The organism is Acidovorax sp. sic0104 (genome assembly GCF_019219095.1).
Lineage (GTDB): Bacteria > Pseudomonadota > Gammaproteobacteria > Burkholderiales > Burkholderiaceae_C > Acidovorax.
Map to the genome: position 1 here is coordinate 341,699 of NZ_JAHUWH010000001.1, position 226,249 is coordinate 567,947.

A 226,249-nucleotide genomic window follows, 5' to 3' on the forward strand; every position below is an offset into this window, starting at 1 on the left:
GGCGCAGCTGGTGCAGGTCCAGGCTGGCGCCGGTCACTTCATGGCCGCAGACGCGGATGTGGCCGGCGTCCACGGTCTCCAGGCGGTCTATGCAGCGCAGCGCGGTGCTCTTGCCCGAGCCGCTCTGGCCGATGATGGCCACGACCGAGCCCTTCTTGACGGTGAAGGAAACGTCTTCGAGCACCCGGTTGCTGCCGAAGCACTTGGAGATGTTCTGGATTTCAACGATGGGCGACATGGAAGCTCCTCTCGAGGCGACGGCTCAGCACCGACAGCGGGTAACACAGGGCGAAATACAGGGCCGCCACGATCACGAAGATGACGAAGGGCTCGAAGGTGGAGTTGTTGATGATCTGGCCCGCGCGCGCCAGCTCCACGAAACCGATGGCCGAGGCCAGCGAGGTGTTCTTGACGATCTGCACCATGAAGCCCACTGTGGGCGGGGTGGCGATCTTCACGGCCTGGGGCAGGATCACGTGCCACACGCGCTGGTGCCAGCGCAGGGCCAGGCACTCGGCGGCCTCGGCCTGGGTGCGCGGCACCGATTCGATGCAGCCGCGCCAGATCTCGCCCAGGTAGGCCGACACGTAGATCGACAGCGCGAGGCCCGCCGCGGTGAGCGGCGCGATGTTCAGCCCCATGGCCGGCAGGCCGAAGTAGGCCAGCGGCAGCAACACCAGCAGCGGCGTGCCCTGGATCAGCTTGATGTACAACCCCACCACCAAGCGCGACCAGCGCGGACCGTAGGACGAGCCCAGCGCGACCAGGAAGCCCAGCAGGCCGCCGCCCGCGAAGGCGATGAGGGACAGCCCCACGGTCCACAACAGGCCGTCGAGCAGGAATTGCAGGTGCGCAGCAGTCAGAAAGCCCATGGCACGCGGTCCTTTACAGAGGGGTGCCCAGGCGGCGGCGGCGCGGGAAGGCGATCAGGCCCACCAGCCAGAACACGGCGCGCATGACGAGCGACATGGCCAGGTAGGCGACGGCGACGATGAGGTAGGTCTCCACCGAGCGGAAGGTGTCCGACTGCACGCGGTTGGCCACGGCGGTCAGCTCTTCGGCCGAGATCTGCGAGCAGATGGACGAGGCCAGCATGAGCAGCACGTACTGGCTGGTGAGGGCGGGGAATACGCGCTCGATGGCCGGCGGCAAGACCACGTGGCGCAGCATCTGCCAGCGGGTGAGGCCCAGGCAGTCGGCCGCCTCGAGCTGGCTCTTGGGGATGGACTCGATGCCGGCGCGCACGATCTCGCTGGTGTAGGCGCCCACGTTGACGACCAGGGCCACGGTGGCGGCGGTGAAGGCCCCCACCTGGAAACCCATGGATGACAGGCCGAAGTACACGATGAACACCTGCACCAGCAGGGGCGTGTTGCGGATGATCTCGATGTAGGCACCTGCCACGCGGGCCAGCCACTTGCTGCGCCCGGTGTTGGCCAACGCGCAGAACACGCCGAGCAGGAAGCCGAAGAAGGTGGACGCCAGGGACAGCGTCAAAGTGGTCCACGCACCTGCCAGCAGGTCTGGCCAGTAGGCCAGCGGCGCGGAGAAATCGAAGGAGTAATTCAAGGTGGGAATCCGGCTGCGGACTGGGGCGTTGTCTTCGCCTGGTCAGTCCAGTCAATCTCTGGTAAGGCCAATTGAACAACACGTTTCAAATTGGCCTTACCGGGTTAACCCCTAGCTGATGGATTTGCGCGGCCGCTGACAATCGAATCACAGAGGGAAATGGCAATTTCAGCCACTCCAAAAAATCCAAGACCCAGCAGAATTCTCAACTTTGGTCTGACCAACCGATCTGACCAATTCCAGCATTACTGCCTTATCCGCATTCGATGAACGACGTTGCCAAATCCGTGGACTCCTCCCGCCGCCTGTACCAGCTGATTGCGGACAAGGTGCGCACCCTGATCCAGCAGGGCAACTACAAGGAGGGCAGCCGCCTGCCGCCCGAGCGCGACCTGGCGCAGCAGTTGGGGGTGTCGCGCCCCTCGCTGCGCGAAGCGCTGATCGCGCTGGAGATCGAGGGCAGCGTGGAGATCCGCATGGGTTCGGGCGTGTACGTGTGCAGCCGCGCGTTGCGCCGCTCGCCGCTGCCGCCCTCCATGGGCGAAAGCCCGGCCGAGCTGATGCAGGCGCGCGCAGCGCTGGAGGGAGCGGTCATCGTGATGGCGTGCGTGAACGCCACGCACCAGGGCCTGGCGCGCGTGCAGGAGAGCATCGACGCCATGCGCGCCGACATCGCGGCCGGCCGCGACGTGATGGCGCACGACCGCCAGTTCCACGTGCGCATTGCCGAGATGGCGGGCAACTCGGTGCTCACCAGCCTGGTGGGCACGCTGTTCGACGAGCGCGGCAGCCCGCTGGCCAGCCACATGCGCAACCGCCTGGAGGGCCAGCCCACCTGGGATGAGGCCGTGGACGAGCACGAGCAGATCCTGCGCTGCCTGCAGGCGCGCGACCCGCTGGCGGCCGAGGCTGCCATGCGCTCGCACATCCGCGCGGCGGCGGACCGGTGGGTGATGCCCTGAGAGACTGAAAAGTTGTTCTGGCGGCACGGCGCGGCTTTACCGCAGCCTGCAGGGGCATGCTGGTGGTGCGTGGTACAAAGGCCAGGTCCTCACCCCATCGGACCTGCCATGCGCCATGCCGGCTCCCCCCTCCCGCCCGACGTGCTGACCGCCCTTGATGACGGCCATCCCATTGAAGCCATCAAGCGCCTGCGCGCAGCCACGGGCCTGGGCCTGAAAGAGGCCAAGGACCTGATCGATGCGCACCAGCGTGGCGAGGAGGCGGCCTTTGCTGCGCGGTCCGCGGCCCCCACTCACGTGCCCGACGCGGTGCGCCAGGCCCTGGCCGAGGGCAACAAGATCGAGGCCGTCCGCCTGCTGCGCGACCACGAGGGCCTGGGCCTCAAGGAGGCCAAGGACCGCGCCGACGCGATCGAGCAGTCGATGGCCGAGCCGGCATCCATGGGCATGGGCGCAGTGGCGCCCGGGCTCTCGCCGGGCCAGCAGCCTGGGGGCGGGGCGGGCAACTGGATCCTGGTGGCCGTGGTGGCGGCCATCACTGTGCTGGCATATTTTTGGATGCGAGGCGGGGCCTGAGTCCCGCACGCGCACTCTCCTTCAATACTTGTTGGAGAAATTGGCGCTGATTCGCTGGCGCAGGTATTCCGCGCCCGTGATGGGCGGGTACTTCTTGGCCGGGCCTTCGATGACGGCGTCTTCATTGGCCTGGCAGAAGAAGGCCAGGCTGTAGCGCGCGCCTTGGTATTCGTGCGGCTGAGGGTTGCGCACGCGGTGGAAGTTGCTGGGCAACTGATCGTCGCTCCAGCGCATGAGCATGTCGCCGATGTTGCAGGTGATCACGCCTTCGGCTGGCACCACGCTGGTCCACTGGCGACCTTCGGCCTCTTTGCCCGGCAGCACCTGCAGGCCGCCCTGCCCGGGGCGCTGGAACAGGAGGGTGAGGCAATCGAAGTCGGTGTGCGCGCCGGCGCGCCACAGTCCCAGTTCGTCCTTGAGGGCCGGGTCCACCGCGAAGTAGTGCAGCATGCGCAGCGTGCTCTGGTAGGTGGGCACATCGGGGTTGTGGGCGCGGGTGAAGAAGTCCGCGTCGAAGCCCAGCTTGTAGGCAAAGCACGAGAGCAGGCGCATGCCAACCTCCCAGCACTGGCGCTCGAAGGCCAGCGTGGCGGCCTCAAAGCCGGGCAGCTCGGCCTCGGTGGGCCACAGGCCCTCCATGCGGGGTCGGGTGACCTGGTAGGACTCTTTCTGGTCCGGCGTGCGCGTGGAGGGGCGGATCTGCGCCTTGTGCTCCCACCCGGAGTTGCGCGACAGCGGCCACTGGGCCTTGGTGTCCTTGTGCTGGTCGAAGAAGGCCTCGGCGCGTGCGAAGGCGGCGCGGATGTCCTCGACGGGGATGCCATGGTTGGTCACTTGAAAGAAACCGATGTCGACCGAGGCGCTCCACAACTGCTCGGCGATCTCTTCCTTGCGGTCGTCGAAGTCGGAGATGTCGATGCAGCGCACTTCGCGCGTGGAGGTCTCGCCGTCCAGAGCGCCTCCCATGCGCGATTCTTTCTCAAGCTCGCCCAGCACGTCGGGTGCGGTGGTGGGCTCGTAGACGGGGGTGGTGGGGTTTGCGGCGGTTGTCTGCATGGTGCGCGTTTCCTCGTTGGTTGGAAAACAAGGCACACGGCCGGCCGCTGGACCATCAAAAAAGAAGCAGCGCGGCGCCATGTGGCTCTTGAAGGGAACAATGGCAACGGCCTGCCGGATGCACGGCCTTCAACAAGCACCTGCACCGCACACAAGCCGCCGCCGGCTTCAAGAGCAATGACCCGCCAGCCGGACCGCGCAATGCGGATCTGCTGGTCTGAACGCTTCTACTCTCGGCGTTGAAGCAAGCAAACAGCGGGCCAACGGCGGCACCGGGCCTTCCGCGCGACACCGCTGGCCGCAACGCGGCCCCCTCACCAAACCTGGGCGAACCGCACCAAGGCAGCGCAGCCCCGCCGAGCCATCGCACCATCGCATGGCGCGAGCTCCAGATGCTTGCATGCATACATCACGCGCCACAGGCTTGCGCCAGAACAAGGCCTGTACGGACAGTTGTAGCTGCGCCGCTCGATGCCGCGTTTCCACGACACCAGGCACGCATCCTGCATCAGCATCCACCGAGTAGAAGCGTTCAGCGCTGTCCCCCTTCGATGGTGGCGCCCGGAAATTGCTCAGTTCGACCCGGTCCTGCGGCGGAAAACGCCTGTGGGTGCGGGACTTTCCACCGAACCTGGGCCAACGCCATGATGCAACGTCGCCGCTTTCTCTCGACCACCCTCGCCTCTTCCATCGCCGCCACGCTGGGCGCCCCTGCCGTGCATGCGCAGGGCTCGATGACTCCGCTCAAGTTCACGCTGGACTTTCGCGTTACCAGCCAGACTTCGCCCTTCTTCCTGGCGCAGGCCAAGGGCTACTACAAGCAGGAAGGCCTGGACGTGACCATTGACGTGGGCGCAGGCTCCGTCGCCTCGATCACGCGTGTGGCCAGCGGGGCCTACGACATCGGACTGGGCGACATCAGCTCGCTGGCCGAGTTCCACGCACAGAATCCCGACACGCCGGTGCAGGCCATCTACCAGTACTACAACCGCGCGCCCTTCGTCATCATCGGCCGCAAGGACCGGGGCATCACCACCGACTTCCAGTCGCTCAAGGGCAAGAAGGTGGCGGCCGCCGCCGTGGAGTCCACGCGCCGCAGCTGGCCCATGGTGGCCCGCGCGCTCAAGACACAGCCCGAGCTGTTCGACTGGGTGACCACAGACTTCAGCGCCCGCGACAACGTGGTGGTGCGCGGCGATGTGGATGCCGCCACCTACTTCCATGACTCGGCAGTGTCGCTGTTCGCGCGCCTGCCAGCCAAGGATCTGTCGGTGCTCGAATACAACAAGGCAGGCCTGAACCTGTATGGCAACGCCATCCTGGCCGGCAAGCTGCTGCAGGAAAAACCCGAGGTGGCCAAGGCGTTCCTGCGCGCCAGCAACCGCGCGCTGCGCGAGACGCTGGCCAACCCCGAGGCCGCGTTCGCCGCTATCAAGGCGCGCGAAGCCATCCTGAACATGGACGTGGAGCGCGAGCGCTGGGCCATCACGCGCCAGTACCTGCAGACAACCGAGTCCCAGACCGTGGGCCTGGGCGGCGTCCAGGGCGCCGTGCTGGCGCACCAGATCGAGGAGGTGAACACCGTGTTCAGCCTGGCTCGCAAACCCGCGCCGGAGCGCGTGTTCAACCCCGCATTCATGCCCGCCCTGGCCGATCGCAAGGTGGTGGCATGAGCGCGGCGCCCACAGACCTGCTGCCGCAGGTGGTGGCACTGGACGAGCGCGACGGCAAGTACCTGCGCCAGGCCATCGAATTGGCCGACAAGGCGCGCGCACGTGGAAACCGGCCCTTCGGCGCCTTGATCGTGGGTGCCGATGGCAGCGTGCTGGCCGAGGCCTGGAACTCCACCGGCGAAAACGGTGACTGCACCGCGCACGCCGAGACCTCGGCGGTGCGCGTGGCAAGCCCGGTGCACAGCCGCGAGGCCTTGGCCGGCGCCACGCTGTACTCGTCGGCCGAACCCTGCGTGATGTGCGCTGGCGCCATCTATTGGGCCAACATCGGGCGCGTTGTCTATGGCATCGACGCGGTGCGTCTGCGCGAGTTCCGCGGCGAGCGGCTGGAGCAGCGCGATGCCGAACTCTCCTGCCGTGACGTCTTCCGAAGCTCGCCCCACCCCATCGAGTGCGTGGGCCCCGCGCTGATCACTGAATCGTCCGCCTCCCACCAGGGCGCGTGGAAAGCCTGATGGCATGCACACATGTCACACATTGTTAGTGGCATGCCAAATGCATGGCGAGGGCAACAGCAACTGCCCCTCGACGGAGACACGCCATGCATGCACTGATGTCCGCCGCGCCCTGCCGCCTTGACGACCCCACCGACATCGATGCCACCGACGGCATTTACCTGCGCAAGGCCATCGCCTGGTCATGCACGGCGCGGGCGCGTGGCAACCGGCCTTTTGGCGCGGTGGTGATCAGTGAAGATGGGGACTTGCTGGCAGAGGCCTACTGCAACGCCAGCGAGACAGGCGACTGCACGGGCCACGCCGAAACCAATGCAGTTCGCCAGCTCAGCCCGCGCTTTGCCCGCGAGATGCTGGCCCGTGCCACCCTGTACTCATCGGCCGAGCCCTGCGTGATGTGCGCAGGCGCGATCTTCTGGTCGGGCATCGGCCGCGTGGTGTTCGGCATCGACGCGCTGCGCCTGCGCGGATTTCGCGGCGAGCGGCCTGAGCAGCGCGATGCCGAGATCTCGTGCCGCGATGTGTTCGCAGCCTCACCCCACCCCATCGAATGCATCGGCCCGGCACTCATCGACGAAGCCAGCGCCCCGCATGTGGGCTTCTGGAAGTTGTGAGCGGCGAGAATCGCCACCCATGCCCTCCAAAGCCGCCACCATGACCGAACCTGAAGCCGAGAGCAGCAATGTCTCCGGCGCACTGCTCAGCCGTTCCAAGTTGGGGCGCGAACGCATTCTGGGCGCGATCCGCGAGGCGGCCATCGCGGAGTTCAGCCGCCACGGTTTCAAGGGCGCATCCACCAAGGCCATTGCCGAGCGCGCGGGCCTGACCAAGCCGCAGCTGCACTACTACATCGCCAGCAAGGAAGAGCTGTACGAGGAGCTGCTGTACTCGGTGCTCAACGGCTGGTCGGGCGCCTTCCAGTTCGACAGCCAGAGCGACGACCCGAAGAAGGTGCTGAGCACCTATGTGCGCAAGAAGCTCGACTACGCGCTGGACAACCCGGGGCTGTCGCGCATATTCACCACCGAGGTGCTGGGCGGCGGGCGCAACCTGGGCCGGTACTGGCCCGTGGCCGTGAAGTCCACCCAGCAGAAGGTGGACCTGATCGACCGCTGGATCGCCGAGGGCCGCATGCGCCCGCTGGACGCGCGCCTCTTGCTCATGCAGATCTGGGGCATGACGCAGCACTACGCCGACTACGGCGTGCAGGTGCACATCATGCTGGGCCTGGCGCCCGAAGAGACCATCGACCGCGAGCCCATCGTGCGCGAGCTCACCAACTTTGTGCTGCTGGGCTGCGGCCTGGCACCGGATTGCGCACCAGAGTGAACAGGTCTGCACGCTGGCGGGCGTAGCAGACGCGCCCGCACAGCGCTTTGACGCAGGGCCCACAGGCAACGGCCCGAAAGCCTTGCTGGCACAGCACTTGCAATAGTTTGACCAATCGATCAAATCAAGTGGTCAAACATGCAAACCCCAGCCATGGCAGCGCCGCTGCCCGCCACGGAACAGACTTTTGAACTGGTGCTTGCGCGCAGCCAGATGCGGCTGCCCGTGGAGCCTGGCGAAAGCATGGCCGATGTACTGCAGCTCGCCGGCATCGCCATCGACACGCTGTGCGAGCAGGGCGTGTGCGGCACCTGCGCCACGCGCTGGCTGGCCGGGGCACCCGACCACCGCGACAGCTGCCTGAGCCCTGAAGAGCAGGCCACCCATGTGGCCGTGTGCTGCGCACGCAGCCACGGGCCCACGCTCACGCTCGACCTTTGAAGAAGGAGCCCGCCATGCGCATCCTCGTGATCTATTGCCACCCGGTGGAGACCAGCTACAACGCGGCCCTGCATGCCGAGGTGGTGCAGCAGCTGCGCGGCGCGGGCCACGAGGTGGACGACTGCGACCTGTATGCCGAGGGTTTCAACCCCGTGCTCAGCCGCGAGGAACGCCTGGGCTACCACGAGGTGCCGAGCAACCGCCTGCCCGTGCAGGGCTATGTGGACCGGCTGCTCTGGGCCGAGGCCCTGGTGTTCTGCTTTCCCACCTGGTGCTTCGGCATGCCGGCCATGCTCAAGGGCTTTTTCGACCGGGTGCTGATGCCCGGCGTGGCCTTCGACATCAGCGATCCGCAGAACGTCAAGCCTTCGCTCACGCACATCCAGCGCATCTCGGCCGTGGTGACCTATGGCCGTCCGCGCTGGACGGCGCTGCTCATGGGCGACCCGCCGCGCAAGTCCGTCACGCGCTACATGCGCCTGCTGACCGGTGGCAAGGCGCGCGTGGACTACCACGCCTACTACCACATGAACGTGGCCACGCCGCCGCGGCTCGAGGCCTTCAAGGCCCGCGTGGGCCAGGCCATGGCGCGCTTCGCCTGAGGGGATGTTGTCCATGCAAGCATCCAACGCCCCCGACCACCTGCTGCGCGCGCGGCTGCCGCGCTGGCTGCTGCCACGCCAGTGGCCCACCCAGGGCAGCCAGCCCGCGCTGGCCGATGTGCACCTAGTGCAGGGCCGCGTCGAGTCCATCGCGCCGCACCACCCCGCCCAGCCCCCGGCCACGGGCGCCACCTGGGACTTGGCTGGTGCCCTGGTGCTGCCCGGTCTGGTGGATGCGCACACCCATCTGGACAAGGCCTTCACCCTGCCGCGCATGGGCACGGTGAAGCCCGGCCTGCTGGGCGCCATCGAGGCCATGATGGTCGACCGCCAGGGCTGGACCGAAGCCGACATCCGCGCCCGCGCCAGCCGCGCCCTGCAATGGGCGTACGAAGCGGGCACGGTGCACCTGCGCACCCACTGCGACTGGTGGGAGCCCGACGCGCCACCGCTCGCCTGGAACGTGCTGCGCGCGCTGGCGCAGGAATGGGCCGGCCGCATCACGCTGGAGCGCGTGGCCCTCATCCCCTTGCACCTGTACACCGAGCGCGCCACCGCCATGCGGCTGGCCGCCACCGTGGCCCACAGCGGCCCCGGGGCGCTGCTGGGCGGCTTCGTGCACTCCACCAACTGGGACCCGCAGGGCCTGCGCCACCTGTTCGAGGCCGCACAGCACCATGGCCTGAACGTGGACCTGCATGTTGACGAGGAACTGCACCCCGGCGCGCTGGGCCTGGCGACCACAGCCGCGCTGCTCCAGGAATTGCGCTTTGAGGGCCATGTGGTCTGCGGCCACACCTGCGCGCTGGCCGCGCAGGACGAGGCCACCGCCCTGGCCACGCTGGACGCCGTGGCGCAAAGCCCCATCACCCTGGTGACCTTGCCCATCACCAACCTGCTGCTGCAGGACGCGTTGACCGGCCGCACACCGCGCCAGCGCGGCATCACCCTCGTCAAGGAGGCGCGTGCGCGCGGCATCCCGGTACTGGTCGCCAGCGACAACGTGCAGGACCCGTTCTGCCCCGTGGGCAGCTTCGACCCGCTGGAGGCCCTGGCCACCGGCGTGCTGGCCGCACAGCTCGATACGCCGTTCAACCGCTGGTCCGAGGCGCTATGCCGCAGCGACTGGCTGCGCCGCGGACCCGATGCCCTGCCCCTGCAGCCCGGCATGCCGGCTGACCTGATTGTCTTCCAACAGGCAGATGGCTGGGGCTTCCCGTCGCGCACGCAACAGCGCGTGGTGCTGCGCAACGGCCACGTGGCCGGCGGCCATGCCAGTGCGGCGTGGCACGTGGCGGGCGTCACGCCTTCTCCTTCCCCCATCCCTGCACGGAGCCTTGCATGACCGCCCCTACCCCCCCGGGCATTGCCCAGCCCTTGGCCCGCTATGCCGCCTGGCGCCGGGCCGGAGACATGGTGTTCCTGTCCGGGATCATCGCCGTGGACCCTGCCGCCAGCCGCATCGTGCGCGGCTATGCCGACATCCCCGACGAAGCGGCCACGCTCATCGGCCGCACGGGCGAGTTCAGCAGCGACATCAAGGAGGGGCCCATCCTGGCGCAGAGCTGGTATGTGCTGGACCGCATCCGCCAGACCATCGAGGCCGCGGGCGGCCAGATGTCCGACGTGTTCAAGCTGGTGCAGTACTTCAAGCACCTGGACCACTTTCCCCAGTACAGCCGCGTGCGCAAGCTGTTCTTCCCGGGCGAGCCGCCGGCCTCCACCGTGGTGGAGGTCACCGGCATGCTGCCCACGGCCGACATCCTGATCGAGGTCGAAGCGACTGCCTACCTCCCCTTGCGCTGACCTCCACCCCCTCCTTCACGAAAGACCCGCCCCATGCTGCACGGCTACACCCCGCCCCATCGCTACCTGCCCTACCTGAGCTGGACCGAGATCGCCGACCTGCCGGACAAAGAGAACACCGTGATCGTGCTGCCCACGGGCGCCACCGAACAGCACGGCCCGCACCTGCCCTGTGCGGTGGACACGGTCATCAGTGCGGGCGTGGTCGGCCATGCCATGGCCCGCCTGCCGGCCGAGGTGCCGGCCTTTGCCATGGCACCCATCACGTACGGCAAGTCGGAGGAGCACCTGCACTTTCCCGGCACGGTCACCTTGAGCGGCGAGACCCTGCTGGCCACGATGAACGAGGTGGGCGAGTCGGTCTACCGCGCGGGCTTTCGCAAGCTGCTGTTCGTCAACGGCCACGGCGGCCAGCCGCAGGTGATGGAGATGTGTGCGCGCGAACTGCGCCTGCGCCATGGCGACTTCATCGTGGTCCCGAGCTTCACCTGGCGCGTGCCGCACGTGGCGGGCAAGTACCTGTCGGAGCAGGAAAAGAAGCTGGCCATGCACGCTGGCCATGCCGAGACGGCACTGATGCTGGCCCTGGCGCCCGACACCGTGCACATGGAGCGCGCGGTGGTGAACTACCCGCCTGCCTTCCCGTCGCCCCTGCTCTCGCCCGATGGCCGCCCGGCCTGCGCCTGGACCGCGCGCGACTTCGGTCCCAGCGGCATCATCGGCGACCCGCTGCCGGCCACGGCCGAGCAGGGCCACGCCATCCTCGATTCGCTGGCCGTGAGCTGGGCCGCCGCCATCACCGAGCTGCACCAACTGCGCTGGGCCCCGCGCGCCGAAGCCACCTGGGGCCGCGCCCACCACACGGGGCATGTGGAGCACGCATCCGCCCTGGCTTGAAACCTGCGAACCCGGCCGCATCCCGCCTCCATTTTCATCCCTTTTCGTCCCTGTTCCCCCTCCACCCCCTACCGGAGCACTGCCATGATGAAGAACACCGCCTCCCGCCTTTCCCGACTTGGTGCAGCCACACTGCTCGCTGCGGGTGCCGCCGGCACCCTGCAGGCCCACGCGCAGGAAAAATTCACCTACATGACCAACTGGTACGCGCAGGCCGAGCACGGCGGCTTCTACCAAGCGGTGGCCACGGGCCTGTACAAGAAGCACGGCCTCGATGTGACCATCAAGATGGGTGGCCCGCAGGTCAACATCGTGCAGATGATGGCGGCCGGACAGGCCGAGTGCGTGATGGGGTCGAGCGACCTGCAGATGATCCAGATGCGCGAGGGCGGCGTGCCCGTGACCACCGTGGCGGCCGTCTTCCAGAAGGACCCGCAGGTGCTGATCGCGCACGACGACGTGAAGAAGTTCGAGGACCTCAAGGGCAGGACCATCCTGATCGGCTCGTCGGCCCAGCGCGGCTACTGGCCCTGGCTCAAGGCCAAGTACGGCTTCAACGATGCGCAGACGCGGCCCTACACCTTCAACATCCAGCCTTTCGTGGCCGACAAGAACACCGCCCAGCAGGGCTACCTGACGTCGGAACCGTTCGCCATCGCCAAGGCTGGCGTGAAGGCCAACACGCTGATGTTCAGCGACCAGGGCTACCCCGCCTACGCCACCACGGTGAGCTGCATGGACAAGACCGTGAAGGAGCGCGGCACCGCCGTCGCCTCGTTCGTGAAGGCCACCATGGAAGGCTGGAAGAGCTACCTGGCCGACCCGGCCCCGGCCAATGCGCTGATCAAGAAGGACAACCCCAACATGACCGACGAACAACTGGCTTACAGCGTGGCCAAGCTCAAGGAGATGGGCATGGTGACGGGCGGCGACGCCGCCACCATGGGCATCGGCGTGATGACCGATGCGCGCGCCAAGGCGAGCTACGACTTCCTGGTGGAAGCCAAGCTCATCGACCCTTCCAAGGTGAAGCTGGCCGACACGTACAGCACCGCCTTCGTCAAGGACCTCAAGGTATTGCCTTGATACCCCCTGAGTCGCTTCGCGCCTTCCCCCAAGGGGGACAACGCCCTCGCAGCGGGGCGGCCCTTGATCGGCGTTCGCCGGCTCGGGCCGCGCCAGTTTCCAGCAGTTGGGGCCAGGCGCAACGAACGCTCTCGCCGTCGCCCACATCCTCGCCCTGACACAGCGGCCAGCCTTCACCGCCGCATCCATCTAAAGGCCACTCCATGCAGTCCGCTGAGCCCACACCCGCCGACCCGGCTACGACCCACCGCGCCACGCCTGCCGTGCAGGTGCTGTCGGCCGAGAAGACCTACCCCAACGGCACGCAGGCCCTGCTGCCGGTGGACCTGACCATCGAAGAGGGCGAGTTCGTCACCTTGCTCGGCCCCTCGGGCTGCGGCAAGAGTACCCTGCTCAAGATGGTGGCCGGCCTGCTGGAGCCCACCGATGGCCGGCTGCAGCTGTGGCACAAGCCGGTGGCGCAGCTCGACGAGAGCGGCAAGAAGATGGCCTTTGTCTTTCAGTCGCCCACGCTCATGCCCTGGGCCAGCGTGCAGACCAATGTGCGCCTGCCGCTGGACCTGGCCGGCGTGCCGCGCCCCGAGGCCGATGGCCGCGTGGCCGAGGCCCTGGCCCTGGTGGGTTTGTCGAAGTTCGCCAACGCGCTGCCGCGCGCCCTGTCGGGCGGGATGCAGATGCGCGTGTCCATCGCGCGCGGCCTGGTGACCCAGCCGGACCTGCTGCTGATGGACGAGCCCTTTGGCGCGCTGGACGAGATCACGCGCCACAAGCTCGACGCCGACCTGCTGGACCTGTGGCGCAAGAAGAAGCTCACGGTGATCTTCGTGACCCACTCGATCCACGAGGCGGTGTTCCTCTCCACCCGCGTGGTGATGATGGCCGCGCGCCCCGGCCGCGTGGTGGAGGAGTTCAGCATCGACGCGCCCTACCCGCGCACAGCGGACTTCATGGTCTCGCCCGAATTCAGCCGATATGCCAAGCAACTGCAGGACAGCCTGCTGCGCGCCAGCGCAGACACCGAGGAGACCGCAGCATGAGCACCACTTACCCCACTGCGCCCGCAGCACCCCTCGCAGCGCCCGCAGAGCGCAGCTCGCCTGCCCGTGCCCCCGCCAAGCCTGCAGCAGCGCGCGTGCCGCTGATGGCCCAACCGCGAGTGCAGCGCGTGGTCTACCCGCTGCTCGTGGGTCTGGTGCTCATCGCACTGTGGCAGGGCCTGGTCACGGCCATGGAGCTGCCGCCCTACCTGGTGCCCTCGCCCCTGCTCATGCTCAAGACGCTGTTCACCGACTGGGCAGCCCTGGGCGGATCGCTCTGGGTCACCGTCAAGATCACCGTGCTGGCTTTTGCCGTGGCCACGGTGGCGGGGGTGCTGATCTCGTTTCTGTTCGTGCAGAGCAAGCGCATCGAGACGGCGCTGTTCCCGTACGCCGTGCTGCTGCAGGTCACGCCCATCGTGGCGGTGGCGCCGCTGATCATCATCTGGGTGAAGGACCCGACGGCGTCCATGGTGATCTGCGCCGCGCTGGTGGCGCTGTTCCCCATCATCAGCAACACCACGCTGGGCCTGCGCAGCGTGGAGCCGGACCTGCAGAGCTACTTCAAGCTCAACCGCGCCACGCGCATGCAGACCCTGCTGCGCCTGCGCATACCGAGCGCGCTGCCCTACTTCTTCGGCGGGCTGCGCATATCGAGCGGGCTGGCGCTGATCGGCGCCGTGGTGGCCGAGTTCGTGGCCGGCACGGGCGGCCAGGGCGCCGGGCTGGCGTACCAGATCCTGCAGGCAGGCTTTCAGCTCAACATACCGCGCATGTTCGCTGCGCTGTTGTTGATCTCGCTCACGGGGGTCGCCTTGTTTGCGCTGATGGCCTGGCTCACCCGCGCCGCCTTAGGCAGCTGGCACGCCAGCGAAAACTCGATGGATTGGTAAGCCCCCCTGAGTCGCTGCGCGCCTTCCCCCCAGGGGGGCGCCGCCCCTGCGGCGGGGCGGCCCTTGCACGGCGGCACTGGCATGGGCCGCGCGCGTTCGACGTCTGTGGATGGCGCGCAACGCGCCGAACAACTGAGCCATCCCTCACCGCCGCTCCGCTCGTTCGCGCGCGGTGCAGGCCCCTTTTTCCCAAACCGGCCGCCGATGGCCCAGGAGATACCGACATGACCAACACCACCGCCCACCAACTGCCTGAACAATTGCCCGGCCTGGACTGGATTGCCGACCCGCTGCGCGTGGGGCGCCTGTCGCAGGACTTTGCCTGGTTCAGCCCCGTCCTCAAGCGCGACCTGACCGGCAAGCGCGGTGATGTGGCCGTGCGCCCGCGCACCGAGGATGAGGTGCGACAGGTGGTGGCGGCCTGCGCCAGCGCACTAATCCCCCTGACCGTGCGCGGCAGCGGCACCGGCAACTACGGGCAGAGTACGCCGCTGCATGGCGGGGTGATCCTGGACCTGTCGGGCTACAACGGTTTTGGCTGGGTTCGCGGTGGCATGGGCCGGGCGCAGGCGGGCATCCGCCTGTCGGACTTCGACGCGCAGGCCAAGCCGATGGGGCAGGAGCTGCGCTGGCTGCCCTCCACCTACCGCAGCGCCACACTGGGCGGTTTGTTCGGCGGCGGCTTCGGCGGGGCCGGCTCCATCAACCACGGCCCGCTGGCCGCGCCCGGCAACGTACTGGCCGTGCGCGCCATGACGGTGGAGCCCGAGCCCCGGGTCATCGAGCTGCGCGGCCCCGAGGCCATGCTGCTGCACCACACCTACGGCACCAACGGCATCGTGCTGGAGCTGGAGGTGGCGCTGACCCCCGCCGTGGCGTGGACGGAGTGCATCGTCACCTTCACCGCATTCGACGCCGCACTCGACTTTGCCGACCGCTTCGGCGCCGCGCCGGGGCTGGAGAAAAAGGAGGTGTGCTTTCTGGCAGCGCCCATCCCTGCGTACTTCACCAGCCTGGCCGAGCACCTGCCCACAGGCTGCCACGCGGTGATGCTGCTGGTGGCCCCGCACTCCGAAGACGGCATGCGCGACATGGCCGCCAAGTACGGCGGTACGGTGAGCTACCGCAAGACCGCCGACGAAGTGGAAAAGAGCCACAAGACCCTGCTCGAATACACCTGGAACCACACCACCCTGCACGCACTGAAGGTGGACAAGACGCTCACCTACATCCAGAGCGGCTTCAACCCCGCCACCCGGCTGGAGCAGGTGAAGGCGCTGGAAACGGCGCTGGGCGGCGAGGTGATGATGCACCTGGAGTTCCTGCGCACCAAGGAGGGCGCCTTCAACTGCAGCGGGCTGCAGCTCATCCGCTACAGCACCGAGGAGCGCCTGAACCAGATCATGCAGATCTACCGCGACCATGGCGTGCAGATCAACAACCCACATGTCTACATCGTGGAAGACGGCAAGCAGAACAACCTGGACCCCGCGGTGGTCAGCACCAAGCAGCGCTTTGACCCGCAGGGCCTGCTCAATCCGGGCAAGCTGCGCAGCTGGGCGCCACCTGCCGCCAAGGCCGCGTAATCTGCACCAGCCCGGAGGCGCAAAGGCATAATCAGCTATTCATTTAGTAGCATATCAACCCATGTCCTGGCACGCGCGCCTGCAGCTGAACTACACGTTGGAAGGCGCCCGCACGGTAGCCCGCCACGAACACAGCGGCCCGCTGCGCATCCTGCAGAGCCTGTACCCCGAAGGCGAAGCCATCTGCCACAACGTGCTGGTGCACCCCCCCGGCGGCCTGGTGGGTGGCGATACGCTGGACATTGCCGCCGCCGTGGGCCCCGGCGCGCACGGCCTCATGACCACCCCGGGCGCCACCCGCTTTTACCGCTCCACCGGCCCGCTGGCGCTGCAGCGCACCCAGTTGTCCGTCGCAGAAGGCGCGCGCCTGGAATGGCTGCCGCTGGAGGCGCTGTGCTACAGCGCCTGCCAAGCCGAGAACCATCTCACGCTACAGCTTGCACCCGGTGCCGAATGTATTGCCTGGGATGTCACGGCCCTGGGCCTGCCGCATGCCGGACAGCCGTTCGAACAAGGCCGTTTCGTCCAGCACATCGAGATACCCGGACTGTGGCTGGAGCGCGGCGTCATCGACTCTGCCGATCGGCGTTTGCTGCAGAGTCCTCTGGGCCTTGCCGGCCAGCGTTGCATTGCCAGCATGTTCCTCGCCACAGGCACCGCACTCACGCGCGCGCGCCGCGATGCGGCCCTTGATGCCGCGCGCGCATTGCTGGGAGAACATGCCATCAAGGCCACCGCTGGCGCCACCAGCCCCAATGACCAGATGGTGGTGCTGCGCGTGCTCGCACCTCAAGTGGAGCCCGCAATGCAGCTGCTCAAGGCCGTCCGCACGGCATGGCGCAAAACCCTGTGGAATCTGGGCGGGGAGGCCCCGCGGATCTGGGCCATGTAGTTCAGATCAGGCCCTCACACCGGCCACGCACGTGGCGCACACAAGCCGCAATGAACGGGATGCGCCACCCGCTCAATCGCTGCCGGCGCAATGCCTCCTACGGCAAAAGCGCGCCTCCCACGCACCCGATTCAGTCATGCAACAGCATGATTCAAATCCCGGGACCTCTCTTTTAGAGTACGGCCGTAGCGTCAGGAATCGTACTGACGCCCCATGTTTTAAAGGAGTGACCATGCGCACAAAATACTATGCCTTGTTCCTGGCTGTCGCAGCGCTGTGCGGCACAGCCCATGCTGGTGCCAAGACTGACTTCGATGTTCTATTGACCATCACGGAGTCATGCACCATCAGCGACAAGACGCCAGACAACGTGAACTTTGGCAGCAAGCCACGCGTCTCGGGCACCGTTTCCTACGCGGCCGAAGGCAAGCTCTATGTCGATTGCAGCGAAGGCACCGACTATTACATCGGTCTCAATGGCGGCAAGAATGCGGGCTCCGATATTGCAGACCCCAAGCCCGGTGTGCGCCAGATGGCGAACGGCGCAGGGACGATTTTCGTGAAGTACGAGTTGTACCAAGACGCTGCCCACACCAAGTTCTGGGGCAACGTCAAGACCAATGGCCGAGCCGCCGCCGGACTTGGCAAGGTGGATCCGATTTCCGTCTATGGGCTTGTGACCAGCGCCAATGTGGCTGCAGGCGCGTACACGGATACGGTCACCGCCACGATCGTCTACTAAGACCGCATCGCATCGCATCGCATCGGCCGTGAGGCCGGTGCGAGCCTCTCTGCTGCATCAGCCCCATGGCTCGCCCTCTTTCCCTCCTGTCTGCCGTCGCCACGGCAGTTGCCTTGCTGGCCTGTACCGCAGGCAGCACGCTCGCAGCCACACTGCAGGTGTCCCCCATCGTCATCCAGTTCTATCAAGGCACCCAGGCGCAGCCGATGTGGCTGACCAACCAGGGCGACGCGCCCTTGCGGGCACAGGTCAGAATTTACAAGTGGACGCAAAACGGAGACGACGAAAATCTGGAGCTCACCAACGAAGTCGTAGCCAGCCCCCCGGTCATGGAGATAGAGGCAGGGCAGAGGCAGTTGCTGCGCATTGTGCGCAGGAGCCTGGCACCTGCAGGCAGAGAAGAAAGCTACAGAGTCATCGTGGATGAGCTGCCCCATGACGATGCGCCTGCCGGTGGCGATGCCAATGCACTCAGCTTCCTGCTGCGCTATTCCATTCCGGCATTCGTATCCCCGGCTGCAGCACCTGCAAAGGTCTTTCAGCACCAGGCGCAAGGGGTGATGCACGCCAACCCGGCACGGATACAGATCACCAACCAAGGGGGTGCGCGCATCCGGGCAAGCCGACTCGTACACGAAGATGCCAACGGGAAGTCCACCACCGTCATGGACGGCCTCATTGGCTATGTCCTGGCCCATGGGCGCAGAACCTGGCAACTGCCCCCGTCAGCAGTATCCCTGCCCCCTGGCACCTTCAGAATCAGAATAGCCAATGACACGGGCGAAAATTTCCTGCGGGTGGAAACGTCGCAGCCGTGAGGTCCACGCAGGCTTGATCTTCGGCGCCCAGTTGCTGCTGTCCGCACCCGCCACTGCCGTGGACGTACCGATTGCCAGCGCGGCCGCCACCAGCGCCAAGCCAATGCGCCCGTCGGCCAAAGACACTGAGATCCTTTTTCTCGAAGTGCGGCTCAACGAAGTCCGCACAGGACAACTGGCCGAGTTTCTGGATGCGCAGGAGGGCCTGGCCATTCATCGTGGATCGCTGGCAGCGGTGGGGCTGCGGACGCCTGAGCCGCCCGCGCCCGCGGACACCTGGATCGCGCTGTCTACGTTCGGTGGCCTGACATGGCATGTGGACCGCACTCGCCAGACCATCGAGATCCATGCCCCGGTGAGCCTCATCGCGAAGCTCGCCGAGCGTGTCCGACAGCACTCCGACGACAGCATGCCCACGCCGCAGCGCAGCGTCACTGCGCTGGTGCTCAACTACGACGTGTTCGCCAATGACCACCGGGGCATGCGCTCGCTGAGCGCCTGGAGCAATCTGCGGATGTCGGGGCTTGGGACGGGAACCCTGAATCACTCCTCGCTTGCCCAGTGGGTGCGCAGCCGGACCGAAGACAGGACGCAGCAAGTCCGTCTGGACACCACGTACAGCCAGGACTGGCCGGGCAGCGCCACGCGGCTATTGCTCGGCGACACCCAGACCAGTACGCCTTCCTGGGCAAGATCGGTACGGATCGGCGGCTTCCGCCTGGGACGCGATTTTTCCCTTCAGCCCTACCAGAGCACGGCCCCCCTGCAGGTCTACCGCGGCGAGGCGGCCATCCCATCCACCGTGGAGCTCTATGTGAACGGCCTGCGCCAGACCATGCAGCGGGTGCAGCCAGGGGAGTTCCTCGTCGAGCATGCACCCTCGGTGCAGGGCGCAGGCAACGCGCAGGTGGTGGTGACCGACATGCACGGCGTGCGCCGGGCCATGTCCTTCGACATCTACGGCGTGCCCAATCTTCTGCAGCAGGGCCTCTGGGATTGGTCTCTGGAGGGTGGTTTTGCCCGGCGGAACTATGGGCTGACATCCTGGGACTACGGGCGCGACTTCATCGCCACGGGCTCGCTGCGCCATGGCCTCACCGACTACTTGACGCCCGACCTCCACATGGAATGGACCCGCAATCTGTCGCTGGTCGGCACCGGCGGGCTCTTGCGGCTGGGTGAGCGGGGGGGCACCGTGTCCGCGGCCATTGCCTCGTCGCATTCGGGCAGCGGCAGCGGGACCTCGCACAGTCTGGGCTACCAGTGGAACACCCATGGCCTGGCCTTCTCGGCATTTGATGTTCGCCGCAGTCCGGGCTATCGCGATGTTGCCGACCTGGAGCGCCCATCGGGCGCCTTGCGAACCACATCCACGGGCATGAGCGCCAGCACGGGCTGGGGGCAATGGAGTGCCAACTATGTACGGCAGTCCAACTCGCAGCGTGCGCCAGCCCGACTGGTATCGCTCAATTGGTCACGCGCCCTGGGAGCCGGAGCGGTACTCGGTGCCAGCCTGATCATGGACCTTGAGGCACGCGGCGAGGGCCGTGCCTTTGGCCTCACCTTGTCCTGGCCCCTGGAAGACCGGCGCCATGTGTCGGCAAGCTACCGCGTGCAGGGGGGGCGGCCAACCGCCACCGTCGATGCCCTGCAGTACCCGCAGGACTCCCAGGGGTGGGGCTGGCGCCTTCAGAGCGGCCGGGGAGACGCAGGCTATGGCGGCAGGGCCGAGATCTCCCGTACGTCGAAGTACGGCTACTGGTCAGGGGGCGTCTCGCGGACCGGCCGCGACCAAGGCACGGCCAGCTACATCAGCGCCAACGGTTCACTGTTCGTCGGTGCGGGCGAGTTCCAGGCGGGCGCACGCAGCGACCATTCGTTCGCGGTGGTCTCCACCAGCGGCATTGCGGGCGTGCCCGTGCGGCTGGAGAACCGGCTCGTCGGGGTGACCAATTCCGAGGGTCAGCTTTTCGTTCCCCAGCTGTCGCCGTACCAGCGCAATCGCATCGAGATAGACACCATGGACCTGCCTGCAGACCTGCGCGCAGATGAAGTCACCCAGGTGGTCGTGCCTCAAAGGGACGGAGGCGTTCACGTGCCGTTCTCCCTGCGCAAGATCGTCCCCATCGAGCTGAAAGCCCACGACGAGGCGGGCGAGCTCATTGCAGCAGGCACGCAGGTCGTGGTCGAACGGCGCCGCGAGGCGGGCCAGAGTGTGTCCGACACCCACACCACCTTCGTCGGGTACGACGGTCGTATCTATATCGAGAACCCACACGAGCTCGTCAATCTGCACATCACAGGCGGCAAGAACCCATGCACCATCACACTGCTCAACTTCATTGTGGATCCGGCCCGCAGCGTACAGACGGTCATCTGCCGACGCCAGCCGCTCGCCTAGCAGTACGCTGGGGTGCACCGCTCGCCTTTGTCGCCTGCGCCTTCCAGGCATCGCCCGCAGCGGCACAGAGCTGCTGGAGCCCAGGAGCGACGGAGATGAACTTCGGAACGGTATCGCCTGATACCTTCGCGGACGCCACTTCCTATATCAGCCTCACCTGCCAGGCTGCGCAGCGTCCAGGCTATATCCGCTATTGCGTCCAGATCGCCGAGGGCGAGCCCATTGCCGGGATCGCACCGCGCTGGCTCACCAACTACAACGGCGCCCGGATGAAATACGACATCTACGCCGACCCTGCACGCTCCAGCCTGGTGGGTCCTCCCCCGGCCGGCGGCGGCTACCCCCGCTATTCAGGCCTGCTCCACATTGCAGCGGCCAACGCCACTGCGGGGGCCAGCATTCCGCTCTATGGCAGGGCGCCGGCGGGACAGGTGCTGCCCGCAACGAACCCCTTCCAGTCGCAAATCACGGGCTCGAAAATCGCCTGGGCCTTCGATCCCGACCGGGATCCGGGCTCGTGCGACGCAAGCGCCGTGCGGGGCCAGGCATCCTTCTACCTCGGGGTCAAGGCCCTCACCAGCAACTCGTGCCGGGTCACTCTGGTGTCGAACCTGGACTTCGGCAGCGCTCCTTCCCGGTTTCCCGCCATCGTGAGCGCATCGAACATCGTCCTGCGCTGCCCCGCGGGCACCGCCTGGATGATGGGATTGAACAACGGTCGCAATGCTGCTGGCGGCCGCCGGCGCATGGCTTCCCCCGACGGCAGCCACATCACCTATGAGCTGTTCCAGGATGCCGCCCGCACGAAACGCTGGGGCGACATCGACAGCGGTGATGCGGCTTTTGGACTTGGCACAGGTGAAGCCACTCCCTCCACCCTCAAGGTCTATGGCCAGGTGCCCGCAGCCAGCGGCCCGAAGGGGCGGTACACCGACACCATCACCATCACCCTGGAGTTCTGACGCCTGCATCGAGGCAGTGATCGCAAGATGTGGACAGATAAAAAAAGAGGGGCCCCGAAGGGCCCCTCAAAGGGGCGATCGCAAACCAGACAATCACTGCGATCCCGCTACCAGCCTGGCCCCGCTATTTGCATGGGCCGACCTTCCTCAATGTCCCAGAGCACGCCACGCAGCGCGCTTGAGGCGGCGCGAAGATGGAGGTGGATCCTCATCAAAGGTGTCCGTCGTGGCGTCAGTACGGCGCGCGATGGTGGTGATGGCTCCCTTTCTCGCACCGCTCGTGATCTGAACCAGGCTGAGGCCCTGGACCAGGACCTCTCCCTGATAGCGGGTGGACGCCTTGCCGGACTTCAGATCGAACCTGTAGACGAACGAGCTGCCGCCAGCCTGGCAGGTGAAGGGCGCAGGAATGTTGCCGGCCACATAGAGCGTATCCAGGGCAATGGATGGGTTGATATCCACGCGCTCACCCGCTACAGGAAAATCCAGCCGCCATCCGATGTCGGAGCTCAGGTCCACGGCCCGCCCCAGGGTGACCGTGCGCGAATCCACGCCGCCCGTGACTTGGTGCTCCACCATGCCAGCCCCGCGCAGGTCGCTGTGGCCGCTGTTGGTCAGCGGGTCCTTGAAAGCGTACAGCGATTGCACCTGGAACTTTTCCAACAGGTCCGACATGCCGAGGTAGCGGCCGGTGCCTACGTAGACCATTGCGTGCGCAGTGCCGTTGGCGCGCAGCTCTGCCAGCACGGGTTTGGTCGTCACGGGCTGGGCCCGGCCGTCCTTGTCGCGCAACTGCGCGAGTCGCAATGCCTGACCATGGGGTTCATGCTTGCCGTCGATATCAAAGCGCCACACGTTGCCCAGCAGGTCGCCTCCATACACCCGCTGCATCGTGTTGTCACGGTCCTTGTCGACCCAGACGTTGATCTTGGCCAGCCCGCTGGGAGTATCGCTGCGTCCCACAGGCGAGCCCCCGGCCAGGGTAGGAATGGGATCTGCCACCGAAGGCACACCACTCAGCGCGTCCAGGACGAACAGGCGGCCATTGCCATCACCCTTGGGTTCATCCGGGTCTGCTGACGTACCGTTGTTGTAGCCTGACGCGAACACAACAACCCACTGCCCGCTGGCACGCTTGGTGATGATGGGGTTGCCGAACGACAGCCCCAGGTGCTGGTGCTCGAACTCCCACAGGACCTTGGGCTTTGCAGTGTCCGTGATATCGAGGGCGTAGTAGCCCTTGCCGCCAGCATTCAGGCCGCCCACGACAATCGTGTGCCATTCCTTGGTGGTCGGGTCCTGCACGTCGCCGATCTGCGGGGTGCCGTCGACCGAGTAAACATGGTTGTCGGGGTAGTTGGTATCCGCCAACTTGTACATGTTCTTCATCACGAACTTGGGCACATAGGCCCACTTCTCGGCGCCCGAGTCTTTGTCGAAGGCATGCAGCATGCCGTCGTTGGCGCCGGCAAGAACCACCGGGGAGCGGGCCTTCTTCTTGTAGTTGATGTAGGAAGTGTCGCTGTAGGGGAAGTTGGGCTTTTCGCTGACGAACAACAAGCCTGAGTTGACGATGTCTCCCAGACGGCTTTCACGCTTGCGGTAGTAGCTCTGGCCTTGTTCGCCCCGAAGGTAGTTCACCAATTGTTCTGCGGAGTTGGCCTTGGCCAGTTGCTCGGGTGTAAGGCCCATGCACTGCGCAGGAGCCATGTCGCCGCCCGCGCCTTTCTTTTTGCAGAAGTCCTCGAAATGCCTGGCAAACCCTTCCTTTGCAAGATTGCCTGCGGTGAAATCGAGACCTGCCTTGCCAAAGAAGATCTTCCGCTTGCTGACGTCCGAGAGCTTGTCCAGTTCCTTCTTGGCCGACCACTTTGGATCCTTGGATTCATCCACCGCGCCAGTCTCGACATCAATGGAATACGCGAGCACGTCTCCAATCCACTTCTGGCTTACGAAGGAGGATACATATGCATCGTTGTCTCCCGCCACGGGCTGGTTGCTCGTGGTGGCTGCGGCTCCGGCTGCTCCGGTCGTGGCCTTGATCATGCTGAGGGCTGTGGACAGCCCCTCCACAAAGGAGACCGGATCGGTCGCGCTGAAGTGCTGACCGTGTCCATTGACCGCTGCATGCCACAGGTCGTCCGTGTGGGACCTTGGCATGATGTTGCTCTGGCTGCCGGGGTCCTGGAGCCTCGTCCACTGACCTGATCCAGCCACAATGGCATTGAATTCAGCAGAGCTTCCGCTGCGGTAGTCCTTGTTGAAAGGGATACGGCCATTCAGCCCCAGACCAATCGTGTAGGTTGTCATGTGCTGATGGGTGGCGGCGTCACCGAACGACTCATGGGCAGTTCCGCTTACTCCGCGAACATTGTTCTTGCAGATATCAGGAAACTTCCCGTCCGAGTCCTTCGCACCCGTGCAGTTCCCAAGGTCACTGCGGCGCAAATCAGTGTTGTAGTAGTAGTGGGTCACGTCGGCCAGCGACACCACCTGGTCAGTGCCAGAATCGCGGAAGGGCCTGTCGACTCCAGAGCCCGAGTCCTGCTGTGTCAGCAGCGGCCCCGCACCCCGCCCGCTGGCCACACCATAGGGGCCGAAACCGGACGATTCGCCGGGTTTCGTCCACCCGCCATCGGTGGCCAGAATGGCAAAGTTGCGTTGGCAGGACTGCTGCATGGGATCCTGCGACTGGCCGACAGCCTTGTTGGCAAAGTACTGTCCCGCCTTGGAAAGCGAGCCACGCAGCGGTGTTTCATACTCCCCGTCAGAGCTGTTCACCGCCGTGAAAAACAGGCGCTTCTGATCGGCATCAAAGTCATTGACGTTCAGGAACTTCCAGGTCTTCCACCAGGGGTCGCGGGTACGGTCGGTGGCCTCTTCATAGGAAGTTACGCTGAATCCCACGCGGTACGTACTGTTGAGACGAGCGAAAGCCTGCTTGACACCTGTCTTCATCATCTCCCGACGGTTGCTGTAATAGACAAGCCAATTCTGAAAATTCTGCTTGACCTCCAAGCTGTCGCTGTCTGTGACATTGACCCGTGTGAACACTCGGGAGCCAGGGAGACTCCCCAGCCGGGATAGGCATTCAGAGTAAAACGCCGTTTCACTTCCTACGGTGTTGACACTGTCATCCGCGTTGTAGACGAAGCTCATCGGAGGATTCGTTCCTGGAGCTCCATATACGTAGTAGAAAGGTTTGTAGTCGGGGTTCTTGAAGTCCGCGATGCTGGCTGCATCGCCCTTGCTTCCGTCCACGTTCAATGGCGGCGTGTACACCACCGCGGGGTTGTAGGCCAGATAGTTGCACTGCAGAGAATAGTGCCCATACATCACGTAGGGATTGGAGGCACTGGTCGCAGGCCAGAAAGCCTTGTGCGTTGGAACGCCCACGGACCCCGGCGTCGTGACGGGCCTGTCGCGCGGCTCCCAGAAAATTGAATGATCGGGCAGGTAGGTGCGCTTCATACTGCCCGAGTCGTCCATCAGGAACAGGATGTTGGGCTTGACCGCCCCTGCAATGAAGGGCGGCGAGTTCAGGATGTCGGTCTGGTCGGCCCAGCCGTAGCACGCGCACAGCATGAGCTGAACGGCGACGGCACTCTTGAGCGAAGCTGCCCGCGGAAGTCTTTTCTTCAGGTGGTTGTTCACACATTACCTCTTCTTGGCGCTTAGAAATGAACCAGTGTTTCTGTGTAGGTCACCGTGTTGCGTGGCCCGGTGGTCCGGACCACCACCCGGAAGTACGGTGATGTGCTTTCCAACGTGAGGCGCCCGCCCGGATTGATCTCGCCGCGCTCGGACACCTCGTAGTCGATGACCTTTGGTGGGCGCAGGCAGTTGGTGGCCGCAGCGGTCGGAGAACCTTCGTTGGCGCACAGGCGCGTGATGATCCACTGCACCTTGTTGTCATTGACGGTCTTGTCGGAAGTGAATGGCGTAAGACACTCCGATGCGCTGGGCTCGCAGGAGTCGCTCCACTTCACACCCGGCAGTGGGTTGGTGCTGGAGGTCTTGTTGCCCGTGAGATCGAGTGCTTCATGGCTGCTCGCGAAATAGCCGTACGCGGGCATGCTGATTTCCAGCGAGTTCGACGTCTGCAGCTCCAGCCATTTCAGTGCGTCTTCAGCCCCTGCGGCGGCAGCAGCGATCCCGTCCTGCTTGAAGCCCAGGTTGCCTTGCACGAGCAACCCGGTGTCCACGGATCGCACGAGACCCAGCGATGCCAGGCTCAGCACCACCAGAGCCAGCAAAGCAAACAGCAGCGAGACCCCCCGTTGCCACGGATGCGCGGCGATTCCCCGCAGTTCACGCGCCATCATGTTGCCGTCCTCCACACCAGATTGCGCATGGGGATGACGGTCTCGAGCACCTTGTAGCGATAGCGCTTCCAATCGGCCACATCTTCCACGCGAAAGCGTACGCAGGGCTTGGCATCGCATGTCGCAAGGTCGGCCGCCACCGTCGGCACCACCGACCCCAGGTCCCAGTAAGGCGCCTCGTGAGTGACATCCTCACGTTCAAACTGTGCACTGCGGGTGACCAGTGCCACACGCACGGCCAGCACCCGCTGCCAGCCTTCGCTGTCCGCCGGGGTTTCCGTGGTCCATTGGTCGACGGACCCGTCTGCGTCAGGCAAAGTCGTGTCCCTGCCGTAGAAAACGCGCATATCCACCACGTTCGGTGCCAGCTCGGATGGCCCTTCATATCGTGGTGCTCCATCGGTATCGATCTTGAGCTCGCGCACCACGAGCGCCTTCTTGCCGGAGATGCTGAACTCCAGATCACGTGGGGTTCCCAGATTCACCAGGAAATCATCCTTGCCGTAACTCCGGGAGGGAAAACCGGGAGGGTTCCAGCCACCGCTATCGTTGGCTCTCTTGATTTCTTCCGGCGCTGCCACAGCGGTGGGGCGGAATATCTGGCAAGGTGCTGTGGCAGCAGACCCTGCCAACATCAGGTCTCCCGGATTCACCGCCGGCACGGGAGGCGAAACTCCCAGCGTCGAGGTCACGGTGAACTGCAGGCTTTTGCCAGCCTCATAGCCCTCCTTCATGCGCACTGGCACGCTGAAGGATGTCTTGCCGCTGTAGAAGACACGCAGCTTGTCAGGTGCTCCCGCCGTGGTGGTGATCAGCACCGGAGCCAATTGCGGGGGCAGCTCGACAGGCTTGCCGTTGTACATCGCCGAGAGAGGGCATCCCATCAGCCCCGCCACCTGGGTGTATCCGTAACCTGCGGACATGATGTGCCGCTGAATCGCGTCCATGGCCAGAGCACCCGTGGCCTGCGCATCCGACCCCGTGGCCGTCGTGCGCCGCATGCCCTCGAACTTGATGACCACAATGGAGACGGCCAGGGTGGTAAGCAGGCCCACCAACGCGCCAATCATCAATTCGATCAGCGTGAAGCCTGCCTGGCGCCGCGCGCAGCGCATCGGCCGCGCCACGGCCTCAGCGTGCGACCGTTGTATGTATTGCATAGCCATGCACTCCCTCGCCCGGAATCGTCCACTCGATGCCAACCTTCACCAACCCGCCACCGAGTGCCTCCACCGTCCCCTTGCCTTGCGGCAGGCTGCGGGAGACCTTCCGCTGCCATTCGGAACACCGCGCATGCCCCCCGCAAGCCACGGTGTTGTAGTTCACCTGGTCCGCATCCTTGTCGGCCCACATCGTGGCCACGATCTCGGCACTCAGCATCGATGCCTGCGCCTTCCACTCCGCCCCACCCTGCGCACGCGTCATCTGCGCCATGAGGCCCAGGTTCCCGATGATTCCAATGCAGAAGATCAGGATGGCCACCAGCGACTCGATCAGCGTGGCCCCCCGCTGTTGCCGACAGCGCGACGTTCTGGACGGCCCCGATACTTTGTGTGTCATGGCGAAACCATCAGGTAGGAGAGGAAACGGAAACGCATGCACGCGGATCGCCGCTTGCCGGGTCCAGGGCACGGTCACACAGGCGAACGCCCCCAGCGGGCGACACTTCGATGCGGAAAAGACGGGCGGAGGGGCCCGAGTGCGAAATGTCGATACGCGCCAACGCACCGGATGCAGCCTCCAACTGGCCGTATCCATTGAACGTTGCGCCCCCTTTGGCGGTCGATGCGCTGCTGTCCAGGCCCTGGATCGTCACCCCCCGAAACTGCTCCCTGGGCGCAAACGTCTGGATGATGCGCGGTGCGGCCTCGGTGGATGCAGGCTGCCCGCACCGCCCGGCCGGGTCGTCCATGCTCACAACCCAGGCTCCCGATGCGGAGGACAGGGAACACCCGTCGCTGATCTGGTCCACCAAGGAGAACGTCACGGCGCGGTTGTGCTTGATGGCCTCGATCCGTGCCTTGTTCAAGCCCTGCAAGAGATGTTCCGCTATACCCCGCGCCCGGGTGTCCTGCATCGCGGCGGCCACACTGGGCACCACTGCCATCAGCATCAGGGCCACTATGGAAATGGTCACCATCAATTCAATCAGGGTGAATCCCTTGGTTTTTTTCAGCATTCCTTACCCCTCAATAACCAGCAATTTTTCCCAGGACTCAAGGCGTTCTTGAATTTCAGAGTGGCCTGTGCATTTTCTTCATTGACCGTATATTCATGCCCCAACGCTTTCCCTTCGGAACCCGTGGCGGTCAGCAAGTAACCGGTTTTGGTGACTGCGCAGGTGAATGAAAAATACTTGGCCCCGGACTTGGTAAGGTCTGACCAAGCCGGTGCACGAGGTCCTTTTGCGCACGGAGCCCCTTCGCCGCTGCCGTAGTTCTTGTTGTCTTGAAAATATTGCTCCAGCTTTATCCTGTAGTCGGCCAAAAAGTGAAATCCTTCCTGTACCTGGGCGCGCCTCACATAATCGTCGTACGCAGGTACGGCTATGGCCGACAGGATTGAGACAATTGCCACAGTGATCAATACCTCGATCAACGTGAAGCCAAGCTGAGCCCCTGCCACTTGTTCGGCGGTTTCACTTTTTTCACGCATTGCCAGCACCTCCATCCTCATGCAGGAGACTCGAATGGCCGAGTCTCTTGAAATTCCACGACCTCGCCCGACTCTACGAGCTCCACCCGGTGCGTATCGCCCTGCGACATCAATTCGCGCAGTTTCTCCAACTGGATCTGCTGAGGGGTTGGCAGCGAATCTTTTGAGCGCTGGATATTTTTTCCATCTGCGACAGAGGACTGGCCAATGAAGATTTCTGCCTCACCCGCCGCAGACGACTCTTTGCCCGTCTTAGGCGCTGCCAAGACATCCTGTGTCGGATTGGCTCCAGGCGGCACTGATTTCCGTGCAACGTCGATGCCAACAGGAAATTGCCAGCTGATATCAGATACCCATTGAGAATAATTGGCGTCAAGCAACCGAAGGCGGCGTGCAAATGTTGCTCGAAACGCTGTTGCATGGTTCCACAGCAGTCCATTGCGCTCCAAAATCACCAAGCGCACATCCCACTTGGAACCAGCAGAAGGACCTACCGGAATGATTTCAATGCTGATCCAGTTGCGCGGGACGCTGTGCCGAACAATTGCATCACGCAGGGCAAGATTGAGATATTCCTTGCGCAGGATCTGCGACACCGACGAAGCATCCTCTCCCTCCACCGAGATCAAAGCCTCATCTGCATTGGATTTCCGGAACAGCGAAAAATGCTTTAACAAAACCACGGCATATCCTCACAACAAAATTGGCCAACAATCACGCAATTCCCGCCAAGCCCGGGCGCGACCATTGAACGCCGGCCCGTACCCCGCTACCGCAGGAGAACCGGACCGCATCACACGATGAGCTCGCCCGCAATACCGAATTTCTGCCCGACCACGCGTTTCTGATCCTCCCGCGACCGCTCTCGGTCCGGGGAACCGCCTCTGCGAGCCGGCTGCGGCCGCGCAACCGAAGCGACCCTGACCACGACTGCATCATTGGCGGCAGCCGAGCGGTGCCTGAGGGGCATCACCACCTCCTGGGATGTGAACTTCCACGTCACCACCGGCAGCCGTTCGCCCAAACCCTCGCCCAGCACACAAAGCTGCTGCAGGAAGGTGGACTGAAAGGCCTCGGCCCTTTCCCACACGTCCATTTCGCTGCCGGAAACCACCAGGCGAACATCCCAGCTGGCCTCTGCAGCGGAGCTCACCTCAACCAGCTCCGCACGGATCCAGTCCTTGCCCGCACCATGGATAACCGCAGCATCCCGCAATGCGGCATTGAGCATTTGCTCCCGCGGGGTCAAAGGAGGCACATCGGCATCAGCGCTATCGGGGAAAAATTGACTTTCAATTTCTCTCCTGGAGCGACCACCAAACCAACGAAACCAATTGATTGCCATCGCAGCCACCTCTTACTTAAAAGCCGTAGTGGACGGAATTTCCACCGATTGGAAAAAATTCTATCCATGAGATCGCCACTAGAACATCATGCATTTGCATGATTTTCCTGACCGCCTCGTTATTCATACCTGTCATGCACCGGCATGATGGTCTCCAGCGAAACTTGCTCCTAGAATTTCCCTCAGTTGCAGATCCCATAAGGCTTAAAGAAGGCTCAACGTGCACCAGGGAAAAACAGAATCCTCGTCCGCGCAACCATTGGTGTATTTCGATATTTCAGAAATACACCTCAGCGTGGGCAGCACGAACATTTACCCCTCGTACCAGACGGGTCCGGGATTGAAGAACCGCCCCCTCATAACGCCAGAAGAATTGAATGCCTTGCGGGAGATTTTCGAGATGATTTCCGATTCGCCTACCGGCGAATGAACCCATCCAATCATTTGTTTTTCTCAGCCCAACCAAAGAGATCCAGAAATGTCTTCCCAGCCCATCCTCTACAGCAGCCTGGATCGCCCGCTCATTGATGTTCCGATGGAAGATCAGTCCGAGAGTGCATGGGATGAATTTCAAGAACTGATGTCGCTTCCCACCGTTGCTGCGCCCATGGTCAATATTGAACCGATGCCTGTAACCCTGCATGCCTTGCTTCAATATTGCCAACTGCATGGCCGGCTATACCCCAATCCTCAGGAATGGGCGGATCTTTACTCCCTGATGGAAGACATATCGAATGGGCACGTGACCATGCCGCCCCCGCCGCCCGTGAGCAATCTTTCATGGTCCACCATTTCACCGCGCACAAAACGTATGTGCTTCCATGCGCATATCGAGTGGTTTCATCAGTGCAATCTGCTCGACTCCGCCTCAGACTTCCTGGTCAATCTTCAGGAGTCGCAGTGGGTACACATGGAGAAATAATCCGGGTATTTCAATCATCCAACGGCCATTTGCGCATCGAATCGCTCCGCATATCTGGCAATTTCCACGGCGTTATGCAACCCGAGTTTTGTCATCATCTTGTAGCGATGGGTGCGCACTGTGGTGATGCTGATCGATAAAGCCTTGGCGATGCGCTTGTTGCAGCAGCCCTGTCGGACCAGCTCCATGATTTCCCGCTCGCGAGGGGTGATGGAAACAGGCTGCGCGGGAGCTTCGACACCCGTTTCGTCCACCAGCTGAAGCCGCAGAGGCTCCAAACGCAAGCGCCCTTCCTGCTCAAAAACCTCTATCCAGCGAAGAATCTCCCCTGGGTGGCCATCACAGCCAAGGACTTCCGTCAGCGGCCAGTCGGGATAAGCGTTGCCAAAAGCTCTGACCGAATCGACGATCACCAGCACCCTGTGCGCGGGAGCCAGTGAGGCAACCATCTTCCAGTCCTGCGGGCGCCCGGATACATCGGCGATGACAAGGTCTGGTTTTCCGTCCCGCACCAGACGCGAGAGTTCTTCCCAGGAGCCATTGCCGCACAGCACCATGTGCTCCGCCGTGTTTCGCAGCAACTGTCCAATGCCGTGACGTGCATAGGAGTTGCTTGTGGAAACCAGGATTTTCAAAGGGTTCATCGTTCGTACCAACTCAGGGCTGTTCCCTGATATGTTGCAATTTGTAGGTAACTCACTGTAAAAAGGACCCCGTTCTTCATGCATCCCAAAACCGTTGCACAACCGTCTCCAGCGGCAGGTGAGCAGCTTTTTCTGTTTGGGACTCCTCGCCTTGTCGCCGCAGGCTCCGATGTGGTGAGGGTTCTCGAATGGAGAGGAGACACCGCCTTGCTCGGGGTGATTGCCAGCCAACGGGGGTGGCTTTCCCGGGAGGCGTTGGCTCGCCAGATTCGCCCGGACGTGCCCGTGCCACGTGCAAAGTCCTATCTGCGGGGTCTCCTGCACAGGCTGCGCGCACAGCTACCGGATCTGGCTTCATTGGAGATCGAGGCCGATCGCATCCGGTGGACCGGCTACTGCGATGTGCGAGCCTTCCACCAGGCGATCGATTCCACGCAATGGCAGTCGGCCATCGAACACCACTGCGACAACCTGGTCCACAACACTGGCCCCTGCGGCATACCTGCTCTGGATGACTGGTACTTCGATGAGCGCCTGCGCGTCCAGCAACGGCTGGGGACCGCCTTGCGCGCAGAAATTCTGCGCTTGCGCTCACCGCTGGTGGACAGTTCTCGCTTGATGCAGCAACTCGTGCGCGACGAGTGGCTGGATGACACCACCATGCGTTTTCTGCTGTCCCAGGCCGAGACGGCTTCTGAACGGCACCTGGCCACGGCCACCTATGCGCGCTATATGCAGGCCTTATCCCTCGAATCCACCCAGCAGGCGAGTCCTGACCTGCACGCCGCGTACGCCCGCATGTTGTCGTTGCCTGGAGTCAGCCAACCCCTTTCATCACCCTGGACAACGGAATCCCCCCAGCCCCCCGCCCCCCCACTGGCAAGCAGTGCGGAGAAGTCCACCTCGCAAGCCACCCCCACGCCGCGTGATCCACCCCAGCCGCTGCGCCTGCTGGGCCGCGAACGGGAAATGCAGGTGGTGGAGTCGCTGCTGGCCACGCCCGGTATCCGGTTGGTCAACATCCATGGCTTTGGAGGCGTCGGCAAGAGTCGACTTGCACGCCAGCTGTACCACGCCATCGCCCCGGCACCGCATGCAGAGATCATCTGGATGTCATTGCAGGACAAGGACGTTGCAGCGGAAGGATTGCTGCCGGTGCTGCGCCAGCACCTGGGGCAACCAGCGTCCGAGACGGACACCGGCGACGACTGGATCCAGCATCGCCTTGCAGATGGCTCCAAGCTGCTGTTCCTGGACGGCCTGGATGTCACGCCCGCCACGCAACACGCCCTGCACAAGCTGCTCGCCGTATCGCGCGATCTGCGCCTTGTGGCCACCTCGCGCACGGTGCTGGGGCTTGCCGAGGAGCACCGCGTCACACTGCGAGGGCTGGAACACGGTGGCGCTGACTCGCCGGCCACACGGCTTTTCATGGAGCAGGCTGCCCGATTCGGGGCCGACACCGCATCCATGGACCAAGCCACGGTGGGCCGCATCACAGCGCATCTCGAAGGCATTCCGCTGGCCATCGAATTGGCGGCAAGCTGGACCATGCTGCTGACGGTGCAGGACATTCAGGCCCAACTGGAGAAGAATGCCTCGCTGCTGGATTCGGGGCTGAGCGCCAACAGCGAGCGCACCATGGTGTCGATTGTTCGGGGTATCTGGGCCACGCTGACACAGCCTGAACGGGCTGCAATGACAGGCCTGGTCGTGCAGTCGGGCTCCCTGGATTTCGGAACTGCGCTGATTCTGGCCGATACACAGCCCAAGGTGCTTCTGAGTCTGGCCAACTACGCGCTCCTGCAGCGCGATGAAGGGGGAACCCTGCGGATCCCCCTTCTACTGCGGCAGCTCATCATTGCGATCGCCGACCCGGAGGCGCTCCGTGCGGCACGAAGCCGGCACGCGCGCTACTACCTGGAGCGCTTGGCCAGCATCCCCGGCGTGAAGCTGGGTCAGATGCCCCGTGACCGGCTCAGTGCGATTCGCGCCATGTTCGATGACGTTGTCATCGCCTGGCGCTGGGCACTGGAGAGCGGTGCCATCGAATTGCTCCCCGCCGCCACAGAGAACATGCTGGGCTTCCTGTTCGCAGAGTCCCGTTTTGAGCTGGCCCGCGATCTGGCGGCCAGCACTGTCGAGCGGCTGCCTGTTCAGCATCCGCTGTACCCGGTGTACTGCTCCTTCCAGGCGTTGGGCGCATTCCGCCTGGGGCGGATGGAAGAGGCAGCCACCGCCACCCAAAAGGGCCTGCAAAGCGATCCCCGGGGGGGTGCACTGGCTCTGTTGAGCCTGGCAGCCTCTCGGCTCGATCGCTTCTACGGGCGTCATGATTCCGCGCTCGCCCATGCCGAGGCTGCCCTGGCTGCCGCTCAAGACGGCGACGGGTTCATACGCCTGCGCGTGCGCGAGGACTACGCCATCTGCCACCTGACCTTTGGCAATGTCGAGAACGCAACACGCGAGCTGCTGCTGAACCTGGCAGCGGCCCGGGATCTGGCGGCCCCTTTTGTGGAAGGGCGTGCGCTCAGCCTGCTGGGGTCAGCCGCCGACGCTCAGAACGCTCACCAGGAAGCGCTGAACTACTACGACAGGGCGCTTGCGGTGTTTCACAAGCTGGAGGATGGCTACCAGATTGCCTACTGCCACCGCATCGCGAGCTATGCCCATGCCAACCTCGGCAACACCGATCAGCAATTGCGCGAGGCACAGCTTGCACTGCAGGGATTTCGCAACGGCGGCCATGTCCACGAACTCAGCGAAAGCCTGTACGCCCTGGCCATGGCTCAGCACCGTGCGGGAGAACTGCAAGCCGCCTTCGCCAACTGCAAGGAGGCACTGGGCACGGCACTGAAGTTCCATCGCGTGCCCTCGGCCCTGCGCTGCATCTGGGCATTGGGCATGATGCTCCTGCCCACCCACCGGGACACAGCCATGGTTGCGATGCGCTTTGCGTTCAACCACCCAGCGCTGCGCCAGATCGACAAGGCCTACATCCTGCGCCACCTGGGGCAGATGAACGTGACGCTCGATGAAGTCGCGCCCGGCAGTGCCCACATGCCGCCGCTGGACCTGTCAGGCGCTATACAGATTCTGCTGACAGCCGATGTCCGCACCGATTGGAGCACCTTGCTGCCCCAAGCCTCCTGATCTGCCTTCAGGCTGCGGGACGGCGACGCGGTGCGGATCCCTTCAAGACTGCACGCGGGGCCGGGATTCCGGAAGGTGCCGGATGGCCATCAGGCTCAACAACGCCGCGAGGGTCACGTAGTAAGCAGGCGCCAGCGGGTCCTGCAGGGCCTCGCCCAGCCACGCGAACACGAATTGAGACGTGGCTCCGAAAAGTGCCAGGCCGCAGCCATAGACGATGGACACACCGGTCGCGCGCGATTCCCGTGGCAGAAGCTCGGGAACCGTGATCAGGCAGGCCGTGCCGTACGCCGCCGTCAGCCCTGCCACCACGGCCGCGGCAAGGAACATCGTGGCGGCGCCCGGCACGGCATTGAGTCCCCAGAAGAGCGGCACCGCCAGCAACGCCAGCAGGGCACACGGCACCCACATGATGCGTTTGCGGCCCCAGCGGTCGCACAGGACTCCTGCAACCAGGGCCCCCACCACAGTGGCAATACCTGCCACCAACACGCTGGCCTGGCCCAACGCCGCTGGCACCAGTTGCTGCCTGATGGCGTAGGTCGCCATGAACTGCACGACCTGCGTACTCACCACCGCCCCCATCATGGCCAACAGGCCCCATGCGAGCAGGCGCCTGTGCCGGCGCAATCCACCGGCCAACGTGGCCAGATATCCAGCCTTGCGGGTCGTCGCATGCCAACCTTCAGGTAGCTGGCGCCGGATGATGATCGCCACCGGGATCAGGGCCAACCCCACCATGAAGGGGATGCGCCAGCCCCAAGCTCCCAGTTGAGCTGGCGTGAGCAGTGCCGTGACCGTGACCCCGACGGCCCCCCCAAGGCCAATAGCCATGCCCTGGCTGGCCAATTGCCAGCTCGCGTACAGCCCGCGCCGACGCACAGGGCTCGCTTCGATCAACAGAGCCGTCGCAGGGCCCACCTCTCCTCCTAGCGCAAACCCCTGCATCAGGCGGCACACCACCAGCAGCACCGGCGCAGCGAGCCCAATTTCGGCATGCCCTGGGCAAATGGCAATGCCCAGGGTTCCGACAGTCATGAGAACAACGGTCAGCATCAACGCCGCACGCCGGCCCCTGATGTCGGCATACGCCCCCACGATCAGCCCCCCCAGAGGCCGCGCCACAAAACCCAGGCCGAACGTGATGACCGCGGCCAGCAGGTTGCCAAACTCTGACTCGATGGGGAAGAAATGCCGCCCGATATGAACAGCAAAGAACGAATAGACAACGAAATCGTAGAACTCGATGGTGTTGCCCGCTACGGCTGCAGCGGCAACTTTCCAAGGTGCAAGAGTACGCGGGGTTTGAGACAGAGGGATGGACTGGGAAAGCATGGCGTCTTGCGTCTGGCCAAGATCGGCCAGGGGAGAAGGAAAAGAGTCAGAAGCGCGAATGGCTGATGGCCAAGCAAGAAGGTGGCCTGCCTTGGTTGCAATGAAGCATCGACACCTCAGCCGAGGGATGCTTGCGGGCGCCGCTGCAAGACCACGACTGTAGAAGCACCCCGCAGGCCCCAACCCCTGCCCGGGCGACATATCGGCGAAAAGTGTTGAATAGTTGGCATTCGCCCGTCCATTGTTACCAGATGTTTTTTACTTCATCGTCGCACAGGCGTCTAATCGGCCACGTGGCGTCACAACAACGTCCCAATGCTCCCAGAAGGTCCCGACACAGTGCGAGATGGTGCGGGCCGCGGGCCCCCCCGTGCGCAAACCGCTTTCAGCCGCCGTCTTCAACGGCGCCTTCGCCAGCACGCCCCCCGGTGGCCCCCAAAGAGACCCCATCGCCTTTCAGACTCCTGGCCGCAGGTGCAAGCGGCTGGCTTTTTCAGTATGGTTGCCAAGACATGTCGGACTATCTATTCCTGTTTGCAAACCCCCGCCTGCGGTACACCGGATTTCCCGGGGATGAGCAACGCCCAGCGTGGAGCCGTCAGACCGCACTCATGGTCTATCTGGCCAGCCAGCCAGGCTGGCACTCGCGCTCATCCATTGCTGAGCTGTTCCGCCCCGAAGCGAATTCCAAGGATGCAGCCGCCTATGTGCGCAGGCTGCTCCACCGCCTGGGCACTGAGTATCCCCAGCTCACGGCACTGACCGAACATGCCGGCATGCTGCGCTGGACAGGCGGCAGTGATGTCGCGGACTTCCATGCGGCATTGCAGGCTGGCGATCTGGAGTCCGCCCTTCAACTCCAGCACGCTCCGTTCCTGGACGCCATGCCCACAACCGGCATGGCCCAGTTCGACCAATGGATCGCAGATCTGCGCAGGCAACTGAGCAGCGACCTGGACCATGCACTCGTGCAGGCCATCTCACGTGGCGACCCGGCCACTGAAGAGCAGCGCGCCCGGTGGATTCGCCACCTGGGGGAGCGGGCCATGCGCAACGAAGGTATCGCGCAGTTTCTCCTGGCGCAGGCTCGAACGCCGCAGGAGTCGGCCACGGCCACACTCGCGTTCGAGAATCTCCAGCACCATCTCGCAACGCAGTACGGGCAGCGGCCTACCGAAGCTTCACTGGAACAGTACAAGGTGGTCAAGGCCCTGACAGGCACAGGACTTCCCCTGCCGAACCACGACAACGATGCCGCGCCGCAACAACAGCCCAAGGCCTCGGTGGAAGAAACCAAGCCGGTATCTGCAGGCCCAGGCCATGACCACACGCCGGTACGGCAAGGACTACAGATCGGGGGGAGAGAGTCCGAACTTGCGCGCCTCGACGCCCTGCTGCGCAACCCTGCCCAGCGCCTGATTTCCATCGTGGGCATGGGCGGCATGGGCAAGACCTGGCTGGCACGGGCACTGCACCAGCAAACCCGGACATCGTCGCAAGGGGCCGTGGAATGGGTGGATCTCATCACTGTCCGATCACGCAGCGAAATGTTGGCGGCGATTGCCAGCGCTGTGGGAATGGCGTCCCGGCAAGGCTCTCTGGAGAGCCAATTGCTGTATTGGCTGAAGGCACGCAATACCGTGCTGTTCCTGGATAATTTCGAACAATTGCTGAACGACAGGGATGTGCTCGATACGCTGCTCGACGGCGCACCGGGCCTGCGTTTCGTGGTGACCTCGCGGCGCCCGCTGTTGCTGCCCAGCGAGCAGCTCTTTCAGTTGCAGGGACTGGAGTGGAGCGGCAATGCTGCCCCGGCATTTCGCCTCTTCAAGCACCACGCGGACCGCGCGGGCAGCCCTGTGGAGGAAAACACCCGCGACATCGAGGCCGTGCTCAACCACCTGGAAGGCATGCCGCTGGCCATCGAAGTGGCCGCTGCCTGGATGCCTCTGCTCTCCCCTGCAGAAATACTGCGCCAGCTCAAGCAGGACCCGGCCATGATCGACGCAGCCGCAGAGCCGCAGGCGGAAGGCCGCGGCATCGGGGCCGTTCTGCGCACCACCTGGGCTCAGATGGGCACTGGAGAAAAACAGGCCATGGTGGCCATGTCCAGCGTACGGGGCACGATGGACTGGGAAGCGGCCCAGGCACTCGTGCACCCGGACCCGACAGCGCTGCTGCGACTTGCATCTGCGCTGGTGCTGCGCCGCGATGGCAGCGGACGCTACGCGCTGCATCCATTGTTTCGGGAGTTCGTGGAGAAAAATGCCGCACCGGCCATGCTCGCCGATGCCCATGAACGCCATGCCCGGCACTTCATGCAGCGAATCTCCAGCCTGCCGCTGCCAGCGCCCGGCGCGCACGACGCGGACTATTTGCGCCAGCATGGGCCGTACATCCCGGACTTCATCCAGGCTTGGCAGCATTGTGTCGAGCACAACAACATCGACTCCCTGGCCCGGGCCTTTCCGGGCCTGGCAGAACTGCTGATGCTGGCCCGTCGTTTCGAAGAAGCCATGGAGCTGTGCAAGTTCACCACCAACGTCCTGGGGGTCAAGGCGCCCATTTCGGCACCCGTCGCAGCACTGCACGCCGCTTCGGCGTTTCGCGCAGGGCGCATGGGGGAAGCAGCAGACGTCGCGATTGCGGGCTTGCAGCGCGCCTGCAATCCATCGACCCGGGCTCGCCTCTACACCTGTCTCTCCAGCGTGCACTGGTTCCACGGCCAGTACGAAGAGGCACTCATGCTGGCCAATCTGGCCAACGAATCCCTCGCGGAACCCGATGTGGTCACGACCGTCCAGGTCCGCGAGCAGTTGGCTTTGTGCCACTACGCCACGGGAGAACTGGACAAGGCAGCACACTACCTGCAGGCCAACCTGTCGATGGCGGCATTGCATGGAGCGGAACAACTGGAAGGGCGAACACTCAGCCTGCTGGGCGTCGTCACCACGGCCGACGACCGCGGCGACGACGCGCTTCCCCTGTTCCGCAGGGCACTGGCCATCTTCGAGGATGTGAACGACACCATCGAGATCGGATACTGCCTTCGTGCAATGAGCTACGCCTACTATCGAACGCAAAGGTTCGACCTTCAGATGGAGTCCGCGCGCAAGGCGCTGGAAATCTTCGAGCGCGCTGGCTACTACCACGAGACAGGAGAAGCCCTGTTCGCCGTCACCACGGCACTTCACGCCAGCGGGGATCTGCACGGGGCCAAGGCCATGTGCGAGAAAGCGCTGGCGCACTGCCGTGCGGTAGGCAATATTCCCGCCGCCATGCGCTGCATCGGCGCGCTGGGCATATTCATCATGCAGCCGCCCGGCAAAGGTCTGGACTATGCGCAGAACGAGGCCGTGAACGGCCTGGTTTCACAGCGGATCAACGGCCTTTCCATCGTGCTGTTTGCGGTGCAACATCCAAGCTTTCGCAAACGCGACCGGCTGATCTACGAACGCCTGCTGCAGGCGCTTCATGTCTGCGACGCCGAACGCGCCGTCGCAGCAAAAATGGCCATGCAACGATCTTTCGAATCTCTGTGTACGGAACTGCAGCAGGCAGGCAGCCATGAGGCCCTGGCAGCGGGTCATGGCACCTTCTCTTCCAGGTGAACGCGCTCCAACGCGATCCCTGGGAGATCACCAACACGTTCTAAGACTTCATGGTGCCCGGCGGCAGCTTTGCCGCCAGCAAGTTGGCGGTGTACCGCAAGCGCTCGATATCGGCATCGGGCTGCACACCCCGGCTGAAGCAGCACAGGGTGCCGTAGATTTCGCCACCCGCCAGGCGCACTGGGGTGCTCAGGTGGGTGCCGATGGGAAAGCCTGGGTCGGGCACCTTGCCAGCCGCGATGAGAGGCTTGGCGTTGTCGACCTTCTCGGGCAGGCGGCCCTCGACGACGTACTGGCACCAGCTTTCTTCCACCGGGTCGGACATGCCGACGTGGACGGGCGAAAACCCGGGTGCGCAGTCCACGGCCTCGATGGTGCGCCGGCCGTTGGCGATCTGGGAGACAAATGCCACGTCCATGCCCAGGCGGGTGCGCAGCAGTTGCAGGATCATGGGCACTACGCTGGGCAGGTCAGGGTCGGCAGAGTCACTGGTGGCGACGAGCAGTTCCGAAATCGTGACGTCGAGGTCGTCAGGGTTGTAGTCGAGAAGGTGCATACCCGTCAGTCTAAACCGCGACTTGCAAGACTGGCGGTAAGCACACGTGTAGATTCGGTATCGAATCGCACAGGCTCCCACCAACCCGCACGGCCTACGCCACAGTCGCCACAGGCACCTTCAGCAGCCCGTCGGCCTTGAACATGGCGCGGATGCCGCGCACAGCCTGGCGGATGCGCGCCTCGTTCTCGATGAGCGCAAACCGCACGTACTCATCCCCCTGGTCGCCGAAGCCGATGCCGGGCGACACGCAGACCTTGGCCTTGTCGAGCAACTGGCGGGCGAACTCCAGCGAGCCCAGGGCGCGGTAGGGCTCCGGGATGCGGGCCCAGATGTACATGCTGGCCTTGGGGCACTCCACGGCCCAGCCGGCCTCCGTCAAACCTTTGTAGAGCACGTCGCGGCGGCGCTGGTACTGGGCTGCGATGTCCTTCACACACTGCTGGTCGCCCTCCAGCGCGGCGATCGCCGCGACCTGCAGCGGCGTGAAGGTGCCATAGTCGTGGTAGCTCTTGATGCGCGCAAGCGCGGCCACGAGGTCGGGATTGCCCACCATGAAGCCCACGCGCCAGCCGGCCATGTTGTAGCTCTTGGACAGGGTAAAGAATTCCACTGCCACGTCCTTGGCTCCGGGCACTTCCATGATGCTGGGGGCGCGGTAGCCGTTGTAGACGATGTCGGCATACGCCAGATCGTGCACCACCAGGATGTCGTGCTTCTTGGCCAGCGCGATCACGCGCTCGAAGAAGCCCAGCTCCACGCACTGCGCAGTGGGGTTGCTGGGGAAGCCGAAGATCATCATCTTGGGCTTGGGGTAGCTGCCGCGGATGGCCTTTTCCAGCTCGGCGAAGAAGTCCACATCGGGAGCCACAGGCACGCTGCGGATGTCGGCCCCGGCGATCACCGCGCCATAGATGTGGATGGGGTAGCTCGGGTCGGGCACGAGCACAGTGTCGCCGCGGTCCAGCGTGGCCAGCATCAGGTGGGCCAGACCCTCCTTGGAGCCGATGGTGACGATGGCCTCGGTGTCGGGGTTGATGTCCACCGCATAGCGTTCTTTGTACCAGTGGCTGATGGCGCGGCGCAGGCGGGGTATGCCCTTGCTGGCACTGTAGCCGTGGGTGTCGGGCCGCTGGGCCACTTCGGTGAGCTTGGCCACGATGTGCGGCGGGGTCGCACCATCGGGGTTGCCCATGCTCATGTCGATGATGTCCTCTCCACGTCGGCGCGCAGCGAGCTTGAGCTCGGCCGTGATGTTGAAGACGTAGGGAGGAAGGCGATCGATGCGCGCAAAGCGGCGCTTGCCCTGAGAAGCAGACATGCTGGTGAACTTTCACGTAAGCGCCCGGAACCGTCCGAGCGACGTGGCTGGCAGAAAGGCCGGCCCGCGTTCAATGTAGCGTAGAACGCAATGTCCGTTGTTCCGGCGGCGGCGGTGTCGCGCCGCCGCGACGGTCACACGGTGGCGGGTTTCGCGCGCCGTTCGCTCGCCATCGACCACGCAAAGATCCCGACGCCACCAAGGCCCAGCACCACGCCCACCCAGCCGGTGGACGTCCAGCCCAGGCCTGCCGCGATGGACACGCCGCCCAGCCAGGCGCCCAGCGCATTGGCGGCGTTGAAGGCCGAATGGTTGAGCGCGGCGGCCAGGGTCTGGGCGTCCCCAGCCACATCCATCAGCCGTATCTGCAAGGCGGGGCCGATGGCGACCACCGTGCCCAGGAAGAACGTGGCCAGCGCCGCGCTCACCGGGTGGTGCGCGGCGGGCACGAAGAGCGCCATCACCACGATGGACCACAGCAGCACCTTGCCGATGGCAGGCATGAGCGCCTTGTCGGCCATGCGCGAGCCGACGATGTTGCCCGCCACCATGCCCAGCCCGAACAGCGAAAGCACGAAAGGCATGAGCGCGGGCGGCATGCCGGCCACCTCCAGCAGCGTGGGCTTGATGTAGCTGAACACCGCGAACATGCCGCCAAAGCCGATGGCCCCGATACCCAGCGTGAACCACACCTGCTTGCGCGCCAGGGCGCCCAACTCCCGCAGCGGGCTGGCGCCGTGCGATGCGGGCATGGCCGGCACCCACAGGCGCACCATCACGACAGCCGCCACGGCGATGAGCCCCACGAAGACGAAGGCCGCGCGCCAGCCAAAGACTTCGCCCAGTGCCGCAGCGATGGGCACGCCCACCAGGGTGGCAGTGGTCAGCCCCAGCATGACCCAGCCCACGGCGCGCGCACGGCGCCCGGGTGGGGCCAGGGCAGCGGCCACCAGCGCCGCGACCCCGAAGTAGGTGCCATGCGGCAGGCCGGTGAACAGCCGCATGGCACTGAGCGACAGATAGCCCGGCGCCAAGGCCGACGCGAAATTGCCCAGCGCATACACCGCCATCAGCGCCATGAGCAGCGCTCGCCGGCCCCAGTGGGCGCAAAGAACCGCCAGCACCGGCGCGCCCACCACCACGCCCAGGGCATAGGCGCTGATGACGTGGCCGGCCTGCGGGATGCTGACACCGATGTCGCGCGCGACCTCGGGCAGCAGGCCCATGATGACGAATTCGCCCGTGCCGATGGAAAAGCCGCCCACCCCCAGGGCCAGCACCGCACGCACCAAAGTGCGGTCCTCGGCGGGCGTGTGGGCGATGGAGGAGGACGCGGGGGATACAGGGGACAAGGGCGCGGTCATGGCGGCAGCAGGCGAACGCCGCGCCAACCCGCAATAGGACGCCGCAGCAAAGACAATCGATTCAGGGGGGTGGTGAAAGAAACGGAGTTACATGGGTAAACCCGATTTTCGTAACCATAGCACTGTATGCGTTGCTTTGCAGGGCTGGGGGTATCTGTAACCAGAGCGCACACGCAAAACAGCAGGGACTGCTACCCTGGCGATGCTCCCCTGCCCTTGCCGCCTACCTTTCCACCCACAGAAGAAGGACTGCGAATGACGACGACGCCCCCCAGCACAGCAGACAGCCTGGCCACCACCGTGAAGGTGTTGGCGTTCGACATTTTTGGCACCGTGGTGGACTGGCACGGCAGCATCGTGCGCGAGATGCAGGCCCTGCACCCTGCCGTGGACGCAGATGCCTTCGCCCTGGCCTGGCGCGCCGGCTACCAGCCGGCCATGGCGCGCGTGATGCGGGGCGAACAGGGCTGGACGCTGATCGACGACCTGCACCGGGGCATCCTGGACGAGATCCTCCCGCGCTTCGGTCTGGCGCATCTCTCCGAGCCCGAGCGGCGCCACCTCAACCGGGTGTGGCACCGGCTTGACGCCTGGCCCGACAGCGTGGAGGGCCTCAGGCGGCTCAAGACGCGCTTTACCATCACCACGCTGTCCAACGGCAACATCGGCCTGCTCACCAACATGGCCAAGCGCGCCGGACTGCCCTGGGACTGCGTGCTGAGCGCAGAGGTGTTCCGAGCCTACAAACCCGACCCGGCCACTTACCTGGGTGTGGCCCGCGTGTTCGATGCCACGCCGTCGCAGGTGGCGCTGGTGGCCACGCACCACGACGACCTGGCTGCGGCACGCGAATGCGGGCTGCGCACGATCTATGTGGAGCGCACGAACGAGTTGGGCGCTGCGCGCCCCAAGGACGGCACGCCGCAACCCGGCAACGACCTGCACGCTGCAGATCTGACGGACCTGGCGCGCATGCTGGGATGCTGAGAACCCGCGAACGCTGCTGCGTTCGCGGCGGGGTCAGTGCACCACCAGCAGTTGCACGAACATCTGCACCTTGGCGTGGCACTCGGCGCTGATGGAGGTGAACTCCAGCCCCGCCACCCATTCATCACCCTCCTGCTTGACCGTGATGACCCGGGCATACACGTCGGCCACGCGGTAGTCCACCAGCGGGAGCTCGAACTCGAGCTTGATCTCGCTGTGGGCTTCCAACGGCTCGATCAGTTCCACCAGGAGCCCGTGGTAGCCGATGTCGCGGATGGCCCCGTGCACGATGTGGGGCACGACGATCTTGTCCTGCATGCGCTGGCACAGACACGGAAGGCGGGCATCGACCCGGTGGCTGCGGCGAAACTCCTGGCGCGGCACCTTGAGCTTGTGCGACGGGATCGCGATCAACTCGCGCAGGCTGACTGGCTGCGCGCGGCCCTTGACGTGTACCTGCATCGGTGCCGAGGCCGACACAAGACCCCAGCACCGCTGATAGGTCGTGTCGCTGATGAGCACCTGGCCACGCAGGCTCAGCGCCTCGATGCGGGAGGCCAGGTTGACGGCCTCGCCGATCACGGTGTATTCGGAATACACGTCGGAGCCGAAGCGTCCGGCCATCACCGTGCCCGTGTTCACGCCAATGCCGAGAAAGACTTCCGGCAGCCGCTCGCGCAGGTGTGCGAGGTTCAGTTCGCGCATGGCGATCTGCATCTCCACGGCGCACATCAGTGCGCGGTCCACATCGTCGTCGCGGGCCACCGGTGCACCGAACAGCACCATGATGGAATCGCCCATGAACTTGTCGATGCTGCCCTGGTACTTGAAGACCACCTCGCTCAGGCGCGACAGGCAGCGGTTGAGCGCCGCGATGACCACCGCGGCCGGCTGCGACCCCGACAGGGCGGTGAACCCTCGCAGATCGGCCAGCAGGATGGTGACTTCGCGGGGCGCCGCGTCCACACCTTCCGTCGCCGCACCCTGGGGCGACTCGGTACCGCGCAGTATCGCAATGGCTTCGGCCTGAACCGCGTCGCTGAGCGGGGCGCCTGTTTCGCGTTCTATCAGCGCCTGCAGGCGTCGCAGCGCATCGTGGTGGAATTCTTTGTGCATGGAAGGCCGTAAAGCTGCAAGTACCGCGAGCGGCCCGCAACACAACCCCTCGTGGCACGGCCCACCCATCCTGACGGCCAGAATAGGCGCGGGCACCGGAGCGGTCAACCCCGGTGAAACCTGCCCGGGCAGATCCGCCACAGCGGGGGCCCAACCTGCAGCCCGGGCATCGCGGCAAGATATTTTTTAGCCTCTACCACTCTCTGGTCAAGCGGTTATAGCTATCAATAGCGTAGCATTTTTGGGCATAACCATTCCAACCTGGCTCAGGCTGCACTGATCCGCAGCACACGCTCAAACTCGCCAGACTGCGCGTCATAGTCCCAGCGCGCGGCATAGCGCGCCCAGCCGCACTCGGCTTCGCCCGAGGCCTCCACCGTCAGCACCACCAGGCTGTTGGGGCAGCCGTGGCGCAGGCGGTACGACACGGCCGTGCCAGCGTGGCTGGCCCACAGGCCGGGCATCGGGTTGAGCAGCGCCGGCTGGTGGGCATGGCCCGACAGCAGCATCTGGGCGCCTGCGGAGCGCCAGCACTGCAGCGCCTCGTCCGCGCGCGACGGACGGTGGGCGCGGTCGGCAGCGTCGCGGGCCACCAGAGGGTGGTGGCTGGCGACGATGCGCCAGGCGTCAGGCGGCGCACGCGCCAGCAGGTCGGCCACATGGCGGATCTGCGCCGATGAAAGGCTGCCGCGCTCGTGCCGCCAGGCACGGGTGGTGTTCACACCCACCACGTAGAACGCGCCAGCTTGGCGCACCGGCTCGTAGTCAAGGCCGAACTGCGTGGAAAACCGCTCGTACGACCGGCCCCAGCGCATCCACCACGCAAACAGCGGCAGATCATGGTTGCCGGCCAGCACCAGTGTGCTGCGCGCGTGCAGCGCCTGCACGAACCGCGACGCCTGCGCGAACTGGCTGGCCGTGGCGCGCTGGGTGAGGTCACCCGACACGACCGCCATCGATACCCCCAGACGCTGCGCCAGCCGCAACGCCGCATCGCACACTGCCGGATCGTGCGCGCCGAAGTGCAGGTCCGACAGGTGCATCAGGACCGCCATGGACGTGCCCCTCGCATGGCGCGCCGGGGAGCGGCAGCGCGGCGCGCCCTCCTGGCGGTATGGTCGATGCTTTTCCTGGTCATGCGGGCTGCAGGCCTTGGCCTTGCGGGTCGGGGGCGGGTGCATCATCACCGCCTTCCGAGCCGCCCGGAACGATGGCCGCCGCGACGGCGGCAAGCCCCGCCACGGCGATGGCAGCGTTCAGGGGCGGCTCCTCGCGCACCAGCGTCGACGGCGCGACCAGCCACAACGGCCGCGCGCTGATGCTGAAATGCAGCGGGGGCACGATCCACTCACGCTCGCCATCGAAAGCGACCTTGACCTGGGGCGGGCGCCAGCTGGCGGGAGACACCGTGAGCTCGGAACAGGCCAGGCTGACCACCGCGCTGTCCTTGCCCAGCTGGCCCGTGGCTGCATTCCACACCGTGCGCGCGACGGCCCAGCGGCCCTGGGGCTGCAACATCACAACACCCAGCGAGCCACCGTCGGCCACTTTCTTCGCCTCGGGAAGGCCCATGCGTTCGAGCTGCAACGGGTTGTTGCCGACAAACAGCGTGGTGACCAGATGCTCTTGCTGGCTGGACTCGGCACCGTGGTGTGTTTTCATCACCACGCGCCAGCGGCGCCCTGCCGACGGGCGGAACATGCTCCACACCGCCGAGGCAACCGCCACCATGCGCGATCGCCCGAAACGGCGCGATGCCTTCTCGCGCTCGGCCAGCAGCTTGGGATACAGGCCCACACTGGCATTCACCAGAAAAAGACGCTGGTTCACAAAGCCCACCTGCACCGGGCGCATGTCGCCCGCATCCAGGGCCCGCAGCAGATCCTGCACCGCTGCCTCGGGGTCCAGCGCCAGGCCGTGCTCGCGGGCGAAGTAGTTGAAGGTGCCCATGGGCAGCACCCCCATGGGAACGCCGACATGCAACGCGGCGGCAGCGACAGCGTTGATGGTGCCGTCCCCGCCGGCCGCCACCACCAGCCCGCCATCCTGGCGGGCCGCCTCGGCAGCGTCGTGGGCCAGTTGCACGATGTCCGCCCGCTCGCGCGGCACATGCCAGACCACATCATGGTCCTGCAGGGCGCTCACGCCTTCCAGCTTGGCGCGCAGCAGCTCGAAGTCCGCGCCCGGGCGCTTGGGCACCACGAGATGGATGGGACCACGGGGCGCCAAGGGGGCGGTGCGTTCGAAAGGGTTCATGGGCAAGGTGTGCAGGGCAAAGAAGTGGGACACCACAGGAGGCCCCGGTTCGCAGGGCCCTTTTCTGGCATGTCGTCATGCTGGCGGCGCCCCATGGCGTGCGCAGCCGGTAGCGATGCCTTTGCGCTGTCAGCGCTGGCCGACAGGCAGGCGTCCTGCCCGCAGCAGCCCCAGCCAGCAGCCGCACCTCCATCCATACACCCACGCACAGCCGGGCTGCTGTGAAGTCCTGTACAAATGCCCGCATTCCGCACTCTGGCGCTGCGTGCGCCGGCAGCATGACCAAAGACAGGAAGGACACTCCGCATGGCAGACCTGGACGCAGCGACCTTGGGCACCCTGCTCGCGCAACACCCGTTGGGATGGTGGGTGGCAGGCATGGCAGCGGGCGCGCTCACGGCCTGGGCATGCCTGGCGGGCCTGCGCGCCGCGCGGCAGGCAGGCCCGCCGCTGCGCGAACGGGTTCCGGTGCAAGCACACTGGTTGATGCTGGTCGCGATGGCGGCCTGCGCGGGCATGCTGGTGCTGGCCGGCGCGGCCATCGCTGAGCTGGCCGAAAGCGGCCACCCCGGCGGCGCCTGGGGCGCACTGGACGATGCACTGGCTGCCGACTTGCGCGCGTACGCGGACGTTGCCGTGCTGCAGTGGTTTGCCATCGCCACGCACCTGGGCGACAGCTGGGCGCTGGCGGCCTTGACCGTGCTGGTCACGGCATTGCTGTGGTGGCGCGGGCACCGCCTGCTTGCCATGGGCTGGCTGGTGGCCATGGCCGGCAACGGCGCGCTGACCCGCATCCTCAAGGCCCTGTTCGAGCGCGTGCGACCCGAGCATGTGCACGGCATCGCGCAGGCCGACGGCTACAGCTTTCCCAGTGGCCACAGCAGCGCGTCCATGACGGCGTATGCCATGCTGGCCTACTTGGCCACGCGCCTGCTGCCGCGCTCCTGGCACCTGCCCGCCGCCCTGCTGGCAGGCGCCGCGGTCTTCACCACAGGCTGGAGCCGCGTGGTGCTGCAGGTGCACTACGCCAGCGACGTGCTGGCGGGATGGCTGCTGGCCGCGACCTGGATGGCCTGCACCGTGGTCGTCATGGAGAGCGTGTCGCGCTGGCGCGGCGCCCGCGCATCGGCGGCCGGGAAGGCCTGACAGCCACCTGAACGATGAACGCACCGGCACGCTGTCTGGCGGTTGGCGCGCGTGCAGGGCCGTAGCGAGATTCAGATCGCCACCAGGTTGCGGATGCCCTTGGCCTCCATCTCGCTGCCCGGCCCGCGGGCGATGACTTCGCCGCGCTCCATCACAAGGTAGTCATCGGCGAGCTCCTGTGCGAAGTCGTAGTACTGCTCGCACAGAAGGATGGCCATCTCGCCCTTGTCAGCCAGCATGCGGATCACGCGGCCGATGTCCTTGATGATGCTCGGCTGGATGCCTTCGGTGGGCTCGTCCAGGATGAGCAGGCGCGGGCCGGGTGCGAGGGCCCGGGCGATGGCGAGCTGCTGCTGTTGGCCGCCCGAGAGGTCGCCACCGCGGCGGTGGAGCATCTGCTTGAGCACCGGGAAGAGGTCGTACAGATGCGGTGGCACTGGGGTGGAGCCGCTCTTGTAAGCCAGGCCCATGCGCAGGTTTTCCTCGACGGTGAGGCGCCCGAAGATCTCGCGCCCCTGGGGCACGAAGCCGATGCCCGCTCGGGCCCGGTCATACGGCGTGGTCTTGTCGATGGGCTGGCCATCGAAGGTGATGGAGCCGCTTTTGATGGGGACCAGGCCCATGAGGCTCTTGAGCAAAGTGGTCTTGCCGACGCCGTTGCGGCCGAGCAGCACGGTGACTTTGCCGGGGGCGGCGGAAAGGCTCACGTCGCGCAGGATGTGGGAGCCGCCGTAGTACTGGTTGATGTTTTGGACGGTGAGCATTTTGTTGTGAGCCTGGTTGGTGTCTAGCGCGCGGTCATAGGGCGGGAGAAGCTATGTTTTTTATAGCGTGTGGGGTGCGGGAGTTTTGGGTGGCTGCGTTGGATTGCAGGGATTGAGCTTGTTGAAATCTCGGTGCCACCAGAACCGTTCGGGTTGAGCTTGCCGAAACCTTGCCCTTCCGTACCCCCATCCGTTCGGGTTGAGCTTGTCGAAACTGGGGCACAAAACCCTGACCGTTCGGGTTGAGCTTGTCGAAACCGGGGCGCTGCTCGCGAGCTCGCTGATGGGGCGGAGTGCCTGTGTTGAGGGCGGGAGCCGGGGTGTGCGCCCGGCGGCGCAGTAACTTTCTTTCGCGTCGCCGAAAGAAAGTCACCAAAGAAAGGGCGACCCCAAGTCTGCGACCCCTTCGCGTTGCGAAGGGGCAAACCTGCGTCGGGGTGGTTGCGGGGTGCGCCGCAGAACTCACTGCGCGCTGCGCGCTCCGTTCAGACAACTGCGGCGAGTCAGTGCACGAAGCATGCGCGCTCCGACGCGCATGCCACCCCGCAACCGCCCCGCCGCAGGCGCAGCCACAGGGGGTGGGCAGCCGAACAGCCAAACAGCCGCACGGGCCATTGCTTCGCTCGGCCTGGCGGTCGCGGCGCGAAGCGCCCGCGCGTTCGGGGCCGAGCGCAGCGATGGCCCGTGTGGATGTTGGGTCCCCCATCCCTTCAGGATGCGCCGAGGAGCGCAGGGCGTGGGGTGAGCGTGTGCCGAAGGACACACGCATCGTGAACTGACTCGCTGCGGTTGTCTGAGCATAGCGCGCAGCGCGCAGCGAGTTCCGCAGCGCACCCCCCGACCGAGCACCGCAGGTTGCCCGCAGCGAAGCGAAGGGACGCAGGCTGTAGGGTCGCCTTTTCTTTGGTGACTTTCTTTTGACGACCCAAAAGAAAGTTACTCGCACGCCGGGCGACTCCCGGCCTCCGCCCATCGACCAGACACGCGGTACAAACCAGCGAGCCTGCGAGCGCACCCCCGTTTCGACAAGCTCGACCCGAATGGATCGGTATAAGCCGAGATCAGGTTTCGACAAGCTCAACCCGATCGAGCCGTGACGGGATGAGCAGGCTTCGACAAGCTCAGCCCGAACGGCCTGGGTCTGTTTCTGGGTTGCAGCCAACGAGCCCGTACACACCATCACCGCCCCAGGTAAACCTCGATCACCCGCTCGTCCGCCTGCACCTGGTCCAGCGTGCCTTGCGCCAGCACGGCCCCGTCACACAGCACCGTCACGATCTCCGAGATCGTGCGGATGAACGACATGTCGTGCTCCACCACCATCAGCGAGTGCTTGCCCTTCAGGGTCAAAAACAGCTCCGCAGTCCGCGCCGTCTCGTCGTCCGTCATACCCGCCACGGGCTCGTCGAGCAACAGCAGCTTCGGGTCCTGCATCAGCAGCATCCCGATCTCCAGCCACTGCTTTTGCCCATGGCTCAGGTTCCCGGCCAACCGCGTCACGCTGCCCGCCAGGTGAATGGTGTGCAACACCTCGGCCAGGCGGTCCGACTGTGCGGAGTCCAGCCGAAAGAACATGCTCGACCTCACACCCTTGTGGGTCTTCAAGGCCAGCTCCAGGTTCTCGAACACCGTGAGCTGCTCGAACACCGTGGGCTTCTGGAACTTGCGGCCAATCCCCAGGCTTGCGATCTCAGGCTCGTTGTGGCGCAAGAGGTCGATGGTCGAGCCGAAGTACACCGTGCCGCTGTCGGGCCGTGTCTTGCCTGTGATGATGTCCATCATCGTCGTCTTGCCCGCGCCGTTGGGCCCGATGATGCAGCGCAGCTCGCCGGGGGCGATATCCAGGCTCAGGTTGTTGATGGCCTTGAAGCCGTCGAAGCTCACGTTCACGTCTTCGAGGTACAGGATCCGGCCGTGGGCAATGTCCACCTCGCCGGGCGTGGCCACGCGCGAGAAGCCAGCTGCGCGGCCGCCCGATTCGGTCTGGCCCTGGGTCACCGGGGCCGCGTGGCGTTCGACGCGCCGGGCGCCCTCTTCCATCAGGTCCGGGGTCATGCGGCGCCTCCACTCTTGCCGTTGTTTTTCTTGTCCATTCCGAAGCGCAGTTTCTTCACCAGTCCCACCACGCCGTTGGGCAGGAACAGCGTCACAGCGATGAACAGCGCGCCCAGAAAGTACAGCCAGAACTCCGGCGCTGTCACCGTGAGCCAGCTCTTGGCGCCGTTGACGATGAAAGCGCCGACGATGGGGCCGATCAGCGTGGCGCGGCCGCCCACCGCGGCCCACACCGCGATTTCGATGGAGTTGGCGGCGCTCATCTCGCCGGGGTTGATGATGCCGACCTGGGGCACGTACAGCGCGCCGGCCACGCCGCACATCATGGCGCTGATGGTCCAGATGGTGAGCTTGTAGGGCAGCGGCGAGTACCCCGAGAACATGACGCGCGTCTCCGCATCGCGCACGGCCTGCAGCACGCGGCCGAATTTGCTGCGCACCAGCCAGCGCGCCAGCAGAAAGAACACCAAGAGCGTGACGCCCGTCATCACGAACAGCAGCATGCGCATGTTCTGCGTGGCAATGGGCTGGCCCAGGATGCGCTTGAAGTCGGTAAAGCCGTTGTTGCCGCCAAAGCCTGTCTCGTTGCGGAAGAACAGCAGCATGGCTGCGTACGTCATGGCCTGGGTGATGATGGAAAAGTACACGCCTTTGATGCGCGAGCGGAAGGCGAAGTAGCCGAATACGAATGCGATGAGTCCCGGCACCGCCACGATGAGAACCAGCGTCGCCACGAAACTGTCGGACAGCGCCCAGTGCCAGGGCAGCTCCTTCCAGTCCAGAAACACCATGAAGTCGGGCAGGTCGCTTTTGTAGTTGCCGTCTCGCCCGATCTGGCGCATGAGGTACATGCCCATCACGTAGCCGCCGAGCGCAAAGAACAGGCCGTGGCCCAGGCTCAGGATGCCGGTGTAGCCCCAGATCAGGTCCATGGCCAGCGCGCAGATGGCGTAGCACATGATCTTGCCGAGCAGGGCCACGGCATAGTCGGACAGGTGCAGCGCGCTGCCGGCCGGCACCCACAGGTTGAGCACCGGTGCCACGGCGCACACCACGATGAGCGCCACGATGAAGGCCGACCAGCCGCTGCGGGTGAGCAGGGGCGCGGGTGCGGGCAAGGTAACGGTGGGCTTTGTCACAGAAAGGCCTTGGGAAGCAGAGTGATGCACACCCCCATCCGTTCGCACTGAGCTTGTCGAAGTGCCGGGCCGGGCTTCGACAAGCTCAGCCTGAACGGTAGGGGTTGGGCGCGACAAGGAAGAGCTCGACTCGGTGGTCATGCGTCGGCACTCCGGCCCTTCACCGCGAAGATGCCCTGCGGCCGCTTCTGGATGAAGATGATGATGAAAACCAGCACAGCGATCTTGGCCAGCACGGCGCCCGTCCAGCCTTCCAGGAACTTGTTGAGCACGCCCAGGCCCAGCGCGGCATACACGGTGCCGGCCAGCTGACCCACGCCGCCGAGCACCACCACCATGAACGAATCGACGATATAGCCCTGGCCCAGGTCCGGCCCCACGTTGCCCACCTGGCTGAGCGCGCAGCCGGCCAGGCCCGCAATGCCCGAGCCCAGCGCAAAGGCATAGGTATCGACACGCGCCGTGTTCACGCCCATGCACGAGGCGATGGGGCGGTTCTGCGTGACGCCGCGCACGAACAAACCCAGGCGGGTCTTGCTGATCAGAAAGGCCACGCCGCCCAGCACCGCCAGCGCAAAGGCCACGATGATCACGCGGTTCCAGGGCAGTTGCAGGTTCTCCATGAGCTGCACTCCTCCGCTCATCCACGAGGGGTTTTCCACGCCCACGTTCTGCGCGCCGAACACGGTGCGCACCAGCTGCTGCAGCATCAGGCTGATGCCCCAGGTGGCCAGCAAGGTCTCGAGCGGCCGGCCGTACAGGAAGCGGATCACGCTGCGCTCGAGCACCGCGCCCATCAGGGCCGACGCCATGAATGCGGCCGGCACGGCGGCGACCAGGTACCAGTCGAAGGCGCCGGGAAAGTACTTTTGAAAGATGCCCTGCATCACATACGTGGCGTACGCGCCGATCATCATCAGCTCGCCGTGGGCCATGTTGATCACGCCCATGAGGCCGTAGGTGATGGCCAGGCCCAGCGCCACCAGCAGCAGGATGGAGCCCAGGCTGATGCCCGAGAACACCGCTGCCAGGCGTTCGCCCCATTGCAGGCGCTCTTCCACCGCCTTGAGGGCGGATTGCAGGGCCGCTTTCACCCTGGGGTCTTCCTCACTGCGCAACTGCTCCAGCAGCACGGTGCGCGTGGCGGGGTTGGCGCTGGCGGACAGGAACTGCGCGGCGTCCAGGCGCTTGGCGGCGTCGCTGCTGCTGATGAGAATGCGCGCGCGGATGCTTTCCAGACGCGCCTTCAGGCCTGCGTCCTGCTCGGCGGCCAGGGCCTTTTCGATCAGCGGCAGGCGGGCCTCATCGGTCTCTTCGCGCAGCGCGTCGACGGCCTTGCGACGCTGGGCAACGTCCGTGGCCATGAGCTGCAGCGAGGCCAGGGCGGTATCGAACTCGCCACGCATGCGGTTATTGTTGACGATGTCTTCAGCATCGTCGGGCACGGGCACCTCGGCGCCCGTCACGGGGTCGATGCCCTTGTCGTCCTTGATGACGATGGCCTTGTCGCCCGCGATCTTCACCGCATCGTCGCCCATGGCGCGGATGAAGGCCACGGTGGCGTCGTCCGGTGTGGCGATGGCGGCCTGCAGCGCGGCGATCCGCTCATCGGTATCGCCCGCCGCCATGGCCCGCGCAGCCTCGGCCGTGAGCGCGTGCGCCTGCACCGCTGTGCACAACAGCAGGCAGGCGATCAGGCGAGAGAAGAAAGAAGGAAGCATGGCAAGGCCGGTATGTCAGAAAAAGCAGCGGGCCGCAGAACACGCGCGGCGCGAGGCCAGGGATGCCGCGGAACCGGCTTCGCCGGGCCGCTGGCATCGTCCCCCCTCCCGAATCGCGCAGCGAGTCGAGAGAGGGGGTGAAGGCGCGCTAGCGCCTCAGGGGGGTGTCACATCTTCGTCTTGCCGTCCGGCTCGTCCTTCTTCTTGTCGTTGCCTTCGATGTAAGGAGACCATGGCTTGGCCTTGACCGGGCCAGGCGTCTTCCACACCACGTTGAACTGGCCGTCGGCCTTGATCTCGCCGATGAACACGCTCTTGTGCAGGTGGTGGTTCTTCTCGTCCATCTTGCTGACGATGCCCGACGGTGCCTTGAAGGTCTGGCCGGCCATGGCGGCGATCACCTTGTCCACGTCAGTGCTCTTGGCCTTCTCGACAGCCTGCTTCCACATGTTGATGCCGATGTAGGTCGCTTCCATCGGGTCGTTGGTGAGCGGCTTGTCCTTGTGGCCGGCAATGTTCTTGGCCTTGGCGTAGTCGCTCCACTTCTTGATGAACTCGGTGTTGGCCGGGCTCTTGATGGACTGGAAGTAGTTCCAGGCGGCCAGGTGGCCCACCAGCGGCTTGGTGTCCACGCCGCGCAGTTCTTCTTCGCCCACGGAGAAGGCGACGACGGGTACGTCCTTGGCCTTCAGGCCCGCGTTGCCCAGTTCCTTGTAGAAGGGCACGTTGGAGTCGCCGTTGATGGTGGATACCACGGCTGTCTTGCCGCCCTGGCTGAACTTCTTGATGTCGGCGACGATGGTCTGGTAGTCACTGTGGCCGAATGGCGTGTACTTCTCGTCGATGTCGGAATCCTTCACGCCCTTGGACTTGAGGTAGGCGCGCAGGATCTTGTTGGTGGTGCGGGGGTACACGTAGTCGGTGCCCAGGAGCACCCAGCGCTTGGCGCTGCCGCCGTCCTTGCTCATCAGGTAGTCGACCGCAGGGATGGCCTGCTGGTTGGGCGCGGCGCCGGTGTAGAACACGTTCTTGGAGAGTTCCTCACCCTCGTACTGCACGGGGTAGAACAGCAGGCCGTTCATTTCCTCGACCACGGGCAGCACGGACTTGCGGCTCACGCTGGTCCAGCAGCCGAAGATCACCGAGACCTTGTCCTGGCCCAGCAGCTGTTTGGTCTTTTCCGCGAACAGCGGCCAGTTGGAGGCGGGGTCCACCACCACGGGTTCGAGCTTCTTGCCCAAGACGCCGCCCTTGGCGTTGATCTCGTCGATGGCCATCAGCACGGTGTCCTTGAGCACCGTTTCCGAGATGGCCATGGTGCCCGAGAGGCTGTGCAGGATGCCGACCTTGATGGTCTCCTGCGCGTGGGCTGGCAGCGCAGACAGGCCAGCGAGCGTAGCGACGGCCGCAAGGGCCTTGAGGGAATAACGACGTTGCATGTGTGCTTCTCCAGTAGTGGGGTTCAAACCGCTTCGCCCGATGGCGCCTGGCTGGGCGCATGGATCGGTCGATGGAGTGAATTCTGGAGACAGCCCCCCGGATCGGAAATACGCCGGGTGGCGTACGCGGCCACGTGCTCTCCGAGCCTTGCACACCGTTCCGGCTGAGCTTGTACAAACCGTGCGCCGCACTTCGACAAACTCGGCGTGAACGGATGGGGTGGGGTCAAGGATTGGGCTGGCCCGGAGGCGTAGCAGGGGCCAAGAGCCAATCTTTCATCCGGAGTGTGCGCGGCACAGCAACGTTCCATGAAGCCGCCAGCGCAACACCCATCTCAAAGTCAGCTACGAAATTCATAGCGATTTCGCCCCACGAGATCGTGCGAACCGGCAGGCAGTTAGAGTATCGACCTCGCGCGCCGCCGGGCGGGTGTCCGCGCAGTGCGCGACCCGCCTGCGCTGCTGCCCTGCCCCCTCTTCTTCCTTGCGCTGTCCACCCATGTCCAACCTCGTCGTCCACGGCGGCACCCCCCTCCAGGGCCGCATCCATCCTTCGGCCAACAAGAACGCCGTGCTGCCGGTGCTGTGCGCCACGCTGCTCACCAACGAGCCCCTGCGGCTGCTGCGCGTGCCCGACATCACCGATGTGCGCAAGATCCTGGACATCTTCCGCACGCTGGGCAGCGATGTCCGCATGGACCACGAAACCGGCACGCTGGACCTGCACCACCATGCCACCGTGTTCGACGCGGCGCAGCACCGGCTGCCCGAGGAGATGCGCTCGTCCATCATGCTGGTGCCGCCGCTGCTGGCGCGCTTCGGCGTGGCGCGGCTGGAGGACAACGTGAAGGGCTGCACGCTGGGCGTGCGCGAGATCGACCCGCACGTGGAAGTGTTCCGCCGCTTCGGCGGCACGGTGGAGCGGGCCGAAGGCTCGCTGCTGGTGCGCAATGCCCACGGGCGCCTGCAGGCCACGCAGCACTGGCTGGACTACGCCTCCGTCACCACCACCGAAAACTTCGTGCTGTGCGCTGCCACGGCCGAGGGCACCTCGGTGCTGACCAATGCGGCCTCGGAGCCGCATGTGCAGGAGTTCTGCCGATTCATGGCCATGATCGGCGTGCGCATCGAGGGCATGGGCACCTCGCGCCTCACTGTGCATGGTGGCACGCAGCTGCGCGGCGGGGAATTCCGCTTCGACGAAGACTTCCATGAGATCACGACCTTCCTGGCGCTGGGTGCCATCACCGGCGGCGACGTGATCGTGCGCAACAGCGCGCCCGAGAACTTTCCGCTGATCGACCGCACCTTTGCCAAGTTCGGCGTGACGGTCACCCACGAGGACGGCTGGTCGCGCGCTCGGTGCGACGGCCCGCTCAAGGTGCAGACGCCATTCACGAGCAATGTGCTGACCAAGGTGGAGGCCGCTCCCTGGCCGTATTTTCCGGTGGACCTGCTGCCCATCTTCATCGCACTGGGTGTGCGGGCCCAGGGCAACGCGCTGTTCTGGAACAAGGTCTACGACGGCGCACTGGGCTGGGCGGGCGAGCTGTCGAAGTTCGGCGCACATGTGTTCCAGTCCGACCCGCACCGGCTGGTGACCTTCGGCGGCAACCCGCTGAGCCCTGCAGTGGTGGAGAGCCCGTACATCATTCGCGTGGCGATTGCGCTCTTCATGGTGGCGGCCAGCACGCCAGGCCGCTCGGAGATCCGCAATGCCACCCCCATCCGCCGCGCGCACCCGCGCTTCGTGGAGAACCTGCGCAGCCTGGGAGTGCAGGTGGAGTGGACCAGCGAGGAATAGCCCAGGAACACGGCGGGGCCACGGCCCTGCAGCGGCGGCGCTCTCTCAGGTCGCCAGCACGTGCCCGGCGCCGTCGTCCCGGTCGGCCAGCACATGCAGGGTGGCGATGCCGTGCTGCACGTCCGCGCAGTACACGGCATTGCGCCCGGCCTCCTTGGCGCGGTACAGCGCCTTGTCGGCCCGGTTCACGAGGTCCTCGAAGTCGAGAATGGAGCCCTTGTGCAGTGTGGCCACGCCAATGCTCACGGTGACGGAGATGTGCACGCCCTCGTCGTTCACCGGCACGCTCAGCGCGGCCACCTCGCGGCGCAGCGACTCGGCCATGCGCAAGGCGCTCGGGCCGTCTGTCTCGGGCAGCACGATGACGAACTCCTCGCCCCCAAAACGCGCCACGATATCCACACCGTGGCGCTGGCGCGATGCGCAGGCCTGTGCCACGGCGCAGATCACGCGGTCGCCGGCCAGGTGGCCCCAGGCGTCGTTGACGGGCTTGAACAGATCGATGTCGACCACCAGCAGCGACAGCGGATGGTCGAAGCGCTCCGTGCGCTTGCATTCATTGGCGCCCAGCTCCATCAGCGTGCGCCGGTTGGCCAGGCCAGTGAGCGAGTCGTTGGAGGCCAGTTGCTCCAGCGTGGCGTTGAGCTGCTGCAACAGCCGGTTCTGCTCGGTGAGCTGGCGGTTGATCTGCGCGATCTCGTTCTCGCGCCGCTTGCGGTCGTCTATGTTGAAGGTGACGCCGATCAGGCGCTTGCCCGGCGTATCGCTGTTGCCGTCCATGATGCGGCCGTAGTTGGCATACCAGACCCAGTCGCCCCCTTTGGAGCGCAGCCGGAACTCGCAGCGGTACTGTGGCGTCAGGCCCGACAGGTGGTCTGCCACCGACTGGCGGACCATGTCCAGGTCGTCGGGGTGGAACAGGCCGTAGATGTCCTGCACGCCCGAGACGATCTCGTCCTCGGTGAACCCCAGCTCCAGAAAGGTCTTGGTGGCCTTGCGGGTGACGTTGCCGGTGACGAGGTCGTTCTCCCACAGGTCGAGCCCGGCGGCTTCCAGCGCCAGCTCCAGCCGCTCCTTGTTCAGATCTGCTTCACCCATGGCGGCTCAGTGGCTTTCGGGGTCAGAGCACGCCGGGTCAGGCGGGGGGCATGCCGCCGGCGTAGCCGATCTTGCGCAGCAGGCCGGCAAAGGATGCAACCACGCCCGGCGTGTTGTACAGCTGCGGCGCGGTCTGAACGGAAATCACGCTGACCGTCTGGCCGGTGCTGCGGCCCGTGGCGGCGTCGAAGTACACGGCCAGGTCGTCATTGGCGTTGGAGAACCCTCGTCCCGTGCTCTCGGAGTAATAGCAGATCGAGTCCGGCGCGATGATGTCGGGGGAGGTGCTCGACGCCGAATACATGATCAGGTTCTCGTTGAGGTTGTACAGGTAGTGCGTGGCAGTGCTCTGGCTCGGGTCCTGCGCATTGTCCAGCCGGATGATGCCGGAGTCCAGTGATGTGGCGCTGGACGTGGACTGCGTGACCGAAGTGACATAGAAGTTGGTGACCACCGCGCTCGCCGCGCGCCCCGTCAGGTTCTGGATGGCCGTGGCGACTTCGCTGGTGGACAGCGGAGTGACGGCCTGCAGCATCTGCAGCCCGAGCGCACGGGCCTGCTCCAGCGTGCCGGCGATGTAGCTGCCCGACAGCGCGAACTGGTTCATGGCGTTCGACGGCCACATGGCAATGCCCGAGTACCCGCCGAATCCGCCCACCACGCCGCCCGCCAGCGACTCGATGCCCGAGGCGGTTGTAGAGCCCAGCACGGCGTACTCGGCCGCCACGAGCGTGGGCGCATCGCTGGCCAGCACGGCCGGGCTCGGCGCCGGGCCCGAGGGCGCAGTGAAGGTGGTCTGCGGCAGCTCTGGCACGGCGCGGCCCGCGCCGTCGCCATTGACCACCCAGACCGAGCCGCCGGACATGGCGGCGCCGATGAGCGGCACCAGCGAATTGATCGGCCCGATCTCGACGGGGATCAGGGCCCCCACCTGCATGCCGGTCAGGCCCTGCTGCACTGCCAGGGTGTTGCTGATGGAGTTCTGGATCGCAGCGAGATCGAGGCTGGAGGCCGCGTCGGGTGATCCCATGATGGCCAGCACACAGGCCGGGGTGGCGCCGTCGTAGTCCTGCACCTTGACGGTGCCGCTGAAGCCCTGGTTGGCCAGCTCCTGCACGATGGAGCAGGCGTCGGTGTAGCTGCCGCCGCCACCACTGGCCAGCACGGCCGCGCCGGTGGCAATGGCCTGGAAGTCGGTCAGGCCATACGAATAGACATTGCCCATCTGTGCACTCCCTCTCTGCGGTCGGTCGTCGATTGTGTTTGTGGCTGTCGCCCGGCTGCGTGCCCGCGTTACCCGCGTTGCGGCCTGTGTAACGGATTGTCGCTGGGCTGGCACGATACGCGAGCGCAGGCGAAAGTCAATCGGCGCCATCCCGCGACGCGTCCCGCAGCGGACTGCATGCCACATCCCTTGCCTGGGCGCTGGCCTCGGGCCCCGCCATGGCCTATGCTCGGGCCTGCACTCCCCGCATTTCCGGCCGCCGCCCCATACACCATGAGCCTTCCCGAAAAATCCCCCGTCTACAGCACCGAGGACCTGCTGATCAGCCTGTGCAACTCCGTCACGCGCGTCCTGGGCGTGGCCACGCACAGCCAGATCCATTACTCCGGCATGGTGCAGCGCATCAGCAAGACCTGCCTCAAGCCCGACATCGGCTGCTTCGTGCTGTTCGACGGTGGCTTCTCGGGGCTGGTGATCATCAACTTCTCGGCCCAGGCTGCGATGGAGCTGTATGCCAACTACCTGCTGAACATGGGGATGTCCAAGGACGACCTGGTCACCTCGTTCACATCGGACGAAGTGAGCAACGTGATGGGCGAGCTCATGAACCAGGTGGTGGGCGACTTCACCGGCAAGGTGCGGCGCGAGCTGCAGACCCACATCACCCAGAATCAGCCCAAGATGCTGGTGCTGAACAAGCAGGTGCAGCTGTCGGTGGACGCCAACCTCGACAAGCCCGAGGCCCGGCGCGTGACCTTCTACACCAGCAACAACAACATCTTCTACCTGGAACTGGCGATCGACCGCACGGAGTTCATCAAGCTTTATGACTTCGAGGCCCAGGAGGCGCCGGACCCCGATGCGCTCATGGCCCAGTCGCAGTCGGCGCCCCCGGTGCCCGCGCCGCCGCCTGCGGGCCAGGACGATACGGACGCGCTGCTCAAGTCGCTGGGGATGTAGCGCCCCCAGGGGCGCTGGACCGGCCCCGGCCCGATTGATATGAAAATGATAGCTGCCAGCGCTCTCCCAGAAAGCGGTAGAGGCACTTTTTATGCTTCTCCCTATAGCGCTGCCGCAGCCCGGCTCCCCGTTGCAGCAGCGACCTCGGCACCAGCATCGGGAGCCGCCGGGCGGCTGGAAGCCCAGGGTTTCCTGCTGGTGCCCGACGTGCTGCAGCCCGCTGAATGCAGCGCACTGGCGATCGACGTGCAAGCGGGCCTGCACCCTGCGGGCGGCAGCAAGGCCTGCACGCCTTCCGCATCTGGCGGCCAGCGCAACCTGCTGGAGCAGCGCTGGTGCCAGGACCTGGCCCGGCGCCTGCAGCAACTGCCGGCCCTGACAGGCCTCATCCCCGCATCGTTGGTGGCCGTCCAGTGCACCTATTTCGAGAAGACGCCTGCGCGCAACTGGCTCGTGCCGCTGCACCAGGACCTGAGCATTCCGGTGGCCGAGCGGGTCGGCGCGCGGGTGCTTCAGGGCTGGTCCGAGAAGGACGGCGCGCTCTTCGTGCAGCCCCCCGCATCGGTGCTGCAAGAACTGCTGGCGGTGCGCCTGCACCTGGACCCCTGCCACGCCGATGACGGCCCCCTGCGCGTGGTGCCTGCCAGCCATCACCAGGGCGTGCTGGCGCCAGCCACAGCACGGGCTGTGCGGGCCTCCGCCGGCGAGCTGGCCTGCCATGCCGATGCAGGCACCGTGCTGCTGATGCGGCCGCTGCTGCTGCATGCCTCGTCCAAGGCCACTGGGGGCAGCCGGCGGCGCGTGCTGCACTTCGTCTTCGGCCCCAGACAACTGCCCTGCGGTTTGCGCTGGAGTGTGGGCGCGGCCGCCGGTACAGCGGGGCTCACGCAGCCCCTCGATCATTGAGGCGGCTTGATTCAAACACTATCGTTTTGATAGCTTTCGGCGCATATCTGGCAAGCGCAGAAGGCCAAAACAATTTGAAATCAACCCTCGAACTGTGGATGCAGCTGCCGAATGCGGTTCATCGCCATGCCCGCCGCCGCCGTGCGCGTCTCCACACCCAGCTTGGCGAAGACGCGCTCCAGGTGTTTCTTCACCGTGGCGGGGCTGGCGCCCAGGATGTCTCCGATGTCGCGGTTGATCTTGCCCTTGACCACCCAGTACAGCACCTCGGCTTCGCGCGCGGTGAGCTTGAAAGACAGGCTCATGGATTCGATGATCTTCGCGTCCGACACCTCCCGCATCACGATGAGCCAGTCGCCGCCGCCCGCGCTGTCGCCGGCCTGCTGGTGCAGGCGGAAGGTGAGCCTGCGGGCGCCCTGCTCCACGGCCAGTCGCGGCGGCTCGGCCAGCGAAGCGGCCAGCAGCTCGGCGGCGTTGTCGGCCAGCACATGCCGGCGCAGCCAGGCCTGCACCGGCTCGGGCGCCCACTGGCCGAAGGCGGTGGGCGCGCCGTCCGGGCCCACTTCGCCGAAGTAGCTTTGCAGCAGCTCGCGCGCCAGCGGGGTCTGCCACACGATGCGACCATCCACCGCGCGCACGGTGATGCTGGCGTAGCCGAAGGCATCGAGCGCGTTGCGTGCCTCGCGGGCCTGGCGTGCGTCCTGCCGGGCCTTGCGCGCCGCGCCCAGGTGCACGCCCATGCGCGCCATCACTTCGCGCGGCTTGATGGGCTTGGTGACATAGTCCACGCCGCCTGCCTCCAGCGCGGCCACCAGGTGCTCGGTCTCGGTCAGGCCCGTCATGAAGATGATGGGGATGTGCGCGGTGGCGGGCGACGCCTTCAGGCGCCGCGCCACCTCGAAGCCGTCCATGCCCGGCATCATGGCGTCGAGCAGCACGATGTCGGGCAGCGCCTGCGCAGCGCGCTGCAGCGCGGCTTCGCCGTGCATGGCGACCAGCACGGTGTAGCCTGATTCGTCGAGCGCATCGTGGAGCACGGCCAGGTTGTCGGGCACGTCGTCCACGATCAGCACGACGTCGCTGTCGCTGCGGTCCAGGGCCGTGGGGCCGATGGATGCGAAAGGGGGGTGTGCTGCGGTACTCACGGGGGCGCCTGCTCCAGGATGCGGCCCATGGCGTCGAACTGGAACTGCCGTGCCAGACCGCGCATGGTGTGCACGAAGGCACCATGGGCAGGCTGGTGGCGTTCGATCTCGTCCAGGGCATTGAGGATGCCGCGGTAGTAGCCCAGCGACACGGCCTGCGACAGGGCTGCCAGTGCACCCGGTTCGGGGTAGCTGAGCGCTGCGGCGCCGAAGGAGGGTGCCGGCGCTGAAGCGGCCGCCACCGGCTGCGCCTCGCCCAGCCACTGCAGCGCCAGGCGGCGCTCGAGCCAGTCGAGCAGCTCGCTGTGGCGCACCGGCTTGACGATGAAGTCCTCGGGTCGGATGTCCACGTCGTTGTCCAGGGCCTTGTCGAAGGCGTTGGCAGAAACGATGGCGCAGTTCACGTCCGCGAGATTCATCTGCCGCACACGGCGCAACGTCTCCCACCCGTCGATGCCTGGCATGGCCAGGTCCATGAAGATGGCGTGCGGGCGGTAGCCGGTGGCCAGCAGGTCCAGCGCATCATGGCCGCTGGCGGCCTGGCGCAACTCGAAGCCCAGGGGCTCGAGCAACTGCACCAGCAGCTCGCGGTCGGCCTCCTCGTTGTCCACCACCAGAACGCGGCGGCGTTCGCCGGCATAGCCCCTGCGCATGCGCGGCGCGGTATGGGCGGCGGGCGCCGCCTTGCCCAGGGCTTCGGCATGCACCTCGGGCAGGAACAGCTTGGCGTGGAACACCGAGCCCAGGCCGGGCTCGCTCGTGACGCTGAGCTCGCCGCCCATGAGCGCGGTGAGCATCTTGGCGATGGTCAGGCCCAGGCCCGCGCCAGGTGCGGCAACCACGGCCGATGCGTTGCCCCCGCGCGCAAAGGGTTCGAAGATGCGCTCGATCTCGCCGGGCGTGAGGCCTGGCCCCGTGTCCTGCACCTCGATGCGCGCCATCTCGCGCGCATAGCGCACGCGCAGCGTGACGGTGCCCTGCGCGGTGAACTTGACGGCGTTGCCCAGCAGGTTGATGAGGATCTGGCGCAGGCGCTTGTCGTCGGCACGCACCACCTCCGGGATCACGCCCTGCACGTCGAACACGAAGGCCAGACCCTTGGCCGCGGCCTGCAGCTCGAACAGTGCGGCCATCTCGTGCAAGCCGTCGGCGAAGCGCATCGGCGCAACGTCGAGCGTGAGCTTGCCCGACTCGATGCGCGCGATGTCGAGCGTGCCCTCGATGAGCGACAGCAGATGCTCGCCACCGCGCCGGATCACATGCACCGCCTGCTTGCGGTGCGGCGGTACGCCCGCGTCCTCGCCCATCAACTGCGCGTAGCCCAGGATGGAGTTGAGCGGCGTGCGGATTTCGTGGCTGATGGCGCTGATGTAGCGGCTCTTGGCCTGGTTGGCTTGGTCTGCCAGGGTGCGCGCGGCCTCGGCTTGCTGGCGCGCCTGTTCGGCCACGCGGCGCGCAGTCTGCAGGGCTTCGTCGGTCTGCCGGTGCAGCTCGATCTCGCGCACTAACAGGCCCGTCTGGCGGTTGGATTCCTCTTGGGCGACCTGGCGACTCTTGTGCGCCAGCACGAGCCACCAGGCCACGATGCCGGAGATGACAAGCAGTGCGAGATACGCCTTGAGCAGGCCCGAGCGCAACGCGACCTCAGGCGCCGCCAGCACCTCGGAGTCGGTCATGGCCTGCGCGATGGTGTTGAGCTCCTGGTGGTACAGCAGGCCCATGACCGCGGCGAGCAACGGCGCGATCACCAGCATCAGCAGCAGGAAGTGGCCCAGTCCCGTTTCCAGATAGCGCCACATCGCGCGCGGCAGCACCCAGCGCAGCGCGGCCGACCATTGCACCGCCATGCTTGCATGGGGCTTGCACAGGTCGCCGCAGCGCGCATCGAGCGTGCAGCACAGCGAGCAGATGGCGCCCCGGTAGGCGGGGCACTGGGCCATGTCGGGGGCCTCGTACTCGCGCTCGCAGATCACGCAGCGTTGCACCACCAGACGCTGGTAGCTGCCCAGGTCTGAAGCCCGCGCTCCGGGCACGGGCCCCGCCATGGGCACGGCCACGGGCTCGAGCAACGGATGGCTTTGGCGTGCGATGTAGTACTTGCCCCGCGTGGCCCAGGCAATGAGCGGTGCAGCCACGAAGGCCACCGCCATCGCGATCACGGCCGAGAATGCCTGCGGCAGCGGCCCGAAGAACCCCAGGTGCGCGCTGATGGACACGACCGACGCGAGCGCCATGGCGCCCACGCCCACGGGGTTGATGTCGTACAGGTGCGCGCGCTTGAACTCGATGCCCTTGGGCGACAGTCCCAGGGGCTTGTTGATGACGAGGTCGGCCACGACCGACATGATCCAGGCGATGGCAATGTTGGAGTAGAGCCCCAGCACCTCGCCCATGGCGCGGAACACGTTCATCTCCATCAGCATGAAGGCGATCAGCGTGTTGAACACCACCCACACCACCCGTCCCGGATGGCTGTGCGTCAGGCGTGAGAAAAAGTTGGACCACGCCAGGGACCCCGCGTAGGCATTGGTCACGTTGATCTTGAGCTGCGAGATCACCACGAACAGCGCCGTGGCCGCCACCGCCCAGCCGTAGTTCGGAAACACATACTCATAGGCGGCCAGGTACATCTGGTTGGGGTCGACCGCACGCTCCACCGGCACCATGTGGGTGAGCGCCAGGTAGGCCAGCAGCGCACCGCCCAGCATCTTGAGCACGCCCAGCACCACCCATCCCGGCCCGCCCACCAGCACGCCCAGCCACCAGCGGCCCCGCGTGGCCGGCGTCCTGGCGGGCATGAATCGCAGGTAGTCGGCCTGCTCCCCCATCTGGGTGATAAGCGCAATGCCAACGGTGAGCGCCGCACCAAACAAGGGCAATTGAAAACTGGCGCCGCGCGCAGACTCACCACCATAGTGCACAACCCCCACAAATGCACCAGGATCGCGCATAAGCACGTAGCCAAACGGCACCACCAGCATCACCAGCCACAGGGGCTGCGTCCACACCTGCAGGCGGCTGATGGCCGACACGCCGTGCGTGACCAGCGGAATCACCACAATGGCGCAGATCAGGTAGCCCCAGGTGGGCGGGATGTCGAGCGCCAGCTCCAGCGCATAGGCCATGACGGCGGCCTCCAGCGCGAAGAAGATGAAGGTGAAGCTCGCGTAGATCAAAGAGGTGAGCGTGGAGCCGATGTAGCCAAAGCCCGCGCCGCGCGTGAGCAGGTCCATGTCCACCCCGTAGCGCGCCGCGTACACGCTGATGGGCAGGCCCGCCAGAAAGATGATGAGCCCCGTGGCCACGATGGCCCAGAAGGCGTTGATGAAGCCGTACTGCACAAGCAGCGTGGCGCCCACGGCTTCGAGGATCAGGAAGGATGCGGCGCCGAACGCGGTGTTGGCCACGCGCCACTCGGACCACTTGCGAAAGCGCTGGGGGGTGTAGCGCAGCGCGTAGTCCTCCATGGTCTCTGTGGCCACCCAGCTGTTGTAGTCGCGCCGGACCTTCACCACCTGTTGCGGGGCCTGCGCGACGGCATCCGGCCCGAGCGCGGGGGCCGAGGCCGCGTCGGGCGGTGCAAGAGAGGCGGTGGAAGGGGGCATGGATGAAGGGGGTCGAAGCCCTTGCAAGTGCAGTTTCCATGCCACGGACCACCTAGACGTCCTGCACGTCCTGCGCGCCTTCGCCCTCTGGCGTATGGCGGGCACGGGGCTTGCTGCCTATGATGAATCCGCTGCCCTCCGGACCGCCAGGCCATCGATGACGATTGCCCGTGCGCCCGGCCTGGACACACCGCCACACGAGCCCACCCCCCAACATTGAGCAGAACGACATGGAACTGACCCCTCGTGAGAAAGACAAGCTGCTGATATTCACCGCCGCCCTCCTGGCCGAGCGGCGCAAGGCCAGGGGACTGAAGCTCAACTACCCCGAGGCCGTGGCTCTGATCAGCGCCGCCGTGATGGAAGGCGCACGCGACGGCAAGACCGTGGCGCAGCTCATGAGCGAAGGCCGCACCGTGCTGACCCGCGCGGACGTGATGGAAGGCATCCCCGAGATGATTCCGGACATCCAGGTCGAGGCCACCTTCCCGGACGGCACCAAGCTCGTCACCGTGCACCAGCCGATCTTGTGAAGCCCCCCTGTGTCGCCTTCGGCGCCTTCCCCCCAGGGGGACGCCACCCGTGGCCTGGCAGAGCCAGTTCCACGGTGGCGCTGGGCCAGGGCGCGCCAGTGTTGATCGCTGCGCACTTTTGCCCCTGCCTGAGTGATTGACGCCTTCTTGCCAACGCGATCTTTAATTCCTGGAGATATTCAGCATGCGTTCTTTCCGCACCCCCAGCGCCCTCGTTTTCCTGGGTCTCAGCGTTCTCACCATGAGCGCCAGCGCCCACACCGGCGCTGAATCGCACATCCACAACAATTTTCTGAGCGGCTTTGCCCACCCCCTGTTCGGCCTGGACCACCTGGCCGCCATGGTGGCCGTGGGCCTGTGGAGCGCCCTGGCCGCCCGCAGCGCCGGGCGCGACCTGCTGTGGGGCCCCGTGGGCTTTGCGGCCATGTTGCTGGTGGGCGCCGTGCTGGGCCTGCAGGGCGTGGCGCTCCCAGCGGTGGAGCCGATGATTGCGGCATCGCTGCTGGTCACGGGCCTGCTGGTCGTGTCGCGCCTGCGCGTGCCCGGGCTGGTGGCGGCACTGGGTGTGGGCGTGTTCGCCGTCTTCCACGGTGTGGCCCACGGCTACGAGCTGGCAGGCAGCGACAGCGCCTGGTTGACCCTGGCAGGCATGCTGACCGCTACCGTGCTGCTGCACAGCGCGGGGCTGGCAGCAGGCTGGGCGCTGCGCAACCGGCAGGTGTGGCTGGCACGGGCGGCCGGTGCGGGCGTGGCGGCATTCGGCGGTGCGCTGCTGCTTCAGCAGATGGCGTGATGGCACAAATGCACTCTGCGTTTGCCAAGCACACAAGCCCCTCTCCCCTTGTGGGAGAGGGGGCGCAATGGGCGCAGCGCTTGCATCGATCCCCCCTCTCCCCGGCCCTCTCCCGCAAGGGGAGAGGGACTAACCCCCACCCAGGATGACCGACCATGATCCCAGGCGAACTATTCACCGAACCCGGCGAGCACCCGCTCAACACCGGCCGCCGCACCCTCACGCTGGTGGTGCGCAACACCGGCGACCGCCCCATCCAGGTCGGCTCGCACTACCACTTTGCCGAGACCAACAACGCCCTGGGCTTTGACCGCACCGCCGCACGCGGCATGCGGCTGAACATTGCTTCGGGCACCGCCGTGCGCTTCGAGCCCGGCCAGGAGCGCACCGTGGAGCTGGTGGACTACGCGGGCGAGCGCCGCGTGTTCGGCTTTCAGGGCCTGATACAGGGCGCACTCTAGAAAACCAAATAAAAACAGCCCACTGCGCCCACCCCATCTGCGCAAGTAGCTATCAAAAATATAGTAATCACCCGTTCTCGCGGAGCACCCACACCATGGCAACCATTGGACGACGCGCCTACGCCGAAATGTTCGGCCCCACCGTGGGCGACCGCCTGCGCCTGGCCGACACCGAGCTCATCCTGGAGGTCGAGGCCGACTACACCCTGCGCTCCGGCAGCTACGGCGAAGAGGTCAAGTTCGGCGGCGGCAAGACCATCCGAGACGGCATGGCACAAAGCCAGCGCACGAACTCGCAAGGGGCTGTGGACACGGTGCTGACCAACGCGCTCATCATCGATCACACCGGCATCATCAAGGCCGACATCGGCCTGCGCGCGGGCCGCATCGCCGCCATCGGCAACGCCGGCAACCCGGACGTGCAGCCCGGGGTGGACATCGTCATCGGCCCGGGCACCGAGGTCATCAGCTGCGAGGGCAACATCGTCACCGCGGGCGGCATCGACAGCCACATCCACTTCATCTGCCCGCAGCAGATCGAAGAGGCCCTGGCCAGCGGCGTGACCACCATGCTGGGCGGCGGCACCGGCCCGGCCACGGGCACGCTGGCCACCACCTGCACCTCCGGCCCCTTCAACATGGAGCGCATGCTGCAGGCCGCCGACGCCTTCCCCATGAACCTGGGCTTCCTCGGCAAGGGCAACGCCAGCCTGCCCGATGCGCTGCACGAGCAGATCGGCGCGGGCGCCATCGGCCTGAAGCTGCACGAAGACTGGGGCACCACGCCTGCGGCCATCAGCAACTGCCTGGACGTGGCCGAGGCCACCGACACACAGGTCGCCATCCACTCCGACACGCTCAACGAATCGGGCTTTGTGGAGAACACCATCGCCGCCGTGGGCGGGCGCGGCATCTGCGCCTTCCACACCGAAGGCGCGGGCGGCGGCCACGCCCCCGACATCCTGCGCGTGGTGGGGGAAGACAACTTCCTGCCATCGTCCACCAACCCCACCATGCCCTACACCCAGAACACGCTGGACGAGCATGTGGACATGCTCATGGTGTGCCACCACCTGGATGCCAGCATCGCCGAGGACCTGGCCTTTGCCGAAAGCCGCATCCGCAAGGAGACCATCGCCGCCGAAGACATCCTGCACGACCTGGGCGCGATCAGCATGATGTCCAGCGACAGCCAGGCCATGGGCCGCGTGGGCGAAGTCATCCTGCGCACCTGGCAGACCGCGCACAAGATGAAGGTGCAGCGCGGCAGCCTGGCAGGCGACACCGCCCGCAATGACAACACGCGCATCAAGCGCTACGTGGCCAAGTACACCATCAACCCCGCCATCGCCCACGGCATCAGCCACGAGGTGGGCTCGCTTGAAGTCGGCAAATGGGCCGACATCGTGATCTGGAAGCCCGCCTTCTTCGGCGTGAAGCCCGCGCTCATCTTGAAGGGCGGCCTGATCGCCATGGCCGCGATGGGCGACCCGAATGCTTCCATCCCCACGCCGCAGCCCGTGCACTACCGACCCATGTTCGGCGCGTTCGGCGGGGCCATCGCCAGGACCTCGCTCACCTTCGTGTCGCAGGCAGGCCTGGCAGCCGGCATCGGCGAGCGCTTCGGCCTGCGCAAGCAGCTCAGCGCCGTGCGCAACATCCGTGGCGTGCGCAAACAGCACATGGTGCACAACAGCTACACGCCCAGGATGGAAGTGGACGCTCAGACCTACACCGTGCGCGCCGACGGCCAGTTGCTCACCTGCGAGCCCGCCACCGTGCTGCCCATGGCGCAGCGCTATTTCCTGTTCTGATCACCCCATGGCCGCCCTCCCCGCCCCGCTGCAGATCCGCCTGGACGACCTGAGCGACCCGCGCATCGAAGCCTTCATGCAGGAACACCTGCAGGACATGTACGCCGCCTCGCCACCCGAAAGCGTGCATGCCCTGGACATGGACCAGCTGCGCCAGCCCGGGATCGCCTTCTGGTCGGCCTGGCTGGCACACGCCGACGGCGACACGCTGGTGGGCACGGGCGCACTCAAGCGGCTGGATGCGGACCATGCCGAACTCAAGTCCATGCGCACCAGCGCCCGCCACCGGGGGCAAGGCATCGCGCGCCAGGTGCTGGCCCATCTGCTGCAAGAGGCCCGCGCACGCGGCTTCTCCCGCGTGAGCCTGGAGACGGGCCCCCAGCCCTTTTTTGAACCTGCGCGCCAGCTGTATTTTCAGCACGATTTCGTCGAATGCGGGCCCTTTGCCGACTACGTGCCGGACCCGTACAGCTTCTTCATGACCCGCCCGGTATGACCGGCGCCAGCGCGCCATCCGCCCCGGGCCCACAATGCGCGTTCTGCTGATTGCCCATTGGACCGAAACCCCATGCTCCAAGTCTCCAAACTCCTCCCCCAGGGCCAAGGCCTGGCCCCCGTGCTGCTCAAGCGCGCCACCACGGTGGAGCTCGACTGGGACGTGCGCCAGAAAAGCCGCTTCGCCGCCACCGACTCCGCCGGACGCGAGCTGGGCATCTTCCTGCCGCGCGGCACGCTGGTGCGCGGTGGCGACGTGCTGGTGGCCGAAGACGGCTCCATGGTCCGCGTGATCGCCGCACCGCAGCCCGTGCTGGTCATCACCCACTGCAACAGCCATGGCACGCCGTTTGACCTGACGCGCGCCGCCTACCACCTGGGCAACCGGCACGTGCCCATCGAGCTGCAGCCCGACCACCTCAAGATCGAACCCGACCACGTGCTGGCCGACATGCTGCGCGCCATGCACCTCATCGTGACCGCGCAGGACCTGCCCTTTGAGCCCGAAGGCGGCGCCTATGCGGCGGGGCACGGCGGCGGGCACCACCACCATGGTGGACACGACCATGACCATGACCATGACCATGACCATGGACACGCTCACAGCCACAAGCACGAGCACGGCCATGATCACGGCCATTCGGGCGCGCAAGCGCCAGCGGTTGCCGCTGCTCCCGCGCCCGCTCGGGGCCGTACCGTGGCCATCCCCGTGGTCGCCCAGGGCCATGTGCATGGCCCGCACTGCAACCACGATCACTGAAGCCCCATGTCCGCGCCGCACACCCGCCGCACCGTTCTGGCCGAGCCTGTCGAAGCCGGGGCACGGCACGACGTCCACTCTGTGGCTTGCGCGCGGCACAAGCGCTGAGAAAGCCGCCCCGTGCGCAGCGACCGCCCCGCCCCCCTGCCCGCCGCCAGCCTCTTGCAGCTGATGTGGCTGGCCTCCCCGGCCCTGCCCGTGGGCGGTTTCTCCTACTCAGAGGGTCTTGAAAGCGCCATCGAGAACGCGGGCCTGGCCAGCGAAGCCGCCGTGGGCGACTGGCTGCTGGACCAGCTGCACATCACCCAGTCGCGCGGTGACATGGCCCTCATCGCCAAGGCGGTGGGCGCCTGGCGCCGCGGGGACTGGGCGCACGCGCGCGCGCTCAACGACTGGGTGCTGCACACCCGCGAAACCAGCGAGCTGCGCCTGCAGACAGAGCAGATGGGCCGGTCCATGGCCGAGTGGCTGCGCAACCAGTACCAAGGCGACGCGGCACTGATGCCTGCCGTTCGGGCCCTGGTCGCGCTGCCTCCCACCTACCCCGTGGCGTTCGCGCTGGCCGCATCCACCACGCAGGCTTGCGTGCGCGACATCCTGCTGGCCTACGCCTTCGGCTGGGCCGAGAACATGGTGCAGGCCGCGCTCAAGTCCATGCAACTGGGCCAGAGCGCAGGCCAGCGCATCCTGGCGCGCCTGGCCGACGCCATCCCTTCTGCCGCGGACCACGCCATCGGCCTGATGGACAGCGAACGCCAGGCCTTCTCGCCCATGCTTGCCATCCTATCGGCGCAGCATGAAACCCAATACTCCCGCCTCTTCAGATCATGACCACCAGCAACCTGCACCACATCCCCAACCGCACCAAGCCACTGCCCCCCCTGCGCGTGGGCATCGGCGGCCCCGTGGGTTCCGGCAAGACCACCCTGCTGGAGATGCTGTGCAAGGCCATGCGCGACGACTACGACCTGATCGCCATCACCAATGACATTTACACCAAGGAAGACCAGCGCCTGCTGACCGTGAGCGGCGCCCTGCCCGCAGAGCGCATCCTGGGCGTGGAGACCGGCGGCTGCCCCCACACCGCCATTCGCGAGGACTGCTCCATCAACCTTGAAGCCATCGACCGCATGCTGGGCGAGTTCCCCAACGCCGACATCGTGTTTGTGGAAAGCGGCGGCGACAACCTGGCCGCCACCTTCAGCCCCGAACTCAGCGACCTGACCATCTACGTCATCGACGTCGCCGCTGGCGAGAAGATTCCGCGCAAGGGCGGCCCCGGCATCACCAAGAGCGACCTGTTCATCATCAACAAGACCGACCTGGCCCCCCACGTGGGTGCCAACCTGGACGTGATGCACGCCGATACCACCCGCATGCGCACCAACGCCCAGGGCCTCAAGCCCTTTGCAATGACCAACCTCAAGACGCTGTCCGGCGTGGCTGACGTGGTTCAGTTCATCGAAACACGCGGCATGCTGAAAAAACAGGCACCCGCCGTGGGCTAGAATTCGCGGCTTCCGTGCCCGGAGACTTGGGTGAGCGGTTTAAACCAGCAGTCTTGAAAACTGCCGACGGGCAACCGTCCGTGAGTTCGAATCTCACAGTCTCCGCCAGCAAGAAAGCAAGCATGCGCCCTTCGAGGCGCATTTTTTTTGCCCGCCTCGGACTTGCCAGGGCGCAAGAAGACCTGAAAACACGACCCAAGGGGCAAAAACGGGCAAAAAAAAGCCCGCATATCGCGGGCTTAACACTTGCTTGGTGCAAGCGGGAGGGATGTCGAGAGGGTGTCGACGGATGGATATTAGAACGGCATCCAAATCCAGCATGTAGGACGGAGCCGACTATCAAATCGATGCTTTTATATTGCGCAGTTCAGCTCGTCGCAACAATATGCCAATGGCCCGTCCGCCCTTTTCCTGCCTGCCTGTTACCTGTGGACACCCCGGCCGGCGAAGCCTTCCTTTATGGTGGCTGCACCCAGCATTTTCAGGAGCTACCGCCATGAACAGAACCACCCGCCTCGCCTCGACCAGCCTGATCCTTGCCGCAGCAGCGGCGATGGGGGCGTGCTCGGGCTACGGCACCACCCCGGCACCGTCGAGCAGTTCTGCCGGAGCCGGTGCCGGCGCAGCGCCACCACCACCCGGAGGTCAGTGCAATGCGCAGCCTGCCCAGGGCGTCGTGGGACAAAGCAGTACCTCGACCGTCGTGGAGTCCGCGCGCGCGAGGTCGGGGGCACAGATGGCCCGCATCCTGCGGCCCGGTCAGATGATCACCAAGGAGTTCAACGCCCAGCGCCTGAACCTGGAGGTGGATGCCAACGGCCGCATTCTGGCAGTGACCTGCGGCTGAGTGCGGCCGGGCAGAGCGGAAGTCGGCAGGCCACGCACGGCCTGTCGCTCGTTCAGTCGGAGAGAAACAGCTCCTGCAGGTCGCTCAGGAAATCAAAGCCCCGTTCCGTGGGGCGCACGCGCTCCATGTCGCGCTCGATCAGGCCCTTGCGCTCGGCCTCCTGCAAGCCTTTGGCGATGGCCGTCAGCGGCAGGCCGGTGCGGGCCGTGAAGTCCTGCAGCGCAAAGCCATCGCGCAGGCGCAGGGCGTTGAGCATGAACTCGAACGGCAGGTCCGCGCGCTTGACGTCGTCGTCCTGCGCGACAGGGCGCCCGGCCAGCGCATGCTCCATGTACAGGCGCGGCTCGCGAAAGCGCACCTGGCGCACCACGCGGTGCGCGAAGCTGAGCTTGCTGTGCGCCCCGGCGCCAATGCCCAGGTAGTCGCCAAACTGCCAGTAGTTGGTGTTGTGCCAGCACTGATGGCCCGGCTGGGCATAAGCCGATATCTCGTACCGCGCCAAGCCCGCCTGGCCCGTCATCTCCGTGATGCGATCGAGCATGGCGTAGGCCTGGTCGTCCTCGGGGATGGCGGGGGGGTACTTGGCGAAGTAGGTGTTGGGCTCGATGGTGAGGTGGTAGATGGAGATGTGCGGCGGCTTCAGTGCCAGCGCGGTCCGCATGTCTTCTTCCAGCTCATGCAGCGTCTGCCCGGGCAGCGCGTACATGATGTCGAGGTTGAAGGTGTCGAAAGCCTCCGCGGCCTCCGCGACGGCCGCCAGGGCCTGCGCGCGATCGTGCACGCGGCCCAGGGCCTTGAGGTGCCGGTCATTGAAGCTTTGCACGCCCACCGACAGCCGCGTGATGCCTGCGGCGCGGTATGCGCGAAAGCGGTCTTTTTCGAAGGTCCCGGGGTTGGCCTCCATCGTGATCTCGCAGTCGGCCTCCAGCCGCAGCCGGGCACGAATGTCGCCGATCAGCCGGTCAATGGCCGCCGGCGAGAACAGGCTGGGAGTGCCGCCTCCGATGAAGATGCTGTGCACGGTGCGCCCCCAGATCAGCGGCAGCGCGGATTCCAGGTCGGCCAGCAGGGCGTCGATGTAGCGCTGCTCGGGCACGGCGGCAGCACCTGCTGCTTCGCCCCCGTCGCCGCGCGCCTCGTGCGAGTTGAAATCGCAGTACGGGCACTTCTTGAGGCACCACGGCAGGTGCACGTACAACGACAGCGGCGGCAGGCTCTGGAGTTGCAACAGGCCCGGGCGCATGTAGTGCTGGATGTCGCGCCGGGGCGCTGGCTCTGCGGGCGCGGCCGTGGTCGCGTGTGCGATGGGAATGGTGTTCATGGCGGAGGCTCTGCAGACAAATCGCCCTGGCTGTGCAGCGCTGTGGCGCTCACAGCCAACGCTCGCGAAGCAGCGCCAGCATCTGCTGCGCTGAGCGGCCGCGGTGGCTGTGGGCGTTTTTCACTTCAACGGGCAGCTCTGCAAAGGTCTTGCCGAACTCGGGGATGAACATGATGGGGTCGAACCCGAAGCCGTTGCTGCCGCGGCGCTCCCGCGCGATTTCGCCCACCACGCGGCCCACCGCGATCAGGGGCTCGGGGTCCTCGGGGCTGCGCACGGCGACCAGCGTGCTGACCATGGCGGCACGCCGATGGTCGATGTGCTGCATTTGCTCCAGCAGCGCCTGCACGTTGGTGTCGTCGCCCTTGTCGTAGCCGAACTGGGTGGCGTAGTACGCCGTGTCCACACCGGGCAGGCCACCGAACGCGTCCACGCACAGACCGGCATCGTCGGCCAGCGCGGGCAGCCCGGTATGCGCCGAGGCGAAGCGCGCCTTGGCCAGCGCGTTTTCCACAAAGGTGCGAAAAGGCTCGTCGGCCTCGCCCACGCCCAGGTCGGCCTGGCGCACAAGCTCCACGCCCAGGGGGGCCAGCATGGCCTGCAGCTCGGCAAGCTTGCCGCGATTGTTGGATGCAAGAACGATTTTCATGGTCAAAATCAATGTTGACGCTTTTCCAACAAGCGTCAATAGCTATCAATTAGTGAGCAACCAGGGTCAGCGCCTGCTGCTGCAGAGCGACCAGTTCGGCGATGCCCTTTTCGGCCAGGGCCAGCAACTGGTCCATCTCGGCACGCGTGAAGGCAACGCCTTCGGCCGTGCCTTGCACTTCGACGAAATGGCCTGCGCCGGTCATCACCACGTTCATGTCGGTGTCGCAGTCGACGTCTTCCACGTATTCGAGGTCCAGCAGCGCAGTGCCCTGCACGATGCCCACCGAGATGGCCGCCACCGGCTGCACCAGCGGCGACTCTTTGATCTTGCCGCTGGCCAGCAGCTTGTTCACCGCGTCCTGGGCGGCCACCCAGGCGCCCGTGATGGCGGCGGTGCGGGTGCCGCCGTCCGCCTGGATCACGTCGCAGTCAAGCTGGATGGTGCGTTCGCCCAGCAGCTTGAGGTCGAACACGGCCCGCAGCGATCGGCCGATGAGGCGCTGGATCTCCTGCGTGCGGCCGCTTTGCTTGCCGCGCGCTGCCTCGCGGTCATTGCGGGAATGCGTGGACCGGGGCAGCATGCCGTATTCGGCCGTGACCCAGCCTTCGCCGCTGCCGCGCTTGTGCGGTGGCACGCGTTCTTCAACGGACGCGGTGCACAGCACCTTGGTGTTGCCGAACTCGATGAGCACCGAGCCTTCGGCGTGCATGGTGTAGTGGCGGGTGATGCGCACAGGGCGCAGTTGGTTGGCAGCACGGCTGCCGGTTCGCTCGAAGTTGGTCATGGTGTTGTCAATGTCCCAAAGGAATGGTGCCGGCAGGATCAGTTGGCGCAAAGCCACGCGCCACCACCCCTGCTGCGGTCCGCAGTGGGCGGCCGCCGGGTGAACGTGCAGTGCATGCCTGGCGCCCAAGCCGGCAATCGTCGCACAGCCGACTGCGCGCCGCCCTGGTGGTGTTACTCGGGCCGAATGGCACAACGGCTAGAACAACCCGCCAAATTGTCAGCAAGCCGCAGGGTGCGCTGCGGCTCGGCGGAAAGCCTCATGCTTTCCTGGCGGCAGACCGCCGGATCGCCTCGTTGATCTCTGCGATGGAGCGTTCAATGGCTTCGTCGTCGAGGTCGTCCACCAGCCCGTCCAGCGGGCCGGCCTGGATGGTGGACGCAAACACGTCGTCGCTGATGCTGTCGGTGGACACGCCCTGGGTGGACTCGAACGCATCCGGCGTCTCCCACTCCAGTGCGATCACGGTGACGTTGTCGCTGCTGTCGCCCGCCTTGCGCAACGCGGCCTCCACCAGCTCGGGTACCGAATGCGACACGGTATTGCGGGCGAGCTGCTTGGAGATGTCTTCGTCGTTCAGCGTGCCCCACAAGCCGTCGGAGCACAGCAGGATGCGGTCGCCCTGCTCCAGGTAGACCGGGCCGGTGATGTCGTAGATGGGCTTGGTAGGAGAGCCCAGGCAGGTGAACAGCACGTTGCGGTTGATGCGCTCCATGCCCGGAGGGGGCGAGTTGCGCAGCTCCATGTACGAATGATCACGGGTGCGCGTCAGCAGGTCGCCATCGCGCACCATGTACAGGCGCGAGTCGCCGCAGTGGATCCAGGTGGCCGTGCCGGCTTGCACCACGGCCGCGACCAGGGTGGTGCGCGGCGTGTCGAGCATGCCCTTGTCCGTCGCATAGCGCAGGATCTGGTGGTGCGCCGCCAGCAGCGCCCCGGAGAGGAACTCCTGCACATCCTTGAGCAGCGGCTTGGCTTGCCGCTGAAACAGCGCAGAGACCGTCTGCAAGGCAATCTGCGCGGCAACCTCACCCTCGGGGTGTCCGCCCATGCCATCGGCCAACACGAAAAGGCCCGATTCACGCGTGTAGCAGTAGCCCATGCGGTCTTCGTTCTTCTCGCGCCCGCCGCGGCGGCTGATCTGGAATACGGAGAATTTCATAGGGCCCCGGGCAAACGACTGCGCCTCAGGGCACTACTGTCCAGGGATGTGCGCCCCTCTCGCGCCTGCCTTGCGTCAAAGGTGTTCATTTGGGCTTGGCTCCGATGCCGGTGGCTTCACCCACCTTCTGTACATTCTTCTTGGTGTCGGACACCAGGGTGTCCAACTGGAGGCGCATCTTCTCTCCGACCGACAGCTTGGTGTAGCGGCGCTCGCCCTCGCGGCTGAGTTCCTTTTGCAAGGCAAACACCGACTGCGGGCGCGACAGGGGGTCGAGCGCCATGCACCACTCAACCACCTCGATGAGGTTGTCGGAATACACGCCGCGCAGCTTGGTCAGCGCCAGCGAGAGACGGTCTTTCTCGATGCGCTGGGGCGCCTCGTTGGGCGGAAAGCCCTGCATGCAGGCATAGATGCAGGCACCGATGGCGTAGATGTCCGTCCAGGGACCCATCGACGAATCGCGCCGGTACATCTCAGGCGCCGCGAAGCCCGGCGTGTACATGGGGCGGATGAAGTTGCCCTCTTTCGACAGCACCTCGCGCGCCGCACCGAAGTCGATCATCACGGCCTTGTTGTCATCGGTGATGAAGATGTTGGCCGGCTTGATATCCAGGTGCAGCATCTTGTGCTGGTGCACGATACGCAGCCCGCGCAGGACCTCGTCGAAGAGCGAACGGATGGTCGATTCACGGAAGACCTTTTGCGTCTTCAGGTCGCGCGCGGTGATGATGAAATCCTGCAGGGTGGCGCCCTCCAGGTAGTTCATCACCATGTAGACGGTTTCATTCTCGCGAAAGAAATTCAGCACGCTCACCACGGAGGCGTGCGAGATCTGGGCCAGCGAGCGGCCCTCTTCGAAGAAACTCTTCAGGCCCAGACGGTATAGCGAGAGCTTTTCGGACGGCACCTTGGGCAGCAGCTCGCCAGGGGCACGGGTGGCAAGGGATGAAGGAAGATATTCCTTGATGGCAACCTGCTGGCCTTCACCGTCGGTAGCGAGGTACACCACGCCAAAGCCCCCGGAGGACACCCGGCGAACCACGCGGTATCCACCAATGGCGGTGTCGGGCGGCAGGGGAGCCGGCTTGATTTTTGACATATTTTGCGAAGATGACTCGGGGGTAGAGCGGAACCCGGATAATCGCCGGATCGCAAGCAACCATCAAAAAGTCCAATGCCAGTTTACAGCATGACCGGATACGCCAGCGCACAGCATGGCGCGTCCGCCACTGGCGCAGAAACCGATGCGCGCGCGCCCCAATCGCGCCGGCTGGGGCTCGAGATCCGCTCGGTCAACAGCCGCTTTCTGGACCTGTCGTTCCGCCTGCCCGACGAGCTGCGCGCCCTGGAGCCCACTCTGCGCAGCCTGCTGACTGCTCGCCTCAAGCGCGGCAAGGTCGAGGTGCGTGCCGCTCTCGAATCCGAAGACAGCAACGCGCTGCAAGACCCCCCGCCGCGCGTGCTGCAGCGCCTGAACTCCATCCAGGACTCGGTGAAGGCCTGGCTGCCCAACGCCGCACCCCTCACCGTGGCGGATGCACTGCGCCTGTGTGCGAACGCGCCGTCGGCCAGCGAGGACTGGGCCGAGGCAGTCCCCCCTCTGGCCGAAGAGGCACTCGACGCGCTCATGGCCGCGCGGGAGCGCGAGGGCAAACGCCTGGCCGCCATGCTGCAAGACCGCGTCAAGCAGCTGCGCGCGCTGGCCTCTCAGGCCACGCCCCTGGTGCCGCAACTGGTCGAACAGCAGCGCACCCGCTTCATGGAGCGCTGGAAAGAGGCCATGGCCCTGACCGACGGCGCGGTCGCCCCCGATGCCGCTCGCGACCGCGCCCTGACGGAGGCCACGGCCTTTGCCATCCGGATCGATGTGGCGGAGGAAATCACCCGGCTGGACTCCCACCTCGACGAGATCGAGCGCCTGCTCAAGAAAGGCGGCGAAGTGGGCAAGCGCCTGGACTTTCTCATCCAGGAGCTGCACCGCGAGGCCAATACCCTGGGCTCCAAGTCCGCCGCACTGGACCTTACGCGCATCAGCGTCGACATGAAGGTGCTGATCGAGCAGATGCGCGAGCAGGTGCAAAATATTGAATGAACCCCGTGTTTTGATAGCGCTGGACGCTTATTCGCCATGGACTATCCAGGAAATCTCTTCGTAGTGGCGGCGCCCAGCGGCGCCGGCAAATCCAGCCTGGTCAAGGCCCTGCTGGAGCTTGACTCCCACGTTCACCTGTCGATCTCGCACACCACCCGCCCCCCCCGCGGGCAGGAAAAGCACGGGCGCGACTACTACTTCGCGTCGCAGTCCGAGTTCGACGCCATGATCGAAGGCAACGCCTTCGTGGAATGGGCCCACGTGCACGGCAACCGCTATGGCACCTCCAAGAAGGCCATCGAGGAACGCATCGCCCAGGGCTCCGATGTGATCCTGGAAATCGACTTCCAGGGCGCACTGCAGATCAAGCATGCCTTTGCCAACGCCATCCTGGTGTTCATCCTCCCCCCGAGCTGGGAGGAACTGCGCTCCCGCCTGGAGCGCCGGGGCGAGGACTCTCCGGATGTCATCGAAGTCCGCCTCAAGAACGCGGCCGAAGAGATGGCGCAGGTCAGCAAATTCGACTTCGTTATAATCAATGAGTTGTTTGAACGCGCGCTCTTCGACCTGAAAGCCGTAGTTCATGCCCAGCGCCTGAAGTACGCCGCTCAGCGACGCGCGCGTTCTGAGACCTTCCAGTCGCTCAATATCACCTGAATCCCCGGAGTACCCCGATGGCACGCATCACCGTAGAAGACTGTCTGGAAAAGATCCCCAACCGCTTCCAGCTCGTGTTGGCCGCCACGTACCGTGCCCGCATGCTGAGCCAGGGCCACGCCCCCCGCATTGAAAGCCGCAACAAGCCTGCGGTGACCGCCCTGCGCGAGATCGCCGAAGGCAAGGTGGGCCTGGAGATGCTCAAGAAGGTTCCTGGTTGATATTCCTTCCGGGCCACGCCCGCAAAAAGCACCGCGTGAGCGGTGCTTTTTTTTGCGCTGAACTCACCGCTCGCGCAGCCGCGCTACATTAAAGGCATGAACGCGGTGCTCAACTCACCTTCTGCAACGCAGCCCCGGCCCGGCGAAGCGCCTTCGGCAGGCACCCTTTCGGCCGCCGCCGCGGCAGCCAATGCGGCTGCGGCCAGCTTTGCCGCGCTGACCGACAGCCTGGACTATCTGGATGCGGCCAGCATCGAGCAGGTGCGCCAGGCCTACCGCTTCGCGGACGAAGCGCACCTGGGCCAACTGCGCAACAGCGGTGAGCCCTACATCACGCACCCGATCGCGGTGGCCGCGCAGTGCGCCACCTGGAAGCTCGACGCCCAGGCGCTCATGGCGGCCCTGCTGCATGACGCGATGGAAGACTGTGGCGTCACCAAGGCAGATCTCATCGACCGCTTCGGCGCCCCGGTGGCAGAGCTGGTGGACGGCCTGACCAAGCTCGACAAGCTCCAGTTCAACACCCGCGAGGAAAACCAGGCCGAGTCCTTCCGCAAGATGCTGCTGGCCATGGCGCGCGACGTGCGAGTGATCCTGATCAAGCTGGCCGACCGCACGCACAACATGCGCACGCTGTCGGACATGCCCCGCAGCAAATGGGGGCGCATCTCCTCGGAAACCCTGGAGATCTACGCGCCCATCGCCCACCGCCTGGGCCTGAACCAGACCTACCGCGAACTGCAGGACCTGTCGTTCCGGCACCTGCACCCCTGGCGCTACGCCACCCTGTCAAAGGCGGTCAACAAGTCGCGCAACCGCCGCCGCGACCTGGTGCAGCGGGTGCAGACCGAGGTCGATGCCGCCTTCTCCAAGATCGGCATGCAGGTGCGCCTGGCCGGGCGCGAGAAGACGCTGTACGCCATCTACCAGAAGATGGACCTCAAGCACCTGAGCTTTGCCCAGGTGACCGACATCTACGGCTTTCGGGTCATCGTGCCGACGGTGACGGACTGCTACACCGCACTTGGCGTACTGCACCAGATGTACAAGCCCGTGCCGGGCAAGTTCAAGGACCACATCGCGATTGCCAAGCTCAACGGCTACCAGTCGCTGCACACCACGCTGGTGGGGCCGTCGGGCGTGAACATCGAGTTCCAGATGCGCACCGACGAAATGCACGTGATCGCCGAAGCCGGCGTGGCCGCGCACTGGCTGTACAAGGCGCAGGATGGAGACGGTACGTCTGCCGAACGCCTGGGCACCAAGTGGCTGCAGTCGCTGCTGGACATCCAGAACGAAACCCGCGACGCGGCGGAGTTCTGGGACCACGTGAAGGTGGACCTGTTTCCTGACGCGGTGTACGTGTTCACACCCAAGAGCCAGATCATGGCCCTGCCGCGCGGCGCCACCGTGGTCGACTTTGCCTATGCCATCCACAGCAATGTGGGCGACCGCACCACGGCCGCCAAGATCAACAACGAGCAGGTGCCCCTGCGCACCGAGCTCAAGAACGGCGACGTGGTGGAAGTCATCACCGCGCCGGTGTCCACTCCAAATCCAGCCTGGCTGGGCTTTGTCCGCACGGGCCGCGCGCGCTCCAAGATCCGGCACTACCTGAAGACGCTGGCCCAGACCGAATCGGAAGGCCTGGGAGAAAAGCTGCTGACCCAGGCGATCCGCGCCGAAGGCCTGGAGCAGCTACCACCGATGAACGCTGAAACACAGCCCATGTGGGACAAGCTGCTGCGCTTTACCGGCAACCGCAGCCGCAGCGAACTCATGACCGACCTGGGCCTGGGCAAGCGCATCGCAAGCATCGTGGCCAAACGGCTCATGGTGCTGATGTCGGAGCACGGCCACCGCCCCGATGCCCTGCTCATGACGCGGGAACGCTATACCTCGCACGAGACCCTGTCGCAGGGCGCGGTCACTCTGGACGGCAGCGAAAACGCATCGGTCCAGTATGCAGCGTGCTGCCGTCCGGTGCCCGGCGACAGCATCGTCGGCTATCTGGGTCGCGGCGAAGGCCTGGTGGTGCACAACGCCCACTGCACCGTGGCCAAGCGGCTGCAGAACAAGGACAGCGAGCGCTTCATCGCAGTGGACTGGTCTGACGAACCCACCCGCATGTTCGAGACCGGGGTGGTGGTGACCGTCAACAACGGCAAGGGCGTACTCGCGCGGGTGGCCGCCGAGCTGGCCAGTTCCGAAGCCGACATCACCCACGTCGACATGGATGACGAGGCCGCCCTGGACACCACCGATCTGCGTTTCATCGTTGCCGTCCGGGACCAGTCACACCTTGAAACTGCACTGCGCAACCTCAGGCGCACTCAGGCGGTCATCCGCGCCGCCCGCATCACACCGCAGGCTTGAGAGATCGAGATCGGAAGCTGGCACGGGCCCTGGTCCGTACCAGTTGCCGTTGCCCGACAGGCGAACGGGTAGACACCCCCGAAGTCAGCAGCTCTGGTCAGCGGGCCTCTTCGGAACCCCGTGGCGGATACTGCACCGCCACGACCTCGAGGCTTCGGACACCGCCGGGTGTCGGCAACTGCACCTCGTCACCCACACGCGCCTTCAGCAGCGCCCGCGCCACCGGCGAGATCCAGCTGACCTGCGATGCGCGGCTGTCCGCTTCGTCAATCCCCATGATGGTGATGGTGCGCTCGACACCTTCATCGTCGACATAGACGACCGTTGCCCCGAAGAACACCTGGTCGCTGCCCGCATGCAGACTGGGGTCCACCACCTCGGCAATTTCAAGGCGCTTGGTCAGGAAGCGGATGCGCCGATCTATCTCGCGCAGGCGCTTCTTGCCGTACAGGTAGTCGCCGTTCTCGGACCGGTCCCCGTTGCTGGCAGCCCAGTGCACGGCATCGACCACTTTGGGCCGCTCGTTGTCGATCAGGTCCAGCAACTCATCACGCAGGCGCGCATAGCCCGCAGGGGTGATGTAGTTCTTGCCGCCTGCTGGGAGCGCGGGCAGCGCCAATTCATCGTCATCGGACCCCTCATCGGATTCCTTCGTGAAGGCCTTGCTCATCGCAGATCTCTCCCGTCAGCGAAAAAAGCTGGGACAAATGAAAAAGCCTGCAATCTTTCGATTGCAGGCTTTAAACATTGGTGCGGCTGGCAGGAATCGAACCCACGACCCCTTGGTTCGTAGTTCGCTTGCCGCCTGCAAGTGGTTGATTTTACACAGTTGAATGCCGTCCGTTCCGACACATTCCGTACTGTTATGTACAGCACAAAGGGGGGGAATCCCCCAAATCTCCCCAGTCAGTCCCCCCGAGGGGCCAGATCGCCAAGTGTGCCTGGTGTTGGTGTAGGCATTGGTGCTGGTGCTGGGGCTGCAGAAGCAATCGTTTCAGCGCAAGAGCTTTGAAGGTTCTGCGCAAGTTGTCGCAGCCCGTTGAAACTCTCATTAGCGAGATCTCCGAGACCCACAAAGCCCTTTTGGACTTCAACCAATACTGGCCCTTTGTCTTCTTTAGTCACGCCATCATCCCCCATTTTTTGATTACAGAATAGCAGCCTACGATAGTAAGCAAAAAGACACCTGAGCCAAAGCTCAGAACTGCGGTCCTATCAACCAACGTGAGCGCTCGGGCCGTGTTCGGTCTTGTATTGATTAGATCTGAAACATAGGTTTTATTCAAACCGTACGCCAAAAGAGTGCTCACGATAGTCACTAAAAAGAGGAAATTTGCCACCAGATACATCGTAAGGAAAAGGATTGACCCGCTAACCGGATCAACTAACGTAAGAGAGAAAGCAATTGCACCGCTAGCTAGCGTCAAGAGGCTCTTGTCCAATTCCATCGCGCTGTTGATGAAGGCGTTCACTAAGACCTCGTAGTAGGACACCTTTTTTTGATCCTCCACGGCCTGGTCGCGAGCAATACGCTTTGCCGACGCCTCCTCAACCTTGGACTTTTCATACGCACCCAATACATCAATCACGGCAGCCTTGAATGCAGGGTCGTTCGGATCTGTCGGTGTCATGCGCTTCCCTCCAATGCTCATCGTGCGGTTCGAACCTAACTGTATCAGCCCTGCTTGTCCAAGCACTCGCTAGGTGGAAGCCCTGCCCCCCGCAACACTTCAGCCAGGTGGGTCAAAAGCCCTGAAATCTCGGTGAGTAGCCCCCAACATGCGCGCAAGATATACTGTATGAATGCACAGTCCCACCAGTTTCCATCAGCCCGTGCCTATCAGCGCGGCTGCCATGGTGCTGCCGCTGGCCAGCATGTCGGTGCAAGCCGGGTTCCCATCGCCTGCTGAGGATGAATGCGCTCAGCGGCTGGATCTTTCAGCCAGGCTGATCAAACACCCGCAAGCCACCCACATTCTGGGCGTGAGCGGCAACTCCATGGAAGGTGCCGGCATCTTTGACCGCGACCTAGTGCTGGTGGACAAGGCGCTGCGTGCACGTCATATGGACATAGTGGTGGCCGTCATGGATGGCGAATTCACCATCAAATACTTCTACAACCGCAACGGATCTACGCGCCTAAAAGCCGCCAACCCAACCTTCCCGGACATCATCCCTCGCGACGGCCAGTTGATACAGGTTTGGGGTGTTGTCATCTGCTGCATCAAGCAGTTCATCAAGTGAGGCCGCTGAGCGTGATGAACGATGTTTGCTCTGGTGGATGGAAACAATTTTTATGTGAGCTGTGAGCGCGTGTTCCGCCCTTCGCTCGTGGGGCGGCCAGTGGTAGTGCTGTCGAACAATGACGGCTGCGCCATCGCGCGAAGCAACGAAGCCAAGGACATGGGCATCAAGATGGGCGAGCCTTGGTTTGCAATCAAACACTTGGAGCACCAGGGGTTGGTGCCATTGAGCGCCAACTTTGCCCTCTACGGCGACATGAGCGACCGGATGATGAGCCTTGCGGCGGGGCTGGGCCCATCGCAAGAGATCTACAGCATTGACGAGTCCTTCATCAGCCTGCAGGGCATGCGTGGCGACCTGACAAACCGGGCACGGTCGGTGCGCGCCCGCATCCTGCAGTGGACAGACATCCCCTGCGGCATAGGCATTGGAAGCACAAAAACACTTGCGAAACTGGCAAACCACATCGCAAAGACAGCAGAGCGCAAACCCGGCAGCTACCCCGATATTTTGGCCCAGGTCTGCAACCTGACCACACTGCCTGCGCGAGATCTTAACGACGTGCTGCAGGCCACTCAGGTGGGCGAGGTGTGGGGCGTGGGCCGCAAGATTGCTGCGCAACTGCAGGAGGCTGGAGTGCACACCGTGTTAGACCTGGTGCGCATGGACCCCGTGGTGGCCCGCCGGCGTTGGAGCGTGGTGTTGGAGCGCACCGTCCGCGAGCTGCAGGGGATGCAGTGCATTACTCTGGATGAAGCGCCCGAGCCCAAGAAACAGATCGCATGCACCAGATCATTCGGCCACAGCGTGACAGACCTTCCACCGCTCATCGAGGCGGTGAGCGCCTTCGCCACCCGTGCCGGCGAAAAGCTGCGCAAACAAGGGAGCCTGACCAGCCAGGTGCTGGTGTTTGCCCATTCATCGCCGTTCCGGGAGGGGCCGCGATTCAATCGTAGCGTGGTGGTGCCCCTACGTCGCCCTACAGCCGACACCAGTCACTTGGTGAACGCGGCAGTGTTGGGCATGCGTCGCATATACGAGCCGGGCTACAAGATGGCCAAGGCCGGCGTGATGTTGCTAGACCTTGCGCCCGGCAGCGTGCACCAGGGCGAGCTAGACCTGGAAAAGGACCAAGTGAAAGACCGCACCGCGCTGATGCAGGCCATGGACAAGCTGAACCGGCGCTACGGCAAGGGGACTGTGCATATAGCCAGCACGGGACCAACGAAGCAGCCCAAAGAATGGGGCATGAAGCAGGAAAGGCGCACCCCGCAATACACCACTAAATGGGAAGACGTGCCTATTGCGCGGGCGTAGCGCGGGCGGCCATCCTAAGAGCACCTCTAACGACCCGACGTGCCCAAAACGCTCAACTACTGCCCTGGCAACTTTGGCTTAAGGGTCTCCGGAGACCCCGCAAGCGAGCTCGAAGCAGGCTACCTCCCCGAAGTCCGCTATAAATCCCGGGAGACTATGCGAGCCACGAGAGGGTCAGCTACCCGAAATTTATCCACCGGCCGCCCAGCAGTAGCGACCTGTTTGGTGCCATCGTATTTGACGAGTTGAAGCTCCACCCACCGATCAATCTTCCCTCGCGAAGTCTGTGCTGACTGGCGAGTTAAACGCTGCACATCCTTTGTAACAAACTCCAGCGAACGGAGCTTTGAAATCGTTCGGGCTTCTTCAAGCAAACCTTTGTTGTATAGAGCTTGGAGGGCAAACGAGTTCATCCCACTTTCGAATGCGTCGGTGTCTAGTTTTCTCGGAACCCTCTGATTCCGTTGGATATGCGTACTTAACACATGATCGAAGACAGAAATTAATGACCTTGGAGATCTCCCTGTTAGATCAATCATCTCCAACATAAGTGAATTCACATCAGTCCCCGGCTCGCTTATGTCCGACAGTTCCTTTATCCTCCCGCCAGAAAAATAAGACATCCTTCTATTAACCATATCCGCAAGATAACCAACCTCCCACGCAATCAATCCGCTCGGAATCTTATCAAAACGAATCTTCGCACCATTTTTTCTGCGGATGTTCCTTGAAACCTCATCCCATACAAAAAATGTCCAAGTAAGATTTTCAATTTCATGCAGATTTATATTTGAAAGTATGGGAACGATTAGATCAGAGGCTGCATCCAGATCATTCCCCGTCCAATCTGTTTCGTCCACCTTATCCATTTGAATCAAAATTCCAGAGAACCCGAATGCACGAGCGACCTCCACGGCTTTTTTCAATATATAAATCGGATCATGAAAGCCATCACCCTTCTGCCTGGCAAGCATGGCCTGGTAAGACTCTGGATTACCCAAGTCAAAATCGGCCTTCTTCTTTGCAATAGCTAGAGCGACATTGACAAGCGAAGACGAAACCGCATCCCACCGTTTTTCGATCCAAATACCCACCTTAGTCGGTATTGAAGTACCAATTAGCTCATATGTCTCAGACGCGCTATCAGCCCGCGACTTATCGGATCGATTGAGGTAGAACGTGGAAATGAAATTACTAATCAGCGGCGTCGAGTCAGCCGTATGCGCCTTGAATGCCCGCTGATCCTCCTCACTCAAAGTACTAAGCCAAGCCAAAAGACCTTCTGCCACAAGAAATGCAACCTGGGTAGCAAAAAGATCAATTGTCAGCGCCCCCTTAATATAAGGCCTGAAAATATTAAATGATGTGAACGGGACGACAAGTTGATCCTGTGGGCCACTCATTAATTTTTTTGCAATCGTGAGCCTTGTAGCTGACTTCCCGCTGCCCCTTGCACCTTCAAGGAAAAACGAGCCGCTTTTCTTCGAGGCCTCCTCAGTACGATCAAGATAAGGCGGATGCACAGCGTAAGCAGCTATCTCTGGCTCCCGCTCAGCGGTGTTTGAATTGAACGGGTTGTCAGTAAACCCAAGCGCTTGATATCCACCAGACATACGAATTCACCTCCCAAATAATGCAATAATTACGGCGACGGCGACGGCGACGGCGACGGCGACGGCGACGGCGACGACGACGACGACGACGACGACGACGACGACGACGACGACGGCGACGACGACGGCAGCGCGTCAGCCTTAGTTACACGCGTGGATGCAGCATCCTCACTCGCAATATACCCTGACTCATTCTGCGCCGCTGCAATTTTGGTATCCGATTTCTTCCGCTCACTCAACAGATAATTTTGGGCATCGAAAAGTCCCACCTCTACCTCCCGCAACAGATCACCATCTCCTGTCTGCCCAACCACATGCTCTAACCGCCTCATAAGAAGGACTACTCGGCTTCCAAACTCAGCATAAAGCTCTCTTCTAGTTCGAAAATATCCAGGGTGCTCAGGAGGGTCCCAGTCCGATTCAAACGCCTCGGAAATTCTCTTGTTTACTTTCTTCTGCCTCAAAGGCAGTGATTTCAGCGAATGCTGGAGATCAAATGGCAACAGCTTCCACTCAACTGGAAGCTCTTCCAAGTTGAAGATAGGGTAAGTGTTCACGGGTGTATATTCGCCACTCTCGTCGGAATCTCCGAAATCCCAAGCAACAAGAAGACACCCCTCCACGAACACTTGGAGCTTAGAGAGCACCTCCGCCACCAGAAAATTTAAATCATCTTCCCGCTTCTGCGCCTCCGCACGGTTTGCTCTTTTATTGCCTACCCACATACCAACTAATGCAGATGTGGCGCCGATCAACGGACCGCCCAACCCGGCAAAAACATCAGTTATGAAGGTAAGCATCAGGGCTCCAGAGTAACGAAGACTGCCAGTCTCGGAGTCTAAGGGCTAAAAAAGTCCTAAAGGCTCCAAGTCGCGGTCCCAACTGTAGATGATTAGTTCAGTGCGATCGACTCCCTTGCCACCGCCAGCCACTTGGTATGTGATTGGCACTTCGTCCATCTGAAAATCAGTAAAGCACGCTCGGATCTCCGGGTGATCATTGATGCTCAAGATGGCCTTGCCTTTTAGGCCTAGCATCAGCTCAGCCATTGCCTCGTACTCGGGCCAGGCGAACGGAACGCCGTAACCTTCTGTCTCCCAGTACGGGGGGTCTAAATAGAAGAGCGTGTGAGGCCGATCGTATCGGCGCATGCACTCACGCCAGTCCAGACGTTCCACGTATGTACTAGCCAGGCGCAAGTGCGCGGCGCTCAAAGTCTCCTCCAAGCGCAACAAGTTAACAGGCGGCGCTGTGGTAGCCGTGCCCCATGTTTGCCCATGCACTTTGCCGCCAAACGCATGGTGCTGCAGGTAGAAGAAGCGTGCAGCGCGCTGCACATCGGTCATGGACTCTGCCGGCGTTTCCTGCAGCCACTTGAACACGTCACGGCTGCTGAGCTGCCATTTGAACTGGCGGACGAATTCCTCCAGGTGGTGCTTTACCACGCGGTAGAGATTGACCAGCTCACCATTGATGTCATTGATCACTTCCACATCTGCAGGCGGCCGAAGGAAGTACAGAGCGGCACCGCCTGCAAAGACCTCCACGTAGCAAGAGTGCGCAGGAAAGCGCGGGATGATGATGTCGGCCAGGCGTCGTTTGCCGCCGATCCACGGGATGATGGGTGTTGCCATGATGGGCTCCAGGGTATTGATACACTGCCCCGGCCTGTACAGGTGGGCGGGGCCTTGGCTGGGCTCACTGGCGCGTTCAGTGGTCTTGGTGGCCGTCCGGGTGTTAGTAGCACCCAGGCGGTCGCCTCGTTCTTTTTTTTGTTCCACCGACAGCCACAAGCCACAAGGGTTTGCGGGGCGCTGGAACATATGAAGCGGCGGAAGTGCCGCCGCATGTTCCAGCTGCTAGATGCCGCTGGAGCCGTCTTGCTGCGAGTTCAGGACAGGGACAGCAGTTGCGGCGCACTGGCCGCCAGAGGCAGGCACATAGCAAAAAGCGCCCAGCTTGAAGCTGGAACAGCCTGAGAGGGCCGCTGCGGCGGCCAGGGCAATGGCAAGTTTTTTCATGGTGCTTCTCCTTGGTTGTTGAGGGGGGGTTGCGAGGTGACGTCTTCGTAGTACGCGCCGCCGCCGATGCGTACGCCAAGCCACATGAAGAAGCGCGGCAGGAAGGAAACCTCGTTTTTCATCGCGGCGTCGAACACCGCATCGGCCCACTTGCGCGGCCGATGAAGCGAGTACAGGTAGTCATGCAAGATCGCACTGCGTCTGGCCCTGTTGGCGAACAACAGGTATGCGCCAGGCAGTCGGGGCACGCTTGCGAGGTCGGTGGTGAATCCACGGGGCACGGTGACGATTTCGACGGGCTTGCCGTCCTCCTCGATGCGCACCGTGAAGTTGTCGACCAGCTCCCATTCGTTGCTGTTCCCCAGAGGCTTGAGCAAAGGGTCGATGAGGAACGTGACGGTGATCACAGGCCCATCTCCTGACGCACCGCGTGCCATCGCTTTAGACGATCTTTGTGCCCGTTCAAGCCGCCATTGACCTTGCGCGTTATGGCCTCGAAGGCGTCGACGTCGGCTAACGAGTTGATGTTGCGCGAGTCCCAATAGTCCCCCGCGCACAGTGCAGCCCATGGCTCGTGGGCGAGCAGTTGAGGTTGTTCCTCGAAGTCAGGAACGTGCGCCCCCAATCTCGCCCTCAGCCGGTCTCGTATCTGCGCATGGTTGCTGCGGCCCGTGATCTGGATCAGGCCGTGGCCGCGATATCGAAGCCCGTCTCCGGGCTTCACATTTCCGAGATCGGAACGGCCTTCATAACCCAGCTGCGCCGCAGTTGGGCCCCACAGCTCCGTTGTGTAAAGCAGTCCCTCCGACTCGTGCCCGACCTGGGCGAGAAACGCACAGAGCCGCTTGGGCGTGTAGATCTCGTAGGCCTCACACGTGGCCCGCAATGGCTCCAACCATCGCTGAGCGCGGGCAAGGTTTGCGCCGATGGCTCGAAGCGCCTCGACGGTGATAAGGTGCATAGGTATCTCCTTTCAGGGTTGCAGAAACGACAACGCCCGCCGGTGTTGCCACACGGCGGGCGTTGTCCAGGGAATGAACGGCTAGATCTCGATATCGACAACGGGCAGATTCGGCGCCTCGCCCTCGATCACGCCGTCGCGAACAAAGACGTATTGACCAGGTGTTGCATCGCCGATGGCTTGAGCGATCCCTCCCCCATGGAAAGAAACAGTCGCAACGCCGGCCTCGTGCGACAGCACCTCGCCGATCTGGCGCGGCGCATCTGGGAAGATTTCCTTGAAGGCTTGGAAGAGGTTTTTCATTGAGATCTCACTCCGGGTGGGTTTCGACAGACAGAACCTGCCGCAGTGTTGGCATAGACCACTCAACAGACGTGGAGCGGACGAAGCCGAGGTGCGTCGTGCCGACGTCCACATAGCGCACCAGGGAGCCAGGCTTGATGACACCGGTCTCAGAGAGGATGGGCAGGCGCAGGCTAATTTGCGCCCCCAGGCCAGAGCTACCCAGCTCCGCGATACCTCGCTGGCGCGCGGCCTCGGTCTCGGTGATCAGCGGGTGCGTGACGCCCGGCGCAACCAGCAACCCGGCAGTCCCTGCGCGCCGTACGTTGCCCGTGATTCCCACGCTCACGCCGCTTACGAAAACGCGGTCATAGAGCGCACGTCGCTCCCATTCGATGCCCTCGACGCTCACCACGGCTGAGGGCAACTCGTAGTCGGGAGTGAGTGCACTCCAGCGCCAGGGGGCGTCTGGGTATCGTCGTAGAGCACGCACTGTTTGCGCAGTGTCGTGCGGCTGGATGTAGCCGCCCACGGCCCCCGCGATATCGAGCAGTGCGCTCATGTACGAACCCTGATGCGTCCAGACCCCACCGGGGACAAGCCAGTCCGTGAGGTGCCAGTCAACATCCCAACCGATGCCCACGCCGTTGAGTGTCAGCACTTCACCCATGAGCTGCTGACCAGTTCGCGCAAGGGCGTTGCCATGATTCAGGGCCGGCGAGTACGGAGCATCGAGCAATGCTGCAATGCCTCGCCCCTTGACATTGACACGCGTGCTGCCGAACTGGCGCTCCCTGCTGTAGCTCTCGGCCAGAAGGCGATACGGAACGCCGTTGATGGTCGCAACGACCTGCACCGGGTTGCCGTCCGACCCCGGCGTTATCAACGGCAGCGCACTGGCATGGAGTGATGCCGTCCACTGCCATGTCCACGAATCGGCGTCCAGGGACATTCCGAAAGCGGAGGCGGGAAGCGGCGTTCCATCCGCGCGCGCCAGGCTGACGCTGTTGACTGTCATGTAGAACCTTCTGACTGGAACAACGATGGTGTCGCCGGGCTCCGGCCCAGGCCCGATCCGTTGACAGATGAAAACAAGCCGCCCGTCGCCCGTGAACGGCTCAGTGAAGATGAGTCGCCCGACCGTGGCCGGGTCGTAGCAAGGCGGTTCAGGTGGATCGACTGGCAAAGCCGAGACACCAATCCGCGGACGCTGCCCCTCCTGCCAATGCGACCGCAGAGCCCGCCGCATGTGAACGCCGTCCGACCAGCGGCTGCGCACCACGTGGCGCAGGGGAGCGCCGTTCTGCCAAGCCGAGACGACGGCGTTGCGCATGCGGGTCTGTTCCTGCCAAGCAGACAGCACAGCGCCTCGGCGCAGCACACCCTCCTGCCAAACCGTGAGCGCAGCAGCCCGCACGCGCTCGCTCTCCTGCCAGCCGGTTTCCAGCGCCTGGCGCAGTTGAGCGCCGTCCTGCCAATGCGAAATTGCGCCGGCACGCAGGCGATCGGCCTCCTGCCAGCCGAACTCCAGCCCGCTTGCGACGGGTAGGCCCTGCTGCCATGTGACGTCCACCGCAGCGCGCATCGGCTCGCCCCTCTGCCACGCCACCGCGACACCGGCCGCAAGGGGTTGCGCCTCTTGCCATCGTGTTTGCAGCTCGGCGCGCATGCCCCGGCTAACGTTTGCATCCCACTCCAGCCCGATCGCGCCGTCCAGGCCGGGCAACTCGGCGTCAATGCCGAGTCGTGTGCCAGCGCGCAGCGTGAGCGTGCCCAGGCCGGGCAGGTCGCCGTCGATGCTGAGCGTGACGTCGGGCACCACCTCGTCGCCGGCATCCCCGAAGACCAGGCGCCCCGTGCCGTCGTGCGGCTGGGTGAAGACAAGTTTGCCGTCGAACTCCACACGATCACCCCAGCAAAGCAGGCGAGAGCAACGTCAAGACGCCGCCCGCATAGATGGTCAGGCCAGGCCCGGTGCCCAGTAGCTTGAATGGGCCCGGCCCGTCTTCCCCGGTGACTGCCGCCCCCCAGATGGGAACGCCTGAACCGTTGCACCACTCGCCCCATGTGGGCGTGCCGGTCGCAACCACCAGGTCATTTGCAGCCGCTGGCAGCAACTGGATGCGCCCCTCGGCCGTGATCGTGCCGCAGGGCTTGGCGAAGGTGCGCATGGCAAGCAGGATGCCGCCCGCCTCGCTGTACAGCTTGAGGGTGGACTGGCCCGGCCCGGTGTCGGCCAGTGTGATGCTCGCCTGATTTCGAGCGCCTCGATGCGCCGAGCTGATCGTCATGCAGCCTCCGTTGCGCGCACCGGGCCTGCGCCCGTCGCTTTCTGATTGCGGGCGGTGTCGATGCCCACGGCGACGTACTCCTCGCCCAGCTCCAGGCCAGTGGCGGTGTAGTAGCCCTGTTGATCGCTCCAGCCTTCCCAGACCTTGCGCCCGTCAGTCAACCGCAGCAACCACACCCTGCCACCCCCGAACGGCGATTCAGGGCTGGACGGCGAGGACTTGAACATCACGCGGTCGCTGATCACACCCGAAGTGGGGCGTATCTTGTGGCACAGCACCCGGAGCATGACCCAGCACTACAGCACGGCGCAGATCGTGGAGCTGCATGGGGCACTGGAAAAGATCACCGCCGACAGCGGCGCGTGGAACAAATCGCTGGCCACGCTGCGGGCAGAGCACCAGGCACGCCTGGCCGGGGAACAAAGTCCCCCAAAAGTCCCCACACTGGCACTGGAGCGGGTCGCATGAGAACGCGATCCACAAAGGAAAAAGCCCTGTAACTTCAAGAAGTTACAGGGCTTACCTGTTGGTGCGGCTGGCAGGAATCGAACCCACGACCCCTTGGTTCGTAGCCAAGTACTCTATCCAGCTGAGCTACAGCCGCTAAGCTTTGAATTATAGCACGATTTTTTGGCGACCCTAGAAATCATGATTTTTTGTTGTTCCTTGCCGCTTCGCAGCAATCTCCAACTACTCAATTCAAACGCAAGCCGAGATTGTAATGCACTGCAGCAGCCCAAAAAACGAAACAGGCTGCCAGAGGACGAAAAATGACGTGGATCCTTTCAGATCGGACGCCATCTGCGCGCTGGTAAAGGATGGTGGTAGGGCGTGAGGGACTTGAACCCGCGACCAAAGGATTATGAGTCCTCTGCTCTAACCAACTGAGCTAACGCCCCAATCCATGCTCCAGCGCAGTACATACAACGGGGGCAAGCGCCGTATTGTAGGGGCTTACTTGCGGTGGCTGAGCGCGTTGGAAACGAGCTTCGAGGTGATATCCACAATCTGGATCATGCGGTCGTACGGCATGCGCGTGGGGCCGATGACTCCCAGTGTGCCCACCACCTTGCCATCCACCTCGTAGGGGGAACTGACCACCGACAGCTCCTCGAAAGGCACCACCAGGCTTTCACCGCCGATGTAGATGCGCACGCCCTCTGCCTGGCTGGAGATGTCCAGCAGCCGCAGTATCTGGGTCTTCTGCTCGAAGAGATCGAACGCACGTCGCAGATTCCCCATGTCGCTGGAGAAGTCGCTGACGGCCAGAAGGTTGCGCTCGCCGGATATCACCACCTCGTCCTGCGCAGCCGACAGGGCCTCCGACCCCACATTCACGGCCGCCTGCATGAGGGACGCGATCTCGCCACGCAGCGCATCCACTTCTGATTTCAACCGCTCGCGCACCTGCTCCATCGCAAGACCTGCGTAATGCGTATTCAGGAAATTCGAGGTCTCCAACAGCTGCGCCGCGGAGTAGTCCACTTCCGTGAAAATGACGCGGTTCTGCACGTCACCTTCCGGAGACACGATGATCACCAGGAACCGACGCTCCGACAGCTTCAAAAACTCGATGTGGCGAAAGACAGAAGTACGCCTTGGCGCCATGACCACGCCTACAAACTGCGACAGATTGGAGAGCAGCTGCGCTGCGTTGGCAATCACCTTCTGCGGTTGTTCAGGTGCCAGTTGCTGCGCGGGCATGAACGAGTCGCGCTGGACAGTGAGCATCGTGTCCACGAACAGCCGATAGCCGCGCGCAGTAGGTATGCGCCCTGCAGACGTGTGCGGACTGGCGATGAGACCCAGCTCCTCCAGGTCGGCCATCACGTTGCGGATCGTGGCGGGCGAGAGGTCCAGCCCGGATGCGCGCGACAAAGTCCTCGAGCCGACCGGTTGCCCGTCGGCTATGTAGCGCTCGACCAGCGCTTTGAGCAACAACTTGGCACGGTCATCAAGCATGGAATGATTTTAATGATGTAATTTCGCGATGACGTCCAATTTCCGCCATGTCGCCCTCATCGGCAAGTACCAGGCTTCATCAGCGGGCTCTGCAGGCGATACCTCCCGCCAGGCTCTTGAAGACATCGCGCACTTTCTGGAGCGCCAGGGTTGCGAAGTGGCCCTGGAGGCCGAAACCGCCAGCAACATGGGCCTGGTCCATTACCCATCGCTGAATGTAGACCAGATAGGCACCCGGTGCGATCTCGGGCTGGTGGTGGGCGGCGACGGGACCATGCTGGGCATCGGCCGGAGACTGGCCCGTTTCGGCACGCCCCTGATCGGCATCAACCAGGGGCGCCTGGGCTTCATCACCGACATCCCTTTCGATGCTTACCAAGCCACACTGGCGCCGATGCTGCAGGGCGAGTACGAGGAAGACCTGCGACCACTCATGCACGCCACTGTCGTGCGCGATGAGCGCGTCGTGTTCGAGGCGCTCGCCATGAATGACGTGGTCGTGAACCGGGGCGCGACGTCCGGCATGGTGGAGTTGCGCGTGGAGGTGGGTGGACGCTTCGTGGCCAACCAGCGCGCGGACGGCCTCATCATCGCCTCCCCCACTGGATCGACCGCGTATTCGCTCTCGGCCGGCGGTCCGATGCTCCACCCATCGATCCCCGGCTGGGTGCTCGTGCCCATCGCACCCCATACGTTGTCAAACCGCCCCATCGTGCTGTCCGATGCCACCGAGGTGGCGGTCGAGGTGGTCAGCGGCAGGGACGTCAGCGCCAACTTCGACATGCAGTCGCTCGCTTCGCTGCTGCACGGCGACCGCATTCTGGTCAAGCGGTCAGAACACTGCGTGCGGTTTCTTCATCCTTTAGGCTGGAACTACTTCGCCACCCTGCGCAAGAAGCTGCGCTGGAACGAAGGGGGCTCCTGACCATGGCGCTCAGACGCATCACCCTGCGCGACTTCGTGATCGTGCAGTCGCTGGAGCTCGAGTTGAGCACCGGTTTCACGGTGTTGACCGGCGAGACGGGCGCGGGCAAGTCCATCCTCATCGACGCGCTGCAGCTCGTGCTGGGTTCGCGCGCGGATGCCGGCATGATCCGGGAAGGGGCCTCCAAGACGGACCTGTGCGCCGAGTTCGACAGCCCCGTCCACATAGCCCCCTGGCTGGAAGACGCCGGTTTCGAGAACGACGGCCACTTGCTCCTGCGCCGCACCATCGACACCCAGGGCAAGAGCCGCGCCTGGATCAACGGAACGCCGGCCACGGCGGCGCAGCTGCGCTCCCTCGGCGACCTGCTGCTGGACATCCATGGGCAGCATGCCTGGCAAAGCCTGACCCGGCCAGAGTCCGTGCGGGGCCTGCTCGACGCGTTCGCGGGCCTGAACAGCGCTGCAACGTCGGCGCGCTGGACGCAATGGCGCGCCGACCAGAAGACACTGGAGCAGGCTCGCCAGGCGCAGGCCAATCTGCAGCAGGAACGCGAACGGTTGCAGTGGCAGATTGGTGAGGTGGACAAGCTGGGGCCTGCCGACGGCGAATGGGAAGAGCTGGAGGTTCAACACAAGCGCCTGTCGCACGCCCAGTCGTTGCTGGACGGTGCGGAGGGTGCGCTGCATGCGCTGCAGGATGACGATGCCGGCGCCTTGGCTGGCATCGGCCGCGCGCATGCGCTGCTGCATGGCCAGGAACACATCGAACCCGAGTTCGCAAACCTGGCCGATATCCTGGCATCGAGCCTGGCCCAGGCGAGCGACGTGGCCCACTCGCTTCAGCTCTACCTGCGGCATGCCGAGATCGACCCCCAGCGCCTGGCGGAACTCGACACGCGCATTTCGCAATGGATGACCTTGGCACGCCGGTACAAGCGCACGCCTGCCGAGCTTCCGGCCCTGCTGAAGGGGTGGAAGAGCGAGATGCTGCAACTGGATGCAGCCACCGATCTGGAGCGCCTGGAAGCAGCGGAGGCCGCAAGCGCCAAAGCCTACCAGGCTTCAGCCCGCGCCCTGTCTCTGGGACGGGACAAGGCGGCGCCCAAGCTGTCCTCGGCCATCACCCAGGCCATGCAGGGGCTGGGCATGGAAGGGGGCAAGTTCGAAGTCTCTGTCAGCAAGTCGGCAGAGCCGAGCTCCCACGGCATCGACGACGTGGTGTTTCTCGTGGCAGGGCATCCCGGGATGACGCCCAAGCCCATCGGCAAGGTGGCCTCGGGCGGAGAACTGTCGCGGATATCCCTGGCGATTTCGGTGACGACCAGCGAACTCGGATTGGCTCCCACACTGATTTTTGACGAAGTGGACTCGGGCGTGGGCGGCGCTGTGGCAGAGACGGTGGGCCGGCTTATGCAGCAGCTGGGCAGCGACCGCCAGGTGCTGGCCGTCACCCACCTGCCGCAAGTGGCCGCCTGTGCTCACCACCACCTCAAGGTGTCCAAGCGCAAGAGTCCGGAAGGGACCACAAGCTCGGTGAACGTGGTGCAGGGCACGCACCGCGTCGCAGAGATCGCGCGCATGCTCGGAGGCGAGAAGTCCACGGACGCGTCGCTCAACCACGCCCGCGAGATGCTGGACTTGGCAGGCTCTGCCGCACCGCAGGAAGGGGCCCGATGATGGCATTGGAGATCGTGCTGATCACCGGCATGTCAGGATCCGGCAAGTCCGTGGCCCTGCATGCACTGGAGGATGCCGGCTACTACTGCGTGGACAACCTGCCGCCCGAACTGCTCCCGGCATTCGTCGCACTGGAGCATCACCACCACGGCAACCGCCTGGCCATCGCCATGGATGTGCGCAGCGCCACGTCGTTGCACCAGGTCCCACAGGAGCTGAAGCGACTTCGCAGCCAGGGGGTGTCGGTGCAGTCCATTTTTCTGGATGCAACCATCGACACCCTGGTGCGGCGCTTTTCGGAGACACGGCGGCGCCACCCCTTGTCCCACGCCGACCTGCAGCAGGGCCGCAGGGCGCTCGTGCAAATCATCGAAGTGGAGCGAGAGCTCCTGGCCGAGCTGCGCGATCAGTCGCACGTCATCGACACCAGCACCATCCGGTCTTCGCAGTTGCAAAGCTACGTCAAGAGCCTGTTGACGACGACGCGGGGCCAGCTGACCCTGGTCTTCCAGTCCTTCGCGTTCAAGCGCGGCATCCCCATGGACGCGGACTACGTGTTTGATGTGCGCATGCTGCCCAACCCACACTACGAGCCTGCGCTGCGCGACCTGACCGGCCTGGATGAACCCGTGGCGCGTTTCCTGGCACAGCAGTCGGAGGTGCTGCTGATGCAGGAGCACATCGCGCAATTCCTGGCGCATTGGCTGGAGTTCCTGGACCGCAACCATCGCAGCTACGTCACTGTGGCCATCGGCTGCACCGGTGGTCAGCACCGCTCAGTCTATCTGGTGGAACAGCTGTCCAAAGTGTTCAGTGACCGGTGGACCGCCTTGCGCAGGCACCGCGAACTGGATGGCCGCTGAGCTCGCGGCAGCGCGAAACCTCTGCAGCACTCACCACAGCGAGGCCTGGCTGGTGTCCAGCAGTTTTCGGATGGGTGCAGGAAGCCCTACCGCGCTCCACTGATCAGCGCCCAGCCACTCCCCATCGTGCGCGGGACGGCTCGGAAGGGAGCCCGTCACCAGCACCGGGTGCAGATGCAGGTCGCGATGTGTCAGCACATGCACGAACGGCTGCAGTTCGTGGATGGAGAGATCATCCACGTCGTCGGCCAGCGCCCGCACCGAGCAGTGCAACGAGGCACTGTCCTCGAACACCGGTACACAGTGCATGCCCGCCCAGATGCCTGTTGCAGGGCGTCTTTGGAGCCACACTTGCCCCTTGGCATTGCGAAGCACCAGCAGTTGCCAGGATTCCGAGCGGCGCGTCAGCTTGCGGGTCTTGACCGGGTAACGCTCGGGCTCGCCACCACGCAAGGCCACGCAGCTCGCATGCAACGGGCATTGCCCGCACAGCGGCGCCCTGGGCAGGCATATGGTGGCCCCCAGGTCCATCAACCCTTGCGTATAGCGGGGCATGGCACGCTGAAGATCGTGCTGAGGCAGCAGCGCCTGCGCATGGTCCCAGAGTGCGCGTTCGTTCCTGGCAGAAGCAAGATCAGCATCGAACCCCAATAGACGCGTCAAAACCCTGCGGACATTGGCATCCAGAATGGGAACACGCTCCGAAAAGCAGAACGCCGCGATGGCCCCGGCGGTCGATCGCCCGATACCAGGCAGGGTGGCCAGCACTTGCGCGCTGCGAGGAAACTCCCCACCGTGTTCGGCCACCACCTCCTGGGCGCAGCGGTGCAGGTTGCGGGCCCGGGTGTAGTAGCCCAGGCCGCTCCAAAGGCCCATGACCTCATCCTGCGGAGCGGCGGCCAGAGCCGCCACATTGGGGAACCGGGCCAGGAACCGCGCATAGTAGTCCAGCACCGTGCTGACCTGGGTCTGCTGCAGCATGATCTCCGACAGCCAGACCCGATAGGGGTCGCGCGTCTGCTGCCAGGGCAAGTGGTTGCGGCCACTTGCCGCCTGCCAAGCCACCACACGCTCGGCGACACCCACACCCGCAGCCTCGCTCATGCCGGCAGGAGTTGCTTGTCCGCACCGGTGGCGTCGAGGCTGGGGGGCGCGACCAGCTTGGAGGTCAGTTCGTGAAGCTTGCTTTCCAGCTGCCCCAGTTCTTCTTCACCTGCTTCGATCTCGGAAATCCGCTCGACCAGCCCGCTGGCGGCTTGCTGAATGCGGTCCACCGCCTCCATGCGACGCGCAAAGCTGCGTCGGCGTTCCCGCAGCTGCGCATCCAGCTGCGCGGTGGCAGACTTGCTCCACAGCTCCAGGTCGTTGGCAGCGGATTCGTAGACCGTACGCAGGCGCATCGCCAGCGCACGCACCAGGCGCTCCGCAAACTCGGGTTGCGCCAACTTCAGGGCGTTGCCCATGCCCAGGTACTGCAGATGGCTTTGCTCGATCTGGTGTAGGTCGTGCGTGAAGTGTTCCAGTTGCGGCGGAGACGGGACCTGCAGGGAAAATCCGAACTCGGCATTCAACTGGCGGAAAGTGCCGCCCAGCATCGCCTGGATTTCAGTCCCCGATGCCTGCGCCTTGTCCAGGGTGCCGCGCAGTTTGTCGAACGTCTGGACGTAGATTTTCTTGACGCCCAGCTTGAGCCCCTTTTGCTGCAGGGTCTGCGCCAGTTCGGACAACTCCGCCTTGAGGGACTTCGCGCCAAGCTGCTGAAATACGTCACGCAACAGCTTGAGGTGCACTGCCCGAACGGCCTGGATCTTGGCGGTGCTCAGATCGAACTCGCGCTGCTCCTGCTCGATCCGGTGGCGCATCGACTCGATCACCGAAGCGTTCTTGCCACGCAGGCTGCGCAGCTCCGCCATCTGGTCATCCAGATCGCGGCGCCGGATGTTGATGACCCGCGACGTCTCGGTGCGCAGATTGGCCACGCCGTTGGCGACGGCCGCCCGCAAAATGCTTTGCCGCTGCCCCATGATGCCCTTGGCCAGAGCCTCTTCCAGCACTGGCAGTCCGCTGGTCTCCAGCAGCAGGTCGTCCGCCGTGATCTTGGCGACAAGGCCTTTTTGAGCGGAGACCGGCACCACTCTTTCCAGCGGCACGCCCAGCATTTCAGCGGACGTCTGGCATTGGCGCTCCATCTGGGCCTGCACCTGGTCGGCAGAATTGAGCGTGTCCCACAAGGTATCGATCTTGTTCAACACCACGAGGCGGGCATCCATGCTGTCCGGGGAAATGGCCAGGTGTTCCCGCCAGATCGACAGGTCTGACCGCGTCACACCTGTGTCCGCGCTCAGGATGAACACCACCGCGTGCGCCTGGGGGATGAGGTTGACGGTCAGCTCGGGCTCGGCCCCCACAGCGTTTAGGCCCGGCGTGTCCAGGATGACCAGGCCTTGCTTGAGCAGTGGGTGCGGAATATTGATGATGGCGTGCCGCCACATCGGGACTTCCACCATGCCGTGGGAGTCGGGGACGGGGTTTTCATCCGTCAGGTCGTCATGCCAGAAGCCCAGCGCGCGGGCATTGTCCAGACTGACCTTGCGCACCTCGGCCACCTTCTCCAGCGCTTTGGCAATCTGGTCAGCATTGCCGACATCCAGCGGTATCTCGTGCCAGCGTTCCGTTTTTACCCGCCATTCCGCCAGGCTCTGCATCTGCAGCCGGGTTTCGATGGGAAGGAGCCGCAGGCTGGGCGCCACGCTGGCGTCATAGCCAAGCTCCGTGGGGCACATGGTGGTGCGCCCTGCACTCGCCGGCATGATGCGGCGCCCATAGCCGGCAAAGAAGATGGCGTTGATCAGCTCAGACTTGCCGCGCGAGAACTCCGCGACGAAAGCCACCATGACCTTGTCACTGCGAACCTGCTCTTCCAGCCGGTGCAGGCGCTCGCGCACTGCAGAATCCATGAGGTCATGCGAAGACATCCAGTCGCCCAGCCGCTTGAGCTGCTGGGCGAATTCACGTCTCCAGACGCCATGCTGGTCGAACTGTTCGTTGAATGAGGGTCCCACTTTGCTCCCGGAGGTGTCTATATCTGTATATGGCCCGCAATTCAGGCATGCACAAAATATAGCATTGACCGCCCACAGACTGTACTTGAACGCGCAGTTCGCACTTCTCCACGCTCAGGCGCGTTGGCATTGGGCGCAGAAGTAAGTGCTTCGCTGACCCTGCCGCAACAGCCTGATGGGTGCGCCACAGACGTGGCACGGCGCACCTTCTCGCCCATACACGTTGGCCTGAGTCTGGAAATGCCCCGCCATTCCGTCTGCGCTGGAGAAATCGCGCAATGTGCTGCCGCCCATTTCCACTGCTCTGGCCAATACACTGACGATGGCCTCGTGCAACTTGCGCGCACGGGCCGGCCCGATGCGCGACGCAGGCGCCGTGGGCCGGATGCCTGCCAGGAACAGCACTTCCGACGCATAGATGTTGCCCACCCCGACCACGAGCTTCCCCCCCAGCAGCAACTGCTTGATGGGCATGCGGCTTTTTTTCAGTCCGGCCTGGAAGGTCGCCAGGGAGAACGAGTGCGAGAGCGGCTCCATCCCCAGGCCGTCCAGCAGCCTGGACGCTACGGGATCATGCTCACCCTTGGTGTAGACCACCGCACCGAAGCGGCGCGGGTCATGCAGCCGCAGCGTTCCGCGGTTCGTTGCCATATCGAAGTGGTCATGCACACCCGGTACCGGCAAACCGTGGCTGAAGCGCAGGCTGCCAGACATGCCCAGGTGCAACAGCAGCAGCCCCTGGCTGGTGTCGGCCAGCAGGTACTTGCCGCGCCGGCGCAGCCCGACGACCTCTTGCCCCACGAGCTCCTGCGGATCGCAACCCAGTGGCCAGCGCAGCGGTTTGCCCAGCGTGATGCCCTCGATGTGCGCCCCAGTGATGGCATCAGCAAAACTGCGGCGCGTGACTTCCACTTCGGGTAACTCAGGCATACAACGCGACCTGCATCGGGTTAACGGGCATGGATTATTATGACCCGATGGTGCTATTTCACAGTTTTCGGACCACAGCCCTGTCAACAGCGATCGCGATTGCGGCTTGCACGGCGTACGCGCAATCCCCCAGCGTTGAGGCGCCTGCAGCCCCTGCAGAAGAACCTGTGGTTTCCAACCCGGCGCTGGACGCGGAACTGTTCTACGAGATCCTGCTGGGGGAAGTCAGTGCGCGCACCGGGGACCCGGGTGCAGGCTACGCCTTCATGCTTGAAGCCGCTCGCCGCAGCGCCGACGGTCAGTTATACCAACGCGCCGCAGATATCGCTCTGCAGGCCCGTTCCGGTGACTATGCGCTTGCCGCTGCCCAGGCATGGAAAGAGGCGCTCCCTCAGTCCCGGGAAGCCAACCGGTATGTGCTTCAGATACTGGTGGCACTGAACCGTATCGGTGAAACCCCCGACCTCCTGCGCCAGGAGCTCGCCCAGTCCCCACCCCGCAGCAAGGCGGCCATGTTGTCCGCGCTGCCCCAGATGTACGGACGCGCCAGTGACAAGGCCTTGGCCGCCAAGGTGGTCGAAAACGCACTTGCCAACGAATTGACCAACCCGGCGACCGGTCCCATCGCATGGGTGTCCCTGGGCCGGTTGCGCCTTGCCGCAGGCGACAAGGCGGGTGCTCTGGACGCCGCGCGAAAGGCCTTGGAGCTGGATGCAGGCAGCGAGGGCTCGGCACAACTCGCGCTGCAGATGATGGACGACGGCACCCCTGAGGCGGAATCGCTGGTGGTGCAAGCGCTCTCCAAACAACCCGTGCCCGAATTGCGCATGGCCTATGCGCGCGTTCTGCTCGGCCAGCAGCGCTATGCCGACGCGGCCCGTCAACTGGAATCCGCCACCAAGGAAAAACCCGAACTCGTGGAAGCCTGGCTGGTGCTGGCCACGCTGCATTTGCAGGACAACAGACTGCCTGCGGCCGAGAAAGACCTCCAGCGCTACATGGAACTGTTGTCCGCATCGGAGGACCCGGACATTCGCCAGCGCGGCATGACTCAGGCCTTTCTTCTCCACGCGCAGATTGCTGAGAAGAAGCAAGACTATGCTGCAGCGGAGGCGTGGCTCAAGCGCATCGACAACGCCGACGAAGTCTTCAGCGCGCAAAGCCGCCGCGCTTCTCTGCTGGCCCGCCAGGGCAAGATCGCACAGGCGCGCGCCCTGCTGCGCAACCTGCCGGGCACCTCCGCCGACGACATGCGCATGAAGCTGCTTGCGGAAGTACAACTGCTGCGCGACCAACGGCTCTACCAGGACGCCTACAAGGTACAGACCGAACTGGTAGCACTGGCGCCCGACGACGTCGAGCTGGTGTACGACCAGGCCATGCTGGCCGAAAAAGCCGGCGATTTCGACACCATGGAGCGGCTGCTGCGCCAGGTGATCGCCCAAAAGCCGCAATACCACCACGCGTACAACGCCCTGGGCTACTCGATGGCGGAGCGTGGCCAGCGCCTGTCGGAAGCCAGGGAGCTCATCCTGAAGGCGCTCGAATTCGCGCCCTCCGACCCCTTCATCACCGACAGCCTGGCCTGGGTCGAATTCCGGCTGGGCAACAAGGCAGAAGCCCGCAAGCTCCTGGAGGTCGCTTACAAGGCCCGCCCCGACGTGGAAATCGGCGCACACCTGGGCGAGGTCCTCTGGAGCCTGGGAGACAAGGATGCGGCCCTGAAGGTCTGGAAGGAAAGCCAGCGCGTCAGCCCTGACAACGAGACGCTGAAGGACACGCTGGCACGCCTCGGGGTAAAACTTTGACGCGGGGCTGGCACGGCGCCGTCGTGCGCACCCACGGCGCATTCAGAGGGTCGCACATCGTTGTCGGATGGCGCGTCATGCTGCTCATCTGCGCGATGTGGCTGACAGGTTGCGCGCAGCAGCCCCTTGCGCCCAAAAGCGCTGCCGATGACGACACCTGGAGCGGCCGCCTTGCACTTCAGGTCGAGGGGCAGGACTCACAGTCGTTCTCGGCCATGTTCGAGTTGCGTGGCAACCCAGGCCGCGGTGGCCTGGTATTGCTCAGCCCGCTGGGCAACCAACTGGCGCAGCTGGACTGGAAAGATGGCCACGCCCAACTGGTGAGCGCCCAGGAGAGCCGCACGTCCGACTCGCTCGACACGCTGCTGCAGGAAGTGACAGGCACCCGCATTCCGGTCACCGCGCTGTTCAGCTGGCTCAAGGGCACCCCGGCCACGGCGCCCGGCTGGCGTGCCGACCTGGCAGGCGTGGCGCAAGGCCGACTGGTGGCGCACCGCGACGACCCGCAGCCGCAGGCCACGCTGCGGATTGCACTGACCCGCTAATCTCCCTGGCGTACGCGCCCTGCCCTGTCCATGCAAGCAATCTACGACGTGCCGGCTCCGGCAAAGCTCAATCTTTTCCTGCACATCACCGGGCGGCGCGAGGACGGCTATCACCTGCTGCAATCGGTCTTCATGCTGGTGGATTGGTGCGACACCCTGCACTTCGAGTGCCGCGCCACCAGCGCCGACATCACGCGTGAAGACCTTGGCCCTGCGCTGCCCGATCTGGACCTGACCATCCGGGCGGCCCGTGCGCTCCAGTCGGCCACGGGCTGCACGCGGGGCGCGCATATCGCCGTGGACAAGAGCATCCCCGCGCAGGCAGGCATGGGTGGAGGCTCGTCCGATGCCGCCACCACGCTCCTCGCACTCAACCGGCTGTGGGGTCTGCACCTGCCACGCACCGCCCTCGAAAAGATCGGCCTGACACTGGGCGCCGACATTCCTTTTTTTTTACGCGGCCGCAACGCTTTTGTGGAAGGAATTGGTGAGACAATCACGCCGCTTGAGACAGCGCACCAACTGCCACCAGCACGCTTTGCGATCGTGAAGCCTGCAGCAGGCCTGGAGACAAAATTAATTTTTTCGTCGCCAAGTTTGAAACGTGATTCAGATAGTGCTACAATCTTAGGCTTTGCTGCAGCACACTTTGACTTTGGTCGAAATGACTTGCAGCCAGTTGCCCAGGCACTTTGCCCCGAAGTCACCGAAGCCCTTGAATGGCTCAGGTCACGCGGATTGCAAGGCCGGATGACAGGCTCAGGCAGTGCGGTGTTTGCGCAAATGTCGCATGCAGTTGATCTGGATGGAGTCCCCCGGGGCTGGCAGGTCAAGGCATGTGACAATCTGATGATTCACCCTCTTGCGGGTTGGGCATCAGACGAGAATTGAGGTTGGTTGCCTTCGGCAATTGACCTGTGTAGGGGAGTCGCCAAGCTGGTTAAGGCACCGGATTTTGATTCCGGCATGCGAAGGTTCGAATCCTTCTTCCCCTGCCAAATATCTTTCTCGCGTACGGGCATATTTTTCAGACTGCTGGGACTCTCATGCAAGCCAACCACCCCGACTTCATGGTTTTCACCGGCAATGCCAATCCTGGCATGGCAGCTGAAATCGCCCAGCATCTGGGCACCACCCTGGGCGCCGCCGACGTGGGCCGTTTCTCCGACGGTGAAGTCACCGTCGAGATCAAGCAGAACGTGCGCGCCCGCGACGTGTTCGTGGTCCAGTCCACCTGCGCACCCACCAACGAAAACCTGATGGAACTGCTGATCATGGTGGATGCGCTCAAGCGTGCATCGGCCGAACGCATCAGCGCGGTGATTCCGTACTTCGGCTACGCCCGTCAGGACCGCCGCCCCCGCTCCAGCCGCGTTCCGATCACTGCCAAGGTGGTGGCCAACATGCTGCAGACCGTGGGCGTGGCCCGCGTGCTCACCATGGACCTGCACGCCGACCAGATCCAGGGCTTTTTCGACATTCCCGTGGACAACATCTATGCGTCCCCTGTTCTGCTGGGCGACCTGCGCCAGAAGAACTACGAGGACCTGATCGTCGTGTCCCCCGACGTGGGTGGCGTGGTGCGCGCCCGCGCACTGGCCAAGCAGCTCAACTGCGACCTGGCCATCATCGACAAGCGCCGCCCCAAGGCCAATGTGTCCGAAGTCATGCACGTGATCGGCGAGATCGAAGGCCGCAACTGCGTGATCATGGACGACATGATCGACACCGCCGGCACGCTGGTGAAGGCTGCCGAAGTGCTCAAGGAGCGCGGCGCCAAGAGCGTGTATGCCTATTGCACGCACCCCATTTTTTCGGGCCCTGCCATTGAACGCATCGCCAAGGGCTCGGCCCTGGATGAAGTGGTAGTGACCAACACCATCCCCCTGAGCGACAACGCCAAGGGATGCACCAAGATTCGCCAGCTCTCCGTGGCCCCGCTGATCGCCGAGACGATCCAGCGCATTGCCAAGGGAGAGTCGGTGATGAGCCTGTTCTCGGACCAAGAAAACCTGTTCTGAACCAGCTCCTTCGGGAGCAAGGCAGCAGCAGCTCTGCACACAAGCCTCCCTTGGGAGGCTTGTTGTTTGTTCGAGAACGGCATGCAGGTTTGCGGCATATGGCCACAAGCCTTTTTTCAACGGAGGATGACTGGTCGCGGTCGCCTCTTTTCAGGAGCTAACTATGAACTTCGTCGCTTTTGAGCGCGCCAAGCAGGGTACGGGTGCGAGCCGCCGTCTCCGCATTTCGGGCAAGACCCCTGGCATCGTGTACGGCGGTGCCGCTGAACCCCAACTGATCGAGATCGACCACAACGCACTGTGGCACGCCCTCAAGAAGGAAGCATTCCACTCCAGCGTGCTGGACATGGAAGTGGCCGGCAAGACCGCCAAGGTCCTGCTGCGCGACGTGCAATACCACCCCTACAAGCAACTCGTGCTGCACATCGACTTCCAGCGCGTGGACGAGAAGACCAAGCTGCACATGAAGGTGCCACTGCACTTCAGCGGCGCTGAAGAGTCCAACGCCGTCAAGGTCGACAAGTGCATGGTCAACCCGATCGTGAACGAACTGGACGTGACCTGCATGCCTTCGGACCTGCCAGAGTTCATCGCTGTGGACCTGTCCAAGCTGGAAAAGGGCTCTTCCCTGACCCTCAAGGACATCAAGCTGCCCAAGGGTGTGGCCGCCAAGATCCGTGGCAACCAGACCAACCCCGTGCTCGTCTCCGTGACGGCGCCCGTGGTCGAAGTCGAGACGCCTGCTGAAGCAGCTCCCGCAGCCGACGCCAAGGGCAAGGGCAAGGGCAAGAAGTAATTCTTCACCCTGGCAAGGCCCGCCTGTCTCGGCAGGCAGCCCCCACACAAACGGCCCACTTGCGTGGGCCGTTTTGTTTTGGAGCAAGGCACCACCGGCATCCACGGTTGCACGGCAGACACCCGCTACGCCTGCCGCACCTTCTGCACGCGTGCCATCCGCCCAGAGCCGCACAGCTCCACAAAAAAGACCCGTCCCACACCCGGATAATCCAGCAGATGATCAAGCTGTTTGTAGGCCTTGGAAACCCGGGCCCCGACTATGAAGCCACCCGCCACAACGCCGGCTTCTGGTGGATCGATGCGCTCGCGCGCGAACTCAAGGCCACCCTGGTGCCGGAGCGCAGCTACCACGGCCTCGTGGCACGCACCACGGTGCACGGCCAGAGCGTCTGGCTGCTCCAGCCCCAGACCTTCATGAACCTGTCGGGCAAGTCCGTGGCCTCGCTCGCCCGCTTCTTCAAGATCCTGCCCGAAGAGATCCTGGTGGTGCACGACGAACTCGACATCCCGCCCGGCCAGGTCAAGCTCAAGCGCGGCGGCAGCCACGCGGGCCACAACGGACTGAGAGACATCCACGGCCAGTTGGGCTCGCCCGACTACTGGCGGCTGCGCATCGGCATCGGCCATCCGGGGGTGAAAAGCGAGGTGGCCAACTGGGTGCTCAAGAAGCCCGCCCCCGACCAGCGCGTGCTGATCGAGGACAGCATCATCCACTCGCTCAAGGCCTACCCGGCCATGCTGGCCGGCGAGATGGACAAGGCCACCCTGCTCATCCACACCACCAAGCCGCCCCGGCCCAAGCCTGCTCGGCCCGCCGACAGCTGATATACAAAGCCGTTCGCCCTGAGTGCCAAAGCGCCGCGCGAGGCTTCGACAGGCTCAGCCCGAACGGTCTGGGTACTGAATGATTGAACGCAAACCCGAATGAGGGTGTGAACACCGGCAGGACCGGCGGCCGGGAGGCTTTCCGGCACCACTCGACCTGCAAGACCCTGTTGCGCGGCCGCTGGCCGCCAACGCAATCGCAATCGCAATCGCAATCGCAATCGCAATCGCAATCGCAGTATTTTTGATAGCTTCTGGCGCTTTATCGGCGAGCCGCAGAGGCCGAAAAGCCTTGAAAATCAGGCCGATGCCTGCGCCTGCAGCCGCTGAAACTTCTGCCACAGGGTCTCGCGGTTTTCAACGTGCTGCGGATTCACCGGGATGCAGGCCACGGGGCACACCTGCACGCACTGCGGCTCGTCGAAGTGCCCTACGCATTCCGTGCACTTGTGGGGGTCGATCTCATAGATCTCCTGCCCCAGGTAAATCGCCTGGTTCGGGCATTCAGGCTCGCACACATCGCAATTGATGCATTCGTCCGTGATCATCAGCGCCATACAGGGGCCCCCATGGTTGTGGCGATCAGAGCGCCTGGAGCGATGGCATACAACGGCGATACGGCTTTCATACTCCGTATTATCCCGTGCCGATGGCATGTGCCTTGCATGCCACATTGGAACCCAACACCGCTGACGGGGGTGTTTTTGCCGTTATGCTGTGTATACACATTAATTTTTGACGCGCCTCCGCTGGCACCCACACCTCCACGCTTGTCTCCCATGGGTTTGTTTTTTCTCAAGCGGTTCATCACGCTCCTGGCCACGCTGATAGGCGCTTCCGTCGTTGTCTTCCTGGTGCTGGAGATCCTGCCCGGCAACGCGGCGCAGATGCTCATGGGGCCAGACGCCTCCCCCGAGGCCGTGGCAGCCCTGGCCGCCAAGCTGGGCCTGGACCAGCCCGCCATGCAGCGCTACTGGGAGTGGGTCAGTGGCCTGGTGGTGGGCGACATGGGCAATAGCTATGCCTACAGCACCCCCGTGCTGGAGCTGGTGCTCGAACGCCTGGCCCTCACGGTGCCGCTGGCGCTGATGGCCATGGTGATCACCACGGTGCTGGCGCTCATTGCGGGCGTGTATTCGGCCTCGCGCCACAACAAGATAGGCGACGTGGGCGTGATGGGCCTGGCGCAGATCGGTATCGCCATTCCCAACTTCTGGTTCGCCATCCTGTTGATCCTGCTGTTCTCGGTCAAGCTGCAGTGGTTCTCGGCCGGGGGGTTTCCGGGCTGGACCGAGGACGCCGGCGGCGGTCCGCTGGAGGCCTTGAAGGCGCTGCTGCTGCCCGCCATCGCGCTTGCCGTGGTGCAGGCCGCCATCCTGGCGCGCATCACGCGCTCGGCGGTGCTCGAAGTGCTGCGCGAGGACTTCGTGCGCACCGCGCGCGCCAAGGGGCTGTCGCAGCGCGCCGCGCTCTGGGGCCATGTGCTGCGCAACGCCATGATCCCGGTGATCACCGTCATGGGGCTGCAGTTCGCCAACCTGCTGGCGGGCACCATCGTGGTGGAAAACGTGTTCTACCTGCCGGGCCTGGGCCGACTGATCTTTCAGTCCATCTCCAACCGCGACCTCATCGTGGTGCGCAATTGCGTGATGCTGCTCGCCGCCATGGTGGTCATCGTCAACTTCGTCGTGGACATCCTGTACGCCGTGATCGACCCGCGCGTGAAGGCCTCCGACATCTGATCCCCCATGAGCGCCGCCACATCCATCCCCCCCCCCTCCGCTACTCCAGGCTGGCTGCACCGCGCGCTGCGCCACCGCAGCTTCGTCATCGGCGCCGTGCTGTCGCTGTTGCTGCTGGTAGCCGCCGCGCTGTCGCTGGTCTGGACGCCTTGGTCGCCGTATGAGATGGATCTGGCCTCCAAGCTCCAGCCGCCCACGCACAAGCACTGGCTGGGCACGGATGCCTTCGGGCGCGACGTGGCCTCGCTGCTGCTGGTGGGGGCGCGCAACTCCATCCTGGTGGGCGTGATCGCCGTGGGCATTGGCCTGACCATCGGCACGGCGCTGGGCCTGCTGGCCGCGGCCAGGCGCGGCTGGGTCGAAGAGCTCATCATGCGGCTGGCGGACTTCACCTTCGCCTTCCCGGCCATCCTGTCGGCCATCATGATGACGGCGGTGTTCGGCGCGGGCATCGTCAACTCCATCATCGCCATCGGCATCTTCAACATCCCGACGTTCGCGCGGGTCACGCGCGCATCGGCCAATGCGGTGTGGTCGCGTGAGTACATCATGGCATCGCGCGCGTGCGGCAAGGGCAGCTGGCGCATCACCCTCGAGCATGTGCTGCCCAACATCCTGTCGGTGCTCATCGTGCAGGCCACCATCCAGTTCGCCATCGCCATCCTGGCCGAGGCCGCGCTGTCGTACCTGGGCCTGGGCACCCAGCCGCCCCAGCCCTCGTGGGGCCGCATGCTCAGCGAGGCCCAGACGCTCATGTTCCAGGCCCCGCTGCTGGCCGTGTGGCCCGGGGTGGCGATTGCTTTTGCCGTGCTGGGCCTGAATCTATTGGGCGACGGCCTGCGCGACCTGCTCGATCCTCGCCTTTCAAGGAAGAGATGACACCCCCTGAGTCGCTTCGCGCCTTCCCCCTCTCCTGCGGGAGGGGGACGCACCCGGTGCACGCAAGCAAAGCGCCGCATCCGCAGCCTGGCGGCCCTTGCACGGGTGCACTGGCCTGGCGCATGCCTGCTCAACGGCAGCGCCGGGTGCGATGGACAACTGATAAAAACCACTGCGACCGATGAAGACCCGCTGCCATGCCTTTGCTTGAAGTCTCCAACCTCCGCATCCGACTGCAGACCCACCGGGGTCCGGCCGATGCCGTGCGCGGCGTGAGCTTTTCGCTGGCACGCGGCGAAACCCTGGGCCTGATCGGCGAGTCGGGCTGCGGCAAATCCATCACCGCCATGTCGCTCATGGGCCTGCTGCCCGACAGCGCGCAGGTCACGGGCAGCATCCGCTTCGACGGCGAAGAGCTGGTGGGCCGCACCGATGCCCAGATGTGCGCCATGCGCGGCAACCGCATCGGCATGGTGTTCCAGGAGCCCATGACGGCGCTGAACCCCGTGCACACCATCGGTCGCCAGGTGGCCGAGCCGCTGCGCCTGCACCGCGGCATGGGCGCGGCCGATGCCCGCAAGGAAGCCATTTCGCTGCTGGACCGTGTGGGCATCCCCAACGCGGCGCAGCGCTTCGACGCCTACCCGCACCAGTTCTCGGGCGGGCAGCGCCAGCGCATCACCATCGCCATGGCCCTGGCCTGCGGGCCCGACCTGCTGATCGCCGACGAGCCCACCACGGCGCTCGATGTGACCATCCAGCAGCAGATCCTGGACCTCATCAGCGACCTGGTGGCCGAGCGCAACATGGCGCTGATCCTCATCTCGCACGACCTGGGCGTGATCTCGCAGAACGTCGACCGCATGATGGTGATGTACGGCGGCAGCGTGGTCGAGAGCGGCTCCACGGCCTCCGTCTTCTCCGCGATGACCCACCCCTACACCCGAGGTCTGTTCGCTGCACGGCCCCACCTGGGCGCCGTGCATGCGCCCGGCCAGCGCCCTCGCCTGTCCACCATTCCCGGCACGGTGCCCGAGCTCGTGGACCTGCCCGCCGGCTGCCCCTTCGCGGGCCGCTGCAGCTACACCATCGACGCCTGCCACCACGAGCAGCCTGCGGCCACGCTGGTGTCCACCGATGCCGATGGCGACCACGTGGTGCGCTGCATCCGCAGCGAAGCCGTTGCCGCGGCGCAGAGCGCCCAGGCGCCGAACGTGGTGGAGGTCGCAGCATGAACCACGTCACCGCTCAAGCCGCAGAGACCACGGGGGGCGGCGCCACCGCGACGCCCGCCGAGGCGCTGCTGCAAGTCAAAGACCTCGTGCGCGAATACACGCTGCCGCGCGAACATCTGTTCCATCCGCCGGGCACGGTGAAGGCGCTCAACGGCGTGAGCTTTTCGGTCGCCCCCGGCCGCAGCCTGGGCATCGTGGGCGAATCGGGCTCGGGCAAGTCCACGCTCGCGCGCCTGGTGATGGCGCTGGACGCGCCCACCTCGGGCACGGTGCACCTGCTGGGCCGTGACCTGCACCGCCTGCCCGCCGCCGCGCTGCGCGAGGCCCGGCGCGACTTCCAGATGGTGTTCCAGGATCCCTACGGCTCGCTCGACCCGCGCCAGACGGTCGAGCGCATCGTGACCGAGCCACTGCAGGCGCAGGGCCTGACCACGCGCACGGAGCAGCGCGAGCAGGCCGCCCAGGTGCTGTCGCAGGTGGGCCTGCGCACCAACGACCTTGGCAAGTACCCGCACGAGTTCTCCGGCGGCCAGCGCCAGCGCATTGCCATCGCCCGCGCCCTCATCACGCGCCCGCGCCTCATCGTGGCGGACGAGCCCGTGAGCGCGCTGGACGTCTCCGTGCAGGCCCAGGTGCTGAACCTGATGCAGGACCTGCAGCAGGAGTTCGGCATCACCTACATGCTGATCAGCCACGACCTCGCGGTGGTCAACCACCTGTGCGACGAAGTGGTGGTGCTGTACCAGGGCCGCATCGTCGAGCGCGGCTCGCCGGCCGAATTGTTCCGCAACGCACAGCACCCCTACACGCAGTCGCTGGTGGGCGCCGTGCCCCAGGTGCAGCCTGGCCGCGCCCGGGCGCGCCGCGCGGCTGCGGCCGCTGCTGCAGCAACGGCCGCTGCCACCACGAAAACCGCATAACCAAATGCGCGCGTGATGGTGTAAAACGCTTTTGTGTTCCCTGGTAACAATTTGCACCGGGGCTTTTGTCTGGTTGATGTCTGGTCTTTAGTCTGGAGTATCCGAACATGCTGAACCGCCGTACCGTCCTTGCCACTGGCGCCATCGCCGCCGTGCCCCTGTCCACCCCCCTCGGCGCGCTGGCGCAAGGCCGCAAAGATGCGGTGACGCTGGCCATGACGCTGGAGCCTCCAGGCCTGGACCCTACCGCCGGCGCTGCATCCGCGATCGCCGAGATCGTCCAGTACAACATCTTCGAGACACTCACCAAGATCAACGCCGACGGCAGCGTCTCGCCCCTGCTGGCCGAGAGCTGGGAAGTCTCGCCCGACCTCAAGACCTACACCTTCAAGCTGCGCCGTGGCGTGAAGTTCCAGAACGGCGAGCCCTTCACGGCCGCCGCCGTGAAGTTCTCGTACGACCGCGCGGGCGGCGAGAAAAGCACCAACAAGGACAAGCGCACGTTTGCCAACCTCACCACGCAGGTGGTGGACGACTTCACCGTCGTGGTGCTGAACAAGGACATCGACCCCGACCTGCTGTTCGTGCTGGGCCAGGCCACGTCCATCATCGTGGAGCCCAAGAGCGCCGACGGCAACGCCAACAAGCCCGTGGGCACCGGCCCCTACCAGCTCAACGCCTGGAACAAGGGTTCCTCCGTCGTGCTGACCGCGTGGGAAGGTTTCCGTGATGCCAAGGCGCTCAAGATCAAGCGCGCCACCTTCCGCTTCATCTCCGACCCCGCCGCGCAAGTGGCCGCATTGCTGGCCGGCGACGTGGATGCCTTCCCCCGCGTCACGCCCCGCAGCGTGCCGCAGTTCAAGGGCAACCCGCGCTTCCAGGTGGTGGTCAGCGGCTCGCGCGCCAAGACCATCCTGGCCATCAACAACGGCAAGAAGCCGCTCGATGACGTGCGCGTGCGCCGCGCCATTGCCGCTGCCATCGACCGCAAGGCCGTGATCGAAGGCGCGGGCGACGGCTACGGCGCGCCCATCGGCAGCCACTACGTGCCCGGCGCTTTCGGCTATGTGGACACCACCGGCGTGAACCCCTACGACCCCGAGAAGGCCAAGAAGCTGCTGGCCGAAGCCGGCATCAAGACGCCGCTGGAGCTGACCCTGACGCTGCCGCCCACCCCCTACGCACGGCAGGGTGGCGAAGTGGTGGCCGCCCAGCTGGCCAAGGTCGGCATCATCGCCAAGATCCAGAACGTGGAATGGGCGCAGTGGCTCAGCGGCACCTATGGCAGCAAGAACTACGACCTGACCATCATCAGCCACGTCGAGCCCTTCGACCTGGGCAACTTCGCCAAGCCCGACTACTACTGGGCCTACAACTCGCCCAAGTTCAACGAGCTGTTCAACCAGATCAAGAACGCCGCCCGCCCCGCCGACCGCTCGCGCCTGCTGGGCGAAGCGCAGCGCCTGCTGGCGCAGGACTCGGTGCACGCCTTCCTGTACTCCAACCAATGGATCACGGTGGCCAACAAGAACCTCAAGGGGCTGTGGAAAGACATGCCCGTGTTCGTGAACGACATCTCGTCGCTCTCCTGGTCTTGAGATGAAGCACCCCCTGAGTCGCTTCGCGCCTTCCCCCTCTCTCGACTCGCTGCGCGAGTCGGGAGGGGGACGCCCCCGGTGCGGCGGGGCGGCCCTTGCACGGGGGCACTGGCCCTGGCCGCGCCAGTTTTGTGGGCTGGGGGCGGCGCGCTGCGCAATGGATCACTAAAACGAGTGGGAGTGAATTGCTCCCAAAACAATAGCTGCTAGCGCTTCACCAGCAAGCGGTAGCAGCCTTTTTTACTTGTAGAACTCCCGACATGACTGCCTTGCACGACCTGCCCGCCCACGAACTCCTGGCCGCCTACCGCCAGCGCACACTCTCTCCGGTGGAGGTCACGCAGGCCGTGCTGGCGCACATCGAGCGCTGGGAGCCCCACATCCAGGCCACCTACCTGCTGCGGCCCGAGGCCGCCCTGGCGCAGGCCCGTGCGTCGGAAGCCCGCTGGCACAAGGGCGAGCCCCTGGGCCTGCTGGACGGCGTGCCCAGCACCATCAAGGAAAACATCTCGACCGAGGGCGACCCTACGCCGCTGGGCACGGCTGCCGTGGACCTCGCGCCCGCAGCGGCCGATGCCCCGCCGGCCGCGCGCATGCGCGAGGCGGGTGCCGTCATCGTCGCCAAGACCACCATGCCCGACTACGGCATGCTGTCCTCCGGCCTGTCCACCTTCCACCCGCTCTCGCGCAACCCGTGGGATGTGAGCAAGGGCCCCGGGGGCTCCAGCGCGGGCGGCGGCGCGGCGGCTGCCGCAGGCTACGGCCCGCTGCACATCGGCACCGACATCGGTGGATCTTTGCGACTGCCTGCCAGCTGGTGCGGCATCTTCAGCTTGAAGCCCAGCCTGGGCCGCATCCCGATCGATCCGCCCTACACCGGGCGTGCCGCCGGCCCCATGACGCGCACCGTGGCCGACGCCGCGCTCATGATGCAGGTGCTCAGCCAGCCCGATGCGCGCGACAGCATGAGCCTGCCCGCGCAGGACATCGCCTGGAGCCAGTTCGACCAGGGCACCGAGCGCCTGCGCGGCCTGCGCATCGGCTTGCTGCTGGACGCCGGCTGCGGCCTGCCCGTGGAGCCTGAGGTCAAGGCCGCCATCGAGCATGCGGCGCGCCTGATGGAGGCCGCCGGCGCGACCATCGTGCCCATGTTGCCCTTCATGACCCAGGCCATGCTCGACGGCATGGACCACTTCTGGCGCATGCGCTCGCACACCGACCTGCAGGCCCTGCCCGCTGCGCGCCGGGAGAAAGTGCTGCCCTACATCCGCACCTGGGCCGACAGCGCCGCAGGCATGAGCGGCACCGAGGTCTTCAACGCCAGCCACCAGTTCCATCTGACGCGCGTGGCAGCCGTCAAAGCCTGCAGCGCGTTCGACTACGTGATCTCTCCCGTGGCACCCAATGTCGCCTTCCAGGCGGAGCTGCCCTCTCCCACCAACGACCCGCTGCGCCCTCTGGAGCACATCGGCTTCACCGTGCCGTTCAACATGTCCGAGCAGCCCGCAGCGTCGGTCAACTGTGGCTACACCGATGCAGGCCTTCCCGTCGGCCTGCAGATCGCCGGCGCGCGTTTCGACGACCTGGGGGTGCTGCAGGTGGCCCGCGCCTTCGAGCTCATCCGCGATCCGCAAAAGCCTTGGCCACAGCCTCCCGTTGCGTGAGCATGGCGGTAGCAGCGCGGGGTTCGATGCACGGCGGTTGTTGATGTAACCTTGCGCAGTCCCGCCGGCCTTGCGCGGCCACCCCCACACCTGACCACACCACCGCATGGACCTTCTCATCATGGCGATCCTGATTGCCACCGGCACCTTCATGCTCAACGCCAAGGAGCAGCGCAGGCGCATCGTGCTGCTGGGCAGCCACCTGGGCCACTACCAGATCGAAAAGCTGATGGAGGCCCTGACCGATGGCTACCTGCGTGCCCTGGGCGAGAGCACCGACGAGCGGCGCGACCAGATCTGGAGCCTGCTGAGCACCACCGAGCTGCAACTGAGCGAGCAGTTCAGCCGCTTCGCCGCCGACTTCGCCAAGGTGGGCGAGGAACAAACGCGGGTCAGCCGCCTGTCCATGGCTTTTCCCTTTGTCGAGAAGCTGCTGCCCGCGCTGACCTTCGACATGCGCAAGGCCCTGGCCATCCACGCACGCGGCATCGCGCACGTGGTGCAGAACACCGGCCACCTGTCGCCCAAGGACCGGGCCTACATGATGACGGCCGAGCTTTTCCTCATGCAGCACACCTGCCACTGGTTCTGCAAATCCAGGACCATTGCCACCGCCCGCATGCTGGCCCGCCACCAGACCCCGCACGAGCAGCTTGTCGCGTCCGTGTCGGCCGAGACGCGCAGCGCCTACAACACCCTGATCAAGGGCGGCTGATGCCAATGCGCCCCCACCCATGCAACCCGCCCGCGCTGAGCCTGCCGCAGCGCAGTGCAGGGCTTCGACAGGCTCAGCCCGAACGGTGAGCGGTGATGGGATGCGCATCCGAGCAATGGACCGCCACAATGCCTCCATGCAGCACACCCCATTGACCGACAGCCTGGGCAACCCGGTCACTCTGCGCAACGCCGCGAGCGCAGCAGCGCTGAACGACTTCGTGGAAGGCTTCATCGCCTGCGAAGCCCGCGCCGTGAACGTGCTGGGTGCGGCGCACGACACCAGCGCCATCGTGCAGGCCAGTTGCGCCGCGCTGCACATGTTTGCGGAGTCGGCCGACGCACCCAGCAATGCACGCCCCTTCATCGACCAGGCCCTTGCCAGCGCGCCACAGGCCAGCGAGCGCGAGCAGCGCTTCGTCGCCGCCGTCGCCGCCTGGGTGGACGGCGACCTGCCCCGCGCCATCGCCCTGCACGAAGAACAGGCCCGGCTGCACCCGCGCGACCTCGCATCGCTCAAGCTCGGCCAGTACCACTTGTTCAACCGCGGCGACTCGCCCGGCATGCTGCGCCTGGCGCTGCAGGCCCTGCCCGCCGCTGCCGACGTGCCCTACCTGCACGGCATGCTCGCCTTTGGCTGGGAGCAATGCCACCTGCTGGCCCAGGCCGAAGCCGCCGCACGCCACGCCGTCCACCTGTGCCGCAAGGAGCCCTGGGCCCACCACGCGCTGGCCCACGTGATGCTGACCCAGGGGCGCATCGCCGAAGGCTCGGATTTCCTCGCCAGCGTGAGCGACACCTGGACGGACCTGAACTCCTTCATGGTGACCCACAACTGGTGGCACCAGGCGCTCTTCCTGCTGGAGCAGGACCGCCACGCCGACGTGCTGGCGCTCTACGATCAGCAGGTCTGGGGCGTGGTCAAGGAATACACGCAGGACCAGATCAACGCCGTCTCGCTGCTGGCGCGGCTGGAACTGGCGGGCGTCAACGTGGGCGCCGCCCGCTGGGCCGATGTGGCCGACCACCTTGCGCTGCGCCTGTCCGACCACGTGCTGCCCTTCCTCGACCTGCAGTACCTCTACGGCCTGGCGCGCGCGGACCGCACCGAGCCCGCGCTCACCCTGCTGCGCAACATCCAGGCCCACGCCGCCACCCGCACGGAAGCGCACGAGCGCACGGTGTGGCAGCAGGTGTGCGTACCCGCCGCGCAGGGCCTGCTCGCACACGCGCAAGGAGACTGGGCCACGGCTGCGCAGCAACTGGGGCTCGCACTGCCAAGGCTCATCGAGATCGGCGGCAGCCACGCGCAGCGCGACCTGTTCCACCAGATCTGGCTGGATGCACTGCAGCGCAACGGGCAGTGGGCGGCGGTGCAGAACCTGCTGCAGCCGATGGTGAATGCGCAGCCCGAGTCGGTGCGGCTGGCGCGGCAGGCGGGGGTGGTGAATGGGGTGCTGGGGTTGCCGGCCCTCCGCACGGTGGAGCATGCCTGAGGCCCTGCCGCCATCGATGGCGGACGGTGACAACCCGGGGCGAATCAAGATTCGCAGCGAGGTCGCCAAATTTCGCGCGTGGGCGCAACAGTATCCGGCCGAGGATCGTTACGGCGAGTGGGAATGCGGCTACGAGGAGTGGGCCGAGCTCCACCGCTCCTTTGTCGACTGTCTGGACACGATGCTGCCTGCCGCAGACCTGTGTTGTGAGGTCGCGGACGACCTCGTCTATGCCATAGCCCGGGACAACGAAATCAGCTACCTCGCATCGCAGCTTGGTCAGCGGCCACTGCTGCTGTCGAAGCTGCTCCCATCCATCCTGGCCTGCGAGGAACCGGACGCCCGGTGGCAGACGGCGGCCCAACTCGGCAAGCATGTGCTCCCGTTTGCCACCGCCGAAAGTGCATTGCTCCAGTTGGTGGAAGACCAGGACGAATACGTGCGCCGCATCGCATTGCAAGCCCTGGGACGCATCGGCTCGCCGCATGCAGAACGGCTGTGCAGCCGGGCGTGGGAGTCCGGGCATGAATACCAGCGCATCATGGCGCTGTGGGTGCTCCTGACCATTGAATCGCGCCAACTTGGTCGCTACCTCGCGCTGGCGAAAGAAGACGGCCGCAAATACCTGTGCATGAACGCGGCCCGCATCGAAAGCGGGGACAGCCGGCCGGACTGGCTGGCTGACTGACTGAACAACTTCCGTCCGCGGCAAATCCGCAGCACGCTGGCCGAAGCGAGCCAGCCCGCAGGCTCAGCGCACGCCCGCTTCTCTACCGCACCACCAGCTTCTTCTGGTCATACACCGGCTGCGCAGGCAAGTCCGCCAGGTGCCGCACGTCCGCCCAGTCCAGCACCTCCACCGCATCCCCGTCCACCCGCACGCGGTTGAGCCCGGCGTTGGGGATGTCGCTCTGGCGCGGGCCGTCCAGGCCCGTGCCACGCGCGGTGCGCCAGATCATGTCGAGAACACCGCCGTGGGTCACAACCATGACTTTGCGGCCCTGATACTGCTGCGCGATGCGGCGCACGGCGTCCATCACGCGGGTGTGGAACTGGCGAGTGGTCTCGCCGCCGGGCATGCCGTAGTCGGCCTCGAAGCGCAGCCACTGGTTCCACGCATCGGCGTGTTCGACCTTGATGTCGTCCACCCGCTTGCCGTCCACGATGCCAAAGCTCTGCTCGCGCAGGCTGCTGTCGGTGAGGGTGTCGATGCGCAACTGCGGAAACAGCGCCTGCAGGGTGGGAGCGGCGGTTTCCTGCGTGCGGATGAGGTCGCTGCAGACCAGGTGGTGGGCCACCATCTTTTCAGTGGCCAGGCGCTCAGCCAGGCGGCGCGCCTGCTCATGGCCGGTGGCGTTGAGGGGAACATCCACGTGGCCCTGGAAGCGCAGTTCGCGGTTCCAGTCGGTCTCTCCGTGGCGGATCAGGATCAGTTCGGTCATGACACCATTATCGAATGTACACACAGCATCGCCGTCATTTTTTGCTCAAGCACATATGCAGCCTTCGTTGTTAGCTATGCTTTTCATAACAAAGTGTCACTGCCCGGCCCCAAGGTCTCAAGGCTTTACCGCATGGGGATGACCAGCACCTTGCGGCGTGGCTGGCAGCCTGGGCCCTCGTAGGCGGCGCTGTCGCGCTCCCAGCCCTGGCCGGGAGATGCTTGCGCGCACACCCGGGCGCCGTCCACCAGGCTGCGCCAGTAGTACCAAGGTGCGGGGGCGGCCTGGGCCGGTGCGGCCAACAGGCCGGCAAGGAGCAACAGGGCGGGTAGCGAGTGGAAAACAGGCATGCGAGGGGGCAGCGGCGGGTGTGTCTGCCCATCCTAAGCACGCCGCTGCAGGTTGATCCCCGGAAAAGCGGGGGCGCCGGGCGCTTGCGTGCCGCTGCGCAGCCATTCGCAGGGCGAATCATTAGAATCGTGGCCTGTGCAGCGCCGCCCCGTGGCCGATGCGATCCGCGACCCAACCGGTACTCCTGTTCGTGCCCTCCAGCCCTCCAGTCTCCGAACTGCCGCCCACGGCCTGCGCGGACCCCTTGCAGGCACTGCGCACTGCCACTGCCGCACAACATGCCCAGTTGGATGCCCAACTGGCTATTTCCCGACCCGATGCATCGCTGGCAGACTACGTCGCCCATGTCCATGCGCTGGCCGCCTGGCTGCAAGCCCTGTGGCCTCATCTGCAGATGCTGCAAGCGACGACCCCGGGATTTGACTTCACGCCACCGCAGCGGTTGGCGGCGCTGCAGGCCGATCTGCGCGAGCAGCCCCTTACTGCGGGTGGACCTGCGATCAGCTGGCCATTGCCCGGAGATGGCACCCTGCGCCTCGCCGCGCAGGCTCTGGCTGCCCACCCGGGACAGCTGCACGCAGTGTGCTGGGGGTTCGCCTACGTGGTCGAAGGCTCCCAGCTCGGCGGGCAGGTGCTGTACAGGCAGCTGGCGCAGCGGCTGGCGCCCCATCCGCTGCGCTACCTCCATGGCGACGGCGCCTCCACCGGAGCGCGCTGGAAGCTCTTCATCGCGTTGCTGCGCCAACACATCGCACCTCCCCCCGCTGTGGAGGCAGCGTGCCACGGCGCCCGGACTGCCTTCGCAGCGCTGCAAAGCCATTTTCTGGAGCCCGAAGGAATGCAGGAATGAACGCGGAATCTGCGGCCAGCGGCGCCGGCGCCTCGCGCCCCACCCTGGAGAACTGTGACCGGGAGCCCATCCACATCCCAGGCGCCATTCAGTCCCACGGCGCCTTGCTCGCAGTCGATTCGGGGGGCACCGTGCGGCATGCCAGCGCCAATCTCGGCGCCATGCTCGGTGGCTCGGTCGCACCGGGCCAGACGCTGCGCGACACGCCCCTGGTGGCCAGCCACGGCCTGCTGCGAGAGCTGCTCGACGAAGGCCTGGCCACGCTGGCCGGCATGGGGGATCTGCCCATGCCCGCCGAACTGGAGGCCGGCGGCCGCAGCTTCGACGTGGTGCTGCACCAGTCGCAAGACCTTCTGGTGATGGAGTTCGAAGCGCGCCAGGAATCCACCGATGCGCTGGCCGGCTTTGCCATGCAGGCCCACCGCGCGATGGAAAAACTGCGCCGCCCGCGCCCGTCCATCAACGACCTGCTGCAACTGGCCACACAGGAGCTGCGGGCATTGACCGGATTCGACCGCGTGATGGCCTATCGCTTTCGCCCCGACAGCAGCGGCGACGTGGTGGCCGAGTCGTGCGCGGACTTCCTGGATGCCTACCTGGGCCGGCGGTACCCCGCCAGCGACATTCCCGCGCAGGCCCGTGCGCTGTACGTGGCCAATACCCTGCGCCTCATCGCCGACGTGCGGGCTGCACCGGTGCCGCTGGTGCCGGCCGGCGGCGCGCCGCTGGACCTGAGCGCCAGCATCCTGCGCAGCGTCTCGCCGATCCACATCGAATACCTGAGCAACATGGGCGTGGGCGCGTCCATGAGCATCTCCATCGTCATCAACAACCGGCTGTGGGGCCTGCTGGCCTGCCACCACATGGGCCCGCGCCAGGTACCCTACAGCGTGCGCATGGCCTGCGATGTGATGGCACAGATGCTGGGCGCCAACATCCAGGCGGCCCTGGCCCGCAAGGATGCCGCGCGCCAGCAAAAGGTGAGCGAGTTGCGCATGCGCGTCATGGAGCAGGTGCTGCTTTCAGACGACGAATTCTCGGCCCTGTGTTCCCACGCCGCGGCGCTGGCGCACTCCATGGGCGCGGACGCCGTGATCGTCTCCGAGCACAGCAAGCTGTGCACCGAAGGCGGCGTGACCGACGACGCAGCCCGCGTACTGCTGCAGTGGCTGGATGGAACGCAAGGCGGCGGCTCGATCTACTCCACCCATTCCCTGCCGCTGGATGCGCCGGAAATCGGGCTGCAGCTGGCACCGTGGTGCGGCGCGCTGGCCCTGCCGCTGGACAGGAACCGCGGCAGTTGGCTGGTGTTCCTGCGCAAGGAGCAGATCGAAACCATCAACTGGGGCGGCAAGCCTGAAAAGGAAGTGCGCGCCGGCCCGCTCGGCCCACGCCTCACGCCGCGCGGCTCGTTCGAACTGTGGAAGGAGATCGTGCGATCCAAGTCCGAGCCCTGGGCTGCGGACGACCTGGACACGGCGGGCCAGTTGCTGGCCGAGCTGGTGCGCGCGCAGTCCGCCCGCCATGCCGAACTGAACGAAGCCCGGGCCCACCTGATGGCCGTGCTGGGCCACGACCTGCGCGACCCGCTGCACTCGATCAGCATGGCTGCGCGCGTGCTGGAGAAAAACAACGGCCTTGATGGCAACACCGGCAGGATCGGCCAGCGCATCCAGTCGTCCAGCAACCGCATGCAGCGCCTCGTAAGCCAGGTGATGGACATGTCCCGCCTGCAAAGCCGGCTGGGCCTGAACCTGCAGCTCAAGACCGTGGACCTGGTTCAGCTGCTCGCCGACCTGGTCGACGAGGCCCGCACCGCCCACCCGGGCACGCAGATCGAAAGCCGCTTGCCCGACCGCCTGCACGCGCAGGCCGACCCTGACCGCATCGCCCAGGTGGTCTCCAACCTCATCAGCAACGCCCGCCACCACGGCGATGCAGGCCAGCCCATCCAGGTGCACGCGCGCAGCACCGGACAAGGCCTGCTCATCGAGGTGCGCAACGTGGCGCCTCCCATCGACCCGGCGGTGTCGGCCAACCTGTTCACGCCGTTCAAGTCCTCGTCGTTGGGGAACGAACGCAACCGCTCCGGCCTGGGCCTGGGGCTGTACATCGCCCACCAGATCGCGCAGGGCCATGGCGGTACCATTGCCTACACACACCAGCCGCCGCACGTGGTGTTCACGGTACACCTGCCCCAGGCCGATGGCGGCGGCGCAGGCCCGGACAACGCCAGTTCGTAGAGCACCAGACGACGACAGACATGCCACTCGATATCCTCCTCGTTGACGACAACCGGGATGCCACGGAGCTTCTGGAGGAACTGCTCTCCATGGAAGGCCATGCCATCCGCACCGCAGCCACGGCCCAAGAGGCACTGGCCCTGGCACGGGCCCAGCCCGCGCAGGTCCTGCTCGTGGACCAGAACCTGCCGGACATGCAGGGCTCGGACCTTGTGCCCTTGCTGCGTGCGGCGGTGGCGGCCCATGGTGCCGGCCCATGTTTCGCGATTGCCATCACCGGGATGGCGTCCGGCGTCAGCGTGGGCGCGGAAGTCGGGCAGTTCGACTACGTGCTGGGCAAGCCGCTCGACTTCGACGCGTTCGATGCCGTGCTGGCGAAGTGCGCTGCGGCGCTGCAACCGCCCACCTTGTGACCCGTCCCTTCGCCGAGCCTCTGAACCTACCGAACACCCCTGCCGCTTTGCCTTCCAAGAAACACCCCCCCACGGCACCGGACCCCACGCAGGGTCTGGTCGATGCCGGCCTGCAGCACGCCATCCTGATGCGCGCGATTCCCGTGCTGCGGCACGATGTCGCGGGCCCGTTGTCGGTGATGCGCATGGGCACCATGCTGCTCAAACGCCGCCTGGCCAAGGGCGACATGACGCCGGAGCAGGCGGTGGAGCGGGTGGAGCAGATCGAGGAGCAGCTCGGCGAGATAGCCCACCACATACGGCGGCTGCGGCTGTGGGATCTGCAGATCAACGACCGCCACACCGTGCGCGCCCTGGTGGCTGAAGCCGTGGAGCTGGCCCGCCCGGCGCTGATGGTGCGCGGCACCGAGATGGAGCCGCTGCCGCCGCAGGTGCCCGGCTGGAACGAAGAGATGCAGGTGCCGCACACGCTGTTGTACGTGGTGCTGGGCGCCATCTACCATCTGGCCGAGCACACCAGCCCCCTGCCAGCCCACATCCACATAGAACCCGCGGGCATGCTCGGTGTGCGGGTGCGGGCAAGCGGCACGTCCACCGCGACGGCTCTGCTGGCCGACAACCCGGCGCAAGCGGGGCCGATGGCGCAGCCCCCTGCGATGGACATGGCCGCATTGCTGCAGCTGGCAAAGCCACTGAGCGTTGAGGTGCAGGCGGCGGGGTCCGAGATCACGGTCACACTGCCAAAGGCCTGAGATAGGCCTTGCTGGGCCCGGACAACCCGTTCGGGCTGAGCTTGTCGAAGCCTCGCGCGACCCCTCGACAATCCCGGCGCGAACTGTCAATCCTGCTTTTTCGAATGCCCATCGGACCGGGGCGCGCCTGCCGGCACCGGCATGGGCGTCGTCACGATCCAGCCTTCCAGCGCATCAAGTCCCGGTGGCAGCCCGTACAGCCCGTCGCCCTCGGCATGGCGCTGCTGCGCCCAGGCGGCCTGCAGCAGGCACAGCACGGCGTCCAGGCTGTCGCCGCTCGCATCATCCACCAATGCGTCACGCTGCGCATGGCTGAGCTTCAGGCGCAGGCCCAGGCGGGTCTGGCCCATCTCCAGCGCGTTCACCAGGTCCTTGCGGGCGATCAGCCGGTCGGTCGTTTGCTTGGCACGGTCGTCGCTCTTGTAGCTGCGCCGCTGCAGCACCTCGCGCGCGAGCAGACCAGGGTAGGCCTCCAGCGCCACGCGGCCCGGATCGCCCGCATGCAGGCCGGGCAGATGCACGCCCGCATCGATCAGCAGCGGCACGCCCGCATGCAGCATGTAGGCCACGGGCGGGTTCACCCATTTCATCGACGGGCTCGAGCCCGCCGGCCCATCGGTGGCGCGGTGCGCGAACTTGCCGCCCACGGGGCGCGCGTCGCAGAACGCCGCAAACTCCGCGCGGATCTGCTCGCGGCTCAGGCTGCGGTAGTGCTGCATGCAGCCGGGCCAGTCTGTGGGCCAGCCCAGCGCCTGCACGAGCTCACGCGGCAGGCCGAAAGGCAGGTCGAACCCGCCCACCCAGCCCCCCTCCTCCCTAGGCGGCTGTGCCAGCCATTGGCCGAAAGCCGCGAGCGTCTCGAAGCGCTCCAGCGCCTGCAACTGCACGCGCGCACCATGGCTGCGCCCCAGCGCCAGCACGATGGGTTTGCGGCGGCCGGGGCTGCTGGAGAAGTCGCAGCCGAGCAGCAGAGGGGCCGTAGGCTCCGCCATGCCGTGCTAGCCCAGCGCCAGGGCCGTGACGCCCGCAGCGATGCACAGAGCACCGCAGATGCGGGCGGCCCGGTCGCCCTCGCCCAGCAGGTGCCCGCCGATGAGCGCGGCGAACAGCATGGACACTTCGCGCGCTGGCGCCACGTGGGACATGGGCGCCTCGCGCATCGCATACAGCACCAGCACATAGGCCACGGGGCTCACCACCGCCACCAGCAGCGCAAAGCGCCACTGCGCCAGCCAGAGGGTGCGGGCGGTGGGCAGGTCACGCAGCACCACCGGCGCAAGCAGCGCCACGCGCACGAAGTTGCCCATGTAGTCCACAAGGATGGGTGACAGAAGCAGGATCTTGACGGCATAGCCATCCACCACCGTGTAGCTGGCAATGAATGCGCCTGTGAGCAGCCCGTAGGCAATGCCCTTGTGCACCCGCTCTCGCGCCGCAGGGTCGTGCGCCGCTCGCAGCAGGCCCGGACCGCCCGCGATGAGGAACACGCCGCCCACCACACCCACGATGCCCAAGGCGCCCAGCGCGGAGATGCGCTCGCCCAGCACGGTGATGGCCACCAGCGACGACAGCAGCGGCCCCGAGCCCCGCGCCAGCGGGTACACCACCGTCAGGTCGGCCACGCGGTAGCCCCGCAGCAAGATCACGAAATACGCCACATGCAGCAGCCCGCTGGCCGCCACGAAGCCCCATTCCACGGCGCCCCACAGCGGCACCGCGTCGCGCCCCAGGTACCACCCGAGCGGCGCCCAGAACAGCATCATCAACACCGAGGTGAAGAACGCGAACCGCGAATCTCCCCCGGCCTTCTTGGCCACGATGTTCCAGCACGCGTGGATGAGGCCGGCGAGGATGATGAGGGCGAAGGCAGTGAGCGTCACGAGTTACACATCCATTCAACGACAAAGGCCGCAGTGCATCGGCAACTGCGGCCCAAGGTATCTGGTCAGCAATAAATCAACAAAAAGTGGGAGTGATTGGCGTAGCGAGCGGCCTCAGCCTGGGTTGAGGAACGCAGCCGCACTCCCGTGCGGCGAGTACCGCAGACCCGGGATGTGGCCGCGCAGTAGCCAAGCACCCCAACTTTTCAGGCCCTGCCGATGATGGAGGCCGTGGCCATCAATTCTTCGAGCAGCGCAAACGACACCTTGCCCGACACCGCATACGGGTCCAGTTCGGGTTTCTCGGAGTACTTGAGCAAAATCGAATGGTTGATCTTGGACAGGTTGACCTGCCCCATGGTCCAGCCGCCGAAGCGCCGCTCCGAGATCTCTTCGTAGTGCAGCAGCTCCACGTTCTTGTGGCGCGGGTCCTTCTGGATGTGGCCGTACAGGTCGCTCACTGCGGAGCGCCCGCCCTCGATGGCCTGCAGGAACACGCCGCCGCCGTAGCACAGCACGCCGGTGATGCCGCAGCCCGGGTTGTGCTGGCGCGATTGCGTGAGGATGGCTTCGATGGCGGCGGGAGATGTGTCCACAGCGCGGCTGGCGTAAAGCAGACGTACGAGCATGGTCAGTTCTTTCCGGGGATGAGGGACAGGAATTCGCGGCGCAGCGCCGGGTCCTTGAGGAACACGCCGCGCATCACTGAGTTGATCATCTTGCTGTCCATCTCGCGCACACCGCGCCAGGACATGCAGAAGTGACTGGCCTCCATCACGATGGCCAGGCCGTCGGGCTGGGTCTTCTCCATGATGAGGTCGGCGAGCTGCACCACGGCCTCCTCCTGGATCTGGGGCCGGCCCATGACCCAGTCCACCAGGCGCGCGTACTTGGACAGGCCGATCACGTTGGTGTGCTCGTTGGGCATGACACCGATCCAGATCTTGCCGATGACCGGGCAAAAGTGGTGGCTGCACGCACTGCGCACAGTGATGGGGCCGACGATCATCAGCTCGTTCAGGTGCTCGGCGTTGGGAAACTCGGTGATGGGCGGCTGCGCCACGTAGCGGCCCTTGAATACCTCGTTCAGGTACATCTTGGCCACGCGGCGAGCGGTGTTGTGGGTGTTGTGGTCGCCCTCGGTGTTGATCACCATGCTGTCGAGCACGCCCTGCATCTTGGCCTCGACCTCGTCGAGCAGCTTCTCGAGCTCGCCGGGCTCGATGAACTCGGCAATGTTGTCGTTGGCATGAAAGCGCTTGCGGGCAGCAGCAAGGCGCTCGCGGATCTTGACGGAGACGGGCGTGCCTTCGTCATCCTGCGGAATGGGCGTCGTCATATCGGCGGCTGAAGGACTGGACATGGCCAGAATCGTAACAGCGAATGCCAGGCCGCAGATTTCAAAGGTTTTTGGCCTCTACCGCTTGATGGACAAGCGCCAATAGCTATCAAATAGATAGCGATACGCAGCGAGGCGCACTGGCCCTGCCGCGCTTTTCCCGCAGCACTCCAAAACTGGCGTGCCACCAACGCCAGTGCACCCGTGGAACCGGCTCTGCCGGGCCACCGGGTGCGTCCCCCTCCGGGGGAAGCGGCGCAGCCGCTCAGGGGGGCTAATAGTTTTTTCCGGTAATCCACAGCGCCAACCGCATCAGGCCGAACGCGATCCGGTCCAGCACGCGCTGGCGCAACGGGCGGCCCGCGTACCGCGCCGGGTCCATGCGGCGTCCTGCGTGCTGCATGGCGTCGACCAGGCGCTGGCGCAGGTCGGCGGCGAACGCGGCGTCTTCCACCACCACGTTGGCCTCGCGCGCCAGCAGCAGGCTCAGGGGGTCCAGGTTGGACGAGCCCACCGTGGCCCAGGGCCGCTCGCCCATCGCATCGACCACCGCCACCTTGGCATGCAGAAAGCTCGGCGCGTATTCATGGATTTCCACGCCCGCGTCCAGCAGCGCGCCATACACCGGGCGGGCCGCGTGGTACTGCATGAAGTATTCGTAGCGCCCCTGCAGCAGCAGCCGCACGCGCACGCCGCGGCGCGCCGCCATCACCAGCGCGCGGCGCAGCTTGCCGCCGGGCATGAAGTAGGCGTTGGCGATGATGACCTCGTGCCGAGCCGACCCGATGGCGCGGCGGTAGGCTTTTTCGATGCGGCTGCGATTGCGCACGTTGTCGCGCAGCAGCAGCGCGGCGCGCATGGGGGGCACCGCGCCGTCCGCCGCTTCGGCGGCATGCTTGGCTGCACTGGCTGCGCGCAGGGCCTGCAGCGCCTCGGGCAGGCGGCGCTCGCGGGCATCGCGCACGGCCTGCATGCGCCACCATAACTGGTCCATGGTCTCGCTGGCCGCCGTCACCAGGCTGCCGGTGGCCTGCACGGCAAAGTCAAAGCGCGGGGCATCCAGCCGGCCATGGTTCGGGTCGTGAAAATCGTCGAGCACGTTGATGCCACCGCAAAACAGCGTGCAGCCGTCCACCACGCAGAGCTTGCGGTGCAGCCGGCGCCAGCGGTGCGGAAGCAGCAGGCCCAGGGGCCCGAGCGGCGAGTACACGCGGTACTGCACGCCAGCGTTCTCCATGCGCTCGGCCCACTCCGGCGGCAGCGCGCCCGTGCCCACGCCGTCCACCACCAGTTGCGTGCGCACGCCGCGCTGCGCAGCCCGCATGAGCGCCTGGGCCACATCGGCGCCCGCACCGGTGAAGTCGAAGATGTAGGTCTCGAACTGGATGTCCGACAGCGCGGCATCCATGGCCTGGACCAAAGCGGGAAATAGCTCCTCGGCACCCTGCAGCAGGCGCACGCGGTGATCGTCAGAAAATTCCGTTCTTCTAGCCCGAAACATCAACTTCTTGCTCATCGCCCCCCCTTCCGTGCAACGGAACGCCAGCGATCGTGGAAAGTGGCGCGGCCCACGCCAGTGGCTCCGTGGAACTGGCTTCGCCAGGCCAAGGGCGACGTCCCCCTGCGGGGAAAGGCGCGAAGCGACTCAAGGGGGGCTTTCACAGCCTGAATTCAGCGATGAGCGGCAGGTGGTCGGACATGCGCCACCAGATGCGCCCGCGCGGTACGTTCAGCGAAAGCGGGGTGAGCCCGCGCACGTACACGTGGTCCAGTTGGGCCAGCGGCAGTCGAGCAGGGTAGGTGAAGGCGCGCGGCGCGTCGAACTCGTACAGCGAGAACCCCGCCAGCATGCGCTTGATCTGCAGGCCCCAATCGTTGAAGTCGCCAGCCACCACCACCGGCGCGCCGGAGGGCACCTCGCGTTCGATGAAGCGCTGCAGCCGCTCGATCTGGCGGACGCGGCTGCCCGGAATGAGCCCCAGGTGCACGACGATCACATGGATGCGGCGCCCGTGCGCATCCACCTCTACGTGCAGCAGGCCGCGCTGTTCGAAGCGGTGGTCGGAAATGTCCTCATGCTGGTGCCCGATCACGGGCCAGCGCGAAAGCAGGGCGTTGCCGTGTTCGCCATGCTTGGTGAAGGCGTTGGTGCGATAGACGGCCTCATAGCCTTCGGGAGCCAGGTATTCGGCCTGGGGCAGCTCGGGCCAGCGCTGGAAGTACGCGGCCTCTCGCCGGTGGAGCTTGCGCACTTCCTGCAGGCACACGATGTCGGCATCGAGTTGCTCCACCGCCAGTCCCAGGTTGTGGATCTCCAGCCGGCGCGTGGGGCCGACACCCTGCACACCCTTGTGAATGTTGTACGTGGCCACCCGCAGAATATCGTCGTGTTCCATGGCCTGATTGTGTCGCAAGCCGCATACGCTGCGGGTTTGTCCGACACCATGCCGATGCCCCCCGTCTTACACTTGGTTGCATACAACTTCCCGCCACGTTAGATCGGTACACACCCTTGGCTACCGAGAACGACCCCTCCGCCCCTGCCCCGGTCCTGGCGCTGATCGTCGACAGCAACGCCACCTCGCGCAGCATCCTGGTGGGCCAGTTGCGCGAGTACGGAGTGACCCGCATCGTGCAGTGCAGCCGCGTGCAGGACGCGCGCAGCCGGCTGGAACACACCGTGTTCGACTACGTGCTGTGCGACCAGTATTTCGGCGAGACAGGGTATTCGGGCCAGACCCTGCTGGACGATCTGCGGCGCGCGCAGCTGCTGCCGTTTTCCACCGTGTTCTTCATGGTTACCGCAGAGGCGTCCTACGCGGCGGTGGCCGAGGCCGCGGAGTCTGCGCTCGACGGCTATCTGCTCAAGCCCTTCACCCCGAGCGCGCTCTTCGAGCGCCTGAGCCTGGCGCGCCTGCGCAAGGTGCATTTGAAGCCCATCTTCGACGCCATTGAGGCCGAGGATTTCGAAAGCGCAGCGCGCCTGTGCGTGGAGCGGTTCGAGGCGCGCAAGCCCTACTGGCTGTATGCGGCGCGCATCGGCTCCGAACTGCTGCTGCGGCTGTCCCGCCACGACGAGGCGCGCACACTGTTCGAGGCCGTGATCGCCGCCCGCGCCCTGCCGTGGGCCAAGCTCGGCGTGGCACGCGCGCAGATCGAGTCGGGCCAGGCAGCGCGCGCCATCACCACCTTGCAGGAGCTCATCGGCGAGGACGCGTCCTTTGCCGATGCCTACGACGTACTGGGGCGCGCGCAGGTGGAGCTGGGCAACTTCGCGCAGGCCATAGAGACCTACCGCACGGCCAGCGGCCTCACGCCCGACTCCGTGGTGCGGCTGCAGAAGCTGGGGATGATGTCGTACTACATGGGCGACCGCGAGACCGCGACCAAGGTGCTGTCGCGGGCTGCCATCCTGGGCATCGACTCCAAGCTGTTCGACTTCCAGTCACTGGTGCTGCTCACGTTCGCGTACTTCGCGGAGAACGACCGCAAGGGCATCGAGCGCTGCATGGCCGACTTTGCCCGCGTGCTGGAGCGCCACCCCTCCAGTGTGCGCCTGCAGCGCTTTGCCAGCGTATCGCGCGCACTGCAGCTCATCCAACAGCGCCAGTTCTCGCAGGCCGTGGAGTCGGTGCGCAGCATGGCACGAGAGATCACCTCCAGCAGCTTCGATTTCGAGGCGGCCTGCAACCTGGGCAGCCTGCTGGCCGTGCTGGCGGCCACGTCCATCGACCTGTCCGAAGGCGACAGCTGGGTGCGGGCGCTGGGCATGCGCTATGCCAACACGCGCGGGCTGACCGAGCTGCTGGCCAATGCCTGCAACCTGCACGCCCCCTACAGCGACGCCGTGCGCGACTGCCTGCTGCAGGTGAACAAGACCGCCGAGGCCGCCATGGCACAAAGCCTGGCGGGCGATCCGGCAGGCGCCGTGTCGCAGCTGATGCAGCACGCCGGGCAGACGCTCAACTCCAAGCTGCTGGACATGTCCCAGCAAGTGCTGCTGCGCCACCGCGCCCGCATGGCCGAGCCCGACCCGCTGCAGGAGGCCATCGACGCGCTGCGCGCACGCGTGGGCTCCGCCCCGTCCCGCGCCACGCTGGGGCAGGACAGCGACCGCCGCCCCGGCGGCGTGGTGCTGCGCACGCGCGGCAACGCAGACGAGCCCTCGCGCATCGCCCCACCGCCGCGTGACAGCCTGACCTATGCGGTAGTGCCCGAAGATCCAGTGGATGTGGCAGACCCGGCGGACCCGCTGCGCCTGCGGCCTCCATGACCGTCCCCAGCCACTCTGCGAGCCGCGAGGGCCTACACAAAGCGCGGCAGCAGCAGGCAGGCTTCCGCGTTCGAGGAGGAAAAGCACCTGTCCGCCGCCTCGCGCCACGGCAGCCATTCAAAGGCCACGTGTTCGCGCGGACTGAGCGCTACCGGCGTGCCCTGCGGCACGCACAGCCCGAACACCCGCTCGCGGTTGAACACCACGCCCGGGGCATAGCGGTGGCGCCACTGCGGCCAGATGTCGTACACGTTCTCCAGATACCAGTCGCTCAGCACGCAGCCCGGTGCATTCACGTCCATGCCGGTCTCTTCCTGCACCTCGCGCGCCGCCGTGGCGTGCCACGGTTCATCCAGGCTGTCCTTGCTGCCAGTGACGCACTGCCAGTGCTCGCCCCCATCGGCGCGGCGCATCAGCAGCACATCGAGTGCCGGCGTGTGGATCACCACCAGAACAGATTCCGGGAGCTTGAAAGGGCGCAGTTCTGGCGACCCGTGTGGAGATGGCGGCGATGTCATGGTCCGGCACACCAGCCGCCGCGCTACGGCTTGCGCGTGGCCACCGGCGGCGGCAGTTCCTTGGCCTGCAGCAGTTGCACCTGGGTGACGAGCTTGTTGTGCGAGTCGAGGAAGGCGGCCGCGATCACCTTGCCTTCGTTCGTGTTGCTCCAGCCCGCGCCGCCTGCGCCGCCCATGCGCCCCCACAGCAGGCCCGCCGCGCCCAGGTCGGTGGTGCGCGCGGCACCGGTCGCGGCGGCCACCTGCTCGGTGGTTTCGTTGTCGGTGAGCAGCAAGGCCGTCTGCGCCTCCTTGAATTTGACCTGCTCGGCCAGGCCCGCCAGCCCGGCGATGTCGCGCAGCACCGGAATCATGGCGATCACCCCCGCAATGCTGCGGCCCGCGTCCTGCTCGCTGAAGGTGAGACTGGGGGTCAGGGTGTATTGCGCCTCGTAGCCCTTGCCCTTGGCCACGGTGGAGTTCTGGCGCAGGACGCCGGCGTCCTTGAGCTCCTGCTCCTTGATGGTGCCGCGCAGCCCGGCTGCACGGTCCACCACCCGAAAACACCCGCTTTGCTGAGCGATCAGCCGGATGAGCGGCACGGGCGAAGCGGGCAGGTTGTAGCTGCTGGAGACGGTGTAGCCGTTCGGGTTCTCTGCCAGCGCCAGCGTGGCCACCGGCTGCGGACACGTGGTGAGAGATTTGTCGGCCCCCTGCGCGCCCGCGGGTCCTGCGGAGCCGGACACCACCGAGCCACCCTCCCCCAGCTCGGTCTTCTTTTCGCCGCAGCCGGCGACCATCAGCGCTGCCAGGGCCATGCACAGACACAGGCTCGCAGGCGGAGTTTTCACGAAAGAACGCATGGGCATGCCTCGTAAGGGTTCGATGAGGGAGCGATGGATATGCGCGCTGGCTGGCACGAATAAAAAAGCGGCACCGGCCTCAGGCCGCTGCCGCTTTTTGTCAGTGCGCCCGGTCATGGAGGTGACAGGGGTGCGCCGTGCCGCCGGCTCAGGCCGCTTTGATGGCGTCCGGGTTGCGCAGGCGGATGTGCAGCTCGCGCAGCTGCTTTTCGTCCACGGGCGAAGGCGCCTGGGTCAGCAGGTCCTGTGCGCGCTGCGTCTTGGGGAAGGCGATCACGTCGCGGATCGACTCGGCGCCGGTCATCAGAGTGATCAAGCGGTCCAGGCCGAAGGCCAGGCCGCCGTGCGGGGGCGCGCCGTACTGCAGCGCGTCCAGCAGGTAGCCGAATTTCGCCTGCGCATCCTCGGCCGAGATCTTGAGCGCGGTGAACACCTTGCTCTGCACATCGGCGCGGTGGATACGGACCGAGCCGCCACCCAGCTCCCAGCCGTTGAGCACCATGTCGTAAGCCTTGGCCAGGCACTTGGCCGGGTCGGTGTCCATGAGGTCCTCGTGGCCATCCTTGGGGCTCGTGAAGGGGTGGTGCACGGCCGTCCAGCGGTCTTCTTCCTCGTCGTGCTCGAACATGGGGAAGTCCACCACCCACAGTGGCGCCCAGCGGTTCTCGAACAGGCCGTTCTTCTTGCCGAACTCGCTGTGGCCCACCTTCAGGCGCAGGGCGCCGATGGAGTCGTTGACGATCTTTTCCTTGTCTGCGCCGAAGAACAGCAGGTCGCCGTCCTGGGCGCCGGTGCGCTTGAGGATCTCTGCGATGGCCGCGTCGTGCAGGTTCTTGACGATGGGGGACTGCAGGCCCTCGCGACCGTTAGCCACTTCATTGACCTTGATCCAGGCCAGGCCCTTGGCGCCGTAGATCTTGACGAACTCGGTGTAGGCATCGATCTCGCCACGCGAGATCTGCGAGCCGCCCGGCACGCGCAGGGCCACCACGCGGCCACCCTTGGTGGTGGCGGGGGCGGAGAACACCTTGAAGTCCACGTCCTTCATGACTTCCGTCAGTTCGGTGAATTCCAGCTTCACACGCAGGTCGGGCTTGTCCGAGCCGAAGCGGAAAGCTGCCTCCTGGTACGTCATGATGGGGAACTCGCCCAGATCCACGCCCAGCTGGGTCTGGAACACCTCCGTGATCATGCGCTGGAAGATTGCGCGGATTTCCTCTTCGCCCAGGAACGAGGTTTCGCAGTCGATCTGCGTGAACTCGGGCTGGCGGTCAGCGCGCAGGTCTTCGTCTCGGAAGCATTTGGTGATCTGGTAGTAGCGGTCATAGCCGGCCACCATGAGCATCTGCTTGTACAGCTGGGGCGACTGGGGCAGAGCGAAGAACTGGCCGTCGTGCACGCGGCTGGGCACGAGGTAGTCGCGCGCGCCTTCGGGCGTGCTCTTGCCCAGCATGGGCGTCTCGATGTCGATGAAGCCTTCCTTGTCCAGGAAGTTGCGCACCTGGATGGCAGTCTTGTAGCGCAGCATCATGTTGCGCTGCATGTGCGGGCGGCGCAGGTCCATCACGCGGTGGGTAAGGCGCGTGGTCTCCGACAGGTTCTCGTCGTCCATCTGGAAGGGCGGCGTGACCGAGGGGTTGAGCACATTCAGCTCGTGGCACAGCACTTCGATCTGGCCGCTCTTGAGCTTGTCGTTGGTGGTGCCGTCCGGACGGGGGCGCACCAGGCCCACGACCTGCACGCAGAACTCGTTGCGCACGCCTTCGGCGGTCTTGAACATCTCGGCGCGGTCCGGGTCGCAGACCACTTGCACGTAGCCTTCGCGGTCGCGCAGGTCGATGAAGATCACGCCGCCATGGTCGCGGCGACGGTTCACCCAGCCCGACAGGGTGACGGTTTGGCCCATCAGGGCTTCGGTCACAAGACCGCAATAGTGGGAGCGCATGGCCATGGCAGAACTTTCAACGCCTCGTGGGCGCATCGATAAAAGATAGACGATTACTACTGAAGCGAGGACGGGTGTGCGGCCGTGATGTCAGGCGGCGCAACGACTCCCATCGACACGATGTACTTGAGGGCAGCATCGACGCTCATCTCGAGCTCGACGCAATCGCTCTTGCGCACCATCACGAAGTAGCCGCCCGTGGGGTTGGGCGTGGTGGGCACGTAGACGCTGACGAATTCGTCGCGCAGGTAGGCCGCCACTTCGCCATTGGGCGCGCCGGTGACGAAGGCCACCGTCCAGACGCCCTCGCGAGGCCACTGCACCAGCACCGCCGTGCGAAAGGCGTTGCCGCTCTCCGAGAACAGCGTGTCCGACACCTGCTTGACGCTGGAGTAGATGGAGCGCACCACAGGAATGCGGTGCACCAGGGCATCGCCCCACTGCACGAGCTTGCGCCCTGCAAAGTTGCTGGCCACTGCCCCCACCACCAGCAGGATCAGCAGCGTGAGCACCACCCCGAAGCCGGGGATATGAAAGCCCAGCACCTTGTCCGGATGCCATGCCACAGGCAGGATCTGCAAGGTCTGGTCGAGGGTGCTGACGATCCAGTGGAGCACCCACGCGGTGATGACACCTGGCACGATCACCAGGAGCCCGGTCAGCAGCCATTTGCGCATAGCAGACATGAATCGTCTCGATCAGCTCGTGGAGGAGGTGGACGACGAAGAACTGCTGCCGGCGCTGGCCGTGCTGGGGGAAGCTGCTTCCTTCTTGGGTGCATCGCCAGTGCCGGTGGCGGACGCAGCGGCGGGTGCCGAGTCCGTCTTGGTATCGGTAGCGGGCGCGGAAGTGCCGCCGCCACCGCTGTTGCCGCCACGAAAATCCGTCACGTACCAGCCTGAGCCCTTGAGCTGAAACCCAGCGGCCGTCACCTGCTTGGAGAATGCCTCCGCGCCACAGGCGGGGCATACCGTGAGGGGAGCGTCGGAGATTTTTTGCAGCACATCCTTGGCATGGCCGCAGGAGCCGCATTTGTAGGCGTAAATAGGCATGTCAGCGTGTGGAGGGAAAGTGCAAAACCCTCAATTATAGGCGGCGGCATGCCCCTACCCTCCGCAGGCCGCGCGCAGCCCGGGCATGGGATGCACGCGCCCGCTTCCTGCGGGGCCGTCAGTCGGCGCCCACCAGCGGGTGGTGGGATGCGTGGCTGTTGCGGATGGCCTGGGGGGCCAGCGAACCCGCCAGCATGCCCACCAGCGCCGCCAGCAGCCCAGCCAGTTGCGCCGGGAACACGGCGCCCACCGGCGTGGCCAGGAACAGCAGCCAGGTGCCCAGGCCCAGCACGATGGCGGCAATGGCACCCTGCGTGGTCGCGCGCTTCCAGTACAGGCCGAAGACCAGTGGCACGAACGCGCCCACCAACGGCACCTGGTAGGCGCCCGACACCAGCTCATAGATCGACGTGCCCTGCATGTAGATGGCATAGGCCAGCACGCAGCCGCTGAACACCAGCGTGGTGATGCGCATGGTGAGCAGGCGCTCGCTGTCGGAGCTGTGGGGCTTGAACTGGCGCCAGATGTTCTCGGTGAAGGTCACGCTCGGGGCCAGCAGCGTGGCCGACGCAGTGGACTTGAGCGCCGACAGCAGTGCGCCGAAGAACAGCACCTGCATGATGAACGGCATCTTGGCCATCACCAGCGTGGGCAGCACCTTCTGGGGGTCTTCCTTGAGCAGCGCCGCCGTCTCGCCGGGCATGATGATGAGCGCGCTGGCCACGAGGAACATGGGCACGAAGGCGAACAGGATGTAGCAGATGCCGCCGATGACCGGCCCGCGCGTGGCCGCCTGGACGTTGTTGGCCGACATCACGCGCTGGAACACGTCCTGCTGAGGGATGGAGCCGAACATCATCGTGATGCCAGCGGCGACGAAGAACACCATGTCGTGGAACTTGGGCTCGGGCAGGAAGCGGAACAGTTCGCGGTTGGACGCGAACTCGATCACCTTGTCGGCCCCGCCGGCCATATTGCCCGCAAACACCGCGATCACGGCCAGGCCGACCACCAGGATGATCATCTGGATGAAGTCCGTGACGGCCACCGACCACATGCCGCCAAAAAGCGTGTACGCCAGGATGGACACCACCCCGATGACCATGCCTACCGGGATGCTGATGGCATCGCCCGACAGCAGGTTGAACACCAGCCCCAGCGCCGTGACCTGCGCCGACACCCAGCCCAGGTAGCTGAGCATGATGATGAGCGAGCAGACTACCTCCACCGCGCGACCATAGCGCTCGCGGTAGTAGTCGCTGATGGTCAAGAGCGTCATGCGGTAGAGCTTGCCCGCGAAGAACAGCCCCACCAGGATCAGGCAGAAGCCCGCGCCGAAGGGGTCTTCCACCACGTTGCCAAGCCCGCCTTCGATGAACTTGGCCGGAATGCCCAGCACCGTCTCCGAGCCGAACCACGTGGCGAACGTGGTGGTGATGATCATGTACAGCGGCAGGTGCCGCCCGGCAATGGCGAAGTCCGCCGAGTTGTTCACGCGCCGGGCGGCAAGCAGGCCGATGCCGATGGTGATCAGCAGGTAAACGATAACCAGGGTCAGCAGCACGGCATGCTCCTCAATGTCGCGAAGGTGAAGAAAAAAGAACGGAAAACGGAAACTAGAAAATACGGAACCGGTAAAGCACTTGCAACTGCTGTACCAGCACGAAGAACAGGAAGCCTGTGATGAAGCCCACGCCCACGTAGATCATCGCGTGCAGCAGCTTGTTGGTGCGTTTTTGCTCGGCCAGCAGTTCCAGCAGTTCGCGGCGGTGGTCCTGCGGCTTGTGGCGCAGGTAGTCATGCATCAGCCGGGGCAGTTCCGGCACCAGCTTGGCGTAGTGCGGTGCCTCGGCGCGCAGCTCGCGCCACAGGCGCTGCGGCCCCATCTGCTCGAGCATCCACTTCTCGAGGAAGGGCTTGGCGGTGCTCCACAGGTCCAGGTCCGGGTCCAGCTCGCGGCCCAGTCCCTCGATGTTGAGAAGGGTCTTTTGCAGCAGCACCAACTGGGGCTGGATTTCCACATGGAAGCGCCGGGAGGTCTGAAACAGGCGCATCAGCACCATGCCCAGCGAGATCTCCTTGAGCGGCCGGTCGAAGTACGGCTCGCACACAGCGCGGATGGCCGACTCCAGGTCGTTCACCCGTGTTTCAGGCGGCACCCAGCCGCTTTCGATGTGCAGCTCGGCCACGCGCTTGTAATCGCGGCGAAAGAACGCCACGAAGTTCTGCGCCAGATATTCCTTGTCCGATTCGGTGAGCGTGCCGACGATGCCAAAGTCGAGCGAGATGTAGCGGCCGAAGGTGGCGGGGTCCAGGCTGACCTGTATGTTGCCCGGGTGCATGTCGGCGTGGAAGAACCCGTCGCGGAACACCTGGGTGAAGAAGATGGTGACGCCGTCGCGCGCCAGCTTGGGGATGTCCACCCCTGCCTCGCGCAGCCGGTCCATCTGGCTGATGGGCACGCCGTTCATGCGCTGCATCACCATGACCTCGGCATGGCAGAAGTCCCAGAAGATCTCGGGGATCAGCACCAGATCCAGGCCCTGCATGTTGCGGCGCAGCTGCGCCGCATTGGCGGCCTCGCGCACCAGATCGAGCTCGTCGTGCAGGTAGTTGTCGAACTCGGCCACCACCTCGCGGGGCTTGAGGCGCTTGCCGTCGGCGGACAGTCCCTCGACCCAGCCGGCCATCATGCGCATGAGGCTCAGATCCTTCTCGATCACCGGCAGCATGCCCGGGCGCAGCACCTTGACGGCGACCTCGCGCTCGATGCCGTGGCGGTCGCGCAGCGTGGCGAAATGCACCTGCGCGATCGACGCGCTGGCCACCGGCACGCGATCGAACGTGGTGAACACCTCGCCGATGGGACGGCGAAAGGCGCGCTCGACGGTGGCAACGGCGATCTCGGGGTCGAAGGGGGGGACCCTGTCCTGCAGCCGGGCCAGCTCATCGGCCACGTCGGGGGGCAACAGGTCGCGCCGGGTGGACAGCACCTGGCCGAACTTCACGAAGATGGGGCCGAGCTGCTCCAGCGCCTCTCGCAGGCGCTGGCCGCGCGGTGCATCGAGCTTGCGCCCCATCGACAGGATGCGGGACGCAGCCCGCAGCCAGGGCTTCTGGAAGCTGTCGAGCAGCAGGCCGTCCAGACCGTAGCGGAACACCACCCACAGGATGGTGCCACCCCTCAGAAATTGTTTCATGCGCCGGACCGGTCAGGGCTGCTGGCAGGCGCCTCGGGCGCTACAGGCTGCACGGGCGGCACCGGCACCACTGCGGTGCCAGAGGCCGAGGGCGCCACGCGCGAGCCCACGAACTGGCGCAGTGCCTGGGCTGCGCGCCGCGCGACCTGCGACACCGTGTGGGCTGGCGCATCGCCGATCACGCGGGCCAGGTCTTCCTCCACATCCCAGCGCACATGGTCGACCAGCCAGTTGATCTCGGCCGCGAGCTGCACGTCGCCTTCGATGCGGATGGTGGGCTTGTCGCCGCGCAGAGCGGTCTGGGCCAGCGCGAAGGGCGAGGTTTCGGTCACTTCGAGCCGCAGGTCGGGCACCGCGGCCTCGGGTGCCAGGTTGAACAGCCCTGCGGGCGTGATCACCAGGGCCATCGAATAGGCACGCCATTGCACGCGGGCGATGCGGCCTTTCTGGCGCACCAGGCGGTCGGTGGCCTCCTTCTCCTGCATCAGCACGTGGTTGAGGAACAGCACCACGCGCTGCTGAACCTCGTGGACCAGCCACTGCGGCGGCTGCGGGCCAGCGGCCACGCGCTCGAAAAGGCCGTTCAGAAATGGAAAAGGGGACTGTGGTGTTGCCATAGTCCCCGATTATTCCCTGAACTGGCATGCGCCCCAAGCGCTGGTAAGCCCTTGGGAAGCATTGCCTTTTGTGTTACTGCAGGGCTTGCACGCCCGCCACCAGCCAGCCGCTGCCGCCGGACTTGGGCTTGGTCATGTTCCAGACCTCGCGGAACGGGCTCGGGCCGGCCGACGGCTCCTCGCGGATCATGCCGGAGAACTCCACGCTGGCCATGTAGCCGTCGCCCAGGTCTTCGATGCCCAGCAGCTGGGCCTCGATCATGACCACGTCGGTATGGTTGGGCTGCACGCCACGGTGCGCTTCGCGCTCGGTCAGCTGGGTGCGGATCTCGTCAAGCATGCTGTCCGTCATCATGGAGCGCAGCGTGTTGATGTCCGAGCGGTCCCAGGCGGCCTGCAGCGTGACGAAGTTGCGCTTGGCGGCCGACAGGAAGCCGTCGGTGTCGAAGTCAGACGGAACGCCCCAGTTCTGCGATCCCGACAGGCCCGAGCCGATGACCACGCCCGTGCCCGCACCGCCTTGCTGCGCGGCCCGCGAGGCGTCAAACGCCATGCTGCTGCGCTCCCAGGGGCGAGCGGATGCGTCGTTGCCCACGTTGTTGGGGCTGTACTGGGGCGGCACCTGCGCTGCGGAGGGGGTCGCCGCACCGGCGCCCGCGCCTGCGCCCTGGAAGGCAAACGGCGAACCGCCGGCTGCCGCGCCGCCATTGCTGGCACCGCCGCTGCGCGAACGCATCACCATCTTGAAGATCGCGAACGCGGCCACGGCCAGCAGCGCAATCATCAGGAAGTTGGCAAAGCCTGCGCCCATGCCCAGCGAGTGGGCAAGCCAGGCCAGGCCCAGGCCGGCGGCCAGGCCACCCAGCATGGCGCCCCATGGCTTCTTGGCCGGGGCCGCTGCGGCCGGCGCGGCGCCGGGAGCAGCAGGCTTGGCTGCCGCTGCGTTGGTCGCGTTCTGCGCCGGGGCGCCAGGGGTCGCGGGCGGCGTGGCCGACTCGCGCTGCGTCACATTGCTGGACTGCTTGCCCACCGACTTGCCGCCGCCCATACGCCGGGCGTCGGCGTCCGCGTGCGCAAACGCCAGCATCGCTACCAACACCACAGACCACAGTTTCATCATGAGTTCTCCGTCTCCGTTAATCGCCGAGTGAACCACTCAGCACTTGATTCCAACATGGAGGGCCACGATGCCCCCAGTCATGTTGTGATAGTCCACATGCCCAAAGCCATTTTTTTGCATGAGGCTTTTGAGTTCTTCCTGGCCCGGATGCATGCGGATCGATTCGGCCAGGTAGCGGTAGCTGGCATCGTCGCCCGCCACCAGCTTGCCCAGCCGGGGCAACACCTTGAAGGAATACCAGTCGTAGGCTTTCTCGAGCGGCTTGGCCACCTTGGAGAATTCGAGCACCAGCAGCTTGCCGCCGGGCTTGAGCACGCGGCACATCTCGGCAATGGCCTTGTCCTTGTGCGTCATGTTGCGCAGGCCGAAGGCCACGCTCACCACGTCGAAATGCGCGTCGGGAAACGGCAGCGCCTCGGCGTCGCACACCATGGTGGGCAGCACCACACCCGCATCGATGAGGCGGTCGCGGCCCACGCGCAGCATGGCTTCATTGATGTCGGTGTGCACCACGCGGCCGGTGGCGCCCACCTTCTTCGAGAAAGCCAGCGCCAGGTCGCCCGTGCCGCCCGCGATGTCCAGCACCTGGCTGCCTTCGCGCAGGTTGGCAACCATCACGGTGTAGGCCTTCCAGGCGCGGTGCATGCCGGCGGACATGAGGTCGTTCATCACATCGTATTTGGATGCGACCGAGTCGAACACGCCGCGCACGTGGCGCGCCTTTTCCTGCTCGTCGACCGACTGAAAACCAAAATGCGTGGTGCTCATAAGTTTCATGCTAGGCGCGCGAGCGCCACAGGTACAGCGACAACCCCGCACTGAAATGGGGCTTGTGTCGCAATTAGGACAACGCCATCAAAGAGAAAACGGCCGCCAACGCTTGTCCATATTGCGCCAGCAGCTCCTTTTTCAATAGCACATTGGTCAACAGGGGCTTGTGCTGCCTGTCAATGGCCTCCGCAGGCATGGCCACCTGCACCACCCTTGGGCACCATCGGCGCGTCGCGGTCCACGCCGGCTGCTGCCAGGCGCTCGGTGTACTGCGTCCACAGCGCGTCCTGCTTCAGGCCCAGCTCGTAGAGGTAGTCCCAGGTGAAGATGCCGCTGTCGTGGCCATCGGAAAACGTGGGCTTGACCGCGTAGTTGCCCACGGGCTCCAGGTTGACCAGCGCCACGCCGCGCTTGCCGGTCTGCAGCACTTCTTGCCCCGGGCCGTGGCCCTGCACTTCGGCAGAGGGCGAATACACGCGCATCAGCTCGAACGGAATGCGGAACGTGGCGCCGTCGGAAAACCCGACTTCGAGCACCCGCGAAGCCTCGTGCACCGTGATCGCCTGCGGCGTGGGCGCGCCCGCTTTCAAACCTGACATGGAACTCCCCCGTGAGAAAACTGTGATGGTGCGGATTGTGGTGTGCTGCGGCGGCGCACGCTGCGATCAGGGTCAACCACGGGCCGCGTCAAGGCAGCACGAGCAGGCCCAGCGACTGGCGCATGGCGTCTTCGACCTGTGGCAGGCGCTCCCGCACGCCGTCTTCCCGCTGCGCCGGGCTCGGCCGCTGCGCCGCCGCCCACACGGGCGAGGGAAAGTGGCTGTCCCAGTCAAACCGGGCGATCACGTGCCAGTGCAGGTGGGGCACCATGTTGCCCAGCGCCGCGATGTTGACCTTGGTGGGCGCAAGATGCTCGCGCAGCGCCTGCTCCACCCGCGTCACCGCCTCCATGCAGTGGTTGCGCTCGGCTGCCGACAGGTCCGAGAACTCGGCCACGTGCGCGTTCCACACCACGCGGTAGAACCCCGGAAAGCCCGCCTCGTTCGCGCGGATGACGCGCTGGCGTTCACCGCGCCAGACCAGCGCGCCGCCGTCTTCGGCACACAGGGGGCAGCTCATTGGGAATCCCCCGCACTGCTTGCGAACACCCACCTGGTGTGAAACCGGCGCGCGCCAAGCCAGTGCACCCGTGGAACTGGCTTTGCCAGGCCACCGGGTGCGTTCCCCTCCCACGCAGCGAGAGAGGGGGAAGGCGCGAAGCGACTCAGGGGGTGCTTCATTTCTAGACCAGCACCCGCTCGATGCCGCCGCCGTTGGCGCGCTGCACGTACTCGGGCATCCAGTTCTCGCCCAGGATCTCGCGCGCCATCTCGACCACGATGTAGTCGGCTTCGAGCAAGCCGTTCTGCAGGTCGTCCTGGTAGCGGTTCAGGCCCTGCAGGCAGCTGGGGCAGCTGGTGAGGATCTTCACGTTATCCTTCTCGGCCACAGCACCGCTTTCGCGCAGCCTGGCTTCGCCCTTTCTGATTTCCTCCTCCTTGCGAAAGCGCACCTGCGTGGACACGTCCGGCCGCGTCACGCCCAGCGTGCCCGACTCGCCGCAGCAGCGGTCGCTCTTCAAGACCTGCTCGCCCACCAGCGCCTTCACGGTCTTCATCGAGTCCTGCTGCTTCATGGGGTTGTGGCAGGGCTCGTGGTACAGGTAGGCGCCCTTGCCCTGCAGCGTGATGCCCTTCTCCAGCAGGTATTCGTGGATGTCGATGATGCGGCTGCCGGGGAAGATCTTGCCGAATTCATAACCCTGCAGCTGGTCGTAGCAGGTGCCGCAGCTGACGACCACGGTCTTGATGTCCAGGTAGTTCAGCGTGTTGGCCACGCGGTGGAAGAGCACGCGGTTGTCCGTGATCATCTTCTCGGCCTTGTCGAACTGGCCGCTGCCGCGCTGCGGGTAGCCGCAGCACAGGTAGCCCGGGGGCAGCACCGTCTGCACACCTGCGTGCCAGAGCATGGCCTGGGTGGCCAGACCGACCTGCGAGAACAGCCGCTCCGACCCGCAGCCGGGGAAGTAGAACACCGCCTCCGTCTCGGCCGTGGTGGCGGCCGGGTTGCGGATGATGGGCACGTAGTCCTTGTCTTCGATGTCCAGCAGCGCGCGCGCCGTCTTCTTGGGCAGGCCGCCGGGCAGCTTCTTGTTGATGAAGTGGATCACCTGCTCCTTGACGGGCGCGGTGCCCACCGTGGCCGGCGGCTTGGCGGTCTGCTTGCGGGCCACCTTGCGCAGCAGGTCCACGGCCATGCGCTGGGCCTTGAAGCCCACGTCCACCATGGCGCTGCGCATGAACTTGATGGTGTCCGGGTTGGTGGCGTTGAGCATGGTCATCGCCAGCTTGTTGCCGGGCCTAAAGCTCTTCTTGCCCATCTTGCGCAGCAGGTTGCGCATGTTCATGGTGACGTCGCCGAAGTCGATCTTCACCGGGCAGGGGCTCTCGCACTTGTGGCACACCGTGCAGTGGTCGGCCACGTCTTCAAATTCCTGCCAGTGCTTGATGGACACGCCGCGGCGCGTCTGCTCTTCGTACAGGAAGGCCTCGACCAGCAGCGAGGTGGCCAGGATCTTGTTGCGCGGGCTGTACAGCAGGTTGGCGCGCGGCACGTGCGTGGAGCAAACGGGCTTGCACTTGCCGCAGCGCAGGCAGTCCTTGACCGAATCGGCGATGGCGCCGATGTCGCTCTGCTGCATGATCAGCGACTCGTGACCCATGAGGCCGAAGCTCGGCGTGTAGGCGTTGGTCAGGTCGGCGTGGCGCACGGGGTTTGATGCCGAATCGGCCTCCAACGCCCTTCCAGAAAGCGCCGGTAGCTCCTGATTTCGTAGCAACTTGCCTTTGTTGAACCGGCCCTCCGGGTCCACCTTCTGCTTGTATTGCGCGAACGGGCGCAGTTCGTCGTCGGTCAGGAATTCGAGCTTGGTGATACCGATGCCGTGCTCGCCCGAGATCACTCCATCCAGGCTGCGCGCCAGCACCATGATGCGCTCCACCGCCTCGTGCGCGGTCTGCAGCATCTCGTAGTCGTCGCTGTTGACCGGCAGGTTGGTGTGCACATTGCCGTCGCCGGCGTGCATGTGCAGGGCCACCCAGACACGGCCCTTGAGCACGCGCTGGTGGATGGCGGTCACTTCCTGAAGGATGGGCTTGAACGCCGCCCCGGTGAAGATGCCCGACAGCGGCGCCCGCAGCTGCGTCTTCCAGCTGGCGCGCAGGGTGTGGTCCTGCAGTTGCGGGAACAGCGCCTGCACATCGTGCAGCCAGCCTTGCCACAGCGCACGAACGTCCTGCACCAGGGCGATGGCCTGCGCCACGCGTTCCTGCAGCAGCTCGGGCGACGGGACCTCGTCGTCCGCGTCGTGCTTGCCCAGCGGCAGGTTGCCACGCTCGAAGAACTCGGTCAGCGCATCGCACAGCTTGAGCTTGTTGCGCAGGGAGAGTTCGATGTTGATGCGCTCGATGCCGTCGGTGTACTCGGCCATGCGGGGCAGCGGGATGACCACGTCTTCGTTGATCTTGAAGGCGTTGGTGTGGCGGCTGATGGCGGCCGTCTTCTTGCGGTCGGCCCAGAACTTCTTGCGCGCGTCGGCGCTGATGGCGATGAAGCCTTCGCCGCTGCGCGAGTTGGCGATGCGCACCACCTCGCTGGTCACGCGCGCCACCTCGTCGGCGTTGTCGCCCGCGATGTCCCCGATGAGCACCATCTTGGGCAGGCCGCCATTGCCCTTCTTGCTCTTGGTGGCGTAGCCCACGGCCTTCAGATACCGGTCGTCCAGGTGCTCCAGGCCGGCCAGCAGCACGCCACTGCGCTTTTGCTCGGCGAACATGTAGTCCTTGATCTCGACGATGCTGGGCACCGCGTCCTTGGCGTTGCCAAAGAACTCCATGCACACGGTGCGCGTGTGCTCGGGCATGCGGTGCACCACCCAGCGCGCGCTGGTGATCAGGCCGTCGCAGCCTTCCTTCTGGATACCGGGCAGGCCCGAGAGGAACTTGTCCGTCACGTCCTTGCCCAGGCCCTCCTTGCGGAAGGTCTTGCCCGGGATGGCCAGCGTCTCGGTGCGCACGGGCGTCTTGCCGTCGGCCTCGAAGTACTGCAGCTCGAAGGTGGCCGTCTCCACGTCGTGGATCTTGCCCATGTTGTGGTCCAGGCGGGTCACTTCCAGCCACTGGGCGTCGGGCGTGACCATGCGCCAGCTGGCCAGGTTGTCGAGTGCCGTGCCCCACAGCACGGCCTTCTTGCCGCCCGCGTTCATGGCGATATTGCCGCCGATGCAGCTGGCTTCGGCGCTGGTCGGGTCCACCGCGAAGACGAAGCCCGCGCGCTCGGCCGCGTCGGCCACCCGCTGGGTGACCACGCCGGCCTCGGTCCACACCGTGCCCACCTCGCTGTCCATGCCCGGCAGGCGGCGCATCTCCACCTCGGTCATGGCTTCGAGCTTTTCGGTGTTGATGACCGCGCTCTTCCAGGTCAGCGGAATCGCGCCGCCGGTGTAGCCGGTGCCGCCCCCACGCGGAATGATGGTCAGGCCCAGTTCGATGCAGCCCTTGACCAGGCCGGCCATCTCGGCCTCGGTGTCGGGCGTGAGCACCACGAACGGGTATTCGACGCGCCAGTCGGTGGCGTCGGTCACATGGCTCACGCGCGAGAGACCGTCGAACTTGATGTTGTCCTTGGCCGTCAGGCGCCCCAGCGTCTTCTGGATCTGGCGGCGCAGCTGCGCGGCCTGCTCGAAGGTGGCGTTGAATTCGGCCACCGCACGGCGCGCGGCCACGACCAGCTCGCCCACCAGGCGGTCGCGCCCGGCGTCGTCGGCGGGGGTGCGGCGCTTGTCGACTTCGCCCAGGCGGTGCTGCAAGGCATCCACCAGAAGCTTGCGACGGGCCGGGTTGTCCAGCAGGTCGTCCTGCAGGTAGGGGTTGCGCTGCACGACCCAGATATCGCCCAGCACCTCGTACAGCATGCGGGCGGAGCGCCCAGTGCGGCGCTCCTTGCGCAGCTGGTCCAGCACATCCCACGAGGCGGAGCCCAGCAGGCGGATCACGATCTCCCGGTCGGAGAACGAGGTGTAGTTATAGGGAATCTCGCGCAGACGGGCGGGCTCGGCGGCCTGCGCCTGCAAGGCAGCCAACGCAATCGGAACATTCATGGGGGATCTACCTGGGGCGGGCGCACAGCGCCCATGAGCCTTGGGGGCGCGATTTTAAGCCACCGCCCTCTCCCCTGCCGGACCGCAGCCCGCGGACCTGCAGCGGCAGGCCGTGCAAAGTGTCAGAACAATACGCGGCTGCGCAGCGTGCCCTCCACCTTGGCCAGCTTGTCCAGCGCCAGGTCTGACGAGGCTGCATCGATGTCGATCACCACGTAGCCGATCTTCTCGTTGGTCTGCAGGTACTGGGCAGAGATGTTGATCCTGTTGTCCGAGAAGATGCGATTGATCTCGGACAGCACGCCCGGCACATTGCGGTGGATGTGCAGCAGTCGGTGCTTGCCCGGGTGGGCGGGCAGCGCCACCTCGGGGAAGTTGACCGACGACGTGCTGGTGCCGTTGTCGCTGTACTTCACCAGCTTCTCGGCCACTTCCAGGCCGATGTTGGCCTGGGCTTCCATCGTGGAGCCGCCCACGTGCGGGGTGAGGATCACGTTGTCCAGGCCCCGCAGGGGGGACTGGAACTCGTCCTTGTTGGTGCGCGGCTCGACCGGGAACACGTCGATGGCCGCGCCCAGCAGCTTCTTGGCCTTGAGCGCACCCGCCAGGGCGTCGATGTCCACCACCGTGCCACGGGCGGCATTGATCAGGATGGCGCCGGGCTTGAGGGCCGCGATTTCGGCCGGGCCGATCATGCCTTCGGTGGAGGGCAGCTCGGGCACGTGCAGGCTCACGATGTCGCTCTGGCCCAGCAGTTCGTGAAGGTGGTGCACCTGGCGGGCATTGCCCAGCGGCAGCTTGTTGACCACGTCGAAGAAGGCCACGTGCATGCCCAGCGCCTCGGCCAGCACCGACAGCTGCGTGCCGATGGAGCCGTAGCCAACGATGCCCAGGGTCTTGCCACGGATCTCGTACGCGTTGTCCGCCGACTTGAGCCAGCCGCCGCGGTGGGCCACGGCGTTCTTCTCGGGAATGCCGCGCAGGAGCAGGATGGCTTCTGCCAGCACGAGCTCGGCCACCGAGCGGGTGTTGGAGTACGGCGCGTTGAACACCGCTATGCCCCGCTCGCGCGCGGCGTCCAGGTCCACCTGGTTGGTGCCGATGCAAAAGCAGCCCACGGCCACCAGCTTCTGCGCGTGAGAGAACACCTCCTGCGTGAGCTGCGTGCGCGAGCGGATGCCCAGGAAGTGCACGTCGGCGATCTTGCGCTTGAGTTCTTCGTCGGGCAGCGCGCCGGACACGGTTTCGATCTGGGTGTAGCCCGCCGCACGGATCACATCCACGGCGGAAGCGTGGATGCCCTCGAGCAGCAGGAATTTGATCTTGTTCTTGTCCAGCGAATTGGTAGCCATGGCAATAGGAAGGATGGAGTGAAGAAGAAAGATCCGGCGCGCTGACGGCGCGAACGAACCGGGCAAGCGGCAAAGCGCGTGCGGTCACCAGCATGGTGCATCGCACAAAACCTTGCAAGCCTCGGTAAATGCGTCGCACATTGTCACAAAAAGGTCACAATCGCATCCCTTACGGGGAATCCCAAGGGGTTTCCCGGTTGTTGCACGCCCAAAGGGCATGCGACAACGACATATCAATGACACACGGGCCGCCTAGCATTCGGCCCTTGTGTTTTTCGTCATTCTCAGAGGACATATTCATGCAAACGAAGCATCTGGCGGTTTGTGCTGCCATCGCCATGTCGGCCTGTCTCCCCGCTCAAGCCCAGGCACCGGTCGAGATCCAGTGGTGGCACTCCATGAGCGCGGCGCTTGGCGACTGGGTCAATGACCTGGCCAAGCAATACAACGCCAGCCAGACCAAGTACAAGGTGGTGCCCACCTACAAGGGCACGTATGACGAATCCATGACTGGCGCCATCGCCGCCTTCCGTGCCGGCAATGCGCCCCACATCATCCAGGTGTTCGAAGTGGGCACCGCCACCATGATGGCCAGCAAGGGCGCCATCGTGCCCGCAGCCAAGGTGCTCAATGACGGCGGCTTCAAGTTCGACCCCACGCAGTACGTGTCGGCAGTGGCCGGCTACTACACGGCGCCCAACGGCCAGATGCTGAGCTACCCGCTCAACAGCTCCACCACCATCTTCTATTACAACAAGGACGCCTTCAAGAAGGCCGGCCTGGACCCTGAAAAGGCGCCCAAGACCTGGCCTGAGGTGTTCGCCGCCGCGACCAAGCTCAAGGCCAGCGGCCACAGCTGCCCCTTCACCACCAGCTGGATCAGCTGGACGCAGCTCGAGAGCTTCTCGCTGTGGCACAACACGCTGTTCGCGTCCAAGAACAACGGCTTTGACGGCAACGATGCCAAGCTGGAAATCAACACCCCGCTGCACGTGCGCCACTTCGAGAACCTGGCCAAGGCCTCCAAGGATGGCAGCTTTGTCTACAAGGGCCGCGGCAACGCGCCTGACGCATCGTTCCCCTCGGGCGAGTGCGCCATGATCACCGGCTCGTCGGGCCTGTATGCCCGCGTGGCCAAGGAAGCCAAGTTCGCCTACGGCATCTCGGCCCTGCCCTACTACGCGGATGTGAAGGGCGCCCCCCAGAACACCGCCATCGGTGGCGCCAGCCTCTGGATCATGTCCGGCAAGAAGGCCGAGGAATACAAGGGCGTCGCAGACTTCCTGAACTTCCTGAACGACACCAAAGTCCAGGCCGCCAGCCATCAACGCACCGGCTACCTGCCCGTGACCACCGCCGCGTACAAGCTGACCGAGGCATCGGGCTTCTATGAAAAGAACCCCGGCACCGACGTGGCCGTGACGCAGATGATCCGCAAGGCCACCGACAAGTCGCGCGGCATCCGCCTGGGCAACTTCGTGCAGATCCGCACCATCATCGACGAAGAAACCGAACAGATCTGGTCCGGCAAGAAGTCGCCCAAGGAAGCCCTGGACACCGCTGTGACCCGTGGCAACGAACAGCTGGCCCGCTTCGCACGCGCCAACAAGTAAGTACGGTCCACCATCTGTCGGTGCCGCCCCTCCCGACAGAAGGGCGGCATCGAAAGCCCGCCGCCCCGTCAGCCAGCATGGTTCACGGGGCGGCGGGGTTTTCTTTTTGAGAGTCTGGACATGGAAAAACGCGTTCTCTTTCGCTCTGCGTGGCTGCCCTGGGTGCTGATAGCGCCCCAGTTGGTCATCATCAGCGTCTTCTTCTTCTGGCCCGCGGGCCAGGCCCTGGTGCAATCCTTTCAGATGCAGGACAGCTTCGGCCTGTCCAAGGAATGGGTGGGCCTCGACAACTTCAAGACCCTGTTCGAAGACCCGGGCTACCTGGCCTCGTTCAAGACAACGGCCTTCTTCTCGATCCTGGTGGCGGCGGTCGGCATCTGCCTGTCGCTGATGCTGGCCATCTTTGCCGATCGCATCATCAAGGGCGCCATCGTCTACAAGACCGCGCTGCTGCTGCCCTACGCAGTGGCTCCGGCCGTGGCCGGTGTGCTGTGGATGTTCATGTTCTCGCCATCCCTCGGTGTGGTGGCCTACATGCTGCGCCAGTCGGGCTTCAACTGGAACCACATGCTCAACTCCGACCACGCGATGTCGCTGATCGTGATCGCAGCCGTGTGGAAGCAGATCTCCTACAACTTCCTGTTCTTCCTGGCAGGGTTGCAGTCCATCCCCAAATCGCTGATCGAGGCAGCCTCGATCGATGGCGCCGGCCCCTGGCGCCGGTTCTGGAGCATCCAGTTCCCGCTGCTCTCGCCCACCACCTTCTTCCTGTTGGTGATCAACGTGGTCTATGCCTTCTTCGACACCTTCGCCATCGTGGACTCCACCACGCAGGGCGGCCCGGGGCGCGACACCGCCATCCTGGTCTACAAGGTGTACCACGACGGCTTCAAGGCCATGGACATGGGCGGCTCGGCCGCGCAATCGGTCGTGCTGATGGCCATCGTGGTCGTGCTGACCGTCATCCAGTTCCGCTACGTCGAAAAGAAAGTGCAGTACTAGATGACTCCCCCCCGAAGCGCCTTTGGCGCCTCCCCCTCGAGGGGGCGCCTCCAGCGGCCCGGCAAAACCGGTTCCGCGGTGGCACGCGCGACAGCGCCCACTGATTCACGCATGTCTTCTTCATCGCCCTTCTCTCCTGGAGCCCTCGCATGGTAGAGCGCAGTCCTTATCTCACCGCGTTCTCGCACCTCATCATGGTGCTGGGCGTGATCATCGTCGGCTTCCCGCTGTACCTGGCCTTCGTGGCCTCCACGCACACCGCGCAGGACATCGTGCAGGTGCCCATGCCCATGGTGCCCGGCAACAACTTCTGGCAGACCTACCACGACGCGCTGTTCGGCGGCGGCACAGGCGCTGGCTCCACCGCGCCGGTGGCGCGCATGATGTGGGTGAGCTTCGTCACCGCCATCGTCATCACCGTGGGCAAGATCGCTATCTCGCTGCTGTCGGCGTTCGCCATCGTGTACTTCCGCTTCCCGTTCAAGGGCATCTGCTTCTGGCTGATCTTCATCACGCTGATGCTGCCCGTGGAAGTGCGGATCGGCCCTACCTACCAGGTGGTGTCGGACCTGGGCATGCTCAACAGTTATGCGGGCCTGACGGTGCCGCTGATCGCATCGGCCACGGCCACGTTCCTGTTCCGCCAGTTCTTCCTCACCGTGCCCGACGAGCTGGTCGAAGCCGCACGTGTGGACGGCGCCGGACCCATGCGCTTCTTCAAGGACATTCTCGTGCCGCTGTCGCGCACGTCCATCGCCGCGCTGTTCGTGATCCAGTTCATCTACGGCTGGAACCAGTACCTGTGGCCGCTCCTGGTGACCACGTCCGAGGACATGTACCCAGTGGTCATCGGCATCAAGCGCATGCTGGCCGGTGGCGACGCGGGCAACGAATGGAACATCGTGATGGCAACGGCCCTCCTGGCCATGCTGCCGCCCGCCTTCGTGGTGGTGGTGATGCAGCGCTGGTTCGTCAAGGGCCTGGTGGACACCGAAAAGTAAAGAAAATCAGCCCCTACCGCTTTATCCATCTGCGTTAGCAGCTACCAATTCAATAGCAAAATGGCATCTCTATCCCTTCGCAACATCGTCAAACGCTACGGCACGGGCCCCAAGGCCAACCAGGTCATCCACGGCGTCAATGCCGAGGTCAAGGACGGTGAATTCATCGTGATCGTCGGCCCCTCGGGCTGCGGCAAATCCACCCTGCTGCGCATGGTGGCGGGCCTGGAAGAAATCTCCGGCGGCGACCTGTTCATCGGCGAGCGCAAGGTCAATGACCTGGAACCCGCCCAGCGCGACATCGCGATGGTGTTCCAGAACTACGCGCTGTACCCGCACATGACGAACTTCGAGAACATGGCCTATGGCCTGAAGATCGCCAAGGTGCCCAAGGAAGAGATCAAGGCGCGCGTGGACAAGGCCGCCAAGATCCTGGAGCTCGGCCACCTGCTCGAACGCAAGCCGCGCGAGCTGTCGGGCGGCCAGCGCCAGCGCGTGGCCATGGGCCGCGCCATCGTGCGCCAGCCCCAGGTGTTCCTGTTCGACGAGCCGCTGTCCAACCTGGACGCCAAGCTGCGCGCACAGACCCGCCTGGAAATCCAGAAGCTGCACCGCGAGCTCGGCATCACCAGCCTGTTCGTGACCCACGACCAGGTCGAGGCCATGACGCTGGCCGAGCGCATGATCGTGATGAACGCCGGCAACATGGAGCAGTTCGGTACGCCCGAGGAGGTCTACCACACGCCCGCCTCCACCTTCGTGGCCAGCTTCATCGGCTCGCCGCCGATGAACCTGCTCAAGAACGCCCCCAGCGCCGCTCCCGGCACCATCCTGGGCATCCGACCCGAGCACCTGGACGTGACTGCAGGCGACGGCTGGGCCGTGACGGTGGAAACCGTGGAACTGCTGGGCGCCGAGCGCCTGATCTATGGCCGCATCAACGGCGAGCAGATCATCGTGCGCGTGGAAGAAGGCACGCACTCGCCCGCGCCCGAGTCCGTGATTCACGTTCAGCCGCGTGCCGACCGCCTGCACGCGTTCGACGCCACCACCGGAAAGAGGATGTGACATTCCCCTGAGGCGCTTCGCGCCTTCCCCCTTCTCCCGGCTGCGCCGGAGAAGCGGGGAACAGGAACGCCACCCGCGGCCTGGCAGAGCCAGTTCCACGGTGGCACTGGCCTGGTTCGCGCCAGTTTCAAAGTGCGCGTGCAGCGCAACCGCACCAAGGAAGACACCACGATGACCGCCCCCTGGCCCTATCCCCGCTGGATCGCCCACCGAGGCGCTGGCAAGCTGGCGCCCGAGAACACACTGGCCGCGTTCCGCCTGGGCGCGCAGCACGGCTATCGCATGTTCGAATGCGATGCCAAGCTCTCTGCCGACGGCGTGCCCTTCCTCATGCACGACGCCACGCTGCAGCGCACCACCAACGGCCACGGCACCGGCGGCGACCTGCCTTGGAGCGAGCTGGCCCAGCTCGACGCGGGCGGCTGGCACTCGCGGGCCCATGCGGGCGAGCCGCTGCCCACGCTGGAGAACCTCGCGCGCTATTGCATCGCCAACGGCTTCTTCCTCAACATCGAGATCAAGCCCACGCCGGGGCTCGAAGAAAAGACCGGCCGGGTGGTGGGCGAGCTGTCGGCACGCCTGTGGCAGGGCCAGGCCGTGCCGCCGCTGTTCTCCTCGTTCAAGCCTGACGCGCTGGCCGGCGCCCGCGCCACCGCGCCGCACATCCCGCGCGCGCTGCTGATCGACGCACTGTGGGACGGCTGCCTCGATGCCGCCCGCGAGCTGGGCTGTGTGGCCATCGTGTGCAACCACGCGCTGTGGGACAGCGCCCTGGTCGCACAGGCCAAGGCTTCGGGCCTGCGCACGCTGAGCTACACCGTCAACGACGACTGGGCGGCACAGCGGCTCATCGACCTGGGCACCGACGGCATCATCACCGACCGGGTCGACCTGTTCAGCCCTGCGGGCTGATCCACTCCCAGCCCGGGGCCGCCGGCTCGAACACTCTTTCACAAGGGTGGCGGCGGGCGCAGCACAATGCTGCGCATGACACTGCATTGCATACGAGCCCGCCTGGCGGCCAGCGCAGCCTCCCTGGCCTTCGTGCTGGTGCTGGCCGCGCTGCCGGCGCCCCCCTCACACGCCCAGGGACGTGCCACGGCCCCAGCCGCTGCAGCCAGCAGCGCTGCCAGTGAAAAGCCCGAACTTCCCAGTGTCGACTCGCTGCGCGACCGGCTGGAAGCCATCCCCGCCAAGATCGGTGAAGACGACGACTACCGCCAATGGCTCAGTGACATCGCGGCCATCGGCACGGCGGCCACCCAGGTGGCGGCGCGCCGCGCCGAAGCACTGGCCGACGTCGATACGCGGCTCGCCGGCCTGGGCCCGGCACCGGACAAAGGGGCCACGGCAGAAGCGCCCGACGTCGCGCAACAGCGCAGCGCGCTGGCCAAGGAGCGCAGCAGCATCGACGCCGAGCTCAAGCTCGCGCGCCTGATCGCGGTGGATGCGGAGCAACGCGGCGCCGACATCATCCGCCAGCGCCGCGAACAGTTCCAGACCGCACTGACGACGCGCATCGACTCGCCCCTGACCAGCACTTTCTGGCGCAATGTGCGCAGCGCGTTTCCCGGCGACCTGGCGCGCCTGCAGTCACTGGGTGCCGAGTTGCAGGAGTCCGCAGCCCGGGCCTGGGAGCCCGCGCACCGCACGGGATTCGTGGTCAGCCTGGCGATGGCCTTGTTCGTGGCTGTGGCCGGCACCTGGCTGGCAGAGCGCCTGCTGCTGCGCCTGGCCCCGGCGCGGCTGCCGCCCGGGAGGCTGCGCCGTTCGCTGCTGGCGTTTGCGTCCGTGCTGGTACACACCATGCTGCTGGCCCTCGCGGGCCAATTGGCCTGGGGCGGGCTCACTGTGGACGCAGTCCCAAGCCCGCGCCTGCAGGCCTTTGAGCGCGCCACGCTGCAACTGCTGGTGTTTGCCGCGTTCATGATCGCGCTGGGCCACGCCCTGATCTCGCGCAAGCGCAGCTCCTGGCGCCTTACCGCCCTGTCGGACGAACTGGCCACGCGCCTGGCCCCCTACCCCTGGTGGCTGGCCCTGACCACCGTGCTCGGGGGCCTGGTCATCGAAGTCAATCGCGTGGTGGGTGCCAGCCTCTCGGCCGAAGTGTCGGCGCACGCCGTGTCGGCCCTGCTGATGGCCCTGGTCATCCTGTGCGCGCTGCGCCATCTGCGCGCGCCCACCGCCGCCGCCCCATCCGCCGACGCGGGCACCGATGCGCAAGGCAACCCTGGCGAGCCCGGGCCGCAGGCAGCAGCCCCTCGCCCGATCTGGATGGGCCTGCTCGTGGCGGGTGCAGCCGCCACGGCCCTGGCCATCCTGGTGATGCTGGTGCTGGGCTTCGTGGCCCTGGCGCACACGCTGGCCGGACAGATGGTCTGGACCGGTGTGGTCTTTGCCACCACCTACCTTCTGTTCGAACTCGTGGAAGACGTGGCGCAGGCCGTGCTGTCCTCGCGCGGCGGTTTCGGCCAGCGCCTGCACAAGGGCCTGGGCCTGGACGGCAAACTGCTGGACCAGAGCGCCGTGGTCGCTTCGGGCGCATTGCGCGTCGTGCTGCTGTTCTACATGGTGATCGCCCTGCTGGCGCCGCTGGGCACGGCGCCCGACGAGGTGTTCCGCCGGGGTGGCAGCGTGAACCAGACCCTGCAGGTGGGCAGCGTGACGCTGGCGCCGCAGGCGCTGCTGACGGCCCTGGCGATCGCCTGCGCCGGGTTCGTGATGATCCGCATCCTCAAGCGCTGGCTCAGCGACCAGTTCTTTCCCAACACCTCGCTCGAGCCAGGCATGCGCAGCTCCATCGTCACCCTGCTGGGCTATGTGGGCGGCGTGGCAGTGATCGCCATCGCGCTGGCAGGCCTGGGCATCAGCGTCGAGCGCATCGCCTGGGTGGCCAGCGCACTGTCCGTGGGCATCGGCTTCGGCCTGCAGGCCATCGTGCAGAACTTCATCTCGGGCCTGATCCTGCTGGCCGAGCGGCCCGTGAGGGTCGGCGACTGGGTGGTGCTGGGCGAGACCGAAGGCGACGTGCGCCGCGTGAACGTGCGCGCCACCGAAATCCAGCTGGGCGACCGATCCACCGTCATCGTGCCCAACTCGGAATTCATCACCAAGACCGTGCGCAACATGACGCTGACCGGTGCGCCGGGCCGCGTGCTGCTGCGCCTGCCCGCGCCGCTGGACACGGACGCCGCCCGCATGCGCGACCTCCTCCTGCAGGCCTTCCAGCAGCACGAAGGCGTGCTGGACAACCCCGAGCCTATCGTGCAGCTCGAAGGCATCCTGAACGGCACGCTCACCTTCCTGGCCATCGGCTACGTGAGCAACCCGCGCAACGCGGGCGGCGTGCGCAGCGACCTGCTGTTCAGCATCCTCGCAGCGCTGCGCGACGCGGGCCTGGCCCTGTCGCCGCCGGCCACGACGGCGGTGGCGCCGTATACGCCAGTGGCGGCGCAGGGCCCGTTGACCACGGTCAGCGTGCCGCAGCCGCAGTGAACAGCCGTTCGGGCTGAGCCTGTCGAAGCCTGGCGCGGCGCTTCGACGGGCTCAGAGTGAGCGGTTTGGGGGTTGCTGAGAGCGCCGCAGCGACGTCTCCCTAATCCAGCTTCGCCCCCGACTTCTTCACCGCATCCGCCCAGCGCGGCATTTCGCTGGCCAGGAACTTCGCGAAGTCGTCCGCGCCCAGGTAAGCCGGGTCCGCCCCCTGGCTCACCATGCGGTTCTTCACCTCGGGCGACTGCATCACCTGTCCGAAAGCATCGCTGAGCTTGGCCACCACATCCTTGGGTGTTCCGGCGGGTGCGAGAAAGCCGTAGAAGCCCACCACCTCGAAGCCCTTGATGCCACTTTCGATCACCGTGGGCACCTCGGGCAACGCGGGGTTGCGCTCGCGGCTGGTCACGGCCAGGGCGCGCACCTTGCCCTGCTTGTGGTACGAGGCGGCCTGCGGAATGCTCTCGGCCATGAACTGCACCTGCCCGCCCATCAGGTCGGTGAACGCCGGCGCGCTGCCCCGGTACGGGATGTGCACCATGAACAAGCCGGTGGCGGTCTTGAACATCTCGGGCACCAGGTGGCTGATGCCGCCGTTGCCGGCCGAGCCGAAATTGACCTGCCCCGGACGCGATTTGGCATGCGCCATGAACTCCTGCAGGCTCTTCGCAGGCACATTGGGGTTGACCAGCAGGGCCAGCGGCTGCATGGCGGTGCGCGCAATGGGCGTGAAATCCTTGAGCGTGGCGTACGGCAGGCGGCTGTAAAGGGCCGGGTTGATGACCATGACGCCGGTGTTGGCCAGCATGAGCGTGTGGCCGTCCGGGGGCGATTTCATCACCTCCTGCGCACCCACGGTGCCGCCGGCTCCGGCCTTGTAGTCCACCAGCACGGGCTGGCCCAGCACGGCCTGCAGCTTGTCGGTGAGCAGGCGGGCATGCTGGTCCAGCGGACCGCCAGCCGGGAAGCCCACCACGATGCGGATCGGTTTGGAAGGAAAGCCCTGGGCATGTGCAGCGGCCGAAACCGCCAGGCCTGCGGCCAATGCCAGCAGGGTGCGCGTGAGGGTCTTCATGAATGTCTCCTGGTTGTTGGTCTGTTGGTCTGTCTGTCTATCTCTATCGGTCCGACGCTCTGTCGTTGCCTGCGCGGGCCCCATGGGCGGGCGCCGAGGAATTCTAGGCGCCGTCACCCCTGCCATCGCGCATGCGCACGGCGGCGGCAAAGCTTGCGAGCGTCCAGCCCTTGCCAAGCAGGAACATTCGCACATTCAAGGCCTCCCGCTGATGCGCCGGCAACTCGCGGCCCAGGTAGGCCAGCCGCTTGCCGCGCAGCTCCACATGCCCCCACGCATGGCGGCGAGCCAGCGCACACCACAGCGCGTGTGCGCCGGGGGACTGGCGCGCGCCGGAGACGAGGCACAGGCCCGCCTCCAGCGCCCAGCCGTACACGGCCGTTGCCAGGCCGCGACGCTGGTAGGTCGCTGCGTACTTGGAGTGTGGAGCGCGCACGTGGGCATCAGCATGCCGGTCCACCTCGACGAGGCGGTTGAACACGGTGTAGCCCGCCAGGCGCCGGGCCGCCAAGTCCTCGACATACACGTACCACTCGCCGTCCGCCTCCCGGCAGTGCATCACGAACTGCGGATCGCGCAAAGGGTGGGTAGGCAGCCCGAACAGACGGTCGCCCGGCCGGTGCAGGCGCCTGTGCAAGGTGTCCAATTCCTGGTCCAGCGAATCGTCGGGCGCGGGGCCGACATCGATGCGCAGTTCCTGCGGGCGATGCCACCCGCGGCACCAGGCCGGCAGACGCCAGCCGACAAAAGGCAACACCAGATCAAGTGGCACGGCACGCTCCTGCAATGCGGCGGCCGCGCCCCGGAAAGGACGGGCCGCACGTCTGTGGCCCCAGGCGCGCGGTGCACGGCCTGTGGCTTTGGAAAAATCAAACGAACGGGGGAGAAGTTGTGCGGGGGCCCTGGCCCGTGCGCTGCGCACCGGCCATCCAAGCAATCAGCGCCAACCTGTTGCACGCAGGCCGGCGCGGTATCAGCTTCGGGCCTGGAACCCGTGCAGGGAGCGCAGGGCCCGGCCCTGGTGACGCGGGGCGGCTTCTTGCGGCAGACGCACCGGTGCCCCAGCGCGCAGCGCGGGGACGACAGGGAACGGCAGGTGAGGCAAGGGGCGGGGTGCAGTCATGAGCGCAATGGCCCGCATGGTAGCGGCGCACGCATACCGCACGGTTTCAGTGCGGGATCGCCCGGCCCGGTCAGCCGCGCCAGGCCCGCCCCAAAAACCACTGGCAGGTGGCGGTGGCCACCACCAGCGCGGCGTAGGTCAGCATCTTGCCGTCGCGCCCAAAGACCACCAGGCCCGCAGCCAGCACCGCCAGCCCCACCCCGAATACGATGGCGAACTGGCGCCATCCCGCCATGGCAGACGCCCCCTTGGCACCGAACAGGCGGCCGCACAGCACCAGCAGCAGGGCCACGGCAGCGGCCGGGGCCATGAAATTGAGCGCGTGGTTGAGGATGTCGAGCGGACCCATGGAATTGACCCAAATCAAGGCTTTGGCAAGCACCGCTGCTCACACAAGCCAACAATTTTATAATCGGCGGCTATGGCAGTCTGGGCCCTCGGCATCAACCACACCACCGCGCCGCTCGACCTGCGCGGCCGGTTTGCGTTCGCGCTCGACCAGATCGAGCCCACGCTGCAGGGCCTGCGCCAGTCGCTGGGCAGCTCCGGCGGCGGTGCCAGCCGCCATCCTGGGGTGGAAACCGCCATCATCTCCACCTGCAACCGCACCGAGATCTACTGCGCCGCCCCCACCTCCACGCCCGGCCCCGCGCTGGACCACACGCTGGGCTGGCTGGCGCAAAGCGGCGGCGTGAGCCCCGCACTCCTGCGCTCGCACTCCTACACCCTGGAAGACAGCCTGGTCGCGCGCCATGCATTCCGCGTGGCCAGCGGGCTCGATTCGATGGTGCTGGGCGAGGCGCAGATCCTGGGCCAAATGAAGGACGCCGTGCGCGCGGCCGAAACCGCAGGCGCCCTGGGCAGCACGCTCAACCAGCTGTTCCAGCGCAGCTTCGCCGTGGCGAAAGAGGTACGCACCAGCACCGAGATCGGCGCGCACAGCATCAGCATGGCCGCCGCCGCCGTGCGCCTGGCCAGCCAGCTGTTCGAGGATCTCTCCAAGATCCGCGTGCTGTTCGTCGGCGCGGGCGAGATGATCGAGCTGTGCGCCACGCACTTCGCGGCCAAGAACCCCAAGCAGATCGCCATTGCCAACCGCACCCTCGAGCGCGGCGAGAAGCTCGCCACCCGCTTCGGCGGAGAGGTGATGCGCCTGGCCGACCTGCCCGAGCGCCTGCACGAGTTCGACGCCGTGATCAGTTGCACCGCGAGCAGCCTGCCCATCATCGGACTGGGGGCCGTGGAGCGCGCCCTCAAGAAGCGTCGCCACCGCCCCATCTTCATGGTCGACCTGGCCGTGCCGCGCGACATCGAGCCCGAGGTCAAGGCCCTGGGGGATGTATACCTGTACACCGTGGACGATCTGGCCAGCGTGGTGCAGACGGCGCAGGCCAATCGCCAGGCCGCAGTGGAGCAGGCCGAGGCCATCATCGACGCGGGCGTGCAGAGCTTCATGCACTGGATGGAGCTGCGCAGCCCCGTGGGCAGCGAGACCGGCGGCGTCGTGCCGCTGATCCAGCAGCTCAATGCCCAGACCGACGAGTGGCGCGCCGCCGAGATCGCGCGCGCCAAGAAGCTGCTGGCCAAGGGCGAGGACGTGGACGCCGTGCTCGAAGCCCTGTCGCGCGGCCTCACGCAGAAGATGCTGCACGGCACCCTGGCCGAGCTGCGCGCGGGCGACGCGGAGATGCGTGCCCACACGGCCCAGACCGTCTCGCGCCTCTTCCTGCGCTCCAACGCCAAAAGCAGCGGTCTGTAGCGGCGCTCGCCCGCCATAGCAGCCTTTTTGGCCCGCAGCGCTTGTCCAGCAAGCGCTACCAGCTACTGAATCAGTAGCGCTTCGTACACTGAATTTTCATGAAACCCTTTCTCAGAACCCAGCTGGAGCGTTACGCGCAGCGCCTTGGCGAACTCGACTTCCTGCTCTCGCGCGAAGACATCATGAGCGACATGGCGCAGTACCGCCGCATCTCCGTCGAGCATGCCGAGGTGACCCAGATCGCGGGCCGCTACGCGCGCTACCAGCAGCGCGAGGCCGACCTGGCCGGCGCACGCGAGATGCTGGCCGACCCCGACATGGCCGAGATGGCGCAGGAAGAAATCGCAAGTAGCGAAGCCGAGCTGCTGCAGCTCGAAGACGAACTGCAGCGCCTGCTGCTGCCCAAGGACCCCGACGACGCGCGCAACGCCTTCGTCGAAATCCGCGCGGGCACCGGCGGCGACGAATCGGCCCTGTTCGCGGGCGACCTGACCCGCATGTACACCCGCTACGCCGCCAACGTGGGCTGGAAGGTGGAAGTGGTCAGCGAGAACGCGGCCGAGCTGGGCGGCTACAAGGAGATCGTGCTGCGCATCGAAGGTGACCAGGTATACGGCGCACTCAAGTTCGAATCCGGCGGCCACCGCGTGCAGCGCGTTCCCGCCACCGAAACGCAGGGCCGCATCCATACCAGCGCCTGCACCGTGGCCGTGATGCCCGAGCCCGACGAACACGAGGCCATCAAGCTCAACCCGGCCGACCTGCGCATCGACACCTTCCGGGCCAGCGGCGCGGGCGGCCAGCACATCAACAAGACCGACTCGGCCGTGCGCGTGGTGCACTTGCCCACCGGTATCGTGGCCGAGTGCCAGGACGGCCGCAGCCAGCACGCCAACAAGGCCAAGGCGCTGCAGGTGCTGCAGGCGCGCATTCAGGAAAAGGAACGCAGCGAGCGCGCCGCCAAGGAGGCCGCGCTGCGCAAGGGCCTGATCGGCAGCGGCGACCGCAGCGACCGCATCCGCACGTACAACTTCCCGCAGGGGCGGCTGACGGACCACCGCATCAACCTCACGCTGTACAAGCTGCTGTATGTGATGGAAGGCGACCTGGCCGACGTGCTGCAGGCCCTGGCCCATGCGCGCGAGGCAGAGCAGCTGGAAGAGCTGGAAACAGGCGCGTCCGCCTGAACCGCAAACCATCAGCCTGCGTGCTTTCAGACAGGTGCACAGGCCGAACCGATGAGCCAAAAAACCGCTCTACCGCTCACAGGACAAGCGCCACCAGCTATCAAAACAAGAGTGAAACCCACCCACCCCACCCTGGCCCAGGCGCTGGCCCAGGCCCACACCCTGGGCCTTGCGCGCATCGACGCCCAGTTGCTGCTGCTGCACACGCTGGGCCGCCCCGACGCCGGCCGCGCCTGGCTGCTGGCGCACGACACCGATGTACTCGGTGACGCCATGCATGCGCAGTTCATCACCCTGTGCCAGCGCCGCGCCGCAGGCGAGCCTGTGGCCTACCTCACCGGCCGCAAGGAGTTCTACGGCCTGGCACTGCAGGTGGACTCCCGCGTGCTCGACCCGCGCCCCGACACCGAAACGCTGGTGGACTGGGCCCTGGAACTGATCGCTCCAGCGCACCTGGATGCTCCCGCCCCCCGGGTGGCGGACCTGGGCACCGGCAGCGGCGCCATCGCGCTGGCACTGAAAAGCCAGCGCCCAACGGCCCAGGTGCTGGCGGTGGATGCCAGCACCGACGCCCTTGCCGTGGCCCAGGCCAACGCCGAGCGGCTGGGCCTGGCGGTGCAGTTCCTGCACAGCGACTGGCTGGCAAGCCTGGCGGGCGTGCAGTTGGACATCATCGTCTCCAACCCGCCCTACATCCCCGCACAGGACCCCCACCTGGCCGCACTCACCCACGAGCCGCTGCAGGCCCTGGCCAGCGGCGCCGACGGACTCACCGACATCCGCACCATCGTGGCGCAGGCCCCCGGTCACCTCGGTCCCGGGGGCTGGCTGTTGCTGGAACATGGCCACGACCAGGCCGAAGCGGTGCGTGGCCTGCTCACGGCCCGGGGTTTCGAGCAGGTGCAAAGCCGCAACGATCTGGCCGGCATCGAGCGCTGCACAGGCGGCCAGTGGCGGACAGTGAAATAATCCATCCATTGCGGGCCACCCACACCGGCCCGCCAGCCCTTTTCAAGGAGTATTCCCATGAGCGACACCCAACAACGCATCGACGCCCTCGTCAAATCCAGCGACATCCTGCTGTTCATGAAGGGCAACTCCACCTTTCCCATGTGCGGCTTCTCCGGCCGTGCCATCCAGATCCTCAAGGCCAGCGGCGTGGACCCCAAGAGCGTCGTCACGGTGAACGTGCTGGAAGATGACGAAATCCGCCAGGGCATCAAGGAATACAGCAACTGGCCCACCATCCCGCAGCTGTACGTGAAGGGCGAGTTCATCGGCGGCTCGGACATCATGATGGAGATGTACGAGTCGGGCGAGCTCAAGCAGGTGCTGGGCACCGAGGGCTGAGTCCCCACGCGGGGCGCTGGCCCCGCCAAGGCACAGGCCGCCTTCGGGCGGCTTTTTGCGTTGTGTGTGCGCGGCTTGCAACAGCACCCGCAACAACTGCCCCAATCGGGGACTTTTCCGATGCTGCAGCAGGCATGTTGTGTGCTTGAATGGTTGTGTGACCCACATCACGAAGGAGCATGCAATGACCAGCCATAGCCTTGTTCCCCAGCCACCCGCGCTTCGCCTGCCGGTGGCCCAGATGCGCAGTGTGTTCCACCCCGGCGACGTCGAGCGCAAGCTCGCGCGGCTCCAGGAGTCCGGCAATCAGCGCGAATACGAAACCCTGCGCACCGTGTACGAACGCATGCTGGAGCGCGGGCCGGAGCGCTTTCATGTCAAGCCGTCGGGCGTGCCGGACATGGCCAGCCTGTACGAGCAATTGCCCAACTTCACCGAGGTGCTGGATGACGTGCGGCGCCACGTCGCCCTGGCGCAGGACAGCAGCGACGGCCTGGAGGTGACGCCGATGCTGCTGCTGGGCCCGCCCGGCATCGGCAAGACCCACTTTGCGCGCAACCTGGCCGAACTGCTGGGCACGGGCATGAACCTTCTGCCCATGAGCTCCATGACCGCCGGCTGGCTGTTGTCGGGCTCGTCCGCGCAGTGGAAGGGAGCGCGCCCGGGCAAGGTGTTCGAGGCGCTGGTGGAGGGCGAATATGCCAATCCCGTCATCGTGGTGGACGAGATCGACAAGGCCAGCAGCGATGCGCAGTACGACCCGCTGGGCGCGCTGTACAGCCTGCTGGAGCACGACACGGCGCAGAGCTTTACCGACGAGTTCGCCGAAGTGGCCATTGATGCCAGCCAGGTGATCTGGATCACCACCGCCAACGACCCGCGCGGCATACCCGACCCCATCCTGAACCGCATGAACGTGTTCGAGGTGGAAGCCCCCACGCTGGAGCAGGCGCGTGCCATCGCAAGCAACCTGTACACCGGCATCCTGGCGGGCCACGACTGGGGCCGGATGCTGGATCCGGAACCTCACGGCGACGTGCTCGACCACCTGGCGCAGATGCCGCCGCGCGAAATGCGCCGCGCGCTGATGACCGGCTTTGGCAACGCGCGGCTGGACCGGCGCTCCACCGTGGAGATCGCCGACCTTCCCCGGGTCGCTTCAGGGCGCAGCCGCATCGGGTTCCTGCAATAGCGCGGGGCACGCGGCCCGGTCTGCGTCCGCGCACCTGGTCCTGGGCGCACAGGAGCGCTCCTGTGCGCTCCTGTGCGCGCTCGGAAGCCCCGTATGCGCCCGCAGGAGGCGCAGATACACTCGGACAGCCGGTGCGCCAAGCCCAGCGCTGCCTCCATCCTCCACCCATGACCCTGTCCCAAAGCCTCTTCGTGATCGGGCTGCTGATTGCAGCCAGCGCCTTCTTTTCCATGGCCGAGATTTCGCTCGCGGCCGCGCGCCGCCTGCGGCTGCGCCAGATGGCCGACGAGGGCGACCCGCGCGCCGACCGCGTCCTGCGCATGCAGGAGCAGCCGGGCGACTACTTCACGGTGGTGCAGGTGGGTCAGAACGCGGTGGCCATCCTGGGCGGTATCGTTGGCGAGGGAGCGTTGAGCCCGCACTTCACCGCGCTGTTCGAGCTGTGGCTGTCGGACACCACGGCCCAGACCGTCGGTTTTCTCGCATCGTTCGCGGCCATTACCTCGCTGTTCATCCTGTTTGCCGACCTCTTCCCCAAGCGCCTGGGCATGGCCGAGCCCGAACGCATGGTGGTACGGCTGGCCCAGCCCATGGCATGGTGCATGACACTGCTGCGCCCCATGGTGTGGTTCTACAGCCGCGGGGCGGACGCTCTTTTCAGGGTGCTGGGCCTGTCGTCGCTGCGCGACGACCGCATCACGTCCGACGACATCCTGGCCATGATGGAAGCCGGCGCCCGCGCGGGGGTGCTGGCGGCGCGCGAGCAGCAGGTCATCACCAACGTGTTCGAGCTCGACACCCGCATGGTCTCGAGCGCCATGTCGCCGCGCGACCGCATCGCCTTTTTCTTGCGCGATGAGCCCGACTCCGTCATCCGCCTGCGCATCGCGGCCGAGCCGTTCTCCACCTACCCGGTGTGCGAGGGCGACATCGACCACGTGGTGGGCTACGTGGACGCCAAGGATCTGTTCCAGCGCGTGCTGAACAACCAGCCCATTTCTCTGGCCGACGACAGCCTGGTGCGCAAGGTGCTCATCGTGCCCGACCGGCTCACCCTGTCGGAGGTCCTCGAGCAGTTCCGCCTGGTGCACGAGGATTTCGCGGTGATCGTGAACGAGTACAGCCTGGTCGTGGGGGTGGTCACACTCAACGACGTGATGAGCACGGTGATGGGCGACCTGGTGGTGGGCCCGGCGGATGAGGAACAGATCGTGCGGCGCGACGAGAACTCGTGGCTCATCGACGGCGTGACGCCGGTGCAGGACGTGCTGCATGCGCTGTCGCTCGACGAGCTGCCACATGCCGAAGAGTACGAAACGCTGGCCGGCTTCCTGATGGTGATGCTGCGCCGCGTGCCACGCCGCACCGACAGCGTGAGCTGGGGCGGCTACAAGTTCGAGGTGCTGGACGTGGACAGCTACCGCATCGACCAGGTGATGGTGTCACGCCTGGGCGTGCCACAGAGCGAGGCCAGCCCGCCGGCACCTGCCATGGCGAAGGCTGAAGGCTGATCTTTGGCGCTCGCCCGTTCAGGCTGAGCCCTTCGACAGACTCAGGACAGGCCTGTCGAAGCCTTGCACGCTCAAAGCTCGCCCTGGCTTCGGCGGGCTCATCCCGAGAGGATCGGGAGGCATCTGCGGCATGTAGCCAATCAGGCAAAAAAGCCTTCTATCGCTTTACAGTAAAGCGTCGATAGCTATTGAAATAATAGCATCGAATCGATCGCTAACCCGTCGGCAGCTGCGGCTTTTCGCCGAACAGCCAGTTGCGCTGCGCGCCGAACACGGCGTCCGGGTAAGGAGAGCGCCCCCGACTGCCGTTGTAGCGGCCCAGCGCCATGAACAGGTCGCCACGTTCGCGGTCGATGTAGTGCCGCAGGATCACGCAGCCAAAGCGCAGGTTGGTCTGCATGTGGAACAGCTTGCCCGCGTCGCCATCGCCGATCACGCGCGTCCAGAACGGCATGACCTGCATGTAGCCGCGTGCACCCACGCTGGAGACGGCAAACTTGCGAAAGGCGCTCTCGACCTGCACGAGGCCCAGCACCAGCGAAACGTCCAGGCCAGCGCGCTTGGACTCGTACCAGACGGTCTGCAGGAAGTCGCGGCGGATCTCCCATTCGGGCTTGCGGCGGCGCAGCCGGTCGCTCATGGTGCCCAGCCACCGCAGGTAGTGAATGCGCGCCTCGGTGGTGGCGAACTCGGGCTCGGGCGGCGCCTTGTTGGCGATGGCAGAGCTGAGCGCCGTGCGCACCGAGTCCATGAGCGGCTCTTCGAGCTGGCCACCCGCGTGCGCGGCCTGCGGCATACCCAGCCAGCCCGCCGGGCCTGCCACGGATGCCGCCGCCATCAGCCAGCCGCGCCGGGACACCCCGCCTGCCAGCGGGTGCGCACCGTCGCCAGCGCCCACCCACTTCGCGCTCATGGTGCCATGCGGCCCTTCAAGTGGGCCAGGATGTCTGCAGTGGCCACCTTGGTGGCAGCCGTTTCGCGGCGGTGCTGGTACTCGACCACGCCTTCCTTGAGGCTCTTGTCCCCGATGGTCACGCGGTGCGGCACGCCGATCAGCTCCCAGTCGGCAAACATCGCGCCAGGGCGCTCGCCACGGTCGTCCAGGATCACATCCACGCCAGCGGCCAGCAGGTCGGCGTACAACTGCTCGGCAGTGGCCTTGACGGCCTCGCTGCGGTCCATGCCCACGGGGCAGATGACCACGGTGAACGGCGCGATCGCGTCGGGCCAGATGATGCCGCGCTCGTCATGGTTTTGCTCGATGGCGGCAGCGGGCAGGCGCGTGATGCCGATGCCGTAGCAGCCCATCTCGAAGAACGCAGGCTTGCCGTCGTCGCCCAGGAAGGTGGCGTTCATGCCCTTGCTGTACTTGGTGCCCAGGTAGAACACATGGCCCACCTCGATGCCGCGCTCGATGGCCAGCTCGCCCTTGCCGTCGGGCGACAGGTCGCCGGCCACGACGTTGCGCAGGTCGGCAATGGCGTCGGGCTCGGGCAGATCGCGGCCCCAGTTCACGCCGGTGATGTGGAAGTCGGCCTCGTTGGCGCCGCAGATCCAGTCGGCCATGACGGCCACTTCACGGTCTGCCACGATCTTCAAGGGCTTCTTCAGGCCGATGGGGCCCAGGTAGCCGGGCTTGCAGCCGAAGTGCTCTTCGATCTCGGTGAGGGTGGCGAAGCGGAAGTTCGCATCGAGCCCCGGCACCTTGGAGACCTTGATCTCGTTCATGTCGTGGTCGCCGCGCAGCAGCAGCAGCCAGACCTGGCTCTTGACGATCTCGCCGGCCTCGTTGGTTTCGTCGGTGGCCAGTACCAGGGACTTGACGGTGGTCTTGAGCGGCACGCCCAGCAGCTCGGCCACGTCAGCGCAGGTGGCCTTGCCGGGCGTGGGCGTCTTTTCCATCGCCTTCGCGGCTGCGGGGCGGGGGCCGGCGGGGGCCAGGGCCTCGGCCTTTTCCATGTTGGCGGCGTAGTCGCTGGCCGGGCAGTAGACGATGGCGTCTTCGCCAGTGGCGGCGATCACCTGGAACTCTTCGGACAGATCGCCGCCGATGGCGCCGCTATCAGCCGCCACGGCGCGGTAGGTGAGGCCGAAACGGTCGAAGATCTGGCGGTAGGCCTTGGCCATGACCTGGTAGCTGGCCTTGGCGGACGCCTGGTCCTTGTCGAAGCTGTAGGCGTCCTTCATGATGAATTCCCGCCCACGCATCAGGCCGAAGCGCGGACGGCGCTCGTCGCGGAACTTGGTCTGGATCTGGTAGAAATTCTTGGGCAGCTGCTTGTAGCTCTTGAGCTCCTGGCGAGCGATGTCAGTGACCACTTCTTCGCTGGTGGGCTGCACGACGAAGTCGCGGCCGTGGCGGTCCTGGATGCGCAGCAGCTCGGGGCCCATCTTGTCGAAGCGGCCCGTTTCCTGCCAGAACTCGGCGGGCTGCACCACGGGCATGGTCAGCTCCACGGCACCAGCGCGGTTCATCTCCTCGCGCACGATGGCTTCGACCTTGCGGACCACCCGAAGACCCATGGGCATGTAGTTATAGATGCCCGCGCCGAGCTTCTTGATCATGCCCGCCCGCGTCATGAGCTTGTGGCTGACCACTTCGGCATCTGCCGGAGCTTCCTTCAGGGTGGAAATAAAGAACTGGGAGGCTTTCATCGGGATCGATTTCGGGCAGAAGGGAGCAGCCCACTTGCCGCACGCTAGGCGCCGTGCATAATGGACACAGTTTAAAAATTGGGGTTTGATTATGCTTGACCGGGACGGCTTTCGGCCGAACGTCGGCATCATCCTGCTCAACCAGAAGAACCAGGTGTTCTGGGGCAAGCGCATACGCACCCACAGCTGGCAGTTTCCGCAGGGGGGCATTGACCGGGGCGAAACCCCCGAACAGGCCATGTTCCGCGAACTGCATGAGGAGGTGGGATTATTGCCCAATCACGTGCGCGTGGTGGCCCGTACCCGGGACTGGTTGCGCTACGAGGTGCCTGACCGGTACATCCGCCGTGATGCGCGCGGACACTACAAAGGGCAGAAACAAATCTGGTATCTGCTGCAATTGATGGGCCACGACTGGGATCTGAACCTGCGGGCCACCAACCACCCGGAGTTCGACGCCTGGCGCTGGAACGACTATTGGGTGCCGCTGGACGTGGTGGTCGAGTTCAAGCGGGGCGTCTACGAGATGGCCTTGACCGAACTGGCCCGCTATCTGCCGCGTCATGAGCAGCGCAACCGGTACCTGCGCAGTGGCATGCGCACCCGCGAGGGCGAGCATGCGGGCGCCATGTACCGCACGGGCTCGATGCTGCTCAATCCGGGCATGGAGTTGCCGCCAGGCGCCAGCTTCGACCCGGATCCGCAGACCAGCATGCCGGCCGAGCTGGATGCCTTGCCGCCAAGCCCGACGGTGACCGCACCGCGTTAGAACGGGTCAATCCGCCGGCCGAAGTCGGCGGTCCGGCAGGAAAACAGATGGCCCAGTGAAGATGCCTGCATCAACGTGCAGGCATTTTTTATGAAAGCGGGGCTATGGAGAGTTGCGGCCCGGCCGCTCCAGGCGACCGGCATCCCCTGCCCCGCAGTCGCGTCAGCGTGCGGGCTGGGACGCCGCCAGCACCAGATTGTCACGGTGCACCATCTCCGCTTCGGCCACATAGCCGAGCAGCTTCTCGAACTCGGACGAAGGTTTACGGCACAGCAGGCGCGCTTCAGCGGCCGCGTAGTTGGCCAGACCGCGGGCAATCTCCACACCGGCCGCATCACGCACGGCAATGACGTCGCCGCGCGAGAAGTGGCCCTCCACCGACACCATGCCAATGGGCAGCAGGCTCTTGCCCTCATCGCGGACCTTGGCAGCCGCACCAGCGTCCACCACCACGGCGCCACGCAACTGCAGATGGTCGGCCATCCATTGCTTGCGGGCCTGCTTCTTTTGTGTCTGCGCTACCAGCAGCGTGCCCAGCGCTTCGCCGCTGACCAGGCGCACCAGTACGTCAGGCTCTCGGCCCCAGGCGATCACCGTCGAGGCGCCCGAGCCTGCAGCCCGCTTGGCTGCCAGAATCTTGGTGATCATGCCGCCCCTGCCGATGCTGGAGCCCGCCCCACCGGCCATGGCTTCCAGGGCCAGGTCCCCAGCCTTGGCCTCGTGCACGAACTGGGCCGCAGGGTCGCGGCGCGGGTCGGCGGTGTACAGCCCCTTCTGGTCGGTCAGGATGATCAGCGCATCGGCTTCGACCAGATTGGCCACCAGGGCGCCCAGGGTGTCGTTGTCGCCGAACTTGATTTCATCGTTGACCACCGTGTCGTTTTCGTTGATGACGGGCACCACGCCCAGGCGCAACAGCGTCAGCAGCGTCGACCGCGCATTCAGGTAACGCTCGCGGTCGGCCAGGTCGGCATGGGTGAGCAGCACCTGCGCGCTGCCCATGCCCTGCTCTCGCAGCTTGGTCTCGTACATCTGCGCCAGGCCCATCTGCCCGACGGCAGCCGCCGCCTGCAACTCATGGATTTCGTGCGGCCGCGTGGTCCAGCCCAGGCGCTTCATGCCCTCTGCGATGGCGCCGCTGGAGACCATGATCACTTCGCGCGGCGCACCGCCCTCGCCCCGCACGAGGGCGGCAAGCTGGCGGCTCCATTCGCCGATGGCGGCCTCGTCCAGGCCACGGCCTTCGTTGGTCACGAGACTGGAGCCGACCTTGACCACGATGCGGCGGGCATCACGCAATACGCTGGAAACCATTTTTTGTGTGATTTGGGCCTCTAACACCCGTCCTGCAAGCGTCAGAAGCTATGAAATATATAGCAATCGATTCAGCGACATCCTGCCGCACACCACTCAGGCCGGGGCGTCGCCAGCAAACCGGGGATCGACTTCCACCGGCTCGTTCTCCACCCGCTGCTCGGACTGGACGTGCCGGAAGATCGCATGGATCAAAGGCTCGCAGCCTTCGCGCGTCAACGCCGAAATCTCGAAGACCGGCCCCTTCCACTTGAACCGCTTGACGAAGTCCTTTACCCGGGCCTCGCGCTCTTCAGCCGGCACCATGTCCAGCTTGTTCAGCACCAGCCAGCGCGGCTTGTTGTAAAGCTTCTGGTCGTACTTCTTCAACTCGTTCACGATGGCCTTGGCCTGCGCGACGGGATCGACCGCGTCGTCGAAAGGAGCCAGGTCCACGATATGCAACAAAAGCCGTGTGCGCTGCAGATGGCGCAGGAACTGGTGCCCCAGGCCTGCTCCTTCGGAAGCGCCTTCGATCAGCCCCGGTATGTCTGCCACCACGAAGCTTTGCTCCGGGCCCACGCGCACGACGCCCAGATTGGGGTGCAGCGTGGTGAAGGGATAATCTGCGATTTTCGGCCGCGCATTGGACACAGCCGTGATGAAGGTCGACTTGCCGGCGTTGGGCATGCCCAGCAGGCCCACATCGGCCAGGACCTTGAGCTCGAGCTTCAGGTTCTTCTTCTCGCCGGGCCAACCAGGCGTCTTTTGGCGCGGCGCGCGGTTGATGGCGCTCTTGAAGCGCAGGTTGCCGAAGCCGCCATCGCCCCCCTTCGCGATCGTGATCACCTCGCCCGGATTGAGCAGCTCGTACAGGACCTCGCCGGTTTCGGCATCGGTGATGATGGTGCCGACAGGCATCTTCAACGTGATGTCCGCCCCCGCAGCGCCGAACATGTCCGAGCCCATGCCGTGCTCTCCGCGCTTGGCATCGTGCCGGCGCGAGTAGCGGTAGTCCACCAGCGTATTGAGATTGGGGTCCGCCACTGCAAAGACATGCCCCCCGCGTCCGCCGTCGCCCCCGTTGGGACCACCGAACTCCTTGTACTTTTCGTGCCGGAAAGACACGCAGCCATTGCCGCCATCACCGGCAGCAATGTCAATAAAGGCTTCGTCGACGAACTTCATGGGGTATCCAGTTTACAGAAGGAGGCGGCCCTGGCAGAGCCTTCGGGCCAACGCCCTTTGCGCAGCCGCAAAGGCACCTCGTTCAGGTGCGGCCTGCCACGGCCGGCGGCCTGCATGCCGCCGTCGTCTTGCAGACCAAATAACAAAGCCCCGACCAGGCGGGGCTTCGATGGTTGCCGGAGGAAAAGAACCTCAGGCAGCAGTCACACTGACCGTTTGCTTGGACATTGCGCCCTTGGTGCCGAACGACACGTGGCCATCGACCAGAGCGAACAACGTGTGGTCCTTGCCCACGCCGACATTGGTGCCGGGGTGGAAACGCGTGCCGCGTTGGCGCACGATGATCGAGCCAGCGCTGATCAGTTCACCACCGTAGGCCTTGACACCCAGCATCTTTGGCTTGGAGTCGCGTCCGTTTCGCGTAGAGCCGCCGCCTTTTTTCTGTGCCATGACTTAGCTCCTTGGATTAACCAGCGATCACGCCGATTTGCAGTTCGGTGAACTGCTGGCGGTGGCCTTGGCGCTTCTGATAGTGCTTGCGACGGCGCATCTTGAAGATGCGAACCTTGTCGTGCTTGCCGTGGGCCACGACGGTGGCTTTCACGGTTGCGCCGGACACCAGGGGAGTGCCAACCTTGAGCTCAGCGCCGTTGCCGACAGCCAGAACCTGGTCAATCACGATCTCCTGGCCTACGTCCGCAGCAATCTGTTCTACTTTAATTTTTTCGCCGGAAGCAACGCGATACTGCTTGCCGCCGGTTTTTATGACCGCGTACATGTGAAACCTCTTGATATGAGTTCTGCAGACGGATTTCCGCAGAGCCCACGAGTATAGCGCACGGCTCCAAAACGCGCCAGCCCCCCGGTGCGGCGGGGCCACTGGATGGCTGCAGCGGCAGAGCGGCCTCGCGGGCTTCCTATAATCCGGGCACTTTCTGTGGCCATCATCTTGACTGACAACACCGCTCCCGCAGCCTCCCCCCTCCTGCTCGTTGCACAAGACATGCACGAGGTCGACAAGGTCATCGGTCAGCGATTGACGTCCAGCGTCCCTCTGGTGGCCCAGATTTCCCAGTACATCATTGCCGCAGGCGGCAAGCGCCTGCGGCCCGCGTTGCTGCTCATGGTGTGCGGCGCGCTCGGCTACCGGGGTTCGCACCGCCACAGCCTCGCGGCCGTGGTCGAACTCATCCACACAGCCACCCTGCTGCATGACGATGTCGTGGATGCATCCACCCTGCGCCGTGGCCGGCCCACAGCCAATGAAACCTTCGGCAACCCCGCGAGTGTGCTGGTGGGGGACTTTCTGCACACACGATCCTTCCAGATGATGGTCGAAGCGGGCAGCATGCGCATCATGGAGATCCTCTCTGAAGCCACGAATGTGATCGCCGAGGGCGAGGTACTGCAGTTGATGAACATGCACGATGCATCGCTGGACGAGGCGGGCTACCTGCGGGTCATTCGCTCCAAGACCGCCAAGCTCTTCGAGGCCAGCGCCAGGCTGGGCGCCGTGCTGGCCGATAGCCCCCCGGCCATCGAAGAGGCATGCGCCACCTATGGGCAAGCCCTGGGCACCGCCTTCCAGATCATCGACGATGTGCTCGACTACGACGGCGACGCGGAGGAGATGGGGAAAAACCTCGGGGATGACCTCCGGGAAGGCAAATCCACACTTCCCCTGATCGCCGCCATGCAGCGCGGCTCTGCCGATCAGGCCCAAATCGTGCGAGAAGCCATCGAGCAGGGCTCTACCGAGCAGTTGGCCCAGGTGGTGCACATCGTTCGCGAGACGGGCGCCCTGGAAGTAACTCGCGCCGCAGCCTTTGCCGAAGCACGCCGCGCCATCGCTGCCGCTGAGCTATTGCCAGGCAACGCCCACACGTCCGGCTTGCTAGAATTGGCAGCACAATTACTGGCCCGGCGGCACTGATGCAACAGCAGCATCGGCCTCAAGCCGAAGGCCATGCGGGGTGTAGCTTAGCCTGGTAGAGCGCTACGTTCGGGACGTAGAGGCCGGAGGTTCGAATCCTCTCACCCCGACCACCACTTTTCTTTCTCTGATTTGAGATCAACGCGCTTTTTGTGGCGCTGTTGCGAATACCCCGCGCTGTACACCCCATGGAGCATCGGCGATGATAGGATGGTTTCTTTTCCAAACCTAACACATCCCCCGGTTACATGGCCGCTGTTGATACTGCCCCCAAAGAAGCTTCTGCAGTTGCCCTCCCCGGCCTGGGACGGGCACTGATTTCTGCCGGCAAACTCACCCAAAAGCTTGCCGAGGATATTTACAAAAAATCACAAATCAGCAGGACCAGCTTTATTGCGGAGCTGACGGGATCTGGCGCAGTGTCGGCCAACGACCTCGCTCACACTGTGTCTGCCGTTTTCGGGGCGCCTCTGCTGGATCTGGAGGCTATCGACCCTCTGCGCCTCCCCAAGGAACTGCTCGATCCCAAGATTTGCATGGCCTACAGGGTCGTCGTTCTCAGCAAGCGCAATAACCGGCTGATCGTCGCCACCGCAGATCCGACCGACCAGGAAGCAGCAGAGAAAATCAAGTTCACCACTCAGATGGGGGTGGACTGGATTATTGCCGAATATGACAAGCTCAGCAGGCTCGTGGAAGCAGCCAGCAAATCGGCATCGCAGTCGCTGGATGCACTCAATTCCACCAGCAGCGATTTTGAATTCGACGATGTTGCCGTTGAGGAAGCGCCTGACAACAATGACGCGGGCAGTGGCGATGTAGAAGATGCGCCCATTGTCAAATTTCTGCACAAGATGCTGCTGGACGCGTTCAACATGCGCGCTTCCGATCTGCATTTCGAGCCGTACGAGCATCAGTACCGCGTCCGGTTCCGCATCGACGGCGAGCTTCGAGAAATTGCTTCCCCCCCGATTGCGATCAAGGACAAACTGGCCTCCCGCATCAAGGTGATTTCCCGGCTCGATATTTCAGAGAAACGGGTTCCCCAGGACGGACGGATGAAACTCAAGGTGGGTCCGGACCGCGTCATCGATTTCCGGGTGAGCACGCTTCCTACGCTGTTCGGCGAGAAGATCGTGATCCGTATTCTGGACCCCAGCAGCGCAAAGCTGGGCATTGACGCGCTGGGTTACGAACCGGAGGAAAAGGAGCGGCTGCTCCAGGCCATCGGTCGACCGTACGGCATGATCCTGGTCACGGGTCCCACGGGCTCGGGCAAGACAGTGTCCCTGTATACCTGCCTGAATCTGCTCAACAAGCCAGGGGTCAATATTGCAACGGCGGAAGATCCGTCCGAAATCAATTTGCCGGGTGTCAATCAGGTCAACGTCAATGAGCGGGCCGGCTTGACGTTCGCCGTGGCGCTCAAATCGTTCCTGCGCCAGGACCCGGACATCATCATGGTGGGGGAAATCCGGGACCTCGAAACCGCCGATATTTCCATCAAGGCAGCGCAAACAGGTCACTTGGTCTTGTCCACGCTGCACACGAACGATGCGCCCACGACGCTGACCCGGATGCGCAATATGGGGATACTCCCGTTCAATATCGCGTCCAGCGTGATATTGATCACCGCGCAACGGCTTGCACGCAGACTGTGCCCCGTTTGCAAGGTTCCAGCCGACATACCGCACGAAGCCATGGTCGACGCTGGCTACCCGGAGGAAGATCTCGATGGCTCTTGGGTGACATACCGCGCTGTGGGTTGCTCAGCCTGCAACAACGGCTACAAGGGCCGGGTAGGCATCTATCAGGTGATGCCCATATCAGAAGATATTCAACGCATCATCCTGCGTGACGGCAGCGCATTGGAAATCGCGGAGCAGGCAAAAATCGAAGGGGTCAGGTCCCTGCGGGACTCTGGCCTCCACAAAGCAAAACTCGGCCTCACCTCATTGGAAGAGGTTCTTGCCGTCACCAATGAATAAGAGTTAGAGGGTCCATATGGCAACCGCTGCATCATCGTCTCGCGACGTTAAAGAGTTTGTTTACGAGTGGGAAGGCAAGGACCGCAACGGCAAGGTTGTACGTGGCGAAACACGTGCCGTGGGCGAGAACCAGGTGCAGGCCACCCTGCGCCGGCAAGGCGTCTTCCCGACCAAGATCAAGAAGCGCCGGATGCGCTCCGGCAAGAAGATCAAGCCGAAAGATATCGCCCTGTTCACGCGGCAACTGGCCACCATGATGAAAGCCGGTGTCCCGCTGCTGCAGTCCTTCGACATCGTGGGCCGTGGCAATACCAATGCGAGCGTCACCAAGCTCTTGAACGACATCAGGTCCGATGTGGAGACCGGCACGTCGCTCAATGCGGCATTCCGCAAGCACCCGATGTACTTCGACAGCCTCTACTGCAACCTGGTGGAGGCCGGCGAGGCAGCGGGTATTTTGGAAGCACTGCTGGACCGTCTGGCCACCTACATGGAAAAGACGGAGGCCATCAAGTCGAAAATCAAATCGGCATTGATGTATCCGATTTCCGTGGTGATTGTGGCGTTTGTCGTGACCACTGTGATCATGATTTTCGTGATTCCGGCATTCAAGGAAGTTTTCACGTCATTCGGCGCTGACCTCCCCGCTCCGACACTGTTCGTGATGGGGGTGAGCGATTATTTCGTCAAATGGTGGTGGCTGATTTTCGGTCTCATCGGCGGCGGCTTCTTTTTCTTCATGCAAGCCTGGCGCAGAAATGAAAAGGTCCAGATGTTCATGGACCGGCTGCTGCTGAAAGTGCCGGTTTTTGGCGGCTTGATCGAGAAATCCTGCGTCGCCCGCTGGACGCGCACTTTGTCCACCATGTTCGCGGCCGGCGTGCCCCTGGTGGAAGCGCTTGATTCCGTGGGCGGTGCCTCGGGCAATTCCGTGTACCTGATGGCCACGGAAAAGATCCAGCAAGAGGTTTCCACCGGCACCAGCCTGACGGCTGCGATGGGAAATGCCAACATCTTTCCCTCCATGGTCATCCAGATGTGCGCCATCGGTGAAGAGTCCGGCTCCATCGACCACATGCTTGGCAAGGCGGCCGACTTCTATGAAGCCGAAGTCGATGAAATGGTGGCGGGCCTGTCGAGCCTGATGGAGCCAATCATCATCGTGTTCCTGGGCACCTTGATCGGTGGCATCGTCGTTTCGATGTACCTGCCTATCTTCAAGCTTGGTCAAGTCGTGTAATGGAGATGGAGACTTGGTTGAATGCTGGCTTCGGCGGGTTGTTCGGGCTGTTGATCGGGAGCTTTCTCAACGTTGTCATCTATCGGCTGCCGAAGATGATGGAGCGCCAATGGGCCGCTGAACTTGCGGCCATGTCTGCGGACGCCAGTGACTCGGTGCAGGGCAGCGAAGGCGTGGTGCAGCCGCCCCCCTTCAACCTCATGACACCGAGGTCGCGCTGCCCCTCGTGCGGCCATGAGGTGCAGTGGTTCGAGAATATTCCGGTGCTGAGCTACCTCTTTTTGCGCGGCCGCTGCTCGGCGTGCAAGGTGCGGATCTCCGCCAGATACCCGCTGGTCGAACTGGCCACCGGTGCGCTGTTCTTCTTTTGCATCCAGCGCTGGGGGGTGACGCCCACCGGCATCGCCTGGTGTGGCTTCTCGGCCGCGCTGGTGGCTCTTGCCTTCATCGACTGGGACACGACCCTGCTGCCGGACGACATTACCCTGCCCCTGCTCTGGGCCGGGTTGCTGGCGTCGTCCCTCCAATGGACCGATGTCCCGCTGCAGGCTTCCGTGGCGGGCGCGGCTGCGGGCTACCTGTCCCTCTGGATCGTCTACTGGGGCTTCAAGCTGGCGACGGGCAAGGAGGGCATGGGCTACGGCGACTTCAAGCTGTTTGCCGCCCTGGGCGCATGGTTCGGCTGGCAGGCGCTGGTACCGATCATCCTGATGTCTTCCGTCATTGGCGCCATCGTCGGAATCTGCATGAAGATCTTCAGCAGCCTGCGAGAAGGCGGCTACGTGCCCTTCGGGCCGTTTCTGGTGGGCGCGGGCTTCACGGCCATGGTCTTCGGTCCCAGCACCATCCTGAACTCCGTTCTGCGGCTGTTCGGGCTCTAGCCTCCGGCAAAGCATGCCCCGCAGCAACCGCCGCCCCCTGCGCATCGGCCTGACAGGCGGGATCGGCAGCGGCAAGAGTACGGTGGGCCGGATGTGGGTGGCCGAAGGCGCGGCCCTCATAGACGCAGACGGAATCGCGCGTGATGTGACGGGCCCCCAAGGTGCGGCCATGCCGGCGATAGAAGCAGCTTTTGGGCGCGACTTCGTGGACGTGGCCACGGGGGCCCTGGACCGAGCGCGCATGCGCGCGCTGGCGTTCAGCAGCCCCGATGCACGCGCCCAGTTGGAAGCCATCGTCCATCCGCTGGTCACACTGCAGAGCAATCTTCAGGCGCAGAGGGCGAGTGACGAGGGATGCGCACTGGTGGTGTTCGATATCCCTCTGCTTGCAGAATCTGGTCGATGGGCGGGACGCCTGGATGCAGTGGTGGTGGTGGACTGCTCTGCCCAGACGCAGATCACCCGCGTGATGCAGCGCAGCGGCCTGGCCCGCGAAACGGTAGAGGGCATCATCGCGTCGCAGGCCAGCCGGTCTGCACGCCGGGCAGTGGCCGATGCGGTGATCTCCAACGACGGGGACTGCACGCTCGCGCAGTTGCAGGTTCAGGCCCGGCAGACCGCAGCATTGTTCGGGCTATGATGCGTGGGAAGCCGTTTGTGCTTTCACCCCCTGCCGTGCGCCACCGGCGTCAGAATATTCCCTGAGCCTCCAGGAACCCGCCAGCGTGATCCTTTACGAATATCCCTTCAACGAGCGACTGCGTACCTACCTGCGGCTTGAGCAGCTCTTTCGGCGTCTGGGGGAGCTCATCCCTCGCTCCCACGCCCTGGACCACCACTTCGCCCTGGTCACGATCTTCGAGATCATGGATGTCGCTGCGCGTGCAGACCTGAAGGCGGACGTCCTCAAGGACATCGAAAAGCACAAGCACCAGCTCGACAGCTACCGCGGCAATCCCTCGATTTCCGAGGCCGCGCTCGATGCGGTGATTGCCCAGTTGGACCGATGCTTCAACGCACTCAATACCCAGTCCGGCAAATCCGGTCACGTGCTCACCGAGAACGACTGGCTGATGAGCATCCGCAGCCGGGTGGGCATCCCCGGGGGCACCTGCGGCTTTGACCTGCCGGCCTACTACGCCTGGCAGCATCACGCGCCGGGCGTGCGCCAGGAGGCGCTCGAGCAGTGGGCGTCCACGCTGGCACCGCTGGCGGAGTCGATCTATGTCCTGCTCAAGCTGCTGCGCGACTCCGGGGTGCCGCAGAAGGTAGCAGCCGAGCGCGGCCAGTTCCAGCAGAACCTGCCGCAGGGCCGCACCTTCCAGTTGCTTCGGCTTCGCATCGACCCCAGTCTGAACCTGATCCCCGAGATCAGCGGCAACCGCCTGATCGTGTCGGTACGGCTGATGCGCCTGGAGGACGACGCCCGGCTGCACGCCAGCACGGAAGACGCGGCCTTTGAGCTGACCTTGTGCGCCTGACGGACCATGGGATCCAAGGATGAAAGAGAAGAAGATGGCATCCGCCCCACGCGCCGGGACACCCGGCAACCCTGAGAAACAGCGGATTGTGGCGTGCCCCAGTTGCGGCGGGGACAGCATCTACAGCCCTGCCAACGCCTACCGCCCCTTCTGCAGCGAACGCTGCAAACAGGTGGACCTGGGCGCGTGGGCCAGCGAAGACTTCCGCATGCCGGCAGACGCGCCACCGCAGGACGCACAGTACGGCGACCCGCGCACGGAGCACTGACCGCAGATCAACGCAGCGCCACGGATGTTTCAGGAAAATTGCCTGAAACGCCCTAGGAACAAGCGCCAATAGCTATAAATTCAATAGCACTACGCCGCTTCGCCCGGTGGCGTGAACCGAAGGCCGCGCTCCTGGGCCAACCACTCCAGCACCGGATAGGCCCCTGGCAGAACGGGGGACACGGTCAGCGGCATCTGCTGCCAAGCCATGGACTGGCCCTCGCGCATTTCGAAGTCACCGTTCCACTCCCGGACCTTGCACCAGTGCAGGCGGACCAGCGCATGGGGATAGTCGTGCTCGGTGACCTTCCAGACATCGGCGGGGCCGATGGTGACCCCCAGCTCCTCGATGAGTTCGCGGCGCAGCGCCTGCTCCACCGTCTCGCCCGCTTCGAGCTTGCCGCCCGGGAACTCCCAGTACCCCGCGTAAGGCTTGCCCGGCGGTCGCGTGGACAACAGCATGGCGCCGTCGCTGCGCAGCAGGATGCCGACGGCAACCTCGGTGTGTGTGCGTGCTTCAGCCACCGTGCTGCCCCGCGTAGTCGCGCGCGAACTGGTACGCGACCCGCCCGCTGCGCGAGCCGCGCTCCAGGGCCCAAACGAGCGCCTGGGGCCGCGCTGCCGCGATCGCATCCGCCGATACGCCCATCGACGAGAGCCACTGCGCGACGATGGTGAGGTATTCCTCCTGGCTGAAGGGGTAGAAGCTCACCCACAGGCCAAAGCGCTCCGACAGGGAGATCTTTTCCTCTACCACTTCGCCCGGGTGCACCTCGCCGTCTTCGGTGTGGGTGTATGTCAGGTTCTCCTTCATGTACTCGGGCAGCAGGTGCCGGCGGTTGCTGGTGGCGTAGATCAGCACGTTGGGCGTGGATGCAGCCACCGATCCATCGAGAATCGACTTGAGCGCCTTGTAGCCCGGCTCGCCGTCCTCGAAGCTCAGGTCGTCGCAGAAGACGATGAACTTCTCGGGCCGGCCCGCGACCACATCGACGATGTCGGGCAGGTCCACGAGGTCGGCCTTGTCCACCTCGATCAAGCGCAGGCCCTCGGGCGCGTAGGTGTTGAGGCAGGCCTTGATGAGCGATGACTTGCCGGTGCCACGTGCGCCTGTCAGCAGCACATTGTTGGCGGGGCGGCCCTGCACGAACTGCTGGGTGTTGCGCTCGATCTTTTCCTTCTGCGCATCGATCTCCTTCAAGTCCGACAGCTGCATGGCGGCCACATGGCGCACGGGCTCCAGCGTGCCGTGGCCGCTGCTGCGCTTGCGGTAGCGCCAGGCAATGGCCACCGACCAGTCGGGCGCGCCCAGTGGCTGGGGCAGCACGGATTCGATGCGGGCGATGAGCTGCTCGGCACGCTCGATCAGATGATCAAATTTTTCGTTCATTTTGGCATCTAGCACTTGACCAGCAAGCGCAGGCAGCTATCAATACATGAGCACCATGAAACCGCCACGATCAAGGGCATGGGCCCAGGGGGCGGGACAAGGGGCAGGGCACAACGCCCCGCCCTCACCGCAGTACGGCGAAGCGCGGCACGCGGCCCCGATCAGGACCGGTAGTCGGCGTTGATCGTCACGTAGTCGTGGCTGAAATCACAGGTCCACACCGTGTCAGCGGCATTGCCACGGCCCAGAAGCACGCGCACCGTGATCTCGCTTTGCTTCATCACGCGCTGGCCGTCTTCCTCGCGATAGGCCGGGTTGCGCCCCCCCTGGATGGCCACATGCACGTCGTCCAGGTACAGGTCGATACCGGTCTGGTCGAGGTCTTCGATGCCCGCATAGCCCACGGCCGCCAGGATACGGCCCAGGTTCGGGTCGCTGGCGTAGAACGCCGTCTTGACCAGCGGCGAGTGGGCGATGGCATACGCCACCTTGCGGCACTCGTCGCCCGTCTTGCCGCCTTCCACACGCACTGTGATGAACTTGGTGGCGCCTTCGCCGTCGCGCACGATGGCCTGGGCGAGCTTCTGCGATACCGCCAGCATGGCCGCCTTGAGGGCCTGGCCCTCTGCGCTGTCCAGCGAGGCGATGGGCGCATGCGCCGCCTTGTTGGTCGCCACCACCACGAACGAATCGTTGGTCGAGGTGTCGCCGTCGATGGTCACGCGGTTGAAGGACCCATCGGCCAGCTCGCGCGCCAGCTGCTGCATCAAGCCGGGAGCCACGCAGGCGTCCGTGGCCATGAAGCCGAGCATGGTCGCCATGTTGGGGCGGATCATGCCGGCGCCCTTGCTGATGCCGGTGATGGACACGGTGACACCACCGATCTGCACCTGCGCAGAGAACGCCTTGGGCAGCGTGTCGGTGGTCATGATGCCTTCCGCCGCGCGTGCCCAGTGGCCCGGCTGTGCGTCGGCAATCGCGGCTGGCAGGCCCGCTTCGATGCGGTCATTGGGCAGCGGCTCCATGATCACACCGGTCGAAAACGGCAGGATCTGCTCGGGCGCTACGCCCAACTGGCGCGCCAGTGCGATGCAGGTGGAGCGCGCGCGCGCCAGGCCATCCGCGCCCGTTCCGGCGTTGGCATTGCCGGTGTTGATCACCATGGCGCGGATCGGCTGGCCGCCCTCTTGTTGGGCCAAATGGTCGCGGCTGATCTGCACAGGCGCCGCGCAGAAGCGGTTCTGCGTGAACACGCCCGACACGCTGGCGCCCTCGTCCAGCAGGAACACCGTAAGGTCCTTGCGGTTGGCCTTGCGGACACCGGCTTCGGCGACGCCGATACGCACGCCGGCAATCGGAAGCAGGTCGGCGGCAACAGGGGCAGCGAGATTCACAGGCATGGGTTCTGGGCCTTTCTATCGGGAAAAGGGAGGCGGATGCCACACGGTCCGGGCGGCCCGGGCATCCGCACGATGCGGATTGCGGCCGATTATCCGGAAAACCGTGGCGCGCCAATGAAAACACGGGCCGAAGCCCGTGTTGCATGCATGCATCAGGAGATCAAGCCAGCTTGCCGTGGCACTGCTTGTACTTCTTGCCGCTGCCGCAGGGGCAGGGGTCGTTGCGGCCGATGCGCAGGCCTTGCAGTTCTTCGGGCAGGGGCTCTGCAGCGGCCTGATCCGACGCCAGGCCGCCTGCGGTGGTTTCCACCCCGCCACTTTCCGTCGGTGCGGTATAGGTCACGTTGGCAATGCTCTCGCCACGGCTTTCCATGTCCTGGGCGGCCTGGTCCAGCTGCGCCTGCGACTGCACCTGCACCGTCATGAGGATCTTCGTGACTTCATTCTTGACCAGGTCGATCAGCTGGCGGAAAAGCTCGAACGCTTCGCGCTTGTACTCCTGCTTGGGCTGCTTTTGCGCGTAGCCACGCAGGTGGATACCCTGGCGCAGGTAGTCCAGCGCGGCCAGGTGGTCGCGCCAGTTCGAGTCGAAGCTCTGCAGCAGCACCATGCGCTCGAACTGCGTGAAGTTCTCGCGCCCGACCTGCTCCACCTTGCCGTCGAACGACGCATGGGCGGCCTGCAGCACCTTGTCCAGGATCTCGTCGTCGGTGACGCTGTTGGCGCCCTGCACTTCCTGCTGCAGCGGCAAAGAGACTTGCCACTCTTCGGCCAGCACCCTCTCGAGGCCGGGCAGGTCCCACTGCTCTTCCACCGATTCGGCGGGCACAAATTGGCGCACCAGGTCGGTCATGCAGTCTTCGCGCATGGCGGCGATCACGTCGGACAGGTCGGAGGCATCCAGAATGTCATTGCGCTGCTGGTAGATCACCTTGCGCTGGTCGTTCGCCACGTCGTCGTATTCCAGCAACTGCTTGCGGATGTCGAAGTTGCGCGCCTCCACCTTGCGCTGTGCGGATTCGATGCTGCGGGTCACGATGCCGGCTTCGATGGCTTCGCCATCGGGCATCTTCAGGCGGTCCATGATGGCCCGCACGCGGTCGCCCGCGAAGATGCGCATCAGCGAATCGTCCAGGCTCAGGTAAAAGCGGGAGGACCCGGGGTCGCCCTGGCGGCCCGAGCGGCCACGCAACTGGTTGTCGATGCGGCGGGATTCGTGCCGTTCGGTTGCGATGATGCGCAGGCCGCCCAAAGCCTTGATCTTCTCGTGATCCACCTTCCACTGCTCACGCAGCGCGGCCACCCGGGCGCCCCGTTCGGCCTCGGACAGGGACTCGTCGGCCTCGATGGCCGCCACATCCTTCTCGATGTTGCCGCCCAGCACGATGTCGGTGCCCCGGCCGGCCATGTTGGTCGCGATGGTGATCATGCCGGCACGGCCGGCCTGGGCCACGATATCGGCCTCCCGGGCGTGCTGCTTGGCATTGAGCACCTGGTGCGCCAGGCCTTCCTTGTTGAGCAGCTGGTCGATGATTTCGGAGTTCTCGATCGACGTGGTGCCCACCAGCACGGGCTGGCCGCGCTCATGGCATTCACGGATGTCCTTGATCGCGGCTTCGTACTTCTCGCGGGTGGTCTTGTAGACGCGGTCGAGTTGGTCGTCGCGCTTGCTCGGGCGGTTGGGCGGGATGACGACGGTTTCCAGGCCGTAGATTTCCTGGAACTCGTAGGCCTCGGTATCGGCGGTGCCCGTCATGCCGGCCAGCTTGTTGTACAGGCGGAAGTAGTTCTGGAAGGTAATGGAGGCCAGCGTCTGGTTCTCGGCCTGAATGTTCACGCCTTCCTTGGCTTCCACGGCCTGGTGCAGACCTTCGCTCCAGCGGCGGCCCGACATCAGGCGGCCGGTGAACTCGTCCACGATCACGATCTCGCCGTTTTGCACCACATAGTGCTGGTCGCGGTGATAGAGATGGTTGGCACGCAATGCTGCGTACAGGTGGTGCATCAGGGTGATGTTGGCCGGGTCGTAGACCGATGCGCCCTCGGCGATCAGGCCCTGGCTGGCCAGGATGCGCTCGGCGCTCTCGTGGCCCTGCTCCGTGAGGAACACCTGGTGGGTCTTCTCATCAAGCGTGAAGTCGCCGGGCTTGGTGACGCCCTCGCCCGTGCGGGGGTCGGCTTCGCCTTCCTGGCGCACCAAGAGGGGCACCACCTTGTTCATGGCGATGTACATCGCCGTGTGGTCTTCGGCCTGGCCGCTGATGATCAGGGGCGTGCGCGCCTCGTCGATCAGGATCGAGTCCACCTCGTCCACGATGGCGAAGTTCAGGCCGTGCTGCACGCGGTCTGCGGCTTCGTAGACCATGTTGTCGCGCAGATAGTCGAAGCCGTACTCGTTGTTCGTGCCGTAGGTGATGTCGGCCCGGTAGGCCTCCTGCTTTTGCTCGCGCGGCATCTGGGGCAGGTTGATGCCGACGGTGAGGCCCAGGAAGTTGTACAGCCGGCCCATCCACTGCGCATCGCGGTTGGCGAGGTAGTCGTTCACGGTGACCACGTGCACGCCCTTGCCCGACAGCGCATTGAGGTAGACCGGCAGGGTGGCGGTGAGGGTCTTGCCCTCGCCCGTGCGCATTTCGGAGATCTTGCCGAAGTGCAATGCCATGCCGCCCAGCATCTGAACATCGAAATGCCGCATCTTCATGACGCGCTTGGAGCCTTCGCGGACCACCGCAAAGGCTTCAGGCAGGATGTCGTCCAACGACTCGCCCTTGGCTACGCGCTCCTTGAACTCCTGCGTCTTGGCCTTGAGCTGTTCGTCCGACAGCTTCTCGTACTCGGGCTCCATCGCATTGATGCGGGACACCGTCTTGCGGTACTGCTTGAGGAGCCGGTCATTGCGGCTGCCGAATAATTTGGTGAGGAAGTTGGTGGCCATGCGAGCAGGACCGCCGGGCCGCTGCAGATCAGCGCGCCAAGCGACCGAAATCCCTAAGATGAATTGAGTTCAGGTGGGTTCATCGCCACGGATTGCAAGCAATGCAACCCTGGGCCGTGAACACCGGACCGGCGATTTTACCTGCCCGCCGTGGGCGAAGCTGGCTGGCCCGGCGAAGCGCGCGGCTGGATCGACGCGAGCTGCGGGCCAGGCGCGTTGGAGGGGGTCGTACCCCCGGCGCTCAGAAACTTCTGCGGGTCCTGAAAAACCCCTTGCACCAGCACCTCGAAATGGAGATGGGGGCCGGTGGAGCGGCCCGTGGTGCCGACCTCGGCAATCTTCTGTCCGCGCTTGACGATGTCCCCCTGCTTGACCAGGGTGCGCGACGCATGGGCGTAGCGCGTGACCAGCTGGTTGCCATGGTCCACCTCGATCATGTTGCCGTAGGCCGGGTGAAACTCCTGCGTTACCACCACGCCACCGGCCGCCGCCAGGATGGGCGTGCCGGTATCGGCCTGGAAGTCGAGGCCGGTGTGCAACGCGGATTGGCCGGTAATGGGGTCCACCCGCCAGCCGAACGCCGAGCCAGGCACACGCCCGGTGACCGGGGCATGGGTGGGGATCATCTTCTTACGGATGTGTTGGTCGAACAGCCGCGATTCGAGCACCGTCATGAGATCCACGCGCTGGTTCGTCAGGCGCTCCAGTTCGTCGAGCGTGGATTGCAGTTCTTCCATCGACAGGTCACGGGCACTGACCAGCACCCCGCCGCGCGCATCGGTCTTCTGGATGTCCGAAGGGGCCATGCCCGCCAGGCCCAACACGCGGTCGCCGAGCGACTCCAGCTGCACCATGCGGGCCTGCATTTCGCCCACACGCCGGGCCATGGCATCCAGGTTGGCGCGCATGAAACGGTCACGCTCGGCGAATTCATCCTTGACCACGAGGCGCACCAGCGAGCCCACGATGGGCCAGCCCTCCCGCGCGCCCTTGAGGAACACCCAGTGATAGAGCGTGGCCGCCACGAGCATGAGGCACAACGACACACCCAGCCCCGCCAGGACCAGCCGTGTGCCAGACAGGTGAATGGCCCGGCTGCGTGCCAACCTGGCGTCCGTGATAATCAGATGCACTACAAATTCTCCACGCCCGAAGACGCACGCCATGAACCGCCGCCACTACGCAGTCACCCTGCAGAAAGCCAGCGCGGAATCACCCACGCTGGCCCGGCTGACCGCGCTGACACGCGACTCCAGTGATCGGCTCAAAGCCGTTGAAATGCTGATACCCGCCACCTTGCGCCCAGCGATCCAGGCCGGTCCCATCGACGGGGATTCCTGGTGCCTGCTGGTCAAAAGCAATGCCGCAGCGGCAAAGGTCCGCCAGCTGCTGCCTGCCTTGGGGGCGCATTTGCGCAGCCGGGGGTGGGAGGTTAACGTGATTCGCCTGAAAGTTCAAACCTGACAGACAGGGTTGATTCAGGGAAAAGAGAGACAGGTCAAGAAAAATGGTGCCGGTTGTCGGAATCGAACTGACGACCTACCGCTTACAAGGCGGGTGCTCTACCAACTGAGCTAAACCGGCGAGGGCTGCATTTTATCGTGGAAAAAGCAGCTAAAAATCCAGAATCATGTCTATTTGACGCGCTTGAGTGAAGGCCTGGCACCGCCCGCAGTAGGCGGGGGCCTTGGCGCATCATCGCTACCACCGTCTTCCTTCCTGCCGTCATCGGCCGCCACCAGTTGGACCACACGGTCATCGGACCCTGCAGACCCCGCGGGCGGCGCCGCAGTGGGTGCGGCCACGGGTTGCGCCTGCGACGACGGCACAGGCTCGATCACCGCTGACGCACCCGCCTGACCACCCAGGACATCCACGGGAGGCGGGAACGCCATGCCCTGGCCGTTTTCACGGGCATAGATGGCAATCACCCGGCCCACCGGGACCAGGATTTCCCTCGGCTTGCCGCCGAAGCGGGCCTTGAACTCGATGAAATCATTGCCCAGTTGCAGCGCGCTGGTGGCATCGAAGCTGATGTTCAGCACGATCTCGCCATCCTTCACATACTCGCGCGGCACCTGAACAGAGTCATCCACACGCACGGCGACGTAGGGCGTGAGCCCATTGTCTGTGCACCACTCGTACAGTGCACGAATGAGGTAGGGGCGCGTGGATGTGGATTCCTGTGCGGTCATGGAAAGGGTGTCTGCTGCAACTGCTGCGGTGAATGGAGAGAAGACTGGGCAAGCCGAAGGTTACTTGCGCATGACCTTTTCAGACGGCGTCAGCGCTTCGATGTAGGCAGGGCGCGAGAAGATGCGCTCGGCGTACTTCAACAGCGGGGCGGCGTTCTTCGACAGGTCGATGCCGTAATAGTCCAGGCGCCACAGCAGCGGGGCAATGGCCACGTCCAGCATGGAGAAGTTGTCGCCCAGCATGTATTTGTTCTTGAGGAACACGGGAGCGAGTTGCGTCAGGCGGTCGCGGATGTGCGAGCGGGCCTTTTCCAGCGCCTTTTCATTGCCCTTGGTCGCACGCGACTCGAGGATGTTCACGTGCACGAACAGTTCCTTCTCGAAGTTGAGCAGGAACAGGCGAACGCGGGCGCGGTCCACCGGGTCACCAGGCATCAGTTGGGGATGGGGAAAGCGCTCATCGATGTACTCGTTGATGATGTTCGACTCGTACAGGATCAGGTCACGCTCGACCAGGATGGGCACCTGGCCGTAGGGGTTCATCACACTGATGTCTTCGGGCTTGTTGTACAGGTCCACATCGCGGATCTCAAAGTCCATGCCCTTTTCGAACAAGACGAAACGGCAGCGGTGGGAGAAGGGACAGGTCGTACCCGAGTAAAGCACCATCATGGTGGGAGGCTCCTAAAAATCAAAAGAGTGGGACGCCAAAAGCGCCCACTCTGCAAACAATCCGACAGCGCCCCGAAGGACGCCTTTGCATGGATCGACGGCTTGTGCTGCTTACTTCACATCCTTCCAGAAGGCCGCATTCAGCCTCCAGGCGATGACGGTGAAAACACCCAGGAAGATCAGCACCCACACGCCAACTCGGACGCGGGTGTTCTGGGCAGGCTCGCCCATCCACTGCAGGTAGTTCACAAGATCGCCCACCGTCTGGTCGAACTGCAGCGGGGTCATCGTGCCTGGCTTGACCTGCTCCCAGCCCTTGAAGACCTGGGTCTTGTGGCCGTGGCTTTCGTGCTCTTCGAACACGGGGCGGCGGTCACCCTGCATTTCCCACAGCACATGGGGCATGCCCACGCTGGGGAAAGCCAGGTTGTTCCAGCCGGTGGCCTTCGTGTCATCACGGTAGAACGTGCGCAGGAAGGTGTACAGGTAGTCCGCACCCGTGCCACCGTGGCCGGCACGCGAGCGGGCGATCACGGTCAGGTCGGGCGGGTTGGCGCCGAACCATTCCTTGGCCTGCTTGGGATCGATGGACGCCTTCATGGTTTCGCCGACCTTGTCGGTCGTGAACAGCAGGTTGTCCTTGATCTGCTGCTCGGTCAGGCCGATATCCTTCAGCCGATTGAAGCGCATGAAAGCGGCAGAGTGGCAGCTCAGGCAATAGTTGACGAACACCTTGGCACCATTTTGCAGGGACGCCAGGTCGTTGGTCTTGTTGGGCGCCTTGTCCCAGGCAATGCCGCCTTCGGCCGCTTGCGCGCCCGTGGCAATACCCAGGGCGGCGATCAACGTGAGGATGAGTTTCTTCATTGTTGTTGTCTCCAGGCTCAGTGCGCCACAAAGGTCACGCGGTCGGGCACGGCCTTGGCCTTGCCGATGCGGCTCCACCAGGGCATCAGCAGGAAGAAGCCGAAGTAGAACAGCGTACCGACCTGCGACACGCGCTCGCCGATGGGGGACGGAGGCTGCACGCCCAGGTAGCCCAGGATCAGGAAGATGATCACGAAAACGCCGTACAGGTACTTGTGCCAGTCAGGGCGGTAGCGGATCGACTTGACGGGGCTCGCGTCCAGCCAGGGCAGGAAGAACAGGATGATCACGGCACCACCCATCACGACCACGCCCCAGAACTTGGCGTCGATGGACAGCATCATCGCGATCACCGCGATGGCGGCCACGGCGATTCCCGCCTTGACGAAGCTCGGGAGCCGCGCCTTCAGGATGCCGAAGCCCGCACCGATCACCACGCACAGTACCAGCACGTACATCATTTCGGTGGTGATGGCACGCAGCATGGAATAGAACGGCGTGAAGTACCAGACCGGCGCGATGTGCGCAGGAGTCTTGAGCGGATCGGCCGGGATGAAGTTGTTGTACTCAAGGAAGTAGCCACCGAACTCGGGCGCGAAGAACACCACGGCCGTGAACGCCATCAGGAACATGCTCAATGCGAAGATGTCATGCACCGTGTAGTACGGGTGGAACGGCACGCCGTCCAGAGGCTTGCCATTGGCGTCCTTGGGGGCCTGCGGGCCCTTGATTTCGACGCCGTCGGGGTTGTTGGAGCCCACGTCGTGCAGCGCCAGCAAGTGCGCCACCACGAGGCCCAGCAGCACCAGCGGCACGGCGATCACGTGGAAGCTGAAGAAGCGGTTCAGCGTGGCATCGCCCACCACGTAGTCGCCGCGGATCAGCAGGGCCAGGTCAGGACCGATGAACGGGATGGCAGCGAACAGGTTCACGATCACCTGGGCGCCCCAGTAGGACATCTGGCCCCAGGGCAGCAGGTAGCCCATGAAGGCCTCGGCCATCAGGCACAGGAAGATCGCGCAGCCGAAGATCCAGACCAGCTCGCGCGGCTTGCGGTAGCTGCCGTAGATGAGGCCGCGGAACATGTGCAGGTACACCACCACGAAGAAAGCGGACGCCCCCGTGGAGTGCATGTAGCGGATCAGCCAGCCCCAGGGCACATCACGCATGATGTACTCGACCGAAGCGAACGCCAGGTTGGCGTCGGGCTTGTAGTGCATGACCAGGAAGATGCCGGTCACGATCTGGATCACCAGCACGACCAAGGCCAGCGAGCCGAAGATGTACCAGAAGTTGAAGTTCTTCGGAGCGTAGTACTCCGACATGTGCACCTTGTAGGCATCAAAGGCCGTGGGGAACCGGTTCTCGAACCAGTTCGTGACCTGTGCGCTGATGGGGGCGTTGGGGGAGATTTCTTTGAATTCGTGGGCCATGTCGTTCTCCGTCAAGCCTTCTTGTCTTCACCGATCACGAGGCGCGTGTCGGACAGGTACATGTGCGGAGGGACTTCAAGGTTGTCGGGCGCGGGCTTGTTCTTGAACACGCGGCCTGCCATGTCGAACGTGGAGCCGTGGCAAGGGCACAGGAAGCCGCCCTTCCAGTCGTCGGGCAGCGAAGGCTGTGCGCCGGTCTGGAACTTGTCCGACGGCGAGCAACCCAAGTGCGAGCAGATGCCCACACCCACAAAAATCTCCGGCTTGATCGAACGCGCTTCGTTGCGTGCGTATTCGGGGGTCAGCTCGGAAGGCTTGCGCTCCGACTTGGGGTCGGCCAGTTGGCCATCGAGCTTGGGCAGCTCGGCAAGTTGCTCGGGCGTGCGCTTGATGATCCACACAGGCTTGCCGCGCCACTCCACGGTGAGTTTCTCGCCCGGCTTGAGGGCGGATATATCCACCTCGACTGCAGCCCCGGCGGCCTTGGCGCGCTCGGAGGGCTGGAACGTACTCACGAAAGGAACGGCGGTTGCCACGCCGCCCACCGCACCAGCACACGCCGACGTGATGATCCACGTCCGCTTGCTGGAGTCGATTGGAGTGTCACTCATGGGGATCCTCGATTGATCATCGCTATTGGGGTCAACCGCGAATTGTAGCGGAGTGAAAATGGTTATTTCAAACGCATGCGGGGTGGGTTGACAGGGGTTGACTCTGGGCAATACTCGCGCATCGGCATTTCACACAGCAAGGAGGGCACCATGGGCATGATGCAGGAGTTCAGAGAGTTCGCCGTCAAGGGCAATGTGATCGACCTCGCGGTCGGTGTGATCATCGGCGGCGCTTTCGGCAAGATCGTCGATTCGGTGGTGTCCGACCTCATCATGCCGGTGGTCGGCCTGGTGTTCGGAAAGCTCGATTTCTCCAACCTGTTCGTGGTGCTGGGCTCGGTGCCGGCAGGCACGGCGATGACGCTGGATGCGCTCAAGAAAGCGGGCGTGCCGGTGTTTGCCTACGGCAACTTCCTGACCGTGGCGGTCAACTTCATCATCCTGGCGTTCATCATCTTCATCATGATCAAGCAGATCAACCGGCTCAAGCGTGAAGCCCCACCCGCCCCTGAAGCGCCTGCGGCAACACCAGAAGACATCGTGCTGCTGCGTGAGATCCGGGATAGCCTGAAGAAGTAGCCCCCTGTGGCGCTGCGCGCCTTCCCCCTGAAAGGGGGACGCACCCGGTGGCCCGGCAGAGCCGGTTCCACGGGAAGGATTGGAAACCCCCTGAGCGGCTGCGCCGCTTCCCCCGTGGGGGGACGCACCCCATGGCCCGGCAAAGCCGGTTCCACGGGTGCACTGGCGTGGGGTGTGCCAGTTTCATAGATGGCGTGCCGGCTTCAGGGCGCCTCTTCCGCTTGCTATCTTAACGCTAGCTGCTAGCGCTTTACCATCAAGCGCCAGCGGGCAATTCACCCACACAACGCCCGTGCCATGCGCACGGCCTCTATGAGGCTGGCGGCGTCGGCCACGCCCTGCCCCGCGATGTCGAAGGCCGTGCCGTGGTCCGGGCTGGTGCGCACCAGGGGCAGGCCCAGGGTCACGTTCACGCCCTTGTCCACGCCCAGGTACTTCACGGGGATCAGGCCCTGGTCGTGGTACATCGCGATCACCACGTCAAACTCGCCGGGCCGCGCGGGCGTGTGGCGGGCGCGCATGAAAACGGTGTCGGGTGCGAAGGGGCCCTGAACATCCAGGCCCTGGGCGCGGGCCGCTGCGATGGCCGGGGCGATGACCTCGATCTCTTCACGGCCGAACAGGCCGCCTTCCCCTGCATGGGGATTGAGCCCCGCCACCGCCATGCGCGGGGCGCGGCCCAGGCTGCGGGTCAGCGCGGCGTGCGTGATCTGCAGCGTCTGCAGAATGTTCTCGTGCGTGACGGCGGCGATGGCCTCGCGCAGCGAGACATGGATGCTGACGAGCACCGTGCGCAACTCGTCGCTGGCCAGCATCATGCGCACGGGCATGTCCGACAGGGCAACGCCCTGGTGATGGGCCGCCTCGGCCTGCAGCAGTTCGGTGTGGCCGGGGAATGTGACGCCGGCGGCCGACAAGGCCTCCTTGTGCAGTGGCGCCGTCACCAGCCCTGCCACCTCACCCCGCAGCGCGGCACGCGTGGCCCAGACCACGCTGTCGGCGGCTGCACGCCCTGCAGCGGCGCTGATTTGTCCCCAGGGCTGCGGGCCGGGGATGCCGGGCAATTGCATGACGGGAACGCAGCGCGGCGGCATGCCCACCGCCTCTGCAGGCGCGCCGATCTGCGCCACGGGCACCGAGGGCTCGCCCGGGCGCGCAATGGCCTGCGCGGCGCGGCGCAGCGTGGCGGTGTCGCCCACCACAAAGCAGCCCTTGAGGTCGCCGGGCGCATCGCGAAAGGCCTTGGCCACGATCTCGGGGCCGATGCCTGCGGGGTCGCCTTGGGTGATGGCCAGTGTCTTCATGGAAGTCCGCGTTTTGAATGAAATCATTGCCTACCGCTCGATAAGCAAGCGCTAGTAGCTATGAATTTGATAGTGCAAGCACCGCACCCGGGGTTCGCAGGCCCAGCGTGCTGGTGATCCTGATACTGCGAACTCGTGGTTGATGCAGGTGGCGTGGGGATGGACATGCGGGCTGGCACCTCATGCAACTCATGCAACTCATGCCGGATTGTCAATCTCGATGAACGTGTGCTCCAACCCCAGTTGCTTCGCCACATGCCCGGCAACGGCCGGCGCGCCGTAGCGCTCGGTGGCGTGGTGCCCGGCAGCGATGAAGCACACGCCCATTTCACGCGCCAAGTGCGCCTGCGGCTCGGAGATCTCGCCGGTGATGAAGGCATCCGCCCCGGCTGCAATGGCCGATTCAAAATAGCCCTGCGCGCCGCCCGTGCACCAGGCCACGCGGCGTATGGGCTGCTGCGCGCCAGCGGGGTCGGGCTGCACCAGGGTCACATCGCGACCCAGCGTGCCGGCCACATGGCCTGCCAGTGCCTGGCCATCGGGGAATGCGGCGGTCGCCACAAAGCCCAGATCCTGCTCACCAAAGCGCGCGTCGGCCGTCCAGCCCAGCACGCGGCCCAACTGCGCGTTGTTGCCCAGCTCGGGGTGTGCATCGAGCGGCAGGTGGTAGGCAAACAGGTTGATGTCGTGCGCCAGCAGCCGCTGCAGGCGCTGCTTCATCCAGCCGGTGACGCGGCCGTCCTGCCCGCGCCAGAACAGGCCATGGTGCACGAAGATCGCGTCGGCCTGGGCGGCGATGGCCGCATCGATCAGCGCGCGGCTGGCGGTCACTCCGCTGACGATGCGGCGCACCTCGGGCTTGCCCTCGACCTGCAGACCATTGGGGCCGTAGTCCTTGAAGCGTTCGGGTTGGAGCAGGCTGTCGAAGTCCTGCAAAAGCGCGGTGCGGGAAATGCTCATGCGCCTATTGTCGCGCGCGTGCGGCGCCCACAGGTTCAGCCTTGGGGGACAATGGCACGCAGGAAGCGACGCCGCGGCCCCCAACGACTGGGCCCGACCCGGCTTCTTCGTTTTTCGACCATTCGACAGGACCCCATGAAGCGCATCTGGCTGCTCTTTTCCCAGGCCGTGACCGTGTTTGTCGCCGCCTACTTCGTTGTCGCCACGTTGCAGCCAGACTGGCTGCACCGCGGCACCAAGCGCTCCGGCGCGGGCATCGCGCTGCTGGAAGCGCCGGCCACGCCCCAGGGCCAGCCGGTGGCCGGCAGCTTCAGCGCCGCAGCGCGCAAGGCGGCGCCCGCCGTGGTGAGCATCAACACCAGCAAGGCAGTGCGCCATCCGCGCAGCAACGACCCGTGGTTCCAGTTCTTCTTCGGCGACCAGGGCGCCCAGGCGCAAGCCGGGCTGGGCAGCGGCGTGATCGTGAGCCCGGACGGCTACATCCTCACCAACAACCACGTGGTCGAAGGTGCCGATGAGATCGAGGTCACGCTCACCGACCGCCGCCGCGCCCGCGCGAGCGTGATCGGAACCGACCCCGACACCGACCTGGCCATCCTCAAGATCGAACTCGACAAGCTGCCCGTCATCGTGCTGGGCAACTCAGACGGCCTGGCGGTGGGCGACCAGGTGCTGGCCATCGGCAACCCCTTCGGCGTGGGCCAGACCGTGACGAGCGGCATCGTGAGCGCGCTGGGCCGCACGCAACTCGGGATCAACACCTTCGAGAACTTCATCCAGACCGACGCGGCCATCAACCCCGGCAACTCGGGCGGTGCGCTGGTGGATGTGAACGGCAACCTCATGGGCATCAACACCGCGATCTACTCGCGCTCGGGCGGCAGCATGGGCATCGGCTTTGCCATTCCCGTGTCCACGGCGCGCCTGGTGCTCGACGGCATCGTGAAGGACGGCCAGGTCACGCGCGGCTGGATTGGCGTGGAGCCCAACGAACTCTCGCCCGAGCTGGCCGAGACCTTCGGCGTGAAGGCCACCGAGGGCGTGATCATCACCGGCGTGCTGCAGGACGGCCCCGCTGCCCAGGCAGGCATGCGCCCGGGCGACGTGATCGTGCGCGTGGAGGACAAGAGCGTGGGCAATGTGTCCGAGCTGCTGACCGCCGTGGCCGGACTCAAGCCAGGCACTGCTGCACCGTTCAACGTGCAGCGCGCCGACAAGATGGTGGAGCTGAACATCACTCCCGGAGTGCGCCCACGGCCAAAACGGCGCTGACCTGCTCGCGGGCCGCATTGAGCGGCTCTGGCCTGCCAGGGGTCATCTTCGGAAGACATGCCCCCGGCACCCGCCAATACCCCAGCCAGCACCCCGTGCACCTGCTGCGGTCCTGGCAGCCAGCCGGGCATCGCAGGCGCAGGTGCGGCGCTGGGGCACACAACCCTCGCTATCAAAAAAATAGCTGCCAGCGCTTTTCCATCAAGCACTGGCAGCTATTTTTTTACATAGGCGCAGCGACCCAGCACCATGCAATCACGGCTGCACCTGCCATTGCCCCGCCATGGCGGGCCGCGATGATCAGGATGCCGATGCGGATTCCTCCGCCTCTTCCGGCGCCTTCGTGTGCTTGATGAAGATCTGCGCTGCCCAGATACCCACCTCGTACAGCAGGCACATAGGGATGGCGAGCGACAGCTGAGAAACCACGTCCGGCGGAGTGACGACCGCGGCGATCACGAAGGCCAGCACGATGAAGTAGCCGCGGAACTCGCGCAGCTTCTGCACGCTGACGATGCCCATGCGGGCCAGCACCACCACGGCGATGGGCACCTCGAACGCCAGGCCGAAGGCCAGGAACATCGAGAGCACGAAGCTCAGGTATGCCTCGATGTCAGGCGCGGCAGTGATGCTCTTGGGCGCAAAGCTCTGAATGAACGCGAACACCTGCCCGAACACCAGGTAGTAGCAGAACGCCACGCCGATGAAGAACAGCAGCGTGCTGGAGATCACGAGCGGCAGCACCAGCTTCTTTTCGTGCGAATACAGGCCCGGCGCCACAAAAGCCCACACCTGCCACAGCACGAAGGGCAGCGCCAGCAAAAAGGCCGACATCAGCAGGATCTTGAGCGGCACCATGAAGGGCGAGATCACCGAGGTGGCGATCAGCGTGGCACCCTTGGGCAGGTGCGCCACCAGGGGCGCCGCCAGGAAGTCGTAGAGCGCGCCAGGGCCTGGAAAGAAGAACAGGATCGCCGCCGCGATGGCGATGGCAATGAGCGCCTTGACCAGCCGGTCGCGCAGCTCCATCAGGTGCTGCACGAAGGGCTGCTCCGTGCCGGCCAGCTCGTCTTCTTGGGAAGGGGTTTCGGACATAGTGGGTTTTCAGGGCGTGGGGGCCGCCCATGCAGCGCACAGCGGCGCCGGCTGCTGGCGCTTTCGGGTCAGTGAAATTTCTGGGGACGGTAGCGCGCAACGCGCGCCGCGCCGGACTGCGCCTTGGTGCGCACGCCGCTCTTGGCCTTGTACCACTGCGGCACGGCACCGCGCTTCAAGCGCCAGTTCTTGCCTGGGTGCTTGTAGGCAGGCACCACGGCGGCCTGCGATTCGTGCAGGTCGGCGTTGCTGGTGTCGGTCACGCTGGCCCAGTCTTTCTCGAACTCGCTGGCGTTGGTCTGGATGGACTGGTGCACATCGCGCGCAGCATTTTCCACCGTGTCCTTCATCTTCTTGAGCTCGTCGAGCTCCATGGACCGGTTGACCTCGGCCTTCACGTCGGACACGTAGCGCTGGGCCTTGCCCAGCAGGGTGCCCACCGTGCGGGCCACGCGGGGGAGTTTTTCGGGGCCGATGACGATGAGCGCGACCGCACCGATCAGCGCCATCTTGGACAGGCCGATATCAATCATGGATGTTCGTCAGTCAGCGCGCTGCATGCCGTTGCGGGGGCCGCCCGTGCAGCCGCCTTCTCAGCTCTTTTGCTTGGCTTCGACATCGATGGTGGTCTTGTCGGTGGCCGCGTTGTTGGCGACCTGGCCTGCGGGAGGGGTGGAGGCCGCATCGGCCGAGCCGTCCTTCATGCCGTCCTTGAAGCCCTTGACGGCGCCCCCGAGGTCGGAGCCCATGTTCTTGAGCTTCTTGGTGCCGAACACCATGACGACGATCAGCAGCACGATCAGCCAGTGCCAGATGGAAAAAGAGCCCATGGAAAATCTCCTAACGAATTGCAATCATTTTAGACGGGGGGCGTGGCAGCTAGTTCACAGCCCGCGCCCGACTGCGGGAATCCCCCTGCGACCACCGTCAGTTTTGGTTCAGCCTGGTTCAGCCTCGGTCAACCTTTGAGCCAGGGGCGGGGCCCCCCCATCACGTGCACATGCAGGTGGTGGATTTCCTGCCCGCCTTCCACCCCGGTGTTTACCACGACACGAAAGCCACCCTCCGGGTACGGGTTGCAGCCCTGCTCCAGCGCCAGCCGGGGCGCCAGCGCCATCATGCGCCCGAGCACGCCCGCATCGTCCGCGGTGACCTGCGCCATCGAAGGGATATGCCGCTTGGGCACCATCAGAAAGTGCACCGGCGCCCAGGGGTGGATGTCATGGAAGGCGAAGATTTCCTCGTCCTCATAGACCTTCTTGGAAGGAATCTGGCCCGCGATGATCTTGCAGAAAAGGCAGTTCGGATCGTGCATGGAAAAAATGTCAGAAGAAAATTAGCTGTGAACAACTCGCTGGGCACTGCTCAATGCCGTTGCAACCGGCACGCCCCAAGCCAGCGCCACCGTGGAACTGGCTCCGCCAGGCCACGGGTGGCGTCCCCCTGAGGGGGAAGGCGCCGCAGGCGACACAGGGGGCTTCAAGCATTCTCTGCGATCTTGATCGTCGGCCTCACGCCCACGTCCTTGCGGTGCGCGTGCAGCCACTCCTGCCCCGCATTGCGGCCCAGCGCGAACAGCTTGCGCACGAAGGCCAGGTCCGCGCGTGTCTTGCTGTCGGCGCCGAAAGGTGCCAGCACGGAGCCGCCGTCGATGCGGTGCATGCGCACATTCTTGTAGCGGCGCGGATCGAGCTTGCCTTCGGCCAGCAGCCGTCGCACAAATTCAATCGCCCGCATCTCGGCCAGCAGGCTGGCGTTGAAGGTGACCTCGTTCATGCGCTCCATGATCTCCTGGCCCGAGTGGGGCAGTTCGAGGTGCTCGATGGGATTGATCTGCACCAGCAGGATGTCGGAAGTCTCGGTCTGGTAGATCAGCGGGTGCAGGGCGGGGTTGCCGGAGTAGCCGCCGTCCCAGTAGTGCTCGCCATCGATCTCCACCGCCTTGAACAGGAGCGGCAGGCAGGCCGAGGCCATGACGGCATCGGCGCTGAGCTTGGGTCCCGAAAAAATTTCACCGCGACCCGTGCGCACGTTCGTTGCGCAGACGAACACCTTGGGCCCGCCCGCAGCGCTGATGGCGCGCCGCGCCGTGCACAGCAGCTCGAAATCCACCTCGCGCTCAAGCAGACGCCGCAGCGGGTTGATGTCCAGCGGGTTGGTCTGATAGGGCGAGAGCCACTGGCGCATCATCCCCATCATGGGATTGGCGGCCGACAGGGGTGAGCCCCACATCAGGCTGCCCAGCGTGCCCACGCCCTCCCACAGTCGGGTCAGCGTGGCGCGTGCCTCGTGACAGCCCGCCACGTGTGCTTCTTGCGGATCCTTGTGCTCATGGGCGGCCTTGGCGAAACCGTGCGCCAGGGCCACTGCGTTCATCGCGCCGGCGCTGGTGCCGCTCACGCCGTCGAAGTGCCACTGCCCGTCTTCCAGCAGCGCATCCAGCACGCCCCAGGTCAGCGCGCCATGCGAGCCGCCACCCTGCAGCGCCAGGTTCAGGCGCGGCAGGGGCTGCGCGGGCGCTGCGGGATCAGGCATCCACCGCCTGGTTCTTGCTCATGGCCAGCATGCCGCGCACGATGCGGTACAGAAACCAGATGGAGATCAAAACCCAAGCGGGATTGAACAAAAACAATCCCAGCAGGAAGAACGGGAAGGTCACCACGTACAGAACGCCCACCCAAATCGTCGAGCGGATGCGCCACGAGAAGTGGTTGGCCTGCCACGTGCCTTCCGCGTCGCTGCGTTTGACCAGGTCGATCACCAGCGCAATGACCAGCAGCAAGGCGCTGGCCTGCGCCCCGGGCACCACGGCGCCCACGGCCACGATCAGGTGCAGCACGTAGCTGACCCAGCCGATGTTCTTGAGCCCCTGGGCCCGTTGCTCGTGGGAGGTCACGTCGATGATGTCGCTCATGGAGATCCTTCTTCGTCGGCTGCACGCGCAGTGGCCTTGCGCAAGGCTTTTTCCTCGATGCCGCTCGTGCCTTCGCGGCGCTCCAGCTCGGTCAGCACGTCGGCGGGCGTGAGGCCGTAGTGGGCCAGCGCCACCATCGAGTGGAACCACAGGTCCGCCACCTCGTACACCAGCTTGGACTTGTCGGCGCCGTGCTGAACGTCCTTCGCCGCCATCACCACCTCCGTCGCCTCTTCGCCAATCTTCTTGAGGAAGCTGTCGGGGCCCTTGTGCAACAGGCGCGTGACGTAGCTCTTGTCGGGGTCGCCACCGTTGGCCGGCTTGCGGCTTTCGATCACTTGCGCGAGGCGGGCGAGGGAATCGTTGGAACTCATGGCGCTTTATTTGTAGATGGATTCGGGGTCTTTCAAGACCGGATCGACTGGCGTCCATGCGCCGTCCCTGAGCACGCTGAAAAAACAGCTGTGGCGGCCCGTGTGGCAGGCGATGCCGGGCTCGTGGCCGAGCTGGGTGACCTTGAGCAGCACTACGTCGTTGTCGCAATCGAGGCGGATCTCGTGCACCGTCTGCACGTGGCCGGACTCCTCGCCCTTGAACCACAGCTTGCCGCGCGAGCGGCTGAAGTACACGGCGCGGCCAAGTTCAGCCGTCTTTTCCAGTGCCTCGCGGTTCATCCAGGCAAACATCAGCACGTCGCCCGTGCCCTGCTCCTGCGCGATGACGGGCACCAGGCCCTGCGCATCCCATTTCACTTCGTTGAGCCAGTTCATGAAAAGGATTGTCGGTGATTTGCATTCCGGAGCGCGGACCCATCGCCGGAATTTTCAAGCTTTTTCAGGCCCTGCCCCAGGGCAGACAAGCGGCAGTAGCTATGCCTTTTATAGCAAATCCCTAGAGCCGCACGGGAATGCCGCGCTCGGCCATGCGGGCCTTGGCCTGACCCACCGTGTATTCGCCGTAGTGAAAGATGCTGGCGGCCAGGACCGCATCCGCCCCGCCCTGCTGAACGCCGTCGGCCAGGTGGTCCAGGTTGCCCACGCCGCCCGATGCGATCACGGGCACGCTGACCGCATCGCTCACCGCGCGGGTCAACGCAAGGTCGAAACCGGACTTGGTGCCGTCGCGGTCCATGCTGGTGAGCAGGATCTCTCCCGCGCCGCGGCGCGCCATTTCGGTGGCCCAGGCCACGGCGTCCAGGCCCGTGTTCTTGCGCCCCCCGTGGCTGTACACGTCCCAGCCCTCGCCCACGGGCTGGCCGTTGGCGCCGATGCGCTGCGCGTCCTCGGCCGAGCGGCGCTTGGCGTCGATGGCGACCACGATGCACTGGGCGCCGTACTTGGCGGACACCGCATCGATCACCTCGGGGTTGGCGATGGCGGCCGAGTTGAAGCTGGTCTTGTCCGCACCCGCATTGAGCAGGCGGCGCACGTCTTCGACAGTGCGCACGCCACCACCCACAGTGAGCGGAATGAACACCTGGCTGGCCACGGCTTCGATGATGGGCAGGATCAGGTCGCGGCCGTCGCTGGTGGCGGTGATGTCCAGGAAAGTGAGCTCGTCGGCGCCCTGCGCGTTGTAGCGCGCGGCGATCTCGACGGGGTCGCCCGCGTCGCGCAGCTCCAGGAAGTTGACGCCCTTGACCACGCGGCCTCCGGTGACGTCGAGGCAGGGGATGATGCGTTTTGCGAGCATGTCAGTCAGCGATTCGTTGATGGGGCGCTGCCGAGGCCAGCAGACGCCGTGGAACTGGCTTCGCCAGGCCACTGGCGTCGTCCCCTGGGAGAAGCGGCGCAGCCGCTCAGGGGGTTACCTGCATCACCCGTTCAGTTCGTCGGCACGCGCTTGTGCGGCGGCGAAATCGAGGTCGCCGCTGTAGATGGCGCGTCCGCAGATCACGCCTTCGACACCCTCGTCTTCCACCGCGCACAGTTGCTCGATGTCGGCCATGTTCGACAGGCCACCCGAGGCGATCACGGGGATGGAGAGCGACTGCGCCAGCTTGACGGTGGCGTCGATGTTGATGCCCGACAGCATGCCGTCGCGGCCGATGTCGGTGTAGATGATGGACTCGACGCCCCAGTCTTCGAATTTCTTGGCCAGGTCCACGACCTCGTGGCCCGTGAGCTTGCTCCAGCCGTCGGTGGCCACCTTGCCATCCTTGGCGTCGAGCCCCACGATGATGTGGCCGCCGAAGGCGCTGCAGGCGTCCTTCAGGAAGCCAGGGTTCTTCACGGCCGCCGTGCCGATGATCACGTAGCGCAGTCCGCCGTCGATGTATTTCTCGATGGTGTCCAGGTCACGGATGCCGCCGCCCAGCTGCACGGGAATGTCATCGCCCACCTCCTTGAGGATGGACTTGATGGCGCTGTAGTTCTTGGGCACGCCCGCGAACGCACCGTTCAGGTCCACCAGGTGCAGGCGCCGCGCGCCCGCATCCACCCACTTGCGCGCCATGGCGGCCGGGTCTTCGCCGAAGGTGGTGGATTGGTCCATATCGCCTTGCTTGAGGCGAACGCAGTGGCCGTCTTTGAGATCGATGGCGGGGATGAGCAGCATGGTGGTGGGGCTCGGGGAATAGGCCAAATCTCGGCGCGGCCCGAACGGGGTGGTTGAAGGGGAAGGGGTGGTCAGGAAATCAAGGATTCCAGTGAAGAAAGTTGCGGTACAGGGCCAGGCCGTGCTCCGCGCTTTTCTCCGGGTGGAATTGCGTCGCGAAAATATTATCGCGTGCAATGGCCGCAGCAAACAAACCGCCGTAGTCGGTCTGCCCCGCGCAGTGCTCTGCAACCTGCGGCAGCGCGTAAAAGCTGTGCACAAAATAGTAATAGCTGCCGTCGGGCACGCCCGCCCAGACCGGGTGCACGACACCGCCAGGCGCCATCTGCCGCACCTGGTTCCATCCCATCTGCGGCACCTTGTAGCGGCTGCCGTCGGGCTGCGTGCGGCCCGCCAGGTCGAACTTGCGCACCTCGCCATGGATCAGGCCCAGGCCGGGGGTGCCGCCATTCGCGCCTTCGGCGCTGTGGTCCAGCAGCATCTGCATGCCCACGCACACGCCGAACATCGGCTTGGCTGCGGCAGCTTCGAGCACGGATTCCTGCAGGCCCGACTCGCGCAGCTCACGCATGCAGTCGGGCATGGCGCCCTGGCCGGGCAGCACGATGCGCTGCGCTGCGCGCACGTCGTCGGGGCGCTGGGTGACGACCACGGTCCAGCCGGTGCCCTCGGCGGCGGCCTGCACGGCCTGCGAGACCGAGCGCAGGTTGCCCATGCCGTAGTCCACGACAGCGACGGTTTTTGCTTCCATATTCATAGCTGCTAGCGCTTATCCATCAAGCGCTAGCGCTTGATTTGATTCAAAAAACTCACAAGGAACCCTTGGTGGACGGGATGACGCCCGCCGAGCGCGGGTCGCGCTCCAGCGCCGCGCGCAGCGTGCGCCCGAACGCCTTGAAGATGGTCTCGCACTGGTGGTGGGCGTTGAAGCCCTTGAGGTTGTCGATGTGCAGCGTCACACCCGCGTGGTTCACGAAGCCCTGGAAGAACTCATACACCAGTTGCGTATCGAGCTGGCCGATGCTGCCCGCCGTGAACTTGACATCGATGTGCAGGCCCGGGCGGCCCGAGAAATCGGCCACCACGCGTGACAGCGCTTCGTCGAGCGGCACGTAGGCGTGGCCATAGCGGCGGATGCCCTTCTTGTCGCCCACGGCCCGCGCGAAGGCCTGGCCCAGCGTGATGCCCACGTCTTCCACCGTGTGGTGGCCGTCGATGTGCAGATCGCCTTCGCAGTCGATGTCCAGGTCGATCAGCCCGTGGCGGGCGATCTGGTCGAGCATGTGGTCGAAGAAGCCGATGCCCGTGTGCAGCTTGGCCTGGCCCGTGCCGTCGAGGTTGATGCGCACGCGGATGCGCGTCTCGGCGGTGTTGCGGCTGACTTCGGCGATGCGGTCGGCCAGGGGGTCGGTGGTCGTGGAGGTGACGAGTGCGGAAGAAGTCATAGGGAGGCTTGCAGGGCGGCCAGCATCTGCGCGTTGTCTTGGGCAGCGCCTACCGTCAGGCGCAGGCAGTTGGCCAGCAATGGGTGCATTGTAGAAACGTTCTTGACGAGGACCTTGCGGTTTTTCATGCCCTCGTAGGCCCGGGCGGAATCCGCCACGCGGACCAGGATCATGTTGGCCTCGCTGTCCCAGCATTTTTCGATGCCGGGCATCTGGCGCAGGGCCGCCAGGACCTTGGTGCGCTCGGCGCGGATCTCGGCGGCCTGCTCGGCAAACACCTCGGCGTGCTCCAGCGCGAACAGCGCGGCCTCGCAATTGAGCACGCTCACGTTGTAGGGCGGGCGCACCTTGTCGATCTCGCCGACGAACGCGGCGGGCCCGATGAGGTAGCCCAGGCGCACACCCGCGAGGCCGAACTTGCTGAGCGTGCGCATCAGCAGCACGTGGGCGTTGCGCGCAGGCTCTGCGCGCATGCGGTCGATCCAGGTGCGGCTGGCAAAAGGCTGGTAGGCCTCGTCCATGACCACGATGCCGCCCTGCGCGCCCGCGGCGTCGATGATGCGCTGTACGGCGCCCTCGTCCCACAGCGTGGCCGTGGGGTTGTTCGGGTAGGCGATGTAGGTGATGGCGGGTCTGTGCTGTTCGATGGCAGCCAGCATGGCGGGCTCATCCAGCTCGAAGTCGGGCGTGAGCGGGACGCCCACGAAGTCCAGGCCCTGCAACTGCGCGGACAGCGGGTACATCACGAAGCCGGGCATGGGCGCGAGCATGGTGGCGCGCTGGCCCGTGCCGGGCTGTGCGCAGGCCAGGGCCAGCAGGGTGATGAGCTCGTCCGAGCCGTTGCCCAGCACGATGCCATAGCCTTCGGGCATGCCGGCGTACCTGGCAAGGGCGGCTTTGAGGTCGAGCAGGCGATCACCGGGGTAGCGGTTGAGCGCCACCGCGCCCAGGCGCTGGCCCAGCGCGGCCTGCAGGTGCGCGGGCAGGCGGAACGGGTTCTCCATCGCGTCCATCTTGAGCATGCCGGTGGAGGGCTGCACGGCATAGGCATGCATGGCGCGCACGTCGGGGCGGATGCGGGCCAGGGCTTGAAGCGGGGAAGATGGAGCGGCGTTGGTCATTCGGCGGTGTCCAGTTCGTTGGGGGAGGTGAGAAACGGGTTGACGGGTGTGACCGCATCCATGGGCTCGCCGTGCGGCAGCGCCTCGGTCAGCAGATAGCGGCAGCCCTGCTGGTGGGCCGACGAGAGGATGAGCGCGTCCCAGTAGCCCAGGCGATAACGGTCCTGCAGGTCCCAGGCGCCGTCCACGGTGTAGGAGTCCAGGTGCGGCGGCAGCCACACGCGAAGGCGGCGCACCTGGGCACGCACCTGCTGCAGCACCTGCGGGCCGTCAAAGCGCTGGATCGCCTGGTTGTACAGCTCATTGAGCACCTGCGAGCTGATGCGGCCGCTGCGCGTCTGCCAGCAAAAGCTGATCCACTCGCGTGCGCGCGCCTGGCGCTCGACATCGCGGTCGTCCACGCTGGCCAGCAGGATCTCGGTATCGACAAAGATGGGGACGGTGCTCATGCGTTTTGCAGCATTCAGCGCAGAAACAAGGTTTCGCGGGGCACGTAGGGCCCGGTGGACGCGCCCCAGGACTCAAAACCCAGCGCCTCGCGCATGGCCTGGGCGTAGGCGTCTTCCTGGCGCATCTTTTCGGCCAGCCATTCACCGAGCAGGCGCGACACGCTGCTGCCGCGCTTGGCGGCTTCCACGCGCACCCATTCGGCAACGGTGTCGTCCATGGTCACGGTGACGTTTTTCATGGGGAGATATTACACGAACTTCGTGCTCCACGAAGTTCGTGTCAACAATTGTGGCGAATTTTCAGTATGTCAGGCGGCTTCGCGCTGGCTGTGCAGCATGCGCGTGGCCATGTCGCCCACGGTCCGCAGCGCCTCCAGATGTGCCGGCGACCAGTCGCCCCCCACTCCGATGCGCAGGCAGTTGCGAAAGCGCCCGCTGGTGCTGAACACCGTGCCGGGCGCGATCAGGATCTTCTGGTCCAGGCAGGCTTCGTGCAGCTGCACCGAATCCAGCCCTTTGGGCAGCTCCAGCCACATCAGCAAGCCGCCGGGGGGGTCGCTCACCCGGGTGCCCTGCGGGAAATGCGACGCGATCACCCGGCGTGCCTCGTCCATGCGCGCCGCCACGCCCGCGCGCAACTGGCGCATGGCGGCGGCGTGGCCGGCCTGGGTGATGAGGTCGGCCAGCGCCAGCTCCAGCACGGCCGACTGGCCGCCGGCCTGCAGGTCCTTGATGCCGCGCACCTTGTCGCTCCAGCGCCCGGCCTCCAGCCAGCCCAGGCGCAGGCCCGGCGCCAGCGTCTTGGAAAACGAATCGCACAGCATCACGTGGCCCGTGGTGTCGTACGACTTGACGGTGCGACGCATCTCGTCAACCTCGACCAGGTCGTTGTAGATCGCGTCCTCGATGACGGCCATGTCGTGGCGCGCGGCCATCTGCGCCAGGCGCTTGCGTTCTGCCTGCGGCATGCAGCTGCCCAGCGGGTTGCTGAGCGTGGGGACGATCATCACGGCCTTGACCGGCTGGGTGTCCAGCGCCAACTGCAGTGCATCGAGCGACAAGCCATGGCGCGGGTGCGTGGGGATCTCCAGCGCGCGCAGGTGCAGGCCCTGCAGCACCTCCAGAAACGAGAAATGCGTGGGCGACTCCAGCGCCACCACGTCGCCCGGCTGCGTGACGGCGCGCAGGCACAGCGCGATGGAGTCCATGCAGCCGCCGGTGATCACGATGTTCTCCGGGTCCAGGCTGCAGCCCATGCCAACGGCGTAGCGGGCCAGGGCGCGGCGCGCGTCCTCGTGCCCGGCCGATGTCGGGTAGGTGCACAGCAGATTGCGGTGGCGCTGCGCGGCGCGCACCACGGCGCGGCGCACGCGGTCGGGGTTGAACAGCTCGAAGCCGGGCGTGCCGCTGCTGAACGAGATCATGTCCTCGGGCTGGTTGCGCCCCAGGATGCGCTGGCCCAGCCAGTCCACAGACACCTCCCGCGGACGGCGCATGGGGCGCGGCGTGCTGGGCTCGGGCAGGCTCACAGGCCGCGCCGCCACGAAGAAACCCGAGCGCGGGCGCGCGGTGATCAGGCGCGCATCTTCGAGCCAGTGGTAGGCCTGCACCACCGTGGTCTGAGCCACGCCATGCTGGCGCGCCAGCTCGCGCACCGACGGCAGCTTTTCGCCACGCGCCAGCGTGCCGTTGCGGATCAGCTGCGCGAGCTGCTCGGCGATCTGGAGGTACAGCGGGGGTGCGTCGTCGGTGGAGGCCATGGCTGCATTCTGTACTGGCAGCCCGACAGACAGCCAGTACAGAGCCGCATCTGTACGTGCAGTACAGATGCTCTGTACTACCCATCTGTACTGCCCCACCTGGCCCCGTCCTGTGACTGGCGCCATGCTGCGGCGGGCCGCACAGTGAATGCCATGAACACCCTGCCCCAACCCACCCCCCAGCCGCCCACCCTCGCCAAGCCAGCCCAGGGCGCCCTGACACTTGAATGGAAGCGCCAGCCCCTGCCCCCCCTGCAGGCGGTACAGGTGCTCGACTTCCGTGCGGGCGAGGTCGCCCTTCTGGAGGTCGAGAACGGCCGTGTCTGGGTGACCTGCGAAGGCCTGATGGAGGACTACTTCCTGGAAGCCGGCCAGCGCCTGTCGTTCACCGGCCCGGCCCGCCTGCGCGTGAGCGCCGAGGGCCACCGCCCGGCCCGGCTGATGTGGGCACGCCACCAGGCGACGGCGGGTGCCGCCTACCCGCCCGCGCCGGCCGTGGCGCAGCCGCTGACGGTGGTGCCTGCCGGGGCACCGATGCAGTTGCCGCGCGGCGCCGTCAGCGCGGCTTGAGGGGCGTCTTCAGGCGCATCTCGGCAGCCTGCGCGTGGGCCTGCAGGCCCTCGCCGTAGGCCAGCTCTGCGGCGATGGTGCCCAGCACCTGGGCACCAGCTTCACTCACCTCGATGAGGCTGCTGCGCTTCTGGAAGTCGTACACGCCCAGCGGGGAGGAGAAGCGTGCCGTGCCGCTGGTGGGCAGCACGTGGTTGGGGCCTGCGCAGTAGTCGCCCAGGCTTTCGGAGGTGTAGCCCCCCAGGAAGATCGCGCCCGCGTGGCGCAGCAGCGGCTCCCAGCGGTGTGGGTCGGTGCTGCTCACTTCCAGGTGTTCCGGTGCGATGCGGTTGCTGATCGCGCAGGCTTCTTCCATGTCCTTCGTCAGGATCAGTGCGCCCCGGCCGGTGAGGCTCTTGGCGATGATCTCGGCGCGCGGCATGGTGGGCAGCAGGCGGTCGATCTCGCGCTGCACGGCGGCGATGTAGTCGGCGTCGGGGCACAGCAGGATGCTCTGGGCCAGCTCGTCGTGTTCGGCCTGGCTGAAGAGGTCCATGGCCACCCAGTCGGGCGGCGTGCTGCCGTCGGCCAGCACCAGGATCTCGCTCGGGCCCGCGATCATGTCGATGCCCACCGTGCCGAACACGCGCTTCTTGGCGCTGGCCACATAGGCATTGCCGGGGCCGGTGATCTTGTCGACCTTGGGCACGGTGTCCGTGCCGTAGGCCAGGGCGGCCACCGCCTGCGCGCCGCCGATGGTGAAGGCGCGGGTGACGCCCGCCACGTAGGCGGCCGCCAGCACCAGTTCGTTGCGCTCGCCCTTCGTCGAGGTGCCCTCGCCCGTTCCGCCCGTCGCCACGCTGCCACGCACGGGCGTGGGCACGACCATGATGATTTCCTGCACGCCCGCCACGTGGGCCGGGATGGCATTCATCAGCAGGCTGGACGGGTACGCCGCCTTGCCACCGGGCACGTAGATGCCCACGCGATCCAGCGGCGTGACCTTCTGGCCCAGCAGGGTGCCGTCTTCGTCGCGGTAGCTCCAGCTCTCGCCCGAAGCCTTTTTCTGCGCTTCGTGGTAGCTGCGCACGCGCTGGGCAGCGGCCTGCAGCGCGTCGCGCTGGGCCTGCGGGATGGCGTCGAACGCGGCCTTGAAGTCGGCCTGGGTCAGTTCCAGCGCGGCCATGGTGGGCGCCGAGAGGCCGTCGAAGCGGGCGGTGTACTCCAGCACGGCTGCGTCGCCGCGCTTTTGCACCTCGGCCAGGATGTCGGCCACGCGCTGCTCGATGGCCGCGTCGGTGTCGGCAGACCAATGCAGGCGGGCTGCAAAATCAGCCTCGAAAGTGGCCGCAGCGGTGGACAGACGGGCGGGAGCAGCTACCAAAGTCATAGTGCGTTCTAAAGTTGGGTTCAGTTCTTCGGGGCAGGTATGGCCGAGGCGAACGCATCGATGATGCGGCGCAGCGGCGCCTGCTTGAGCTTGAGCGCTGCCTGGTTCACGACCAGGTAGGAGCTGATGTCCATGATGCGCTCGACCTCGACCAGGTTGTTGGCCTTGAGCGTGTTGCCGGTGGAGACCAGGTCCACGATGGCGTCGGCCAGGCCGGTGAGCGGGGCCAGCTCCATGCTGCCGTACAGCTTAACCATGTCCACGTGCACGCCCTTGGTCGCAAAGAAATCGCGGGCGATGCTGGTGTACTTGGTGGCGACCTTCAGGCGTGCGCCCTGCTTCACGGCGCGCTCGTAGTCGAAATCATTGCGCACGGCCACGCTCACGCGGCACTTGGCGATCTGCAGGTCCAGCGGCTGGTACAGGCCCTGGCCGCCGTGCTCGATGAGGGTGTCCTTGCCGGTCACGCCGATGTCGGCGCCGCCGTACTGCACATAGGTGGGCACATCGGTGGCACGCACCAGCACCACGCGCACGTTGGGCTGGTTGGTGGGCAGGATGAGCTTGCGCGATTTTTCGGGGTCTTCCAGCACCTGGATGCCGGCAGCGGCCAACAACGGCAGGGTTTCGTCGAAGATGCGGCCCTTGGAAAGCGCCAGGGTAATCATGCTGCTGCTCATGCTGTGATCCGTTCAATTTGGGCGCCGATGCCGCGCAGTTTGGCTTCCATGCAGTCGTAGCCACGGTCCAGATGATAGATGCGGTCCACCACGGTTTCGCCGTCGGCCACCAGGCCGGCGATGACCAGGCTGGCCGAGGCGCGCAGATCCGTGGCCATGACGGTGGCGCCGGAAAGGCGCCCTGACGTGGTGCTCAGGCCTTCGATGATGGCGACCTTGCCGTCGGTCTGGATCCTGGCGCCCAGGCGCACCAGCTCGTCCACGTGCATGAAGCGGTTCTCGAAGATGGTCTCCGTCACCGTGGCCGTGCCCTGCGCGATGCAGTTGAGCGCCATGAACTGGGCCTGCATGTCGGTCGGAAAGCCCGGGTACTCGGTGGTGCGGAAAGCCTGCGCCTTGAGCGTGGCCCCGCCTGCGCTCTTCACGCGGATGCCACCGTCCACGCCCTGCACCTCCACGCCGGCTTCGCGCAGCTTTTCGATGACGGCGTCCAGGTGGTCGGCGCGCCCGTGTCGCAGCACGACGTCGCCGCCCGTGGCAGCCACCGCGCACAGAAAGGTGCCGGCCTCGATGCGGTCGGCCACCACGCGGTGGGTACAGCCGTGCAGCTTCTCGACACCCTGGATGCGGATGCGGCTGGTGCCGTGGCCTTCGATCTGCGCACCCATGGCGATCAGCATCTCGGCCAGGTCGATGATCTCGGGCTCCTGCGCCGCGTTCTCGAGCACTGTTTCACCCTCGGCCAGCGCGGCGGCCATGAGGAAGTTCTCGGTGCCGGTCACGGTGACCATGTCGGTGGTGATGCGCGCGCCCTTCAGGCGCGTCCAGCCGGCGGGCAGCCTGGCGATCATGTAGCCGTGCTCGACCACGATGTCGGCCCCCATGGCGGCCAGGCCCTTGATGTGCTGGTCCACGGGCCGCGAGCCGATGGCGCAGCCGCCCGGCAGCGACACCGTGGCTTCGCCAAAGCGCGCCAGCAGCGGGCCCAGTGCCAGCACGGAGGCGCGCATGGTCTTGACCAGCTCGTACGGCGCCTCGGGAGTGCTCAGCGCACTGGCGTCGATGAGCACGGTGCCATCATCCGAGCGGCTGGCCGTGACGCCCATGTTGCGGATCAGCGTGAGCATGGTTGCCACGTCCTGCAGTTGCGGAACGTTGAGCAGCGTCACGGGCTCTGCGGTCAGCAGCGCCGCGCACAACTCGGGCAGCGCGGCGTTCTTGGCGCCGGAGACCTGCACCTCGCCGTTCAGGCTGCGTCCACCGCGGATCAGGAGTTTGTCCATCTCGAAAAGAACCAGGAATAGGGGTAAAAAATGCCGCTATCGCGCTTTCACAAAGCGTCAATAGCTATAAAAATCATAGCGATTGGGACTACTTCGGCTGCGCGGCCCATTCGCCGGGCGTGAAGGTCTTCATCGACAGCGCATGCACTTCATCGGTGTGCATTTTGGCGCCCAGCGTGGCGTACACCCGCTGGTGGCGCTGGATGGCGCGCTTGCCCTCGAACTCGGCCGAGACGATGGTGGCGTACCAGTGGCGGCCGTCGCCTTCGAGCGTGATGTGTTCGCAGGTCAGACCCGCGGTGATGATGTTCTGGAGTTCTTCTGCAGTCATGGTGGGGCGCTCGGAATCAATTGCGAATTTTGTAGCCGGTGCGCAGCAGGTTCACGGCCAGCGCACTCACTGCCAGCCATGCGACGCCCACGATGCCCAGGCTCAGCCAGGGCGATGTGTCGCTCTGGCCGAAGAAACCATAGCGAAAGCCGTCGATCATGTAGAAGAACGGGTTGAGGTGGCTCACCGTCTGCCAGAAGGGCGGCAGCGACTGGATCGAATAGAACACGCCCGACAGGAAGGTCATGGGCACGATGATGAAGTTCTGGAACGCAGCCATCTGGTCGAACTTGTCGGCCCACAGGCCAGCCAGCAGCCCCAGCGTGGCCAGCAGCGCCGCGCCGAGGAAGGCGAACGCCAGGATCCACAGCGGCGCCGCGAATTCGGGTCGCGCGAAGGCCAGCGTGACGATGAACACCCCGAGCCCCACCACCAGCCCGCGCACGATGGAGGAGCCCACGTAGGCACAGAACCACGCCCAGTGTGACAGCGGCGTGAGCAGCACGAACACGAGGCTGCCCATGATCTTGCTCTGAATGATGCTCGACGAGCTGTTGGCAAACGCGTTTTGCAGCACGCTCATCATGACCAGCCCGGGCACCAGGAACGCGGTGTAGCTGATGCGGTCGTAGACCTTCACGTGGTCTTCGAGCACGTGGCCGAAGATCAGCAGGTACAGCACGGCGGTAAGCACGGGCGCGGCCACGGTCTGGAAGCTGACCTTCCAGAAGCGAAGCACTTCCTTATAAAACAGGGTCTGCCAGCCGGTCATAGTGGTGCCCCCACGCTCGGCACTGGCGTGTCCTCGCTGCCCCCCGAGGGGGCCCCGCCTTGCTTGGGGCGGCCCGGCGCTGCGGCGGACGCAAACTTGTCCAGAGAAATATTCGATGCCGAGGTGCCCGACATCACCTGCAGGAACACATCCTCCAGGTCGGGTCTGCGGATCTCCATGTCGTGAACGTCGACACCGCCCAAGCGCAGCGCGGCCAGATGGCTCTCGATCTCGGCGGCGTCGTGCGCGGGCAGCTGCACGATGCGGCCTGTGACGCGCGCCACGGTGGCCAGCGACGGCGGCAGCACCGCATCGGTCTTGAACTGGAGCACGCTGCCCGAAGCAGCCTGCAGCAGTTCGCTGGTGCGGTTGAGTGCCACGATCTGCCCGGTCTTGAGCATGGCGATGCGTCCGCACAGCGCCTCGGCTTCTTCAAGGTAGTGCGTGGTGAGCAACACGGTGTGGCCTTCCTTGTTCAGGCGGGCGACGAAGTGCCAGAGCGTCTGGCGCAGCTCCACGTCCACACCCGCCGTGGGTTCGTCGAGCACGATGATCGGCGGCTTGTGCACCAGCGCCTGCGCCACCAGCACGCGGCGCTTCATGCCGCCCGAGAGCTGGCGCAGGTTGGAGTTGGCCTTGTCGGTGAGGCCCAGGTTTTCAAGCAGCTCGTCGATCCAGGCGTCGTTGTTCTTCACGCCGAAGTAGCCCGACTGGATGCGCAGCGATTCGCGCACGTTGAAGAAGGGGTCGAACACCAGCTCCTGCGGCACGATGCCGAGCTTGCGGCGCGCGTCGGCGTAGTCGGCCTGCACGTCGCTGCCCTGCACGAGCACGCGGCCACTGCTGGCACGGGCCAGGCCCGCCAGGATGCTGATGAGGGTGGTCTTGCCGGCGCCGTTGGGACCCAGAAGGCCGAAGAACTCGCCCTCCTGGATATCCAGGCTGACATTGTTCAGCGCCTGGAAAGGGCCCTTGGGCGTGGAGAAGGTCTTGGAGACGGCTTGGAATGAGACTGCGGGCATGAAGCCCCTGATTTTACGGCCTTGCCCCGTTCCGCGCCGGCGTGGGGACGGCAGGCCACCTGCTCAGGCCGCAGGGGTGAGCAGCAGACCCACGCCGTACAGCCCCGCCATGCTGCGCAGCGCGGCCGGCAGGCCCTGCACGGCAAAGGTCTTGCGCATGGCCAGCGCTTCACGCCGGCATTCGAGCAGCACAGCCAGCGCGGAGGTGTCGAACACGGTCAGCGCGTTCGCATCCACCACCACGCCCGGCTCGCGGTGCGCCTTCAGACCCTGCAGCAGCATGTGCAGGCAGGCCGTAGCTTGGCGCTGGGTGAGTTCGGCCGGCAGGACGAGCATCTCAAAATTTCCTGATATCAAGAGTAGCCTCTGAGCACTGCAACCGGCGCGGGCACGCCAGTGCACCCGTGGAACTGGCTCTGCCAGGCCACCGGGTGCGTCCCCCTCCCGCAGGAGAGGGGGAAGGCGCGAAGCGACTCAGGGGGAGCACTACTTGCCGCTTGCGTTGGACTTGTTGCGAGCCACCAGGGTCTCGATAAGGCCGTCGACGCCCTTGGCATTGATCTCCTGGGCGAACTGGCCACGGTAGGTTTCGACCAACCACACGCCCAGAACGTTCAGGTTGTAGATTTTCCAGCCAGCGCCGTCGCCGGGGGTCTTCTCCAGGCGATAGTCCAGCTGGATGGGGTCGCCACGGCCGACGATCTCGGTGCGAACCAGCACGTCCTTGTCGGCAGGATCGGCACGCAGGGGCTTGACCTGGATGGTCTGGTCGTTCACCTGGGCCAGCGCGCCCGCGTAGGTGCGCACGAGCAGGATCTTGAACTCGTCCTGCAGGCGCTTTTGCTGCTCGGGCGTGGCCTGGCGCCAGCCGGGGCCGACTGCGGCGGCGGTCATGCGGCGGAAATTCACATTGGGCATGACGGTCTTGTCGACCAGCGCAATGATCTTGCCCAGATCGCCGCCCTGGATGGCCTTGTCCGACTTCACGGTGGTCAGCACATCGGCAGACAGGCGCTTGATCAGCGCATCGGGCGCCTCGTCTGCCGCCAGCGCCGCAAAGGGCAGGCCGAGTGCGGCCACTGCTGTCAGGCACAGGGCCGCTCGGCCCAGGGTGCGTCGGTTCATCATGATGGTGTCTACTTTCTAGAGGGCTGCAGGCGCAGGTAGCACCTTGCATTCATTTCATTGTGGTTGGAGCAGGCAGGCCCCGTGCGTCGCCCGGGTTGCGGGTTGCAAGCAAGTGCAACAGCATCGCCGCCGCGGCCCTAGCTACGTCGGATGATTCAACGCGGGGGTTCTTCAGGCAGCACGCCATCGTTGCTGTTGCCGCCGCCTTTGCCATTGCCGTTGCGCTCATCCCTGTCGTCCCCGTTCTGGGCCGTGCCGGCCTGCTGCTGGCTGCGCACCTGCAGGAAAACGTCGCGGGTGAAGCTGTACTTGTCCAGCGCTGCGCTGTCGAGCACCGAACTGGCGCGCAGCAGGTTGGAGCGGGTGTCCACGACGCGCAAGGCATAGAGCGAGTTGCGCGCCGAGACCGGGTCCACGTAGCTCACCACATTGCCCTTCATGTCGACCGGCAGGGCCAGGGTGTCACGCACGGTGGAAGGCCCCAGGATCGGCAGCACCAGATACGGACCCGTACCCACACCCCAGTACCCCAGCGTCAGGCCGAAGTCCTGCTTGTAGCGGTCGATGCCCAGCTCGCTGGCGATGTCCAGCACGCCACCCAGGCCCATGAAGGTGTTCACATTCACCCGCATGAAGGTGGACGCGGCGGCCTCGCCGCGCAGCTGCAGCACGTTGTTGAAGAACGACCACACGTCGCCCAGGTTCGCAAAGAAGTTGCTGACCCCGGTGCGCACTGGTGCCGGCGTCACGTCCTTGTAGGCAATGGCAACCGGCTTGAGCACGAGCGCATCCACCTGCTCGTTGAAATTGGTCATGCTGCGGTTGTACGACTCGAGCGGATCGCGCGGGTCGGGGTTGGCCACGGTGGCGCAACCGGTGAGCAGCGCCGCGCCCAGCACGAACGCCAGCCACGCGACGGCGCGGGCGGCGGGTTGGGAAAAAAGCTTGGTCTTCGTCGTCATTTCTTGTCACCTGCCCCTGCGGGCTTGCTGTTGCTGCCGTCTTCGGCCTTGTTGTAGAGGAATTGTCCGATCAGGTTCTCGAGCACCACGGCGGACTGCGTGGAGGTGACCATGTCGCCGGCCACCAGGTTCTTCTCGTCCGCACCGGCCTCGATGCCGATGTACTGCTCGCCTAGCAGGCCGCTGGTGAGGATCTTGAGGGAGCTGTCCTTGGGGAAAGCGTAGCGTTTTTCCATGGCCAGCGTCACGCGGGCCTGGTAGGTCTTGTCGTCGAACGTGATGGACTCCACGCGCCCCACCACCACGCCGGCGCCACGCACCGCGGCCTGGGGCTTGAGGCCGCCGATGTTGTCAAACCGCGCGGTGATGCGGTAGCCCGACTGGAAGTTCAGGCTCAGCAGGTTGGCCGACTGAAGCGCCAGAAAGACCAGCGCCGCCGTGCCGAGCATGACGAACAGCCCTACCCAGAGATCGTTTTTGGATGGTTGCATTGTTTGATTCCTCTTTGCCGGCCGCTGTACCGGCATCAGACACTGAACATCAGTGCGGTCAGGATGAAGTCGAGCGCAAGCACCGCCAGCGACGCCATCACCACGGTGCGCGTGGTGGCACGCGCCACGCCCTCGGGCGTGGGCTTGGCGGCATAGCCCTGCAGGAGCGCGACGAAGGTGACCGTGATGCCGAACACGACGCTCTTGATCACGCCGTTGCCCACATCGCGCCACACGTCCACCCCGCCCTGCATCTGGCTCCAGAAGGCACCGTGGTCCACGCCGATCATGACCACGCCCACGATCCAGCCGCCAATCACGCCCACGGCGCTGAACACCGCAGCCAGCAGCGGCATGGTGATCACACCGGCCCAGAAACGCGGAGCAAGGATGCGGCGCACCGGGTCGACCGCCATCATTTCCATGGCGCTGAGCTGCTCGCCCGCCCGCATGAGGCCGATCTCGGCCGTGAGCGAGGTTCCCGCGCGGCCCGCGAACAGCAGCGCCGTGACCACGGGCCCCAGCTCGCGCACCAGCGAGAGCGCCACCAGCAGGCCCAGCGCTTCGGACGAGCCATAGCGCTGCAGCGTGTAGTAGCCCTGCAGGCCCAGCACGAAGCCCACGAACAGGCCGGACACCGCGATGATGGCCAGCGAATAGTTGCCCAGGAAGTGGATCTGGTCGCGCACCAGTGCCGGCCGCATGAAGGCCGCGCCCGCGAGCCGCAGCAGGCGGACGAACAAACGCGCGGCCATGCCGATGTCTGCCAGCTTGCTGCGCACGGCGAAGCCCACGTCCGAAGGGTTGTACCAGCTCACAGGACCTTGCCTCCCAGGGGCCCGAAATCCTCTTCCGCCGAGGGCCCTGCATAGTGGAAAGGCACCGGCCCGGTGGGCAGCGCGTTCACGAACTGGTGCACCAGCGGGTCGGTGCTGGCGCGCACTTCGTCGGGCGTGCCCTGGGCCGCCACCACCCCGGCGCCCAGGATGATCACATGGTCCGCCAGGCGGAATGTCTCTTCCAGGTCGTGCGAGACGATGATGCTGGTCAACCCCATGGCGTCATTGAGCTGGCGGATGAGCTGAGCGGCCGTACCCAGCGAGATCGGGTCGAGCCCGGCGAAGGGCTCGTCATACATGACGAGCTCGGGGTCCAGCGCAATGGCCCGCGCCAGCGCCACCCGCCGCGCCATGCCGCCGGAGATCTGGCTGGGCATGAGGTCGCGCGCCCCGCGCAGACCCACGGCGTGCAGCTTCATGAGCACCACGTCGCGGATGAGCGTGTCGGACAGATCGGTGTGCTCGCGCAGCGGAAACGCCACGTTCTCGAAGACGGACAGGTCGGTGAACAGCGCCCCGAACTGGAACAGCATGCCCATGCGCCGGCGGGCCGCATACAGCCCCGCAGCATCGAACCCGGCCACGTCCTGTCCGTCGAACATCACCTGCCCGCCCTGCGCCTTCTGCTGCCCGCCGATCAGGCGCAGCACCGTGGTCTTGCCGCCGCCGGAGGCCCCCATGAGCGCCGTGACCTTGCCACGCGGCACGGACAGCGTCACATCGCGCAAGATCGTGCGGTCGCCATAGGAGAACGTGACGTTGCGCAACTCGGCAAGAAAGGAAGGCTCGGGCATGCGAAAAGGAAGGGATTCAGCGATCCGGGACTGGCCGGGGCCAGGAAAAATGGGGAGGCGGCAGCAGTGATGGTAGCCGAAGACTTAAACATACATTCATGTATGTTTGCAATTTGAAGCACCTGCACGCGGAAAACAAAAAACCGCTGATGGGTATTTGCCCCCTACCGACATGGGTTCCGATTGTGCCAAGAAAGGCGAAACCGGGTGACGACAGGGTCCATGCGGCAGAAATTGCCGCCCGGACGGTCGGGCCAGGCACCGCCCGGCAGTTCGCCCACGTGCCTCAGCCACGTTCACAACACCGCATCGTGCATCGTGCGCGGCCATAAAAAACGGCGCCCGCTGGCGCCGTTGAACGCCCGAGACGGGCGGGACCTGGAGATCTTGCAAGCTCAGCGCGGCAAATCCGAATAGCCCATCAGGAACTCGTCCACGGCCCGCGCGGCCTGGCGGCCTTCGCGGATCGCCCACACCACCAGCGACTGGCCGCGGCGGATGTCACCAGCGGCGAACACCTTGGGCACGTTGGTGGCATAGCCGCCGTCGAACTCGGTGGTGGCGCGGGCGTTGCCACGGGCGTCCTTGTCCACGCCGAAGGCTTCCAGAACGGCGGCCACAGGGCTCACGAAGCCCATGGCCAGCAGCACGAGGTCGGCCTTGAGCACCTTTTCGGAGCCGGCCACTTCGACCATCTTGCCGTCCTTCCATTCGACGCGCACGGTCTTGAGGCCGGTGACCTTGCCCTTTTCGCCGATGAACTCCTTGGTGGAGATGGCGAACTCGCGTTCGCAGCCTTCATCGTGGCTGGAGCTGGTGCGCAGCTTGATCGGCCAGTAGGGCCAGGTCATGGGGCGGTTTTCCTCGGCGGGTGGCTGGGGCATGAGCTCGAACTGCGTGACGCTCACGGCGCCGTGGCGGTTGCTGGTGCCCACGCAGTCGGAACCGGTGTCGCCGCCACCGATCACGATGACGTGCTTGCCGTCGGCGCGCAGCTGGCCCTTGAGCTTGTCGCCCGCGTTGACCTTGTTCTGCTGCGGCAGGAACTCCATCGCGAAGTGGATGCCGTCCAGGTCGCGGCCGGGCACGGGCAGGTCGCGCGACTGCTCGGCACCGCCGGTCAGCAGCACGGCGTCGAAGTCCTTGTGCAGTTGCTCGGGCGTGATGGTTTCCTTGGCCCAGTTGGTCACCTTGGAATCCTTGCCCAGGCCATCCTTGGCGGCGCCCACGAACACGCCGGTGCGGATGGTCACGCCTTCGGCTTCCATCTGCTTGGCACGGCGGTCGATGTGCGACTTCTCCATCTTGAAGTCAGGGATGCCATAGCGCAGCAGGCCACCGATGCGGTCGTTCTTCTCGAACAGCGTGACGCTGTGCCCGGCGCGCGCCAGTTGCTGCGCTGCTGCCATGCCCGCGGGGCCCGAGCCCACCACGGCGACCTTCTTGCCGGTCTGGTGCTTGGCGGGGCGCGGCTGCACCCAGCCTTCGTCCCAGGCGCGGTCGATGATCGCGTGCTCGATGGACTTGATACCCACGGCGTCGTCGTTCACGTTGAGAACGCAGGCGGCCTCGCAGGGCGCGGGGCAGATGCGGCCGGTGAACTCGGGGAAGTTGTTGGTGCTGTGCAGCACCTCGATCGCGCTCTTCCAGTCCTGGTGATAGACCAGGTCGTTGAAGTCCGGAATGATGTTGTTGACGGGGCAGCCGCTGTTGCAGAACGGCGTGCCGCAGTCCATGCAGCGCGCGCCCTGGATCTTGGCCTGCGCGTCATCGAGACCGATGACGAATTCCTTGTAGTGCTTCAGGCGCTCGCCGACGGGCTTGTAGCCCTCTTCGATGCGCTCGTATTCCATGAAGCCGGTGGTCTTTCCCATGACGGTGTCCTTGTATCTCTATCTATGAATCGGAGTGCGGGGTTGCAGCGCGCCTCACTTGGCGGGAACTGCTTCCTTTTGAGGAGCTGCTACCGCAGGCGTAGCGGGCTCTTCAAGCACTTTTCGTTCATAAATTTCAGCCAGTGCGCGCTTGTACTCGGTCGGGAAGACCTTGACGAACTTGCCGCGCGAGGCGGCCCAGTTGTCCAGCAGTTCGCGGGCCCGCTTGCTGCCGGTCCAGCGGTTGTGGTCTTCCAGCAGCTTCTTGAGCTGTGCCTCGTCGCTCTGGCCGCCGTGCCAGATCGAGCGGGGCACGGTCGCCTCCTGCTCGGATGCCGGCAGGATGCGCTCCAGCGTGACCATGGACATGTTGCAGCGCGTGTCGAACTGGCCGTCCTCGTCGTACACATAGGCCACGCCGCCGCTCATGCCGGCCGCGAAGTTGCGGCCGGTCTTGCCGAGCACCACCACGGTGCCGCCGGTCATGTATTCGCAGCCATGGTCACCCGTGCCTTCGACCACCGCCGTGGCGCCCGACAGGCGCACCGCAAAGCGTTCGCCGGCCACGCCGCTGAAGAAGGCCTCGCCCGTGGTGGCGCCGTACATCACCGTGTTGCCCACGATGGTGTTGCGCACGGATTCGCCGCGGAAGTCGATGCTGGGGCGCACGATCACGCGGCCGCCCGACAGGCCCTTGCCGGTGTAGTCGTTGGCGTCACCGATCAGGTACAGCGTGATGCCGCGCGTGAGAAACGCACCGAACGACTGCCCGCCCGTGCCTTCGAGCTGGATGCGGATGGTGTCGTCCGGCAGGCCTTCGGGGTGCACGCGCGTCACGGCGCCGGAGAGCATGGCGCCCACGGAGCGGTTAACGTTGCGCGCCACTTCGATGAACTGCACGCGCTCGCCCTTGTCGATGGCGGGCTTGCTGCGCTCGATGAGCTTGCGGTCCAGCGTGTTCGTGATGTTGTGGTCCTGCACGTCCACATGGAAGCGTGGCACGTCGGCCGGCACGTTGGGCTGGGCGAACAGGCGGCTGAAGTCCAGGCCACGAGCCTTCCAGTGCGCGATGCCTGCGCGGGTGTCGAGCAGGTCAGAGCGGCCGATCAGGTCGTCGAACTTCTTGATGCCGAGCTGGGCCATGATCTGGCGCACTTCTTCGGCGATGAAGAAGAAGTAGTTCACCACGTGCTCGGGCTTGCCGGAGAACTTCTTGCGCAGCTCGGGGTCCTGCGTGGCCACGCCCACGGGGCAGGTGTTCAGGTGGCACTTGCGCATCATGATGCAGCCCTCGACCACCAGCGGTGCCGTGGCGAAGCCGAACTCATCGGCGCCCAGCAGCGCGCCGATGGCGACGTCGCGGCCGGTCTTCATCTGGCCGTCGGCCTGCACGCGCACACGGCCGCGCAGGCGGTTGAGCACCAGGGTCTGCTGGGTCTCGGCCAGGCCGATTTCCCACGGACCGCCCGCGTGCTTGATGGACGACCAGGGCGATGCGCCCGTGCCGCCGTCGTGCCCGGCGATCACGAGGTGGTCGCTCTTGCACTTGGTGACGCCCGCGGCGATGGTGCCCACGCCCACCTCGGACACCAGCTTGGTGCTGATGCTGGCGTGCGGTGCCACGTTCTTCAGGTCATGGATCAGCTGGGCCAGGTCTTCGATGGAGTAGATGTCATGGTGCGGCGGGGGCGAGATCAGGCCCACGCCCGGCACGCTGTGGCGCAGCTTGCCGATGTAGTTGGACACCTTGCCGCCGGGCAGCTGGCCGCCTTCGCCGGGCTTGGCGCCCTGAGCCATCTTGATCTGGATCTGGTCGGCCGACGAGAGGTACTCGGCCGTGACGCCGAAGCGGCCCGACGCGACCTGCTTGATGCGGCTGCGCAGCGAGTCGCCGTCCTGCAGGGGCAGGTCCACCTCGACGTTGGCCGCGCCGATCACGCTCTTCAAGGTGTCGCCCTGCTTGATCGGGATGCCCTTGAGTTCGTTGCGGTAGCGCGCTGCGTCCTCACCGCCTTCGCCGGTGTTGCTCTTGCCGCCAATGCGGTTCATGGCCACGGCCAGGGTGGCATGCGCCTCGGTGGAGATGGAACCGAGCGACATGGCGCCGGTGGCAAAGCGCTTGACGATTTCCTTGGCGGGCTCGACCTCGTCGATGGAGATGGCCTTGGAGGGGTCGATCTTGAACTCGAACAGGCCGCGCAGCGTGAGGTGGCGCTTGCTCTGGTCGTTGATGATCTGGGCGTATTCCTTGTACGTGTTCCAGTTGTTGGCGCGCGTGCTGTGCTGCAGCTTGGCGATCGCGTCAGGCGTCCACATGTGGTCTTCGCCGCGGGTGCGCCAGGCGTATTCGCCGCCAGCGTCCAGCATGGTGGCGAGCACGGGGTCGTCGCTGAACGCGGCCTTGTGCATGCGGATGGCTTCCTCGGCGATCTCGAAGACGCCGATGCCTTCCACGCGGCTGGCGGTTCCGGTGAAGTACTTGCCCACGGTGTCGGTGTTCAGGCCGATGGCCTCGAACAGCTGCGCGCCGCAGTAGGACATGTAGGTGCTCACGCCCATCTTGGACATGATCTTGGACAGGCCCTTGCCGATGGCCTTGACGTAGTTGTAGATGGCCTTGTCCGGCGACAGGTCGCCAGGCATGTCCTTGTGCATCTCGGCCAGGGTTTCCATGGCGAGGTAGGGGTGCACGGCCTCGGCGCCGTAGCCGCCCAGCACGGCGAAGTGGTGCACTTCGCGCGCGGTACCGGTCTCCACCACCAGGCCGGCGGTGGTGCGCAGGCCTTCACGCACCAGGTGCTGGTGAATGGCCGACAGCGCCAGCAGCGCGGGAATGGCCACTTGCGTGGCGCTCACGGCGCGGTCACTGATGATCAGGATGTTGGCGCCGCCCTTGATGGCATCGACCGCCTGCGCGCACAGCGACGCCAGCTTGGCTTCGACGCCTTCACGGCCCCAGCTCAGCGGGTAGGTGATGTCGATGGTCGCGCTCTTGAACTTGCCCTGCGTGTACTTCTCGATGTTGCGCAGCTTGGCCATGTCGGCGAAGTCCAGCACGGGCTGGCTCACTTCCAGGCGCATCGGCGGGTTGACCTGGTTGATGTCCAGCAGGTTGGGCTTGGGTCCGATGAAGGACACCAGCGACATCACGATGGCTTCGCGGATCGGGTCGATGGGCGGGTTGGTCACCTGCGCGAACAACTGCTTGAAGTAGTTGTACAGCGGCTTGTTCTTGCCCGAGAGCACGGCCAGCGGGCTGTCGTTGCCCATGGAGCCAATGCCCTCCTCGCCGTTCTTGGCCATGGGCGCCATCAGGAACTTGATGTCTTCCTGGGTGTAGCCAAAGGCCTGCTGGCGGTCGAGCAGCGGCAGGGGCGCGGCTTCGGGGGTGGACGCGGTGTCGGTGCCCACGCTGTCCAGCTTGATGCGCAGGTTCTCGATCCACTGCTTGTAGGGCTTGGTGTTGACAACGTTGGCCTTGAGCTCGTCGTCGTCGATCATGCGGCCCTGCTCCAGATCGATCAGGAACATCTTGCCCGGCTGCAGGCGCCACTTGCGCACGATCTTGTTCTCGGGGATGGGCAACACGCCGGATTCCGAGCCCATGATGACCAGGTCGTCATCGGTGATGCAGTAGCGCGAGGGGCGCAGGCCGTTGCGGTCCAGCGTGGCGCCGATCTGGCGGCCATCGGTGAACACGATGGAAGCCGGTCCGTCCCAGGGCTCGAGCATGGCGGCGTGGTATTCATAGAAGGCGCGGCGGCGCTCGTCCATGGTGGTGTGCTGTTCCCACGGCTCGGGGATCATCATCATCACGGCCTGGCTGATGGGGTAGCCGGCCATGGTCAGCAACTCGAGGCAGTTGTCGAACGTGGCAGTGTCGGACTGGTCGGCGAAGCTGATGGGGTAGAGCTTTTGCAGATCGGCCGCCAGCACGGGCGAGGCCATCACGCCTTCGCGCGCCTTCATCCAGTTGTAGTTGCCCTTGACGGTGTTGATTTCACCGTTGTGCGCCACGTAGCGGTACGGGTGGGCCAGCGGCCACTCGGGGAAGGTGTTGGTGGAGAAACGCTGGTGCACCAGGCCGATGGCCGAGACGCAGCGCTCGTCGGACAGGTCCTTGTAGTACACGCCCACCTGGTCGGCCAGCAGCAGGCCCTTGTAGACCACCGTGCGGCTGCTCATGCTGGGAACGTAGTATTCCTTGCTGTGCTTGAGCTTGAGGTTCTGGATGGCTGCGCTCGCCGTCTTGCGGATCACGTACAGCTTGCGCTCCAGCGCGTCCTGCACGATCACGTCGTTGCCGCGGCCGATGAACACCTGGCGCAGGATGGGCTCCTTCTTGCGCACGGTGGGCGACATGGGCATGTCGAGGTTGACCGGCACATCGCGCCAGCCCAGCAGCACCTGGCCTTCGGCCTTGATGGCGCGTTCCATTTCCTGTTCACAGGCCAGACGGGAGGCGTGTTCCTTGGGCAGGAAGATCATGCCCACGCCGTATTCGCCGGCTGCGGGCAGCGTGATGCCCTGCTTGGCCATCTCTTCACGGTACAGCGCGTCGGGGATCTGGATCAGGATGCCCGCGCCGTCGCCCATGAGCGGATCGGCACCCACGGCGCCACGGTGGTCGATGTTTTCCAGGATCTTCAAGGCCTGCGTCACGATGTCGTGGCGCTTGACACCTTTGATGTGGGCCACGAAGCCGAGCCCGCAGGCGTCGTGTTCGTTACCCGATGAATACAAACCGTGTTGTTGCAGATGCTGGATCTCGGCGGCCGTCGTGGTCATGGCGCACTCCTCATGTTTTTCGCAGGGAGTTGAAGATTAGTGCATTGCAACATGCGTGGCAAGCATATTAATTGGGGTCAGATTCCAAAATAATGCCCTAGTATTTGAATCAGGGATTTATAAGGGACACATCAAAAACAATAGCAATTTGCGCTTGATGGCATTGGATCAGTCTTGATTTTTCTCTGGAATCAGATGCATTGCGGGCCGTCCAGCCCTGCCCCGCGTCAGCCGGCGGGAAGTGTGTTTCTGCAACTCGGCAATGAACTCCGGGTCGCCAAGCGCCCAGCCGCTGAGCGCAGAGTCAGTCAACGCAGTCTGGTCCTGCGAGCCGATTCCCGCGTGAACGGCTGCCGCATAAGCGGCCTCGCGTGCGAAAGGCGTGTTGCCCAGCCCCCAGTACAGGGCGTGTGGAGTGAGCAAGCGGTCCACCCGCAGCCCCAGCCAGTGCGCATGGCTGGACCAGGGGTAGTCCACAGCCTGGGCCACTGCCCCGGAGCGCACCGGGTTCAGGTCCAGATACACCATGCAGGGCAGCAGGTAGCGCTCGGCCTGCAGCACCGTGGAGCGGTATCTGCCCTCCCACAGCGTGCCGGTGCGGCCATGGCGGGCATTGAAGTACTGCACGTAGCGGCGCCCCACGGCCTGCATCATCTGCGGCAGCCCGTCTGCCGTGGAAGGCGTCGCCACCACATGGAAGTGGTTGTCCATGAGCACGTAGGCGTGGATCGCCACGCCATGGCGCAGGGCGTTGTCCGCCAGCAGCGAGAGCATGGCCTCGAAGTCCTCGCGGTCCACGAAGATGGCCTGGCGGTTGTTGCCGCGCTGGATGACGTGGTGGACGTGACCGGGCAAGGTCAGGCGCGGAAGACGGGCCATGGAAAACTCGCGATGGACGAAGCCCGCGATGATAAGGCGAACCTGTCCCCGATTGAAACGCCCAGGGGCAGATGGCCTGCCGCTGTGCTTCAGCCCCCGGCGGCGCCCTCAGCGCAGGCATCCACCGGCGCCTGGCGATCCAGGCCGAATCGGCTGGCGAGCGCGTCTTGCAGCCCGAACTCTTCCAGGATGGCCCGCAGCCGCTCGGCCGCACTGCGCTTTTTCTGGCCGGTGTAGCGGGCGATGATGAGCTCGTTCTTCATGCTGTGCTCCCAGCCCACCAGCTCCGTCACCGTCACCTGGTAACCGTTGGCCTCCAGGTACAGACAGCGCAGCACATTGGTGACCTGGCTGCCCAGTTCGCGCGTGTGAAGGGGGTGGCGCCACAGCTCGGCCAATGGCGTGCGTGCCAGTTGCAGCGCCTTGCCCTGGCGCAGGCAGGCCGCCATTTCGGCCTGGCAGCATGGAACAAGCACCATCGCCCGGGCGCGCTTTTGCAGGCCGAACGCGATGGCGTCGTCAGTCGCCGTATCGCAGGCGTGCAAGGCCGTGACGACGTCGATCCTTGCGGGCAGTTCGTTTGCATCGGCGGATTCAGCCACGGACACGTTGAGGAACGACATGCGCTCGAACCCCAGCTTGTGGGCCAGCAGGCGCGATTTATCGACCAGTTCGGCGCGAGTCTCCACGCCATAGATCTGTCCCCGGCCGAGTGCCTTGAAGTACAGGTCGTACAGGATGAAGCCCAGGTAGGACTTCCCCGCCCCATGGTCGGCCAGGGTGGGCCCCTGTTCGCCGGATGACAGCTCGGCCAGCAAGGGTTCGATGAAGTTGAACAGGTGGTATACCTGCTTGAGCTTGCGGCGCGAGTCCTGGTTCAGCCGTCCGTCGCGGGTCAGGATGTGCAGCTCCTTTAGCAGCTCTATCGACTGCCCGGGGCGCAGCTCGGAGAGCTCGGGCGCCTGGGGCG

217 protein-coding genes and 6 tRNA genes (2 of these 223 cut by a window edge) are annotated in these 226,249 nt (G+C 65.1%); 94 read left to right on the forward strand and 129 right to left on the reverse strand.

All coding sequences use genetic code 11. The features are described from left to right. The 3 genes in view from KW835_RS01545 to KW835_RS01555 are tightly spaced (at most 13 nt apart) and all read right to left on the reverse strand, a layout consistent with a single transcriptional unit that may run on beyond the window. A protein-coding gene (locus KW835_RS01545) for an amino acid ABC transporter ATP-binding protein (protein ID WP_218380518.1) crosses the window boundary here: on the reverse strand, window positions 1-238 show its 5' portion. Its footprint begins 491 nt before the window's first position; the window shows 238 of its 729 coding nt (coding positions 1-238); its start codon is at window positions 236-238; its stop codon lies off the left edge, out of view. Next, window positions 222-872 carry an amino acid ABC transporter permease gene (locus KW835_RS01550; protein ID WP_218380519.1) on the reverse strand — a complete coding sequence of 217 codons (651 nt, stop codon included), beginning with the start codon at window positions 870-872 and terminating at the stop codon, window positions 222-224. Before KW835_RS01550 ends, KW835_RS01545 begins: the two co-directional genes overlap by 17 nt. A gap of 13 nt (window positions 873-885) precedes the next feature. After that, window positions 886-1,569, reverse strand: a complete 684-nt coding sequence (locus KW835_RS01555; protein ID WP_218380520.1) for an amino acid ABC transporter permease — start codon at window positions 1,567-1,569, stop codon at window positions 886-888. Between the two features lie 266 nt (window positions 1,570-1,835). Here KW835_RS01555 and KW835_RS01560 point away from each other — a divergent pair, with 266 nt between their 5' ends. Then, a complete protein-coding gene (locus tag KW835_RS01560; RefSeq protein WP_218380521.1) occupies window positions 1,836-2,531 on the forward strand; it encodes a FadR/GntR family transcriptional regulator in 696 nt (231 codons plus the stop codon). Window positions 2,532-2,639: 108 nt separating this feature from the next. Continuing rightward, entirely contained in the window at window positions 2,640-3,107 is a 468-nt protein-coding gene (locus KW835_RS01565) for a ribosomal protein L7/L12 (RefSeq protein WP_218380522.1), read from the forward strand. Between the two features lie 21 nt (window positions 3,108-3,128). Here KW835_RS01565 and KW835_RS01570 read toward each other — a convergent pair whose 3' ends face one another. Next, on the reverse strand, window positions 3,129-4,163 hold the full coding sequence (locus KW835_RS01570) for an isopenicillin N synthase family dioxygenase (protein WP_370633564.1): 1,035 nt from the start codon (window positions 4,161-4,163) through the stop codon (window positions 3,129-3,131). A gap of 647 nt (window positions 4,164-4,810) precedes the next feature. Here KW835_RS01570 and KW835_RS01575 point away from each other — a divergent pair. The 18 genes from KW835_RS01575 to KW835_RS01660 all read left to right on the forward strand — a co-directional run bounded on the left by KW835_RS01575 (window position 4,811) and on the right by KW835_RS01660 (window position 21,843). Next, a complete protein-coding gene (locus KW835_RS01575; RefSeq protein ID WP_218381031.1) occupies window positions 4,811-5,836 on the forward strand; it encodes an ABC transporter substrate-binding protein in 1,026 nt (341 codons plus the stop codon). Beyond that, window positions 5,833-6,351 carry a nucleoside deaminase gene (locus KW835_RS01580; RefSeq protein WP_218380523.1) on the forward strand — a complete coding sequence of 173 codons (519 nt, stop codon included), beginning with the start codon at window positions 5,833-5,835 and terminating at the stop codon, window positions 6,349-6,351. The genes KW835_RS01575 and KW835_RS01580 overlap by 4 nt, the downstream gene beginning before the upstream one ends. An 86-nt stretch (window positions 6,352-6,437) precedes the next feature. Continuing rightward, on the forward strand, window positions 6,438-6,965 hold the full coding sequence (locus KW835_RS01585; RefSeq protein WP_218380524.1) for a nucleoside deaminase: 528 nt from the start codon (window positions 6,438-6,440) through the stop codon (window positions 6,963-6,965). A 40-nt stretch (window positions 6,966-7,005) separates the two neighbouring features. Further along, on the forward strand, window positions 7,006-7,680 hold the full coding sequence (locus KW835_RS01590) for a TetR family transcriptional regulator C-terminal domain-containing protein (protein ID WP_218380525.1): 675 nt from the start codon (window positions 7,006-7,008) through the stop codon (window positions 7,678-7,680). Window positions 7,681-7,818: 138 nt separating this feature from the next. Beyond that, window positions 7,819-8,121, forward strand: coding sequence for a 2Fe-2S iron-sulfur cluster binding domain-containing protein (locus KW835_RS01595; RefSeq protein WP_218380526.1), 303 nt, complete (start codon window positions 7,819-7,821; stop codon window positions 8,119-8,121). Window positions 8,122-8,135: 14 nt separating this feature from the next. Next, window positions 8,136-8,723: an NAD(P)H-dependent oxidoreductase gene (locus KW835_RS01600; protein ID WP_218380527.1), complete on the forward strand. Its 588-nt coding sequence runs from the start codon at window positions 8,136-8,138 to the stop codon at window positions 8,721-8,723. A gap of 13 nt (window positions 8,724-8,736) precedes the next feature. Continuing rightward, complete coding sequence (locus KW835_RS01605) at window positions 8,737-10,068, forward strand: amidohydrolase family protein (protein WP_218380528.1); 1,332 nt, start codon at window positions 8,737-8,739, stop codon at window positions 10,066-10,068. Then, window positions 10,065-10,529: a RidA family protein gene (locus KW835_RS01610; protein WP_218380529.1), complete on the forward strand. Its 465-nt coding sequence runs from the start codon at window positions 10,065-10,067 to the stop codon at window positions 10,527-10,529. The genes KW835_RS01605 and KW835_RS01610 overlap by 4 nt, the downstream gene beginning before the upstream one ends. Window positions 10,530-10,562: 33 nt before the next feature. Then, window positions 10,563-11,426 (forward strand): creatininase family protein, encoded by an 864-nt coding sequence (locus KW835_RS01615; RefSeq protein ID WP_056415800.1) that lies wholly within the window; start codon window positions 10,563-10,565, stop codon window positions 11,424-11,426. 87 nt (window positions 11,427-11,513) lie between these two features. Continuing rightward, complete coding sequence (locus KW835_RS01620; RefSeq protein ID WP_218381032.1) at window positions 11,514-12,512, forward strand: ABC transporter substrate-binding protein; 999 nt, start codon at window positions 11,514-11,516, stop codon at window positions 12,510-12,512. Window positions 12,513-12,715: 203 nt separating this feature from the next. Beyond that, window positions 12,716-13,549 carry an ABC transporter ATP-binding protein gene (locus tag KW835_RS01625; RefSeq protein WP_218380530.1) on the forward strand — a complete coding sequence of 278 codons (834 nt, stop codon included), beginning with the start codon at window positions 12,716-12,718 and terminating at the stop codon, window positions 13,547-13,549. A gap of 104 nt (window positions 13,550-13,653) precedes the next feature. Further along, window positions 13,654-14,442 carry an ABC transporter permease gene (locus KW835_RS01630; protein WP_218381033.1) on the forward strand — a complete coding sequence of 263 codons (789 nt, stop codon included), beginning with the start codon at window positions 13,654-13,656 and terminating at the stop codon, window positions 14,440-14,442. 224 nt (window positions 14,443-14,666) lie between these two features. Beyond that, a complete protein-coding gene (locus KW835_RS01635) occupies window positions 14,667-16,028 on the forward strand; it encodes an FAD-binding oxidoreductase (protein ID WP_218380531.1) in 1,362 nt (453 codons plus the stop codon). Between the two features lie 61 nt (window positions 16,029-16,089). Further along, window positions 16,090-16,920, forward strand: coding sequence for an urease accessory protein UreD (locus tag KW835_RS01640; RefSeq protein ID WP_218380532.1), 831 nt, complete (start codon window positions 16,090-16,092; stop codon window positions 16,918-16,920). 232 nt (window positions 16,921-17,152) lie between these two features. Beyond that, entirely contained in the window at window positions 17,153-17,662 is a 510-nt protein-coding gene (locus tag KW835_RS01645) for a spore coat U domain-containing protein (protein ID WP_218380533.1), read from the forward strand. Window positions 17,663-17,727: 65 nt separating this feature from the next. Beyond that, window positions 17,728-18,480, forward strand: a complete 753-nt coding sequence (locus tag KW835_RS01650) for a molecular chaperone (RefSeq protein ID WP_218380534.1) — start codon at window positions 17,728-17,730, stop codon at window positions 18,478-18,480. Between the two features lie 13 nt (window positions 18,481-18,493). After that, the gene (locus KW835_RS01655) at window positions 18,494-20,881 is read left to right on the forward strand and encodes a fimbria/pilus outer membrane usher protein (RefSeq protein WP_218380535.1); all 2,388 of its coding nucleotides are present in this window, start codon (window positions 18,494-18,496) and stop codon (window positions 20,879-20,881) included. Beyond that, complete coding sequence (locus KW835_RS01660) at window positions 20,797-21,843, forward strand: spore coat U domain-containing protein (protein WP_218380536.1); 1,047 nt, start codon at window positions 20,797-20,799, stop codon at window positions 21,841-21,843. Before KW835_RS01655 ends, KW835_RS01660 begins: the two co-directional genes overlap by 85 nt. A 147-nt stretch (window positions 21,844-21,990) precedes the next feature. Here the strand turns inward: KW835_RS01660 and KW835_RS27095 are convergent, their stop codons facing one another. From KW835_RS27095 to KW835_RS01700, 8 genes are all read right to left on the reverse strand, one after another. Beyond that, on the reverse strand, window positions 21,991-25,497 hold the full coding sequence (locus tag KW835_RS27095; RefSeq protein WP_218380537.1) for a PilC/PilY family type IV pilus protein: 3,507 nt from the start codon (window positions 25,495-25,497) through the stop codon (window positions 21,991-21,993). Between the two features lie 20 nt (window positions 25,498-25,517). Beyond that, complete coding sequence (locus tag KW835_RS01670) at window positions 25,518-26,168, reverse strand: hypothetical protein (RefSeq protein ID WP_218380538.1); 651 nt, start codon at window positions 26,166-26,168, stop codon at window positions 25,518-25,520. Beyond that, window positions 26,165-27,328, reverse strand: coding sequence for a PilW family protein (locus KW835_RS01675; RefSeq protein ID WP_218380539.1), 1,164 nt, complete (start codon window positions 27,326-27,328; stop codon window positions 26,165-26,167). The genes KW835_RS01670 and KW835_RS01675 overlap by 4 nt, the downstream gene beginning before the upstream one ends. Continuing rightward, window positions 27,300-27,728, reverse strand: coding sequence for a prepilin-type N-terminal cleavage/methylation domain-containing protein (locus tag KW835_RS01680; RefSeq protein ID WP_218380540.1), 429 nt, complete (start codon window positions 27,726-27,728; stop codon window positions 27,300-27,302). Before KW835_RS01680 ends, KW835_RS01675 begins: the two co-directional genes overlap by 29 nt. Before the next feature lie 10 nt (window positions 27,729-27,738). After that, a complete protein-coding gene (locus KW835_RS01685; RefSeq protein ID WP_218381034.1) occupies window positions 27,739-28,347 on the reverse strand; it encodes a GspH/FimT family pseudopilin in 609 nt (202 codons plus the stop codon). Beyond that, entirely contained in the window at window positions 28,341-28,823 is a 483-nt protein-coding gene (locus KW835_RS01690) for a type IV pilin protein (RefSeq protein WP_218380541.1), read from the reverse strand. The genes KW835_RS01685 and KW835_RS01690 overlap by 7 nt, the downstream gene beginning before the upstream one ends. 17 nt (window positions 28,824-28,840) lie before the next feature. Further along, window positions 28,841-29,506 (reverse strand): hypothetical protein, encoded by a 666-nt coding sequence (locus tag KW835_RS01695; RefSeq protein WP_218380542.1) that lies wholly within the window; start codon window positions 29,504-29,506, stop codon window positions 28,841-28,843. A gap of 110 nt (window positions 29,507-29,616) precedes the next feature. Further along, window positions 29,617-30,168, reverse strand: a complete 552-nt coding sequence (locus KW835_RS01700) for a hypothetical protein (protein ID WP_218380543.1) — start codon at window positions 30,166-30,168, stop codon at window positions 29,617-29,619. Between the two features lie 478 nt (window positions 30,169-30,646). On the opposite strand from KW835_RS01700, the gene KW835_RS01705 reads away from it, so the two are divergent. Continuing rightward, on the forward strand, window positions 30,647-31,090 hold the full coding sequence (locus KW835_RS01705; protein WP_218380544.1) for a hypothetical protein: 444 nt from the start codon (window positions 30,647-30,649) through the stop codon (window positions 31,088-31,090). 14 nt (window positions 31,091-31,104) lie between these two features. Here the strand turns inward: KW835_RS01705 and KW835_RS01710 are convergent, their stop codons facing one another. Next, window positions 31,105-31,734: a response regulator transcription factor gene (locus KW835_RS01710; protein ID WP_218380545.1), complete on the reverse strand. Its 630-nt coding sequence runs from the start codon at window positions 31,732-31,734 to the stop codon at window positions 31,105-31,107. 285 nt (window positions 31,735-32,019) lie between these two features. Between KW835_RS01710 and KW835_RS01715 the strand changes: the two genes are divergently transcribed. Then, on the forward strand, window positions 32,020-34,887 hold the full coding sequence (locus tag KW835_RS01715) for a hypothetical protein (RefSeq protein ID WP_218380546.1): 2,868 nt from the start codon (window positions 32,020-32,022) through the stop codon (window positions 34,885-34,887). 42 nt (window positions 34,888-34,929) lie between these two features. Here the strand turns inward: KW835_RS01715 and KW835_RS01720 are convergent, their stop codons facing one another. Beyond that, a complete protein-coding gene (locus tag KW835_RS01720; protein WP_218380547.1) occupies window positions 34,930-36,222 on the reverse strand; it encodes an MFS transporter in 1,293 nt (430 codons plus the stop codon). A 611-nt stretch (window positions 36,223-36,833) separates the two neighbouring features. Between KW835_RS01720 and KW835_RS01725 the strand changes: the two genes are divergently transcribed. Next, window positions 36,834-39,833 carry a tetratricopeptide repeat protein gene (locus KW835_RS01725; RefSeq protein ID WP_218380548.1) on the forward strand — a complete coding sequence of 1,000 codons (3,000 nt, stop codon included), beginning with the start codon at window positions 36,834-36,836 and terminating at the stop codon, window positions 39,831-39,833. A 40-nt stretch (window positions 39,834-39,873) separates the two neighbouring features. On the opposite strand, the gene KW835_RS01730 is transcribed toward KW835_RS01725, so the two are convergent. From KW835_RS01730 to KW835_RS01740, 3 genes are all read right to left on the reverse strand, one after another. Next, on the reverse strand, window positions 39,874-40,389 hold the full coding sequence (locus KW835_RS01730) for a GAF domain-containing protein (protein ID WP_218380549.1): 516 nt from the start codon (window positions 40,387-40,389) through the stop codon (window positions 39,874-39,876). 94 nt (window positions 40,390-40,483) lie between these two features. After that, window positions 40,484-41,710 carry an alanine transaminase gene (gene alaC / locus KW835_RS01735; protein ID WP_218380550.1) on the reverse strand — a complete coding sequence of 409 codons (1,227 nt, stop codon included), beginning with the start codon at window positions 41,708-41,710 and terminating at the stop codon, window positions 40,484-40,486. A gap of 134 nt (window positions 41,711-41,844) precedes the next feature. After that, window positions 41,845-43,074 carry an MFS transporter gene (locus KW835_RS01740; protein WP_218380551.1) on the reverse strand — a complete coding sequence of 410 codons (1,230 nt, stop codon included), beginning with the start codon at window positions 43,072-43,074 and terminating at the stop codon, window positions 41,845-41,847. 255 nt (window positions 43,075-43,329) lie between these two features. Here KW835_RS01740 and KW835_RS01745 point away from each other — a divergent pair, with 255 nt between their 5' ends. Then, the gene (locus KW835_RS01745; RefSeq protein ID WP_218380552.1) at window positions 43,330-44,061 is read left to right on the forward strand and encodes a haloacid dehalogenase type II; all 732 of its coding nucleotides are present in this window, start codon (window positions 43,330-43,332) and stop codon (window positions 44,059-44,061) included. Window positions 44,062-44,094: 33 nt separating this feature from the next. Here KW835_RS01745 and KW835_RS01750 read toward each other — a convergent pair whose 3' ends face one another. The 3 genes from KW835_RS01750 to KW835_RS01760 form a co-directional block, all read right to left on the reverse strand. Then, the gene (locus KW835_RS01750) at window positions 44,095-45,177 is read right to left on the reverse strand and encodes an adenylate/guanylate cyclase domain-containing protein (protein ID WP_218380553.1); all 1,083 of its coding nucleotides are present in this window, start codon (window positions 45,175-45,177) and stop codon (window positions 44,095-44,097) included. A 266-nt stretch (window positions 45,178-45,443) separates the two neighbouring features. Then, window positions 45,444-46,232: a metallophosphoesterase gene (locus KW835_RS01755; RefSeq protein ID WP_218380554.1), complete on the reverse strand. Its 789-nt coding sequence runs from the start codon at window positions 46,230-46,232 to the stop codon at window positions 45,444-45,446. A gap of 79 nt (window positions 46,233-46,311) precedes the next feature. Then, window positions 46,312-47,433 (reverse strand): diacylglycerol kinase family protein, encoded by a 1,122-nt coding sequence (locus KW835_RS01760; protein ID WP_218380555.1) that lies wholly within the window; start codon window positions 47,431-47,433, stop codon window positions 46,312-46,314. Between the two features lie 306 nt (window positions 47,434-47,739). Here KW835_RS01760 and KW835_RS01765 point away from each other — a divergent pair, with 306 nt between their 5' ends. Beyond that, window positions 47,740-48,579, forward strand: a complete 840-nt coding sequence (locus KW835_RS01765) for a phosphatase PAP2 family protein (RefSeq protein WP_218380556.1) — start codon at window positions 47,740-47,742, stop codon at window positions 48,577-48,579. Window positions 48,580-48,650: 71 nt separating this feature from the next. Here KW835_RS01765 and urtE read toward each other — a convergent pair whose 3' ends face one another. From urtE to urtA, 5 genes are all read right to left on the reverse strand, one after another. Further along, the gene (gene urtE / locus KW835_RS01770; protein WP_218380557.1) at window positions 48,651-49,343 is read right to left on the reverse strand and encodes an urea ABC transporter ATP-binding subunit UrtE; all 693 of its coding nucleotides are present in this window, start codon (window positions 49,341-49,343) and stop codon (window positions 48,651-48,653) included. 1,179 nt (window positions 49,344-50,522) lie between these two features. Continuing rightward, window positions 50,523-51,398 (reverse strand): urea ABC transporter ATP-binding protein UrtD, encoded by an 876-nt coding sequence (gene urtD / locus KW835_RS01775; RefSeq protein WP_218380558.1) that lies wholly within the window; start codon window positions 51,396-51,398, stop codon window positions 50,523-50,525. Further along, complete coding sequence (urtC, locus tag KW835_RS01780; protein WP_218380559.1) at window positions 51,395-52,537, reverse strand: urea ABC transporter permease subunit UrtC; 1,143 nt, start codon at window positions 52,535-52,537, stop codon at window positions 51,395-51,397. Before urtC ends, urtD begins: the two co-directional genes overlap by 4 nt. Window positions 52,538-52,674: 137 nt before the next feature. Next, window positions 52,675-54,258, reverse strand: coding sequence for an urea ABC transporter permease subunit UrtB (urtB, locus tag KW835_RS01785; RefSeq protein ID WP_218380560.1), 1,584 nt, complete (start codon window positions 54,256-54,258; stop codon window positions 52,675-52,677). Window positions 54,259-54,425: 167 nt separating this feature from the next. Then, a complete protein-coding gene (gene urtA / locus KW835_RS01790) occupies window positions 54,426-55,697 on the reverse strand; it encodes an urea ABC transporter substrate-binding protein (RefSeq protein WP_218380561.1) in 1,272 nt (423 codons plus the stop codon). 499 nt (window positions 55,698-56,196) lie between these two features. On the opposite strand from urtA, the gene KW835_RS01795 reads away from it, so the two are divergent. Next, window positions 56,197-57,501: a UDP-N-acetylglucosamine 1-carboxyvinyltransferase gene (locus KW835_RS01795; RefSeq protein ID WP_218380562.1), complete on the forward strand. Its 1,305-nt coding sequence runs from the start codon at window positions 56,197-56,199 to the stop codon at window positions 57,499-57,501. Window positions 57,502-57,546: 45 nt separating this feature from the next. On the opposite strand, the gene KW835_RS01800 is transcribed toward KW835_RS01795, so the two are convergent. Together KW835_RS01800 and KW835_RS01805 are read right to left on the reverse strand one after the other, a co-directional pair. Next, complete coding sequence (locus KW835_RS01800; protein ID WP_218380563.1) at window positions 57,547-58,599, reverse strand: sensor domain-containing diguanylate cyclase; 1,053 nt, start codon at window positions 58,597-58,599, stop codon at window positions 57,547-57,549. Between the two features lie 37 nt (window positions 58,600-58,636). After that, on the reverse strand, window positions 58,637-59,824 hold the full coding sequence (locus KW835_RS01805; protein ID WP_218380564.1) for a DUF917 family protein: 1,188 nt from the start codon (window positions 59,822-59,824) through the stop codon (window positions 58,637-58,639). A 273-nt stretch (window positions 59,825-60,097) separates the two neighbouring features. Between KW835_RS01805 and KW835_RS01810 the strand changes: the two genes are divergently transcribed. Next, a complete protein-coding gene (locus KW835_RS01810) occupies window positions 60,098-60,784 on the forward strand; it encodes a DUF3334 family protein (RefSeq protein WP_218380565.1) in 687 nt (228 codons plus the stop codon). A 39-nt stretch (window positions 60,785-60,823) separates the two neighbouring features. Next, window positions 60,824-61,690, forward strand: a complete 867-nt coding sequence (locus tag KW835_RS01815; RefSeq protein WP_255593188.1) for a phytanoyl-CoA dioxygenase family protein — start codon at window positions 60,824-60,826, stop codon at window positions 61,688-61,690. 80 nt (window positions 61,691-61,770) lie between these two features. Here KW835_RS01815 and KW835_RS01820 read toward each other — a convergent pair whose 3' ends face one another. Continuing rightward, window positions 61,771-62,835, reverse strand: coding sequence for a response regulator (locus KW835_RS01820; protein WP_370633565.1), 1,065 nt, complete (start codon window positions 62,833-62,835; stop codon window positions 61,771-61,773). Further along, window positions 62,832-66,440, reverse strand: coding sequence for an ATP-binding protein (locus KW835_RS01825; protein ID WP_218380566.1), 3,609 nt, complete (start codon window positions 66,438-66,440; stop codon window positions 62,832-62,834). The genes KW835_RS01820 and KW835_RS01825 overlap by 4 nt, the downstream gene beginning before the upstream one ends. Before the next feature lie 230 nt (window positions 66,441-66,670). Here KW835_RS01825 and KW835_RS01830 point away from each other — a divergent pair, with 230 nt between their 5' ends. From KW835_RS01830 to KW835_RS01875, 10 genes are all read left to right on the forward strand, one after another. Further along, entirely contained in the window at window positions 66,671-66,973 is a 303-nt protein-coding gene (locus KW835_RS01830) for an urease subunit gamma (RefSeq protein ID WP_218380567.1), read from the forward strand. Between the two features lie 184 nt (window positions 66,974-67,157). Further along, window positions 67,158-67,766 carry a HupE/UreJ family protein gene (locus tag KW835_RS01835; RefSeq protein WP_218380568.1) on the forward strand — a complete coding sequence of 203 codons (609 nt, stop codon included), beginning with the start codon at window positions 67,158-67,160 and terminating at the stop codon, window positions 67,764-67,766. A gap of 155 nt (window positions 67,767-67,921) precedes the next feature. Beyond that, window positions 67,922-68,227 (forward strand): urease subunit beta, encoded by a 306-nt coding sequence (locus KW835_RS01840; protein ID WP_218380569.1) that lies wholly within the window; start codon window positions 67,922-67,924, stop codon window positions 68,225-68,227. A gap of 95 nt (window positions 68,228-68,322) precedes the next feature. Next, the gene (gene ureC, locus KW835_RS01845; protein WP_218380570.1) at window positions 68,323-70,041 is read left to right on the forward strand and encodes an urease subunit alpha; all 1,719 of its coding nucleotides are present in this window, start codon (window positions 68,323-68,325) and stop codon (window positions 70,039-70,041) included. A gap of 7 nt (window positions 70,042-70,048) precedes the next feature. After that, window positions 70,049-70,537, forward strand: a complete 489-nt coding sequence (locus KW835_RS01850) for a GNAT family N-acetyltransferase (RefSeq protein WP_218380571.1) — start codon at window positions 70,049-70,051, stop codon at window positions 70,535-70,537. A 72-nt stretch (window positions 70,538-70,609) separates the two neighbouring features. Continuing rightward, complete coding sequence (gene ureE, locus KW835_RS01855) at window positions 70,610-71,296, forward strand: urease accessory protein UreE (protein ID WP_218380572.1); 687 nt, start codon at window positions 70,610-70,612, stop codon at window positions 71,294-71,296. Between the two features lie 120 nt (window positions 71,297-71,416). Beyond that, window positions 71,417-72,127: an urease accessory UreF family protein gene (locus tag KW835_RS01860; protein ID WP_218380573.1), complete on the forward strand. Its 711-nt coding sequence runs from the start codon at window positions 71,417-71,419 to the stop codon at window positions 72,125-72,127. Further along, complete coding sequence (ureG, locus tag KW835_RS01865) at window positions 72,124-72,804, forward strand: urease accessory protein UreG (protein WP_218380574.1); 681 nt, start codon at window positions 72,124-72,126, stop codon at window positions 72,802-72,804. Before KW835_RS01860 ends, ureG begins: the two co-directional genes overlap by 4 nt. A gap of 20 nt (window positions 72,805-72,824) precedes the next feature. Further along, window positions 72,825-72,912, forward strand: a tRNA-Ser gene (locus KW835_RS01870). 388 nt (window positions 72,913-73,300) lie between these two features. Further along, a complete protein-coding gene (locus tag KW835_RS01875) occupies window positions 73,301-73,651 on the forward strand; it encodes an I78 family peptidase inhibitor (protein ID WP_218380575.1) in 351 nt (116 codons plus the stop codon). A gap of 52 nt (window positions 73,652-73,703) precedes the next feature. Here the strand turns inward: KW835_RS01875 and hemW are convergent, their stop codons facing one another. The 5 genes from hemW to KW835_RS01900 form a co-directional block, all read right to left on the reverse strand. Further along, window positions 73,704-74,972 carry a radical SAM family heme chaperone HemW gene (hemW, locus tag KW835_RS01880; RefSeq protein ID WP_218380576.1) on the reverse strand — a complete coding sequence of 423 codons (1,269 nt, stop codon included), beginning with the start codon at window positions 74,970-74,972 and terminating at the stop codon, window positions 73,704-73,706. A gap of 49 nt (window positions 74,973-75,021) precedes the next feature. Then, window positions 75,022-75,621 (reverse strand): RdgB/HAM1 family non-canonical purine NTP pyrophosphatase, encoded by a 600-nt coding sequence (gene rdgB / locus KW835_RS01885; RefSeq protein WP_218380577.1) that lies wholly within the window; start codon window positions 75,619-75,621, stop codon window positions 75,022-75,024. A gap of 49 nt (window positions 75,622-75,670) precedes the next feature. Further along, window positions 75,671-76,408: a ribonuclease PH gene (gene rph / locus KW835_RS01890; RefSeq protein WP_218380578.1), complete on the reverse strand. Its 738-nt coding sequence runs from the start codon at window positions 76,406-76,408 to the stop codon at window positions 75,671-75,673. Window positions 76,409-76,667: 259 nt separating this feature from the next. Continuing rightward, window positions 76,668-77,570, reverse strand: a complete 903-nt coding sequence (locus KW835_RS01895) for a PP2C family serine/threonine-protein phosphatase (protein ID WP_218380579.1) — start codon at window positions 77,568-77,570, stop codon at window positions 76,668-76,670. 85 nt (window positions 77,571-77,655) lie between these two features. Then, window positions 77,656-78,672, reverse strand: a complete 1,017-nt coding sequence (locus KW835_RS01900; RefSeq protein WP_218380580.1) for a serine/threonine-protein kinase — start codon at window positions 78,670-78,672, stop codon at window positions 77,656-77,658. 75 nt (window positions 78,673-78,747) lie between these two features. Between KW835_RS01900 and KW835_RS01905 the strand changes: the two genes are divergently transcribed. From KW835_RS01905 to KW835_RS01920, 4 genes are all read left to right on the forward strand, one after another. Continuing rightward, a complete protein-coding gene (locus tag KW835_RS01905) occupies window positions 78,748-79,665 on the forward strand; it encodes a YicC/YloC family endoribonuclease (RefSeq protein ID WP_218380581.1) in 918 nt (305 codons plus the stop codon). A gap of 36 nt (window positions 79,666-79,701) precedes the next feature. Further along, complete coding sequence (gene gmk, locus KW835_RS01910) at window positions 79,702-80,322, forward strand: guanylate kinase (protein ID WP_218380582.1); 621 nt, start codon at window positions 79,702-79,704, stop codon at window positions 80,320-80,322. 17 nt (window positions 80,323-80,339) lie between these two features. Next, complete coding sequence (gene rpoZ / locus KW835_RS01915; protein ID WP_005794722.1) at window positions 80,340-80,543, forward strand: DNA-directed RNA polymerase subunit omega; 204 nt, start codon at window positions 80,340-80,342, stop codon at window positions 80,541-80,543. Window positions 80,544-80,639: 96 nt separating this feature from the next. Next, complete coding sequence (locus KW835_RS01920; RefSeq protein WP_218380583.1) at window positions 80,640-82,919, forward strand: bifunctional (p)ppGpp synthetase/guanosine-3',5'-bis(diphosphate) 3'-pyrophosphohydrolase; 2,280 nt, start codon at window positions 80,640-80,642, stop codon at window positions 82,917-82,919. A 97-nt stretch (window positions 82,920-83,016) separates the two neighbouring features. Here KW835_RS01920 and greB read toward each other — a convergent pair whose 3' ends face one another. Together greB and KW835_RS01930 are read right to left on the reverse strand one after the other, a co-directional pair. Then, window positions 83,017-83,589, reverse strand: a complete 573-nt coding sequence (gene greB, locus KW835_RS01925) for a transcription elongation factor GreB (RefSeq protein WP_218380584.1) — start codon at window positions 83,587-83,589, stop codon at window positions 83,017-83,019. Between the two features lie 451 nt (window positions 83,590-84,040). Next, window positions 84,041-84,550 (reverse strand): hypothetical protein, encoded by a 510-nt coding sequence (locus KW835_RS01930; RefSeq protein ID WP_218380585.1) that lies wholly within the window; start codon window positions 84,548-84,550, stop codon window positions 84,041-84,043. A 172-nt stretch (window positions 84,551-84,722) separates the two neighbouring features. Between KW835_RS01930 and KW835_RS01935 the strand changes: the two genes are divergently transcribed. Both KW835_RS01935 and KW835_RS01940 read left to right on the forward strand, forming a co-directional pair. Then, window positions 84,723-85,163 carry a LexA family transcriptional regulator gene (locus tag KW835_RS01935; RefSeq protein WP_218380586.1) on the forward strand — a complete coding sequence of 147 codons (441 nt, stop codon included), beginning with the start codon at window positions 84,723-84,725 and terminating at the stop codon, window positions 85,161-85,163. A 21-nt stretch (window positions 85,164-85,184) separates the two neighbouring features. Further along, window positions 85,185-86,480, forward strand: a complete 1,296-nt coding sequence (locus KW835_RS01940) for a Y-family DNA polymerase (RefSeq protein ID WP_218380587.1) — start codon at window positions 85,185-85,187, stop codon at window positions 86,478-86,480. Between the two features lie 137 nt (window positions 86,481-86,617). On the opposite strand, the gene KW835_RS01945 is transcribed toward KW835_RS01940, so the two are convergent. From KW835_RS01945 to KW835_RS01990, 10 genes are all read right to left on the reverse strand, one after another. Further along, window positions 86,618-88,093 (reverse strand): hypothetical protein, encoded by a 1,476-nt coding sequence (locus KW835_RS01945; RefSeq protein WP_218380588.1) that lies wholly within the window; start codon window positions 88,091-88,093, stop codon window positions 86,618-86,620. A 29-nt stretch (window positions 88,094-88,122) separates the two neighbouring features. Beyond that, window positions 88,123-88,893: a hypothetical protein gene (locus tag KW835_RS01950; RefSeq protein WP_218380589.1), complete on the reverse strand. Its 771-nt coding sequence runs from the start codon at window positions 88,891-88,893 to the stop codon at window positions 88,123-88,125. Window positions 88,894-88,938: 45 nt separating this feature from the next. Beyond that, window positions 88,939-89,727, reverse strand: a complete 789-nt coding sequence (locus tag KW835_RS01955; protein WP_218380590.1) for a DNA adenine methylase — start codon at window positions 89,725-89,727, stop codon at window positions 88,939-88,941. Between the two features lie 225 nt (window positions 89,728-89,952). Further along, complete coding sequence (locus tag KW835_RS01960) at window positions 89,953-90,114, reverse strand: hypothetical protein (RefSeq protein ID WP_218380591.1); 162 nt, start codon at window positions 90,112-90,114, stop codon at window positions 89,953-89,955. Continuing rightward, window positions 90,111-90,521 (reverse strand): DUF1353 domain-containing protein, encoded by a 411-nt coding sequence (locus KW835_RS01965; RefSeq protein WP_218380592.1) that lies wholly within the window; start codon window positions 90,519-90,521, stop codon window positions 90,111-90,113. The genes KW835_RS01960 and KW835_RS01965 overlap by 4 nt, the downstream gene beginning before the upstream one ends. Continuing rightward, window positions 90,518-91,075, reverse strand: a complete 558-nt coding sequence (locus KW835_RS01970) for a glycoside hydrolase family 19 protein (RefSeq protein ID WP_218380593.1) — start codon at window positions 91,073-91,075, stop codon at window positions 90,518-90,520. Before KW835_RS01970 ends, KW835_RS01965 begins: the two co-directional genes overlap by 4 nt. A gap of 81 nt (window positions 91,076-91,156) precedes the next feature. Beyond that, window positions 91,157-91,378: a hypothetical protein gene (locus tag KW835_RS01975; protein ID WP_218380594.1), complete on the reverse strand. Its 222-nt coding sequence runs from the start codon at window positions 91,376-91,378 to the stop codon at window positions 91,157-91,159. Between the two features lie 7 nt (window positions 91,379-91,385). After that, complete coding sequence (locus KW835_RS01980; protein ID WP_218380595.1) at window positions 91,386-93,260, reverse strand: hypothetical protein; 1,875 nt, start codon at window positions 93,258-93,260, stop codon at window positions 91,386-91,388. A 4-nt stretch (window positions 93,261-93,264) separates the two neighbouring features. Beyond that, entirely contained in the window at window positions 93,265-93,648 is a 384-nt protein-coding gene (locus tag KW835_RS01985; protein ID WP_218380596.1) for a hypothetical protein, read from the reverse strand. After that, on the reverse strand, window positions 93,645-93,935 hold the full coding sequence (locus tag KW835_RS01990) for a hypothetical protein (protein WP_218380597.1): 291 nt from the start codon (window positions 93,933-93,935) through the stop codon (window positions 93,645-93,647). The genes KW835_RS01985 and KW835_RS01990 overlap by 4 nt, the downstream gene beginning before the upstream one ends. Here KW835_RS01990 and KW835_RS01995 point away from each other — a divergent pair. After that, window positions 93,934-94,116, forward strand: a complete 183-nt coding sequence (locus tag KW835_RS01995; RefSeq protein WP_218380598.1) for a hypothetical protein — start codon at window positions 93,934-93,936, stop codon at window positions 94,114-94,116. The genes KW835_RS01990 and KW835_RS01995 overlap by 2 nt on opposite strands. A gap of 59 nt (window positions 94,117-94,175) precedes the next feature. Here the strand turns inward: KW835_RS01995 and KW835_RS02000 are convergent. From KW835_RS02000 to hrcA, 3 genes are all read right to left on the reverse strand, one after another. Next, window positions 94,176-94,252: transfer RNA gene (locus tag KW835_RS02000), tRNA-Arg, on the reverse strand. 218 nt (window positions 94,253-94,470) lie between these two features. Next, window positions 94,471-94,547: transfer RNA gene (locus tag KW835_RS02005), tRNA-Ile, on the reverse strand. Window positions 94,548-94,602: 55 nt separating this feature from the next. Further along, on the reverse strand, window positions 94,603-95,610 hold the full coding sequence (gene hrcA, locus KW835_RS02010; RefSeq protein WP_218380599.1) for a heat-inducible transcriptional repressor HrcA: 1,008 nt from the start codon (window positions 95,608-95,610) through the stop codon (window positions 94,603-94,605). 28 nt (window positions 95,611-95,638) lie between these two features. Between hrcA and KW835_RS02015 the strand changes: the two genes are divergently transcribed. From KW835_RS02015 to rapZ, 3 genes are read left to right on the forward strand one after another with little or no spacing between them, the layout of a single operon-like run. Then, window positions 95,639-96,535, forward strand: coding sequence for an NAD kinase (locus tag KW835_RS02015; protein WP_218380600.1), 897 nt, complete (start codon window positions 95,639-95,641; stop codon window positions 96,533-96,535). A gap of 2 nt (window positions 96,536-96,537) precedes the next feature. Continuing rightward, complete coding sequence (recN, locus tag KW835_RS02020) at window positions 96,538-98,214, forward strand: DNA repair protein RecN (protein ID WP_218380601.1); 1,677 nt, start codon at window positions 96,538-96,540, stop codon at window positions 98,212-98,214. Continuing rightward, window positions 98,214-99,077 (forward strand): RNase adapter RapZ, encoded by an 864-nt coding sequence (gene rapZ / locus KW835_RS02025; protein ID WP_218381037.1) that lies wholly within the window; start codon window positions 98,214-98,216, stop codon window positions 99,075-99,077. Before recN ends, rapZ begins: the two co-directional genes overlap by 1 nt. Window positions 99,078-99,107: 30 nt before the next feature. On the opposite strand, the gene mutY is transcribed toward rapZ, so the two are convergent. From mutY to mutM, 3 genes are all read right to left on the reverse strand, one after another. After that, window positions 99,108-100,181: an A/G-specific adenine glycosylase gene (gene mutY, locus KW835_RS02030; protein ID WP_218380602.1), complete on the reverse strand. Its 1,074-nt coding sequence runs from the start codon at window positions 100,179-100,181 to the stop codon at window positions 99,108-99,110. Continuing rightward, the gene (locus KW835_RS02035; protein ID WP_218380603.1) at window positions 100,178-102,139 is read right to left on the reverse strand and encodes a dynamin family protein; all 1,962 of its coding nucleotides are present in this window, start codon (window positions 102,137-102,139) and stop codon (window positions 100,178-100,180) included. The genes mutY and KW835_RS02035 overlap by 4 nt, the downstream gene beginning before the upstream one ends. Before the next feature lie 114 nt (window positions 102,140-102,253). Continuing rightward, a complete protein-coding gene (gene mutM / locus KW835_RS02040; protein ID WP_218380604.1) occupies window positions 102,254-103,069 on the reverse strand; it encodes a bifunctional DNA-formamidopyrimidine glycosylase/DNA-(apurinic or apyrimidinic site) lyase in 816 nt (271 codons plus the stop codon). Window positions 103,070-103,098: 29 nt separating this feature from the next. Here mutM and KW835_RS02045 point away from each other — a divergent pair, with 29 nt between their 5' ends. From KW835_RS02045 to pth, 7 genes are all read left to right on the forward strand, one after another. Next, complete coding sequence (locus tag KW835_RS02045) at window positions 103,099-104,877, forward strand: lipopolysaccharide assembly protein LapB (protein ID WP_218380605.1); 1,779 nt, start codon at window positions 103,099-103,101, stop codon at window positions 104,875-104,877. 77 nt (window positions 104,878-104,954) lie between these two features. Further along, a complete protein-coding gene (locus KW835_RS02050) occupies window positions 104,955-105,422 on the forward strand; it encodes a lipoprotein insertase outer membrane protein LolB (protein WP_218380606.1) in 468 nt (155 codons plus the stop codon). 30 nt (window positions 105,423-105,452) lie between these two features. Beyond that, window positions 105,453-106,313 (forward strand): 4-(cytidine 5'-diphospho)-2-C-methyl-D-erythritol kinase, encoded by an 861-nt coding sequence (gene ispE, locus KW835_RS02055; protein ID WP_218380607.1) that lies wholly within the window; start codon window positions 105,453-105,455, stop codon window positions 106,311-106,313. 30 nt (window positions 106,314-106,343) lie between these two features. Beyond that, a tRNA-Gln gene (locus KW835_RS02060) sits at window positions 106,344-106,420 on the forward strand. Between the two features lie 48 nt (window positions 106,421-106,468). Then, complete coding sequence (locus KW835_RS02065) at window positions 106,469-107,443, forward strand: ribose-phosphate pyrophosphokinase (RefSeq protein WP_218380608.1); 975 nt, start codon at window positions 106,469-106,471, stop codon at window positions 107,441-107,443. 163 nt (window positions 107,444-107,606) lie between these two features. After that, window positions 107,607-108,239 (forward strand): 50S ribosomal protein L25/general stress protein Ctc, encoded by a 633-nt coding sequence (locus KW835_RS02070; RefSeq protein WP_218380609.1) that lies wholly within the window; start codon window positions 107,607-107,609, stop codon window positions 108,237-108,239. 218 nt (window positions 108,240-108,457) lie between these two features. Continuing rightward, window positions 108,458-109,066, forward strand: coding sequence for an aminoacyl-tRNA hydrolase (gene pth / locus KW835_RS02075; RefSeq protein WP_218380610.1), 609 nt, complete (start codon window positions 108,458-108,460; stop codon window positions 109,064-109,066). A gap of 299 nt (window positions 109,067-109,365) precedes the next feature. On the opposite strand, the gene KW835_RS02080 is transcribed toward pth, so the two are convergent. Then, on the reverse strand, window positions 109,366-109,623 hold the full coding sequence (locus tag KW835_RS02080) for a YfhL family 4Fe-4S dicluster ferredoxin (protein ID WP_218380611.1): 258 nt from the start codon (window positions 109,621-109,623) through the stop codon (window positions 109,366-109,368). A gap of 222 nt (window positions 109,624-109,845) precedes the next feature. Between KW835_RS02080 and KW835_RS02085 the strand changes: the two genes are divergently transcribed. From KW835_RS02085 to KW835_RS02125, 9 genes are all read left to right on the forward strand, one after another. After that, window positions 109,846-110,808, forward strand: coding sequence for an ABC transporter permease (locus tag KW835_RS02085; RefSeq protein WP_218380612.1), 963 nt, complete (start codon window positions 109,846-109,848; stop codon window positions 110,806-110,808). Between the two features lie 6 nt (window positions 110,809-110,814). Continuing rightward, window positions 110,815-111,687, forward strand: a complete 873-nt coding sequence (locus tag KW835_RS02090) for an ABC transporter permease (protein WP_218380613.1) — start codon at window positions 110,815-110,817, stop codon at window positions 111,685-111,687. A 197-nt stretch (window positions 111,688-111,884) separates the two neighbouring features. Continuing rightward, window positions 111,885-112,922 (forward strand): ABC transporter ATP-binding protein, encoded by a 1,038-nt coding sequence (locus KW835_RS02095; protein WP_218380614.1) that lies wholly within the window; start codon window positions 111,885-111,887, stop codon window positions 112,920-112,922. Next, window positions 112,919-113,842, forward strand: a complete 924-nt coding sequence (locus KW835_RS02100) for an ATP-binding cassette domain-containing protein (protein ID WP_218380615.1) — start codon at window positions 112,919-112,921, stop codon at window positions 113,840-113,842. The genes KW835_RS02095 and KW835_RS02100 overlap by 4 nt, the downstream gene beginning before the upstream one ends. 107 nt (window positions 113,843-113,949) lie before the next feature. After that, a complete protein-coding gene (locus tag KW835_RS02105; RefSeq protein ID WP_218380616.1) occupies window positions 113,950-115,440 on the forward strand; it encodes an ABC transporter substrate-binding protein in 1,491 nt (496 codons plus the stop codon). A 260-nt stretch (window positions 115,441-115,700) separates the two neighbouring features. Next, window positions 115,701-117,104, forward strand: coding sequence for an amidase (locus KW835_RS02110; protein ID WP_218380617.1), 1,404 nt, complete (start codon window positions 115,701-115,703; stop codon window positions 117,102-117,104). A 106-nt stretch (window positions 117,105-117,210) separates the two neighbouring features. Further along, the gene (locus KW835_RS02115) at window positions 117,211-117,819 is read left to right on the forward strand and encodes a hypothetical protein (RefSeq protein WP_218380618.1); all 609 of its coding nucleotides are present in this window, start codon (window positions 117,211-117,213) and stop codon (window positions 117,817-117,819) included. 136 nt (window positions 117,820-117,955) lie between these two features. After that, a complete protein-coding gene (locus tag KW835_RS02120) occupies window positions 117,956-119,314 on the forward strand; it encodes a tetratricopeptide repeat protein (RefSeq protein WP_218380619.1) in 1,359 nt (452 codons plus the stop codon). Beyond that, entirely contained in the window at window positions 119,307-120,002 is a 696-nt protein-coding gene (locus tag KW835_RS02125; protein WP_218380620.1) for a HEAT repeat domain-containing protein, read from the forward strand. The genes KW835_RS02120 and KW835_RS02125 overlap by 8 nt, the downstream gene beginning before the upstream one ends. Before the next feature lie 82 nt (window positions 120,003-120,084). On the opposite strand, the gene KW835_RS02130 is transcribed toward KW835_RS02125, so the two are convergent. Next, window positions 120,085-120,756, reverse strand: coding sequence for a histidine phosphatase family protein (locus tag KW835_RS02130; RefSeq protein ID WP_218380621.1), 672 nt, complete (start codon window positions 120,754-120,756; stop codon window positions 120,085-120,087). A gap of 125 nt (window positions 120,757-120,881) precedes the next feature. After that, window positions 120,882-121,106: a hypothetical protein gene (locus KW835_RS02135; protein ID WP_218380622.1), complete on the reverse strand. Its 225-nt coding sequence runs from the start codon at window positions 121,104-121,106 to the stop codon at window positions 120,882-120,884. Window positions 121,107-121,297: 191 nt separating this feature from the next. Here KW835_RS02135 and KW835_RS02140 point away from each other — a divergent pair, with 191 nt between their 5' ends. From KW835_RS02140 to KW835_RS02155, 4 genes are read left to right on the forward strand one after another with little or no spacing between them, the layout of a single operon-like run. Further along, entirely contained in the window at window positions 121,298-121,957 is a 660-nt protein-coding gene (locus tag KW835_RS02140; RefSeq protein WP_339385481.1) for a biliverdin-producing heme oxygenase, read from the forward strand. Further along, window positions 121,954-124,200, forward strand: a complete 2,247-nt coding sequence (locus tag KW835_RS02145; protein ID WP_218380623.1) for an ATP-binding protein — start codon at window positions 121,954-121,956, stop codon at window positions 124,198-124,200. Before KW835_RS02140 ends, KW835_RS02145 begins: the two co-directional genes overlap by 4 nt. A gap of 20 nt (window positions 124,201-124,220) precedes the next feature. Then, window positions 124,221-124,613 carry a response regulator gene (locus tag KW835_RS02150; RefSeq protein ID WP_218380624.1) on the forward strand — a complete coding sequence of 131 codons (393 nt, stop codon included), beginning with the start codon at window positions 124,221-124,223 and terminating at the stop codon, window positions 124,611-124,613. Between the two features lie 47 nt (window positions 124,614-124,660). Beyond that, window positions 124,661-125,365 carry a hypothetical protein gene (locus KW835_RS02155; protein ID WP_218380625.1) on the forward strand — a complete coding sequence of 235 codons (705 nt, stop codon included), beginning with the start codon at window positions 124,661-124,663 and terminating at the stop codon, window positions 125,363-125,365. An 86-nt stretch (window positions 125,366-125,451) separates the two neighbouring features. Here KW835_RS02155 and KW835_RS02160 read toward each other — a convergent pair whose 3' ends face one another. The 6 genes from KW835_RS02160 to KW835_RS02185 form a co-directional block, all read right to left on the reverse strand. Continuing rightward, entirely contained in the window at window positions 125,452-126,357 is a 906-nt protein-coding gene (locus KW835_RS02160) for a DUF429 domain-containing protein (protein WP_218380626.1), read from the reverse strand. Window positions 126,358-126,363: 6 nt separating this feature from the next. Next, on the reverse strand, window positions 126,364-127,245 hold the full coding sequence (locus KW835_RS02165; RefSeq protein WP_218380627.1) for a DMT family transporter: 882 nt from the start codon (window positions 127,243-127,245) through the stop codon (window positions 126,364-126,366). 206 nt (window positions 127,246-127,451) lie between these two features. After that, window positions 127,452-127,874, reverse strand: coding sequence for a BLUF domain-containing protein (locus tag KW835_RS02170; RefSeq protein ID WP_218380628.1), 423 nt, complete (start codon window positions 127,872-127,874; stop codon window positions 127,452-127,454). 2 nt (window positions 127,875-127,876) lie between these two features. Further along, window positions 127,877-128,608, reverse strand: a complete 732-nt coding sequence (gene folE, locus KW835_RS02175; RefSeq protein ID WP_218380629.1) for a GTP cyclohydrolase I — start codon at window positions 128,606-128,608, stop codon at window positions 127,877-127,879. A 250-nt stretch (window positions 128,609-128,858) separates the two neighbouring features. Beyond that, complete coding sequence (gene clsB / locus KW835_RS02180) at window positions 128,859-130,100, reverse strand: cardiolipin synthase ClsB (protein WP_218380630.1); 1,242 nt, start codon at window positions 130,098-130,100, stop codon at window positions 128,859-128,861. Between the two features lie 142 nt (window positions 130,101-130,242). After that, window positions 130,243-130,980, reverse strand: a complete 738-nt coding sequence (locus KW835_RS02185; protein ID WP_218380631.1) for an endonuclease/exonuclease/phosphatase family protein — start codon at window positions 130,978-130,980, stop codon at window positions 130,243-130,245. Between the two features lie 116 nt (window positions 130,981-131,096). Between KW835_RS02185 and KW835_RS02190 the strand changes: the two genes are divergently transcribed. After that, window positions 131,097-132,857, forward strand: a complete 1,761-nt coding sequence (locus KW835_RS02190) for a tetratricopeptide repeat-containing response regulator (RefSeq protein WP_218380632.1) — start codon at window positions 131,097-131,099, stop codon at window positions 132,855-132,857. A 32-nt stretch (window positions 132,858-132,889) separates the two neighbouring features. Here KW835_RS02190 and nudB read toward each other — a convergent pair whose 3' ends face one another. The 14 genes from nudB to serA form a co-directional block, all read right to left on the reverse strand. Continuing rightward, complete coding sequence (gene nudB, locus KW835_RS02195; RefSeq protein ID WP_218380633.1) at window positions 132,890-133,375, reverse strand: dihydroneopterin triphosphate diphosphatase; 486 nt, start codon at window positions 133,373-133,375, stop codon at window positions 132,890-132,892. Between the two features lie 23 nt (window positions 133,376-133,398). Further along, entirely contained in the window at window positions 133,399-134,217 is an 819-nt protein-coding gene (locus KW835_RS02200) for a CsgG/HfaB family protein (RefSeq protein WP_218380634.1), read from the reverse strand. 148 nt (window positions 134,218-134,365) lie between these two features. Continuing rightward, window positions 134,366-136,168 (reverse strand): aspartate--tRNA ligase, encoded by a 1,803-nt coding sequence (aspS, locus tag KW835_RS02205; protein ID WP_218380635.1) that lies wholly within the window; start codon window positions 136,166-136,168, stop codon window positions 134,366-134,368. 50 nt (window positions 136,169-136,218) lie between these two features. After that, a complete protein-coding gene (locus KW835_RS02210; RefSeq protein ID WP_218380636.1) occupies window positions 136,219-136,848 on the reverse strand; it encodes a DUF502 domain-containing protein in 630 nt (209 codons plus the stop codon). Window positions 136,849-136,860: 12 nt separating this feature from the next. After that, entirely contained in the window at window positions 136,861-137,214 is a 354-nt protein-coding gene (locus KW835_RS02215) for an FmdB family zinc ribbon protein (RefSeq protein ID WP_218380637.1), read from the reverse strand. 118 nt (window positions 137,215-137,332) lie between these two features. Next, complete coding sequence (locus KW835_RS02220; protein WP_218380638.1) at window positions 137,333-138,778, reverse strand: sodium:solute symporter family protein; 1,446 nt, start codon at window positions 138,776-138,778, stop codon at window positions 137,333-137,335. Between the two features lie 52 nt (window positions 138,779-138,830). Continuing rightward, window positions 138,831-140,414, reverse strand: coding sequence for a ubiquinone biosynthesis regulatory protein kinase UbiB (gene ubiB, locus KW835_RS02225; protein WP_218380639.1), 1,584 nt, complete (start codon window positions 140,412-140,414; stop codon window positions 138,831-138,833). After that, window positions 140,411-141,031 carry an SCP2 domain-containing protein gene (locus tag KW835_RS02230; protein WP_218380640.1) on the reverse strand — a complete coding sequence of 207 codons (621 nt, stop codon included), beginning with the start codon at window positions 141,029-141,031 and terminating at the stop codon, window positions 140,411-140,413. The genes ubiB and KW835_RS02230 overlap by 4 nt, the downstream gene beginning before the upstream one ends. A 73-nt stretch (window positions 141,032-141,104) precedes the next feature. Further along, window positions 141,105-142,151 (reverse strand): Tim44 domain-containing protein, encoded by a 1,047-nt coding sequence (locus KW835_RS02235; RefSeq protein ID WP_218380641.1) that lies wholly within the window; start codon window positions 142,149-142,151, stop codon window positions 141,105-141,107. A gap of 36 nt (window positions 142,152-142,187) precedes the next feature. After that, window positions 142,188-142,919 (reverse strand): bifunctional demethylmenaquinone methyltransferase/2-methoxy-6-polyprenyl-1,4-benzoquinol methylase UbiE, encoded by a 732-nt coding sequence (ubiE, locus tag KW835_RS02240; RefSeq protein WP_218380642.1) that lies wholly within the window; start codon window positions 142,917-142,919, stop codon window positions 142,188-142,190. A 179-nt stretch (window positions 142,920-143,098) separates the two neighbouring features. Then, window positions 143,099-143,521 (reverse strand): gamma-butyrobetaine hydroxylase-like domain-containing protein, encoded by a 423-nt coding sequence (locus KW835_RS02245; RefSeq protein ID WP_218380643.1) that lies wholly within the window; start codon window positions 143,519-143,521, stop codon window positions 143,099-143,101. Window positions 143,522-143,609: 88 nt separating this feature from the next. Continuing rightward, window positions 143,610-144,041 (reverse strand): HIT family protein, encoded by a 432-nt coding sequence (locus KW835_RS02250; RefSeq protein WP_218380644.1) that lies wholly within the window; start codon window positions 144,039-144,041, stop codon window positions 143,610-143,612. A 163-nt stretch (window positions 144,042-144,204) separates the two neighbouring features. Beyond that, entirely contained in the window at window positions 144,205-148,119 is a 3,915-nt protein-coding gene (locus KW835_RS02255) for an FAD/FMN-binding oxidoreductase (RefSeq protein ID WP_218380645.1), read from the reverse strand. A gap of 122 nt (window positions 148,120-148,241) precedes the next feature. Continuing rightward, a complete protein-coding gene (gene serA, locus KW835_RS02260; RefSeq protein WP_218380646.1) occupies window positions 148,242-149,471 on the reverse strand; it encodes a phosphoglycerate dehydrogenase in 1,230 nt (409 codons plus the stop codon). A gap of 299 nt (window positions 149,472-149,770) precedes the next feature. Between serA and ugpB the strand changes: the two genes are divergently transcribed. From ugpB to KW835_RS02290, 6 genes are all read left to right on the forward strand, one after another. Then, window positions 149,771-151,084 carry a sn-glycerol-3-phosphate ABC transporter substrate-binding protein UgpB gene (gene ugpB / locus KW835_RS02265; protein ID WP_218380647.1) on the forward strand — a complete coding sequence of 438 codons (1,314 nt, stop codon included), beginning with the start codon at window positions 149,771-149,773 and terminating at the stop codon, window positions 151,082-151,084. Between the two features lie 120 nt (window positions 151,085-151,204). Next, the gene (ugpA, locus tag KW835_RS02270; protein WP_218380648.1) at window positions 151,205-152,086 is read left to right on the forward strand and encodes a sn-glycerol-3-phosphate ABC transporter permease UgpA; all 882 of its coding nucleotides are present in this window, start codon (window positions 151,205-151,207) and stop codon (window positions 152,084-152,086) included. Between the two features lie 149 nt (window positions 152,087-152,235). Then, a complete protein-coding gene (gene ugpE, locus KW835_RS02275) occupies window positions 152,236-153,087 on the forward strand; it encodes a sn-glycerol-3-phosphate ABC transporter permease UgpE (protein ID WP_218380649.1) in 852 nt (283 codons plus the stop codon). Between the two features lie 60 nt (window positions 153,088-153,147). Then, the gene (gene ugpC / locus KW835_RS02280) at window positions 153,148-154,155 is read left to right on the forward strand and encodes a sn-glycerol-3-phosphate ABC transporter ATP-binding protein UgpC (protein WP_218380650.1); all 1,008 of its coding nucleotides are present in this window, start codon (window positions 153,148-153,150) and stop codon (window positions 154,153-154,155) included. Between the two features lie 171 nt (window positions 154,156-154,326). Continuing rightward, a complete protein-coding gene (gene ugpQ / locus KW835_RS02285) occupies window positions 154,327-155,067 on the forward strand; it encodes a glycerophosphodiester phosphodiesterase (protein WP_218380651.1) in 741 nt (246 codons plus the stop codon). 75 nt (window positions 155,068-155,142) lie between these two features. Then, window positions 155,143-157,650, forward strand: a complete 2,508-nt coding sequence (locus KW835_RS02290) for a DUF3772 domain-containing protein (RefSeq protein ID WP_255593196.1) — start codon at window positions 155,143-155,145, stop codon at window positions 157,648-157,650. Between the two features lie 100 nt (window positions 157,651-157,750). Here the strand turns inward: KW835_RS02290 and KW835_RS02295 are convergent, their stop codons facing one another. The 3 genes from KW835_RS02295 to KW835_RS02305 form a co-directional block, all read right to left on the reverse strand. Beyond that, entirely contained in the window at window positions 157,751-158,722 is a 972-nt protein-coding gene (locus KW835_RS02295; RefSeq protein WP_218380652.1) for a tripartite tricarboxylate transporter substrate binding protein, read from the reverse strand. 103 nt (window positions 158,723-158,825) lie between these two features. Beyond that, a complete protein-coding gene (locus KW835_RS02300) occupies window positions 158,826-159,479 on the reverse strand; it encodes an N-acetyltransferase (RefSeq protein WP_370633573.1) in 654 nt (217 codons plus the stop codon). 436 nt (window positions 159,480-159,915) lie between these two features. Then, window positions 159,916-160,194: a hypothetical protein gene (locus tag KW835_RS02305; protein WP_218380653.1), complete on the reverse strand. Its 279-nt coding sequence runs from the start codon at window positions 160,192-160,194 to the stop codon at window positions 159,916-159,918. 72 nt (window positions 160,195-160,266) lie between these two features. Between KW835_RS02305 and hemA the strand changes: the two genes are divergently transcribed. The 6 genes from hemA (at window position 160,267) to KW835_RS02335 (ending at window position 166,844) form a co-directional block, all read left to right on the forward strand. After that, the gene (gene hemA / locus KW835_RS02310) at window positions 160,267-161,604 is read left to right on the forward strand and encodes a glutamyl-tRNA reductase (RefSeq protein ID WP_218380654.1); all 1,338 of its coding nucleotides are present in this window, start codon (window positions 160,267-160,269) and stop codon (window positions 161,602-161,604) included. A 98-nt stretch (window positions 161,605-161,702) separates the two neighbouring features. Then, window positions 161,703-162,791, forward strand: coding sequence for a peptide chain release factor 1 (prfA, locus tag KW835_RS02315; protein ID WP_218380655.1), 1,089 nt, complete (start codon window positions 161,703-161,705; stop codon window positions 162,789-162,791). A 111-nt stretch (window positions 162,792-162,902) separates the two neighbouring features. After that, entirely contained in the window at window positions 162,903-163,760 is an 858-nt protein-coding gene (gene prmC, locus KW835_RS02320; protein ID WP_339385482.1) for a peptide chain release factor N(5)-glutamine methyltransferase, read from the forward strand. 57 nt (window positions 163,761-163,817) lie between these two features. After that, window positions 163,818-164,141: a Grx4 family monothiol glutaredoxin gene (gene grxD, locus KW835_RS02325; protein ID WP_218380657.1), complete on the forward strand. Its 324-nt coding sequence runs from the start codon at window positions 163,818-163,820 to the stop codon at window positions 164,139-164,141. Window positions 164,142-164,325: 184 nt separating this feature from the next. Beyond that, window positions 164,326-165,333, forward strand: coding sequence for an AAA family ATPase (locus KW835_RS02330; RefSeq protein ID WP_218380658.1), 1,008 nt, complete (start codon window positions 164,326-164,328; stop codon window positions 165,331-165,333). Window positions 165,334-165,500: 167 nt separating this feature from the next. Next, window positions 165,501-166,844 carry a hemolysin family protein gene (locus KW835_RS02335; RefSeq protein ID WP_218380659.1) on the forward strand — a complete coding sequence of 448 codons (1,344 nt, stop codon included), beginning with the start codon at window positions 165,501-165,503 and terminating at the stop codon, window positions 166,842-166,844. 214 nt (window positions 166,845-167,058) lie between these two features. Here KW835_RS02335 and KW835_RS02340 read toward each other — a convergent pair whose 3' ends face one another. Together KW835_RS02340 and KW835_RS02345 are read right to left on the reverse strand one after the other, a co-directional pair. Further along, the gene (locus KW835_RS02340; protein ID WP_218380660.1) at window positions 167,059-167,757 is read right to left on the reverse strand and encodes a lytic transglycosylase domain-containing protein; all 699 of its coding nucleotides are present in this window, start codon (window positions 167,755-167,757) and stop codon (window positions 167,059-167,061) included. Next, the gene (locus KW835_RS02345) at window positions 167,754-169,499 is read right to left on the reverse strand and encodes a proline--tRNA ligase (protein WP_218380661.1); all 1,746 of its coding nucleotides are present in this window, start codon (window positions 169,497-169,499) and stop codon (window positions 167,754-167,756) included. Before KW835_RS02345 ends, KW835_RS02340 begins: the two co-directional genes overlap by 4 nt. Before the next feature lie 91 nt (window positions 169,500-169,590). Here KW835_RS02345 and KW835_RS02350 point away from each other — a divergent pair, with 91 nt between their 5' ends. Continuing rightward, window positions 169,591-170,268 (forward strand): RNA pyrophosphohydrolase, encoded by a 678-nt coding sequence (locus tag KW835_RS02350; RefSeq protein ID WP_218380662.1) that lies wholly within the window; start codon window positions 169,591-169,593, stop codon window positions 170,266-170,268. 162 nt (window positions 170,269-170,430) lie between these two features. Here the strand turns inward: KW835_RS02350 and proB are convergent, their stop codons facing one another. The 4 genes from proB to rplU all read right to left on the reverse strand — a co-directional run bounded on the left by proB (window position 170,431) and on the right by rplU (window position 173,527). Next, complete coding sequence (gene proB, locus KW835_RS02355; RefSeq protein ID WP_218380663.1) at window positions 170,431-171,582, reverse strand: glutamate 5-kinase; 1,152 nt, start codon at window positions 171,580-171,582, stop codon at window positions 170,431-170,433. Window positions 171,583-171,678: 96 nt separating this feature from the next. Beyond that, window positions 171,679-172,749, reverse strand: a complete 1,071-nt coding sequence (cgtA, locus tag KW835_RS02360) for an Obg family GTPase CgtA (protein WP_218380664.1) — start codon at window positions 172,747-172,749, stop codon at window positions 171,679-171,681. Between the two features lie 192 nt (window positions 172,750-172,941). Then, window positions 172,942-173,199 carry a 50S ribosomal protein L27 gene (gene rpmA / locus KW835_RS02365; RefSeq protein WP_218380665.1) on the reverse strand — a complete coding sequence of 86 codons (258 nt, stop codon included), beginning with the start codon at window positions 173,197-173,199 and terminating at the stop codon, window positions 172,942-172,944. Between the two features lie 16 nt (window positions 173,200-173,215). Beyond that, the gene (gene rplU, locus KW835_RS02370) at window positions 173,216-173,527 is read right to left on the reverse strand and encodes a 50S ribosomal protein L21 (RefSeq protein WP_218380666.1); all 312 of its coding nucleotides are present in this window, start codon (window positions 173,525-173,527) and stop codon (window positions 173,216-173,218) included. Between the two features lie 225 nt (window positions 173,528-173,752). On the opposite strand from rplU, the gene KW835_RS02375 reads away from it, so the two are divergent. The 8 genes from KW835_RS02375 (at window position 173,753) to KW835_RS02410 (ending at window position 180,540) form a co-directional block, all read left to right on the forward strand. Further along, the gene (locus KW835_RS02375; protein ID WP_218381040.1) at window positions 173,753-174,682 is read left to right on the forward strand and encodes a polyprenyl synthetase family protein; all 930 of its coding nucleotides are present in this window, start codon (window positions 173,753-173,755) and stop codon (window positions 174,680-174,682) included. 36 nt (window positions 174,683-174,718) lie between these two features. Then, window positions 174,719-174,795, forward strand: a tRNA-Pro gene (locus KW835_RS02380). A 135-nt stretch (window positions 174,796-174,930) separates the two neighbouring features. Next, window positions 174,931-176,670 (forward strand): type IV-A pilus assembly ATPase PilB, encoded by a 1,740-nt coding sequence (pilB, locus tag KW835_RS02385; protein WP_218380667.1) that lies wholly within the window; start codon window positions 174,931-174,933, stop codon window positions 176,668-176,670. Window positions 176,671-176,686: 16 nt separating this feature from the next. Continuing rightward, a complete protein-coding gene (locus KW835_RS02390; RefSeq protein WP_218380668.1) occupies window positions 176,687-177,910 on the forward strand; it encodes a type II secretion system F family protein in 1,224 nt (407 codons plus the stop codon). Next, the gene (locus KW835_RS02395) at window positions 177,910-178,791 is read left to right on the forward strand and encodes an A24 family peptidase (RefSeq protein ID WP_218380669.1); all 882 of its coding nucleotides are present in this window, start codon (window positions 177,910-177,912) and stop codon (window positions 178,789-178,791) included. The genes KW835_RS02390 and KW835_RS02395 overlap by 1 nt, the downstream gene beginning before the upstream one ends. A 13-nt stretch (window positions 178,792-178,804) precedes the next feature. Further along, window positions 178,805-179,431 carry a dephospho-CoA kinase gene (gene coaE / locus KW835_RS02400; protein ID WP_218380670.1) on the forward strand — a complete coding sequence of 209 codons (627 nt, stop codon included), beginning with the start codon at window positions 178,805-178,807 and terminating at the stop codon, window positions 179,429-179,431. A gap of 85 nt (window positions 179,432-179,516) precedes the next feature. Beyond that, window positions 179,517-180,272 (forward strand): cell division protein ZapD, encoded by a 756-nt coding sequence (gene zapD / locus KW835_RS02405; protein WP_218380671.1) that lies wholly within the window; start codon window positions 179,517-179,519, stop codon window positions 180,270-180,272. 34 nt (window positions 180,273-180,306) lie between these two features. Continuing rightward, window positions 180,307-180,540 carry a DNA gyrase inhibitor YacG gene (locus KW835_RS02410; RefSeq protein WP_218380672.1) on the forward strand — a complete coding sequence of 78 codons (234 nt, stop codon included), beginning with the start codon at window positions 180,307-180,309 and terminating at the stop codon, window positions 180,538-180,540. A gap of 89 nt (window positions 180,541-180,629) precedes the next feature. Here KW835_RS02410 and KW835_RS02415 read toward each other — a convergent pair whose 3' ends face one another. The 5 genes from KW835_RS02415 to KW835_RS02435 form a co-directional block, all read right to left on the reverse strand. Beyond that, entirely contained in the window at window positions 180,630-181,064 is a 435-nt protein-coding gene (locus KW835_RS02415; RefSeq protein WP_218380673.1) for an NUDIX domain-containing protein, read from the reverse strand. Continuing rightward, on the reverse strand, window positions 181,057-181,929 hold the full coding sequence (locus KW835_RS02420) for an ATP-binding protein (protein WP_218380674.1): 873 nt from the start codon (window positions 181,927-181,929) through the stop codon (window positions 181,057-181,059). Before KW835_RS02420 ends, KW835_RS02415 begins: the two co-directional genes overlap by 8 nt. 161 nt (window positions 181,930-182,090) lie before the next feature. Continuing rightward, window positions 182,091-183,329, reverse strand: a complete 1,239-nt coding sequence (gene argJ / locus KW835_RS02425) for a bifunctional glutamate N-acetyltransferase/amino-acid acetyltransferase ArgJ (RefSeq protein WP_218380675.1) — start codon at window positions 183,327-183,329, stop codon at window positions 182,091-182,093. Between the two features lie 160 nt (window positions 183,330-183,489). Beyond that, window positions 183,490-186,264 (reverse strand): preprotein translocase subunit SecA, encoded by a 2,775-nt coding sequence (gene secA / locus KW835_RS02430; RefSeq protein ID WP_218380676.1) that lies wholly within the window; start codon window positions 186,262-186,264, stop codon window positions 183,490-183,492. A 137-nt stretch (window positions 186,265-186,401) separates the two neighbouring features. Then, the gene (locus KW835_RS02435) at window positions 186,402-187,397 is read right to left on the reverse strand and encodes a M23 family metallopeptidase (protein ID WP_339385483.1); all 996 of its coding nucleotides are present in this window, start codon (window positions 187,395-187,397) and stop codon (window positions 186,402-186,404) included. 31 nt (window positions 187,398-187,428) lie between these two features. On the opposite strand from KW835_RS02435, the gene KW835_RS02440 reads away from it, so the two are divergent. Continuing rightward, window positions 187,429-187,728 carry a hypothetical protein gene (locus KW835_RS02440; RefSeq protein ID WP_218380678.1) on the forward strand — a complete coding sequence of 100 codons (300 nt, stop codon included), beginning with the start codon at window positions 187,429-187,431 and terminating at the stop codon, window positions 187,726-187,728. 44 nt (window positions 187,729-187,772) lie between these two features. Here KW835_RS02440 and KW835_RS02445 read toward each other — a convergent pair. From KW835_RS02445 to petA, 6 genes are all read right to left on the reverse strand, one after another. Beyond that, window positions 187,773-187,848, reverse strand: a tRNA-Thr gene (locus KW835_RS02445). A 50-nt stretch (window positions 187,849-187,898) separates the two neighbouring features. Then, window positions 187,899-188,459 (reverse strand): ClpXP protease specificity-enhancing factor, encoded by a 561-nt coding sequence (locus KW835_RS02450; RefSeq protein WP_218380679.1) that lies wholly within the window; start codon window positions 188,457-188,459, stop codon window positions 187,899-187,901. 60 nt (window positions 188,460-188,519) lie between these two features. Next, window positions 188,520-189,131 carry a glutathione S-transferase N-terminal domain-containing protein gene (locus KW835_RS02455; protein WP_056161237.1) on the reverse strand — a complete coding sequence of 204 codons (612 nt, stop codon included), beginning with the start codon at window positions 189,129-189,131 and terminating at the stop codon, window positions 188,520-188,522. A gap of 111 nt (window positions 189,132-189,242) precedes the next feature. Further along, window positions 189,243-189,998: a cytochrome c1 gene (locus KW835_RS02460; protein ID WP_218380680.1), complete on the reverse strand. Its 756-nt coding sequence runs from the start codon at window positions 189,996-189,998 to the stop codon at window positions 189,243-189,245. 17 nt (window positions 189,999-190,015) lie between these two features. After that, window positions 190,016-191,431 carry a cytochrome bc complex cytochrome b subunit gene (locus tag KW835_RS02465; protein WP_218380681.1) on the reverse strand — a complete coding sequence of 472 codons (1,416 nt, stop codon included), beginning with the start codon at window positions 191,429-191,431 and terminating at the stop codon, window positions 190,016-190,018. An 11-nt stretch (window positions 191,432-191,442) separates the two neighbouring features. Continuing rightward, the gene (petA, locus tag KW835_RS02470; RefSeq protein ID WP_056161231.1) at window positions 191,443-192,042 is read right to left on the reverse strand and encodes a ubiquinol-cytochrome c reductase iron-sulfur subunit; all 600 of its coding nucleotides are present in this window, start codon (window positions 192,040-192,042) and stop codon (window positions 191,443-191,445) included. Between the two features lie 150 nt (window positions 192,043-192,192). Between petA and mscL the strand changes: the two genes are divergently transcribed. Beyond that, window positions 192,193-192,621, forward strand: coding sequence for a large conductance mechanosensitive channel protein MscL (mscL, locus tag KW835_RS02475; RefSeq protein WP_218380682.1), 429 nt, complete (start codon window positions 192,193-192,195; stop codon window positions 192,619-192,621). Between the two features lie 275 nt (window positions 192,622-192,896). Here mscL and pdxA read toward each other — a convergent pair whose 3' ends face one another. Then, entirely contained in the window at window positions 192,897-193,925 is a 1,029-nt protein-coding gene (gene pdxA, locus KW835_RS02480) for a 4-hydroxythreonine-4-phosphate dehydrogenase PdxA (RefSeq protein ID WP_218380683.1), read from the reverse strand. Between the two features lie 198 nt (window positions 193,926-194,123). After that, the gene (locus tag KW835_RS02485; RefSeq protein WP_218380684.1) at window positions 194,124-194,885 is read right to left on the reverse strand and encodes a Nif3-like dinuclear metal center hexameric protein; all 762 of its coding nucleotides are present in this window, start codon (window positions 194,883-194,885) and stop codon (window positions 194,124-194,126) included. A gap of 135 nt (window positions 194,886-195,020) precedes the next feature. On the opposite strand from KW835_RS02485, the gene KW835_RS02490 reads away from it, so the two are divergent. Then, window positions 195,021-196,157 carry a S1C family serine protease gene (locus tag KW835_RS02490; RefSeq protein ID WP_218380685.1) on the forward strand — a complete coding sequence of 379 codons (1,137 nt, stop codon included), beginning with the start codon at window positions 195,021-195,023 and terminating at the stop codon, window positions 196,155-196,157. Between the two features lie 300 nt (window positions 196,158-196,457). Here the strand turns inward: KW835_RS02490 and tatC are convergent, their stop codons facing one another. The 16 genes from tatC to KW835_RS02570 form a co-directional block, all read right to left on the reverse strand. Further along, window positions 196,458-197,252 (reverse strand): twin-arginine translocase subunit TatC, encoded by a 795-nt coding sequence (gene tatC, locus KW835_RS02495; protein WP_218380686.1) that lies wholly within the window; start codon window positions 197,250-197,252, stop codon window positions 196,458-196,460. Window positions 197,253-197,320: 68 nt separating this feature from the next. Further along, the gene (gene tatB, locus KW835_RS02500; RefSeq protein WP_218380687.1) at window positions 197,321-197,785 is read right to left on the reverse strand and encodes a Sec-independent protein translocase protein TatB; all 465 of its coding nucleotides are present in this window, start codon (window positions 197,783-197,785) and stop codon (window positions 197,321-197,323) included. A gap of 60 nt (window positions 197,786-197,845) precedes the next feature. After that, window positions 197,846-198,082 carry a Sec-independent protein translocase subunit TatA gene (gene tatA, locus KW835_RS02505; RefSeq protein WP_218380688.1) on the reverse strand — a complete coding sequence of 79 codons (237 nt, stop codon included), beginning with the start codon at window positions 198,080-198,082 and terminating at the stop codon, window positions 197,846-197,848. 128 nt (window positions 198,083-198,210) lie between these two features. Beyond that, entirely contained in the window at window positions 198,211-198,567 is a 357-nt protein-coding gene (locus KW835_RS02510; protein WP_056415424.1) for a histidine triad nucleotide-binding protein, read from the reverse strand. A 164-nt stretch (window positions 198,568-198,731) separates the two neighbouring features. Beyond that, entirely contained in the window at window positions 198,732-199,787 is a 1,056-nt protein-coding gene (locus tag KW835_RS02515) for a patatin-like phospholipase family protein (protein WP_218380689.1), read from the reverse strand. Continuing rightward, entirely contained in the window at window positions 199,780-200,166 is a 387-nt protein-coding gene (locus tag KW835_RS02520) for a hypothetical protein (RefSeq protein WP_218380690.1), read from the reverse strand. Before KW835_RS02520 ends, KW835_RS02515 begins: the two co-directional genes overlap by 8 nt. Further along, on the reverse strand, window positions 200,163-200,540 hold the full coding sequence (locus tag KW835_RS02525) for a phosphoribosyl-ATP diphosphatase (protein WP_218380691.1): 378 nt from the start codon (window positions 200,538-200,540) through the stop codon (window positions 200,163-200,165). Before KW835_RS02525 ends, KW835_RS02520 begins: the two co-directional genes overlap by 4 nt. A gap of 6 nt (window positions 200,541-200,546) precedes the next feature. Beyond that, entirely contained in the window at window positions 200,547-200,936 is a 390-nt protein-coding gene (gene hisI, locus KW835_RS02530) for a phosphoribosyl-AMP cyclohydrolase (RefSeq protein ID WP_255593198.1), read from the reverse strand. Between the two features lie 121 nt (window positions 200,937-201,057). Then, the gene (gene hisF, locus KW835_RS02535; protein ID WP_218380692.1) at window positions 201,058-201,858 is read right to left on the reverse strand and encodes an imidazole glycerol phosphate synthase subunit HisF; all 801 of its coding nucleotides are present in this window, start codon (window positions 201,856-201,858) and stop codon (window positions 201,058-201,060) included. 123 nt (window positions 201,859-201,981) lie between these two features. Then, complete coding sequence (gene hisA, locus KW835_RS02540) at window positions 201,982-202,722, reverse strand: 1-(5-phosphoribosyl)-5-[(5-phosphoribosylamino)methylideneamino]imidazole-4-carboxamide isomerase (RefSeq protein WP_218380693.1); 741 nt, start codon at window positions 202,720-202,722, stop codon at window positions 201,982-201,984. A 79-nt stretch (window positions 202,723-202,801) separates the two neighbouring features. Beyond that, the gene (hisH, locus tag KW835_RS02545) at window positions 202,802-203,479 is read right to left on the reverse strand and encodes an imidazole glycerol phosphate synthase subunit HisH (RefSeq protein ID WP_218380694.1); all 678 of its coding nucleotides are present in this window, start codon (window positions 203,477-203,479) and stop codon (window positions 202,802-202,804) included. A gap of 52 nt (window positions 203,480-203,531) precedes the next feature. Further along, window positions 203,532-204,167 (reverse strand): imidazoleglycerol-phosphate dehydratase HisB, encoded by a 636-nt coding sequence (gene hisB, locus KW835_RS02550; protein WP_218380695.1) that lies wholly within the window; start codon window positions 204,165-204,167, stop codon window positions 203,532-203,534. Beyond that, complete coding sequence (locus KW835_RS02555) at window positions 204,164-205,288, reverse strand: histidinol-phosphate transaminase (RefSeq protein WP_218380696.1); 1,125 nt, start codon at window positions 205,286-205,288, stop codon at window positions 204,164-204,166. The genes hisB and KW835_RS02555 overlap by 4 nt, the downstream gene beginning before the upstream one ends. Then, window positions 205,285-205,737 carry a PIN domain-containing protein gene (locus KW835_RS02560; protein WP_218380697.1) on the reverse strand — a complete coding sequence of 151 codons (453 nt, stop codon included), beginning with the start codon at window positions 205,735-205,737 and terminating at the stop codon, window positions 205,285-205,287. The genes KW835_RS02555 and KW835_RS02560 overlap by 4 nt, the downstream gene beginning before the upstream one ends. Before the next feature lie 14 nt (window positions 205,738-205,751). After that, the gene (locus tag KW835_RS02565) at window positions 205,752-205,976 is read right to left on the reverse strand and encodes a hypothetical protein (protein WP_010462084.1); all 225 of its coding nucleotides are present in this window, start codon (window positions 205,974-205,976) and stop codon (window positions 205,752-205,754) included. Between the two features lie 69 nt (window positions 205,977-206,045). Beyond that, entirely contained in the window at window positions 206,046-207,497 is a 1,452-nt protein-coding gene (locus tag KW835_RS02570; protein ID WP_218380698.1) for a PLP-dependent aminotransferase family protein, read from the reverse strand. 153 nt (window positions 207,498-207,650) lie between these two features. Here KW835_RS02570 and KW835_RS02575 point away from each other — a divergent pair, with 153 nt between their 5' ends. Beyond that, window positions 207,651-208,067 (forward strand): DUF2917 domain-containing protein, encoded by a 417-nt coding sequence (locus KW835_RS02575; protein ID WP_218380699.1) that lies wholly within the window; start codon window positions 207,651-207,653, stop codon window positions 208,065-208,067. On the opposite strand, the gene hisD is transcribed toward KW835_RS02575, so the two are convergent. From hisD to KW835_RS02655, 16 genes are all read right to left on the reverse strand, one after another. Then, complete coding sequence (hisD, locus tag KW835_RS02580) at window positions 208,054-209,436, reverse strand: histidinol dehydrogenase (RefSeq protein WP_218380700.1); 1,383 nt, start codon at window positions 209,434-209,436, stop codon at window positions 208,054-208,056. The two genes, KW835_RS02575 and hisD, sit on opposite strands and share 14 nt — an antisense overlap. Window positions 209,437-209,456: 20 nt before the next feature. Further along, the gene (gene hisG / locus KW835_RS02585) at window positions 209,457-210,116 is read right to left on the reverse strand and encodes an ATP phosphoribosyltransferase (RefSeq protein WP_255593199.1); all 660 of its coding nucleotides are present in this window, start codon (window positions 210,114-210,116) and stop codon (window positions 209,457-209,459) included. Further along, complete coding sequence (murA, locus tag KW835_RS02590; RefSeq protein ID WP_218380701.1) at window positions 210,113-211,399, reverse strand: UDP-N-acetylglucosamine 1-carboxyvinyltransferase; 1,287 nt, start codon at window positions 211,397-211,399, stop codon at window positions 210,113-210,115. Before murA ends, hisG begins: the two co-directional genes overlap by 4 nt. Before the next feature lie 88 nt (window positions 211,400-211,487). Then, complete coding sequence (locus tag KW835_RS02595) at window positions 211,488-211,730, reverse strand: BolA family protein (protein ID WP_218380702.1); 243 nt, start codon at window positions 211,728-211,730, stop codon at window positions 211,488-211,490. Window positions 211,731-211,746: 16 nt separating this feature from the next. Next, on the reverse strand, window positions 211,747-212,502 hold the full coding sequence (locus KW835_RS02600; protein WP_218380703.1) for an ABC transporter permease: 756 nt from the start codon (window positions 212,500-212,502) through the stop codon (window positions 211,747-211,749). Next, on the reverse strand, window positions 212,499-213,524 hold the full coding sequence (locus KW835_RS02605) for an ABC transporter ATP-binding protein (RefSeq protein WP_218380704.1): 1,026 nt from the start codon (window positions 213,522-213,524) through the stop codon (window positions 212,499-212,501). Before KW835_RS02605 ends, KW835_RS02600 begins: the two co-directional genes overlap by 4 nt. Window positions 213,525-213,587: 63 nt before the next feature. After that, window positions 213,588-213,860 carry a lipid asymmetry maintenance protein MlaB gene (locus KW835_RS02610; RefSeq protein WP_218380705.1) on the reverse strand — a complete coding sequence of 91 codons (273 nt, stop codon included), beginning with the start codon at window positions 213,858-213,860 and terminating at the stop codon, window positions 213,588-213,590. A 150-nt stretch (window positions 213,861-214,010) separates the two neighbouring features. Further along, window positions 214,011-214,652 (reverse strand): phospholipid-binding protein MlaC, encoded by a 642-nt coding sequence (locus KW835_RS02615; RefSeq protein ID WP_218380706.1) that lies wholly within the window; start codon window positions 214,650-214,652, stop codon window positions 214,011-214,013. A gap of 155 nt (window positions 214,653-214,807) precedes the next feature. Continuing rightward, on the reverse strand, window positions 214,808-215,614 hold the full coding sequence (locus tag KW835_RS02620) for a VacJ family lipoprotein (protein ID WP_218380707.1): 807 nt from the start codon (window positions 215,612-215,614) through the stop codon (window positions 214,808-214,810). Continuing rightward, window positions 215,611-216,105 carry an outer membrane lipid asymmetry maintenance protein MlaD gene (mlaD, locus tag KW835_RS02625; RefSeq protein ID WP_218380708.1) on the reverse strand — a complete coding sequence of 165 codons (495 nt, stop codon included), beginning with the start codon at window positions 216,103-216,105 and terminating at the stop codon, window positions 215,611-215,613. Before mlaD ends, KW835_RS02620 begins: the two co-directional genes overlap by 4 nt. A 35-nt stretch (window positions 216,106-216,140) precedes the next feature. Next, a complete protein-coding gene (gene mlaE / locus KW835_RS02630; RefSeq protein ID WP_218380709.1) occupies window positions 216,141-216,923 on the reverse strand; it encodes a lipid asymmetry maintenance ABC transporter permease subunit MlaE in 783 nt (260 codons plus the stop codon). Then, the gene (locus tag KW835_RS02635; RefSeq protein WP_218380710.1) at window positions 216,920-217,738 is read right to left on the reverse strand and encodes an ABC transporter ATP-binding protein; all 819 of its coding nucleotides are present in this window, start codon (window positions 217,736-217,738) and stop codon (window positions 216,920-216,922) included. The genes mlaE and KW835_RS02635 overlap by 4 nt, the downstream gene beginning before the upstream one ends. 395 nt (window positions 217,739-218,133) lie before the next feature. Then, window positions 218,134-219,612: a glutamate synthase subunit beta gene (locus KW835_RS02640; protein WP_218380711.1), complete on the reverse strand. Its 1,479-nt coding sequence runs from the start codon at window positions 219,610-219,612 to the stop codon at window positions 218,134-218,136. A gap of 54 nt (window positions 219,613-219,666) precedes the next feature. Further along, window positions 219,667-224,400, reverse strand: coding sequence for a glutamate synthase-related protein (locus KW835_RS02645; protein WP_218380712.1), 4,734 nt, complete (start codon window positions 224,398-224,400; stop codon window positions 219,667-219,669). Window positions 224,401-224,568: 168 nt separating this feature from the next. Further along, window positions 224,569-225,279, reverse strand: coding sequence for a transposase (locus KW835_RS02650; RefSeq protein ID WP_218380713.1), 711 nt, complete (start codon window positions 225,277-225,279; stop codon window positions 224,569-224,571). An 89-nt stretch (window positions 225,280-225,368) separates the two neighbouring features. After that, on the reverse strand, window positions 225,369-226,249 hold the 3' portion of the coding sequence (locus KW835_RS02655) for an SAM-dependent methyltransferase (protein ID WP_255593200.1). Its footprint extends 100 nt past the window's final position; the window shows 881 of its 981 coding nt (coding positions 101-981); the start codon falls outside the window, past its right edge; it ends in the stop codon at window positions 225,369-225,371.

Excerpts from the sequence above, each read along its gene's own strand:
- KW835_RS02640 (WP_218380711.1), bottom strand. The coding sequence starts at position 219,612 with ATGGGAAAGACCACCGGCTTCATGGAATACGAGCGCATCGAAGAGGGC.
- pth (WP_218380610.1), top strand. The coding sequence starts at position 108,458 with ATGATCAAGCTGTTTGTAGGCCTTGGAAACCCGGGCCCCGACTATGAA.
- gmk (WP_218380582.1), top strand. The coding sequence starts at position 79,702 with ATGGACTATCCAGGAAATCTCTTCGTAGTGGCGGCGCCCAGCGGCGCC.
- KW835_RS01705 (WP_218380544.1), top strand. The coding sequence starts at position 30,647 with ATGTCTTCCCAGCCCATCCTCTACAGCAGCCTGGATCGCCCGCTCATT.
- prfA (WP_218380655.1), top strand. The coding sequence starts at position 161,703 with ATGAAACCCTTTCTCAGAACCCAGCTGGAGCGTTACGCGCAGCGCCTT.
- KW835_RS01680 (WP_218380540.1), bottom strand. The coding sequence starts at position 27,728 with ATGACACACAAAGTATCGGGGCCGTCCAGAACGTCGCGCTGTCGGCAA.
- KW835_RS02105 (WP_218380616.1), top strand. The coding sequence starts at position 113,950 with ATGCTGAACCGCCGTACCGTCCTTGCCACTGGCGCCATCGCCGCCGTG.
- KW835_RS02070 (WP_218380609.1), top strand. The coding sequence starts at position 107,607 with ATGAACTTCGTCGCTTTTGAGCGCGCCAAGCAGGGTACGGGTGCGAGC.
- rph (WP_218380578.1), bottom strand. The coding sequence starts at position 76,408 with ATGACCAACTTCGAGCGAACCGGCAGCCGTGCTGCCAACCAACTGCGC.
- proB (WP_218380663.1), bottom strand. The coding sequence starts at position 171,582 with ATGGTTTCCAGCGTATTGCGTGATGCCCGCCGCATCGTGGTCAAGGTC.
- KW835_RS01600 (WP_218380527.1), top strand. The coding sequence starts at position 8,136 with ATGCGCATCCTCGTGATCTATTGCCACCCGGTGGAGACCAGCTACAAC.
- KW835_RS01755 (WP_218380554.1), bottom strand. The coding sequence starts at position 46,232 with ATGGCGGTCCTGATGCACCTGTCGGACCTGCACTTCGGCGCGCACGAT.
- KW835_RS01795 (WP_218380562.1), top strand. The coding sequence starts at position 56,197 with ATGTCCAACCTCGTCGTCCACGGCGGCACCCCCCTCCAGGGCCGCATC.
- KW835_RS01650 (WP_218380534.1), top strand. The coding sequence starts at position 17,728 with ATGGCTCGCCCTCTTTCCCTCCTGTCTGCCGTCGCCACGGCAGTTGCC.
- KW835_RS01895 (WP_218380579.1), bottom strand. The coding sequence starts at position 77,570 with ATGAAATTCTCCGTATTCCAGATCAGCCGCCGCGGCGGGCGCGAGAAG.
- mutM (WP_218380604.1), bottom strand. The coding sequence starts at position 103,069 with ATGCCTGAGTTACCCGAAGTGGAAGTCACGCGCCGCAGTTTTGCTGAT.
- KW835_RS02635 (WP_218380710.1), bottom strand. The coding sequence starts at position 217,738 with ATGCCCGAGCCTTCCTTTCTTGCCGAGTTGCGCAACGTCACGTTCTCC.
- KW835_RS02050 (WP_218380606.1), top strand. The coding sequence starts at position 104,955 with ATGCTGCTCATCTGCGCGATGTGGCTGACAGGTTGCGCGCAGCAGCCC.
- KW835_RS02160 (WP_218380626.1), bottom strand. The coding sequence starts at position 126,357 with ATGGCGGAGCCTACGGCCCCTCTGCTGCTCGGCTGCGACTTCTCCAGC.
- cgtA (WP_218380664.1), bottom strand. The coding sequence starts at position 172,749 with ATGAAGTTCGTCGACGAAGCCTTTATTGACATTGCTGCCGGTGATGGC.
- KW835_RS02250 (WP_218380644.1), bottom strand. The coding sequence starts at position 144,041 with ATGAGCTGCCCCCTGTGTGCCGAAGACGGCGGCGCGCTGGTCTGGCGC.
- KW835_RS02085 (WP_218380612.1), top strand. The coding sequence starts at position 109,846 with ATGGGTTTGTTTTTTCTCAAGCGGTTCATCACGCTCCTGGCCACGCTG.
- greB (WP_218380584.1), bottom strand. The coding sequence starts at position 83,589 with ATGAGCAAGGCCTTCACGAAGGAATCCGATGAGGGGTCCGATGACGAT.
- KW835_RS02130 (WP_218380621.1), bottom strand. The coding sequence starts at position 120,756 with ATGACCGAACTGATCCTGATCCGCCACGGAGAGACCGACTGGAACCGC.
- petA (WP_056161231.1), bottom strand. The coding sequence starts at position 192,042 with ATGAGTGACACTCCAATCGACTCCAGCAAGCGGACGTGGATCATCACG.
- KW835_RS02485 (WP_218380684.1), bottom strand. The coding sequence starts at position 194,885 with ATGAGCATTTCCCGCACCGCGCTTTTGCAGGACTTCGACAGCCTGCTC.
- urtB (WP_218380560.1), bottom strand. The coding sequence starts at position 54,258 with ATGCTTCCTTCTTTCTTCTCTCGCCTGATCGCCTGCCTGCTGTTGTGC.
- pdxA (WP_218380683.1), bottom strand. The coding sequence starts at position 193,925 with ATGAAGACACTGGCCATCACCCAAGGCGACCCCGCAGGCATCGGCCCC.
- KW835_RS02650 (WP_218380713.1), bottom strand. The coding sequence starts at position 225,279 with ATGGCCCGTCTTCCGCGCCTGACCTTGCCCGGTCACGTCCACCACGTC.
- KW835_RS02490 (WP_218380685.1), top strand. The coding sequence starts at position 195,021 with ATGAAGCGCATCTGGCTGCTCTTTTCCCAGGCCGTGACCGTGTTTGTC.
- KW835_RS01660 (WP_218380536.1), top strand. The coding sequence starts at position 20,797 with ATGCACCATCACACTGCTCAACTTCATTGTGGATCCGGCCCGCAGCGT.
- KW835_RS01995 (WP_218380598.1), top strand. The coding sequence starts at position 93,934 with ATGACCCAGCACTACAGCACGGCGCAGATCGTGGAGCTGCATGGGGCA.
- hisB (WP_218380695.1), bottom strand. The coding sequence starts at position 204,167 with ATGACTTCTTCCGCACTCGTCACCTCCACGACCACCGACCCCCTGGCC.
- hisG (WP_255593199.1), bottom strand. The coding sequence starts at position 210,116 with ATGAGCAGCAGCATGATTACCCTGGCGCTTTCCAAGGGCCGCATCTTC.
- rplU (WP_218380666.1), bottom strand. The coding sequence starts at position 173,527 with ATGTACGCGGTCATAAAAACCGGCGGCAAGCAGTATCGCGTTGCTTCC.
- KW835_RS01610 (WP_218380529.1), top strand. The coding sequence starts at position 10,065 with ATGACCGCCCCTACCCCCCCGGGCATTGCCCAGCCCTTGGCCCGCTAT.
- KW835_RS01905 (WP_218380581.1), top strand. The coding sequence starts at position 78,748 with ATGCCAGTTTACAGCATGACCGGATACGCCAGCGCACAGCATGGCGCG.
- KW835_RS01615 (WP_056415800.1), top strand. The coding sequence starts at position 10,563 with ATGCTGCACGGCTACACCCCGCCCCATCGCTACCTGCCCTACCTGAGC.
- KW835_RS02350 (WP_218380662.1), top strand. The coding sequence starts at position 169,591 with ATGCTTGACCGGGACGGCTTTCGGCCGAACGTCGGCATCATCCTGCTC.
- KW835_RS02170 (WP_218380628.1), bottom strand. The coding sequence starts at position 127,874 with ATGCTCGTACGTCTGCTTTACGCCAGCCGCGCTGTGGACACATCTCCC.
- urtD (WP_218380558.1), bottom strand. The coding sequence starts at position 51,398 with ATGACCCCGGACCTGATGGAAGAGGGCGCCCGGCGCGTCGAACGCCAC.
- KW835_RS01900 (WP_218380580.1), bottom strand. The coding sequence starts at position 78,672 with ATGTCAAAAATCAAGCCGGCTCCCCTGCCGCCCGACACCGCCATTGGT.
- KW835_RS01955 (WP_218380590.1), bottom strand. The coding sequence starts at position 89,727 with ATGGCAACACCCATCATCCCGTGGATCGGCGGCAAACGACGCCTGGCC.
- KW835_RS01930 (WP_218380585.1), bottom strand. The coding sequence starts at position 84,550 with ATGACACCGACAGATCCGAACGACCCTGCATTCAAGGCTGCCGTGATT.
- KW835_RS01580 (WP_218380523.1), top strand. The coding sequence starts at position 5,833 with ATGAGCGCGGCGCCCACAGACCTGCTGCCGCAGGTGGTGGCACTGGAC.
- KW835_RS02340 (WP_218380660.1), bottom strand. The coding sequence starts at position 167,757 with ATGAGCGCGAAGTGGGTGGGCGCTGGCGACGGTGCGCACCCGCTGGCA.
- KW835_RS02115 (WP_218380618.1), top strand. The coding sequence starts at position 117,211 with ATGGACCTTCTCATCATGGCGATCCTGATTGCCACCGGCACCTTCATG.
- KW835_RS01550 (WP_218380519.1), bottom strand. The coding sequence starts at position 872 with ATGGGCTTTCTGACTGCTGCGCACCTGCAATTCCTGCTCGACGGCCTG.
- KW835_RS01700 (WP_218380543.1), bottom strand. The coding sequence starts at position 30,168 with ATGGCAATCAATTGGTTTCGTTGGTTTGGTGGTCGCTCCAGGAGAGAA.
- grxD (WP_218380657.1), top strand. The coding sequence starts at position 163,818 with ATGAGCGACACCCAACAACGCATCGACGCCCTCGTCAAATCCAGCGAC.
- KW835_RS02645 (WP_218380712.1), bottom strand. The coding sequence starts at position 224,400 with ATGACCACGACGGCCGCCGAGATCCAGCATCTGCAACAACACGGTTTG.
- KW835_RS01630 (WP_218381033.1), top strand. The coding sequence starts at position 13,654 with ATGGCCCAACCGCGAGTGCAGCGCGTGGTCTACCCGCTGCTCGTGGGT.
- mutY (WP_218380602.1), bottom strand. The coding sequence starts at position 100,181 with ATGAGCGAGGCTGCGGGTGTGGGTGTCGCCGAGCGTGTGGTGGCTTGG.
- KW835_RS01645 (WP_218380533.1), top strand. The coding sequence starts at position 17,153 with ATGCGCACAAAATACTATGCCTTGTTCCTGGCTGTCGCAGCGCTGTGC.
- KW835_RS02100 (WP_218380615.1), top strand. The coding sequence starts at position 112,919 with ATGAACCACGTCACCGCTCAAGCCGCAGAGACCACGGGGGGCGGCGCC.
- rpmA (WP_218380665.1), bottom strand. The coding sequence starts at position 173,199 with ATGGCACAGAAAAAAGGCGGCGGCTCTACGCGAAACGGACGCGACTCC.
- KW835_RS02460 (WP_218380680.1), bottom strand. The coding sequence starts at position 189,998 with ATGAAGAAACTCATCCTCACGTTGATCGCCGCCCTGGGTATTGCCACG.
- ubiE (WP_218380642.1), bottom strand. The coding sequence starts at position 142,919 with ATGAGCACCACGCATTTTGGTTTTCAGTCGGTCGACGAGCAGGAAAAG.
- KW835_RS02560 (WP_218380697.1), bottom strand. The coding sequence starts at position 205,737 with ATGAGCACCGTCCCCATCTTTGTCGATACCGAGATCCTGCTGGCCAGC.
- KW835_RS02610 (WP_218380705.1), bottom strand. The coding sequence starts at position 213,860 with ATGCTCGTCCTGCCGGCCGAACTCACCCAGCGCCAAGCTACGGCCTGC.
- ispE (WP_218380607.1), top strand. The coding sequence starts at position 105,453 with ATGCAAGCAATCTACGACGTGCCGGCTCCGGCAAAGCTCAATCTTTTC.
- KW835_RS02555 (WP_218380696.1), bottom strand. The coding sequence starts at position 205,288 with ATGACCAACGCCGCTCCATCTTCCCCGCTTCAAGCCCTGGCCCGCATC.
- tatC (WP_218380686.1), bottom strand. The coding sequence starts at position 197,252 with ATGTCCGAAACCCCTTCCCAAGAAGACGAGCTGGCCGGCACGGAGCAG.
- KW835_RS02605 (WP_218380704.1), bottom strand. The coding sequence starts at position 213,524 with ATGCCCGCAGTCTCATTCCAAGCCGTCTCCAAGACCTTCTCCACGCCC.
- hrcA (WP_218380599.1), bottom strand. The coding sequence starts at position 95,610 with ATGCTTGATGACCGTGCCAAGTTGTTGCTCAAAGCGCTGGTCGAGCGC.
- KW835_RS02600 (WP_218380703.1), bottom strand. The coding sequence starts at position 212,502 with ATGACCGGCTGGCAGACCCTGTTTTATAAGGAAGTGCTTCGCTTCTGG.
- KW835_RS02245 (WP_218380643.1), bottom strand. The coding sequence starts at position 143,521 with ATGTCAGGTTTGAAAGCGGGCGCGCCCACGCCGCAGGCGATCACGGTG.
- KW835_RS02345 (WP_218380661.1), bottom strand. The coding sequence starts at position 169,499 with ATGAAAGCCTCCCAGTTCTTTATTTCCACCCTGAAGGAAGCTCCGGCA.
- KW835_RS02620 (WP_218380707.1), bottom strand. The coding sequence starts at position 215,614 with ATGACGACGAAGACCAAGCTTTTTTCCCAACCCGCCGCCCGCGCCGTC.
- KW835_RS02615 (WP_218380706.1), bottom strand. The coding sequence starts at position 214,652 with ATGATGAACCGACGCACCCTGGGCCGAGCGGCCCTGTGCCTGACAGCA.
- KW835_RS02440 (WP_218380678.1), top strand. The coding sequence starts at position 187,429 with ATGAACCGCCGCCACTACGCAGTCACCCTGCAGAAAGCCAGCGCGGAA.
- KW835_RS01805 (WP_218380564.1), bottom strand. The coding sequence starts at position 59,824 with ATGGGCAATGTCTATTCGTATGGCCTGACCGACTTCCAGGCCATTGCC.
- KW835_RS01640 (WP_218380532.1), top strand. The coding sequence starts at position 16,090 with ATGTCCTGGCACGCGCGCCTGCAGCTGAACTACACGTTGGAAGGCGCC.
- KW835_RS02235 (WP_218380641.1), bottom strand. The coding sequence starts at position 142,151 with ATGATGAAACTGTGGTCTGTGGTGTTGGTAGCGATGCTGGCGTTTGCG.
- KW835_RS01840 (WP_218380569.1), top strand. The coding sequence starts at position 67,922 with ATGATCCCAGGCGAACTATTCACCGAACCCGGCGAGCACCCGCTCAAC.
- KW835_RS01945 (WP_218380588.1), bottom strand. The coding sequence starts at position 88,093 with ATGTCTGGTGGATATCAAGCGCTTGGGTTTACTGACAACCCGTTCAAT.
- KW835_RS02565 (WP_010462084.1), bottom strand. The coding sequence starts at position 205,976 with ATGAAAAACGTCACCGTGACCATGGACGACACCGTTGCCGAATGGGTG.
- KW835_RS01970 (WP_218380593.1), bottom strand. The coding sequence starts at position 91,075 with ATGCACCTTATCACCGTCGAGGCGCTTCGAGCCATCGGCGCAAACCTT.
- ureE (WP_218380572.1), top strand. The coding sequence starts at position 70,610 with ATGCTCCAAGTCTCCAAACTCCTCCCCCAGGGCCAAGGCCTGGCCCCC.
- KW835_RS02150 (WP_218380624.1), top strand. The coding sequence starts at position 124,221 with ATGCCACTCGATATCCTCCTCGTTGACGACAACCGGGATGCCACGGAG.
- KW835_RS02185 (WP_218380631.1), bottom strand. The coding sequence starts at position 130,980 with ATGGAACACGACGATATTCTGCGGGTGGCCACGTACAACATTCACAAG.
- rapZ (WP_218381037.1), top strand. The coding sequence starts at position 98,214 with ATGGCATTGGAGATCGTGCTGATCACCGGCATGTCAGGATCCGGCAAG.
- KW835_RS01605 (WP_218380528.1), top strand. The coding sequence starts at position 8,737 with ATGCAAGCATCCAACGCCCCCGACCACCTGCTGCGCGCGCGGCTGCCG.
- hisD (WP_218380700.1), bottom strand. The coding sequence starts at position 209,436 with ATGACTTTGGTAGCTGCTCCCGCCCGTCTGTCCACCGCTGCGGCCACT.
- KW835_RS02145 (WP_218380623.1), top strand. The coding sequence starts at position 121,954 with ATGAACGCGGAATCTGCGGCCAGCGGCGCCGGCGCCTCGCGCCCCACC.
- KW835_RS01750 (WP_218380553.1), bottom strand. The coding sequence starts at position 45,177 with ATGCACAAAGAATTCCACCACGATGCGCTGCGACGCCTGCAGGCGCTG.
- secA (WP_218380676.1), bottom strand. The coding sequence starts at position 186,264 with ATGGCCACCAACTTCCTCACCAAATTATTCGGCAGCCGCAATGACCGG.
- rdgB (WP_218380577.1), bottom strand. The coding sequence starts at position 75,621 with ATGAAAATCGTTCTTGCATCCAACAATCGCGGCAAGCTTGCCGAGCTG.
- KW835_RS01710 (WP_218380545.1), bottom strand. The coding sequence starts at position 31,734 with ATGAACCCTTTGAAAATCCTGGTTTCCACAAGCAACTCCTATGCACGT.
- KW835_RS01940 (WP_218380587.1), top strand. The coding sequence starts at position 85,185 with ATGTTTGCTCTGGTGGATGGAAACAATTTTTATGTGAGCTGTGAGCGC.
- hisH (WP_218380694.1), bottom strand. The coding sequence starts at position 203,479 with ATGAATATGGAAGCAAAAACCGTCGCTGTCGTGGACTACGGCATGGGC.
- KW835_RS01565 (WP_218380522.1), top strand. The coding sequence starts at position 2,640 with ATGCGCCATGCCGGCTCCCCCCTCCCGCCCGACGTGCTGACCGCCCTT.
- pilB (WP_218380667.1), top strand. The coding sequence starts at position 174,931 with ATGGCCGCTGTTGATACTGCCCCCAAAGAAGCTTCTGCAGTTGCCCTC.
- ugpC (WP_218380650.1), top strand. The coding sequence starts at position 153,148 with ATGGCATCTCTATCCCTTCGCAACATCGTCAAACGCTACGGCACGGGC.
- KW835_RS02065 (WP_218380608.1), top strand. The coding sequence starts at position 106,469 with ATGCAAGCCAACCACCCCGACTTCATGGTTTTCACCGGCAATGCCAAT.
- clsB (WP_218380630.1), bottom strand. The coding sequence starts at position 130,100 with ATGAGCAAGAAGTTGATGTTTCGGGCTAGAAGAACGGAATTTTCTGAC.
- KW835_RS02335 (WP_218380659.1), top strand. The coding sequence starts at position 165,501 with ATGACCCTGTCCCAAAGCCTCTTCGTGATCGGGCTGCTGATTGCAGCC.
- KW835_RS01720 (WP_218380547.1), bottom strand. The coding sequence starts at position 36,222 with ATGCTTTCCCAGTCCATCCCTCTGTCTCAAACCCCGCGTACTCTTGCA.
- urtA (WP_218380561.1), bottom strand. The coding sequence starts at position 55,697 with ATGCAACGTCGTTATTCCCTCAAGGCCCTTGCGGCCGTCGCTACGCTC.
- KW835_RS02410 (WP_218380672.1), top strand. The coding sequence starts at position 180,307 with ATGGCATCCGCCCCACGCGCCGGGACACCCGGCAACCCTGAGAAACAG.
- KW835_RS01815 (WP_255593188.1), top strand. The coding sequence starts at position 60,824 with ATGAAAATGATAGCTGCCAGCGCTCTCCCAGAAAGCGGTAGAGGCACT.
- KW835_RS02450 (WP_218380679.1), bottom strand. The coding sequence starts at position 188,459 with ATGACCGCACAGGAATCCACATCCACGCGCCCCTACCTCATTCGTGCA.
- KW835_RS01745 (WP_218380552.1), top strand. The coding sequence starts at position 43,330 with ATGACGACGACGCCCCCCAGCACAGCAGACAGCCTGGCCACCACCGTG.
- tatA (WP_218380688.1), bottom strand. The coding sequence starts at position 198,082 with ATGGGCTCTTTTTCCATCTGGCACTGGCTGATCGTGCTGCTGATCGTC.
- KW835_RS02390 (WP_218380668.1), top strand. The coding sequence starts at position 176,687 with ATGGCAACCGCTGCATCATCGTCTCGCGACGTTAAAGAGTTTGTTTAC.
- hemA (WP_218380654.1), top strand. The coding sequence starts at position 160,267 with ATGGCAGTCTGGGCCCTCGGCATCAACCACACCACCGCGCCGCTCGAC.
- ugpB (WP_218380647.1), top strand. The coding sequence starts at position 149,771 with ATGCAAACGAAGCATCTGGCGGTTTGTGCTGCCATCGCCATGTCGGCC.
- KW835_RS02215 (WP_218380637.1), bottom strand. The coding sequence starts at position 137,214 with ATGCCTATTTACGCCTACAAATGCGGCTCCTGCGGCCATGCCAAGGAT.
- ugpE (WP_218380649.1), top strand. The coding sequence starts at position 152,236 with ATGGTAGAGCGCAGTCCTTATCTCACCGCGTTCTCGCACCTCATCATG.
- KW835_RS02255 (WP_218380645.1), bottom strand. The coding sequence starts at position 148,119 with ATGAATGTTCCGATTGCGTTGGCTGCCTTGCAGGCGCAGGCCGCCGAG.
- KW835_RS02230 (WP_218380640.1), bottom strand. The coding sequence starts at position 141,031 with ATGGCAACACCACAGTCCCCTTTTCCATTTCTGAACGGCCTTTTCGAG.
- aspS (WP_218380635.1), bottom strand. The coding sequence starts at position 136,168 with ATGGCCATGCGCTCCCACTATTGCGGTCTTGTGACCGAAGCCCTGATG.
- KW835_RS01585 (WP_218380524.1), top strand. The coding sequence starts at position 6,438 with ATGCATGCACTGATGTCCGCCGCGCCCTGCCGCCTTGACGACCCCACC.
- KW835_RS02455 (WP_056161237.1), bottom strand. The coding sequence starts at position 189,131 with ATGATGGTGCTTTACTCGGGTACGACCTGTCCCTTCTCCCACCGCTGC.
- KW835_RS01570 (WP_370633564.1), bottom strand. The coding sequence starts at position 4,163 with ATGCAGACAACCGCCGCAAACCCCACCACCCCCGTCTACGAGCCCACC.
- KW835_RS01765 (WP_218380556.1), top strand. The coding sequence starts at position 47,740 with ATGGCAGACCTGGACGCAGCGACCTTGGGCACCCTGCTCGCGCAACAC.
- KW835_RS01830 (WP_218380567.1), top strand. The coding sequence starts at position 66,671 with ATGGAACTGACCCCTCGTGAGAAAGACAAGCTGCTGATATTCACCGCC.
- ureC (WP_218380570.1), top strand. The coding sequence starts at position 68,323 with ATGGCAACCATTGGACGACGCGCCTACGCCGAAATGTTCGGCCCCACC.
- KW835_RS02135 (WP_218380622.1), bottom strand. The coding sequence starts at position 121,106 with ATGCCTGTTTTCCACTCGCTACCCGCCCTGTTGCTCCTTGCCGGCCTG.
- coaE (WP_218380670.1), top strand. The coding sequence starts at position 178,805 with ATGCCCCGCAGCAACCGCCGCCCCCTGCGCATCGGCCTGACAGGCGGG.
- serA (WP_218380646.1), bottom strand. The coding sequence starts at position 149,471 with ATGGCTACCAATTCGCTGGACAAGAACAAGATCAAATTCCTGCTGCTC.
- KW835_RS01690 (WP_218380541.1), bottom strand. The coding sequence starts at position 28,823 with ATGCGTGAAAAAAGTGAAACCGCCGAACAAGTGGCAGGGGCTCAGCTT.
- KW835_RS02110 (WP_218380617.1), top strand. The coding sequence starts at position 115,701 with ATGACTGCCTTGCACGACCTGCCCGCCCACGAACTCCTGGCCGCCTAC.
- urtE (WP_218380557.1), bottom strand. The coding sequence starts at position 49,343 with ATGCTCACCGTCCAAAACATCAACCAGTACTACGGCGGCTCCCACATC.
- KW835_RS02120 (WP_218380619.1), top strand. The coding sequence starts at position 117,956 with ATGCAGCACACCCCATTGACCGACAGCCTGGGCAACCCGGTCACTCTG.
- ugpQ (WP_218380651.1), top strand. The coding sequence starts at position 154,327 with ATGACCGCCCCCTGGCCCTATCCCCGCTGGATCGCCCACCGAGGCGCT.
- KW835_RS02510 (WP_056415424.1), bottom strand. The coding sequence starts at position 198,567 with ATGCACGATCCGAACTGCCTTTTCTGCAAGATCATCGCGGGCCAGATT.
- KW835_RS02295 (WP_218380652.1), bottom strand. The coding sequence starts at position 158,722 with ATGAAGACCCTCACGCGCACCCTGCTGGCATTGGCCGCAGGCCTGGCG.
- KW835_RS01990 (WP_218380597.1), bottom strand. The coding sequence starts at position 93,935 with ATGCTCCGGGTGCTGTGCCACAAGATACGCCCCACTTCGGGTGTGATC.
- KW835_RS02290 (WP_255593196.1), top strand. The coding sequence starts at position 155,143 with ATGACACTGCATTGCATACGAGCCCGCCTGGCGGCCAGCGCAGCCTCC.
- argJ (WP_218380675.1), bottom strand. The coding sequence starts at position 183,329 with ATGCCTGTGAATCTCGCTGCCCCTGTTGCCGCCGACCTGCTTCCGATT.
- KW835_RS02210 (WP_218380636.1), bottom strand. The coding sequence starts at position 136,848 with ATGTCTGCTATGCGCAAATGGCTGCTGACCGGGCTCCTGGTGATCGTG.
- mlaD (WP_218380708.1), bottom strand. The coding sequence starts at position 216,105 with ATGCAACCATCCAAAAACGATCTCTGGGTAGGGCTGTTCGTCATGCTC.
- tatB (WP_218380687.1), bottom strand. The coding sequence starts at position 197,785 with ATGATTGATATCGGCCTGTCCAAGATGGCGCTGATCGGTGCGGTCGCG.
- KW835_RS01800 (WP_218380563.1), bottom strand. The coding sequence starts at position 58,599 with ATGGGTGAAGCAGATCTGAACAAGGAGCGGCTGGAGCTGGCGCTGGAA.
- KW835_RS01595 (WP_218380526.1), top strand. The coding sequence starts at position 7,819 with ATGCAAACCCCAGCCATGGCAGCGCCGCTGCCCGCCACGGAACAGACT.
- hemW (WP_218380576.1), bottom strand. The coding sequence starts at position 74,972 with ATGAACACCATTCCCATCGCACACGCGACCACGGCCGCGCCCGCAGAG.
- KW835_RS02090 (WP_218380613.1), top strand. The coding sequence starts at position 110,815 with ATGAGCGCCGCCACATCCATCCCCCCCCCCTCCGCTACTCCAGGCTGG.
- KW835_RS01730 (WP_218380549.1), bottom strand. The coding sequence starts at position 40,389 with ATGCACCTTCTCGACTACAACCCTGACGACCTCGACGTCACGATTTCG.
- KW835_RS01825 (WP_218380566.1), bottom strand. The coding sequence starts at position 66,440 with ATGCCCCCTTCCACCGCCTCTCTTGCACCGCCCGACGCGGCCTCGGCC.
- KW835_RS02575 (WP_218380699.1), top strand. The coding sequence starts at position 207,651 with ATGAACACCCTGCCCCAACCCACCCCCCAGCCGCCCACCCTCGCCAAG.
- KW835_RS01810 (WP_218380565.1), top strand. The coding sequence starts at position 60,098 with ATGAGCCTTCCCGAAAAATCCCCCGTCTACAGCACCGAGGACCTGCTG.
- KW835_RS02520 (WP_218380690.1), bottom strand. The coding sequence starts at position 200,166 with ATGAGCGACATCATCGACGTGACCTCCCACGAGCAACGGGCCCAGGGG.
- KW835_RS01760 (WP_218380555.1), bottom strand. The coding sequence starts at position 47,433 with ATGAACCCTTTCGAACGCACCGCCCCCTTGGCGCCCCGTGGTCCCATC.
- KW835_RS02095 (WP_218380614.1), top strand. The coding sequence starts at position 111,885 with ATGCCTTTGCTTGAAGTCTCCAACCTCCGCATCCGACTGCAGACCCAC.
- recN (WP_218380601.1), top strand. The coding sequence starts at position 96,538 with ATGGCGCTCAGACGCATCACCCTGCGCGACTTCGTGATCGTGCAGTCG.
- nudB (WP_218380633.1), bottom strand. The coding sequence starts at position 133,375 with ATGACATCGCCGCCATCTCCACACGGGTCGCCAGAACTGCGCCCTTTC.
- KW835_RS01975 (WP_218380594.1), bottom strand. The coding sequence starts at position 91,378 with ATGAAAAACCTCTTCCAAGCCTTCAAGGAAATCTTCCCAGATGCGCCG.
- KW835_RS01670 (WP_218380538.1), bottom strand. The coding sequence starts at position 26,168 with ATGATGGCGCGTGAACTGCGGGGAATCGCCGCGCATCCGTGGCAACGG.
- KW835_RS02125 (WP_218380620.1), top strand. The coding sequence starts at position 119,307 with ATGCCTGAGGCCCTGCCGCCATCGATGGCGGACGGTGACAACCCGGGG.
- KW835_RS02330 (WP_218380658.1), top strand. The coding sequence starts at position 164,326 with ATGACCAGCCATAGCCTTGTTCCCCAGCCACCCGCGCTTCGCCTGCCG.
- murA (WP_218380701.1), bottom strand. The coding sequence starts at position 211,399 with ATGGACAAACTCCTGATCCGCGGTGGACGCAGCCTGAACGGCGAGGTG.
- KW835_RS01960 (WP_218380591.1), bottom strand. The coding sequence starts at position 90,114 with ATGAAAAAACTTGCCATTGCCCTGGCCGCCGCAGCGGCCCTCTCAGGC.
- hisI (WP_255593198.1), bottom strand. The coding sequence starts at position 200,936 with ATGAACTGGCTCAACGAAGTGAAATGGGATGCGCAGGGCCTGGTGCCC.
- hisF (WP_218380692.1), bottom strand. The coding sequence starts at position 201,858 with ATGCTCGCAAAACGCATCATCCCCTGCCTCGACGTCACCGGAGGCCGC.
- KW835_RS01835 (WP_218380568.1), top strand. The coding sequence starts at position 67,158 with ATGCGTTCTTTCCGCACCCCCAGCGCCCTCGTTTTCCTGGGTCTCAGC.
- KW835_RS01590 (WP_218380525.1), top strand. The coding sequence starts at position 7,006 with ATGACCGAACCTGAAGCCGAGAGCAGCAATGTCTCCGGCGCACTGCTC.
- KW835_RS02080 (WP_218380611.1), bottom strand. The coding sequence starts at position 109,623 with ATGGCGCTGATGATCACGGACGAATGCATCAATTGCGATGTGTGCGAG.
- KW835_RS02305 (WP_218380653.1), bottom strand. The coding sequence starts at position 160,194 with ATGGGTCCGCTCGACATCCTCAACCACGCGCTCAATTTCATGGCCCCG.
- KW835_RS02570 (WP_218380698.1), bottom strand. The coding sequence starts at position 207,497 with ATGGCCTCCACCGACGACGCACCCCCGCTGTACCTCCAGATCGCCGAG.
- mscL (WP_218380682.1), top strand. The coding sequence starts at position 192,193 with ATGGGCATGATGCAGGAGTTCAGAGAGTTCGCCGTCAAGGGCAATGTG.
- KW835_RS01675 (WP_218380539.1), bottom strand. The coding sequence starts at position 27,328 with ATGCAATACATACAACGGTCGCACGCTGAGGCCGTGGCGCGGCCGATG.
- KW835_RS01875 (WP_218380575.1), top strand. The coding sequence starts at position 73,301 with ATGAACAGAACCACCCGCCTCGCCTCGACCAGCCTGATCCTTGCCGCA.
- KW835_RS01635 (WP_218380531.1), top strand. The coding sequence starts at position 14,667 with ATGACCAACACCACCGCCCACCAACTGCCTGAACAATTGCCCGGCCTG.
- KW835_RS02045 (WP_218380605.1), top strand. The coding sequence starts at position 103,099 with ATGGATTATTATGACCCGATGGTGCTATTTCACAGTTTTCGGACCACA.
- KW835_RS01985 (WP_218380596.1), bottom strand. The coding sequence starts at position 93,648 with ATGACGATCAGCTCGGCGCATCGAGGCGCTCGAAATCAGGCGAGCATC.
- rpoZ (WP_005794722.1), top strand. The coding sequence starts at position 80,340 with ATGGCACGCATCACCGTAGAAGACTGTCTGGAAAAGATCCCCAACCGC.
- KW835_RS02465 (WP_218380681.1), bottom strand. The coding sequence starts at position 191,431 with ATGGCCCACGAATTCAAAGAAATCTCCCCCAACGCCCCCATCAGCGCA.
- ubiB (WP_218380639.1), bottom strand. The coding sequence starts at position 140,414 with ATGAAACAATTTCTGAGGGGTGGCACCATCCTGTGGGTGGTGTTCCGC.
- KW835_RS02420 (WP_218380674.1), bottom strand. The coding sequence starts at position 181,929 with ATGAACGAAAAATTTGATCATCTGATCGAGCGTGCCGAGCAGCTCATC.
- KW835_RS01950 (WP_218380589.1), bottom strand. The coding sequence starts at position 88,893 with ATGCTTACCTTCATAACTGATGTTTTTGCCGGGTTGGGCGGTCCGTTG.
- KW835_RS02595 (WP_218380702.1), bottom strand. The coding sequence starts at position 211,730 with ATGACTGCAGAAGAACTCCAGAACATCATCACCGCGGGTCTGACCTGC.
- ureG (WP_218380574.1), top strand. The coding sequence starts at position 72,124 with ATGACCACCAGCAACCTGCACCACATCCCCAACCGCACCAAGCCACTG.
- KW835_RS02200 (WP_218380634.1), bottom strand. The coding sequence starts at position 134,217 with ATGCGTTCTTTCGTGAAAACTCCGCCTGCGAGCCTGTGTCTGTGCATG.
- KW835_RS01725 (WP_218380548.1), top strand. The coding sequence starts at position 36,834 with ATGGTCTATCTGGCCAGCCAGCCAGGCTGGCACTCGCGCTCATCCATT.
- KW835_RS02395 (WP_218380669.1), top strand. The coding sequence starts at position 177,910 with ATGGAGATGGAGACTTGGTTGAATGCTGGCTTCGGCGGGTTGTTCGGG.
- hisA (WP_218380693.1), bottom strand. The coding sequence starts at position 202,722 with ATGCTGCTCATCCCCGCCATCGATCTCAAAGACGGCCACTGCGTTCGC.
- KW835_RS01560 (WP_218380521.1), top strand. The coding sequence starts at position 1,836 with ATGAACGACGTTGCCAAATCCGTGGACTCCTCCCGCCGCCTGTACCAG.
- KW835_RS01625 (WP_218380530.1), top strand. The coding sequence starts at position 12,716 with ATGCAGTCCGCTGAGCCCACACCCGCCGACCCGGCTACGACCCACCGC.
- KW835_RS01685 (WP_218381034.1), bottom strand. The coding sequence starts at position 28,347 with ATGCTGAAAAAAACCAAGGGATTCACCCTGATTGAATTGATGGTGACC.
- folE (WP_218380629.1), bottom strand. The coding sequence starts at position 128,608 with ATGTCCAGTCCTTCAGCCGCCGATATGACGACGCCCATTCCGCAGGAT.
- KW835_RS02015 (WP_218380600.1), top strand. The coding sequence starts at position 95,639 with ATGACGTCCAATTTCCGCCATGTCGCCCTCATCGGCAAGTACCAGGCT.
- KW835_RS01575 (WP_218381031.1), top strand. The coding sequence starts at position 4,811 with ATGCAACGTCGCCGCTTTCTCTCGACCACCCTCGCCTCTTCCATCGCC.
- KW835_RS02515 (WP_218380689.1), bottom strand. The coding sequence starts at position 199,787 with ATGCCTGATCCCGCAGCGCCCGCGCAGCCCCTGCCGCGCCTGAACCTG.
- KW835_RS01935 (WP_218380586.1), top strand. The coding sequence starts at position 84,723 with ATGCACAGTCCCACCAGTTTCCATCAGCCCGTGCCTATCAGCGCGGCT.
- KW835_RS02375 (WP_218381040.1), top strand. The coding sequence starts at position 173,753 with ATGCACGAGGTCGACAAGGTCATCGGTCAGCGATTGACGTCCAGCGTC.
- ugpA (WP_218380648.1), top strand. The coding sequence starts at position 151,205 with ATGGAAAAACGCGTTCTCTTTCGCTCTGCGTGGCTGCCCTGGGTGCTG.
- KW835_RS02525 (WP_218380691.1), bottom strand. The coding sequence starts at position 200,540 with ATGAGTTCCAACGATTCCCTCGCCCGCCTCGCGCAAGTGATCGAAAGC.
- KW835_RS01850 (WP_218380571.1), top strand. The coding sequence starts at position 70,049 with ATGGCCGCCCTCCCCGCCCCGCTGCAGATCCGCCTGGACGACCTGAGC.
- KW835_RS01920 (WP_218380583.1), top strand. The coding sequence starts at position 80,640 with ATGAACGCGGTGCTCAACTCACCTTCTGCAACGCAGCCCCGGCCCGGC.
- KW835_RS01740 (WP_218380551.1), bottom strand. The coding sequence starts at position 43,074 with ATGACCGCGCCCTTGTCCCCTGTATCCCCCGCGTCCTCCTCCATCGCC.
- KW835_RS01620 (WP_218381032.1), top strand. The coding sequence starts at position 11,514 with ATGAAGAACACCGCCTCCCGCCTTTCCCGACTTGGTGCAGCCACACTG.
- alaC (WP_218380550.1), bottom strand. The coding sequence starts at position 41,710 with ATGTCTGCTTCTCAGGGCAAGCGCCGCTTTGCGCGCATCGATCGCCTT.